The 230686-nt window shown below is 37.9% G+C and carries 190 protein-coding genes, 1 rRNA gene, 2 pseudogenes, 3 riboswitches and 1 other annotated feature (1 of these 197 cut by a window edge); of the genes and pseudogenes, 148 read left to right on the forward strand and 45 right to left on the reverse strand.

Features of this window, described 5'->3' with window-relative positions:
• Nucleotides 1-251 precede the first annotated feature (251 nt).
• From rrf to ybaK, 17 genes are all read left to right on the forward strand, one after another.
• Nucleotides 252-367, forward strand: a 5S ribosomal RNA gene (gene rrf, locus B1B04_RS00005).
• An 829-nt stretch (nucleotides 368-1196) separates the two neighbouring features.
• Nucleotides 1197-2063 (forward strand): MurR/RpiR family transcriptional regulator, encoded by an 867-nt coding sequence (locus tag B1B04_RS00015; protein WP_079559292.1) that lies wholly within the window; start codon nucleotides 1197-1199, stop codon nucleotides 2061-2063.
• Between the two features lie 5 nt (nucleotides 2064-2068).
• Entirely contained in the window at nucleotides 2069-3184 is a 1116-nt protein-coding gene (locus B1B04_RS00020; protein WP_079559293.1) for a M20 peptidase aminoacylase family protein, read from the forward strand.
• Between the two features lie 45 nt (nucleotides 3185-3229).
• A complete protein-coding gene (locus tag B1B04_RS00025; protein ID WP_079559294.1) occupies nucleotides 3230-4069 on the forward strand; it encodes a GNAT family N-acetyltransferase in 840 nt (279 codons plus the stop codon).
• Complete coding sequence (menC, locus tag B1B04_RS00030; RefSeq protein ID WP_079559295.1) at nucleotides 4044-5150, forward strand: o-succinylbenzoate synthase; 1107 nt, start codon at nucleotides 4044-4046, stop codon at nucleotides 5148-5150. The genes B1B04_RS00025 and menC overlap by 26 nt, the downstream gene beginning before the upstream one ends.
• A gap of 185 nt (nucleotides 5151-5335) precedes the next feature.
• Nucleotides 5336-6388, forward strand: a complete 1053-nt coding sequence (locus B1B04_RS00035; protein ID WP_079559296.1) for a YkvI family membrane protein — start codon at nucleotides 5336-5338, stop codon at nucleotides 6386-6388.
• 434 nt (nucleotides 6389-6822) lie between these two features.
• On the forward strand, nucleotides 6823-7473 hold the full coding sequence (locus B1B04_RS00040; protein WP_079559798.1) for a TetR/AcrR family transcriptional regulator: 651 nt from the start codon (nucleotides 6823-6825) through the stop codon (nucleotides 7471-7473).
• Between the two features lie 87 nt (nucleotides 7474-7560).
• Entirely contained in the window at nucleotides 7561-8703 is a 1143-nt protein-coding gene (locus B1B04_RS00045) for an acyl-CoA dehydrogenase (protein WP_079559297.1), read from the forward strand.
• A gap of 23 nt (nucleotides 8704-8726) precedes the next feature.
• Entirely contained in the window at nucleotides 8727-10361 is a 1635-nt protein-coding gene (locus B1B04_RS00050) for an AMP-binding protein (protein ID WP_079559298.1), read from the forward strand.
• A 15-nt stretch (nucleotides 10362-10376) separates the two neighbouring features.
• Nucleotides 10377-11735, forward strand: coding sequence for an acetyl-CoA carboxylase biotin carboxylase subunit (locus tag B1B04_RS00055; RefSeq protein ID WP_079559299.1), 1359 nt, complete (start codon nucleotides 10377-10379; stop codon nucleotides 11733-11735).
• A gap of 318 nt (nucleotides 11736-12053) precedes the next feature.
• A complete protein-coding gene (locus B1B04_RS00060; protein WP_079559300.1) occupies nucleotides 12054-12266 on the forward strand; it encodes an acetyl-CoA carboxylase biotin carboxyl carrier protein subunit in 213 nt (70 codons plus the stop codon).
• Between the two features lie 12 nt (nucleotides 12267-12278).
• Nucleotides 12279-13196, forward strand: coding sequence for a hydroxymethylglutaryl-CoA lyase (locus B1B04_RS00065; protein ID WP_079559301.1), 918 nt, complete (start codon nucleotides 12279-12281; stop codon nucleotides 13194-13196).
• A complete protein-coding gene (locus B1B04_RS00070) occupies nucleotides 13193-13975 on the forward strand; it encodes an enoyl-CoA hydratase (protein WP_079559302.1) in 783 nt (260 codons plus the stop codon). The genes B1B04_RS00065 and B1B04_RS00070 overlap by 4 nt, the downstream gene beginning before the upstream one ends.
• A 264-nt stretch (nucleotides 13976-14239) precedes the next feature.
• A complete protein-coding gene (locus tag B1B04_RS00075; RefSeq protein ID WP_079559303.1) occupies nucleotides 14240-15778 on the forward strand; it encodes an acyl-CoA carboxylase subunit beta in 1539 nt (512 codons plus the stop codon).
• A gap of 224 nt (nucleotides 15779-16002) precedes the next feature.
• The gene (locus B1B04_RS00080; protein WP_094075055.1) at nucleotides 16003-16563 is read left to right on the forward strand and encodes a VanZ family protein; all 561 of its coding nucleotides are present in this window, start codon (nucleotides 16003-16005) and stop codon (nucleotides 16561-16563) included.
• Nucleotides 16564-17135: 572 nt separating this feature from the next.
• Nucleotides 17136-17861: a hypothetical protein gene (locus B1B04_RS00085; RefSeq protein WP_079559304.1), complete on the forward strand. Its 726-nt coding sequence runs from the start codon at nucleotides 17136-17138 to the stop codon at nucleotides 17859-17861.
• Between the two features lie 24 nt (nucleotides 17862-17885).
• Nucleotides 17886-18380, forward strand: a complete 495-nt coding sequence (gene ybaK / locus B1B04_RS00090) for a Cys-tRNA(Pro) deacylase (protein WP_079559305.1) — start codon at nucleotides 17886-17888, stop codon at nucleotides 18378-18380.
• A 98-nt stretch (nucleotides 18381-18478) separates the two neighbouring features.
• On the opposite strand, the gene B1B04_RS00095 is transcribed toward ybaK, so the two are convergent.
• A complete protein-coding gene (locus B1B04_RS00095) occupies nucleotides 18479-18661 on the reverse strand; it encodes a hypothetical protein (protein WP_079559306.1) in 183 nt (60 codons plus the stop codon).
• A gap of 116 nt (nucleotides 18662-18777) precedes the next feature.
• Between B1B04_RS00095 and B1B04_RS00100 the strand changes: the two genes are divergently transcribed.
• Nucleotides 18778-19854 carry a nucleotide kinase gene (locus B1B04_RS00100; protein ID WP_079559307.1) on the forward strand — a complete coding sequence of 359 codons (1077 nt, stop codon included), beginning with the start codon at nucleotides 18778-18780 and terminating at the stop codon, nucleotides 19852-19854.
• A gap of 58 nt (nucleotides 19855-19912) precedes the next feature.
• Nucleotides 19913-21112 (forward strand): glycine C-acetyltransferase, encoded by a 1200-nt coding sequence (locus B1B04_RS00105; RefSeq protein WP_170938865.1) that lies wholly within the window; start codon nucleotides 19913-19915, stop codon nucleotides 21110-21112.
• Nucleotides 21113-21266: 154 nt separating this feature from the next.
• Here B1B04_RS00105 and B1B04_RS00110 read toward each other — a convergent pair whose 3' ends face one another.
• From B1B04_RS00110 to B1B04_RS00130, 5 genes are all read right to left on the reverse strand, one after another.
• Nucleotides 21267-22418, reverse strand: a complete 1152-nt coding sequence (locus tag B1B04_RS00110) for an alpha-hydroxy acid oxidase (protein WP_079559309.1) — start codon at nucleotides 22416-22418, stop codon at nucleotides 21267-21269.
• Between the two features lie 13 nt (nucleotides 22419-22431).
• A complete protein-coding gene (locus B1B04_RS00115; protein WP_079559310.1) occupies nucleotides 22432-23103 on the reverse strand; it encodes a methionine ABC transporter permease in 672 nt (223 codons plus the stop codon).
• Entirely contained in the window at nucleotides 23096-24121 is a 1026-nt protein-coding gene (locus B1B04_RS00120; RefSeq protein ID WP_079559311.1) for a methionine ABC transporter ATP-binding protein, read from the reverse strand. Before B1B04_RS00120 ends, B1B04_RS00115 begins: the two co-directional genes overlap by 8 nt.
• A 104-nt stretch (nucleotides 24122-24225) precedes the next feature.
• A complete protein-coding gene (locus B1B04_RS00125) occupies nucleotides 24226-25056 on the reverse strand; it encodes a MetQ/NlpA family ABC transporter substrate-binding protein (protein WP_079559312.1) in 831 nt (276 codons plus the stop codon).
• Nucleotides 25057-25146: 90 nt separating this feature from the next.
• Nucleotides 25147-25251: riboswitch (SAM riboswitch) on the reverse strand.
• Nucleotides 25252-25564: 313 nt separating this feature from the next.
• Nucleotides 25565-26734, reverse strand: a complete 1170-nt coding sequence (locus tag B1B04_RS00130; protein ID WP_079559313.1) for a pyridoxal phosphate-dependent aminotransferase — start codon at nucleotides 26732-26734, stop codon at nucleotides 25565-25567.
• Between the two features lie 501 nt (nucleotides 26735-27235).
• Here B1B04_RS00130 and B1B04_RS00135 point away from each other — a divergent pair.
• Nucleotides 27236-28030 carry a carbon-nitrogen family hydrolase gene (locus B1B04_RS00135; protein WP_079559314.1) on the forward strand — a complete coding sequence of 265 codons (795 nt, stop codon included), beginning with the start codon at nucleotides 27236-27238 and terminating at the stop codon, nucleotides 28028-28030.
• 74 nt (nucleotides 28031-28104) lie between these two features.
• Here the strand turns inward: B1B04_RS00135 and B1B04_RS00140 are convergent, their stop codons facing one another.
• A complete protein-coding gene (locus B1B04_RS00140) occupies nucleotides 28105-29673 on the reverse strand; it encodes a PucR family transcriptional regulator (protein WP_079559315.1) in 1569 nt (522 codons plus the stop codon).
• A gap of 226 nt (nucleotides 29674-29899) precedes the next feature.
• Here B1B04_RS00140 and B1B04_RS00145 point away from each other — a divergent pair, with 226 nt between their 5' ends.
• The 3 genes from B1B04_RS00145 to B1B04_RS00155 are packed head-to-tail and all read left to right on the forward strand — an operon-like array spanning nucleotide 29900 to nucleotide 34247.
• Nucleotides 29900-31309 carry an amino acid permease gene (locus B1B04_RS00145; RefSeq protein ID WP_079559316.1) on the forward strand — a complete coding sequence of 470 codons (1410 nt, stop codon included), beginning with the start codon at nucleotides 29900-29902 and terminating at the stop codon, nucleotides 31307-31309.
• A gap of 24 nt (nucleotides 31310-31333) precedes the next feature.
• Nucleotides 31334-32863 (forward strand): CoA-acylating methylmalonate-semialdehyde dehydrogenase, encoded by a 1530-nt coding sequence (locus B1B04_RS00150; protein WP_079559317.1) that lies wholly within the window; start codon nucleotides 31334-31336, stop codon nucleotides 32861-32863.
• Nucleotides 32864-32888: 25 nt separating this feature from the next.
• Nucleotides 32889-34247, forward strand: a complete 1359-nt coding sequence (locus tag B1B04_RS00155; protein ID WP_079559318.1) for an aspartate aminotransferase family protein — start codon at nucleotides 32889-32891, stop codon at nucleotides 34245-34247.
• A 176-nt stretch (nucleotides 34248-34423) separates the two neighbouring features.
• Here the strand turns inward: B1B04_RS00155 and B1B04_RS00160 are convergent, their stop codons facing one another.
• Entirely contained in the window at nucleotides 34424-35593 is a 1170-nt protein-coding gene (locus B1B04_RS00160) for an FtsW/RodA/SpoVE family cell cycle protein (protein WP_079559319.1), read from the reverse strand.
• 483 nt (nucleotides 35594-36076) lie between these two features.
• Here B1B04_RS00160 and B1B04_RS00165 point away from each other — a divergent pair, with 483 nt between their 5' ends.
• The 3 genes from B1B04_RS00165 (at nucleotide 36077) to B1B04_RS00175 (ending at nucleotide 41036) form a co-directional block, all read left to right on the forward strand.
• Entirely contained in the window at nucleotides 36077-37750 is a 1674-nt protein-coding gene (locus tag B1B04_RS00165) for a methyl-accepting chemotaxis protein (protein WP_240518151.1), read from the forward strand.
• A gap of 346 nt (nucleotides 37751-38096) precedes the next feature.
• Nucleotides 38097-39050: an L-threonine 3-dehydrogenase gene (locus B1B04_RS00170; protein ID WP_079559321.1), complete on the forward strand. Its 954-nt coding sequence runs from the start codon at nucleotides 38097-38099 to the stop codon at nucleotides 39048-39050.
• Between the two features lie 360 nt (nucleotides 39051-39410).
• Nucleotides 39411-41036 carry a long-chain fatty acid--CoA ligase gene (locus B1B04_RS00175; RefSeq protein WP_079559322.1) on the forward strand — a complete coding sequence of 542 codons (1626 nt, stop codon included), beginning with the start codon at nucleotides 39411-39413 and terminating at the stop codon, nucleotides 41034-41036.
• Between the two features lie 47 nt (nucleotides 41037-41083).
• Here B1B04_RS00175 and trpB read toward each other — a convergent pair whose 3' ends face one another.
• From trpB to B1B04_RS00195, 3 genes are all read right to left on the reverse strand, one after another.
• Nucleotides 41084-42247, reverse strand: coding sequence for a tryptophan synthase subunit beta (gene trpB / locus B1B04_RS00180; RefSeq protein WP_079559323.1), 1164 nt, complete (start codon nucleotides 42245-42247; stop codon nucleotides 41084-41086).
• A 58-nt stretch (nucleotides 42248-42305) separates the two neighbouring features.
• Nucleotides 42306-42506, reverse strand: a binding site (T-box leader).
• 94 nt (nucleotides 42507-42600) lie between these two features.
• Nucleotides 42601-43083: a QueT transporter family protein gene (locus B1B04_RS00190; RefSeq protein ID WP_079559325.1), complete on the reverse strand. Its 483-nt coding sequence runs from the start codon at nucleotides 43081-43083 to the stop codon at nucleotides 42601-42603.
• 6 nt (nucleotides 43084-43089) lie between these two features.
• A riboswitch (PreQ1 riboswitch) is annotated at nucleotides 43090-43134 on the reverse strand.
• Between the two features lie 354 nt (nucleotides 43135-43488).
• Nucleotides 43489-43743, reverse strand: coding sequence for a hypothetical protein (locus B1B04_RS00195; protein ID WP_079559326.1), 255 nt, complete (start codon nucleotides 43741-43743; stop codon nucleotides 43489-43491).
• A gap of 601 nt (nucleotides 43744-44344) precedes the next feature.
• Between B1B04_RS00195 and B1B04_RS00200 the strand changes: the two genes are divergently transcribed.
• The 4 genes from B1B04_RS00200 (at nucleotide 44345) to B1B04_RS00215 (ending at nucleotide 48956) form a co-directional block, all read left to right on the forward strand.
• Nucleotides 44345-45367 (forward strand): ABC transporter substrate-binding protein, encoded by a 1023-nt coding sequence (locus B1B04_RS00200; protein ID WP_079559327.1) that lies wholly within the window; start codon nucleotides 44345-44347, stop codon nucleotides 45365-45367.
• Nucleotides 45368-46033: 666 nt separating this feature from the next.
• Nucleotides 46034-47062, forward strand: coding sequence for an ABC transporter permease (locus B1B04_RS00205; protein WP_079559328.1), 1029 nt, complete (start codon nucleotides 46034-46036; stop codon nucleotides 47060-47062).
• A complete protein-coding gene (locus B1B04_RS00210) occupies nucleotides 47055-47849 on the forward strand; it encodes an ABC transporter ATP-binding protein (RefSeq protein ID WP_079559329.1) in 795 nt (264 codons plus the stop codon). The genes B1B04_RS00205 and B1B04_RS00210 overlap by 8 nt, the downstream gene beginning before the upstream one ends.
• Before the next feature lie 141 nt (nucleotides 47850-47990).
• Nucleotides 47991-48956, forward strand: a complete 966-nt coding sequence (locus tag B1B04_RS00215; protein ID WP_170938866.1) for a nuclease-related domain-containing protein — start codon at nucleotides 47991-47993, stop codon at nucleotides 48954-48956.
• 180 nt (nucleotides 48957-49136) lie between these two features.
• Here B1B04_RS00215 and ilvA read toward each other — a convergent pair whose 3' ends face one another.
• Entirely contained in the window at nucleotides 49137-50399 is a 1263-nt protein-coding gene (ilvA, locus tag B1B04_RS00220; RefSeq protein ID WP_079559331.1) for a threonine ammonia-lyase IlvA, read from the reverse strand.
• 224 nt (nucleotides 50400-50623) lie between these two features.
• On the opposite strand from ilvA, the gene B1B04_RS00225 reads away from it, so the two are divergent.
• Complete coding sequence (locus B1B04_RS00225; protein WP_079559332.1) at nucleotides 50624-51367, forward strand: TerC family protein; 744 nt, start codon at nucleotides 50624-50626, stop codon at nucleotides 51365-51367.
• Between the two features lie 65 nt (nucleotides 51368-51432).
• On the opposite strand, the gene bshB2 is transcribed toward B1B04_RS00225, so the two are convergent.
• The 3 genes from bshB2 to B1B04_RS00240 form a co-directional block, all read right to left on the reverse strand.
• On the reverse strand, nucleotides 51433-52122 hold the full coding sequence (gene bshB2, locus B1B04_RS00230; RefSeq protein ID WP_079559333.1) for a bacillithiol biosynthesis deacetylase BshB2: 690 nt from the start codon (nucleotides 52120-52122) through the stop codon (nucleotides 51433-51435).
• 13 nt (nucleotides 52123-52135) lie between these two features.
• Nucleotides 52136-52486 carry a YojF family protein gene (locus B1B04_RS00235; RefSeq protein ID WP_079559334.1) on the reverse strand — a complete coding sequence of 117 codons (351 nt, stop codon included), beginning with the start codon at nucleotides 52484-52486 and terminating at the stop codon, nucleotides 52136-52138.
• 610 nt (nucleotides 52487-53096) lie between these two features.
• Nucleotides 53097-53423, reverse strand: a complete 327-nt coding sequence (locus B1B04_RS00240) for a hypothetical protein (RefSeq protein WP_240518152.1) — start codon at nucleotides 53421-53423, stop codon at nucleotides 53097-53099.
• 235 nt (nucleotides 53424-53658) lie between these two features.
• Between B1B04_RS00240 and B1B04_RS00245 the strand changes: the two genes are divergently transcribed.
• On the forward strand, nucleotides 53659-54138 hold the full coding sequence (locus B1B04_RS00245) for an acyl-CoA thioesterase (protein ID WP_240518172.1): 480 nt from the start codon (nucleotides 53659-53661) through the stop codon (nucleotides 54136-54138).
• A 68-nt stretch (nucleotides 54139-54206) separates the two neighbouring features.
• Here B1B04_RS00245 and thiD read toward each other — a convergent pair whose 3' ends face one another.
• The gene (gene thiD, locus B1B04_RS00250) at nucleotides 54207-55037 is read right to left on the reverse strand and encodes a bifunctional hydroxymethylpyrimidine kinase/phosphomethylpyrimidine kinase (protein ID WP_079559336.1); all 831 of its coding nucleotides are present in this window, start codon (nucleotides 55035-55037) and stop codon (nucleotides 54207-54209) included.
• A gap of 344 nt (nucleotides 55038-55381) precedes the next feature.
• On the opposite strand from thiD, the gene B1B04_RS00255 reads away from it, so the two are divergent.
• From B1B04_RS00255 to B1B04_RS00275, 5 genes are all read left to right on the forward strand, one after another.
• On the forward strand, nucleotides 55382-56059 hold the full coding sequence (locus tag B1B04_RS00255) for a uracil-DNA glycosylase (RefSeq protein ID WP_079559337.1): 678 nt from the start codon (nucleotides 55382-55384) through the stop codon (nucleotides 56057-56059).
• A 127-nt stretch (nucleotides 56060-56186) separates the two neighbouring features.
• On the forward strand, nucleotides 56187-56366 hold the full coding sequence (locus B1B04_RS25980; RefSeq protein WP_079559338.1) for a uracil-DNA glycosylase: 180 nt from the start codon (nucleotides 56187-56189) through the stop codon (nucleotides 56364-56366).
• Nucleotides 56363-56629 (forward strand): YwdI family protein, encoded by a 267-nt coding sequence (locus tag B1B04_RS00265; protein WP_079559339.1) that lies wholly within the window; start codon nucleotides 56363-56365, stop codon nucleotides 56627-56629. Before B1B04_RS25980 ends, B1B04_RS00265 begins: the two co-directional genes overlap by 4 nt.
• A 147-nt stretch (nucleotides 56630-56776) precedes the next feature.
• The gene (locus B1B04_RS00270) at nucleotides 56777-57157 is read left to right on the forward strand and encodes a DUF423 domain-containing protein (RefSeq protein WP_079559340.1); all 381 of its coding nucleotides are present in this window, start codon (nucleotides 56777-56779) and stop codon (nucleotides 57155-57157) included.
• Nucleotides 57158-57361: 204 nt separating this feature from the next.
• Complete coding sequence (locus tag B1B04_RS00275; protein WP_079559341.1) at nucleotides 57362-58540, forward strand: M20 family metallopeptidase; 1179 nt, start codon at nucleotides 57362-57364, stop codon at nucleotides 58538-58540.
• A gap of 277 nt (nucleotides 58541-58817) precedes the next feature.
• On the opposite strand, the gene gerQ is transcribed toward B1B04_RS00275, so the two are convergent.
• Nucleotides 58818-59159 (reverse strand): spore coat protein GerQ, encoded by a 342-nt coding sequence (gene gerQ / locus B1B04_RS00280; RefSeq protein ID WP_079559342.1) that lies wholly within the window; start codon nucleotides 59157-59159, stop codon nucleotides 58818-58820.
• A gap of 21 nt (nucleotides 59160-59180) precedes the next feature.
• Nucleotides 59181-59564: a cell wall hydrolase gene (locus B1B04_RS00285; protein ID WP_427482129.1), complete on the reverse strand. Its 384-nt coding sequence runs from the start codon at nucleotides 59562-59564 to the stop codon at nucleotides 59181-59183.
• Nucleotides 59565-60328: 764 nt separating this feature from the next.
• Here B1B04_RS00285 and B1B04_RS00290 point away from each other — a divergent pair.
• Nucleotides 60329-60511 (forward strand): hypothetical protein, encoded by a 183-nt coding sequence (locus B1B04_RS00290; RefSeq protein WP_079559343.1) that lies wholly within the window; start codon nucleotides 60329-60331, stop codon nucleotides 60509-60511.
• A gap of 42 nt (nucleotides 60512-60553) precedes the next feature.
• On the opposite strand, the gene hemQ is transcribed toward B1B04_RS00290, so the two are convergent.
• Nucleotides 60554-61303, reverse strand: coding sequence for a hydrogen peroxide-dependent heme synthase (gene hemQ / locus B1B04_RS00295; RefSeq protein WP_079559344.1), 750 nt, complete (start codon nucleotides 61301-61303; stop codon nucleotides 60554-60556).
• A gap of 157 nt (nucleotides 61304-61460) precedes the next feature.
• On the opposite strand from hemQ, the gene lipL reads away from it, so the two are divergent.
• Nucleotides 61461-62294: an octanoyl-[GcvH]:protein N-octanoyltransferase gene (lipL, locus tag B1B04_RS00300; protein ID WP_079559345.1), complete on the forward strand. Its 834-nt coding sequence runs from the start codon at nucleotides 61461-61463 to the stop codon at nucleotides 62292-62294.
• Between the two features lie 60 nt (nucleotides 62295-62354).
• Here lipL and B1B04_RS00305 read toward each other — a convergent pair whose 3' ends face one another.
• Nucleotides 62355-63002 carry an RsfA family transcriptional regulator gene (locus B1B04_RS00305; protein ID WP_079559346.1) on the reverse strand — a complete coding sequence of 216 codons (648 nt, stop codon included), beginning with the start codon at nucleotides 63000-63002 and terminating at the stop codon, nucleotides 62355-62357.
• A 435-nt stretch (nucleotides 63003-63437) separates the two neighbouring features.
• Here B1B04_RS00305 and B1B04_RS00310 point away from each other — a divergent pair, with 435 nt between their 5' ends.
• The 4 genes from B1B04_RS00310 (at nucleotide 63438) to B1B04_RS00325 (ending at nucleotide 71012) form a co-directional block, all read left to right on the forward strand.
• Entirely contained in the window at nucleotides 63438-63662 is a 225-nt protein-coding gene (locus B1B04_RS00310) for a YuzB family protein (protein WP_049667962.1), read from the forward strand.
• 44 nt (nucleotides 63663-63706) lie between these two features.
• Nucleotides 63707-63913, forward strand: a complete 207-nt coding sequence (locus B1B04_RS00315) for a hypothetical protein (protein ID WP_079559347.1) — start codon at nucleotides 63707-63709, stop codon at nucleotides 63911-63913.
• A gap of 59 nt (nucleotides 63914-63972) precedes the next feature.
• Nucleotides 63973-65346 carry an HD domain-containing protein gene (locus B1B04_RS00320; protein ID WP_427481615.1) on the forward strand — a complete coding sequence of 458 codons (1374 nt, stop codon included), beginning with the start codon at nucleotides 63973-63975 and terminating at the stop codon, nucleotides 65344-65346.
• 497 nt (nucleotides 65347-65843) lie between these two features.
• The gene (locus B1B04_RS00325; RefSeq protein ID WP_170938867.1) at nucleotides 65844-71012 is read left to right on the forward strand and encodes a collagen binding domain-containing protein; all 5169 of its coding nucleotides are present in this window, start codon (nucleotides 65844-65846) and stop codon (nucleotides 71010-71012) included.
• Nucleotides 71013-71063: 51 nt separating this feature from the next.
• Here B1B04_RS00325 and B1B04_RS00330 read toward each other — a convergent pair whose 3' ends face one another.
• Together B1B04_RS00330 and B1B04_RS00335 are read right to left on the reverse strand one after the other, a co-directional pair.
• Nucleotides 71064-71732 (reverse strand): class A sortase, encoded by a 669-nt coding sequence (locus tag B1B04_RS00330; RefSeq protein ID WP_079559349.1) that lies wholly within the window; start codon nucleotides 71730-71732, stop codon nucleotides 71064-71066.
• A 154-nt stretch (nucleotides 71733-71886) separates the two neighbouring features.
• Nucleotides 71887-72072 carry a 2-hydroxymuconate tautomerase gene (locus B1B04_RS00335; RefSeq protein ID WP_053484500.1) on the reverse strand — a complete coding sequence of 62 codons (186 nt, stop codon included), beginning with the start codon at nucleotides 72070-72072 and terminating at the stop codon, nucleotides 71887-71889.
• A gap of 170 nt (nucleotides 72073-72242) precedes the next feature.
• On the opposite strand from B1B04_RS00335, the gene B1B04_RS00340 reads away from it, so the two are divergent.
• Nucleotides 72243-72758: a YwhD family protein gene (locus B1B04_RS00340; RefSeq protein WP_079559350.1), complete on the forward strand. Its 516-nt coding sequence runs from the start codon at nucleotides 72243-72245 to the stop codon at nucleotides 72756-72758.
• 348 nt (nucleotides 72759-73106) lie between these two features.
• Here the strand turns inward: B1B04_RS00340 and B1B04_RS00345 are convergent, their stop codons facing one another.
• Nucleotides 73107-75164, reverse strand: coding sequence for a transglycosylase domain-containing protein (locus B1B04_RS00345; RefSeq protein WP_079559351.1), 2058 nt, complete (start codon nucleotides 75162-75164; stop codon nucleotides 73107-73109).
• Nucleotides 75165-75567: 403 nt separating this feature from the next.
• Between B1B04_RS00345 and speB the strand changes: the two genes are divergently transcribed.
• A complete protein-coding gene (gene speB / locus B1B04_RS00350) occupies nucleotides 75568-76440 on the forward strand; it encodes an agmatinase (RefSeq protein ID WP_079559352.1) in 873 nt (290 codons plus the stop codon).
• Nucleotides 76441-76877: 437 nt separating this feature from the next.
• Here the strand turns inward: speB and B1B04_RS00355 are convergent, their stop codons facing one another.
• Together B1B04_RS00355 and B1B04_RS00360 are read right to left on the reverse strand one after the other, a co-directional pair.
• A complete protein-coding gene (locus B1B04_RS00355) occupies nucleotides 76878-77996 on the reverse strand; it encodes a hypothetical protein (RefSeq protein ID WP_079559353.1) in 1119 nt (372 codons plus the stop codon).
• Between the two features lie 423 nt (nucleotides 77997-78419).
• Nucleotides 78420-79136, reverse strand: coding sequence for a 3-ketoacyl-ACP reductase (locus B1B04_RS00360; protein ID WP_079559354.1), 717 nt, complete (start codon nucleotides 79134-79136; stop codon nucleotides 78420-78422).
• A 165-nt stretch (nucleotides 79137-79301) separates the two neighbouring features.
• Here B1B04_RS00360 and B1B04_RS00365 point away from each other — a divergent pair, with 165 nt between their 5' ends.
• The 5 genes from B1B04_RS00365 to B1B04_RS00385 all read left to right on the forward strand — a co-directional run bounded on the left by B1B04_RS00365 (nucleotide 79302) and on the right by B1B04_RS00385 (nucleotide 82982).
• Complete coding sequence (locus B1B04_RS00365; RefSeq protein WP_079559355.1) at nucleotides 79302-79673, forward strand: winged helix-turn-helix transcriptional regulator; 372 nt, start codon at nucleotides 79302-79304, stop codon at nucleotides 79671-79673.
• A 353-nt stretch (nucleotides 79674-80026) separates the two neighbouring features.
• Nucleotides 80027-80185, forward strand: a complete 159-nt coding sequence (locus B1B04_RS00370; protein ID WP_079559356.1) for a TetR family transcriptional regulator — start codon at nucleotides 80027-80029, stop codon at nucleotides 80183-80185.
• Nucleotides 80186-80466: 281 nt separating this feature from the next.
• Nucleotides 80467-81234: a CPBP family intramembrane glutamic endopeptidase gene (locus B1B04_RS00375; RefSeq protein ID WP_079559357.1), complete on the forward strand. Its 768-nt coding sequence runs from the start codon at nucleotides 80467-80469 to the stop codon at nucleotides 81232-81234.
• 420 nt (nucleotides 81235-81654) lie between these two features.
• On the forward strand, nucleotides 81655-82224 hold the full coding sequence (locus tag B1B04_RS00380; protein WP_079559358.1) for a TetR/AcrR family transcriptional regulator: 570 nt from the start codon (nucleotides 81655-81657) through the stop codon (nucleotides 82222-82224).
• On the forward strand, nucleotides 82221-82982 hold the full coding sequence (locus B1B04_RS00385; RefSeq protein ID WP_079559359.1) for a CPBP family intramembrane glutamic endopeptidase: 762 nt from the start codon (nucleotides 82221-82223) through the stop codon (nucleotides 82980-82982). The genes B1B04_RS00380 and B1B04_RS00385 overlap by 4 nt, the downstream gene beginning before the upstream one ends.
• Before the next feature lie 62 nt (nucleotides 82983-83044).
• Here B1B04_RS00385 and B1B04_RS00390 read toward each other — a convergent pair whose 3' ends face one another.
• Nucleotides 83045-83980, reverse strand: a complete 936-nt coding sequence (locus B1B04_RS00390) for a threonine ammonia-lyase (RefSeq protein ID WP_079559360.1) — start codon at nucleotides 83978-83980, stop codon at nucleotides 83045-83047.
• Between the two features lie 206 nt (nucleotides 83981-84186).
• Between B1B04_RS00390 and B1B04_RS00395 the strand changes: the two genes are divergently transcribed.
• The 20 genes from B1B04_RS00395 to B1B04_RS00490 all read left to right on the forward strand — a co-directional run bounded on the left by B1B04_RS00395 (nucleotide 84187) and on the right by B1B04_RS00490 (nucleotide 109916).
• Nucleotides 84187-84618, forward strand: coding sequence for a YwiB family protein (locus B1B04_RS00395; protein WP_079559361.1), 432 nt, complete (start codon nucleotides 84187-84189; stop codon nucleotides 84616-84618).
• Nucleotides 84618-86285 carry an arginine--tRNA ligase gene (gene argS / locus B1B04_RS00400; protein ID WP_079559362.1) on the forward strand — a complete coding sequence of 556 codons (1668 nt, stop codon included), beginning with the start codon at nucleotides 84618-84620 and terminating at the stop codon, nucleotides 86283-86285. Before B1B04_RS00395 ends, argS begins: the two co-directional genes overlap by 1 nt.
• A gap of 75 nt (nucleotides 86286-86360) precedes the next feature.
• Nucleotides 86361-86900, forward strand: coding sequence for a hypothetical protein (locus tag B1B04_RS00405; RefSeq protein ID WP_139376930.1), 540 nt, complete (start codon nucleotides 86361-86363; stop codon nucleotides 86898-86900).
• A gap of 92 nt (nucleotides 86901-86992) precedes the next feature.
• Nucleotides 86993-87382 carry a MerR family transcriptional regulator gene (locus B1B04_RS00410; RefSeq protein ID WP_079559364.1) on the forward strand — a complete coding sequence of 130 codons (390 nt, stop codon included), beginning with the start codon at nucleotides 86993-86995 and terminating at the stop codon, nucleotides 87380-87382.
• The gene (locus tag B1B04_RS00415) at nucleotides 87375-88877 is read left to right on the forward strand and encodes a class I adenylate-forming enzyme family protein (RefSeq protein WP_079559365.1); all 1503 of its coding nucleotides are present in this window, start codon (nucleotides 87375-87377) and stop codon (nucleotides 88875-88877) included. Before B1B04_RS00410 ends, B1B04_RS00415 begins: the two co-directional genes overlap by 8 nt.
• Nucleotide 88878: 1 nt before the next feature.
• On the forward strand, nucleotides 88879-90546 hold the full coding sequence (locus tag B1B04_RS00420) for an acyl-CoA dehydrogenase family protein (RefSeq protein ID WP_079559366.1): 1668 nt from the start codon (nucleotides 88879-88881) through the stop codon (nucleotides 90544-90546).
• Nucleotides 90547-90689: 143 nt separating this feature from the next.
• Nucleotides 90690-90871, forward strand: a riboswitch (cobalamin riboswitch).
• A 393-nt stretch (nucleotides 90872-91264) separates the two neighbouring features.
• Nucleotides 91265-92233, forward strand: a complete 969-nt coding sequence (locus tag B1B04_RS00430; RefSeq protein WP_079559368.1) for an ABC transporter substrate-binding protein — start codon at nucleotides 91265-91267, stop codon at nucleotides 92231-92233.
• Nucleotides 92230-93231 carry a FecCD family ABC transporter permease gene (locus B1B04_RS00435; RefSeq protein WP_079559369.1) on the forward strand — a complete coding sequence of 334 codons (1002 nt, stop codon included), beginning with the start codon at nucleotides 92230-92232 and terminating at the stop codon, nucleotides 93229-93231. Before B1B04_RS00430 ends, B1B04_RS00435 begins: the two co-directional genes overlap by 4 nt.
• Nucleotides 93228-94703 (forward strand): adenosylcobinamide amidohydrolase, encoded by a 1476-nt coding sequence (locus B1B04_RS00440; protein WP_079559370.1) that lies wholly within the window; start codon nucleotides 93228-93230, stop codon nucleotides 94701-94703. The genes B1B04_RS00435 and B1B04_RS00440 overlap by 4 nt, the downstream gene beginning before the upstream one ends.
• A 130-nt stretch (nucleotides 94704-94833) precedes the next feature.
• Nucleotides 94834-95397, forward strand: coding sequence for a cob(I)yrinic acid a,c-diamide adenosyltransferase (locus tag B1B04_RS00445; protein ID WP_079559371.1), 564 nt, complete (start codon nucleotides 94834-94836; stop codon nucleotides 95395-95397).
• Nucleotides 95398-95878: 481 nt separating this feature from the next.
• On the forward strand, nucleotides 95879-98101 hold the full coding sequence (locus B1B04_RS00450) for a heterodisulfide reductase-related iron-sulfur binding cluster (protein WP_079559372.1): 2223 nt from the start codon (nucleotides 95879-95881) through the stop codon (nucleotides 98099-98101).
• Nucleotides 98102-98299: 198 nt separating this feature from the next.
• Nucleotides 98300-99505, forward strand: a complete 1206-nt coding sequence (locus tag B1B04_RS00455; protein WP_079559373.1) for an acetyl-CoA C-acetyltransferase — start codon at nucleotides 98300-98302, stop codon at nucleotides 99503-99505.
• The gene (locus B1B04_RS00460; RefSeq protein ID WP_079559374.1) at nucleotides 99505-100356 is read left to right on the forward strand and encodes a 3-hydroxybutyryl-CoA dehydrogenase; all 852 of its coding nucleotides are present in this window, start codon (nucleotides 99505-99507) and stop codon (nucleotides 100354-100356) included. Before B1B04_RS00455 ends, B1B04_RS00460 begins: the two co-directional genes overlap by 1 nt.
• A 69-nt stretch (nucleotides 100357-100425) precedes the next feature.
• Nucleotides 100426-101562 carry an acyl-CoA dehydrogenase gene (locus B1B04_RS00465; protein WP_079559375.1) on the forward strand — a complete coding sequence of 379 codons (1137 nt, stop codon included), beginning with the start codon at nucleotides 100426-100428 and terminating at the stop codon, nucleotides 101560-101562.
• 133 nt (nucleotides 101563-101695) lie between these two features.
• The gene (locus B1B04_RS00470; RefSeq protein WP_079559376.1) at nucleotides 101696-102832 is read left to right on the forward strand and encodes an acyl-CoA dehydrogenase; all 1137 of its coding nucleotides are present in this window, start codon (nucleotides 101696-101698) and stop codon (nucleotides 102830-102832) included.
• Between the two features lie 3 nt (nucleotides 102833-102835).
• Nucleotides 102836-103468: a TetR/AcrR family transcriptional regulator gene (locus B1B04_RS00475; RefSeq protein ID WP_079559377.1), complete on the forward strand. Its 633-nt coding sequence runs from the start codon at nucleotides 102836-102838 to the stop codon at nucleotides 103466-103468.
• Between the two features lie 129 nt (nucleotides 103469-103597).
• Nucleotides 103598-106846, forward strand: coding sequence for a fused isobutyryl-CoA mutase/GTPase IcmF (gene icmF, locus B1B04_RS00480; RefSeq protein WP_079559378.1), 3249 nt, complete (start codon nucleotides 103598-103600; stop codon nucleotides 106844-106846).
• A 127-nt stretch (nucleotides 106847-106973) separates the two neighbouring features.
• Nucleotides 106974-107135: a hypothetical protein gene (locus B1B04_RS25490; RefSeq protein WP_170938864.1), complete on the forward strand. Its 162-nt coding sequence runs from the start codon at nucleotides 106974-106976 to the stop codon at nucleotides 107133-107135.
• Nucleotides 107136-107285: 150 nt separating this feature from the next.
• Complete coding sequence (gene rpoE, locus B1B04_RS00485; protein WP_079559379.1) at nucleotides 107286-107831, forward strand: DNA-directed RNA polymerase subunit delta; 546 nt, start codon at nucleotides 107286-107288, stop codon at nucleotides 107829-107831.
• A 492-nt stretch (nucleotides 107832-108323) separates the two neighbouring features.
• Nucleotides 108324-109916: a CTP synthase gene (locus tag B1B04_RS00490; protein WP_079559380.1), complete on the forward strand. Its 1593-nt coding sequence runs from the start codon at nucleotides 108324-108326 to the stop codon at nucleotides 109914-109916.
• A gap of 561 nt (nucleotides 109917-110477) precedes the next feature.
• Here the strand turns inward: B1B04_RS00490 and B1B04_RS00495 are convergent.
• On the reverse strand, nucleotides 110478-111008 hold the full coding sequence (locus tag B1B04_RS00495) for a DUF2529 family protein (protein ID WP_079559381.1): 531 nt from the start codon (nucleotides 111006-111008) through the stop codon (nucleotides 110478-110480).
• A 156-nt stretch (nucleotides 111009-111164) separates the two neighbouring features.
• Between B1B04_RS00495 and B1B04_RS00500 the strand changes: the two genes are divergently transcribed.
• The 52 genes from B1B04_RS00500 (at nucleotide 111165) to B1B04_RS00750 (ending at nucleotide 161430) form a co-directional block, all read left to right on the forward strand.
• Nucleotides 111165-111524, forward strand: a complete 360-nt coding sequence (locus tag B1B04_RS00500) for a response regulator (RefSeq protein WP_079559382.1) — start codon at nucleotides 111165-111167, stop codon at nucleotides 111522-111524.
• Nucleotides 111525-112451: 927 nt separating this feature from the next.
• Nucleotides 112452-113306 carry a class II fructose-bisphosphate aldolase gene (locus B1B04_RS00505; RefSeq protein ID WP_079559383.1) on the forward strand — a complete coding sequence of 285 codons (855 nt, stop codon included), beginning with the start codon at nucleotides 112452-112454 and terminating at the stop codon, nucleotides 113304-113306.
• Between the two features lie 255 nt (nucleotides 113307-113561).
• Complete coding sequence (gene fsa / locus B1B04_RS00510; protein ID WP_079559384.1) at nucleotides 113562-114212, forward strand: fructose-6-phosphate aldolase; 651 nt, start codon at nucleotides 113562-113564, stop codon at nucleotides 114210-114212.
• Nucleotides 114213-114274: 62 nt separating this feature from the next.
• Nucleotides 114275-115561, forward strand: a complete 1287-nt coding sequence (locus B1B04_RS00515) for a UDP-N-acetylglucosamine 1-carboxyvinyltransferase (RefSeq protein ID WP_079559385.1) — start codon at nucleotides 114275-114277, stop codon at nucleotides 115559-115561.
• Nucleotides 115562-115656: 95 nt separating this feature from the next.
• The gene (gene glpX, locus B1B04_RS00520; RefSeq protein ID WP_079559386.1) at nucleotides 115657-116616 is read left to right on the forward strand and encodes a class II fructose-bisphosphatase; all 960 of its coding nucleotides are present in this window, start codon (nucleotides 115657-115659) and stop codon (nucleotides 116614-116616) included.
• Between the two features lie 332 nt (nucleotides 116617-116948).
• On the forward strand, nucleotides 116949-118232 hold the full coding sequence (rho, locus tag B1B04_RS00525; RefSeq protein ID WP_049668004.1) for a transcription termination factor Rho: 1284 nt from the start codon (nucleotides 116949-116951) through the stop codon (nucleotides 118230-118232).
• 125 nt (nucleotides 118233-118357) lie between these two features.
• Entirely contained in the window at nucleotides 118358-120265 is a 1908-nt protein-coding gene (locus B1B04_RS00530) for an AraC family transcriptional regulator (protein WP_079559387.1), read from the forward strand.
• 95 nt (nucleotides 120266-120360) lie between these two features.
• Complete coding sequence (locus B1B04_RS00535; RefSeq protein WP_079559388.1) at nucleotides 120361-122085, forward strand: ABC transporter ATP-binding protein; 1725 nt, start codon at nucleotides 120361-120363, stop codon at nucleotides 122083-122085.
• Nucleotides 122086-122161: 76 nt separating this feature from the next.
• Nucleotides 122162-122956: an ABC transporter ATP-binding protein gene (locus B1B04_RS00540; RefSeq protein ID WP_079559389.1), complete on the forward strand. Its 795-nt coding sequence runs from the start codon at nucleotides 122162-122164 to the stop codon at nucleotides 122954-122956.
• Nucleotides 122957-123000: 44 nt separating this feature from the next.
• Nucleotides 123001-124053, forward strand: coding sequence for a FecCD family ABC transporter permease (locus B1B04_RS00545; RefSeq protein WP_079559390.1), 1053 nt, complete (start codon nucleotides 123001-123003; stop codon nucleotides 124051-124053).
• Nucleotides 124050-125084 carry a FecCD family ABC transporter permease gene (locus tag B1B04_RS00550; RefSeq protein WP_079559391.1) on the forward strand — a complete coding sequence of 345 codons (1035 nt, stop codon included), beginning with the start codon at nucleotides 124050-124052 and terminating at the stop codon, nucleotides 125082-125084. Before B1B04_RS00545 ends, B1B04_RS00550 begins: the two co-directional genes overlap by 4 nt.
• 33 nt (nucleotides 125085-125117) lie before the next feature.
• Nucleotides 125118-126059 (forward strand): ABC transporter substrate-binding protein, encoded by a 942-nt coding sequence (locus B1B04_RS00555; protein ID WP_240518153.1) that lies wholly within the window; start codon nucleotides 125118-125120, stop codon nucleotides 126057-126059.
• Between the two features lie 24 nt (nucleotides 126060-126083).
• Nucleotides 126084-127133 carry an NAD(P)/FAD-dependent oxidoreductase gene (locus B1B04_RS00560; RefSeq protein WP_079559802.1) on the forward strand — a complete coding sequence of 350 codons (1050 nt, stop codon included), beginning with the start codon at nucleotides 126084-126086 and terminating at the stop codon, nucleotides 127131-127133.
• 421 nt (nucleotides 127134-127554) lie between these two features.
• On the forward strand, nucleotides 127555-128361 hold the full coding sequence (locus B1B04_RS00565) for an NfeD family protein (RefSeq protein WP_079559393.1): 807 nt from the start codon (nucleotides 127555-127557) through the stop codon (nucleotides 128359-128361).
• A gap of 157 nt (nucleotides 128362-128518) precedes the next feature.
• Nucleotides 128519-128722, forward strand: a complete 204-nt coding sequence (gene rpmE / locus B1B04_RS00570) for a 50S ribosomal protein L31 (protein ID WP_010857976.1) — start codon at nucleotides 128519-128521, stop codon at nucleotides 128720-128722.
• Between the two features lie 237 nt (nucleotides 128723-128959).
• Nucleotides 128960-129532, forward strand: coding sequence for a thymidine kinase (locus B1B04_RS00575; RefSeq protein ID WP_079559394.1), 573 nt, complete (start codon nucleotides 128960-128962; stop codon nucleotides 129530-129532).
• A gap of 192 nt (nucleotides 129533-129724) precedes the next feature.
• The gene (prfA, locus tag B1B04_RS00580; RefSeq protein ID WP_079559395.1) at nucleotides 129725-130801 is read left to right on the forward strand and encodes a peptide chain release factor 1; all 1077 of its coding nucleotides are present in this window, start codon (nucleotides 129725-129727) and stop codon (nucleotides 130799-130801) included.
• Entirely contained in the window at nucleotides 130788-131648 is an 861-nt protein-coding gene (prmC, locus tag B1B04_RS00585) for a peptide chain release factor N(5)-glutamine methyltransferase (RefSeq protein ID WP_079559396.1), read from the forward strand. Before prfA ends, prmC begins: the two co-directional genes overlap by 14 nt.
• A 44-nt stretch (nucleotides 131649-131692) precedes the next feature.
• On the forward strand, nucleotides 131693-132292 hold the full coding sequence (locus B1B04_RS00590) for a stage II sporulation protein R (RefSeq protein WP_079559397.1): 600 nt from the start codon (nucleotides 131693-131695) through the stop codon (nucleotides 132290-132292).
• 101 nt (nucleotides 132293-132393) lie between these two features.
• Complete coding sequence (locus tag B1B04_RS00595) at nucleotides 132394-133428, forward strand: L-threonylcarbamoyladenylate synthase (protein WP_079559398.1); 1035 nt, start codon at nucleotides 132394-132396, stop codon at nucleotides 133426-133428.
• Between the two features lie 260 nt (nucleotides 133429-133688).
• The gene (locus tag B1B04_RS00600; RefSeq protein WP_079559399.1) at nucleotides 133689-134186 is read left to right on the forward strand and encodes a manganese efflux pump MntP; all 498 of its coding nucleotides are present in this window, start codon (nucleotides 133689-133691) and stop codon (nucleotides 134184-134186) included.
• 24 nt (nucleotides 134187-134210) lie between these two features.
• Nucleotides 134211-134651 carry a low molecular weight protein arginine phosphatase gene (locus B1B04_RS00605; RefSeq protein ID WP_079559400.1) on the forward strand — a complete coding sequence of 147 codons (441 nt, stop codon included), beginning with the start codon at nucleotides 134211-134213 and terminating at the stop codon, nucleotides 134649-134651.
• Between the two features lie 8 nt (nucleotides 134652-134659).
• Entirely contained in the window at nucleotides 134660-135943 is a 1284-nt protein-coding gene (locus B1B04_RS00610; protein WP_079559401.1) for a methyl-accepting chemotaxis protein, read from the forward strand.
• Nucleotides 135944-136247: 304 nt separating this feature from the next.
• The gene (locus B1B04_RS26325; protein ID WP_276207733.1) at nucleotides 136248-136373 is read left to right on the forward strand and encodes a hypothetical protein; all 126 of its coding nucleotides are present in this window, start codon (nucleotides 136248-136250) and stop codon (nucleotides 136371-136373) included.
• A gap of 11 nt (nucleotides 136374-136384) precedes the next feature.
• Nucleotides 136385-136573 carry a hypothetical protein gene (locus B1B04_RS00615; RefSeq protein WP_079559402.1) on the forward strand — a complete coding sequence of 63 codons (189 nt, stop codon included), beginning with the start codon at nucleotides 136385-136387 and terminating at the stop codon, nucleotides 136571-136573.
• 375 nt (nucleotides 136574-136948) lie between these two features.
• On the forward strand, nucleotides 136949-137386 hold the full coding sequence (rpiB, locus tag B1B04_RS00620; protein ID WP_079559803.1) for a ribose 5-phosphate isomerase B: 438 nt from the start codon (nucleotides 136949-136951) through the stop codon (nucleotides 137384-137386).
• A gap of 102 nt (nucleotides 137387-137488) precedes the next feature.
• Nucleotides 137489-138031, forward strand: a complete 543-nt coding sequence (locus B1B04_RS00625) for a TIGR01440 family protein (protein ID WP_079559403.1) — start codon at nucleotides 137489-137491, stop codon at nucleotides 138029-138031.
• A gap of 60 nt (nucleotides 138032-138091) precedes the next feature.
• A complete protein-coding gene (gene glyA / locus B1B04_RS00630) occupies nucleotides 138092-139333 on the forward strand; it encodes a serine hydroxymethyltransferase (protein WP_079559404.1) in 1242 nt (413 codons plus the stop codon).
• A gap of 309 nt (nucleotides 139334-139642) precedes the next feature.
• Nucleotides 139643-141793, forward strand: a complete 2151-nt coding sequence (locus B1B04_RS00635) for an EAL domain-containing protein (protein ID WP_079559405.1) — start codon at nucleotides 139643-139645, stop codon at nucleotides 141791-141793.
• Nucleotides 141794-141918: 125 nt separating this feature from the next.
• Entirely contained in the window at nucleotides 141919-142548 is a 630-nt protein-coding gene (upp, locus tag B1B04_RS00640) for a uracil phosphoribosyltransferase (protein ID WP_079559406.1), read from the forward strand.
• 420 nt (nucleotides 142549-142968) lie between these two features.
• Nucleotides 142969-144090: a non-hydrolyzing UDP-N-acetylglucosamine 2-epimerase gene (wecB, locus tag B1B04_RS00645; RefSeq protein ID WP_079559407.1), complete on the forward strand. Its 1122-nt coding sequence runs from the start codon at nucleotides 142969-142971 to the stop codon at nucleotides 144088-144090.
• A 516-nt stretch (nucleotides 144091-144606) separates the two neighbouring features.
• Nucleotides 144607-144978 carry an ATP synthase subunit I gene (locus B1B04_RS00650; protein WP_079559408.1) on the forward strand — a complete coding sequence of 124 codons (372 nt, stop codon included), beginning with the start codon at nucleotides 144607-144609 and terminating at the stop codon, nucleotides 144976-144978.
• Between the two features lie 36 nt (nucleotides 144979-145014).
• On the forward strand, nucleotides 145015-145737 hold the full coding sequence (atpB, locus tag B1B04_RS00655) for a F0F1 ATP synthase subunit A (protein WP_079559409.1): 723 nt from the start codon (nucleotides 145015-145017) through the stop codon (nucleotides 145735-145737).
• A gap of 65 nt (nucleotides 145738-145802) precedes the next feature.
• Nucleotides 145803-146015: a F0F1 ATP synthase subunit C gene (gene atpE / locus B1B04_RS00660; protein ID WP_049668022.1), complete on the forward strand. Its 213-nt coding sequence runs from the start codon at nucleotides 145803-145805 to the stop codon at nucleotides 146013-146015.
• Between the two features lie 177 nt (nucleotides 146016-146192).
• On the forward strand, nucleotides 146193-146714 hold the full coding sequence (atpF, locus tag B1B04_RS00665; RefSeq protein ID WP_079559410.1) for a F0F1 ATP synthase subunit B: 522 nt from the start codon (nucleotides 146193-146195) through the stop codon (nucleotides 146712-146714).
• On the forward strand, nucleotides 146711-147247 hold the full coding sequence (locus B1B04_RS00670; RefSeq protein ID WP_079559411.1) for a F0F1 ATP synthase subunit delta: 537 nt from the start codon (nucleotides 146711-146713) through the stop codon (nucleotides 147245-147247). Before atpF ends, B1B04_RS00670 begins: the two co-directional genes overlap by 4 nt.
• Before the next feature lie 28 nt (nucleotides 147248-147275).
• Nucleotides 147276-148784 (forward strand): F0F1 ATP synthase subunit alpha, encoded by a 1509-nt coding sequence (gene atpA, locus B1B04_RS00675; RefSeq protein ID WP_079559412.1) that lies wholly within the window; start codon nucleotides 147276-147278, stop codon nucleotides 148782-148784.
• Nucleotides 148785-148831: 47 nt separating this feature from the next.
• Nucleotides 148832-149689 (forward strand): ATP synthase F1 subunit gamma, encoded by an 858-nt coding sequence (atpG, locus tag B1B04_RS00680; RefSeq protein WP_079559413.1) that lies wholly within the window; start codon nucleotides 148832-148834, stop codon nucleotides 149687-149689.
• Between the two features lie 49 nt (nucleotides 149690-149738).
• Nucleotides 149739-151154, forward strand: coding sequence for a F0F1 ATP synthase subunit beta (atpD, locus tag B1B04_RS00685; protein WP_079559414.1), 1416 nt, complete (start codon nucleotides 149739-149741; stop codon nucleotides 151152-151154).
• Between the two features lie 24 nt (nucleotides 151155-151178).
• Nucleotides 151179-151586, forward strand: a complete 408-nt coding sequence (locus B1B04_RS00690; RefSeq protein ID WP_079559415.1) for a F0F1 ATP synthase subunit epsilon — start codon at nucleotides 151179-151181, stop codon at nucleotides 151584-151586.
• Nucleotides 151587-151672: 86 nt separating this feature from the next.
• The gene (locus B1B04_RS00695; RefSeq protein ID WP_079559416.1) at nucleotides 151673-151912 is read left to right on the forward strand and encodes a DUF1146 family protein; all 240 of its coding nucleotides are present in this window, start codon (nucleotides 151673-151675) and stop codon (nucleotides 151910-151912) included.
• A gap of 378 nt (nucleotides 151913-152290) precedes the next feature.
• Nucleotides 152291-153604, forward strand: coding sequence for a UDP-N-acetylglucosamine 1-carboxyvinyltransferase (gene murA, locus B1B04_RS00700; RefSeq protein ID WP_079559417.1), 1314 nt, complete (start codon nucleotides 152291-152293; stop codon nucleotides 153602-153604).
• A 410-nt stretch (nucleotides 153605-154014) separates the two neighbouring features.
• A complete protein-coding gene (spoIID, locus tag B1B04_RS00705; protein WP_079559418.1) occupies nucleotides 154015-154950 on the forward strand; it encodes a stage II sporulation protein D in 936 nt (311 codons plus the stop codon).
• 37 nt (nucleotides 154951-154987) lie between these two features.
• The gene (locus tag B1B04_RS00710; RefSeq protein WP_079559419.1) at nucleotides 154988-155653 is read left to right on the forward strand and encodes a M23 family metallopeptidase; all 666 of its coding nucleotides are present in this window, start codon (nucleotides 154988-154990) and stop codon (nucleotides 155651-155653) included.
• A 290-nt stretch (nucleotides 155654-155943) separates the two neighbouring features.
• Nucleotides 155944-156204 carry a sporulation transcriptional regulator SpoIIID gene (locus B1B04_RS00715; protein WP_079559420.1) on the forward strand — a complete coding sequence of 87 codons (261 nt, stop codon included), beginning with the start codon at nucleotides 155944-155946 and terminating at the stop codon, nucleotides 156202-156204.
• Nucleotides 156205-156711: 507 nt separating this feature from the next.
• On the forward strand, nucleotides 156712-157707 hold the full coding sequence (mreB, locus tag B1B04_RS00720; RefSeq protein WP_079559421.1) for a rod shape-determining protein: 996 nt from the start codon (nucleotides 156712-156714) through the stop codon (nucleotides 157705-157707).
• Between the two features lie 21 nt (nucleotides 157708-157728).
• Nucleotides 157729-158562 carry a flagellar hook-basal body protein gene (locus B1B04_RS00725; protein WP_079559422.1) on the forward strand — a complete coding sequence of 278 codons (834 nt, stop codon included), beginning with the start codon at nucleotides 157729-157731 and terminating at the stop codon, nucleotides 158560-158562.
• A 24-nt stretch (nucleotides 158563-158586) separates the two neighbouring features.
• The gene (locus tag B1B04_RS00730) at nucleotides 158587-159426 is read left to right on the forward strand and encodes a flagellar hook-basal body protein (RefSeq protein ID WP_079559423.1); all 840 of its coding nucleotides are present in this window, start codon (nucleotides 158587-158589) and stop codon (nucleotides 159424-159426) included.
• Nucleotides 159427-159473: 47 nt separating this feature from the next.
• Nucleotides 159474-159758 carry a DNA-directed RNA polymerase subunit beta gene (locus B1B04_RS00735; RefSeq protein WP_079559424.1) on the forward strand — a complete coding sequence of 95 codons (285 nt, stop codon included), beginning with the start codon at nucleotides 159474-159476 and terminating at the stop codon, nucleotides 159756-159758.
• A 197-nt stretch (nucleotides 159759-159955) separates the two neighbouring features.
• Entirely contained in the window at nucleotides 159956-160399 is a 444-nt protein-coding gene (gene fabZ / locus B1B04_RS00740) for a 3-hydroxyacyl-ACP dehydratase FabZ (protein WP_079559425.1), read from the forward strand.
• A gap of 187 nt (nucleotides 160400-160586) precedes the next feature.
• Entirely contained in the window at nucleotides 160587-160970 is a 384-nt protein-coding gene (locus B1B04_RS00745; RefSeq protein ID WP_079559426.1) for a hypothetical protein, read from the forward strand.
• Between the two features lie 109 nt (nucleotides 160971-161079).
• Nucleotides 161080-161430 (forward strand): hypothetical protein, encoded by a 351-nt coding sequence (locus B1B04_RS00750; protein ID WP_240518155.1) that lies wholly within the window; start codon nucleotides 161080-161082, stop codon nucleotides 161428-161430.
• 590 nt (nucleotides 161431-162020) lie between these two features.
• Here B1B04_RS00750 and B1B04_RS00755 read toward each other — a convergent pair.
• Together B1B04_RS00755 and B1B04_RS00760 are read right to left on the reverse strand one after the other, a co-directional pair.
• Nucleotides 162021-163001 carry a nuclease-related domain-containing protein gene (locus B1B04_RS00755; RefSeq protein ID WP_079559427.1) on the reverse strand — a complete coding sequence of 327 codons (981 nt, stop codon included), beginning with the start codon at nucleotides 162999-163001 and terminating at the stop codon, nucleotides 162021-162023.
• A 101-nt stretch (nucleotides 163002-163102) separates the two neighbouring features.
• Nucleotides 163103-163528 (reverse strand): YwpF family protein, encoded by a 426-nt coding sequence (locus B1B04_RS00760; RefSeq protein WP_079559428.1) that lies wholly within the window; start codon nucleotides 163526-163528, stop codon nucleotides 163103-163105.
• A 309-nt stretch (nucleotides 163529-163837) separates the two neighbouring features.
• On the opposite strand from B1B04_RS00760, the gene B1B04_RS00765 reads away from it, so the two are divergent.
• Nucleotides 163838-164269 (forward strand): single-stranded DNA-binding protein, encoded by a 432-nt coding sequence (locus tag B1B04_RS00765; protein WP_079559429.1) that lies wholly within the window; start codon nucleotides 163838-163840, stop codon nucleotides 164267-164269.
• A 255-nt stretch (nucleotides 164270-164524) separates the two neighbouring features.
• Here the strand turns inward: B1B04_RS00765 and B1B04_RS00770 are convergent, their stop codons facing one another.
• Both B1B04_RS00770 and B1B04_RS00775 read right to left on the reverse strand, forming a co-directional pair.
• A complete protein-coding gene (locus B1B04_RS00770) occupies nucleotides 164525-167287 on the reverse strand; it encodes a DEAD/DEAH box helicase (RefSeq protein WP_079559430.1) in 2763 nt (920 codons plus the stop codon).
• Nucleotides 167284-168858: a hypothetical protein gene (locus B1B04_RS00775; RefSeq protein ID WP_079559431.1), complete on the reverse strand. Its 1575-nt coding sequence runs from the start codon at nucleotides 168856-168858 to the stop codon at nucleotides 167284-167286. Before B1B04_RS00775 ends, B1B04_RS00770 begins: the two co-directional genes overlap by 4 nt.
• Before the next feature lie 198 nt (nucleotides 168859-169056).
• Between B1B04_RS00775 and B1B04_RS00780 the strand changes: the two genes are divergently transcribed.
• Together B1B04_RS00780 and B1B04_RS00790 are read left to right on the forward strand one after the other, a co-directional pair.
• Entirely contained in the window at nucleotides 169057-169530 is a 474-nt protein-coding gene (locus B1B04_RS00780) for a transcriptional regulator (protein ID WP_079559432.1), read from the forward strand.
• A 352-nt stretch (nucleotides 169531-169882) separates the two neighbouring features.
• Nucleotides 169883-170716, forward strand: a complete 834-nt coding sequence (locus tag B1B04_RS00790) for a flagellin N-terminal helical domain-containing protein (protein ID WP_079559804.1) — start codon at nucleotides 169883-169885, stop codon at nucleotides 170714-170716.
• 43 nt (nucleotides 170717-170759) lie between these two features.
• Here B1B04_RS00790 and csaB read toward each other — a convergent pair whose 3' ends face one another.
• From csaB to B1B04_RS00815, 5 genes and pseudogenes are all read right to left on the reverse strand, one after another.
• Complete coding sequence (gene csaB / locus B1B04_RS00795; RefSeq protein WP_079559434.1) at nucleotides 170760-171839, reverse strand: polysaccharide pyruvyl transferase CsaB; 1080 nt, start codon at nucleotides 171837-171839, stop codon at nucleotides 170760-170762.
• Nucleotides 171839-173752, reverse strand: a complete 1914-nt coding sequence (locus B1B04_RS00800) for a DUF5693 family protein (RefSeq protein WP_079559805.1) — start codon at nucleotides 173750-173752, stop codon at nucleotides 171839-171841. Before B1B04_RS00800 ends, csaB begins: the two co-directional genes overlap by 1 nt.
• Nucleotides 173753-173782: 30 nt before the next feature.
• Nucleotides 173783-175330 (reverse strand): annotated as a pseudogene (locus B1B04_RS00805) (putative polysaccharide biosynthesis protein); the annotation flags it as partial.
• On the reverse strand, nucleotides 175327-176067 hold the full coding sequence (locus B1B04_RS00810; protein WP_240518156.1) for a WecB/TagA/CpsF family glycosyltransferase: 741 nt from the start codon (nucleotides 176065-176067) through the stop codon (nucleotides 175327-175329). The gene B1B04_RS00810 and the pseudogene B1B04_RS00805, both read right to left, overlap by 4 nt.
• Nucleotides 176068-176693: 626 nt before the next feature.
• Entirely contained in the window at nucleotides 176694-178565 is a 1872-nt protein-coding gene (locus B1B04_RS00815; protein ID WP_079559435.1) for an S-layer homology domain-containing protein, read from the reverse strand.
• A gap of 603 nt (nucleotides 178566-179168) precedes the next feature.
• Between B1B04_RS00815 and B1B04_RS00820 the strand changes: the two genes are divergently transcribed.
• The 6 genes from B1B04_RS00820 (at nucleotide 179169) to B1B04_RS00845 (ending at nucleotide 189134) form a co-directional block, all read left to right on the forward strand.
• Nucleotides 179169-182888, forward strand: a complete 3720-nt coding sequence (locus B1B04_RS00820) for an S-layer homology domain-containing protein (protein WP_079559436.1) — start codon at nucleotides 179169-179171, stop codon at nucleotides 182886-182888.
• 1392 nt (nucleotides 182889-184280) lie between these two features.
• On the forward strand, nucleotides 184281-185168 hold the full coding sequence (locus B1B04_RS00825; RefSeq protein WP_240518157.1) for a tyrosine-type recombinase/integrase: 888 nt from the start codon (nucleotides 184281-184283) through the stop codon (nucleotides 185166-185168).
• 5 nt (nucleotides 185169-185173) lie between these two features.
• A complete protein-coding gene (gene xerA, locus B1B04_RS00830) occupies nucleotides 185174-186007 on the forward strand; it encodes a site-specific tyrosine recombinase/integron integrase (protein WP_079559438.1) in 834 nt (277 codons plus the stop codon).
• Nucleotides 186008-186017: 10 nt separating this feature from the next.
• Nucleotides 186018-186905, forward strand: a complete 888-nt coding sequence (locus B1B04_RS00835) for a tyrosine-type recombinase/integrase (protein WP_079559439.1) — start codon at nucleotides 186018-186020, stop codon at nucleotides 186903-186905.
• A gap of 13 nt (nucleotides 186906-186918) precedes the next feature.
• A complete protein-coding gene (locus B1B04_RS00840; RefSeq protein ID WP_079559440.1) occupies nucleotides 186919-187764 on the forward strand; it encodes a tyrosine-type recombinase/integrase in 846 nt (281 codons plus the stop codon).
• A gap of 524 nt (nucleotides 187765-188288) precedes the next feature.
• Nucleotides 188289-189134, forward strand: a complete 846-nt coding sequence (locus B1B04_RS00845; protein ID WP_079559441.1) for a DNA-binding protein — start codon at nucleotides 188289-188291, stop codon at nucleotides 189132-189134.
• Nucleotides 189135-189381: 247 nt separating this feature from the next.
• Here the strand turns inward: B1B04_RS00845 and B1B04_RS00850 are convergent, their stop codons facing one another.
• A complete protein-coding gene (locus B1B04_RS00850) occupies nucleotides 189382-189762 on the reverse strand; it encodes a DUF3888 domain-containing protein (RefSeq protein ID WP_079559442.1) in 381 nt (126 codons plus the stop codon).
• Nucleotides 189763-190177: 415 nt separating this feature from the next.
• Between B1B04_RS00850 and B1B04_RS00855 the strand changes: the two genes are divergently transcribed.
• Both B1B04_RS00855 and B1B04_RS00860 read left to right on the forward strand, forming a co-directional pair.
• Nucleotides 190178-192844: an Ig-like domain-containing protein gene (locus B1B04_RS00855; RefSeq protein WP_240518158.1), complete on the forward strand. Its 2667-nt coding sequence runs from the start codon at nucleotides 190178-190180 to the stop codon at nucleotides 192842-192844.
• Nucleotides 192845-193901: 1057 nt separating this feature from the next.
• Entirely contained in the window at nucleotides 193902-194477 is a 576-nt protein-coding gene (locus B1B04_RS00860) for a site-specific integrase (RefSeq protein WP_240518159.1), read from the forward strand.
• Nucleotides 194478-194905: 428 nt separating this feature from the next.
• On the opposite strand, the gene B1B04_RS00870 is transcribed toward B1B04_RS00860, so the two are convergent.
• The gene (locus tag B1B04_RS00870) at nucleotides 194906-195742 is read right to left on the reverse strand and encodes a copper amine oxidase N-terminal domain-containing protein (protein WP_079559445.1); all 837 of its coding nucleotides are present in this window, start codon (nucleotides 195740-195742) and stop codon (nucleotides 194906-194908) included.
• A 554-nt stretch (nucleotides 195743-196296) separates the two neighbouring features.
• Between B1B04_RS00870 and B1B04_RS26615 the strand changes: the two are divergent.
• The 8 genes and pseudogenes from B1B04_RS26615 to B1B04_RS00905 form a co-directional block, all read left to right on the forward strand.
• Nucleotides 196297-196383, forward strand: a pseudogene (locus B1B04_RS26615) (colicin E5-related ribonuclease); the annotation flags it as partial.
• A gap of 44 nt (nucleotides 196384-196427) precedes the next feature.
• Nucleotides 196428-196934 (forward strand): hypothetical protein, encoded by a 507-nt coding sequence (locus B1B04_RS00875; RefSeq protein ID WP_079559446.1) that lies wholly within the window; start codon nucleotides 196428-196430, stop codon nucleotides 196932-196934.
• A gap of 325 nt (nucleotides 196935-197259) precedes the next feature.
• Nucleotides 197260-197442, forward strand: coding sequence for a hypothetical protein (locus tag B1B04_RS00880; protein ID WP_079559447.1), 183 nt, complete (start codon nucleotides 197260-197262; stop codon nucleotides 197440-197442).
• Between the two features lie 481 nt (nucleotides 197443-197923).
• Nucleotides 197924-198244 carry a hypothetical protein gene (locus B1B04_RS00885; RefSeq protein ID WP_079559448.1) on the forward strand — a complete coding sequence of 107 codons (321 nt, stop codon included), beginning with the start codon at nucleotides 197924-197926 and terminating at the stop codon, nucleotides 198242-198244.
• A 155-nt stretch (nucleotides 198245-198399) separates the two neighbouring features.
• Nucleotides 198400-198780: an Imm8 family immunity protein gene (locus B1B04_RS00890; protein ID WP_079559449.1), complete on the forward strand. Its 381-nt coding sequence runs from the start codon at nucleotides 198400-198402 to the stop codon at nucleotides 198778-198780.
• A gap of 625 nt (nucleotides 198781-199405) precedes the next feature.
• A complete protein-coding gene (locus B1B04_RS00895; protein ID WP_079559450.1) occupies nucleotides 199406-201292 on the forward strand; it encodes a stalk domain-containing protein in 1887 nt (628 codons plus the stop codon).
• Between the two features lie 609 nt (nucleotides 201293-201901).
• The gene (locus B1B04_RS00900) at nucleotides 201902-203779 is read left to right on the forward strand and encodes a copper amine oxidase N-terminal domain-containing protein (RefSeq protein ID WP_079559452.1); all 1878 of its coding nucleotides are present in this window, start codon (nucleotides 201902-201904) and stop codon (nucleotides 203777-203779) included.
• A gap of 72 nt (nucleotides 203780-203851) precedes the next feature.
• Nucleotides 203852-206347, forward strand: a complete 2496-nt coding sequence (locus tag B1B04_RS00905; RefSeq protein WP_079559453.1) for an S-layer homology domain-containing protein — start codon at nucleotides 203852-203854, stop codon at nucleotides 206345-206347.
• 616 nt (nucleotides 206348-206963) lie between these two features.
• Here B1B04_RS00905 and B1B04_RS00910 read toward each other — a convergent pair.
• Together B1B04_RS00910 and B1B04_RS00915 are read right to left on the reverse strand one after the other, a co-directional pair.
• Nucleotides 206964-208217 carry an HlyD family secretion protein gene (locus tag B1B04_RS00910; RefSeq protein ID WP_079559454.1) on the reverse strand — a complete coding sequence of 418 codons (1254 nt, stop codon included), beginning with the start codon at nucleotides 208215-208217 and terminating at the stop codon, nucleotides 206964-206966.
• Nucleotides 208217-208894 (reverse strand): hypothetical protein, encoded by a 678-nt coding sequence (locus tag B1B04_RS00915; RefSeq protein WP_079559455.1) that lies wholly within the window; start codon nucleotides 208892-208894, stop codon nucleotides 208217-208219. The genes B1B04_RS00910 and B1B04_RS00915 overlap by 1 nt, the downstream gene beginning before the upstream one ends.
• Before the next feature lie 316 nt (nucleotides 208895-209210).
• On the opposite strand from B1B04_RS00915, the gene B1B04_RS00920 reads away from it, so the two are divergent.
• The 5 genes from B1B04_RS00920 to B1B04_RS00940 all read left to right on the forward strand — a co-directional run bounded on the left by B1B04_RS00920 (nucleotide 209211) and on the right by B1B04_RS00940 (nucleotide 218896).
• Nucleotides 209211-212678 carry a hypothetical protein gene (locus tag B1B04_RS00920; RefSeq protein WP_079559456.1) on the forward strand — a complete coding sequence of 1156 codons (3468 nt, stop codon included), beginning with the start codon at nucleotides 209211-209213 and terminating at the stop codon, nucleotides 212676-212678.
• A 192-nt stretch (nucleotides 212679-212870) separates the two neighbouring features.
• On the forward strand, nucleotides 212871-213950 hold the full coding sequence (locus B1B04_RS00925; RefSeq protein ID WP_079559457.1) for a CAP and S-layer homology domain-containing protein: 1080 nt from the start codon (nucleotides 212871-212873) through the stop codon (nucleotides 213948-213950).
• Nucleotides 213951-214172: 222 nt separating this feature from the next.
• The gene (locus B1B04_RS00930) at nucleotides 214173-215087 is read left to right on the forward strand and encodes a C40 family peptidase (protein ID WP_079559458.1); all 915 of its coding nucleotides are present in this window, start codon (nucleotides 214173-214175) and stop codon (nucleotides 215085-215087) included.
• Nucleotides 215088-215306: 219 nt separating this feature from the next.
• Nucleotides 215307-217229 carry an N-acetylmuramoyl-L-alanine amidase gene (locus B1B04_RS00935; RefSeq protein ID WP_079559459.1) on the forward strand — a complete coding sequence of 641 codons (1923 nt, stop codon included), beginning with the start codon at nucleotides 215307-215309 and terminating at the stop codon, nucleotides 217227-217229.
• Nucleotides 217230-218005: 776 nt separating this feature from the next.
• Nucleotides 218006-218896: an alpha/beta fold hydrolase gene (locus tag B1B04_RS00940; protein ID WP_170938868.1), complete on the forward strand. Its 891-nt coding sequence runs from the start codon at nucleotides 218006-218008 to the stop codon at nucleotides 218894-218896.
• Between the two features lie 1055 nt (nucleotides 218897-219951).
• On the opposite strand, the gene B1B04_RS00945 is transcribed toward B1B04_RS00940, so the two are convergent.
• From B1B04_RS00945 to brnQ, 3 genes are all read right to left on the reverse strand, one after another.
• Complete coding sequence (locus B1B04_RS00945; RefSeq protein ID WP_079559461.1) at nucleotides 219952-221913, reverse strand: S-layer homology domain-containing protein; 1962 nt, start codon at nucleotides 221911-221913, stop codon at nucleotides 219952-219954.
• Nucleotides 221914-222407: 494 nt separating this feature from the next.
• Entirely contained in the window at nucleotides 222408-223787 is a 1380-nt protein-coding gene (locus B1B04_RS00950) for a S41 family peptidase (protein WP_079559462.1), read from the reverse strand.
• A gap of 243 nt (nucleotides 223788-224030) precedes the next feature.
• Entirely contained in the window at nucleotides 224031-225350 is a 1320-nt protein-coding gene (gene brnQ / locus B1B04_RS00955; RefSeq protein ID WP_079559463.1) for a branched-chain amino acid transport system II carrier protein, read from the reverse strand.
• A gap of 249 nt (nucleotides 225351-225599) precedes the next feature.
• On the opposite strand from brnQ, the gene B1B04_RS00960 reads away from it, so the two are divergent.
• Nucleotides 225600-226481: a C40 family peptidase gene (locus tag B1B04_RS00960; protein ID WP_079559464.1), complete on the forward strand. Its 882-nt coding sequence runs from the start codon at nucleotides 225600-225602 to the stop codon at nucleotides 226479-226481.
• 372 nt (nucleotides 226482-226853) lie between these two features.
• Here the strand turns inward: B1B04_RS00960 and B1B04_RS00965 are convergent, their stop codons facing one another.
• Nucleotides 226854-227747 carry an accessory Sec system S-layer assembly protein gene (locus B1B04_RS00965; protein ID WP_079559465.1) on the reverse strand — a complete coding sequence of 298 codons (894 nt, stop codon included), beginning with the start codon at nucleotides 227745-227747 and terminating at the stop codon, nucleotides 226854-226856.
• The gene (gene secA2 / locus B1B04_RS00970; RefSeq protein WP_079559466.1) at nucleotides 227747-230110 is read right to left on the reverse strand and encodes an accessory Sec system translocase SecA2; all 2364 of its coding nucleotides are present in this window, start codon (nucleotides 230108-230110) and stop codon (nucleotides 227747-227749) included. The genes B1B04_RS00965 and secA2 overlap by 1 nt, the downstream gene beginning before the upstream one ends.
• Nucleotides 230111-230333: 223 nt before the next feature.
• On the opposite strand from secA2, the gene B1B04_RS00975 reads away from it, so the two are divergent.
• On the forward strand, nucleotides 230334-230686 hold the 5' end (the start) of the coding sequence (locus tag B1B04_RS00975; protein ID WP_079559467.1) for a glycosyltransferase family 4 protein. 712 nt of this gene lie beyond the right edge of the window; only the first 353 of its 1065 coding nucleotides appear in the window; its start codon is at nucleotides 230334-230336; the stop codon falls past the right edge of the window.

Below are 230686 nucleotides of genomic sequence, written 5' to 3' on the forward strand. Positions count from 1 at the left end.
TCAAGGGTTTCAAGATACGAGTAGTTCGAGGAAGCGATGGAGAGAGGGAAGGAGCGTACTCAAGTACGTGACTGACTGAACGACTGAAGCTGACGAAGAAATGCGATGTATATTGAAAGCCGAAGAGAGCTTCAAGACACAAGTAGTACAAGGAAGCAAACGAGTGAATGAGGGAGCGTACCTCTGTACGTGACCGATTGAACGAGAGAAGCTGACGCAGTAATACGCCGTGTATTGGAGGTCGACAATAGTCTAGTGATGATGGCAAAGAGGTCACACCCGTTCCCATACCGAACACGGAAGTTAAGCTCTTTAGCGCCGATGGTAGTTGGGGGCTTCCCCCTGTGAGAGTAGGACATCGCTAGGCACCTGAAAAAAGTCGTGGATTTATTCCTCGGCTTTTTTGTTTGCAGTTTTATAGAACGAGAGAACTTTCCTTCCTCAAGGTGTATAGGACGATAACCTAAGTGGGAGAATTTCTTTTTGCAAGACTAGAATGCTACACAAAATCTTGAATTCAGCAAAACAGAGTTAATTTCTTAAGATTAACTCTGCTTTTTTATTCTCCGCAAACCGAATCTTTAACGAAAGCCACCTCTAACTACGCTCACCCTTTTTTCCGAAAACAACTGATAATCCAAGAAAAATATACGGATATGATAGAAGTGTCAATTCAAGAAAGCCTAACCCGAATAATGAAGAGTATTCATCTGCATCAAACATATATTTATCAATTAACAAATAACTAGATATAGACAGAATAACCAGTAATAGTCCGATCATATTAAATTTACAGATTGTATAAATAGTTACTAGAATATAAATCAAACTAAGCAAAATTAAAAAGAAGAAAATATACAACGGTTCATAAACACTTACTACATCCCTCCTAATATTAAGTAATAACTTTCCTGCCCCTGTACTTTATAATGTTCGAAACGAACAAGGGTTACCAATTATAAACAAATCCACCGTTAAAGATTAACGAAAATTCATTCCTGCTTATTGAACAAGCCCACTCGATTGGTTGAAAAGCAGCAATCTTTTAAAAAACAGCCATTTTCATTGATTTCAGAAGATATAAACAGAACTTTCAGAAAATATATTGAATTGTGAAAAAAACTATGCTAGGCTATGTATCATGCAGAATGAAGTTAAAACTTCAAAAATAAAATAAAAAAGGATGTACTTCTTTGATGGGTAATCAAACAATTCACCAAGTCATTCAACATAAATACCAGGAGCTTTCGAAGAGTCAGCAGAAGGTAGCTGTCTTTATTCTCAAAAATATGCAGACTGCAGGTATTCATTCAGCTGCTTATGTGGGGGAGAGAGCAGGGGTAAGTGAAACGACAGTTATCCGCTTTTGCTACGCTATAGGATTATCGGGTTATGCTGAGTTGCAACGTGAGATTACGATGCATTTATTCAATGAAGGGAATACTAGTAGTTTGCAAAATTATTTGCAATCAAAGCAGGCGCTTTTTGAAACGCCGCGGTTTTATGAAAAAACGATGGAAAAGGATGCATCTAGCATTTTAAACGTTGCAAAGAACATTAACGAAGAAGATTTTAATCGTGCTTCCATCCTGCTGCATACGAAGAAAAAAATCTATATTGTTGGGAATGGCTCGTCCCATTTAGCGGCACAATGGTTGTATTTTACGTTAAATATGCTGCGTCCTAACGTCGTGATTTTAGATTTTGATACTAGTGAAATCATTAGAGCTTTACAAGAAATTGATGAGGATAGTGTGGTCATTATTTTATCGTTCCATCGCTATTTTAAAGAGCCGATTCAATTTGCAGCTGAAATTCAAGAGAAACATTGTGAAATCATTGGCATTACAGATTCTAAAATTGCACCTATTACACAATATGCGACGATTACTTTTATAAATGAACAACAAGAAATGTCTACGATTGATGCAATGCCAGCACTTATTTCATTTTTAAATACTTTAATTGCAGGTATGACTGCACAGGATCACGACTATTATGAAAATCAACGCGTAAAATATGATGATTTCCAAAATAGCTTTTTAGCAAATCGATGGAGTTGAATGATATGAATCAAGTATTACAAAACTTACAGCCGAGATTGACGGAGATTTTTACACATTTACATGAGCATCCGGAAATAAGCTGGCAGGAAAAGCAGACAACGAAGTACATCGCCAATTTATTGAAGGAGGCACAGATGGAGCCTCAGTTATTCGAAGACATGACCGGACTGTATGTAGATATTGGGAAAGGAACACCGAGAGTCGGATTTCGTACGGATATCGATGCACTATGGCAGGAAGTAGATGATGTATTTAAGGCGAATCATTCTTGTGGTCATGATGGTCATATGACGATGGCTATTGGGACAGCACTAGCGTTGAAGGATATGGAGCACTTGCTTCCCGGTGCAGTACGTATTCTTTTTCAGCCTGCTGAAGAAAAAGCACAGGGTGCCCGAGCATTCGTTGAAAAGGGGCTTATTGATCCTCTAGAATACTTATTTGGTGTCCATGTTCGTCCGGTGAAAGAATTACGGGACGGAACGTACGCCCCGGCCTTGTATCACGGTGCGGCAAAGCTTTTTACGGGGACTATTATTGGAGAAGAGGCTCATGGCGCACGACCTGAACTTGGCATTAATGCCATTGAGGTAGGGTCCGCAATTATTGAAGGTTTACAAAAAATCTGGACAGACCCTAATGTCTCTTCGTCAGTCAAAATGACGCAATTTAATGCAGGAGGAACCTCTACAAATATTATTCCTGGGAAAGCAACATTTAGCATTGATGCACGGGCACAAACAAATGAAGTAATGGAGGCTCTCACGGATGGTGTTGAACGTGTAAAAGCATCGGTTGAAGCGATGTATGGAGCCGAAATTTCTTTAACTGTAGATGCACATATCGTTGCAGCATTAGTGAATGATGAGGCCTTACAGCATATGAATTCCGCTATTATTGATGTGGTTGGGGAAAGCGCATGTGCTCCACCAGTCGTTACCCCTGGAGGAGAGGATTTTCATTTTTATACGTATGAGCGTCCGAACCTTAAAGCAACAATGCTTGGCTTAGGTTGTGGTGTAACACCAGGCTTACATCATCCGAAAATGACCTTTAATCGAGAGCGGCTTATTACAGGAGTGAGCATTATTACGAGAGCAATTTTACGAGCTTTATAGAACGAGCCGTTCATTTAGGATAAAGATATAGAAAGAAGTGATAGGATGATTGATATACGAGAAATAAAGACAATCGAGCAGCTGGAACAAGTTCAGCAATTGGAATATAACATTTGGGGGATGCCTTCTATTCCCATTCATCAAACGTTAACCGCTGTGAAAAATGGTGGGATCGTTGTGGGTGCCTATGATGGTGACCAATTAGTTGGCTTTAGCTATGGCTTTTCGGGGTTTCGAGAGGGCAAAAGCTATTTGTGTTCCCATATGTTGGGGATAGAAGAAAACTACCGTTCTCAAGGAATAGGTGAAAAATTAAAATATGCCCAGCAAGCCATTGCTATAGAACGGGGCTATGATTTAATGGTATGGACCTTTGATCCGCTGGAGACACGAAATGGTTATCTTAATCTCTCCAAATTAAATGGTATTTGTTATACGTATATAGAAAATTGCTATGGAGAAATGCAGGATGGTTTAAATAAGGGGTTACCTTCTGATCGTTTTGAGGTGAGCTGGTATATAACCTCTGATTACGTCAATAAAAGCGTTTCAATAGACGCAAAGAATGCCATACCAGTAGCTAGTTGTGTACAAAATGAACAAGGATTCCTATGTTTAGAAGTAACTGAAAATTTGAAATATAACAACGATTTATATACGCTGCCTGTACCAAAGGATTTTCAAGCATTGAAGTTGCAAGATCCGGCATTAGCATTGGACTGGCGCTTCAAAACGAGACGCTTAGTACAACAATTATTTGCACAAGGTTATGCAGCTGTTCAATTGCAACAGCAAGAAAATTACAATGAGTATGTTCTCGTTAAATTAGAAACTTTAGGACTGGAAGGGGCAAAGCAATATGAAAATAACGGAATTTACCATTAGACATTTAAAGATGAAATTAAAAGAACCATTTACAACAAGCTTTGGCACATTTGATGATAAGGATTTTTTAGTTTTAGAGGTTAAAGATGAATCAGGAACAATCGGTTGGGGAGAATCTGTCGCCTTCCACTCTCCTTGGTACAACGAGGAAACATTACAAACGAACTGGCACATGCTAGAAGATTTCTTAATTCCTCTTATTTTAAATAAAGAGCTTCAGCATCCGGATGAGGTCAATGAGCTATTTAAACCGATTCGTAAAAATAATATGGCAAAATCAACGATAGAAGGTGCTATTTGGGATATTTATGCCCAACAGACGAATCAATCTCTCGCGGCTGCACTTGGTGGCAAAAAGGACAATATTGAAGTTGGAATCAGTATCGGTATTCAAAAATCAATCGAGGACTTAGTAGCGTTAGTAGATGGTTTTGTGAATGAAGGCTATAAACGAATGAAAATTAAAATCAAACCAGGTTGGGATGTAGAAGTAATGCGTATATTACGTGAGACGTTCCCAGATGTGGCGTTTATGGCGGATGCGAACTCAGCTTATCGTCTCACAGATGCTGAAACGCTTAAACAGCTAGATGCTTTTAATTTAACAATGATTGAGCAGCCATTGGCGTCAGATGACATTATCGATCACGCAGCTTTACAAAAATTAATCGATACGCCTATCTGCTTGGATGAAAGTATCCATTCATTAGAGGATGCACGTAAAGCTGTTGAATTGGGCAGTACTAAAATTATTAACATTAAAATTGGACGTGTCGGTGGCTTAACTGAAGCTAAGAAAATACATGATTATTGTGAGGCAAATGACATTCCTGTTTGGTGTGGCGGCATGCTTGAGTCGGGTATTGGTCGTGCACATAATGTGGCGTTAACTACATTATCGAATTTTATTTTACCTGGCGATACAGCAGGTTCCAGTCGATATTGGGAAAAAGACATTATCGACCCAGAAGTTGTGGTGAAGGACGGCTTTATTGAAGTTCCTCAAAAAGCGGGTATCGGTTATGAAGTAAATAGAGAGACGATCGACTTGTTTACAGTAGCACAGAAAACTTATAAATAATGTGACTAAATAGAGGAGCTCAGGCTAAGAACTTCACATCCTGTGAAAACGCCTGAATGATCAACATCGTGCTGTTGCTGGCGCTACGCTTTCACGCATAAGACATTTGTTGGCCTATAGCCTCCAGTGGATGTCACGGAATTATGCCGAGGCATAATTGATTTAAATAGAAAAGCAGGTGTTCTATGAAAAAAAGTTGGCAGATAGGTGGCGCGTTTGTAGGATTAATCGTTGGTGCTGGCTTCGCATCAGGACAAGAAATTATGCAATACTTTACGAGTTTTGGTCTTTACGGTATAGCAGGAGGAATTGTCGCAACAATTGCTTTTGCGTTTTTAGGGATGAGTCTAGCGCAATTAGGGGCAGATTCACAAACGACATCTCATAAAGAGGTAATCTATCAAATCGGTGGGCGCTATGTTGGCGTACTATTAGATATAGTCATAACGTTCTTCTTATTTGGTGTGGCAGTTGTTATGTTTGCGGGATCAGGGTCAACGTTTGAGCAAATGTTTGGTATGAACCCGATGATCGGCAGCATTTTCATGGTAATCATTACGATTTTAACGCTGCTATTAAATGTGAAAAATATTATTAATATAATAGCTTTAGTGACGCCATATTTGATGGGGATCGTTTTTATCATATTAATTTACTCTATTTTCACAATGGATTTAACAATTGCAGAACAGAATGTACTAGCGAAAGAGCAATCATCTGCGGCTTCCAATTGGCTAGTAGGGGCACTCCTCTATGTATCTTATAACATAGCTGCTGGTACAGCGATGCTAATTGTTATGGGGGGAACGGTTAAAGAGCGCAAGATTGCTGGTTTAGGCGGTTTTCTTGGTGGTATTATGCTCGGTGTTTTAATCATACTTATTAATATTGCTTTATTCGTTAAAATGGACGTAGTTGGTGGGACAGCAATGCCAACATTAGAGTTAGCCAAACAAATTCATCCTGTAGTGGGGATTTTAATGTCTATTGCTTTATTAGGCATGATGTACAATACGGCTGTAGGAATGCTTTACGCATTTACAGTACGTTTTATAGCGCCTGACCATAAATATTTTAAAATAGGAATTGTGGTAATTGGTTTAATAGGCTTTGTTGCGAGTTTAGTTGGGTTCACGACATTAGTTGGAAAGGTTTATTCAACAATGGGCTATTTAGGTTTTGCGTTAATTATTGCAATCATTATCTCGTGGTTACGAAAAATACCAAAAGCTTCATAACTATGTTTTGTAGATTCTCTAGTGTGATTGTACAGCACTAGGGAATTTTTTTGAGATTTTAGTAATAAAAATAAGATGGGAAGCATACAGTAATTGTAGGTTTTTTATTTGTGGTGGTTTTTAAAATTCTACTTTATGTAAAATAAATTCTCGAAAAATTAATTAAAATCTATATAGATGCTAGACACTGAATTTTCAGAATGCTATATTAATGGTGTCATAGTTTTTTAATAATTAGGGAAAATAAGGGGTTGTCACCAGAATTATAGGGTGGCATTGCATATTGTTAAAACGTATGTCATAGAGACTGGACGCCCTTAGGAAAGCGCTCAGTTGGAACGGAAATCAAGCACACATTATGGCAATGACCAGAAACCTTTTCTAATTATAAAGAGTGATTAAGTAAAGAGTTATAAGAAGGATGATAGATGCCTATGGTAAAGAAAACATTAAAACAACGCATTGTTGACGCTTCTGTAGTGCTATTTCAGCAAGATGGCTATCACAATGTAACTGTTGATCGCATTGTTGAATACATTGGTGCTTCAAAGGGTGGATTTTATCATAATTTTAAATCGAAAGATGAACTGTTGTATGAAATTCATGATGTATTTATTTCGTATGTGATTAAACAGTCACAGGAGGCATATGACAAATACGAGACACCGATTACACGTTTATGTGCAATGCTGCAAACACTGACACAAGTATTTGATATGTATCAAGCACATATTACTGTTTTTTATGAAGAAAGCCGTTCATTGCCGGAGGAATATAGTGAAATTATTCATAATAAACGAGATCAATATCGGGATATTTTACAAAAAGTCATAGCGGAAGGCCAGCAAACAAAGGATTTTCGTACAGAACTACCTTGTACTATTGTAACGATGGCTATTGTCGGGATGATTAACTGGACATATAAATGGTTTAAGCAATCAGGTCCATTAACAATGGAGGAAATTACAGAAGTATTTACGGATATGGTATTGCGTGCGATTGTCACTGAGCAAGCAAAGGACGAAGCGGTTCAATTTATGGTCAAGGAGAAGCCAGCAGAAAAGACTGGTTTTATTAATATTTAATACAAACCGACTGGTCGGTATTCATTTATTACAGCTGTCATCTGAACGAAATCTGCTATGGCAAATTAAACATTAGGGGGACTGGGGATGAACTTTGAACTAACGAAAGAGCAAGAGATGATTCGAGATATGGTACGTGACTTTGCTGAAAAAGAAATTAAACCGTATGCTCGTGAGGTTGACGAGACATCGACGATGAGAATAGAGAGCTTTAAAAAGATGGCAGAGCTAGGCTTATTAGGGATCCCGTTTCCTGAAGAGTACGGCGGTTCAGGCGGAGATACTGTTTCCTATGCACTTGCTGTTGAAGAAATCGGCCGTGCGTGTGGCGGTACAGGATTAAGCTATGCAGCAGCAGTTAGCTTAGGTGCTTCGCCTATTTACAATTTCGGCACAGAGGAGCAAAAGCAAGAATGGCTTGTTCCGTTAGCGAAGGGGGAAACATTAGGTTCGTTTGGTCTAACAGAGCCAAATGCAGGTTCAGATGCTGGTGGAACACTTACAACAGCTGTAATTGATGGTGATGATTACATCATTAATGGTGAAAAATGCTGGATCACAAACGCGGGCTTTGCACGCCAAATTATTGTGACAGCAGTGACAGGTAAACGTGAAGATGGTAAAAAAATTATCTCATCTATCATTGTACCAACTAACACTCCTGGCGTAACGATCAACTGCAATTACGACAAAATGGGTGTACGTGGCTCCAATACATGTGAGATTATTTTGCAAAATGTTCGTGTACCAAGGGCTAATCTTTTAGGGGATGAAAAACGTGGATTTAGCCAATTTTTAAATACGTTAGACGGTGGGCGTATTTCCATTGCTGCATTATCAGTAGGAATTGCACAGGCAGCTTATGAGAAAGCATTAAAATACGCTAAAGAACGTGAACAATTTGGTGCACCTATATCAAAACTTCAGGCAATACAATTTAAATTAGCCGATATGGCAATGGAGATAGAGCTTGCACGTACGTTAGTACATAAGGCGGCATGGCTTAAAGATCAAAAGAAACCATTCGGGAAGGAAGCGGCAATGGCAAAATTATTCGCCTCTGAAATGGGCTTCCGCACTTGTAATCAAGCAATTCAAATTCACGGTGGTTCAGGGTATATGAAAGAATACGATGTAGAGCGTCATCTACGTGACATTAAGTTAATGGAAATCGGTGAGGGTACCTCTGAAATTCAACGTCTCGTTATTTCTCGTCTAATTGGTTGCTAATCATCTTAACTAGGGGGATTTTCATGGCAGAACTTGTGTATCAAACTATTGGTCAATTGCTAGATGAACAATCTGAAAAATATCCACAACGCGAAGCATTAGTATATGCAGATAGGGATTTACGTATGACTTATGAGGAGCTCAATCGGCAAAGCCGTTTAGTCGCTAGAGGGTTGATGGCTCTTGGAATAGAGAAGGGTGAGCATATTGCAGTTTGGACGACTAATGTTCCAGAATGGGTGCAGCTGCAATTTGGTACAGGTAAAATGGGAGCCCCAATCGTCACTGTAAACACTAATTATCGTTCAAGCGAGTTGGAATATTTATTGAAGCAATCCGATGCAAAAACGATTATTTTAATTGAAAATTATCGAGACCATTCTTTTATAAATACACTGCAAGAGTTATGTCCAGAGCTTGAACATTGTGAACCAGGTAATTTGCAATCAGAGCGACTACCTTTATTAAAAAATGTTATTTTAATTGGCGAGACAAAATATCCCGGAGTGCTAAACTGGTCGGATGTGTTATCTGCTGCAGAGCAAATAACGGAGGAGCAATTAGATCAAAGACAGCAAGCACTTCATTATGATGATGTTATTAATATTCAATATACCTCAGGAACAACAGGTTTTCCGAAAGGTGTTATGTTAACGCATTATAACTTAGTCAATAATGCGATTAATATTGCAGAATGTATGCGTTTAACTTACGAAGATCGCTTGTGCATCCCTGTCCCATTCTTCCATTGCTTTGGCTGTGTAATTGGAACATTAGCGATTACTACTAGTGGTGGGACGATGGTACCAGTACAAGAGTTTTCACCTACTGAGGTGTTACAAACGGTTGAAAAAGAAAAGTGTACCGCGTTACATGGCGTGCCAACGATGTTCATTAGTGAGCTTAATTTACCGGATTTTGCGTCTTTTGATCTATCAACGTTGCGTACTGGAGTAATGGCTGGCTCTAACTGTCCAATCGAGGTTATGAAGGCCGTTATCGACAAAATGGGCATGAAGGATATTACGATTTGTTACGGGCAAACAGAAGCCTCACCTGTTATTACACAAACGAGGGCTAATGACCCGCTACTGTTAAAGGTTGAAACAGTTGGCCGTGCATTGCCAAATCTAGAAGTTAAAATTGTCATTCCTGGTACAAACGAAGAAGCTGCGCCGAATGAGCAAGGGGAGCTATGTACGAGAGGCTACCAAGTCATGAAAGGTTACTATAATAACCCGGAAGAAACGCTTCTTGCAATAGATGAGGATAACTGGCTGCATACCGGGGATTTGGCAACGATGGATGAGGCGGGCTATGTACGTGTAACAGGGCGTTTAAAAGATATGATTATTCGTGGCGGTGAAAATATATCTCCTCGAGAAATTGAAGAATTCCTTTACACACACTCCAAAATTGCAGATGTACAGGTTGCAGGTGTTCCTGATCCTGTTTATGGAGAGGAAGCGGCAGCTTGGATTATATTGCGAGAAGGAGAGCAGGCAACAGAGGAAGAGATTCGAGATTATTGTCGGGATAAAATCTCTAGACATAAAATACCACGACATATTTTCTTTATCGAGGATTATCCGATGACTGCATCTGGAAAAGTGCAAAAGTTTAAATTACGAGAAAATTTCGTTCCAACAGTGAAGTAAGAAGGGGGTCAGTGAATGTTCAAGAAGGTGTTAATTGCCAATCGCGGAGAAATAGCTAGACGTGTTATAAGAACATGCAAACGACTAAATGTTCAAACAGTTGCGGTGTATTCTGAGGCAGACGTTGAAAGCTTACATGTGAAGGATGCTGATGAGGCATTTTGCCTTGGAAAGCCACCTGTTGCCCAAAGCTATTTAAATATTGATCGTATTCTTGAAGTAGCGAAGGAAAGCGGCGCTGACGCAATTCATCCGGGCTATGGTTTATTATCAGAAAACGCTGAGTTTGCTAAACGTTGTACAGAAGCGGGCCTCGTATTTATTGGACCAAGCGCGGACGTAATTGCTTCGATGGGCAGTAAATTAGAAGCTCGAAAAACAATGAAAGCTGCAGGTGTACCAATTGTTGAAGGTGTAGAGACACCGGTGAAAGATGTCGCGGAAGCTATTGAAATTGCTTCCCGTCTAGGCTATCCGATTATGTTAAAAGCCTCTGCTGGTGGTGGGGGGATCGGTATGCAGCTCGTTGAAAATGCCGAGGAGTTGGCAAAAGCCTTTGAGGGGAATCAAAAGCGTGCACAGTCATTCTTTGGTGATGGCACGATGTATATGGAACGATTTATTGCGAATCCTCATCACGTCGAGGTACAAATTATTGCAGACCTTGATGGCAATGTCGTACCACTATTTGAACGTGAGTGTTCGATTCAACGTAGAAATCAAAAAGTAGTGGAAGAAGCACCATCTCCATTCATTTCTGAAGAAACAAGAAAAAGAATGCTAGATGCGTCAGTTAAGGCAGTTCAGCATATTGGCTATGTAAATGCTGGTACGATTGAGTATTTAGTAGATGCGGAGCAAAACTTTTATTTCTTAGAGATGAATACGCGCCTACAAGTGGAACATCCAGTGACGGAGGAAATTACAAAACTAGATCTTGTGGAGGAGCAATTAAAAATTGCGGCAAAACAACCACTAGCATTTACTCGCGAGAGCATACAAAGAGAAGGGCATGCAATTGAAGTACGTATTTACGCCGAAAATCCATCGACCTTTTTCCCTTCTCCAGGCACCATTACGGCATTTGAATTGCCTACAGGTGAAGGTATTCGCCATGAATGTGGCGTAGAGGCTGGCACTGCGGTAACACCTTTTTACGACCCAATGATTAGCAAATTAGTCGTGTGGGGAGAAACACGAGCAATTGCGTGTGAAAGACTGATTGAGGCACTTAAAGTGTATAAAGTAGAAGGTATTCAAACAAATATTCCGATGTTGTTGAAAACAGTGACACATGAACAATTTTTAAAGGGCTTTACAACGACTAAATTTGTGGATGAGTATTATTTACCTCAATTAGCAGAGACAAAGTAAGAACATTTATCCTCATTCAGCAGATTCCTGCTGAATGAAGATAATGGCCTCCGGCGGATGTCACGGATTTTAAAAGGAATGAATAAAGGATGTTAGTCTAACACCTTCGCATCCTGCGAAAACGGCTAACTGACCTGCATCGGTAAAGACGCCACGTCCTGTGGCATTACCGAAATGACCGACATCGTGTCGGCCCTCGTGCAGGTCTGTGCACAATTCAAAATCCGGACGCAATTACGCCAAGGCGAAATTGATAAAAGCATTCGCACTTAAACAATGAGTGCGGTTGCGTTATTCATACATTTGGAGGGATTTACAATGGCAACAGTTAAAGCGAGCATGGCAGGAACAGTATGGAAAATCGTTGTAACAGAGGGCGAGAAAGTGACTGCAGGACAAGATGTGGCAATTTTAGAGTCGATGAAAATGGAGATTCCTATTGCAGCAGAAGAAGATGGCGTAGTTATAAAAATCATTGCGAATGAAGGAGATTTCATTAACGTAGATGACGATATTTTAGAAATCGAATAAGGAGGCTTCTTTATGCAGCTACCAAAGCATGTAACGTTAAAGGAAGTTGGTCCTCGTGACGGTTTGCAAAATGAGAAAACGCATATTGCAACTGCCGATAAAATACAGCTAGTAAATTTACTTAGTCAAACTGGATTGAATTATATCGAGGTAACGTCTTTTGTGCATCCGAAGTGGATTCCACAGCTGGCTGATGCAGTGGAGGTTCTTCAAGCCATTAAACGCCAAAAAGATATCACGTATGCGGCACTAGTACCGAACATGCGTGGCTTAGAACGTGCATTGCAGGCTGAAGTAGACGAAGTGAGTGTTTTTATGTCGGCAAGTGAAAGCCATAACCAAAGTAATATTAATAAATCAATCGATGAAACATTTCCGATATTACAGGAAGTTGTGGACGGGGCAAAGGCAGCGCATAAAAACGTACGGGGCTATATCTCAACGGTGATTGGGTGCCCGTATGAAGGTTACATACAACCAGAAAAAGTTTTGCGAGTAACAGAAAAATTACTGGAAATGGGCGTCGATGAAATTTCTCTAGGTGACACGATTGGTGTTGGTGTACCGACACAGGTGGAAAGTCTTTTAGAAGAATTATTAAAAAGATACCCTGTAGAAAATTTTGCGATGCATTTTCATGATACACGTGGTACAGCGCTAGCAAATATCGTTAAATCTTTAGAAATGGGCATTACGAAGTTTGATAGCGCGCTTGGTGGACTTGGGGGCTGTCCATATGCCAAAGGAGCATCAGGTAATGTGGCTACGGAAGATTTATTGTATTTATTAGATGGAATGGGTATTAAAACGGGTGTAGAACTGAATAAAGTGCTAGAGGCTGCACTGTTTATTGAACAGAAACTAGGGAAGGCAGTCGCCTCTAAACAAATGGCGATTGCCCGTAATGAAAGGAGTGCGAGTCAAATATGACGCAACTCGTTCGTTTTGAATTATTAGATGGTTGCATTGGGCTTATTACCCTTTCAAGACCGGAAGCGGCAAATGCGATGTCTGTACAATTGCTCCAAGAACTTAGCGCGACACTCGACAACATAAATGGTGATCCTTCAGTACGAGTCGTCTTACTAACAGGGGCGGGGGAAAAAGCCTTTTGCGCAGGAGCAGATTTAAAAGAGCGTAAAGGGATGCCAGACCGACAAGTAAAGCAGATTGTGCAATTAATCGGAGCAACAGTGGCAAAAGTAGAAGCACTCGCTCAACCAGTTATCGCCGTATTAAATGGCGTTGCTTTTGGTGGCGGACTCGAGCTAGCGTTAGCCTGTGACTTACGCCTGGCAGCTGCCCATGCCAAGATAGGCCTTACGGAAACATCTCTCGGCATCATCCCAGGGGCTGGAGGTACACAACGACTTCCACGACTAATTGGCATTGGAAAAGCGAAGGAATTAATTTATACAGCACGTCGATTAAATGCAGAGGAAGCAAGAAGTTACGGCATTGTAGAGTATGTTCATGAAGGACATGAAGTACTTGAAAAGGCACAGCAGCTTGCGCTTGAAATGGCAAAAAATGCTCCGCTTTCTTTAGTACAGGCGAAAATCGCCATGAATCAAGGTGTTGAAGTCGACTTAGCTACTGGTTTAAAAATCGAATCACTTGCATATAATGCTCTGATTCCTACAGAAGATCGATTAGAGGGCTTACTTGCTTTCCAGGAAAAGCGAACACCGCAATACCTAGGGAAATAAAGACCTGATAATAGATTTTGAAAAGTTATAAAGTAGGATTTTAAAATATTGGCATATCATCAAAAGTGGGGCTAGGTGACTTCTTGGGGCTCATCGAACGCCCCCAGGAAGCTTTGCTCTGTGCGAAAGCGTAGCGACAGCAACAACAAAGCGCCCAGCCGGAACGGAAATCAACCCCACGCTATGATGATGAACTGAAATCTAGGTATATGATTAATTATTTATGCTGAGGCGTAACCGTTTGGGCAAAAGGAGGAATTAACTATGAGCAATGTACCGACAGAAAATACGACGAAAACAATGAAGGAACAAATTTTAGCAGGTGGCCTGCCAAAATATCACGATAAAAATGCACAACAAGGAAAGCTATTTGTACGTGAACGACTCGAATTATTATTAGATGATGGGCTTCAATCAGAAGATGGCTTGTACGCGAACTGCTTAGCAGGGGACCTACCAGCAGATGGCGTAATCACAGGAATCGGTAAAATCCATGGTCGTACTGTTTGTGTTTTAGCAAACGATTCGACGATTAAAGCTGGCTCTTGGGGGAAACGTACAGTAGAAAAAATGATTCGGATTCAAGAAACAGCTGAAAAGCTAAATTGCCCATTACTGTATCTAGTCGATTCAGCAGGTGCACGTATTACTGACCAATTAGAAATGTTTCCTGGTCGCAGAGGAGCAGGACGCATTTTCTATAATCAGGTAAAGCTTTCAGGTAAAATTCCTCAAATATGCTTACTGTTTGGCCCTTCTGCGGCAGGTGGTGCCTATATCCCTGCATTCTGCGATATTGTTGTCATGGTAGAAGGTAATGCATCGATGTATTTAGGATCTCCTCGTATGGCAGAAATGGTTATAGGCGAGAAGGTAGACTTGGAAACAATGGGTGGAGCGAAAATGCACTGTTCTGTTTCCGGTTGTGGAGATGTGCTTGCTAAATCAGAACAGGAAGCTATTTCCTATGCTCGTAAATACTTGAGCTATTTCCCGAATAACTTTGCAGAGCGTAGTAAGGTAGAGGCTCCAAAACCACCAGCTTCATTTGAAAAATCGATTGATGAGCTAATACCGAAAAATCAAAACGTTCCTTTTGATATGTATAAGTTAATTGAACGTATTATTGATGAAGATTCGTTCTGTGAAGTGAAAAAATTATTCGCTCCAGAATTAATTACCGGGCTAGGGCGCATTAATGGGCAACCCGTTGGAATTATCGCCAACCAACCGCGCGTAAAGGGGGGCGTTTTGTTCCACGATTCAGCTGATAAAGCTGCAAAGTTCATTTCACTTTGTGATGCGTTTAATATTCCGCTTCTTTTCCTTGCCGATGTACCAGGGTTTATGATTGGTACGCAGGTTGAAAAAGCAGGGATAATACGCCATGGTGCCAAAATGATTTTTGCAATGAGCGAGGCAACCGTTCCTAAATTAACGGTCATTGTTCGGAAGGCATACGGTGCAGGGCTGTATGCAATGGCAGGTCCTGCTTTTGAGCCAGATTGCTGTATTGCATTATCCAATGCACAAATTGCTGTAATGGGCCCTGAAGCCGCAGTTAACGCAGTATACGCCAATAAAATTGCTGAACTCCCAAAAGAGGAGCAAGCAAGCTTTATCGCAGAGAAACGCAAGGAATACCAAGAGGAAATCGATGTCTATCGTCTAGCTTCAGAGCTGATTATTGATGACGTTATAGAGCCAAATGATTTAAGAAAAGCACTTGAATCACGCTTAGAGCTTTATATGTCAAAGTACTTATTATTCTCAGAACGTAAACATGGAGTAAATCCAGTATAAGGCCTTGAAATAACGCTGTCTCAGCTCATTGAGGCAGCTTTTTTATTTTGTGTTTAACATGATGTTCAGTCATCTCTTTTCTAATCGAACCCAGACAGATGTGAAGGTTACATAATTTGCGATAGTATGCTACAAGGCTTTATCCACCTTATTATTACCACTTGCTTAGGGAAGCGGTGAATATTAAAATTATGTGAGGATATAGGGAAGTAGGTGGTATAGGCATGACAAAAAATAGTATACATAGTGGAGCCAAGCTACCGTTACCTTATCGTTCTTTAATAGATACATATTATTTACCGATAAAGATAGCAGGGTGGATCTTTTTTTGTATCTATTCTGTAATAGCTTTTTATAAACTAGTCATTGATCGTCTTGTGAATGTAGTTGTTATGTTGTTCAATGGCGAGTATTCTCTTGGTGAATTAGGGCTGTTTGATTATAGTAACTGGCGATTAACAACAAATTTTATTCCCTTTGATACAATTCTGCGCTATATAAATTACGCTCAGTATTTTAATGTTGATATCATTATTATTAATTTACTCGGCAATTTATTAATATTTACCCCAATGGGCTTTTTACTACCACTATTATCAAAAAAGTGCCGCAAAGCTTGGATCGTTATTTGTATAGGTTTTATCTCTAGCCTAGCGGTAGAAACTATCCAGTTTATTTTTACGGTTGGATCAGCAGATATTGATGATTTAATTTTAAATACACTAGGAGCATGGCTTGGCTACCTAGCCTATAAAAGTATACTTATTAAACCTAAAGATAGATAGAAACAGTCCTTGCAAAAGGGCTGTTTTTTAGTGGTAACAAATTTAGGATTCATCACGAAAAGTTTTTATTAAAAGTCTACTATGTAAATAAGCTGATTGGAGTGGAGGCTGGGCGACTCCTTGGGGAACAGCAATAGAGGAACGAAGGCTAAAAGCATCACATCCTGTGCTAACGCCTTCGTGTCCAACATCGTGTTGGCCCGAGACCCTGCAGCGAAGCGAAGCGACTCATCGGACGCCCCTAGGAAGCTCTGCTCTGTGCGAAAGCGTAGCAACAGCAACAACAAAGCGCCCAGTCGGAACGGAAATCAACCGCATGTTTTGGTGATGATACAAATATAGAAATACTAAATGAGCATAATACCGGGGGCTCATAGAGGTCTTTGTGCCTGTTTTGTCGAAAGTGAATTATTTCTTTAGGAGCTTAGTATTAATTAACTCTTGAAATTAATAAAGAAAATTCCGATAATTAATGTAAGAAACTGTTTAGAGTGTAAGAGTATAGAAAATAAAAGATAGAATCATATTTTTTATTGAATTTGCATATTAAATAGAAAGCCGAGGTGAATTATATGAAACTATCAAGTTTAATAGAACAAGAAAGACTGTCATCACACGATAATCGTAAAAAGATTTTACAACGAAAACAAGCAGGGGATGCCTATCGAAAAAACGCACTGTATTTTCCGCCAAAGAAAAATCCATTATTGCTTGAGCTAGAAAATTTACTTTTAGGGCATACAGATCAAGAACTCTATGAGCAACAAAAAGAGGAAGCGAAAGAGATCACACCTCAACAGCAAGCAATCATTCAAGATTTGCAACAAACGAAAAATGTGTTCGCACATGAGCAAACGCAAATGCATTATTCTCAGTTAGAGCGTATAGATGAGGAAGCGTCTGTAGTAGAGGATGGGAATGCCGAGGACACGTTACAAATTTTAGAGCAAGTGAGGAATTCAGCATTAGCACCCCCGCAGCCATCACCACAGGATTTACGTGTAGCAGCAAGTGCAAATGCTCAAATACAGCACATGCAAGCGCAATTAAATGGTCAAGAGGTAGATGACAGTGAGCCTGCCTTTGTACGTGAAGGTATTGACGTCAAAGTACCAGAACGGTTTACTAAGGAATTGAAATTGGATCCATTTGTAGATACAATTTTCGGTAAGAGTTATGAGGAGGCATACAGAGCGCGAACATTTAAAAACGCTTCTGAAAAATATGCCACTCATATTCAAATGGCAAAAGAAGGCTATCGACCGGGAAATGACTCCATGATCTCCTTGATAGCCTAATGCTGCAGATAGGAGATTTTTAATATGGCGAAGGCAAAGCATGCGAAAACAAATGCGATAAGATTATTGGAGCAACAAAAAATACAATTCGACGTAATTGAATATGAGACTGGTGACGGCCAAGTTGACGGAATATCAGTTGCTGAAAAAATTGGTCACCCAGTTTCTCATGTTTTCAAAACATTAGTAGCAAAGGCAAGTGCACAAAAGCTTTTTGTATTTGTTATACCTGTAGCAGATGAGCTTGATTTAAAAGCTGCTGCAAAGGTTATCGGAGAGAAAAAAATCGACATGCTCCCAGTCAAGGAGTTACTTGGCTATACAGGCTATGTGCGAGGCGGATGCTCTCCAGTCGGTATGAAGAAGCTTTATCCGACTGTTATTGATGCGTCAGCTCAAGAGCAAGGAAGTATTATTGTGAGTGCCGGAAAAATCGGCATGCAAATCCACGTTCAGCTAGATGATTTAGTCGCTGTGACAAAAGCAAAGCTTGCATCAATCACCACTACCCAAAAATGATATGCTGGGTAGTTTTTTTATTGTCAATTTGCGGAAGTGTCACTTAGATGAGCGATAAACTGCTCGGATAGTCGGGCACTGTCTTTAATTCGAAAACATTACTTTTTATTTTGTTTTTTTATTGTACGTGCAGGGGTAAATATAATCGTTACTAACATTCCTAAATATAAAGCGTACTTTAAAAATTCATTTTTTGAATAACCCAATAAATAAGGCATACCTATTAACGTCATTGCTATACCAATTACAAACAAAACAGTCCCAATTTTTTTATCATACATCGCCCTCCAAACTTAAAAACTCGACTTTTATCCTATTCGTAAAAATTTAAACGTAGCTTTTCATTTTTTAAAAGGTTCCTTCATATAATGCAAGGCATAAGAAAGGGGGATCGAAATTGAACGGAAATGTGACCTATTACTATGGACACGCACTGACTGGGCAAGGAGTTAAACATTTATATAAAGAAATGATGGATGAGGCAGAATTAGTTTATATTTTGCAGGGTGCACCGACGTTTAAAGGATCTGAGCTTCTGAAAGAGCTTGGGTATTTTTATGTAAAGCAGGGCTTTTCGGTGGAGTGGTTTAAGCATGCTTTGCTGGAGGATGTTGTAGAGGCAGTATACGTTCAAGGCTGTAATCGATTATTTGTATGGTCATCGGAGTGGGGGATTGAACCGACTTTTCTTGGCACAAAGCATCGGGTGATGTCATTTTATGATTGCTTAGAAGAAATCCAGCTTGAAAAGGTTGGCGAACAGCTTGCTAATACGATGGCGGAACGAGAGTCATGGCGTGAGAAGTGTATTTCGTCGCTTACTAAAGCTATAAAGATTCATGATGATTGGGAAGTAGTGACACAGAGCTGTATGAACTGGGGGGCATTAAATGACCAGGTTGAACATTTAAAGGCAGAGGTTTTCCAATCGATGGTCTTAAACAAAACAGGTATGCGCACGCATCGCTTACTCGGAACGTTAACTCCGAGGGGGGCCGAAAATACAGTAGATAGTATAACGAAAAATGTATCTCGGAGATTGATGATCAAAGGGAAGCCAGGTACAGGTAAATCTTCGTTAATGAAAGGTTTGGCAGACGAAGCGAATGCGAGAGGGCTCGATGCGCAAATTATTTGGTGTGGCTTGGATGCAAACTCTGTTGATATGGTTCTTATCCCGGAATTAAATTTCTGCATCTTTGATAGTACGGATCCTCATATCTTTGATCCAGAGGACGGCAGATTAGGGGATGAAATTTTCGATATAGGGAAACATTGCGCAATTTCACAAGAAGCTGAAGTTCAAATTGAAGATATTCGAGCAAAGTATAAAGAAGCAATGCAGGATGCAATGGGTTATTCGAAGCGTTATGCGGAAGCGGAGTATACAGTCCGTCGCTTAATAGATAATTGTCTATCGTCATCTCTTTGGCGAGAAAAAACTGCCCCATTATTCGAAAGATTAACAAAGTAATTTTTCTTATAACATGCTTGTGCTACACTAGGAGCTAGAACAGTTTTCCTAGGAAAGGATGATACGCTTGTCAAAAGTATTGAATGCATTTTTAGATGAAAACCTACAAGACTTACATGAACAAGGCTTATACAATGAAATTGATCCAGTAGAGGGAGCAAACGGACCCATTATTCAGGTACGTGGCAAAAATCTAATTAATCTATCCTCAAACAACTATCTTGGCTTAGCAACGAATGAAGAATTAAAGCGTATTGCCAAAGAAACAATAGAGACATATGGTGTGGGGGCTGGAGCAGTCCGTACGATTAACGGTACACTTGATTTACACGTAAAATTAGAGGAAAAGCTTGCTGAATTTAAAGGAACAGAGGCAGCGATTTCTTATCAATCCGGTTTTAACTGTAATATGGCAGCAATTTCAGCTGTTATGGATAAAAATGATGCGATTCTTTCAGACCAATTAAACCATGCATCGATTATCGATGGCTGTCGTTTATCACGTGCCAAAATTATTGCCTATAATCACTCCGATATGGATGATTTACGTGCAAAGGCAAAGGCAGCAACAGAATCAGGCTTATACAATAAAGTCATGGTTATTACGGATGGCGTATTCTCAATGGACGGTGATATTGCAAAATTACCAGAAATCGTTGAGATTGCGAAAGAGTTTGATTTAATAACATATGTAGATGATGCGCACGGATCAGGGGTAACAGGTAAAGGAAAGGGTACTGTGAAGCATTTCGGTTTAGAAAAAGAAATCGACTTCCAAATTGGTACACTTTCTAAAGCAATTGGTGTTGTTGGTGGATATGTAGCTGGTAAGCAAAATTTAATTGACTGGCTAAAAGTGCGTTCTCGTCCATTTTTATTCTCAACAGCATTACCACCAGGTGATGTTGCTGCGATTACAGCAGCAGTGCAAATGCTGATTGACTCAACAGAGCTGCACGATAAGCTTTGGGAAAATGGCGATTATTTAAAGGCGGGTCTTGCTAAATTAGGCTTTAATATTGGCGAATCTGAAACGCCGATTACACCATGTATTATTGGTGATGAAAAGCTTACACAGGAATTTTCACGTCGCCTATTTGAAGAAGGCGTCTACGCTAAATCAATCGTTTTCCCAACAGTTCCAAAAGGTACAGGACGTGTTCGAAACATGCCTACAGCGGCACATACAAAAGAAATGTTGGACGGCGCTCTAGCAATCTATGAAAAAGTCGGCCGTGAACTAGGCGTTATTCAATAAAAAATTGGGCTGCCTCAATAGGAGGTAGCCCTTTTTATATTAACGTTCCGATAAATCGGTGAAACGTTCCGATAAATCTCAAAATTGTTCCGATAAAACACAAATTTATTCCGATAAGTCTCTTATCTCCACCTCAAACTGCCGGACGATTTATTCACTTTCCATCTTTTTTCACTAATGTAATATCACGTAGTCCCTTTATAGATATTGCCCCCGCTAAAGCGATGGAAACTTTTAATTCATCATATAAATTCGTCATTACTTTTTCGACTCCTTGCTGCCCATCTAATGCAAGTCCGTAGACGAAGGGACGACCAATGGCAACAGCATCAGCTCCTAAAGCGAGTACTTTAAGAGCATCCATGCCACGATACACACCGCTATCTAAAATGACAGGAACTCGTCCTTTTACAGCTTTCACAATATCAGGAAGGGCATCGAGTGAACCAATTACGCCATCCAATTGGCGACCACCGTGGTTTGATACGATAATACCGTCAATGCCGTTTTCAATAGCTAGTTTTGCGTCTTCAGGATGTAAGATTCCCTTCAGTAAAATAGGGAGATTAGAACGGCGCTTTAATTCACGTACATTCTCCCAATTTAATGTAGGATGGAACACATTTTGCAAAACGCCCTGTACATATGACTCGAATGAATCATCTGGTAAGGAAGCAGTAAAAACAGGATCATTCATATAGTTTCCTCGAGCATACCCAAGTTTTAAAGGTGAAAATTGATTGCGAACATCTTCTTCACGCCAGCCAAGCATGACGGTATCTACAGTTAAAACAATAGCCTCAAAACCAGCAGCCTCGGCTCGGGCGGCCATGCTATATGCAATTTCCTCATTTGTTGACCAATATAATTGAAACCATTTAGTAGCAGTGGGGGCTGTTTGTGCCACATCCTCAAGTGCATAGCTTGAAACTGTACTTTGAATATAAGGAATTTTTAACTGATCAGCCGCACGTGCCACGGCAAGCTCTCCCTCGTCATGTGCCATTTTGTTCATGCCAACAGGAGCAAATAAGAGCGGGGTTGGATGTACTTTTCCGAACAGCTCAATCGATGTATCAATACTTGAAACATCATGTAAAAAGCGTGGAATAATAGAGTATTTTTCAAAGGCTCCACGGTTATTCCGTAATGTTTGCTCACCACCAGCACCTGAACGAATGTAGCCAAACGGACCAGCTTCCATTTTTTCTGCAACAGCCTTTTCTAAATCTGCAAAGCAAATAGGGAAGGGGGCTTGTGCATTAATATTTTTTAACAGTAGATCACCATGTGTTGTTTTAGTCATCGTCATCCTCCTATTAATCTTTCTTAAGTTTCGCAGCAAAGCGGTTACCCATTGATTGAATAATCTGAACAAGGATGATTAAGATAAACACTGTCGCATACATCACATCGACCTCATAGCGTAAATGACCGTAACGATATGCGAGATCACCTAAACCACCAGCGCCAACCATTCCAGCCATTGCTGTTGCTCCTATCAGACCGATTGTGGCAATTGTTAAGCCTAAAATAATGGATGGACGAGCCTCACGTAGTAAGACATTCCAAATGATGTGACGACGTTTAATACCCATTGCTGTATAAGCTTCCACAACACCTGGATCAACTTCCAAAAGTGCCGTTTCCATAAGTCGTGCAATATAAGGTGCTGTATAAACAACAAGCGGCACAATAACACCTTTTACACCAATAGTTGTGCCAACGATCAGCTTCGTGAACGGTAAAATGAAGAATAGTAAAATAATGAACGGTACAGAGCGAATAATATTAATAAATAAATTGAAAAATTGATAGAGAAATTTATTTTCAAATGATTGCCCCGGACGAGTTAAAACGATTAAAAGCCCTAAAGGGATCCCAATTAAAATAGAAAACAATAATGAAATCCCGACCATTTGAAAGGTTTCGAAAATGGATTGCCCAATAACATCTGACCAGTCTGCAAAGAAACTTTGAATGCTATTCATTTAATTCGCCTCCTAATTCCTCAACGCATACCCCGTTTTCTATAAAATACGTAAGTGCCTTTTCAACGATATGTGCCTTACCGTGTAGATGCACGACAATATTACCGACGATGCCGTTTTTTAATTCAATGATATTGGCTGTTAAAATATTTGGTTGTACATCATAAACTTTGCTCACTTCTGCAAGTAATGGCTTCCCGGTACTTTCACCAAGGAATGTTAAGCGAATCACACTTCCGGAAAGATTTAATTGTTCGATTAGGGAAGAAGATAAATTACGTTGAGAAATAGTGTTTAAAAACTTTCGTGTCGTTGGGTGCTGAGGCTTCGAAAATAGTTCTATAGCAGAGCCATATTCCACAACCGTCCCTGATTCAAGAACGGATACATCATCGCAAATTTTTTGAATAACATTCATTTCATGTGTAATGAGTAAAATAGTGATGCCCAACTCACGGTTAATTTTCAAGAGAAGCTCGAGAATAGCTTCAGTTGTTTCAGGATCGAGAGCACTTGTCGCTTCATCACTGAGTAAAATCTCAGGCTCTTGGGCGAGGGCACGTGCAATAGCGACACGTTGCTTTTGACCACCCGAAAGTTGGCTAGGATAACTATCTAATTTCTCTGTTAGGCCAACAATTTCTGCATATTTTGCGACGCGTTTTTTCACTTCAGAGTCGTTATAGCCTAGAAGCTTTAATGGTACCGAGATATTGTTGTAAACGGTCGCTGTTTTTAAGAGATTAAAATGCTGGAAAATCATGCCGATTTTTTGACGTGTTTTGCGGAGGTCGTTTAAAGAAAGGGAAGTAATATCTACATTGTCGATCAATACTTTTCCTGTTGTTGGACGCTCTAATAAATTAACACAGCGAATAAGGGTACTTTTTCCTGCGCCACTGTAGCCAATAACCCCATGAATTTCACCTTTTTTGACATGCAGGTTAATGCCATCTACTGCCTTAACGATACCTTTTTTAGTTTTAAATTCTTTTGTTATATTTTCTAGTTGAATCATACTGTGAACTCTCCTTTCTAAGTCCTTCTATTAAGCAAGAATCTGCTAGCATTCCTATAGGAGTCTCGCAGATTCTCAATTTATGAAAGGCCCTTCATCGTTACTTACCAGCTTGGAATGATAGAACCTTTGAATTCCTCTTCAATAAATTTGCGTACTTCATCAGATTGATAGGCTTCAACAAATTTTTTAATCGCTGGGTCATCCTCGTTTTCAGCACGTACCGCAATGTAGTTTACATATGGAGAGTTAGTAGATTCTAAAAGAATGGAGTCTTTTTTAGGATCAATACCAGCATCAAGAGCGAAGTTCGTATTAATAGCTGCCACATCTACTTCACTAAGCTGCTTCGGAATTTGTGCAGCCTCTAATTCAATGAATTTAAAATTCTTTTTGTTTTCTTCCACATCGCGAATAGATGCTGTTAAGTCTGCACCTTCTTTTAATTTAATGATGCCTGCCTCTTGAAGAACAAATAGAGCACGAGCCCCGTTCGTTGGATCATTTGGTAATCCGAATGTAGCACCATCAGGAACTTCATCCAATGATTTATATTTATCAGAGTATATGCCCATAGGAGTTAAAATTGTTTTTCCTACTGGTACTAAATCTGTTTTGTGATCTTTGTTAAATGCATCGAGGAAAGGCTTGTGTTGATAACTGTTTACATCAAGATCACCCTCGGCTAACGATGTATTTGGTAAAACATAATCAGAGAACGTTTTTAGTTCTACCTCTAAGCCACTTTCTTTGGCAACTTTTGCTGCAACCTCTGCAATTTGTTCGTGTGGACCAGAAGTTACACCTACTACAATTTTATTTTCATTAATAGCCTTACCTTGACTACCTTTATCTTCATTAGTACCGCAGCCTACTAATGCTGCTACTAATGTGAGACTCGCTAAACCTAGTAAAATTTTGTTTTTCTTTTTCATGAGACATACCTCCAAAGTTGTTTTATCGGCTGGTAAAAATAAAAAAAACTCTCTTAAAAAAATTAAGAGAGGCTCATGAAAAAACGTCCTCTCTTATCTTTCAAACGATGATCGTTTGCTGGATTTGGCACCTTCCTTAAAAAAGGAGGTTGCCGAGCTTCATAGGGCCAGTCCCTCAGCTACTCTTGATAAGAGATTTATAATATTTTTTTGTAAATCCGATATATCTAATATAGATTATAGGATATAGTAAGTCAATCGAATTTTTGAAATATTTTATTTTGTTATACTATTTGATCGCGAAAGAGGCATGGGAATTCTTGCTAGGGTAGGGTGGAAATATTGTTATCAGGACAGTGTATTAGATAGTTTGATGAATCAAAGGTCATGTTCAATTTATCCGTTAGAAGAAGGGTTGAGGCAACCAAGAAAGATCATGAAATGAAAACTGCCCCTATAGCGAGTGTGAACTAATAGGACAGTTTTTGAATGGAAGGAAATCCAATGCTTATAAATTAAAGAAGTTTAATTTTTCAATTCGGCTGATTGCTTCACGTAAGCGATCTTCACTTACAAGTAAACCTACACGAACATAGCCTTCACCGTATTGACCGAAGCCATTGCCTGCAGCTACTGCGATATCAGCTTTATCGAGCAATACATCAGCAAACTGCTCACTTGTATAACCTAATGGAACAGGGAGCCATGCAAAGAAAGAGCCCTTTGGTGCGGTTACTTGCCAACCAATTCGCTGTGCTTCTTCGATAAGAACATTTCGTCGACGCTCATAAGTCGCTCTTAGCTTATTCGCGCAATCCTGAGATGCTGTAAGGGCAACCGCTGCTGCTTGTTGTACGGCAGGGAATTGACTACAAAATAGATGATCTTGAATAAGATTAATAGCCGCAACAATATCAGCGTTACCAACTGCAAATCCAATACGCCAGCCTGCCATATTATATGTTTTAGATAATGTATACATCTCGATGCCGACCTCTTTGGCACCTTCCGCTTGCAGGAAACTAATAGGTTTCTTGCCGTCAAATCCAATTGCACCGTAAGCGAAATCATGTGAGACAATCATGTTGTGCTCTTTAGCAAAGCGCGCCGTTTCCTCGAAAAATTCAAGTGTTGCAGTACCACCAGTTGGATTGTTCGGGTAATTTAAGTAAAGAAGCTTTGCCTTTTCTTTTACTTCATTGGATAAAGCATTATAATCGGGCAGGAAATTATTCTCTGCGAAAAGTGGCATGACTTCAAAATTAACATCACCTAATACGACACCAGATAAGTAATCTGGATATCCAGGATCGGGTAATAACATTGTATCACCGGGGTTTAAAACCGCTAACGGCAGCTCAACAAGACCGATTTTTGTACCACCAAGAATAGCTACCTCAGTTTCAGGATCAATATCAACATTGTATTCACGTTTGTAGAAGTCTGCGGCTGCTTGACGTAATTCTACGATGCCACGGAATGGAGAATATTTATGATGTTGAGGGTTTTCAGCTGCTTCCTGTAACGCTTTTATAATGTGTTGGGGAGTGGGCTGATCTGGATTGCCTTGACCGAGATTGATAACATCGCGCCCTTCTGCTAAAGCAGAATTCACTTTTTGCACCAATGCTGCAAAAAATTGAGTCGGGAGTTGCTGTAGTTTTTTTGAGAATTCCATGCATGTTCTCCTTTTTAGAAAATAATAATTGATGCAAATAATATTACTTTTTTTACTAATTGTCTAGAGTCTCTATTTACAAAGATGGACGCACAAAATACAAGCAAAGAGCATGCGAGCCTAAGTACAAAGCCGATTCTTGACGTAATTATGCCAACATCTGAGGCATCTTAACAATGCCCGTAAAACATAGGTTTTGGCTTTACTTTTAAACCCTTTAAAATAATATTTAATTTTTTTTTTAATTACTGTAACTTTTATTAAACTTAATCGTACTAATTAATAGAATCTAAAACTAAGAGCAAAATTGATTAGTAAGATTCACTTTCGCGAAAAGGCCAGGGCTCACTTTATTGCTGAGATCCTGGTCTTTTTGTTTTTGTTCCAAAGCTGCTCTTAGCTCAGACAACAGCGATATCATTTTTACTTGTAGTATAATGAAAAATAGAAAAACACAAATGCAGAAAAAGAAATATTTTTGGGACTAGGGGAGGAATTAAGATGAAAATTGGGTGTATCCAACTAAATGTTGGTTTTGGCAAAGTAGAAGAAAATTTTGCTCGTGCGGAGGACAAGATTCGTGAAGCGGCAAAACAAGGTGCAGAAATCATTGTACTACCGGAAATGTGGAATACAGGCTATGCACTTGAAAAATTATCAGAGATTGCAGATGTGGATGGAGAACGTTCGAAAGCATTTTTATCAAACTTAGCGAAAGAGCTTGGCGTACATATTGTTGGGGGCTCTGTTTCGACGAAGAAGGGCGATAAATTTTACAACACGATGTATACGTTTGATAGCAACGGTGAGTTAGTTGGTGAATATAACAAGGCACATCTTTTCCGTTTGATGGACGAGCATTTATATTTAGAAGCAGGGGATGAAATGAATCGCTTTGCCCTTGGTGATATCGAGGCTGCAGGCGTGATTTGCTATGATATTCGCTTCCCAGAATGGCTACGTGCTCACGCTTTAGAGGGCGCAAAAGTATTGTTCGTACCGGCACAATGGCCAACGCCGCGTATCGATCATTGGAACACATTGCTGCAAGCACGTGCCATCGAAAATCAATGCTTCGTGATTGCTGTTAATCGTATATCGAGAAAAGTAGAAAACTTCAATGGTCAATCAATGATTATTCAACCGTGGGGCGAAGTGCTTTGGGTTGGTGCAGAGGATGAGGAAGTAGCTGTCATTGACGTGGACTTCTCGATTGTCGATGAAGTACGGGGCAGAATTCCAGTGTATGACGACCGCAGACCAACGTTATATAGTGGAGTAGTTACCGAAAAATAAAATCTGATAGCACGCTCATAGCGACTTTGAGCGTGCTATTCTTGCAACATCGCTGATCAATCATAAATCAGCAGTTAGTTTTTATCCTCAATTAAAGAATTGGCGAGCAACATAAATTCAAGCGTAATTCGATTATGCCCCTTCATGAAATTTTTCCCTAAAAGACTTTCAAGCTTTTTTAAACGATGGTAGAGCGTTTGGCGTACGATGAACAGTTGATTTGCGGTTTGTTGTTTAGAGCCGTTCGTTTGCAAATATACTTGCAGCGTTTCTAATAGCTTACTATTATATTTTTTGTCGTATTCAATAACTGGCTGTAAATAATCTTGAATCACTTCCTGTAAATTTACTTGCATCTGTAATTTATAGATGAGGTGATACAAATGTAAATCATCATAAAAATAAGATGTAGTTTGTACTTTACTGCAAATATACAATGTTTCGAGTGCAGTTTGATAACTCTTCGGTATTTCCTCTACGTCTGCAACGACTTTGCCAATGGCAACTTGATACCCTTGAACTAGTTGTTTTTTATAAAAATCGGTTTTCTGCAGGGAAGAAACTAACGTATTTAATAATTCGCGACTAGATTTACTATCTTTCTTATGGAGTAAAATAAAAATGACATAGCTTTTTCTTTCATAGAGAAATGGTATAAATCCATTTTGCTCAAAAAGGTTTCGATAGTAGAGCTTGCTGTAGACAATATCCTCTTGTACTTTAGAGACTACATTAGGCGTTGCTAACATAAAAACAGCCCCGCTAGAAAGCTTATAGTTAGAATGATAGGTAACGATAAATTTATAAATTTCCTCTTTCGATAGTTTTTGATCAATCCAATCTCCTAAAATAGAGGCATCCTCAATGTCCCTTTTCTCTTCAATATAAAATTCTCTCATTAAAAGTTGTGCTAAGGCAGTAGCTGTACGATCTAAAATAAGTAATTCAAACTCTGAGAATAGACCATCCTCTCTATAGAGCGTTAAATCTGCATAATGCTGGTCAAAAATAAAGATGGGCTCATTTTTAAATACGGGTGCTGATGTTTTCAGCGTAACTAGTTGCTGGCGCTTAGTATGCGGCATATTTGGAAAAAAGATAGGCTCTCGACCTTTAATAGAAAAGACAATTTGTGTCTTCAATTCATGATACATATTTTGTAAAACATCTTCTGCGTTTTGTCCTAATAAAGCATTTTTATTTAATGCTTGGGAGTAGGATTCTAAAGTAGAGATCATTAAATATTGCTGATTCATAATTTGACTATGTAAATCTTGTGTAATACGGACGAAAGGAACCGTGTCATGAAAAACGATAATAGGGAAGCTGTGCCGGTTAGCAAGAGCTACAATCACTTCTGGGATGGTCTGTATGGAAGTCCCGTATTCAATGCACAATGCCGCGCAATTTTTTTCGATTAAGGATTCCACGAAAAAGATAAAGTTCTCGATGCTGTGCTGAAGGCTAATTCCTGTTGTTAAAACTAATTCATCACCAGCTAGAAAATTATCTACTTGTATAATTTCAATGACATGAGCCCACTTTACAATTCGTAATAAACCATCCTCACCAGCTACGACCTCCGCACTTTGGAAGTATGTGTTTTCTAATACATCCTTCACTTGAAGCTTAAATTGACTCATGTTAACTTCCCTCCTTTTAACATAGATATTTTTCTAGTTTTCTCATTGAGGTATTATTTTTGCTGAAATTAACTTAAATATTATATTTTTAGAATGTTTAGTCTATTTTACATTATGTTTAAAACAAATGTATAGAATTTTACAGTTTGTCTATACCTTCGTTTCTATGTAACATGTAAAATTTTTGTAAGCGGTAATCCAATCTAATAAAAGAGGTGAGCTGAATATGGAGCAACAAACGCATTTACAGAGAGGGTTAAAGAAAAGGCATATGACGATGATCGCGATTGCGGGGGTTATCGGAGCGGGTCTATTTATGGGAAGTGGCTCAGTAATAAACCTTGCTGGCCCTGGCGCAATTTTATCTTATATATTTGCGGGCATTATCGTTATTCTCGTCATGCGAATGCTTGGAGAAATGGCAGCTGTCAATCCAACAAGTGGGTCTTTTGCGCATTATGCACATGAAGCCATTGGTCCGTGGGCTGGTTTTATGATTGGCTGGTTATATTGGTTTTTCTGGGTTGTTGCCATTGCTTTAGAGGCAACTGCAGCAGCTGCAATCATTCAATATTGGTATGATGGGATTCCTTTATGGTTACTAAGTCTTTTATTAACTGTCGCACTTACTTTAACAAATGTTCTTTCCGTAAAAGCTTTTGGTGAATTTGAATATTGGTTCTCTCTTATTAAGGTTGCGAGTATTATAGCTTTTCTTGGACTTGGTGCATTTATTATCTTTGGTATCGCACCTAATTTTAATGCAGTAGGTACTGCTAATTTAATCGGTGAGGGTGGCTTTTTACCGAATGGTTTTGGAGCTGTCCTGATGGGGGTAGTCATTGTTATTTTCTCCTTTATGGGCACAGAAATTGTGGCCATTGCGGCAGGGGAATCTGACGAACCGTTAGCAGCAGTGACAAAAGCTACGAATTCAATTACTTGGCGTATTTTGATTTTCTACGTGGGATCGATAACGGTAGTTGTCACATTATTACCTTGGCATTCCTCGGATATTTTAACTAGTCCCTATGTCGCAGTGTTGGATTACATCGGAATACCCGCAGCTGCACAAATCATGAATTTTGTTGTTTTAACAGCGGTTTTATCGTGCTTAAACTCTGCGCTTTACGCTACATCTCGAATGGTATTTTCTTTAGCGGAAAAGGGGGAGGCCCCAAAGGCATTTTTGAAATTAAATAAAAAGGGTTCACCTGTTAATGCTATTTTAACAGCGACATTCTTCTCTTATATTGCCGTTATTATGAACTATGTTTCACCAGATAAAGTGTTTATGTTTTTACTTAGTTCATGTAGTGCAATTACATTGATTCTTTACTTAATCATTGCATTTTCACAATTAAAAATGCGCCGGAAAATAGAGAAAGAGAACCCCGAGCTATTAAAAGTGAAAATGTGGTTATTCCCATATTTAACGTATTTCACAATCTTGGTTATAACAGCATTACTGATCTCCATGTTCTTTATTGAATCGATGCGTTCACAAATCTTATTTACATGCATCGTAGTGGCAGTAGTGATGATTTTCTATTTAGTTACACAAAAGAAAAAGTCGCTTAACCCGGTAGATGAAGCTAGCTCTATTTTCCAAAAGGAAGAGTTGGATTTTGAATAACTATAAACGAGGAGTGGGGAAATTATGACAGTTCAGCAAAAAATGAAAACATTATCACATTTTATTAATGGTGTTGAAACAGCTGGTACTAGTGGTCGTTACGCAGACGTGTATAATCCAACAACAGGAGAGATCATTGCGCAAGTTCCGTTAGCAACTAAAGATGAAGTGAAGCAGGCTATCCAGCTAGCAAAGGCAGCGTTTTCTGCATGGAAAAAGACATCGATTGGCAAACGGGTTGAGGTTTTACATCGTTTCCGTCAGTTATTAGTAGAAAGACAGAATGAGCTCATCGAAGTCATTTGTGAGGAAAGTGGGAAAACAAAAGAAGATGCAAAGGGCGAAATTGTTCGTGGCATTGAATCCATAGATATGGCAATCAGTGCCCCGCAAATGCTGAAGGGAGAATACTCGGTGAATGTAGGCGGCAATATTAATGCCTTCTCTGCAAAAGCCCCACTTGGAGTTGTTGCTACAATTGCTCCATTTAATTTCCCTGTTATGGTGCCGCTAGCGATTACGAGTATGGCAGTTGCAGTAGGAAATGCAGTGATTTTAAAGCCATCTGAGCGTGTGCCAATCTCGGCATTATATTTAAGTAAGTTATGGAAAGAGGCAGGACTGCCAGATGGCATTTGGACAGTTGTTAATGGTGATAAAGAAGCGGTTAATGAACTGCTTGAAAATAAAGAGATACAAGCAATTTCATTTGTTGGATCTACACCTGTTGCGGAATATATTTATCAAACAGGGACGAAGCACAATAAACGTGTCGCTGCATTTGGTGGCGGAAAGAACTTTATGATTGTCATGCCTGATGCAAACCTAGAGCAAACAGCTAATGCCTTTCTAGGTGCAGCATTTGGAGCGGCGTCTCAGCGTTGTATGGCTATTTCTGGAGCAATCGTCGTTGGGAAAGATACGGAGCAACGCTTTACAGAAATATTAAAGGATAAAATCTTGAAATTAAAGGTTGGTCCATATACAGATGGCGATGTAGATTTTGGCCCAGTTATTACGCAACAATCAAAAGATACGATTCTTCGATATATCGATGGTGCTGTTGAAGAAGGGGCTAATCTTGTAACGGATGGCCGAAATCCGAAAATATGCGAAACGTCTAAAGGCTTTTACCTTGGACCGACATTGTTAAATAACGTAACTCCACAAATGACTGTTTTTAAAGAGGAAGTTTTTGGTCCTGCGCGTATTGTTGTAGGTGTCGAATCCTTACAAGAAGCTATTGATTTAATTAATGACCACGAACTCGGGAATGGTGTCACGATGTTTACGAGCAGCGGTTCGGCGGCGCGTAAATTCCAGGAAGAAATTGAAGTAGGAATGGTAGGCGTTAATGTTCCGATTCCGATTCCAGTTGGCTATCACAATTTTGGCGGATGGAAGCGCTCTAAGTTTGGTGAAGGGCATATGTTTGGGCCGGACCAAGCACGATTCTTTACGAAAGCGAAAACAATTTCTGAACGCTGGCCGGATGAAACAGAGGATACGACAAGTTCATTTGCGTTTCCAAGCAATAACGATGTGACTAAGTGAAAATAACATAAAGGGGTGTATAGATATGGTTCAAGTAAATCTTAAAAGTGATATTTTAAAGAAAGATGAACAATATGTATGGCATTCAATGAAACCTTACAATCCACAAGCAACATATGTAGTTGAAAAATCAAATGGTGCGAGGATCGTTGATACAGATGGCGTTGAATACATCGATGCAATGGCAGGATTATGGTGTGTAAATGTAGGCTATGGACGCAAGGAATTAGCAGATGTTGCCCATGAGCAAATGATGAAAAACGCCTATGCTCCTTTATCGCAGGGACATTTACCAGCAGTTGAACTGGCTGAAAAAATCAATGAAATGCTTGGTGGAGATTATGTTATTTTCTTCTCCAATAGTGGGTCAGAGGCTAATGAAACTGCGTTTAAAATTGCACGTCAGTATCATCAACAAAAAGGAGAAAGCTCTCGCTATAAAATCGTTTCTCGCTACCGTGCCTATCACGGGAATTCTTTCGGAGCTTTGGCTGCGACAGGGCAAGCGGAACGCAAATATAAATATGAACCATTATCTCCTGGCTTTATTCATGTAGCGCCACCTGATCAATATCGAGAACATGAAAGTGATACACTTGCTCCAACAGATTTAGCAAGCGTAAAGGCTGTCGATAAAACGATGACGTGGGAGCTAAGTGAAACAGTAGCCGCGATGATTTTAGAGCCAATTATTACAGGTGGGGGCGTCATTATGCCTCCGGAGAACTACTTAAAGGGCATTGAGGAAGTATGTAAAAAACATGGAGCATTAATGATTGTAGACGAAGTAATTTGTGGCTTCGGTCGAACAGGTAAGCCATTTGGATTCATGAACTACGGCGTAAAACCAGATATTATTACGATGGCCAAAGGGATTACAAGTGCCTATTTACCATTATCAGCTACAGCGGTAAAACGAGAAATTTATGAGGCATTCACTGGCTCTGATGCATACGGCTATTTCCGCCATGTTAATACATTTGGTGGATCACCAGTCGCATGTGCGGTTGCATTAAAAAATATTGAGATTCTTGAGCAAGAAGCATTATTTGAAAGATCTACTGAAGTTGGAGCTACTACCCTCCAAACACTTCAGCAAGCATTAGGTAATCACCCGAAAGTTGGGGATGTTCGAGGCAAAGGCTTATTAATGGGCATCGAGTTAGTGTCAGATAAAACGTCGAAGGAGCCTTTACCAGTAGATAAAGTAAATGCTGTTATTGCCGCATGTAAGGCGCAGGGGGTTATTATAGGTAAAAATGGCGCAACTGTTGCAGGCTTTAATAACGTATTAACATTATCTCCACCACTTAATATTGTACAAGAGGATCTTGATACAATCATAAAAGTTGTGATTGATAGTATTCATAAAGTGCAGGCATAATATAAAATCTAAAAGTAAAGCTGTCTCTAAAGTCGTAAAATACTTTTGAGACAGCTTTTTGATTGTCTTATAGCATAAGAAAGGCAAGGCGCAGTAGGAGTATGAACAAAGCTCCCCCTGTTAGGAAAAGCAATAATAAGATTCTCCTTTTTATAGTGTTGTTCATACCCGTCACCTTACTCTTTTGTAGTTTTAAACATGTAGCCACTATAAGAATTGTAGATAATCAACACAATGCCCATTAACATGAAATTGGAGATGAGTGAACTTCCGCCGTAGCTTAAAAATGGTAATGTCATCCCTGTTACAGGTAAAAGTCCAATGGTCATACCGATATTTTGTGTAATTTGGAAGGCTAATAAACTAGAAATACCAGCTCCCATCAACGTCATAAATGGGTCCTTTGCTTGTACTGTAATAAGAACAATGCGGTAAATAACGAAGAATAAAAGAGCAATGACAAATGCCCCGCCGATGAACCCGAGCTCTTCAGCAATGTTTGCGAAAATGAAATCTGTATGCTTTTCCACGACATAGACATTATTGTTCATGTAACCTTTTCCGGTAAACTGCCCTGTACCAATTGCTGAAAATCCCTGCCTCGTTTGAAAAGATGAGTCCGGATATTCATTTGGCTGCAACCATCCATTAATTCGAGAAACCTGATGCCCTGACATTTTATTTAAAATTTTGTCTGTAAAAAATTCATTAAATTTTACATATAGAATAGCCACAACGCTGAGAATTGATACTGGAATGACTGTAAAGATTATTAGCAATTTTTTTTGTATACCTGAAAAGAAAATCATCGGTACAATCATCGACATATAAAGCATGACCATGCCCGTATCAGGTTGCTTGTAAACAGCAAGCATAGGGGGAAGAGTGATAATAGCAATGATGAAGAGTAGTCGCATATCCGTTAAAAAAGTAGGGCGCACAAATTTTTCTCGATGTGCCACAATAACCTTACTAACAACGATTAAAAGCGCGAACTTTAAAAACTCTGACGGCTGAAATGATCCTAACATTGGAATTTGGTACCAACGCTTCGCCTCATTGACAGTCCGGGCTATACTTTCGGGTGCAATGAATAAAGCAAATGTTAATAAGACCATCGCCCAATAAAATGGCCATCCTATTTTTTTAAGCTGCTCAATATCAAGTGTTGCTACTCTATACATAACTAAAAATCCGATTAGGTAATAAAAAAGCTGCTTTGTAATAAACGAGCTTGTATACTGCTCAAACACTGTGCTACTGGAATGAACGAAGAGACAACTAATGATACCGAGCAATGACAAGCTAATGACTAAAGTTTTATCTAATTTATTAAACTGTAACATTCAAACACCTCCTTTGATCAATGGTGTAATAGTTGCTGTGCTACTAAAAACACTTAGCAAAATGAAGATAAACTTAAACCATACTATTAATAGACAACGATAGGAAATGAAGAAGGTTGCGAAATAAATGATTATTATGATTATTGGAAATTATAAATCGTTTTTACTATTTTGTTAATTTTACATTTGATGCTATATGAGTGAATTCGTAGGATTACCAAGATGACGTTTGGTTGATTTATGTACGGAAGCAAAGCTCTGGGAGGTTGCGAGGGAAGTAAAGCTCTTCAACATAATGTGGAGGCAATTTCTTAATCGTATCGGCATGTTCTTGCAGGTATTTGATGAGGACTAATATCATGACACCCTGAGGTGGATATGGGATAAATTTCACAACTCTTCGCGAAATCTTTACAAAAACAAAACACTAGCTTTATATCTTCATACTATTATTATTGGTAAGAGTTGGAGAAGGAGCCGAAGATGATGCGTTTTTTTCGATACATAATGGTGAAGGACAAGCTACTTGTACTGATGATTGTTTGTGTACTATCGAATGTATTGCTAGGTATTTTTAGTGTTGATTATTTACGGAAAATGTCATGGCATGCAAGTGAAAGCTATACAGAGGGACTTGTGCCGATCGGATGGTTAAATGAACTAGAGGAGTCACAACGACAATTAGATTATTTAGTGAGTTCAGCTGGGGTTTATCGAGAAATGTCTGGCATTTTAAAAAATGCTGAGCAGCCTTTAAATCATTTAGAAAGTCTAGAAATCGATAAAAAGATGAACCATCAGATGAAGAAATTGAAGACCTTGCTAGCACAGCAAGTGGACTTGATTGATCGCTATAAGCAATTGGGTCGTAATGAACAACAATCATTTTATGCGCAATCGTATTTGCCTGTAAGCCAGCAAAGTCATTCATTATTAGAAGAAATACAAAGCTATTTGGTTCAGAGGGCTACGGAACAGCAACAGACATATCTGAAAGATGTACAATTTGGTTATTGGCTATTAGGTGGAGTATGTTTATTTGTTGTTTTGCTAGTCATCTGTATAGGGTTTATAGCAACAAAAGCTGTGAATATACCAACGCGTCAATTGAAGTCATTATTAAAGCGTGCAGAGCAGGGTGACTTCACCGCGAATGCCAGTTATGTGGCACAGGATGAGCTTGGCGAAGTCGTATTGTCTTACAATCAAATGGTCACAGAGGTGAAAAGACTACTTCACACAGTATCAAATAGTGCACATGAGGTTGAAGAAATGACTGGGAAACTGCAGGAATCATCCGAGCAATCGTCTAACACGACACGTAAAATTGCAAAGGATGTGCAGTCCATTTCAAATTCAACTGCTGCTTCTACTGAGAAATTAGCTTCCAATACAGCATCGCTAGAGGAAGTGCTAAATGGTGTGCAAGTGATTTTAGAAAAGGTACAGGTTGTTGAAAACTTTGCTCATAAAACTGCACGGGATGCAGAAAGCGGTACGGAAATTGTACAGGCAAATTTAACACAAATACAGGCTATTAAACGGGCAGTTGAAAAATCGAATACTGCCATTTTTAATCTTGTAGAAAGAGCAGCTACAATCGATCAAATGGTTGAGGTAATTGAAAAAATTACAGCGCAAACAAACCTCCTAGCCTTAAATGCATCTATTGAGGCTGCTAGAGCAGGGGAGCACGGTAAAGGATTTGCTGTTGTGGCCAATGAAGTACGAAAGCTTGCAGAGCAGACAGTCCACTCGACAAAAACGATTACGTCCATCGTGCAAAACATTCATTTAGATTCTAGCTATGCTGTGCAAATGATGGATGGGGTGTTAGTCGCAACTGAAAAGGGCGTACAGGTTACCGGGGATACAGCGACAAGCTTTGATCAAATTTTAGAAAAAGTACATACAATGAAGCCGTATATAGTGGAAGTATCTGCAACCGTTCAAGAAATTGCTAACCATACGAAAAAAGTTAGTGATGATGCGGCGATGTTAACATCATTTTCGGATACAAATGCAGCATCAACTAAACATGTAGCTACTTTAACTGCTGATCAGTTAACCGCGCAGCAGCAATTCCATGATTATATTAAAGAGCTACATAAGGTATCGAAAGTTTTACAAATAGCCGTAAAGCGTTTCTCAATTTAATAAGAACAAAGGACCTTTCTTTGAATACAAGGTAGGTTCTTTTTTTTTGGCAAGTAAGGGCAAGATCATTTCAATGTACAATGCTATTATGAAAAATGAACAAATGTACTTTCTGGGTGTACATATTTATTTTGTATGTTTGTCTTGTACAATATTTTTTAGGGCTCATATACTGATAGTAAAGGGTTTTTACTGTCTATCTTTCAAAATTCTAAATATTATGGTTGTATTTTTAATATGAACAAATTATAATGATAATCATCAGAAGTGTTGTTAAATCAATGTTTGTTTATATATTAGTGTACTCTGTAGGAGTACGATTGTTCACAGGTGGAGGTTTGGAGAAATGAAAAAGATAATGGTTACAGGTGCACTAGGTCAAATAGGTTCTGAGCTTGTAGAAAAACTTCGTGGTATTTATGGAGAGGACAATATATTAGCGACAGATATTCGGAAGCTTGAGCATTCTAAAGGTCCGTTTGAAGTATTGGACGTTACGGATGGACAAAGAATGCATGATTTAGCGAAGGATTTTGGTGCAGATACAATGATGCATTTAGCGGCGTTATTATCAGCAACAGCGGAAAAAAATCCGTTGCTTGCGTGGAATTTAAATATGGGTGGTTTAATGAATGCGTTAGAAGTTTCGCGTGAGTTAAACTTGCAATTTTTCACGCCGAGCTCAATAGGCGCGTTCGGTCCGTCGACACCGAAGGATAATACACCACAGGATACATTACAGCGTCCAACAACTATGTATGGGGTAAATAAAGTTGCTGGTGAGCTATTATGTGATTATTATTTCGATCGTTTTGGTGTAGATACTCGTGGTGTCCGCTTCCCAGGATTAATTTCATACGTAACTCCTCCAGGAGGTGGAACGACAGACTATGCAGTAGAAATCTTCTATGAGGCGATCAAGCAAGGGAAGTACACGTCTTATATTCAAGAAGGTACGTACATGGACATGATGTACATGCCAGATGCATTGCAAGCTATTGTAGATTTGATGGAAGCTGATAGTAGCAAACTAATCCATCGTAATGCCTTTAATATCACTGCAATGAGCTTTGAACCATCTGAAATTGCGGCAGAAATTAAAAAACATTTGCCACATTTCCGTATGGATTATCATGTAGATCCAGTACGTCAGGCGATAGCAGATAGCTGGCCAAATTCTATAAATGTAGAAGCGGCACAAAAAGAATGGGGCTTTAAAGCGCAGTATGACTTAGCTAAAATGACAGTTGATATGCTAGAAAAATTAAAAATTAAGCTACAAACAAAAGCTTGTTCATAGATGAAATTAAAACGGATGAAGAAAACAATTGAGTTTTCTTCGTCTTTTTTATTTTGATGGGCGATTATTAAAGTTTGGGATGACATTTGGTAAACGTATCTATATAAAAGTTGATGGAGTGGAGGCTGGACACCCCCAGGAAAGCGCCCAGCCGGAACGGAAATCAACCCACGTTATGCCGATGAAACTATTTTAGGGAAACTTAACAATAAAAAGAAAATTATTGGAATATATAGCGTAATTTATAATTTTCCAATATAATCATATTCAGAATATTAATAGTATTCAATTAAATTGATTGTTGATATTTCACAAAGGTAAAAAAAGGGAGTTCGCAAGAAGAGGGGATGGATAGTTTTTATGATGCAGACGCCGTTAGTATTAACAAACTTTATTAAACGAGCAGAAAGCTATTTTGCTAGAAAGACTATTGTTTCACGTACGAGTCCACAGAAGATTCACCGTTTAACATATGGAGAATGGGCAAAAAGAACGCGTCGCTTGGCGGATGCGCTCACAAAGCTGGGGATGACAAGAGGAATGAAGGTTGGCTCCTTTGCTTGGAATCAGCACCGCCACTTAGAGGCTTATTTTGCGGTACCGTGTTCCGGTGCCATTTTGCACATGGTGAATATTCGTTTATCAGAAGAGCATTTAATTTATATTATTAATCATGCAGAAGATGAAATTTTAATGATTGATGTGGACTTGCTACCAATCATCGAAAACATTGCGCCTGAGCTTAAGACAGTGAAACATTATATTATTATGACGGACGAGAATACTTTGCCAAAAACGACATTACCGAATGTGTTATCCTATGAGGATTTATTAGCAGCGGCGGATGAAAACTATCAGTTCCCAGAAGATATAGGGGAAGAGGAGCCTGCTGGAATGTGCTATACAAGTGCTACAACAGGAAATCCAAAAGGGGTTGTATATTCACATCGAGGTCTAGTACTACATAGTATGATGCTGAGTATGTCTGATTCAATGGGCATTTCGGAGCGTGATGTCGTGATGCCAATTGTACCGATGTTTCATGCAAATGCATGGGGCTTACCATTTGCTAGTGTCAATGTAGGTGCTACACAAGTATTGCCTGGTCCACAATTCACATCAGCAATCATATTGGATTTAGTAGAGCAGGAGAAGGTTACATTAACAGCTGGGGTACCGACAATTTGGATTGGTGCGTTGCAGGAACAGGAGAAGCATGCGCGAGATATTAGTTCGTTACGTGCTATTTGTTGTGGCGGCTCTGCTTCACCTACTCGACTTATTCGTACATTTGAAGAGCAGTATGGCATTCCGTATATTGTCGTGTATGGAATGACTGAAACTACTCCAATTGTAGCGTTATCAAATTATATGTCTTGGATGGATGAATGGCCTATTGAAAAGCGTATTGAATCGCGAGCAATGCAAGGTATGACGATGGCTGGTATTGAATCGAGTATTACCAATGACAATGGGGAAGTACCATGGGATGGAGAGACGATGGGTGAGTTACGCTTGCGAGGTCCATGGATTTCACACGAGTATTATCGGGATGAGCGTACCAATGATGCCTATCGAGACGGCTGGTTATATACAGGGGACATTGCGGTACGAACAGAGGATGGCTTTATCAAAATAACAGATCGTACGAAGGATTTAATTAAGTCGGGTGGGGAGTGGATATCCTCAGTGGATTTAGAAAATGCATTAATGACTCATGACGCTGTGTTGGAAGCGGCAGTTATCGCAATTCCACATGTCAAATGGCAAGAACGCCCGTTAGCTTGTGTAGTATTGAAGGAAGGAATGTCAGCAAGTGAAAAGGAGCTTCTTACATTTTTAGAAAGCCAGTTTGCAAAATGGTGGGTACCAGACGATGTGGTATTTTTAGACGAAATTCCAAAAACATCAGTTGGAAAATTCCTAAAAGCTAAGCTTCGTGATAATGTAGCAGAAATTTATCCGAAATTGGGTTCACTCGTATAGATAAAAGAGCGATTTCCACAAAGGGAAGTCGCTCTTTATCTTTACCTTTATCTATTTAGCATTTGAAATACTTGCTCAACGTCTTTGTCTCCACGACCAGAGATATTGATAATAATGCTCTCTTCCGGAGATAATGTGGGCACAAGCTTAAGTGCATGAGCCACGGCGTGGGAACTTTCAAGTGCTGGAATAATGCCTTCAACCTTTGATAGCACTTGGAATGCTTCGAGCACCTCTTCATTCGTCACCGTTACATATTCTCCGCGACCAATTGTTTTTAAATAGCTATGCTCTGGACCAGCTCCAGGATAATCTAGTCCAGCGGCAATCGAATAGGTTGGTAATGGATTACCTTCTGCATCTTGCAGCACTAAACATTTGAAGCCGTGTAATTCACCCGGTGTTCCTTCATTTAATGTGGCGGCCTTATCTGGCTCAATACCGATGAGGCGAACGTTTTCATCTGCAATATATTCTGCAAACGCACCAATCGCATTACTACCGCCGCCGACACAAGCAAGTACTGCTGCTGGTAGCTTACCTTCTTTTTCTAAAATTTGTTCGCGACTTTCACGGCTAATGACGGATTGGAAATGCTTCACCATTGTAGGGAACGGGTGAGGCCCAACCGCAGACCCTAGTAAATAGAAAGTCGTCTCATAGTTTTCTACTAAATCAGCAAATGCTTCATCCACTGCATCCTTTAGTCGCCCTTGACCTTTATCAACAGCTACTACCTTTGCACCAAGAAGCTCCATTCGGAAGACGTTTAATACTTGGCGCTTAGTATCTTCTAAACCCATATAAATTGTGCAATCCATCCCGAACATTGCGCAAGCAGTTGCTGTTGCTACACCATGCTGACCTGCACCTGTTTCGGCGATAACACGATTTGCACCCATGCGCTTGGCCAATAAAATCTGTCCAAGAACGTTATTAATTTTATGTGAACCAGTATGGTTAAGATCTTCACGTTTTAAGTAAATTTTTGCGCCACCTAATTGTTTTGTTAAATTTTCAGCAAAATAAAGTGGAGATTTGCGCCCAACATATTCACGGAAATAATAATCTAGCTCTTTATTAAAGTCTTCATCGTCTTTATATTTTTGAAAGTTTTCATCTAAAATACTTAAAACATTTTGAAGCTCATCGGGAACAAAGCTACCGCCAAATTCACCAAAATATCCTTTTTTCTCTGCTACTATACTCATCTTCTCTCGACTCCTCTATCTAATTTTTCCATAAAAAAAGCCACTACAATCCTTCTGTAAAAAGGACGAGTAACCGTGGTGCCACCTTCATTCGCAAAAACTGCGCGCTTTCGTACTCCGATAACGGGGAGTAACTTCGTCCTCACATTTGATGAGGCTGCTCCAAAGTCCATTCACAAGTACGTACTACTGATTTGCACCAACCATCAGCTCTCTTTAAGTACTAGCGCTTGCTACTAATCTTTTTCCTAGCATTTATTGAAATGAATTTTAGAATATTTTCAGAATATTGTCAAGGTGTCTTCCGAAAAATAAAAAAAGACGAATCTAAAAGATCCGTCAATTAAATCAAATTAAATTAAATTTTTGAAGTTTAAGCGTTTGTTCAATACATACATAATCGGTGCACCAACCGCTAAGACAACAAATTCACCAGCAGCAACAGTTAACCATGTCCAGAAGAATGGTAATTCTAATGCTAAATTCAATTCAAATGCAATGATGAACATTGTACAAGTAAATAAAAATGTATTGATGATTAAACGTGCCCAAATATTTTTGACAAATTTACAAATAAGAATGAGCAACCCAAGAGTAATCATCGAATGGCCTACACCGAAAACTAAATCGTAGATACCGAGTGGTGAAAAGAGGTTAGAGATGAACACACCAATAATGATACCAACGGCAAAGCGTGGATTAAATGCAACTAAATGGTTAAACATTTCCGATATTCGGAACTGCACCTCTGTAAAGCCAAATGGCGCGACTAATAATGTAATAGCAATGTAGAGTGCTGCAATAATGCCACTCGTTGCTAAAAATTTTATTTTCATATTTATTTCTCCTTAGTTTTTTTACGTGGGATGGTTACGAACCACGTGAAGCAAATGCAATCATATCAATGTTCATGCTTATTTGTAAATAGCTACGTGTAAAAAATTATAGTGCTAACGATAATAATTTGATCTTGTTCAAAGTTTTTTAATGACAATGCCTATGAAAAGGGGCTTGTACACTTACTAGAAAATTATGCAGAAATAGCAGATGAGAAGTAACCTTGAAAGGTTTGAAGTCGTGGATATGTCTGGTCACTTGTTAAAACAGTACTTTTAACAAGTGACCATTTCAGTAGTTTAAAACGCTAAATAATTAAGCGGATTTTGGGGCAGGGTGAATGGAGGCTCTATTGATAGTGGGGGATGGATATATCCAATGATTATGAACAGCACTTTTAGAAATTACTCCTCTAAAGTATTTTTAATTTCTTCTATTTCAAAAATTAAATCGTTAACTTGTTTCTTGAATTCATCTGTATATTCTAATTCCTCTTCCATTTCTTTCGTATACTCTAAGGCATTTAGAGTGAAATCCAAAGCAAAAACAAATAGACTGTCACATAGATTAGAAATGATTGTATCAACATTTCCTATAGTTGCATTTTGATGTTCTTGTGAATAAGAAGATTGGTTTAAATCGATTTTATCATTATTCATGGTATTCCTCCTTTTTGGGAACGGCACTAATCTCATATGCATCATATGCATTAAATGTAAAAAGGGGGACTAAAATGAACATTTTCTGTAGATTTTTATTAGCAAGAAATAAATGAGTATTGCACGTCTAACCATAAAGGGAGTAATACTTCTAAAGCACTCGCGGGTTGTTTTTATTCAGCAATTCAAGACGTTACTCAAACTTCCAAAATATCCTGTTACTCAAAGTAGTGGGCTAGTAGAAAATTTAAAAAAGTAAGAGCGAATTAAACCTGTTATGAGGTACTGACATTTTCACTGTCAGGTTTTTTAGTTTTTACATATATTACTTAAAATTAGATGTCAGAAAAATAACTTCGCTAAATTGTAAAAAAAATTTTTGTTATGTTAGAAAAAGAAATCAAATTGTAAAAACAGCGTAGTTTAGCGGTTTAAAGCGACAAATTGATTGAAAGGAAAAAATATTTTGCTGGAATTAATAGTCAGAAGATTCATAATGTTGTTGACGAACCTTGCTAATAGCGATAATATAGCGATACGTTCACACTTCGCTTGGATAAAGTGTGATAAATATCAGAGATCAAAATCGGGGGGATTATTTGTGAAAAGCAATTTAAAAAAGCTTTCGTTCCTGTTATTTGGATTAGTTTTAATGCTTGCTGCTTGTGGTAGCAGTGGTTCTAGTTCGTCGGATTCGAAAGGGAACGAAACGAATAATGCAAGTGAGGGCGGCACGACAGATGATAAAACATATAAGATCGGGATTACTCAAATTGTGGAGCATCCATCTTTAAATGCTGCAACTGAAGGTTTCAAAAAAGCGATTGAAGAATCTGGCTTAAAAGTAGATTACGATCAACAAATAGCGCAAGGTGATAACAGTCTTAACACGACGATTGCAAACAATCTAGTAAGTGCCAACGTAGATTTAATCTTTGCGAACTCTACGCCGTCTGCACAAGCGGCAGCAACAGCAACTAGTGATATTCCAATTATCTTTACTTCTGTAACAGATGCTGTTGGCGCACAGCTCATCGATTCTATAGAGAAGCCAGGGAAAAATGTAACAGGAACAATCGATTTACATCCTGATACTATTTCGAAAACAGTGGCGTTCTTAAAGGATTTGGGTGCGAAAAAAGTAGGTATGGTTTACAACGCTGGTGAGCAAAACTCAGTAGCACAAGTAAAAGAAGTGAAAAAAGTGATGGATGAGCAAGGCTTAACAGTAGTTGAGGCATCTGCGGCAACGTCTGCAGAAGTAAAACAAGCTGCTGAATCGTTAATCGGTAAAGCTGATGCATTCTATATTATTACTGATAATACAGTAGTTTCGGCACTTGAGTCTGTCATTGATGTAGCAAATGCTAATAAATTACCATTAGTTGTTGGAGAGCTTGACTCTGTGGCACGTGGTGGCTTAGGTGCATATGGTTTTGAATATTTTGACATCGGTTATGAAGCAGGACAAATGGCTGTGAAGATTCTAAAAGGTGAAGCAACTCCTGCTGATATTCCAGCTCAATATCCACAAAAGCTAAAACTATTAATCAATAAAAAAGTAGCAGATGATTTAGGAATCGACATTAAAGATTCTTGGGGTGCGGAGCTTTTAGAAAAGTAATGACCTGACATGATCATCTTATGGAGCGAAGCGGGGGAGAACTAAAACTGCCCCCGCTTTATCTTCTTTTAGAATAAAAAAATTTAAAGGGCTTTTATGTAAGAAAGAGTCCTATAGTAAATCGTATTAGATCAGGAAATGCCCATTAAATTAGTACATCATCATAGCGTAGGGTTGATTTCCGTTCCGACTGGGCGCTTTGTTGTTGCTGTCGCTACGCTTTCGCACAGATAAAACATTTGCTGCCGCTACGTTAACACTACGCTTTCGCACAGAGCAAAGCTTCCTGGGGGCGTCCGATGAGCCGCTTCACTCGCTCCAGGGTCTCATCTGTGACGCTGATCCCCAAGGAGTCGTCCAGTCTCCACTCCAATCAACTTATATACATTGAAAGTATTAATAAATATCATCTCCAACTTTTGGTGATGAGCCATTATTGAACAAATGGATTTAGTAAAGCTTTCTACAAGTGAGCACGGAACATACTTCTAGCAATATGAACGTTGGAAGAAGATTTTATCACAGACGTCGCGCTAAATCCTTAGATTATATTATGTATGGCTTTCAATTATCTTAATTTTGAGCTCCATCGTTTTAGAGAATGGATCTCAGATAAGAATTTTTAATAAAAATTTGTTTAAGAAATTATTAGGAGATGATTCAACTATGTTTATAGCAATATTTGGCGCAACGGAGCAAGGAATCATCTATGCGATTATGGCACTTGGTGTGTATTTAACATTCCGCGTGTTAGATTTTCCGGATTTAACGGTTGATGGAAGCTTTGTAACAGGGGCGGCTACAGCGGCGACGATGATTCTGCTTGGCTACCACCCGATCTTAGCGACTTTAGTGGCAATTGTTGCTGGATTTATTGCTGGATGTATGACAGGAATTCTTCACACGAAGGGGAAAATTAATCCTCTATTATCGGGGATTTTAATGATGATTGCTTTGTATTCTATTAACCTACGTATTATGGGATCCACTGCAGAGAATACGATAGGTCGTCCGAATATTCCATTATTAAATTCAGAAACTTTATTTTCAAAGTTTCAAGCATTTTGGAGTAATTTGGGAATCGATACGGCATTAAATAACTTACTAAAAGGCTTCGGCGTTCAGCAACTACCTTCAACATGGAGTACGATAATCGTAGTATTAATTATCACGATTTTAATTAAGTTCATTGCAGACTGGTTCTTGAAAACAGAAATCGGCCTGGCTATTCGAGCAACTGGTGATAATAAGCGTATGATTCGTAGCTTCTCGGCAAACACAGATACTCTTATTATTCTTGGGCTAGGACTTTCTAATGCACTTGTCGCATTTTCGGGAGCTTTAATCGCGCAATATTCGAAGTTCTCAGATGTAAGTATGGGGATCGGGATGATTGTTATCGGTCTGGCATCTGTTATTATCGGCGAAGCAATCTTCGGTACAAAAACAATTATGCGTACAACTTTCGCCGTCATTGCCGGAGCTATCATTTACCGCATTATTTTAGCGTTGGCATTACGAGTAGATTTCCTTGATTCAGGAGATATGAAATTAATAACAGCTATCATTGTTATTATTGCGTTGATTTTACCTCAATTTATTAATAAGAGTAAGGAGCGCAAACGTAGGGTGAAGCGCGCAGCAGAGAAAACACGAGTAAAGACGGTTGAGCAGGGAGGGAAGGGCCTTGCTTAAATTACACGGTATTAATAAGGTTTTCAATGAAGGTACGCCTGATGAAAAAATTGCACTTGCAGAAATTAATTTGCACTTAAAGCCAGGGGATTTCGTCACAATTATCGGCAGTAATGGTGCTGGTAAATCGACTATGATGAATATGATTTCTGGCGCACTAACACCAGACTTCGGCACGGTTTCAATTGATGGAAATGAGGTTACGTCTTTACCAGAATATAAGCGCTCCCATTACATCGGTCGCGTATTCCAGGATCCGATGGCTGGTACAGCCCCAACAATGACGATTGAGGAAAATTTAGCATTAGCTTTCTCACGTAATAAGACTAGAGGTATGCGCTTCGGCGTTGATAAAAAGCGTCGAGAATTTTTCAAGGAATCGTTGGAGATGTTGGGCTTAAATTTAGAAAATCGTCTGTCTGCAAAAGTTGGCTTACTGTCGGGAGGGGAGCGTCAGGCGCTGTCTCTTTTAATGGCGACCTTCACGAAGCCTTCGATTTTATTGTTAGATGAGCATACGGCGGCACTTGACCCATCTCGTGCCGAGTTAATCACACGTATTACGAAATATTTAGTTGAAAAAGATAACTTAACGACATTAATGGTCACGCACAATATGCAACAAGCTTTAGACTTAGGAAATCGACTGATTATGATGGATAAAGGTCAAATCATTTTAGAGGTTGGCGAGGATCGCAAGCATGAATTAACCATCCCAGATTTAATGGCAGAGTTCGAACGTATCCGCGGTGAGAAGATGAACTCAGACCGTGCGTTACTAGGATAATAAATGATAAAACGCTCATACATTTAGTGTGGGCGTTTTTTGATGGATGTCGATATTTTTGGGAAGTTGGGTCAATTAAAAACTGAAAATTTAGTTAAGTCCAGGGAAGTGCATTATAATCTAGCTAAAGGAGGTGAAAATATGTTACTTAAAAAGCGCGAAGTTTCATCAAAGCAACGCGTGTTAGAAATGATCGAGAGACGTTTACCGAAATCTCACGCTAAGTATTATTATTTTCAAGAAATGCTAGGAAGAACAAGGGCTGGCATTGTTGGCGAGCAAAGAGTAGATCGAGAATGGCGGGAAATCTATTTGGAACATACGTATTATTTATTGCATGATGTAGAGCTTAAGGCTGAGAGTGCTGCTGGATCGACACATCAAATGGACACATTATTTATGTCCCAACATTTTGTGCTAATCGTTGAAATCAAAAATATCGTTGGGCGTGTAGAATATATGGAAGATAAGCATCAATTTATTCGAATTACGTCTGATGACAAAGTAGATGGTTTTCGCAATCCTTTTGATCAAGTGAAGCGACACGCCAGAATGTTGCGTAGATTATTTCAAATGAGTGGGCATCATATACCGATTGAATATATAGTCGTTTCTTCAAATCCGAATATGATTATGACGTCCAGTTTGTCCGCGCAACCGATTATTCATGTGAGTGGCTTGGCTGAAAGGATAGATCAACTGTTCAAGCAGCATCAACAAGTCTGTCTAAGTGAAAAAAATTTGAGAGAAATATCTGAGCATATTTTAAAGATGCATACACCAACTCAATGGACCCTAGATATTATGGTTGATGAATTGAAGACGGGGGCACTATGCTCGCAGTGTCATTTTGACCATATCCTACGTTACACCCATGGGAAATGGTTTTGTAGCAATTGCCAATCGATTGATAATCAATCCATGCTAATCGCATTACATGATTTTCGATTAATGCTGAGCAACAATATTACAAATGCTCAGTTTCGTAAGTTTTTTGATATTGACTCAGAGAAGGCGGTTTATTATTTATTAAAAAAGTTAAAATTTGAAGAGATAGGTGAAAATAAAAATAGGAAATATGTAATTCCTGCCAATTTATTAGAGTAATTGTAAGCGGCGCAAACTATCGGTGCGGTCAGATAGTGTCGCTTGTAAGGTAAATGTCGATATTTTCTTAAAGTTAGTCGATAAAACTATGAAAAGTCTCGATAAACAAGAGAAAAGTTTCGATAAACCTCTCATCCACACAAAAAAGCCACACTCACATAGCAAGTGTGACTTTTTATTTTAGACTAGTAAGCCGAATAATTGAATATCGTTGTTTACTTCTTTGTATTTGAAGCCGAATTCATTCATGCGTACTAGTAATCCTTCGTAATCTTTGCGATTGCCGAGTTCGATACCAACTAAGGCAGGACCACTTTCTTTGTTGTTTTTCTTTGTATATTCGAAAGTTGTAATGTCGTCATTTGGTCCTACAACGCTTGTTAAGAACTGGCGAAGGGCGCCGGCACGTTGTGGGAAGCTTACGATGAAATAGTATAGTAAGCCTTCGTGAATTAAAGACTTTTCTTTAATCTCCTGCATACGACCGATATCATTATTACCACCACTAATGATGATAACGACTGATTTGCCTTTAATTTCCTCTTTGTAAGAATCGAGGGCTGCTACTGATAAAGCTCCAGCAGGCTCTGCGATAATGGCGTGTTTATTGTAAAGATCTAAGATTGTTGTACATACTTTTCCTTCTGGTACTAGTACGATGTCGTCTAAGTAGCGACGACAAACATCATATGTGTGATTGCCGACGCATTTTACCGCGGCCCCATCTACGAATTTGTCAATCCAATCAAGTGCCACCGTACCGCCTTCTGCAAATGCAGCTTTCATACTGCCTGCTCCAGCAGGTTCTACACCGATAATTTTGCTATGAGGAGAAAGATTTTTCACATAGGCAGAAACACCGGACATTAAGCCACCACCACCAATACTACCAAATACGTAGTCAATTGGCTCCTCCATGTCATTCATAATTTCAACAGCGACCGTACCTTGACCAGCAATGACATCAAAATCATCAAATGGGTGGATAAAGATTTTATCGTGCTCTTCACAGTAAGCTAATGCACCTTCTGCAGAATCATCAAAAGTATCACCTGCTAAAATAATTTCTACAAAATCACGACCAAACATACGAACTTGGTCGATTTTTTGTTTAGGTGTTGTTTGAGGCATAAAAATACTTGCTTGAATTTTCAATTGTGCACAGGCGTAGGCAACACCTTGAGCATGATTGCCCGCACTTGCGCAAACAACGCCAGTTTTACGAGCTTCTTCTTCAATTTTTTTAATCTTATAATAGGCACCACGAAGTTTAAATGAGCGTACATGCTGTAAATCTTCGCGTTTAAAATAAATATTAGCTCCGTATTTCTCGGATAAATAGTCATTTTTTTGTAGCGGCGTGTGCACCACTACGTCTTTTAAGAAATGATGTGCAATCAAGATATTTTCTACTTGCACGGTTCTAGTGTCAGCAACTTCCATAATATTCATCCTCCGTATACGTATAAAACATTTATCTATGATAGCACACTTTATAAGCTTTTTGTCATTAATTTTTAGTAAATTCTAAATTTTCGGTGTCTATTTAATGCAAAATAGATTTATTCGAGAATTTTTTGGAGAAATAAAGGATGCACACATTTCCTCATAACGGGAATGGTCCAGCATATACTAGAATACCTTAGGACAAGTAGGAGGGTATGTAATTGGAAATCATTCAAGGAATTCTATCTACATACATTCAATTTTTCGATTGGGAAATGTGGAAAGAAATTTTGACTGACCCTGTATCGTGGGGGTTAATATCAACACTTATTATAATAGAAGGTTTGCTTTCGGCTGATAACGCACTTGTATTAGCAGTGCTAGTGAAGCATTTGCCAACCAAGCAACGTAAACGAGCATTAATGTACGGAATGTTTGGGGCCTATTTTTTCCGATTTTTATTTATTGGGATAGGCGTTTACTTGGTAGAATTCTGGTATATTAAATTGCTAGGAGCTCTGTATTTAGGTTGGCTATGTGTCGCTCATTTCTTACAGATTGGTGAAGCTGATAGTGCTAAGGAAATGAAAAAAACAGGGTTGATGGTTCGCATTTTTGGAACGTTTTGGGCAACCGTTATTTCTGTAGAACTGATGGATATTGCCTTTTCAATTGATGCGATTTTTGCGGCCTTTGCGATATCCAATCAAATTTGGATATTACTGATCGGGGGAATGTTAGGTATTTTAATGATGCGAACGATTGCAGGCTTATTTTTAATCATTATTGAAAAAATACCAGAATTAGAGGCAACGGCATTTATTATAATTGGCATTATTGCACTGAAAATGCTAGCTAGCGTCATCGGTATTCACGTTCCACATTATATGTTTTTCGTTGTGCTAATTATTATATTTGCTATAACCTTCATGATTCATTTCTTAAAGAAAATGAGGACCGCTTAACATAAAAGCGGATCTGTTCTCCATTTAGAAAGAGGACAGATCCGCTTTATTGTCAATTAAAGCTTTTATTTTACATAATGATCAGGATTCACAATATAGAACTTTTCAATATTAAGCCAGCTTTCGCTCATTGGTTCACCGTCATCGACGCGTTTTTCTGTTTCTTGCATCATCCAAGCAGTTTGGGATGCATGTGCTTGCAAGGCATTAATTTTATCTGCCTTCATTTCACTTATATTGACAACAACATGTGGCTCCCCATTTTTTTCAATCGTATCATTTGCAAAGGCACAGCCCAATACTTGTGGACGGGCGGCTTTTGGCATACGACGAACAGCTTCTACTACGGCACGTGCTGTTGCCTCATGGTCAGGATGCACTGCAAAACCAGGTAAGAATGTAAAGATAAGAGAAGGCATTAACTCTTCTATTAAACCTTCAACAAGCTTCACCATTTTTTCATCGTCTTCAAATTCAATTGTTTTATCACGGAAACCAAGCATACGTAAATCTTGTATGCCCATAGCATCTGCCGCTGCAATAAGCTCCTTACGTCGAATTTCTGGTAAGGATTCACGTGTTGCAAAAGGTGGATTTCCTAAATTACGACCCATCTCGCCTAGAGTTAAACAGGCATATGTAACAGGTGTATTCATTTTCTTCGTATAGTAGGCAATTGTTCCAGCAATTGAAAAAGCCTCATCATCTGGGTGAGGGTAAACAATTAAAATATGACGTTGTGGTTGTAAATTCAAAAAGTCGTCCCCCTTAATAAGCAAATGGCGTTTCGCTAATTTCAAGTGCAATCGCCAATTTACCTGAGTAATCTAGTCCAGCCATTAATAAACGGCCTAAATCATCTAATTCAAAATGTGTGATGCCCTGTGCATAAACCCAGCCATGCGCCATTTTCAAGCCAACACGATGGGGTGAATCATCTACCACTTTAGCAAGTTCATAGTTGATTTTAGCATTACGAATAAAAGCACCTGCATTAAAAAATTTTTCATCAAAGTGTGCTGCATAAGAACCGTTCGTCGTCTCAAGATGGATATAAACGTCTTTGTTGGCGAAAGAATTCAATAATTCCTGTAACGTCTTTACTTGTACCTCTTGCATCTTAACACTCCTCTCGATTATTTCTCCTTTAAGTATAGTAAAAATAATTCACAAAGGGAAATTGAATGCCTCTAGAAGGCTTGGTCATTTTCAGAGGATATTCAAAAATCTCCTGAATTAGAGGCTCAGTCTAAGACGCCATGTCCTATGTAACGACTGAGCGACAAACATCATGCCGCTACGCTTTCGCGCAAAAGATATTATGCTGATGTATAATTGATGGCATCCTTTATTCTATGAAGATTTATCAAGCAATATTCTTGAAAAAATTATTGAAATATATCAATATAATAAAGGTGAACGCAATTTTGTACAAAATGTGTCGTTTTGTATTGTATGCGGTTTCACAAACGAAAAGATACTGCGACCACGATTTCTTCCTTAATTGACGGATAAGCAGCCCATAATTGTTGAAGGGAATTTTAAACTAGGTAATAACGAATTCTATCTTGGTACAATAGATGACGTTCCTTTAACATTTTATGCATGGCCATGCCAAGGGAAGAAGACGTAAAGCTCATTATCATAATATAGTAAAAAGCCGCGATTCTCTTTTATGACGGAGAATCGCGGCTTTTTATAATGTTTGGTTTTTGGGAGTATGTATTTGTTAATATCGGTTGAGTTTTCGTTCAATGGAATCTAGACGATTGTTGAGATTTTGTAGATGCTTATGCATGTGTCTAAACTGTAAATTTTGATTTTGTGCGTTTGAGGTTCTTGCTTGTTCCTGTTGCTCTTCCTCTTGCAATGCTAAAATGGTGGAGAGGGTTGCTAATGAATATCCTATTGTTAAAATCATTGAAGATATTACTTCTACTTTGGTAGAGGTTATATCCCCAGCTAGAATACCTGTACCTTCACCTAGGAGACCTGCTTCTTGACCACCCAGATTAGTTGGATCAACATTTATGTTTTGTTGTTTACGTCTTTTCATTTTTCTCCCTCCCATATACAGTTAATATATGGCATAAGAAGAAGTAGCGTATCTTGTCCTGAGCTTTTTACATTTGAGTAATAATCCCCTAGGTTCTAAGTGTAAATTTCTTAATCTTCCGTCAATTTATTTGATTTTTATGAAAAAGTAGAGGAATATAGTAAAAATAAACAATCGTTTTTAGGGGAGGATAGATGTGAATAAAGACTTTAAATATTGTAAAGAATCAAGGGTCATGCGTACAAGTCGTGTTTTTCCGAATGATATTAACAATCATAATACACTGTTTGGTGGTCGATTAATGAGTGATATCGATCAAGTAGCTTCAATTTCTGCTGCGAAGCATAGTCGTAGAGATTGTGTAACAGCCTCAACGGATTCAGTAGATTTCTTGCACCCAATACGCCAAACTGATTCTGTATATTTCGAATCGTATGTATCGTGGACAGGAACATCTTCAATGGAGGTTTTCGTAAAGATTATTTCTGAGAATTTGAAAACGGGTGAACGAAAGGTAGCGGCTACAGCATTATTAACCTTTGTTGCTTTAGATGAAAATAATAAACCAACTCCTGTTCCATCTGTCATTCCGGAAACAGTAGAGGAGACAAAGCTACATGAAACCGCGGCTTTACGAGCAAAAGCGCGTGCAGAACGTAAAAAGGAAAGTAAGGCTTTGGCCAAATTCATTTCGATGAACAATCCATGGGATTAACGGATCGAAATGATGGAGAACCACTATATGTAAAAGAGGCATCTGATATTCAGATGCCTCTTTCGTCTTTAAATTTCAGTCACGGTTACTTGTGGTGCGCCAAAACGAGATTTAGCACCGTGCATAACAGGTCCTACATAGTCATTTAATGCCCAACCGTGAGCGATTGCAGCTGAAACAAATTCTTTTGCTTCAATTACAGCCTCTTTTACTGAAAGACCGTTTGCTAAGTTAGCTGTTACTGAAGCGGCAAATGTACAGCCAGCCCCATGGTTATAAGTAGAAGCAACTTTTCCAGATTCTAATAAGTAGAATTTTTCACCGTCGAAAAATAAGTCAGTCGCTTTTTCAGTAGCTAGCGCTTTTCCACCTTTAATCACAACAGCTTTAGCACCAAGTTCATGGATTTTACGAGCTGTTGTCTTCATTTCCTCGATTGTTTTTGGTGTTCCAGTCCCGGCTAATTGTCCAGCCTCAAACAGGTTAGGTGTAGTAACTGCAGCTAATGGTAAAAGATGTTGAATCATTGCATCTGTATTACCAGGGTTCAATACTTCATCTTCTCCCTTACATACCATTACAGGGTCAATAACAACATTTGTCGTACCAGATTTCGCTATAGCATCACCTGCAATACGAATAATCTCTTCCGTTGACAGCATACCAGTTTTTATTGCGTCAATGCCTGTTGACAGAGCCGTATCGATTTGTTTTTGCAAAAGCTCTGTCGGTAATGGCGTTACGTTATGAGTCCAACCGTTTGGATCCATTGTTACGACAACCGTTAATGCCACCATGCCATATGTGCCGTGCTCTTGAAATGTTTTAAGGTCGGCTTGCATACCTGCGCCACCTGATGTATCTGAACCAGCAATCGTTAAAGTTTTTTTAAGAACCATGTGGAAGATCTCCTTTATAGATGGAATTTTTAAAATTATCATCTAGTATAGTCTTATTCTGGGTGCATAAAAATAGTCAGAAATATATATTTTTACAAGGTCAGTTTAACTTTTATCAGTAAAAGTCCCCCACCTTTATATAGGAAGGGAGTTCACAAAGGGTGTTAGCGTAGCATCATCGCATCCATCTATAACTGACCTGCATGAAGCAATACGGTCCTAATGATGGCCTAAACTAAAAGCTGATTTTGGACTTAATGATGCCAAGGCATAATTGAATTGAAGCTTGAATTCGACATTGTTTTTTTGTACCGTTGTAAGAAGAGAAAGGGGCTTATATTAAGATGAAACAAGCATTCCCGAATGATTGGCAATCAATATTTACAGAAGAAATAGAAAAAACATACTATACAAAGCTATGTCAATTTGTAGAACATGAATATTCAACACAAGTAATTTATCCGCCGGTGAATGATATAATGAATGCATTTTATACAACAGCTTATCAAGATGTGAAGGTCGTAATTTTAGGTCAGGATCCTTATCATGGACCAAACCAAGCACATGGCTTAAGCTTTTCGGTCATGCCAGGAATCCCACATCCACCAAGCTTACGAAATATGCTAAAAGAGTTACAGGATGATCTTGGCTGTCCAATCCCTGCAGACGGAACATTAACAAAATGGGCACAGCAAGGTGTAATGTTATTAAATACTGTATTAACTGTTCGAGCAGGCCAGGCAAATTCCCATAAAGAACAAGGCTGGGAGCAATTCACGGATGCGGTCATCGATAAATTAGCATCTAGAGATAAACCCGTTATTTTTGTACTTTGGGGTAGACCAGCACAACGAAAAAAACAATTAATTCGTCAATACTCAACGCAACATATTATTTTAGAAGCGCCTCATCCTAGTCCACTAAGTGCTTATCGAGGCTTTTTTGGCAGTAAACCATACTCGAAAATCAATGCACAGTTAGAGGAATGGGGAGAGCAACCGATTGATTGGTGCCTAGCTTAGTAATCTTTATCTTCATTCAGTAAATACTTTTGTAGCGATAGCTATAATTGTTTTCTGTGCCAAAGCGAAATTGAAGCGCTTATCGTTTCGTGTTACATTTAATAATAGAAGAAAGTGGGGGACAACGATGAAGGTGAATTGTTTCAAATGTCAATATTTTAAAGTAACATGGGACCCACAAACTCCACGGGCTTGTGTAGCGTATGGCTTTAAAACAAAGCAAATACCATCCGTTGTCGTTAAACAATCCTCTGGCACGGACTGTCTGAAATTTGTGCCAAAAGCAGAAAGTAGGAGAATGCAATGATTCCTTATCAAGCCGTTATTCAACAACTTGAAAAACAATTATCCGGTGTCAAAAATACTAGAGATGAACAGCAAATTCGTGAAGCCTTAACAGCAATCCGAGCATTATGCGATGTGGTATTAGACGCATCTGACGGCATTGCTAAAGCGCAGTCAAAACATTTGCCACAAATGCTAGTGTCAGAGCCGAAGCAACCAAGTTTATATACAGCAAAAATTGAAGAAGAAGACGGAGCGAATGGCGATTCAATTTTTGATTTTTAATTATCTTCATTTAGCGAATGCTCCCACCGCTGAAGGTGGCTAGATGAAAAGGAACTCAGTCTAAGAACGCCACGTCCTGTGGCAATTTATCTGTAGCGACAGCTACAATTACGCCAAGGCGAAATTGATAAAAGGTAGGGAAATGATATGAAAAAATTTATCGTGACAGGTGCACTTCATGGCTTTTTAGCAGTGGCACTAGGTGCATTCGGTGCACATGCTTTAAAAGAAGTTCTAGACGATTATAGTCGTGGGATTTGGGAAACAGCTGTGCAGTACCAGATGTTTCAAGCTACGGCTATCCTTATCATTGGACTATTGATGAGCTCTAAAATACTAGGTGAGGTGAAGCAGTTAAATTTAGCGGGAACCTTTTTCAACCTAGGGATTGTCTTCTTTTCAGGAAGCTTATATGTACTGGCAATTAGCGGCGTTAAAGTTCTAGGCGCCATCACACCAATTGGTGGTGTTCTATTTTTAACTGGCTGGGTTCTAATTATAGTAGCTGCGCTAAAACATGTTCGATAATATTACAAAAATACTCCTTTACACTATGTGTGAGGGGGTTTTTTTACGGATAAATACTAGTAAACAATCAAGAGAATTTTTCTTCCGGATCAACAATATAATTACTATAGAATGGTAGTTTTAATCCCTATTGTTTTTGTAAGGATTTATAGTACACTATAATTATCAAATAAGTTCGACAAATAAGAAGTGAGGTTTTGTGATATGGAGAAGCTTTTTACTTTACTAGATAATAATTATGATGAAATGGTAGAGATTCGTCGTCATCTACATGAATATCCGGAATTATCCTTTGAGGAAGTGGAAACACCAGCGTATGTAGCAGCTTTTCATCGCGCGTTAGGACATGAGGTTCGTGAGCATGTAGGTGGACGGGGTGTTGTTGCAACTTTACATGGAGGAAAACCAGGTAAAACAGTAGCATTACGCGCTGATTTTGATGCATTAGCCATTCAGGAGGAAAATGACGTTCCTTATAAGTCAAAAGTAGATGGTAAAATGCATGCATGTGGACATGATGGTCATACTGCGACGTTACTAGTGCTTGCTAAAGTGCTTCACGCAATGAAAGATGACATTGCGGGCAATGTAATTTTCATTCATCAGCATGCAGAAGAAATGGCGCCAGGTGGAGCAAAACCTATGATTGAAGATGGCTGCCTAGAAGGAGTAGACGTTATTTTCGGTACACATTTATGGGCACCAACGCCATTGGGCGATATATTGGTGAGAGATGGGGCAATTATGGCTGCCGCGGATAAAGTGGAAATTACGATTCAAGGTAAAGGTGGTCACGGTGCGGAGCCTCATCATTCTATTGATGCAGTTACTCTTGCGTCACAGTTTGTAGTAAATGCACAGCAGATTATATCTCGACGTATCGATCCATTAAAATCAGCCGTCTTAACAATTGGTCATTTTGAGGCCATTAATCCTTTTAATGTGATTGCAGAGCGAGTAGTATTAGCTGGAACAGTCCGAACTTTTGAGGAATCGGTACGCAAACAAATGGAGCAAGAGCTTGAGGCCGTTTTAAATGCCACTTGTTTAGCCTTTGGTGCAAGCTATAAGTATCGTTATACGAGGGGCTATCCACCAGTTTACAACCATGTGAAAGAAACAGAGTTTGTTGCACAACTTGCGGTAGATATACCAGGAGTAGAAAATATTATAACGTGCCCACCATTTATGATTGGTGAGGATTTTGGATATTATTTAGAGAATGTACCAGGTACATTTTTCTTCACAGGTGCTAAAAAGCCAGAATGGGAAGTGGCATATCCTCATCATCATGCACGCTTTGATTTTGATGAGCGTGCAATGTTGATTGCTGCCAAGACTTTAGGAAAAGCAACATTGCAATTTTTACATGAAAATCAATAGTTAGCTCTCTTAGGGCTTTCAATAAAAATCGGCATGCTAGGATATCCTACCATGCCGATTTTTTTATTTAATGGTAAATGCCCACGTAGATTCCTCATTTCATACGAAAAACATTTGCGGGCAATCAAAGCATGAGACCTAATTGGGAGTCACAACGAAACTGCATTGCAACGAAGTATGAGCAAGAAGTAGCGAAGGAGCACCCCTTTGCTCGGTCCTCCTTGCTATTGAGGAGTGGAAATTTAGAAAATACGAACTTATGAATAGCTCATTTCAATTATGGATTTTGGTTAAAGTATGCCATTTCCTCATCATATTCAGCAAAATCAAAGTAAATCATTGGGAATAGGAAACGATGGTTCGATTTGAGTTCACGTAAAATAACATGATCTCGACCAGCAGCTTCTACAACGCCTCGTACTACTTTCGTGTTTTTCCCTGGCTCAATCGCATGCTCGAAGGAAAAATGGAAAGTACCAGGTTTTCCACGATTCAAACGGAAAATATTTTCAATATACGATTGCTCCCGTCCAGGTTGGCGTGCTCCAGGAAGTACCTGTGGAGGCACTTGAGGCATTTGTTGTTGTTGCGTTGTCGGTGTCCAATAATAAGGCATCATAAGTTATCAACCTTCTTTCTTTTAGATTTGAGGACAATCTTCTTCGGTTGGCGAGAAGAAGCAATGAGCTTTGAATCTTCCCGTGTTCCACTGACCATACCATTGTGCTGGACAATCTCCCTCAGGTCTGAAAAACCATAGTAAACGAGTTGCTGGATGGAATCTTTCGCCTTGAATAACTCTCCTTGCTAATCGAAGGTCTTGATCACGTGCTCGCTGATAAAAGTAGCCTTTTAGTGTCGCTTCAAAGCCCCCAGGACGCTGATATACCATTTGTTCAATTGTACGAACATCCGTAAAATCTAAACAATCTGCTCGTACACGATTGACGCCCACATTGCCGACCATTAGCATACCTAAGTTCCCTTCACCCTCTGCCTCGGCACGCATAAGCCTTGCTAGCATGGCTGTTTGTGCATCATTCGTTTTGATAACAGCGATTTTCACTCCTCCTCGCAGACAGTATATGCATGATGGTATCGTAGACATGTTCAATTTCGATGAAAGAAATTCACAATTAAAAATGGCTTAGCATATATTAATAATGACGAGTCGTATGTAAAAGAAGCGAAAAAATTTTTTTGATTCATGACTATAACGTGGAGTTGAATCGCACAGGCCGTGTATGTTTATCCTTCATTTCTTTACTACGTTATTTCCAAAAATCTGTGAAGCTAATTCCCAAGGAATCTCCCGGCTATTAAATGGCATGCTTTTCAACTTTGGCGTGGCGTTACGCTTATAAAAATGGGTAAATAGAGAATAGAAAATATAGCGGGAAACGTGAGATGGACATTGCATGTGTATTGAATACATGTGAGGTGATAGGGTATGGAGATTGGTGTGTGGGTAGGCATTTTGTTGAGTGCTGTGCTGGCATTTTTAGTGGGGAGTTTTTACGGACAGCCACTCCATTGGTATCTTTTTATACTAATAATCATAGTCGGATTTTTCATCAATACGATTATATTAATTTTGAAGGTTAAAGATGAAAGGTCTTGAAGCGCAGCACAGGCATACGAAAATAAGAAAGTGTCATCCATTACGATGACACTTTCTTATTTTTTTGATTGAGTAGATGGAATCTGATGTTTTGCAAGTATATTAAAAATAAACGGTGACATACTAAAGTTGGAAATATTTTTTTGCTTTCATAAAGGAGTGTTATAATGCATACTTTTGGTACGTTTGTAGCAATAATCATAAGTGCATTCATCGCCGTTGGGATAGCAGAATACTATCAGCAACCGTATAATTGGTATTTAGTTTTCCTAATGATTCTAGCTGGTTTTTTTATTCATACAATTATTTTAATATTGGAATCAGAGAACAGCGAAGAAAGCGAATATTAAAAAATGCGAGTCCGATTGGTGGACTCGCATTTTTATATTTAATTAAACAGTTAAGAATTTCACAAGTTTTTCTTGATCAAGAAGGTTACCAACGAAGAATGCACCAAACTCACCGTAGCGAGCTGAAACTTCATCAAAACGCATTTCATATACTAATTTTTTAAACTGTAGTACGTCATCTGCGAATAGTGTAACGCCCCATTCATGATCGTCGAAGCCAACAGAACCAGTAATGATTTGTTTAACTTTACCAGCATAGCCACGACCAATCATACCGTGAGAACGCATTAGCGATTTGCGGTCATCCATTGAAAGCATATACCAGTTGTCATCGCCTTGACGACGTTTATCCATTGGATAGAAACATACATGCTTAGCGCGTGGAAGTTCAGGATATAGACGAGCACGCACATGTGGATTTTGGTAAGGATCTTCGTCTGAATCACCTGCTAAATAGTTAGAAAGCTCTACAACAGATACATATGAATATGTAGGAATTGTAAAATCAGCAATCGCTAATTTATTGAATTCAGCTTCAAGCTCTTGTAGTTCTTCCATTGTTTCACGTAAAGTCATAATCATAAAGTCAGCTTTTTGACCAACGATTGCGTAAAATGCATGGGCACCTGTTTTAGCGATATCAGCTTCGTTTAATTTTTCTAAATAGGCAATGAATTCTTCTACTGCTGCTTGGCGTTCTTCAGCAGAAACTAGTTTCCATGAAGCCCAATCGATTGAGCGGAAATCATGTAAAGCGTACCAACCATCTAAAGTAATAGCTGCTTCATTCATTATTAAAAACACTCCTTTATAAGTGAATATCATTCGAAATTTAGTTTATCATAGTTTGTACAAAATCCCTAAGTTCATGATTGCATTTCACGAATTTGACACCTTCCATAGATAATGTATTCTAAAGAGAAGAGATGTAAATAGAGGAGCTCCAATCATGAAAAGTATTTTACAACAGCCGATTTGGCGTTTTTACGATCAATCTATTAGCGCGAAGCAAAGATCGCCACTTGAATCCTTTGCAACAGACGATACTTTATGTCAGCTAGTAGGGCAATTGGCCTCTCCGCCAACTATTCGTACATGGGTACATGATGCATCTGTTGTGCTTGGTATTCAGGATCACCGTCTACCATATGTGCAGCAGGGCATGGACTTGCTTAAAGCACAAGGCTATCAACCTATTGTACGCAATTCAGGCGGATTAGCAGTTGTGCTGGATGAAGGTGTACTGAATATTTCTATTGTATTATCTGAACAAACGGAAGCGCTAAGTATTGATGATGGCTATGATGTAATGGTAGCTTTAGTAAAAAGCTTGTTCCCAGAAGTAGCAGATCAAATTGAAGCCTATGAAATTGTAGGCTCTTATTGTCCAGGTTCCTATGATTTAAGTATTAAAGGAAAGAAATTTGCTGGTATTTCTCAGAGACGTTTACGTCAAGGTGTAGCTGTGCAAATTTATTTATGTGTTGAAGGAAGCGGTTCAGATCGAGCTGCACTCATTCGTGACTTTTATGAGGAAAGTCTAAAAGGAGAGGAAACGAAATTTACGTATCCTAATATTGTCCCTGATGTGATGGCGTCATTATCTGAACTAATGGATGTATCATTAACGGTGGAAGCTGTTGTTATTCGTTTACAGCAACTTCTTAACAATATGGCAGAAGAAATTCGAGTTGAATCTTTTCATGATGAAGAAATAACGCTATATGCGTTTTATTTACAACGTATTTTTGAACGAAATACGAAAATGCTTAAACCGAATTGATGAAGTGAAAAACTCCAGAAGATGTCAGTGAGATATTATGCAAAGAAAAAAGCGATGCTGCTAATTAAGCGCATCGCCATTTTCTTGAGGATAAGGGCTACTTACAACAAGGTTTCCGTTTTTCTCCATCTTGAAGACAGGTGCAATTCGTTCATCCTCTTCATCTAGTGTAACTAGTCGTCTAGCACGGTTCATAATTTGAACAAATTGCTCATAATCTTTTCGAATAGCTCTATTTTCTTCTTCTAGCTGTGTAATGGTTTTCTCTAGTTTTTTATTTTTCTCAGATGTTACGTGTACTAGTTGTCTCCATTTTGTAGACTCATTACCTATTTCACCAGAGTGCTGTAAACGTAATAAATAGGCTATGACAATATCAAGATTTAATGCAGATAGAGGAATTGATTTACCTTCTGCAGCACTACTATTAACTGTAAACATACTAGAAGCACGGCGTCTTGCCGGAGCTCCCAACACTCGCATTCTTTCTTTTCTTTCTTTTTTTGCTTCTGATAATTGTTCCTCGTATTCTTTACGAACAACAGCATTCCAACGAAAACCACATGCAGCAGCAGTACGGTTCAAAGCATCTCCAGCTTCTTCAAAGGCATTTAACTGTGTACTACCTTCCGTCACATGGCGAATGACCGCCTCTGCTAACAATTCATCGTTTTCTTCTAACCAAGCATCTTGTCTAACTTTACTCATATTAAAATCCTCCCACCTTTATTTGGAACTTTTTATTTACAACTAGCATGACCAATCTTTTAACCTTTTATTCATCCATGTGGAAGGAATTATGCTTGAATACAAGGGGAATAATGCGATACAATACCCGATGTAGGTTTGTACGTATGCTACATACTTAAATATGTGAAAGTCATACATTCAATAGAAACAGATTTTTGATTTGAATCAATTATGCCTCGGCATAATTGCGTCCGGAATCAGCTTTGTGCTAGCACAAAGAACTCCATTTTGATTCCGTGACATCCGCCGGAGGCTTTAACTTCTTTCAGCGGGATGTTTGGACACCCGTTGAAAAGTGATTTAAAACCGCATTCATCTCGCCACCTGTAGAGGTGGGAGACTTTCTGCTGAAAGAAGTTAAAAAAATAATATATAGAAAGGGTTGTTGACAAAATGGCAAACGAATTTAAAGTTTGCGATGAATGTCAGGCCGTTAACTTAAAAACGTTAATTCCAAAATTAAAGGAAATCGATCCTGATGCAACCATCGAAATTGGCTGTCATTCTTACTGTGGCCCAGGACGTAAAAAAACATTTACCTTTGTAAATAGCCGTCCTGTTGCTGCATTAACGGAAGAAGAACTAATGGAAAAGGTTTTAGCAAAGTTAAAAAAATAGGTAAAACAAAAAGCTATCTTCGCTAGTCTAGTTGGAGATAGTTTTTGTTTGGATTTTTATTGTTGATGGATAGAATCGATGAAGTGACGGAAGGAAGAGTTAGAGCGACGGAAAGAATCGCCGAAGTGACGGAAAGAAGAGTCAGAGAGACGGAAAGAACCGGCAAAGCGACGGAAAACCTTGATGAAACGACGGAAGGTTCACGTTCACCGTCGCCTCATCACGTGGAAATTAGGTCAATAGAAACCTAAAATAAGACGAGAATACAGTGAGTTAGGTTGATAGTCTCTATAATTAAAAGGCAATATGTATGCTAGTCCTGTATTTATCGCATATAATAGAACAAATAGGAAACGGGGGTGCTGTACAATTGACACATTATGCAAAAGCTAAATTACAAGAGGAAAAAGTATTCAAGGATCCAGTGCATCGTTATGTGCATGTACGGGATCAAGTGATTTGGGATCTAGTTGGTACGAAAGAGTTTCAGCGACTACGTCGAATTCGCCAGCTCGGTACAACATTTTTAGTATTCCACGGAGCAGAGCATAGTCGCTTTAGTCACTCACTTGGCGTTTACGAAATTGTACGCCGCATAGTAGATGATATATTTGCAGGTCGTCCGGAATGGGATGAGGATGAACGCCTGCTTGTGCTTTGTGCAGCCCTTTTACACGATTTAGGGCATGGGCCATTTTCACATGCCTTTGAAAATGTTTTTGAGCTTGATCATGAATTTTATACAAGACAAATTTTGCTCGGTGATACAGAAGTGAATGCCGTATTAAAAAAAGTATCGGCTGACTTCCCGGAGAAAGTATCTCAGGTCATTGAAAAAACATATCCGAATAAGCAGGTCGTCAGTTTAATATCGAGTCAAATCGACGCTGATCGTATGGATTACCTACAGCGTGACGCTTATTTCACAGGCGTAAGCTACGGTCATTTTGATATGGAGCGTATATTAAGAGTAATGCGTCCAAGGAAAAATCAGGTCGTTATCAAGGCAACGGGTATGCATGCGGTAGAGGATTATATAATGAGCCGCTATCAAATGTACTTGCAAATTTATTTCCACCCAGTATCTCGCAGTGCGGAGGTTGTATTAAATAATATTTTAAAACGAGCTAAGCAACTAAGCTTAGCTGGCTATAAATTTAAGCACGAACCTACACACTTTTTAGCATTTTTCCGCAACTCCATTACGCTAGATGACTATCTTGCATTAGATGAGAGTATTCTTTTTACATATTTTCAACTTTGGATGCAAGAAGATGATGTTATATTAAGTGACTTAAGTCGCCGCTTTGTTAACCGAAAGCTATTTCAGTACATCGATTTAGATCCAGGTGTAGAGCTAGATAAATATCAAAAACTACAAGAACTCTTCAAGCAAGCTGATTTAAATCCAGAATATTATCTTGTCCACGATACGACAGCAGATTTACCGTATGACTTTTATCGACCAGGAGAAGAGGAAGTCCGTGTTCCTATTTTCTTAGAAATGAAAAATGGAGAGCTACGAGAGCTATCACGTGAATCTATTATTGTTGATTCTATTTCTGGTCGCATGAAACGAGATCATAAAGTATATTTCCCACTAGATTTTCTAGAGGACAATAGTACCCATCCTGCTGTGAAGAAACAAATATTAGCCTTGCTGCAAGGTGAGGGGAAAAATTAATAAAAAATTTTTATGTATAAAAATATGTATAAAAAAATAAATGGAATTAATAGTATTCCAACGTGTCTATAGTGAAAAACAGTGAAAGTACTCTAATTGAGTTATTTTCACTGTTTTTTTGTCGTTGTATAAAGATGAAAAAAGTGGAAACTATATAGAAATTTTTAGAATTTTATAAATAAAAAGTCCAGGATTGTTTAGAATTTGTTTAGTATAATCGTTTATAATGAGTCGAAAACCCTAAAATCGGTTGTGCCTATTATTAAGGGTATCACAAAAGTACTATGGATATATTCTAATTGTACATCGCACATACATAAGTCATCGTAAGTGCCTATTCGTGAGTACTTATTCGAGTGTATTCATATAAACGACCATTGAATAGAAGGAAAGAGGGACCAACCTATTGTTTGCGGCATGCTTTTCGAGACGAAAGGATGCAACGTCGTCAGCAAACACCAATAGGTAACTCTCTGAACTTAGAAAAGGAGAGAAACATGCGAAAATTTAAAAAACTAAACATAGCAATAATCTTAATGCTACTCGTATTCCAAACAGTCCTTTCACCGATTTCAGTGTTTGCGATTGACGGAGCACAAACTTTAGCACATTCAGCTGAATCTGGAGATGTGGGTAGTAGTGATAACACGAGAGTAGGTGAATCGCCTGAAACCTCAACTGAACCTGAAAAAGGTGATGGTTCTATTACTGGTACCACGGGAGTAATTGAACTACCTGAAACCTCAACTGGATCTGAAAAAGGTGATGGTCCTATTACTGGTTCCGAGGGCGTAGTTGAACTACCTGAAACCTCAACTGGATCTGAAAAAGGTGATGATCCTGTTACTGGTTCTACGGGTGTAGGTAAACTCCCTGAAACACAAACTGAACCTGAAAAAGGCGATGTTAGTGGTGAAGGAGAAAATCCAAAAGAAGATAAGGATGATGAAACTACACCCCCATCATATGATCAAATTATGTCTGTTGATGTAATTAAAAATGTTGAGTTTACTGTGGATGGAAAAAAGGTAAGTCCAAATGAAAGTATTAATGTTTCTAACGGACAATCTGCAGAGTTTAAATTTCATTTAGAACTAGAAGCGGGACATAACTATGGTCCGGGTACAACATTAACGTACACTTTACCGGATATTTTTGAAAATATCACTTTCCCGAAAGGAACAGCTTACGGTGAGGTAGGTACAATTTCAAAAAGTGGAAATGACATTGTAATTACATTCAACGAAGCTTTACGAGATGATGTAGGAACGGGTGTAGCCCTTGAGCCAGGTGCGTACTTTAGCGTACAAGCAAACTTTGCAAGCGGTAATACGGAATGGGAAGAAACAATTAGTTTACCCGGCACTGAAAACATTAAGTTGAATTTCCAACCTAAAACGAGCGGTAAACCGGTGTCCAAATCAGGTGTAGCAGATAATGGTGGGAAAAATAGTAAGTTTATTGACTGGACAGTAGATGTTAATACAGATTTACGAGTTAATGAAGCATCAGGCACTTCAGATTTTGTTGATACACTAGAAGGGGCGCATACATTTAAGCAAGATTCTGTAAAAATTACAAAGTTAAATGTATCACCAAATGGCGCGATAACAGTCTCTAATGACCCTGTCATTGTGACTCCAATCTTCGATAACAATAAAATGACAATTGCATTGCCGAATGAAAAGCATACTGCTTACCGCATTACGTATCAAACAGAAGTTGGTGACGCAGGTAACGTTAATAATGCTATCTTTGAAAATGAGGCAACTTATAATGGGAAATCTACTACTGTATCAGTAAACGTGAGCTTTGGTGATCCATTAGCAAAAACGCATACAGGTCCTACTGCTAGTGATTTAAGAACATATTGGACAATTAAGTATAACTTCAATAACCGCAATATTTCACAGGAAAACGCAGTACTAACGGACATCTGGACTGATACTCAAGAATTAGTAGGAGAGGTACAAGTGTTTGAGGCAGATGGTAATACTCCTGCCGCTATTTCTTATAAAGTGGATAAAGATGGAAATAGTTTTAAATTAAAATTTAATGCTCCTGTAACAAAACCGTATGTTATCAAATATGTAACAAAGCCAAAAGATGGTGTGTATCCAACTGAGAGTTTTACGGTAAAAAATGAAGTATCACGCCCAGATATGTCAAAACCGGTAGAAGATTATTCTAATTATAATAAAATAAATCTATTACTAAATAAATCTGCAAATGGTATTGACTATCAAAATAAAACAATGTCATGGAAGATTGTGGCGAACCAAGCTGGTTATAATTTAGCTGCTGGAACTGTGTTTACTGATGATTTTACAGATCGAAACCTTACTTTAAAAGTTGATACTTTGGAAGTGAAAATAGGTAATAAGCCTTTAGTTAGTGGTAAAGATTATACGCTAACAAATAAAGATAAAGCTGGTTTTGAAATTACTTTAAACGATGAAATAAAAGAGCCTATCGTAATTACGTATGATACTGAATACGATATTCGACATGCTGGATCAAATACAATTGAATATCATAATAAAGTAACAATGACAAATGATAATTTGCCGAAATCTCCTTCTGCTTCAGCAGAACAAGAGATTCGGACTGAACAAAAAACAAATGGTAAAAAAGAAGGTCATTATAATTACGAAACAAAAACCTTCTACTGGGATGTTGAATTTAACTTTAACTACAATTCTTTAAAAAATGCTGTATTTGAGGATAAATTACCAGATACACAAAAAGTTCAAAATATTGTAGTGCAAAAAGGTGAACTAAATGCAAGTGGTGTTTTCACAGGAACAGAAACAATAGAGATTCCAAACACTTCAGGTAAACCGAACGAAATTAAGCTTGAACTAGGGGATATTAATAGTCCTTATAAAGTGACATATGAATCAGTAGATGAAGATGGCATATTCCCACATGGGAACCCAGTACGTATTACGAATACAGCTACATTAACAAGCGATGAAGGTGAGAATGCTTCGTGGTCAAAAACAGTTGATGTAAATCATACAGATAAAATTTTAAACAAAATGGGTCATCAAGCTGATCGTGGTTCTGCAGTAGCTAAGTGGAATTTTGAGTTTAACTACGCACAATCAAAATTAGACAATGTAGTCATTACCGACACAGTGGGTAAAGATGAAGATGGTAACCCAGAACAAATGATTTTAGAAGATACATTTAGAATTTATAAAGTTGCATTGTCTGGAACAACTCCAAGTAATCCAGCTGAAAAAAAGACACTTTTAGATCCAAGTGAGTATACATTAAATGTAGATATGAAAAACGGTACGTTCACTCTTAATTTAGGTGATGTAACTGCAGCATACTATATAGAATACGAAACAGTATTTACAGGAGAATCAGGCTCTGATGCTGAAAATGAAGTAGAAGTAAGCTATCAAGGTGGCAGTCAAACAAGTGGAAAAGATAGCTGGTCAATTGCTGATTTTAATTACGGTAACCAAGCATCAACAGTTAAAGTACCATTTGTCATTTTAAAAACGAATGCTGCAACAGGCGAAGTAATGCAAGATGTTGAGTTTACTTTATACAGCCAATACACAGGAAATAAACCATTAGTTAGCGCAAAAACAGATGAAAACGGTGTATTAGACTTCGGATTAAAATTAGCTGAGGGTAAATATACATTAAAAGAAACAAAAGTTGATGGTTTTGAAAATCCGGATGTAATCTTTACATTAAATCGAGATGAAAAAGCAACATCAGGTCCTTTTGAGGGTAAACAAATTGTTGAAATCGCCAACATACCAGAAAGTCCATTGAAATGTTCACTGTTTGAATTAACAGTATACGATATTGACGGTAAATTAGTGGATGGAACAGTAACATTAGTAAGTAAAGCGACGGGATTATCAGAAAATCATACTGTTAAAAACGGTAAAGTTACTTTTACTCCAGACCAAGTTAAAGCAGGTCAGTACGATGTTATTTATAATGGTGAGACGTTAAAAACGATTACTGTAGAGTACAGTGAAAACTGTAACGCGAGTATTCAACCAGCACCTAAGTGCGAAAACTTCACAATCGTAGTTAAAGATACAGACGGCAACATCCGTACAAATATTAAAGAGTTAACATTAAAATCAGGTACTACAGAAGTAAAGGCATCAACTGATGCATCAGGTAAGTTTATTTTTGAATCAAACAAAACTAATGCTGATAATGGCGTGAAGCCAGGTGAATATACCGTATACGAAGGTAACCAATTCTTGGGGACAGTAACTTTAACGTATACAAAAGACTGTGGGCATGAATTTATTGTTGAACAGGCACCAAAATGCGAAGAGTTTAAATTAACTGTAAAAGATGTTGATGGTAATAATATTACTGACGGTACTTCAACAATCGTTGTTAAAGATGCTGACGGTAACGAAATTATTAGCACAAAAACTACGACAGGTGTTATTGAATTAACTGATTTAGAACCAGGTATTTATACAGTTGAAGTAAATGGTGAAAAAATTGGTACTTTCGAAACGAATATCGAATGTGAAAAAACAGTTCAACCAGCACCAAAATGTGAGCTATTCACATTAACAGTGAAGGATGAAAATGGCAATCCGCGTCCTAATGTTAGCAATATCACAATCAAAGATAAAGCAACAGGAGCAATTATTGCTACTAATCAAACGACAAATGAATTAGGTCAAATTACGATTCAATCTAAAGACATTCCTTCAGGTGAATATAGTGTATATCAAGGCGATCTATTCATTGGTCAAATAACAGTTAAATATTCAGTTAAATGTGAAGCAGAAGTATCAGCAGCACCTGCTTGTCCTTCATTTACATTAACAGTACTAACTGAACTTGGAACGCCTAATGTGAATGCAAAGATAACAATAAAAGATGCTAAAGGTAATATCGTTAAAGATGCAGACGGTAATGAAGTTCTCACAACTAGTATTGCAGGAACGGTTCTATTGCCAAATGAAGCTATTAAACAAGGTACGTACAATGTATATGATGGTACTAGTTTAATTGGCTCATTTACTGTAAAAGATACATGCGCTGCAACAGTAAAACCTAAATCAACAAGTGGCGGAGGCGGTGGTGGCTGGACGCCTAACCCAGATCCAGGGAAACCAGTTGATCCAGATCCAGAAAAACCAGTTGACCCAAAACCGGATCCGGAAAAACCAGTTGATCCAGAGAAACCGACTCCAGAACCAGAAAAGCCGGTTGATCCAGAAAAACCAACAAAACCAAAACCAGATCCAGAGAAGCCAGTTAATCCAACAAATCCAGGTGGTTCAGGTAACGAAACAGATCCAAAAGATCCAACAAACCCAACAAAACCTGAAAAACCAACTGTAGAAGAAGTTATTGATCAAGGAAAAGAATTAAAGCCATACAATCCTTCTACAGCGGATAAAGATACATTAGATGAATATAATGGTTTCCTCGATAAATACAACAAGTTATCTAAAGAGGAACAGGCAGAAGTAGATAAATATCTGGATATTGATAAAATCAAAGCAGATGCAAAAGAAATGGAAGCGCAGTTAAACGCGCAAGGCAAGCTGCCACAAACAAATGGAGCAAACCAAACAGCTCTTACACTAATTGGTGTAGCGCTTGTTCTAGGTGCATTATTCTTATTGCGCCGTCGCAATACAGAAGTGAAATAATTTTCAATAAGAAAACCCCAGGATCGTAAAAATCTTGGGGTTTTTCTTATGCTAGAAGGTTTCTGATAGTTTTGCAGGTGCTTTGTCGAATGGATATTGCTCGACAAATTCTGCTTGTACGGCAAGTCGTTTCGTACCCTCATCAGCACATGTAACGAGGGTTAGAAGCGTTTTATCAGGGATATCATCAATAACATAAACATCTGTTGCAGCGATGATTTCCTTAGTTGTGATCTTGTACTCATAAATATTCGTTAAATCCGTTAAATATATCGTATCTCCTATGCTAGCTTTATATAAGGGGCCAAATAAAATATCTTTTTCTTCAAAATAATGACCTGCTAATGCGTAGTTTCCTTGTCCAAGTTTTTGAGTAGGCTTCATCGTGCCTGCTCCAACGGCAAGAGCGGCGTTACCAACTCCTTTGACGATAGGTAGTTTCATATCCACACTAGGGACTGCGATACTACCGATGACAGGCATTTTGCTGGCGGTTGTCTGCGCTTTTAAAACTTCCGCTATGGAAAGGGATTGCACGGCTTCAAATTCAAAATCGGCATCTGCATTTTTGTTTTTGGCCATCTCCTCAGCGCTGTAATCAGTTGTATTTAATTGTTTACTCAAATGGGCAATAATTGCATGTTGAATGGGGTTAATAAAAATAAGTAAGAGGCCAACGATAAGCATACAAATGAGTAGTGGCAGTTTAAATTTATTCATGTCATAAAACACATCCTAGTATTGAAATTACGAGTTGCCGGTAGTGGTCCTATTCCGTATATAGAACCGAAAAACGCCTGTAACAAGCTTCTAAACGAAGGCTACCATACGTTAAAAATGGGTAGAGCTTTATATGCTCTACCCGTTCTAATCTTTATTTATCGCTGAAGCGTACGCCTGCAACACCGTAATGGTTTTTAGACATTTCTTCGATGAAGACTGTTACATTTTCTGGTGGCGCATTCACTGTACGAGAAACGGCTTCTGTTACTTCCTTTACGAGTGCACGTTTTTGTTCTTCAGTACGACCTTCAAGCATTTTCACTGTTACGTATGGCATAATATTGCCTCCTTTATTGAATAATGTTGTATAGTTAGTTTATAAGAAAGTATTATATAAACTTCTTACTTATATGTAGGCATTTGCGCTATGCTAGTAGCGTTCATTACGACGCTAATACGCATAACAATGCTTTAATTTTATAATAGCAGAATGGAGGTAGTTAAAGTATGGCAAATGAAGAAAAACCAAAACAAAAAATGGGCTTTACTATTATTAAAAATGATCCAACAGACGGACATAAGGGATTTGGTATCGGTTCGCTTTCGCTTGAAAACGTATCGCCAGTCATTATCGATATAGAAGAGGGGACGGCATCAGTTGAAATCGGTGCTATGCATGCTCGCAGTGATGTGGAACGAGGTATTAAATTTACGACAGATCGCGCTGATTCAGAAGGTGGAAAAGCGTATTGGCTAGTATGGGTGACAATCGATCATAAAGCGGATGGACCTTACTATGCGGGTGTAACTGCGTGTGAAATGGTAGTTAATCGTGAAAAACGTCGTGGCTACAAAATTTTAGCTGATCATGTGAATAGAATGGATAAATCTATGAAGCGTCACATTATGGTAGAGCATATGGATGCGCCGTCTAAAAAGGTGTTAGCTTCTTTCTTAGCCGAGCTCAACCCTGACTTATGGGCACGCAGTGAGGAGCAATTGCGTCAAGGTTTATTTGTTTAATAGACCTACAATGATTGAACAATCTGTGACATTTCATAATCGCTTTCATATAAGGTTGAAAGTGAGTTTGAAACCAAGTAAACTTGATAAAGAACTTACATTTTAGTAAGCTAGGACACTTGGTTCTGCGAATGTGATGAGCGCTATGCGGCATTTGAACAACCCAAACCCAAGCCAAATGCCCCATGATTCTCATCTACTTCGCGAACCATAAAAAGAAAAGCTTTCTGTTCCCACGGACACAGCTCCGGGGAAGAGAAAGCTTTTCTTTTTAGTTTATGTCTGTTACTTTGTCGAGAGCCTTCGCTAATAAAACGCTTATTGCAGATAAAGGTTCCGCATGATTCGTTAATTTTTAAAAATGTTGAATGGGAGCATATTCCAGAACTCTCCCCACGTATCGGTATCGAGAATATCAAAGTTTGAAGAACATTTTTCGGTTGGTACATCTTTAGCATCCATATAGATCAGACGTTGTTGAGGGCAGGCATTTGTCGCTAGTTTACCTGATTCAATATCGATGACCGCACCTTTAACGCCTTTCGGTTTTTTGAAATCCTCGTTCTTTGTTCCTTTATTGACAGTCTCCATAAAGTCGATCCAAATTTGCTTAGTAGCAGCGGTATCTTCTCTTTCTGTTAGATTTTTCCCTTGATCATAGCCGTTCCATACGCCGGCAGTTAAGCTAGGTGTAAATCCAATCAGCCACTGATCGCTATTAGTAGAGCCAGATTTTGCTGCATACGTATGCGTCATACGAGAGCGAATGCTAATCCCTGTAGCGGGAGAATAATCACTAAAGACTGGATCGAAAATACCTGTCATCATCTCTGTTAAGATATACGTATTTTCTTTTGAGAGAACTGTTTCAGCTTCTTTACTAACTTCTTTATTTTCGTAGATAGTATCGCCGTTAGCATTTTTAATAGAAACAATAGTAGTAGGCGTAGTTTTTTTCCCTTGCGATGCTAAAATATTATAAGCATTCGTCATTTCATATAATGTTGTTTCGGTCGTTCCAAGTGCCATGGATAAATTGTCCTTCTTACCAATAGTCACGTCGAAGCGATCAGCCATTTCGTGAAATGGTTTAAAGCCAATCTCCTCTAAAGTTTTAACAGCGTAAATATTATCAGAAATAGCGATAGCTTGTGCCATTGACATATCATGGTTTGCAAATTGACCGTTAACATTTTTAGGTGAATATGTGGCCCGTCCATGATCATAAGTGAAAGTTGTCTCACCTACATCTAAAAGTGTTAATGGTGTATAACCATTCTCTAAAGCTGCCGCATATAAAATAGGTTTAATGGTCGAGCCTGGCTGACGTTTTGCCTGTGTAACCCTGTTAAATGAACTTGCAGCATAGTCACGACCTCCAACTAATGCTGTAACGGAGCCTGTATTGGATTTCATACTAACAAAAGCAGTTTGAAGATCATCAGCAGGCATATGTTTAGCTACAGCTTCTTCAGCTGCCTTTTGATGTTCTAGATTAATCGTTGTTTGGATAGTCCAGCCACCCTCACTAATGTCGAGATTTTTTGATTTCAAAATTTCACTAGCCTCTTGCCATGCTACGTCAAGGAAAAATGGTGCTACAGATTTTGTGGCTACCCAGCTATCATTCTTTAAGACAAGCTTTTCACTTTCTGCACGTGTTTTTTCATCTTGCGTAATAGCACCCTGATCAGTCATCAATTTTAAAATAACGTGTTGGCGATTAGTTGCCTTCTCTAAATTGACAATAGGGGAGTAAATACTTGGCCCTTTTGGAACACCGGTTAACATTGCTGCTTCCGCAAGTGTTAAATCTTTTGCAGACTTTCCATAATAAAATCGGCTTGCAGCTTCTACGCCGTACATACCGTGGCCGTAGTAAACAGTATTTAAGTAACCTTCTAGTATTTCATCTTTATCATAAAAAACTTCTAATCTATAAGCATACAGTGCTTCATTTAATTTTCGTGTCCACGATTTCTCATGTGAAAGATATAGATTCCGAGCATATTGTTGTGTAATTGTACTTGCTCCTTGAACTTTACTTCCAGCCTTAATATCAACTAATATTGCACCAGCGATACGAGAAAAATCCAAACCGCCATGCTTATAAAAATCTTTATCCTCAACAGCTACTACTGCTTGCTTTAAATAGGGAGACATCTCATCAAGACTAACCCAGTAACGTCGTTCATTCGCAAAGTGATCCCCAATTTGGTTCTCATTTTCATCTAAGAAAATAGAGGCTTTAGGTACGGTTAAAGGCGGGGCACCGGCCACTTGAACATAGACGCGTAAAGCTATAAATGCTACTACAATTGCGGATGTAAAGGCAACAAAATAGGTAAGTGCTTTACGTGTACGCTTTGAACGTTTTTGCTTACGTTGATAGCTTTTTCTCTTCATCCGACTTCACCTCGTTTTCTCACACTTGCGTATAGTATGTGTTTGAACATTCATATTTAATCGAAATTATTGGTAAAAACTATTGCACTTTATTCAAAAACATCTATACTTTTTTTGTACTGTTTGAAATGCTAGCATTCGACAAAAGAATAGCACGTTGTAGATTTTAATCGAATTCTGCTAGACGTTCCAATAATGTATACGAGGATACAGGGATAGAGGTTTCATTACATTCCTGTAAGCCCTTAATAGAGGTTCATTATCACAAGTTATAAAATAGATTTCATGTGGAAAAATGATTGGAGGGGGATTGGACACCCTCAATTGGAGCGGAAATCAATTTAGTAATGAACTGATGAAAATGAATGTAATAGGATTAATTTCTAAAAGTGGAGGTCTATTAATGAGATTTGATGAAGCTTATTCAGGAAATGTTTTTATAAAAAGTCATCCTACGTATGAGGATGCTCAGGCGGTCATTTATGGTATGCCAATGGACTGGACAGTTAGTTACCGTCCGGGCTCACGTTTTGGCCCTCAGCGTATTCGTGAAGTATCCATTGGTCTAGAAGAATACAGCCCATACTTAGACCGTGAGTTAGAAGAAGTGAAATATTTTGATGCGGGTGATATTCCGTTACCATTCGGCAACGCACAACGCTCGTTAGATGAAATTGAAAAGTATATCGAGACGCTTTTAGCGGATGGTAAAATCCCTGTAGGTATGGGTGGCGAACATTTAGTATCTTGGCCTGTTATGAAAGCTGTATCAGCAAAATATGATGACTTAGCAATTATTCACTTCGATGCACATACAGACTTACGTGTAGAATATGAAGGAGAGCCCCTTTCACACTCAACACCTATTCGCAAAATTGCTGAACATATCGGACCGAAAAATGTATATTCATTTGGTATTCGTTCAGGTATGAAAGAAGAATTCGAATGGGCGAAGGAAAATGGCATGCACATTTCAAAATTCGAAGTGCTAGAGCCATTAAAAGAGGTATTACCGTCTTTAGCGGGTCGCAACGTTTACGTAACGATTGATATAGATGTACTTGACCCAGCACATGCGCCAGGTACAGGAACAGTAGATTGCGGAGGCATTACATCAAAAGAATTACTAGCGTCTATCCATGCAATTGCAGCGAGTAACGTCAATGTAGTGGGCTTTGACCTAGTTGAAGTTGCACCAATCTACGACACATCGGAAATGACAGTAAATACAGCTTCGAAGTTATTGAGAGAAATGATTTTAGGCTGGGTAAAATAAATAAGGTTTTCTAGTGTTTATATAAACTGGTTGGAGTGGGGTTAGCAATAAGCTAGCCCCATTTTTCTTTAAACTTTGACTAAATACAGATACTGTTTGCACCATCATCTCCTAGAGAATGTGTCCATAAACTGTATGGATCATTTCAGCAGTATTTCCTAATCGTTCGGCAATGGCTTTTACTTGGATATCATTATTCATAAGAATTTTTGCATGTGTATGCGGAAATCCTTTTTTGCTTAGAGCAAAGTTGTCACCGACTCTGAAATTTAAGGTTAGTGGATAAGTGGGGAAATTTCGGACTGCAGACTGTTAATAACTAAAAAAATTATGGCGAGAAAAATACTCACAATAAGCGTATAGGGCTATAAGGAGATAAGAAAGGGGTTAATCCCTAAATCATTGTTTAATGACTTTTAGGATAACCCCGAAATATATTAATGTTTTGAAGTATAAACTTTACCGTTTATCGTTACTTTAGAAGCTGAGATTAGTATTTCTTTATTTGCTTCATAATATGGATTTAAAATTTTATCGAAAGCATCCCATTTTGCATTTGATTTTTCATAGTCACCTTTTTTAGCAAGAGCTGTTGCTTCTTCATATAGCTTTTTTAATTCTTTTTGATCATTTGACTTGATTTCGAAATCAAAGTTAGAAAAGAAATCTTCAAAGCTGATTGGCTTAAAATAAGGATCAAGCAATTCATTGAATTCACCCCATAGCTTGTCAGATAATTGTTCGTTTTTATCTGTATCAGCTTTTTTAGCATCATTGTATAAAGTTTTTAGTTTTGGCATAGCTTCAACCGGGATATCTAATTCCAAATCTGAGATGTATTCTTCAAATGTTATCGGTGGATTTAGAGCATCTAAGTAAGGCTGAAGAACCTTCTGGAATTCATCGAATTTTTCTTGTGCGTCCTCTTCTTTATTAGATTTTTCTAGTTTTATCCACTGTTTATAAATATCTTTCAGTTGTTTTTTATCTTTTTCTTTAATAACTATATTTTTTTCACTAAATCCATACTCTTCAATGAACTCTTCAAAAGATATAGGTACCCAGCTAGTTAAAATATACGGCTTTGTGATTTTATCCATTTCAAGATTAACTTTTTCTACTTCATCATATTTCTCTTCTTTTTCTAACTTCTTCATTTGATTAAATAACTTTTCTAATTTTGCTAGGTCTTCTTTTGTTATTTCTTTAGGTAAGCTTTTTTTATATGTGTCAAACGTATAGAAGTCTGAATAATCTTGTACTAAGCTACCTTCTACAGAGATTTCCTGACCTTCTACTAAGTTCATTTTTTCTAATTGCTTATCTGAAAATTTCTGAAGGTCGATATAATAGTTTTTGCCGTCTTTCCCTTTAATTGAGATGCTATCTCCGTAAACACTTTTAATAGTGCCTTTAATTTGTTGTTCAGCTTTAACAGTTATTTCGTTTGTTGTTTTCGTTGTTGTAGTTGCCTCAGCTTGATATGGCGTGAAGACAGCCATCCCTATTGTTAGTGCTGATACAATCATCCATGATTTTTTAGTTGTTTTTTTCATAATTATTTCTCCTCTTGTTTAAATGGTTTAATTACTAATTATTGGACGTCTTTCCAACTATAAAAAGTTAGTTAAAGTTAAAAAATTTTTAAAATAGTTGGAAGTTATAGATTGATAATTAAATCGAAGGCGGAAAAAGAGGCTATACATTTAATGAATGATGAGTTAGAACTAAGGAAATAATTCTCTTTAATTGTGGTGCTGGAAGAAGGTGCTAGTAAAGTACTTCGATAGAACCTTTATTTCGAAAAGAAGCGGGTGAGTAGGGGTAACTTTAAGCTCTAACTACAGAAACTATTTGTTCATCCAATTCCTAGAGAAAGTAGCCGTAAACTGTATGGATCTCATAGGAGCATATTGTTAAAAAAGAAAGGCGCCATTCCAAATACATCGGATAGCGCCTTGATATTTCATAGAGTTCTATTAAGGATTCGTTGACCAAAGTCCAGCATGTTTTAAGACAACACGTGGGTGAAGTTTTAGTTGTGCAACCATTAAATCTGCTAAATCTTCTGCTTGCATCACTTTTTCTGGATTGCCGTCTGTTAAGTTTAGTTCAACAGCCATATCTGTAGCAACTGTACTTGGCGTTAATGTTGTAACGCGAATATTTTTCTTACGCACTTCAAGCATTAATGACTCACTTAGTCCGATAACTGCAGCTTTTGAAGCCGAGTATGCGCTTGTAATTGGTGCACCTTTTTGACCAGCAGTTGAGGAAATATTAATGATATCGCCTGTGTTGCGCTCGATCATCTCCGGTAATACAGCACGTGTTGTGTAATACACACCTTTTACGTTGACATCGATAATATTTGTCCATTCTTCAGGCGTTAAGTCCATGAAGCCACCGAATTTAGAAATACCTGCATTGTTTACTAAAATATCAATCGCGCCAAGCTCACCGCGAATAGATTCAACGGCTGTAGTAATAGAGTCTAAATCCGCTACGTTTGCCGCAGCGATGGCTACCTTCACATCATATTGTTTTAGTTCCTCTGCTACTTGTTGTAAATTTTCAAGCGTACGTCCAACAAGACCTACGTGAATACCTTCTTGCGCAAATGCTACTGCTGTTGCGCGTCCAATTCCACGTCCAGCTCCTGTAATTAACGCCACTTTACCTGCGATTGCTTGCATGTTTTTCTCTCCTTTAGATAAGATCGTTTTATTTAGACGAAAAAATAGATTAAGATTTGTCTTTAAGACTAACCTCATTTTACTACGGTTTTCTACATTGTGAAGAGTGCACTTTTTTGTGCGGAGGTTACTAAAAGTTACTTATATGAAAAGGGAGTTAGCTTTATGTCAGATAAATTAAGAGAAGAGATAAAAGAGAGAATAATAAATAACGATTACCATTGTGAAAAAGAACTTACCTTATCGATCATAAGCGGTAAATGGAAAGTTGTTATTCTGTGGCATTTAGGCGTCGAAGGACCGCATCGCTTCAGTGAGCTTCAAAGACTTTTTCCGAAAATATCTCATAAGATATTATCAAACCAATTACGTGAACTGATGGAAGATAGGATTGTTCACCGAGAAGTGTTTCCAGAAGTTCCTCCGAAAGTCGAGTATTCAATGACTGAACTAGGGATGACGTTATTACCAATCGTTGAAATGATGTATGAATGGGGAAAACAGAGAATTAATCAAATTAAACAAGAAAGTGAATAAGGAAAATAAAGGTGATTTCGATTTGATTTGCCGTGCTGTTAGCGAAAGTGAAACGTCATCGCAAATACAGCTTGATATGAGGCTAAAGGTGGGGCGTAATGAGACCATTTTTAGCCCCAATTGCTTTTGTAATTTGGTTAACATGATCCGATAGATAATGGGAGTTTACGGACTTTCTTGGTGAAAAAAAGCTCATTTACAAAGTGAGTTTTTTTCATTTCTTTGGAAACTTTTTGATTAGTATTACATATCTTATTGCATAGCCAGGAAAATATTGTTACATCATAGGTAACTGATGTTACCTATCGAGGGAGGGGAATTTTTTTGGCACCTAAAGTACAGAAGAAATTTTAATGGATTGTGCTTTTGAAATGGCTAGAAAAAATGGGTTTGATAGTGTTAATGCAAGAGATTTAGCAAAAGAATTAGGGGTTGTTCGACAAAGCCTATATTTTATAGCGAAAGAATGTTTCGAGGCATACAAGAAAGTTCTTTTTGGGGAATGGGGTTAGCTTATATAAAGTTTGCGCGAGAGGAAAAAAAGTTATTTGAGCTGTTATTCCTATCCAATAAATATAAGATCACTAGCTTTTCAGAATTAGTAAATGAGGTAGAAAACCAAGGAATTATAGCGCTAATTTCAAACCTCTGCTAAGTCTCTATTTATAGATATATGGTTAACTACGCATGGTATTGCGATAAATACTTGCGATTTAGACAGCTCGGAAATTGAGGGTATTTTAAAAGACGTTTTTGAAGGTGTAAAACAAAAATTATTGAATGGAGAGAATAAATGAAAATGAAAAATTCACCTATTCTTTTATCGATACTATTCACTTTGCTTGCACTTGTTTTTCCTGCCATAGCTGGTGTAATTGTAACTGCCAAAAATATAAGTAGCTTAAGCTCTATATTTTTGATTCAATTTATTGCCACTGCAGGTGGTGTTCTAGTTACTCTTTGGATCATGAAAAAAAGTAAATTCTCTTTCCGGGATTTCGGATTTAGAAAATTTAAAGCAGAGGCATGGATAGCTGTTATCATTGTTTCTGAACTGGTTGCATTCATTAATGGTATTACAGATCAAGATGGTTTTTCTGCGCAATATTTATTTATTTTGCTTCTACTTGTTATTGCCGTTGGTTTTTGTGAAGAGCTTATTTTCCGAGGTCTAATTTTTAACTATTTATCAGCTAAAGGGCTTAAAGTAGCTATTTTAGGTTCCTCTATTTTGTTTGGTATTGGACATCTTGCAAATTTAGCTTCCGGTGCAGATTTTTTAATGACATTATTACAAATTACTTATGCATTCCTCTTTGGGCTAGTTTGTGCAGAAATTGTTGCAAAGACAAAAAGTATTATTTTTCCAATTATCTGGCACGCTATGCACGATTTTATTGCATTCATGACTGATAAAAGTGAGCCGGATGTTCTTGCTGTTTCTATTTATGTCTTTCAATGTCTAGTGCTAATTGGTCTCGCAATTTATTTCTGGAGAGTTTTATTCTCTAAGAAAGATGGAGAGAGAAATAAAAAAGGGAAGCCTGAAAGCTACGTTTAAACAAGATAAAAAGGCATTTACTCATTCATTTGAGTGGATGCTTTTTTGATGAGCTAATGTTGAAGCGTCTTCTTTGTTTATCCGAATAGGTAAAGCTCCTTACAGGGCAGCGTCGATACTAATGGTGGAGGGAGGTTCTGTGAACATTTTACCCTCGGAGAGTAAGGTTTTTATTCAGATTGAACATCGACAAGTTGTTATCTATAAAGTTAGTAGGGCATCAGTGAAAGATTTTGTTCTGCTAAAAGCAATCTTTGGGGAGTTCAAGGACTTTCTTTGGAAAAAAGCTCATTTACCAAGTTGAACTCTTTTTGCTTTTTCAAAACTTTCGATTAGTATCACATATCGTATTGACATAGACAGGAAAATATTGTTATTTTATAGGTAACAAGTGTTACCTATAAAGGGGGGCGAATTTTTTTGGCACCAAAAGAGAGATTTACAGAGGAAATTTTATTGGATTGTGCTTTTGAAATGACTAGGAAAAGTGGCATTGATAGTGTGAATGCAAGGGATTTGGGAAAAGAATTAGGTTGTTCGACAAAGCCTATTTTTCGATTATTCTCAAGTATGGACGATTTGAAGTATGCCATATATGAAAGAGCTAGCAATCTTTATAACGAAAGAATGTTTAAGGGCTTGCAAGAAAGTTCTTTTTTAGGAATGGGGTTAGCTTATATTAACTTTGCTCGCGAAGAAAATAAGTTATTTGAGCTATTATTCCTATCTAATAAATATAAGATCACGAGCTTTTCGGATTTAATAAATGACGTAGAAAATCAAGGAATTATAGCGCTAATTTCTAATTTAACGGGATTAACTCAAACCTCTGCTAAATCTCTATTTATTGATATATGGTTAACTACGCACGGTATAGCAACAATGTGTGCGACAAATACATGCGATTTAGATAGCTCGGAAATTGAGGGTATTTTAAAAGACGTTTTTGAAGGAGTAAAACTAAAATTATTGAATGGAGAAAATAAATGAAAATGAAAAATTCACCTATTCTTTTATCGATGCTATTTACTTTGCTAGCACTTATTTTTCCTTTCATAGCTGGTGTAATTATAGCTGTCAAAAATATAAGTAGCTTAAGCTCTATAACTTTGATTCAATTTATTGCCTTTGCAGTTGGTGTACTAGTTACTCTTTGGATCATGAAAAAAAGTAAATTCTCTTTCCAAGATTTCGGATTTAGAAAGTTTAAAGTAGAGGCGTGGATGGCTGTTATCGTTATTTCTGAGTTGACTGCATTCTTTAGTGGTATTACAGATCGAGATGGTTTTTCTGCGCAATATGTATTTATTTTGTTTCTATTTGTTATTGCCGTTGGTCTTTTTGAAGAGTTTATTTTCCGTGGCCTAATTCTCAAATATTTATCAGCGAAAGGGCTTAAAACGGCTATTATAGGCTCCTCTATTTTGTTTGGAATTGGACATTTTGTAAATGTACTTTCCGGTCAGGATTTTTTATTGACATTAATGCAAGTAGCATTTGCATGCCTCTTTGGGTTAGTTTGTGCAGAAATTGTTGCAAAGACAAAAAGTATTATGTTCCCGATTATCTGGCACGCTTCGCATGATTTTATTGCTATTCTGACCGATAAAAGTGAGCCGAATGTTCTTGCTGTTTCTATTTATATCTTTCATTGTCTAGTGTTAATTGGTCTCGCTATTTATTTCTGGAAAGCTTTATTTCCTAAAAAGGCGGTTATGAATTTAAAAAATCCAGAGAGTTACGTTTAAACTCGACAGTCAAAAAGGCATCTACTCATTCATTTGAGTAGATGCCTTTTTGGCTAGTATCTTTAAGTCCAAGCCTCTAATCCAACATTGCCTCCTGTAATGAGGAAACATACTTTTTCGTTTTTATGAATAGGTAAAGCTCCTTGCAGGGCAGCGCCAATTCCAATAGAAGAGGAGGGTTCTGCGATAATTTTACCCTCGGAGAGTAAGGTTTTCATCCCACGTTGGATCAAAGACTCATCTACACTTACAACCTCATCGACAAGCTGTTGGACAATTGGAAAATTTCGTTCCCCTGGCTGTAAAGTTAGTAGGGCATCTGCCAAAGATTTGTGTTCGGCTAAAAGCAATCTTTCACCAGCTTCTAAGCTTTTTGTGTAACGCGAAACAACAGCGGGCTCCACACCAATTATTTTGATATGAGGGGCTATGGATTTGACAGCAGTTGCAATGCCACTTAATAATCCACCACCACCAATAGGAACAACTATAGTATCGACAACTGGAAGCTGTGCTACTATTTCCAAGCCTACTGTTCCTTGTCCTGCCATAATATCGTAATCATCATAAGGATGTATGTTGTAATAGCCATAATCACGACTAAGCTTTTCAGTTAGGGTATGTCTTTCTGTTAGCTTACACTGTACAACTTCTGCACCTAAGGCACGTATTCCATCAACCTTAACGGTAGGAGCTGAATCAGGTAGAACAATTGTTGCCTTACTATTTAACAGTTTGGCAGCAAAGGCAACACCTTTACCATGATTACCTGAGGATGCAGCAACTACGCCTTTTTGTAATTGTTCTAATGGTGTGGAAAGCATTTTATTGAGAGCCCCTCGAAGCTTAAAGGAGTTTGTTTTTTGCATATTCTCGGCTTTTATGTAGACGTGACATCCTAAAAGATGATCGAGACCGTTTAATTGAATAATAGGCGTTTCAAAAATATAAGGAGAAATTCTTCGTTTAGCAGCATGAATTTGTTCAAGTGTTAACATATAGCAACCCTCATTTCAACAAAGTGATGAAAAATTCAGACTTTATAACATAACTGTAGATTTACTGGGGATTTGTGTCAATACTTAAATGGTAAGTAATTCTGAACAAACATCGGATAGAATACTTACTTCTATCTTGAAAAAATATGAGTATTCATCCTATAATAAAAAGGTTATAGTAAAAACATTAAAAGGGAGCGTCCATAATGGCGAACGAAGCAAGATCGCAGGTGAACATTAAGCTCATTTCTACGATTCGACCGATTGACGGGGAATCTGAAGGTTATGAAATGTTGCTAACAGGGCAGCTACTTGAAAAAGCAGGAAGCATATATTTGAAATATGAAGAGGTGCAGGAGGATAAAACCATCCGCACAACTATGAAGCTAGGCAATGAACAGGCATTAATTATGCGTAATGGAGCAATAAAAATGCGACTACCACTTAACATAATTGAACAACAAATGGGTCATTATGAAAGTGAATTAGGTTCAATGCCACTCGTCATAGACACGAAAGAAATGACGTTTACAAAGCAGGCAGTAAGCGGAGATTTCCATGTACAGTACGATTTACTAATGGGTGGGCAATCCGTTGGCAATTATACATTAGACATTACATTTACGGAGGTACAATGATGAACGCAGTAGAACAAGTACAACAAGCCATTAAAGTAGCAATTGCGCAGGCTGTTGAAAAAGCTGGTTTAGTCGAAGCTGGCACAGAGTTAAATATTCACCTAGAAACACCTAAGGATAAGGCGAATGGGGACTATGCAACAAACATTGCAATGCAATTAACGAAGTTAGCAAAAAAACCACCTCGTGCAATTGCAGAAGCAATATTAGAAAACCTAGACACAGCAGGTACAGATATTGAAAAAATCGATATTGCTGGCCCTGGATTCATGAATATTACTGTGCGTAAAGATTTCCTAACAGGTGTAGTAAAAGCAGTGCTTGAGCAAGGTGTAGATTATGGCCGTTCAAATGCTGGCGCAGGAGAAAAAATTCAAGTTGAATTTGTATCTGCAAATCCAACAGGAGATCTTCATTTAGGTCATGCACGTGGAGCTTCTGTAGGGGATTCATTATGCAATGTGTTAGATATGGCAGGTTACGCAGTATCTCGTGAATACTACATTAACGATGCAGGTAACCAAATTAATAACTTAGCGTATTCACTTGAAGCGCGTTATAAGCAAGCTTTAGGATTGGATGCTGAGATGCCAGAGGATGGCTACCACGGTCAAGATATTATTGAAATCGCTGGTAAACTAGTAGGAGAGCATGGCGATGCAATTTTATCAAAATCTGAAGAAGAACGTTTTGCATTCTTCCGTCAACATGGTTTAGCGTTAGAATTAGCCAAGTTAAAAACAGACCTTGCAAACTTCCGTGTAAACTTTGATGAGTGGTATTCAGAAACATCACTATACGAAAACGGCAAAATCGAAGTAGCGTTAGATAAACTGAAAGCGAATGGCCATGTATTTGAAGAAGACGGTGCAACTTGGTTCCGTTCGACAACTTTTGGTGACGATAAAGACCGCGTATTAATTAAAAATGATGGCTCTTTCACATATCTGACTCCAGATATCGCATACCATGAAGATAAAATTGTACGTGGCTTCGATAAATTAATTAATATTTGGGGCGCTGATCACCACGGCTATATCCCACGTATGAAAGCTGCTATTCAGGCGCTTGGTTACGACCGTGATACACTTGAAGTAGAAATCATCCAAATGGTTCAACTTTATAAAAACGGTGAGAAATTCAAAATGTCTAAACGTACAGGGAACGCTGTTACAATGCGTGAGCTTGTAGAAGAAGTTGGCTTAGACGCAGTTCGTTACTTCTTCGTGAAAACTGCAGGCGATTCTCACATGGACTTTGACCTTGACCTTGCCGTATCTCAATCAAACGAAAACCCAGTGTATTACGCACAATATGCGCATGCACGTATTTCTTCAATTTTACGCTCAGCAAATGAGCAAGGCTTTGCTGCAACAACAGATCATTTAAGCCTTTTAACTGCTGAAAAAGAAATCGATTTACTGAAAAAAGTGGGCGACTTCCCGAAAATGGTAGCAGATGCTGCGAAGCACCGTACACCACACCGTATCGCCAACTACATTCAAGAAACAGCAGCTGCATTCCACAGCTTCTATAACGCTGAAAAAGTGTTAGATGCTTCAAATAAAGAGCTAACAGAAGCTCGTTTAGCTCTTATCACTGCTGTGCGTACAACAATTGCCAACGCACTACGCTTAATCGGCGTATCAGCACCAGAAAAAATGTAATAATCGTCTTTCCAGCCCCCGGCACGATCATGTGCCGGGGGTTTTTTTCTGTTTTAGGAAGCAAGAGCGGTTGAGGTGACGGAAAGAGTGGCCGGGGTGACGGAAAGAACGGTTGAGGTGACGGAAAGAGCGGTTGAGGTGACGGAAAGAGCGGTTGAGGTGACGGAAAGAGTGGTTGAGGTGACGGAAAGAGCGGTTGAGGTGACGGAAAGAGCGGTTGAGGTGACGGAAAGAGCGGTTGAGGTGACGGAAAGAGCGGTTGAGGTGACGGAAAGAGCGGTTGAGGTGACGGAAAGAGCGGTTGAGGTGACGGAAAGAGCGGTTGAGGTGACGGAAAGAGCGGTTGAGGTGACGGAAAGAGTGGTTGAGGTGACGGAAAGAGTGGCCGGGGTGACGGAAGGAGTGGCTGGGGTGACGGAAGGAGTGGCCGAGGTGACGGAAAGAACAGTCGAAGTGACAGAAAGAACCGCTGAAGCGACGGAAATTGAAGTCATGGATAGAATCCCCAAAATCGTGGATAGAACCATCAAAATCGTGGATAGAACCCCAAAGTCATGGGTTGAACCATCAAAGTGCCGCGTAAAATCCCTGAAACAAACAGATTTATCTCTCTAAAACTATAATTTTCTGTAAAATTCAGATATTTTGTTGAAGTTTACGTTAGCGTCAATGATATACTGATGAAAAATGGGAAAGGGGAGATGGTGTTGAAGACGATTCAAGAAGTGGCTAAGCAGTTTAAGGTTTCAACACGGACAATTCGCTATTATGAGGAGCTGGGGCTGCTTCATCCCAATCGATCATCTACTAATCAACGAACCTTTTCAAAAAAAGAATTAGCGAAGCTTAAGCTTATTTTCCGAGGAAAGCGGTACGGTTTTTCACTTGAGGAAATTAAGGAGATGGTATTGCTGTTTGATTATGATCGCACGGGCATTCAGCAGTTGGAGCGTACGGTCGAATATGGGGAACAAAAAATTGAAGAGATTGATGGCAAAATCGCAGAGCTTGTACAGATGAAAAAAGAGATACAGCAATTACAAGGCATATTTACAGAAAAATTAGCGACTTTAAAGGGAGAGATGCTTGATGAATAGTTCTAATTTGTTAGCACGTAATGCGCGAAAGTACCCTATGAGTGAAGCGGTTGTTTGTCAGGGAAGACGAGTAACTTATCGTGATTTAGATGAGCAAGTGACACGTTTTAGTCATGCTTTAGTAGAGCAGGGTGTTCGACAAGGCGATAATGTAATCATTTTTATGCCAAATGTTGTAGAGTTTGTTGTTAGCTATTTTGCTATTCAGCGCATCGGGGCTATTGTCGTTCCAGTAAATGCGAAATTTACGTTGCAGGAGGTCGAGTATGTAGCTCGGCATGCTGATGCTAAAGCTATTTTAGTGCATGAGGCAATTTTTGCAGCAATTGAAAACATCACAGTAGTTCCTTTAAAAATCAAAACGGGTCAAGAGCACGTAGGCTGGCTAAACTATGAAACACTTATTGAACATGCGAGCACTCAAACAATTGATTGCCAGTTAAATGAAGAGGATGTCTCAACGATTTTATATACATCGGGTACAACGGGAAAACCAAAGGGTGTGTTGTTTAGTTATCGTAATATTTTATCTGTAGCGCAAATGATTGCAGTGGAAATGGAAGTAAAACCAGAAAGCCGGTTCCTTCTAATGATGCCGTTAACGCATTCAGCTCCATTACATTTATTTTTAATGGCTGGGGTATTTGTAGGATCAACAAACGTGTTAACACCAACGTTTACACCTGATTTATTTATTGATTCAATGGAGCAGGAGCGGACAACGCATTTCTTTGGAGCACCTGTTGCATATTTGTTAACTGCCCAACTGCCAAGATTGCAAACAGCTGATTTATCATCGATGAAATGGTGGGCATATGGTGGCGCACCGTTATCACAAAACGAAGTCCGTCATTTACAAAAATCTTTTAGAACAGAAAATTTAACTTGTGTCTATGGCTTAACAGAGGCTGGTCCAAACGGTTCAATATTGCTTGGTGAAGAGCATGCAACGAAGGCGGGGAGCGTTGGACGACGTGCACCACTTGGAGCGGAGCTTCGTATTATCAACGACAATGGAGAAGATGTCAGTGTTGGTGAAGTAGGAGAAATTGTGTTATTCGGTGAGAGCAATATGGTGGGTTATTACAAGGATGATATCGCAACAAAGGCTGCATTTATAGATGGTTGGCTGAAAACAGGTGACTTAGCTCGCTTAGATGAGGACGGCTATATTTGGATTGTCGATCGTAAAAAGGATGTCATTTTTTCAGGCGGTGTAAATATTTATCCGAAAGAAATTGAAGATCGTATGTTGAGCTATGAGGGAATATTTGAAGTTGCTGTAATAGGTGTACCACATCCGGAGTGGGGAGAAACGGTGAAGGCTGTTTATGCTGCTAAAACAGAAATTGACGAGAACGAACTTAAAGCTTATTTGGAGGAGCATCTTGCTAAATATAAAATTCCACGTATCTTTGAAGTTGTGGAAGCGCTACCACGAAATGCATCAGGCAAAATACTAAAACAAACGTTGAAAGGACAAGAGGTGAGATAGCATGAAGGTTTTACAGCAGGAAGAACTGAAAACAACAAACTTTTTTAAAGAGAATGATACACTTCAAAACGTTTTAGAAATGATGCTAGATAAAGAGTTTGCGGAATATGCAACACGTGAGCTAACGGATTTCGGTGAGCTTTGTGCCGGAGATATTGATGTGAGAGCTAAACATACGGATAGGGAGGGTGAACCTCGATTACAAAGGTATAATGCTTATGGTGAAGAAGTGTCGGAGATTTGGGTCAATGACGGCTATAAAAAAACAATTGAAGAGACGTACAATACTGGCATTGTTGGCTATGTGCATAAAGATATTCCGCAATTAGGTAGAAAGGGCAACTATGTGTATAGCTTTGCTCAAGGCTATATACTATCACATGCTGAACCAGGCTTTTACTGTCCTGTTACGTTAACGATGGCAACTGCTTATTTACTTGATCATTATGCGAGTGATGAGGTGAAGGAGCGCTTTTTACCACATGTTTGTGCAACTGGAGAGACAGAGCTCTATGAGGGGGCTACATTTTTAACGGAGCGCCAAGGTGGCTCTGATGTCGGAGCGAATGTTGTAGAGGCAAGGCAGGACGGCAAGCAGTATCGTTTATATGGTGAGAAATATTTTGCATCTAACGCTGGAATGTGTGGAGTGACCATGGTATTGGCACGCATAGAAGGGGCTCAGGCAGGTTCAAAGGGTTTAACATTGTTTGCAGTTCCATGGAGAAAGGATGATGGCACAGTTAATAACCTGCGTGTTCGGCGTTTAAAGGATAAACTTGGTGTTAGAGCAGTACCTTCTGGTGAGGTGGAATTTGATGGGGCGCTAGCATATGTTGTCGGTGACCTAAATAAAGGGATTTACTATATGTTGGAGGCGCTTAATTTATCAAGAATTTGCAATGCAGTTGCCTCTATCGGCATCATGCGCCGCGGTTATTTAGAGGCGAAGCACTATGTGACAAATCGCCATGCATTTGGTAAACCTTTAACGCAATATCCTATGATTCAGGATACACTAGGGAAATTAGCTGCCAAGCTTCATGTAGAAGTTGCCACAGTTTTTGACCTTATTCAGCTGTACGATAAAGTAACTAGTGGGCAGGGGAATAAAGAGGACATCATTTTGAACCGCTTGTATATTGCAATCATGAAAAAAGAAACGGCAGAGCAAGCTGTGCATTATGCGAGTGAAGCCATTGAATTACATGGCGGAAACGGCTATATTGAAGATTTTGTTACACCACGGTTATTAAGAGATGCTCAGGTCCTTACCGTGTGGGAGGGGACTGCGAATATTTTAGCATTAGAGCTCATTCGCTTAGTTGATAAGTTTCATGTGCATGAAATGTTTGTTCGTGTCATGGAGGAACGTCTAGAAAAACTAGCTGACAATTCATTAGTTGAAATTGTAGTAGGGCAATTAGCAAAACTAGATTCAACTTTGCAAACATTTAGCCGTTTAGATGATGCAACAAAAACGTTTGAGGCAAAAAAGGTCGCAGAGCAAATGGCACATGTATATGAAAGTGTTGTAGCAGTTGAATGGGCACAAAGATTCGGCGGCAAATATGAGAAGCTAGCAGATATTTATTTAGAGAACACATGGGCATTACGAGAAATGGGTGCACCAATGAAAACGGTACAGTATTTTACAGACATCGTTTAACTTTTTGCAGCGGGTGTCCAAACAAAATAGAGGAACCCAGTCAAAGAATGCCACGTCCTGTGGCGATTATACTGAGCATAATTGATTTGATGAAGAGTCGTCTCGAATGGAGGCGACTTCTTTGATTTTCATGTATAATACAATCAACTGAATATTATAAAGGTTCTTTACTTAAGTAAAGTGAAAAGGGAAATCGGTGTAATTCCGATGCGGTCCCGCCACTGTAAGTGTGAGTTTTTTCAATCTGCGCCACTGAAAATTTCGGGAAGGCTTGAAAAAGCGTAGAAGCACGAGCCAGGAGACCTGCCTTTATAGAAAACACGTTGTAGCCTACGAGGATAGGATGGTGGATTTTGTATATGTATATTGTGCAAATTTGACCCCCTCATTTTTTTATGATGAGGGGTATTTGTTTTGTAAGCTGAATATCGATAAATTTGACAAAGAGGGCGATAACCCTACAATGTTAGGTGATAAACCTAAAAAGTTGGGTAATAACCCCCACAATGTTGTGCGGAAACTCACGGTGTAGGCGATAAATCCACAATGTTGGGTGATAAACTCAAAAAGTTGGGCGATAACCCGCAGCGTTAAGAGATAAACCCAATGTTGCGCGACAACTCCACAACCTTAAACGATAAAAACCCAAAATGTGTCGATCAATCAGAAAAACAAGTCGTTAAATACTTTATGCACAGATAGACTAAGGGGGATTCACATGAAGAAATTTTGGAAAATAGGATTATCAGCATTTTTAGCTGTTAGCTTGCTTGCAGCATGCAACACAAAAGAGGCGACAAATGACAAGCCGTCATCTGCTGAGCAGCAAGAGACATCAAAAGTAGATCAAGCAACATTCCCAATAAAGATAACGGATGCTACTGGCAAAGACATTACGCTAGAAGCACCCCCTGAGAAAATAGTCTCTCTTATTCCGAGTAACACTGAAATTTTATTTGGTCTTGGCTTAAATGATGAAATAGTGGGTGTATCAGATAATGACGATTATCCAGCAGAGGCTACTAAAAAAGATAAGGTTGGCGGTACAGATTATAATATTGAACAAATTATTGCTTTATCGCCAGATATCGTTTTTGCACATGCATCGGGTATGAGTTATTCAAAAGGAGCCATTGAACAGCTTGAGGCTGCAGGTGTGAAAGTATTTGTTGTAGCGGATGCTAAAAGCTTTAATGAGACTTACAAGACGATTGAACAGCTTGGTCGTGCAACAGGAAAACTAGAAGAAGCTAAGAAAATTGTCACAAATATGAAGGCAAAAGTTAAAGAAGTTGAAACAAAACTTGAGGGTGTTGAGCCAAAGAAAGTCTTTGTAGAATCGTCGGATGAGCCACAGATTTATACAGCTGGTAAAGGTACATTTATGAATGAAATGCTAGAAATGATTCATGCTGAAAATGTGGCAGCAGATGTAAATGATGACTGGTATCCAATTGATGCTGAACAAATTATCGCGAAAAATCCAGATGTCATTGTTGTGGCATATAATTATGTACCGAATATTTTAACGAAAATACCGAAACGTCCAGGCTTTGACACAATCTCTGCTGTAAAAAATAAAGCTATTGTACAAGTGGATGAAAGTACGACAAGTCGTCAAGGTCCACGATTAGCAGATGGTCTTGAGGAAATAGCAAAGGCCGTTTACCCAGAGGCGTTTAAATGAGTAAAACAATTGTAGCCTATGTAACAGCAATTACGCTTTTAATCATTAGCATCTGGTGTGGTGTAGCGATAGGCTCAGTTCATATTCCATTAGAAGTATTGTGGAATAAGGCGGCAGATGAAACAGCCGCCAATATTTTATGGAAGATTCGTTTACCTCGAGTGATGCTAGCGGGGCTTGTAGGGGCATCACTTGCTATTGCAGGGGCAGCTTTTCAAGGCCTATTAAAAAATCCTTTGGCTGATCCTTATACGTTAGGTGTTTCCTCTGGTGCATCAGTGGGCGCAGTGATGACGATTTTCTTTAGTGTCTCAATACCTGTCATCGGTCATTTTACATTGCCAACCTTTAGTATGATAGGTGCCATATTAACGATGGTAGCTGTTATGGGCTTTGCTAGAATAGTAGACCGTTCACTAAAAATGGAAACTCTTATTTTAACAGGGGTAATATTTAGTTCATTTTTAGGTTCCTTGATTTCATTAATGATTGCATTATCTGGTGAGGAGCTACGCCAAGTAATCGGATGGTTGCTCGGTTCAGTATCGATGCGTGGTTGGCCTTACGTTCAGATGATCATTCCGTTTGTCATTATTGGCTCCATTATGCTTTGGACACAAAGACGTGAGTTAAATGTTCTGTTATACGGTGAAGAACGTGCGAAGCATTTAGGTGTCAATGTTAAGCGTAGTAAATATATTATTTTAGTAGGTGGATCCATGCTGACAGGAGCAGCGGTAGCTGTTTCCGGAACAATTGGCTTTGTTGGTTTAGTTGTTCCTCATATGACGAGAATGGTTTGGGGTTCAGATCATCGTCATTTATTGCCATTATCATTTTTAAATGGGGCAACTTTGCTAATTATTTGTGATCTAATAGCAAGAACAATTATTATGCCAAGAGAATTGCCGATAGGTGTCATTACTGCATTTATTGGGGCGCCCGTTTTTTCCTATATTTTTTATAAACAACGTAGAGGCAAGGGGGTACGGGCATGATTGTTGTTGAACATCTTTCCGGTGGTTATGAAGACGTACCGATCGTCCACGATATAAGTTTTTCCGTTGAAAAAGGTAAAATACTAGGGATTTTAGGGCCAAATGGTAGCGGGAAATCCACACTGTTAAAAGTAATAAGTGGCATACTGCCAGCAACTGCAGGCACTGTATTAGTAGATGGTAAAAACAGTAGCTCTTACACTGCTCGTGCATTAGCAAAGAAGATGGCAGTGCTGCCACAATTACATGCTAATGCCTTTTCAAACAGTGTAAGGGAGGCTGTATCGCTTGGACGTTATCCACATCAAACTGGCTTCTTTTCAAGCTGGTCTGATCGTGATGAACAAGCAGTGCAACATGCAATGCTGCAAACAGGTGTGAAACGCTATGAACAGACATCGATGGAATTTTTGTCGGGCGGTGAACAGCAAAGGGTTTTTGTCGCCCAGGCTCTTGCACAAACAGCGGAAATATTGCTGCTAGATGAGCCGACCAACCATCTAGATATTGCGCATCAACGTCAAATTTTAGATATGGTACGAAAGGAAGCAATAGAATGTGGTTTGACCGTTATTATGGTACTGCATGATATGAATTTAGCTTCTCTTTACTGTGATGAATTATTACTAATGGAGGAAGGGCGGATGCGGGCATTTGGGGCGCCACATGAAGTATTAATCGCTTCGCAAATCGAGGACGTTTATCATGCACGAGTGGCAACTTATGCACATCCAGAAATGCCAAAGCCTCAAATTACAATGATGCCAGCCTCCGTTGAACATCAGCAACGTGCTGTCATTAAAAAAGAAAATTTCACTGTTACAGATCATTTCATTCAGCTTCAATCAGAGTTTCCTTTAAAAACGGTGTCCTCAGCTGTCCATAATCCAGGTATCGGTTGGTATGATTGTCTGTTAAATCGCTCTGTACCAATAGATTATGTGATTAATGATGTAAAGAGAGAGGTCGCAGAATTTTTACAAAAGGAGCACTTTTCATCTACAAGTACAGTCGTCATGCTAACAGCTGTGCCAACAAATCTTGTCGCTATTAATGAATTTCCAGCTTCCTTTGGTAGCGTTCTTGTAGTTGTTACGGCTGGGGTTGGTAATGCTGTTGATGTATCTCGTGCACATGAAAGACAAGATGAACCATATATTGGTACTATAAATACGTGGGTCATCGTGAATGGCTGTTTATCAGAAGAAGCGTTTTTCCAAGCAATGATGACGGCTAATGAGGCGAAAACAAAGGCATTGCAATCAGAGAATATTCGTGATGAGCTTAGTGGTACGATTGCAACAGGTACTGCTACAGATAGTTTATTGATTGCAGCGACACAAAAAGGGGAAGAAATGCTGTACGGCGGTCCCATTACTGATGTAGGTAAGATCATCGGTAAAGGCGTTTTTGAAACGACTGTACAGGCAATAAGAAATTATCTTCATTCAGTAAATGACTCTCACCGTTGAAGGTGGTGAGATGATTGCTAATGTGGTTCCTTATAATGGGTGTCCAAACACCTACTGAATGAAGATAAGCCTCCGGACGCAATTACGCCAAGGCGAAATTGATAAAAAACAATTCTAGGAGATGAGAGAAATGAAGCTGTACACGAAAACAGGCGATACAGGGAAAACAAGTCTTATCGGTGGACGCGTTGACAAAGATAGCTTACGCGTAGAGACATATGGGGCCATCGATGAATTAAATTCTTTTATTGGCAAGGCTATTAGTGAATTAGATCGTGAGCTATTCAAAGATATTCTAATTGATTTAGAAACGATTCAGCATGAGCTTTTTGATGCAGGTGGTGACCTTGCTAATGTTATGAAGGAGCGTCATTATAAGCTTACAGAGCAACCGATTGAAGTGTTGGAATCGCGTATTGATGCATTGTCAGATGAAGCACCACCGTTACAACGCTTTATTCTACCAGGCGGTGCACCAGCAGCTGCAACTTTACACATTGCTCGCACAGTAGCACGTCGAGCAGAGCGTCAAATGGTAACGCTTATGAAGGAAATCGAAGATGTACCGACAATTGTACAAAAATATTTAAACCGTCTATCTGACTATTTATTTGCGGTTGCACGTGTTGTGAATTTCCGATTGAATGTTGCGGATATTGAATATATTCGAAGCGGCAATGTCTTTAAAAAATAACTACCTAAAGTTGTGGTTATTGTGATGAATTCATTTTTCAATGAGTACTTAGAAGATTTATCGGAACAATTTTAGCTTTTATCAGAATAATTTCAGTTTTTATCAACTAAGGGCGACCTCTCGGGGATTAGTCACAGATGAGACCGCGATTAGGGGAACGAAAGGCTATAGGCATCACGCGCACTTGAAAAGTCGATTTGTCATCAAAAACATGATGCAAATCGACTTTTTTAATATCTAAATACAATCAAAAGACGGATTTATAATATAAGTGAATAAATCTCTTTAGTGGTTAATAGCCCGCTTTGAAAATAGGGTGGCTTTTCTTCTTGTAAAATGTAAGAATATTAAATTATCAGAAATATTTCCGTTTTATGTTGACTGAATGCTCACTCATTTATTAGAATAGGAATATAATGATTGAACTAGCAAATTTAATACAAAGAGAGAAACTTACGACAAACTAAAGGGGGGACCAACCATGAGTCCATTAGTAATTGCAAACATTGTTCTAACAGTCGTGGTTGTGCTTTATGCAGTAGGGTTATTTTTCTATCTGTTAAAAACACGCTATAAGTTTGTGCAATTGGGGAAAAAGGTTGAGTTTGATGAAAGTGTTCAAGAACGAATTCGTTATCTTATGGTCAATGTACTTGGCCAAAATAAGCTATTAAAAGATCCGAAGAGTGGTTTAATTCACGTTATGTTCTTCTATGGATTTTTGATGGTGCAGCTAGGCGCCATTGATTTAATTTGGAAGGGGTTAGCACCTGGATCACATTTGCCGCTTGGCATTTTCTATAGTGTGTTTACATTTTTCCAAGAGCTTGTAGTATTAATGATTTTAGTGGCGGTCGTGTGGGCATTCTACCGTCGTTATGTAGAAAAGCTAGTACGTCTAAAACGAGGCTGGAAAAATGGGCTTGTGTTAATATTCATTGGCGGGTTAATGGTATCCACATTGCTTGCAAATGGTATGGGACTAATTTGGCATGGTGAAGAACTAACATATACAGAGCCAGTTGCTTCTGGCATTGCTGCTATTTTTAGCTTCTTACCAGCATCAGCAGCGGCAGTTGTTTTCTATGTAATGTGGTGGGCGCACTTATTAATTCTATTAACATTCTTAGTGTATGTACCACAATCGAAGCACTTCCACTTAATTGTGAGTCCAATCAATGTGTACATGAATCGTTTAGATCGTACAGGTACTTTAACACCAATCGATTTCGAAGCATTAGAAAATGCTGAAGATGAAGAGGATATTCCAGCAATTGGTGTTGGACGTATTCAAGACTTCACACAAAAACAAATGCTAGATTTATATTCTTGTGTAGAGTGCGGACGCTGTACAAATATGTGCCCAGCGTCAGGGACAGGGAAAATGCTATCACCGATGGATTTAATCGTGAAGCTACGTGATCATTTAACATTTACTGGTGCTGTTGAGATTAAGCAAAAGCCTTGGGTACCTTATCAATTCTTTGCTAAAACAAAGGGGAATCAGTTAGCGATGGCAGCTGGTGCTGAGGGGGCAGTTATTGAAGATATTTACAGCCCTTCTTTAATCGGCGAAGTCATTACAGAAGAAGAGATTTGGGCATGTACAACTTGCCGTAACTGTGAAGATCAATGTCCTGTTATGAATGAGCACGTCGATAAAATTATTGATTTACGTCGTTACTTAACAATGACTGAAGGAAAAGTAAACCCTGATGCACAACGCGCGATGACAAATATCGAACGTCAAGGCAATCCTTGGGGCTTAAACCGTAAAGAAAAAGAAAATTGGCGTGACCTAGATCCAACAATTCATATTCCAACAGTGAAAGAGCTGAAAAAATCAGGCGAAGAAATGGAATATTTATTCTGGGTAGGTTCAATGGGGGCGTTTGATAACCGCTCACAAAAAATTGCCTTAGCATTCTGTCGTCTATTAAACGAGGCGGGCGTGAAGTTTGCGATTTTAGGAAATAAAGAGAAAAACTCTGGGGACACTCCTCGTCGTTTAGGAAATGAGTTTTTATTCCAAGAGCTGGCGACAGCGAATATTGATGAATTTGAGAAAAACGACGTGAAGAAAATCGTTACAATTGACCCTCATGCTTACAATATCTTTAAAAATGAATACCAAGACTTTGGCTGGAAGGGTGAGGTCTACCACCATACAGAACTATTGAATCGATTGATTGATGAAAATCGTCTAGCGTTAAATTACGAAGTTCATGAAACGATTGTGTTTCACGATTCTTGTTATTTAGGTCGTTATAACGATGTTTATGATGCACCACGTGAGATTTTACGAGGTATTCCAGGTATTAAGCTTGTGGAAATGGAGCGTAATCGTGAAGAAGCAATGTGCTGTGGCGCAGGTGGCGGCTTAATGTGGATGGAAGAGCATGTCGGCAACCGAATTAACGTAGCAAGAACAGAGCAAGCTTTAGCAACGAATGCTTCAGTTATTTCTTCTGGATGTCCTTATTGCTTAACGATGCTTGAGGATGGTACGAAGGCAAAAGAGGTTGAGGATACAATCGGTACATTCGATGTTGCAGAACTATTGGAGCGTTCAGTATTTGGTGAAAAAGTGAAAGCTGTCGAAGAGTCTGTTGAAGAAGCAGCGGATGTAATGGTTGAAGAAGTAGTAGCTTCTGTGGATAGTGTCGAACAAAACGAGAAAGCAGAGACTAGCGCAGAAAAATGATGGTTATTGCAGAGATATTTTAGTTATCTGAAAAATATAAATTGCACAATAAATAATTGTTTTGTAGAATAAGATTAAATGGAAATGGGAGTTGTACTTAAAACTCCCATTTTTCATCGATAGAGGTCGAGCGAGCGTTCAGTCAACGTTGATGCTCTTATACTTCTTCTAGAACGTAAAACAAAAGGGGTGTTTTACTTGAATAGAGCAGTAATTTTAGCAGGAGCAAGAACTGCATTTGGTAAGTTTGGAGGTTCACTATCAGCATTAAGCGCCAGTGATTTAGGCGCGATCGCCATAAAAGGGGCATTTGAGAAAGCGAATATTTCGCCTGATGAAGTGGATGAAGTAATTTTAGGCTCCGTTTTACAAGGGGGACAGGGCCAAATTCCTTCAAGGCAGGCTGCGATCAAAGCAAGCTTACCAATAGCAGTGAAAACAGAAACGATTAACAAGGTTTGTGCGTCAGGGATGCGTGCTGTAACACTAGCGGATCAGCTAATTCGATTAGGGGACGAAGAAGTAATAATCGCTGGTGGTATGGAATCTATGTCCAATGCACCGTATTATCTACAAAATGGTCGAACAGGCTTACGCATGGGCGATTCAACAATGGTAGATGGCATGCTATATGATGGCTTAACATGTGCTTTCGATAAGACAAGGCCGCATATTGGAAGCTACGGTAATGTAACGGCCAAAGAATATTCGTTAAGCCGTGAGGAGCAGGATGCTTGGTCTGTTCGCAGTCATGAACGTGCACTTGCAGCAATTGAAAAAGGTTACTTTGCTGAAGAAATCGTACCTGTGGAAATTCCACAACGTAGGGGAGAGCCGCTTCATGTCGATACGGACGAGGCACCAAGAGCTGGTACGTCAATAGAAGTACTTGCAAAACTCAAGCCAGCCTTTGATAAGGATGGAACGATTACAGCAGGTAATGCACCTGGCGTTAACGATGGTGCATGTGCCTTAGTAGTAATGAGTGAGGAACGTGCAGCGCGTGAAGGAAGAGAGCCGCTGGCGGTGATTATCGGCCATGAAGAGCTTGCGATTGAACCAGAGAACTTCCCGCAAACACCAGGGCTTGTCATTAACCAATTACTTAAAAAGACGGGGAAATCATTAGCTGACATTGATTTGATTGAAATCAATGAAGCATTTGCAGCAGTAGCTCTTGTCAGCAAGCAGCTGGCGGATTTAGATGCTGAAAAGGTCAATGTTAACGGTGGTGCAGTTGCGTTAGGTCATCCAATCGGAGCATCTGGAGCACGCATTATTTTAACACTTGCTCATGAACTAAAACGTCGTGGCGGTGGTATCGGAATTGCTGCTATCTGCTCAGGTGGAGGGCAAGGCGATGCGATTATGATTGAAGTACCGAAAACAGGGGGACACGAATGATGGGAATTCAAAAAGTAATGGTTATTGGTGCAGGGCAAATGGGCTCTGGCATTGCACAAGTTTGTGCACAAGCTGGCTATGATGTAAAACTGAACGACATGAAACAAGAATTTTTCGAACGCGGTTTAGGAGTCATTACGAAAAACCTAACACGTGATGTCGAAAAGGGGCGTAAAACTGAGGATGAGAAGGCAGCCATTTTAGGTCGTATTAATATGTCACTAGATTTACAGGATGCTAGTGATGTAGATATTATCATCGAGGCTGCTGTGGAGAATATGGAAGTGAAGCAATCCATCTTTAAGCAAATTGATCAGATTGCACCGGCACACGCCATTTTAGCTACGAATACATCATCTTTACCAATTACGGAAATTGCAGCTGTTACGAATCGTCCAGAGCAAGTGATTGGTATGCACTTTATGAATCCTGTACCTGTTATGAAGCTTGTAGAAATTATTCGAGGGTTAGCTACTAGTGATGAAGTCTACAAAGCAGTTGAAGACATGACAGTAAAACTATCGAAAACGCCAGTGGAAGTAAATGACTTCCCAGGTTTTATTTCGAATCGTATTTTATTACCAATGATTAATGAAGCGATTTACGCATTGTATGAAGGTGTAGCGTCGAAAGAAGCCATTGACGATGTAATGAAGCTCGGCATGAATCATCCGATGGGACCGTTAACATTGGCAGATTTTATTGGCCTTGATACATGTCTATCCATTATGGAGATTTTACATGAGGGCTTAGGTGATAGTAAATATAGACCTTGTCCATTGCTTCGTAAGTATGTGGCAGCAGGATGGCTAGGTAAAAAATCTGGAAGAGGCTTTTACGTTTATGAATAATCCTATGGGGATGGGACGATTCAAATGAAATGAAATGCAACGGGACAACGTACAGGGGTGACATTATAGATGCATTTACAATTTACAGATGAACAAATAATGATGCGTGATATGGTTCGTGATTTTGCTCAGGATAAAATTGAACCGTGGGTAGAACGTATGGAAGCAGGAGAGTTTCCACGTGAACTCCTTGCGCAAATGGGAGAATTAGGTTTAATGGGGATTACAACGCCTGAGGAATTAGGCGGCTCAGCGATGGATTTCACATCGTACATAATTGCAATCAATGAACTATCAAAGGTTAGCGCAGTAATGGGTGTTATTTTATCCGTGCATACTTCGGTTGGAACAAACCCTATCATTTATTTCGGCAATGATGAACAGAAGAAACGCTATGTTCCAAAGCTTGCCGCGGGTGAATATTTAGGGGCATTTTGTTTAACAGAGTCTAGCGCTGGTTCTGACGCTGGCTCTTTACAATCCAAAGCGGTGCGAGATGGTGATGAATATGTCATCAACGGCTCCAAGGTGTTTATTACAAACGGTGGAGAAGCAGATGTTTATATTGTCTTTGCTTCAACGAACCCTGCTGAAAAAACACGTGGTATTTCAGCATTTATTGTTGAAAAAGGAACACCAGGCTTAATCATAGGTAAAGATGAACATAAAATGGGCTTACACGGCTCACGTACAGTTCAACTAACATTCGACAACTGTCGCATTCCAGCCGCAAACCTTCTTGGGGAGGAAGGGGAAGGCTTTAAAATTGCAATGGCTAACTTAGACGTTGGACGTATTGGAATCGCAGCTCAATCTCTAGGCATTGCCGAAGCGGCGCTAGAGGCAGCTACTGCGTATGCAAAAGAACGTGTCCAATTTGGAAAGCCTATTGCAGCGCAACAAGGGGTTGGCTTCAAGCTTGCTGATATGGCAACTGCCGTAGAGTCAGCAAAGTTACTAGTTTTTCGAGCAGCAGATTTACGCACAAAAGGGTTGCCATGCGGAGCCGAGGCCTCGATGGCGAAACTTTTTGCCTCTCGTACAGCCGTGCAAACAGCGATAGACGCTATACAAATTTTTGGTGGCTATGGCTATACAAAAGACTATCCTGTAGAACGATATTTCCGAGATGCAAAGGTGACAGAAATATACGAAGGTACAAGCGAAATTCAAAAGCTAGTCATTAGTAAACATTTACTTAAATAAAGTCTGATGTTATTGCGAAGTTGATTTTTCAAGGATGGTTGGCGATTGCACAGGGAAGACCGTTAATCCCGAGAAATATCATCACATATAGAAATCAACAAAACTGAGTCTAACGAAAAAGGGGAAATGGACAATGAACTTTCAATTAACAGAAGAGCATGAGCAATTACGTGAAATGATTCGTGATTTTGCTATCAATGAAGTAGCACCAACAGCAGCTGAACGTGACGAGAACGAAGAGTTTGACCGTGCAATTTTCGATAAAATGGCAGAGCTAGGCTTAACGGGTATTCCATGGCCAGAAGAATACGGCGGTGCAGGCTTTGATTATCTTGCATATGTCATTGCAGTAGAAGAATTATCACGTGTATGTGCTTCAACAGGGGTAACTTTATCAGCACATACTTCACTTGCGGGTTGGCCGATCTTTAAATTCGGTAATGAAGAACAAAAACAAAAATACCTTCGTCCAATGGCAGAAGGTAAACATATCGGTGCATACGGCTTAACGGAGCCAGGATCAGGTTCGGATGCTGGTGGCATGAAAACATATGCAAAACGTGATGGCGATGATTATATTATAAACGGCTCGAAAATCTTCATTACGAACGGTGGAGTAGCAGATACATATGTTGTATTTGCAGTAACAGATCCAGAAGCTAAACATGGCACATCTGCTTTTATCGTTGAAGCAGGCTTTGAAGGCTTCTCGGTAGGAAAGAAGGAGAAAAAGCTAGGTATTCGTTCATCTCCTACAACTGAAATTATTTTTGATAACTGTCGCGTTCCGAAAGAAAACCTGCTTGGAGCTGAGGGAGAAGGCTTCAAAATTGCGATGACAACACTAGATGGAGGACGTAATGGTATTGCCGCACAAGCTCTAGGTATTGCCCAAGGCGCATTGGATGCAGCGGTTGAATACGGTAAAGAGCGTGTGCAATTTGGTAAGCCGATTACTGCCAACCAAGGTGTATCCTTTAAGCTTGCAGATATGGCAACTCAAATTGAAGCATCTCGACTGCTTACATACCAAGCGGCTTGGTTAGAATCAAATGGTCTACCTTATGGTAAGGCGTCAGCAATGGCAAAATTAATGGCTGGGGATACGGCGATGAGTGTAACGACTGAGGCGGTTCAAGTCTTTGGTGGATATGGTTATACGAAGGATTATCCAGTTGAACGCTTCATGCGTGATGCAAAAATTACACAAATTTACGAAGGTACACAAGAGATTCAACGACTTGTTATCTCTCGTATGTTGACAAAGTAACGTATGACAGAAAAAGATAAAAGACCCCAAGTACAGTCAACAGTAAAAGATGAAAATCTCATCGCCATTCGTCGAGAACAGATGATAGAGGGAGCCATTAGATTATTTAAAGAAAAAGGGTTTCACCGTGCCACAACGAGAGAAATTGCAAAAGCTGCAGGCTTTAGTATCGGAACATTATATGAATATATTCGGACGAAGGAAGACGTCCTTTACCTTGTATGTGATAGTATTTATCACCATGCGATGGGGCGACTTTCAAGTTTTGAGATTAAGGCAGGAACGATTGAAGAGCTAAAGGAAATGATTCGAGAGTATTTCTTGCAAATTGATAGTTTGGTTGATGAGCTGACAATCATGTACCAGGAAACTAAATCGCTGTCGAAAGAAGCACAACGCTATGTATTTAGTAAAGAGTTTGAAATGGTTGCTACTTTTGAGCGATTACTAAAACGCTGTGTGCAGTCAGGTGAAATAACGATGACAGATAAACAAATTCACTTAGCAGCAAATAATTTAGTCGTTTCTGGACAAAGTTGGGCATTCCGTAAATGGGCGCTCCATCGTCAGCACTCGATTGACGAATTTATTGAAATGCAAATAACACTGTTCATTTCAGGCATAAAGGGGTTCTAATAAGTTCTGTAAAGGGGTTGTCGGTAATTGCATAGAGCGACATTGCAATTACCGATTTTTTTTATGATTAGAAAGCTGTTTCATTACACAAAGGGTTAATTGATTAAGGGGAGAAAGTGGGGATTTCATATGACAAAGGTAGAAGTATATCGTCCAAAAAATCACGTACGTTTTGTTACAGCATCAAGTCTATTTGATGGACATGATGCTTCGGTTAACATTATACGACGTATTTTACAATCGAGCGGTGTAGAGGTAATCCATTTAGGACATAACCGCTCCGTGGAAGAAGTCGTAAATGCTGCGATCCAAGAGGATGCGCAAGGTATTGCGGTATCATCTTATCAAGGCGGACATATGGAATACTTTAAATATATGTATGATTTGCTGCGTGAAAAAGGGGCGCCACATATTAAAATTTATGGTGGTGGCGGTGGTGTTATTTTACCGCGTGAAATTAAAGAGCTACATGCTTACGGGATTGCTGGGATTTTCTCACCAGAGGATGGGCGTGTTTTAGGATTACAAGGGATGATTAATGAGAAAATTAAAGGAACTGATTTCCCGACTGCTATAGGTAGCTATCAAGAAAAGCTGGATGCTCTATCGACAGAAACACCTGAAATTTTAGCAAACTTATTAACTGCGGCTGAGTCGAATGATGATGAAGAAACGAAAAAGATGCTAGCGGAAGCTCGCAAACGCTCAAAAGGAACGCCTGTAATAGGTATTACTGGAACAGGTGGTGCAGGTAAATCTTCCTTAACAGATGAATTAATTCGTCGTTTCTTGAAAGAGTTTCCGGATAAGCGCGTAGCTATTCTGTCTGTCGATCCGACAAAGCAAAAGACAGGCGGCGCTTTACTTGGTGACCGAATTCGTATGAATGCGATTTTCAATAATCGCGTATATATGCGTAGTTTAGCAACTCGTGGATCTCGTACAGAGCTTACTGCTTCCATTGGGGACGTGCTAGATGTAACGCGTGTAGCGGGCTATGATTTAATCATCGTTGAAACAAGTGGTATTGGTCAGGGTGACGCGGAAATTACAAAATACACTGATCTATCTATGTATGTAATGACAAGTGAATTTGGTGCGCCTACACAGCTTGAGAAAATTGACATGATTGATTTTGCGGATGTGATTGCCATCAATAAATTTGAACGCAAAGGCTCTGAGGATGCACTACGTCAAGTGCAGAAGCAATATCAACGTTCACGAGAGCTTTGGGATGAATCACTGGATAATATGCCTGTGTACGGTACGATTGCTAGTCAATTTAATGACAAAGGAACGAATGCTTTATTTGCTGCATTAGTAAATATCATTAATACGAAGACAGGTAGTCATTGGGAGACGGGCTATGAGCAATTTGCGAAAACGCAAAAGCAAGATGTGATTATTCCAAACGACCGTCGTTATTATTTACGAGAACTCACGGACACTGTGCGTGGCTATCATAAAAAATCAGAGCAACAGGTGGAATTTGCTCGCCGTCTATTCCAATTAGAGGGATCTATTGAAACGATTAAGGAAAAGGCGCCAAATGATGCATTAATCGCATCTCTTACTTCTTTAGCGGAAGGTGTTAGAGATGAATTAACGGCTGAATCTAAACGTATTTTAGATAATTGGCATGCTTTAAAAGAAGCGTATGCTGGAGATGAATTAGTAACGAAAGTTCGAGATAAGGAAATTCGAACAATTTTAAAGACAATGAGTTTATCTGGTACGAAAATTCCTAAAGTTGCCTTGCCAAAATTCGTAGATTATGGTGAAATTTTACGCTGGGTTTATAAAGAAAATGTACCTGGTGAATTCCCATATACAGCTGGGGTATTCCAATTTAAACGTGAAGGGGAAGATCCGAAGCGACAATTTGCTGGCGAAGGAACGCCTGAGCGTACGAATAAACGATTCCATTATTTATCGAAGGATGATGATGCGAAACGTTTATCAACAGCATTTGATTCGGTAACGCTATATGGTGAAGATCCAGATTACCGACCTGATATTTATGGGAAGGTTGGAGAGTCGGGTGTTTCTATTTGTACGTTAGAGGATATGAAAAAGCTATATGCAGGCTTTGATTTATGTGCACCATCAACTTCTGTATCGATGACAATTAACGGTCCAGCACCGGTTATTTTGGCAATGTTCATGAATACGGCTATTGATCAGCAAGTGAAACTACGTGAGAAAGAACTGGGTCGACCTTTAACAGTTGAAGAATTTACGGAGACGCGCGAGAAAACATTACAGGTTGTACGCGGAACCGTGCAAGCAGATATTTTAAAGGAAGATCAAGGGCAAAATACATGTATATTCTCAACAGAGTTTGCGTTACGTATGATGGGAGATATTCAGCAATACTTTATCGATCATAAAGTTCGTAATTATTATTCTGTATCTATTTCTGGTTACCATATTGCTGAAGCTGGTGCGAACCCAATTTCACAGTTGGCCTTTACATTAGCAAATGGCTTTACGTATGTAGAATATTATTTAAGTCGAGGAATGAATATTGACGACTTTGCGCCAAATCTATCATTCTTCTTCTCTAATGGACTTGATCCAGAGTACACAGTTATTGGACGCGTAGCTCGCCGTATTTGGGCAATTGTTATGCGTGATAAGTACGGCGCCAATGAACGAGCGCAAAAATTAAAATATCATATTCAAACATCTGGACGTAGTTTGCATGCGCAGGAGATTGACTTTAATGATATCCGCACAACGTTACAAGCGTTAATGGCATTACAGGATAACTGTAATTCATTGCATACGAATGCATATGATGAGGCTATTACAACGCCTACAGAAGAATCTGTACGTCGTGCGATGGCTATTCAAATGATTATTACGAAGGAACATGGCTTAGCAAAAAACGAAAACCCATTACAAGGAGCGTTTATCGTAGAAGAGTTAACAGATCTTGTAGAAGAAGCGGTACTAGAAGAGTTTGATCGTATCAATGATCGTGGTGGCGTACTAGGTGCAATGGAAACACAATATCAACGTGGTAAGATTCAAGAGGAATCTATGCACTACGAGATGCTAAAGCATTCAGGTGAGTTACCAATCATTGGTGTAAACACATACTTAAATCCGAATCCGCCTTCTGAAGATGAAATTAACAATATGGAAATTGCGCGTGCATCGACGGAAGAAAAAGAGACGCAAATTCGTAATTTACAAGCCTTCTGGAAGCAACATGAAGGCGAGAACGCAGCGGCACTTGCCCGATTACAACAAGTAGCTGTAAACAACGGTAATATTTTCGCGGAGCTTATGGAAACCGTAAAAGTCGCTAGCTTAGGGCAAATCACGAATGCTTTATACGAGGTAGGCGGACAATATCGTCGTAATATGTAATGATCGTTAACGTTTATTCTATTTTGTACAAAATGTTTGTATAGTTTTAAGTGCCTAGTCTTAGGATTAGGCACTTCTTTTTATTTCCGTTATAATAGAAATGTAAAAAAAAGGGGAGACGCAATAGATGATGAAATCGGCTATTAACTACATCATTATTTTAGCTTTGGTGGTAGGAGTTATTTTCCTGTATGATAAGCAAATTGGCGCTGTTCCTTTACTATTATTATCTGTCTATTTGTTTTACTTGGGGATAAAAAAGATGCGTGATATAAAAAACAGTAATTGAAGCTAGCAATGAGGATAATACTTTGTATATAATGGGTATTATGCTTATGATGGGAAGTTACTTTTGTGCGGCCTTTTTTTGCTGCGCTCCGAAAATAAAGCTATATAAATTTTAAAACGTCCAATGTGATGAGAGAAAGGAAGTGCACGAATGAATTTTCGTGAAATGACAAAAGAACAATTAGCGGAAGAATCGTTAATTAACTTAGCTTATGCAATTTTAAATGAAAAACGTGCCTCAGTGTCTTATAACGACTTATTAACAATAATGCAAGAGCTTGTGGGCTATAGTGATGAAGAAATAAAAGCTCGCCTACTACAATTTTACACTGATTTAAATGTAGATGGCCGCTTCTTATTTAATCAAGAAACAGGCTGGGGCTTACGTGAATGGTATAAAGTTGAACAGATTGAAGAAGAAACAGCTCCATCTGTTAAAACGCATAAGAAAAAATCTAAAGCAGCCCTTGAGGATGAAGAAGATTTAGAAGAAGATTTAGAAGAAGAAGATATTGACTTTGATGAAGATTATGAAGAATTCGTTGAAGAAGATCTAGACGAAGATGAAGAAGACGAAGCAGATGATAAAGAAGATATCGACTTTGATGAAGATGATTTAGAGGACATTGATGAAGAAATCGATGAGGACTTTGTCGATGAAGATGAAGATGAATTTGAAGAAGAGGAAGAAGCCTAAGATAATTACTCTTTGAAATTTTCTTTCTTTTATCCTTGTAGTAAAAAATCTTGACTTCTATCACGGTTACGTTTAATCTTTTACTTGGGCTCCTTATTAAAGGAGAAAGACCGTGTATGTAATACGCTCCCCCTGCAAACCTATGCAGGAGGAGCGTTTTTTTTATTTTTTAACTTTATTCAATCAAGTTCTCCCATGTTTATAATGACGGAATGAATAGTAAGGCGCTAAATTATTCATGATGTATAGTAAGCGGTGATTGAATATATGTTAAAACTTTTTAAAAGGAAAGTAGAAAAGAGATAGAAACGATTACAGCTTCGAATCGACTACATATTTGTAGGCATTCTCGGCTTTTCTTATTTTAGGGATGAGAAATATTTATTTTCTTAGCCTGTCAAAACATTGGCATCAATGCTTAGAATCAGCATGTGGCGTGAATGTACTTTTCTTACTAGCAATTTCTAGTACAACATAAGGAGGAATTTTTTCATGACAAAGTATATTTTTGTAACAGGTGGGGTTGTGTCTTCACTTGGAAAAGGGATTGTAGCAGCATCTCTAGGTCGTTTATTAAAAAATCGCGGATTAGAAGTGACGATTCAAAAATTTGACCCATATATCAATATTGACCCAGGTACAATGAGTCCTTATCAACATGGTGAGGTATTCGTAACAGATGATGGCGCAGAAGCTGACTTAGACTTAGGTCACTACGAACGTTTCATTGATATTAACCTAGGAAAACATTCTACAGTGACATCAGGTCGTGTTTATCAGTCTGTATTACAAAAAGAACGCCGTGGCGATTACAACGGTGGAACAGTACAAGTAATTCCTCACATTACAAATGAAATCAAAGATCGTATTCAACGCGCTGGTCGCGAAACTAACGCAGACGTAGTTATTACAGAAGTAGGCGGAACAGTTGGGGATATTGAATCATTACCATTCCTTGAAGCAATTCGCCAAATGAAAACGAACTTAGGCCATAACAACGTAATGTACGTTCATTGTACGCTTATCCCTTACATTAAAGCTGCAGGTGAGCTTAAAACAAAACCAACTCAGCATTCTGTAAAAGAATTACGTTCTTTAGGTATTCAACCAAATATTATCGTTGTACGCACAGAGCAAGAAGTGCCACAAGATATGAAAGAAAAACTAGCTTTATTCTGTGATGTACAGCCACACGAAATTATTGAATCTCGTGATGCAGAGCATTTATATGAAGTACCTTTAAACCTTCATGCACAAGATATTGATGATATCGTACTTGACCATTTTGGCATTGAAGCACCAGAAGCGGATATGGAAGAATGGCGCGAACTTGTAGCAAAAGTGAAGAGCTTACCAAATAAACGAAAAGTAGCATTAGTAGGTAAATATGTAGAACTACAAGATGCTTACATTTCTGTTGTAGAGGCATTAAAACATGCAGGCTATGCATTTAATTCTGATATTGAGATTGACTGGATTAATGCGGAGCATGTAGAGGCTGACAATGTTGCTACGCTTTTAAAAGGTGCTGACGCTATTTTAGTTCCAGGTGGTTTCGGCGATCGTGGAGTTGAAGGTAAAATTTTAGCGACACAATATGCTCGCGAAAATAATGTACCATTCTTAGGTATTTGCTTAGGTATGCAACTAGCAACAGTAGAATTTGCTCGTAACGTACTTGGTTTACAAGGAGCGCATTCTACAGAGCTAGATTCACAAACACAATACCCAATTATTGACTTCTTACCAGATCAAAACGACAGTGTAGACATCGGTGGTACATTACGTTTAGGTTTATACCCATGTAAGTTAAAAGAAGGCTCAAAGGCAAGCCAAGCGTATGGTCAAGAGCTTGTTTATGAGCGTCACCGTCATCGTTATGAATTTAACAATGAATATCGTGAAGCGATGGAAGCAGAAGGTCTTGTCTTCTCAGGTACAAGCCCTGACGGTAAATTAGTGGAAATTATCGAGTTACCAGAAAATAATTTCTTCGTAGCATGCCAATTCCACCCAGAATTAGTATCACGTCCAAACCGTCCACAGCCATTGTTCCGTGATTTTATCGGAGCAACATTTAAATAATACAAAAAAGAGTTGTCTCACTTGCTGAGACAACTCTTTTTTTAGCTCTTCGGCAAAACGAGGAGTTGATTTCCGTTCCGGCTGGGTGCTTTCCTGGGTGCGTCCGATGAGCCGCTTCACTCGCGTCGCTCGCTCCAGGGTCTCATCTGTGACGCTAATCCCCAAGGAGTCGCCCAGCCTCCACTCCAATCAACACTTCACATTGTATGTCTCTTCTGCTGGCAAGGCACTTTAATATATTAAATTAAACTTCAGCAATAATGTTTATTCTGTGCGACAGCAACAGCAGTTTTAAATCGAATCACTGTTATAAGTCTTTTCCGTTTGATTATAGTTAGTAGCATTAGAGTTCACTTTTGAAATGCGAAAATTTTAACGCTTTTGTTGATTTGTGTTAAAGGCTACTTGATACTTGCCGACAGGAAAGCTAATAGCATAGAACGGAAATCATCCTTATTTAAAACGCCACAATATTTAAAAGAATTCCTTGACCATTTTGTTTTTCAACACTAATAAAAAGAGTTGTCTCTAACACTGAGACAACTCTTTTTATAGATTCCTTTATAGCTCTTCGTCATCAAGACTAAGCATTTCATCATACGCAATTTTTACGGCTTCATAAACAAAAAGGGCAGCAATAGCGTGTGGCACAACTATGCGATTTCCTAAATCGTTTGGTAATAAACCACCTCGCATGCGTGTCGAAATATACGTATACGCTAAATCTGCTAGTGGATTTTCGGCATTAGCTACTTCGCTAGCAACGGCTGCAAATGGAATAAACTGATTATTTAATTGCTGTGCTAATGCTAATGCATCCTCATCGTGTGCGTTACGTGTAAAAATGCATACACGATCCGCTTCTGTGATCATTGTATCTTTTGTCCAAGGGACTAACTTCGTAAAACGTTCCACAGCTTGAAATGCATTTAATTCGACAACTTGCATTTCGCCAAAGCATGCGAAATAGACATTACCTTCACTAATACCCGCCTGTGCAAGTAATCGCGCTGTTTCTTCAATTGCTTCCTCTTCATTTTGTGTTATTCTTTGTAATAATCCACTTAGTTGTGTTGTTAATATTTTTGACATGGTCCCACCTCAATCAATATTATAGGTTTGAAAAGAGCATAAAGCAAAAGTAGATAATTTATAATAATAGAAGGTATTAATAGGTTAAAGGAGAATATTACATAATAGAGAGAATTTTACGTAAAAATAATAACTAAAAAAAGGGCGGAATGAAATGTGAAACGAGTACTAATTGTCGATGATCAACCAGGAATTCGTTTACTTTTAAATGAAGTATTGAAAAAAGAAGGTTACGGTACATATTTAGCTGCAAATGGTATGGAAGCACTGAAGTATGCTGAGGAAGAGGAAATAGATTGTGTCCTGCTAGACATGAAAATCCCGGGAATGGATGGCATAGAAATTTTAAAGCACTTAAAAGAGCGATGGCCACAACTTCCGGTTTTCATGATGACAGCATATGGTGAATTGGACGTTGTACAGGAGGCATTAGATTTAGGAGCCATTCGATATTTTACTAAGCCTTTTGATATTTTTGAAGTGCGTGATGAGGTTAATAAAATAGTAAACGTTTAGATGAACAGGCAGTGGTCAACACCGCCTGTTTTTCTTGGTTATTATAGAGGTTTTCTACCATTTTACTATTATTTTGCTTCCACAATAAATGACTCATCACCATAACGAGGGGTTGATTTCCGTCCGACTGGGCGCTTTGTTGCTGTCGCTTCGCTTTCGCACAGTTAAAACAGTTGTTGCTGTCGCTTCGCTTTCGCACAGAGCAAAGCTTCCAAAGAGCGTCCGATGAGCTTCTTTTATTTTTCTGCAGTGCAGCGTAATGATAGCAACAAAAATCTTTAATGAGCTGCAGTTTTAAGGTTTATCGAGAAATTTTGATTGTTTATCGACCAACTTTATCGATTTATCGACCAAATTTTTTATTTATCACCCAAATTTTTTATTTTATCGACCAACTTTCGAAAAATATCGACATCTACCTTCTTGGAACACAATCTGACCTTACTAGGGCTTTGAACCTTCGTTTCGTTGCACTGCACGCTGCCGCTTCGCTTTCGCGTAACCTTCGTTCCGTTAACACTGCACTACGGTTGGACGCTGCCGCTCCGTTGCGCTTCGCTTTCGCGTAGAAAATAACAGCCCCCGCTTTTCAGGGGCTAACCTTCGTTTCGTTCCACTGCACTACGGTTGGACGCTGCCGCTTCGCTTTCGCGTAGAAAATAACAGCCCCTGCTTTTCAGGGGCTAACCTTCGTTTCGTTCCACTGCACTACGGTTGGACGCTGCCGCTTCGCTTTCGCGTAGAAAATAACAGCCCCTGCTTTTCAGGGGCTAACCTTCGTTTCGTTCCACTGCACTACGGTTGGACGCTGCCGCTTCGCTTTCGCGTAGAAAATAACAGCCCCTGCTTTTCAGGGGCTGTTATTTTTGCTATGATTAAATAGCATATTTATGTAGAAAGAATAGTCCTAAGAGGAGGATTTTTAGTATGGCATTAGTATCTATGAAAGAGATGTTAATTAAAGCAAAAGCAGAAGGTTATGCGGTTGGTCAGTTCAACATCAACAACCTTGAGTGGACTCAAGCAATTTTACAAGCAGCTGAAGAGGAAAAATCTCCAGTTATTCTAGGCGTTTCTGAAGGTGCAGGAAAATATATGGGCGGATTTATTTCCGTTGTACACATGGTAAAAGGTTTAATGGAATCTTATGGCACTACGGTACCTGTAGCTATTCACCTTGACCATGGTTCAAGCTTTGAAAAATGTAAAGAAGCTATTGATGCAGGCTTTACTTCTGTAATGATCGATGCTTCTCATCATCCATTTGAGGAAAATGTTGCGACTACTTCAAAAGTAGTTGAGTACGCTCATTCGAAAGGTGTTTCTGTTGAAGCTGAGCTTGGCACAGTAGGTGGTGACGAGGATGGCGTAATCGGTGGTATTATGTACGCTGATCCAGAAGAATGCCGTAAAATGGTTGAAATGACTGATATCGACTGTTTAGCACCAGCACTTGGCTCTGTACATGGTCCTTATAAAGGAGAACCAAACTTAGGCTTTAAAGAAATGGAAGAAATCTCAAACTTAGCAGACCTTCCATTAGTATTACATGGTGGTACAGGTATCCCAACAAAAGATATTCAACGCTCAATTTCATTAGGTACAGCAAAAATTAACGTCAATACTGAAAATCAAATTGCTGCTACAAAAGTAATTCGTGAAGTTCTTGATAACGATAAAGTTGTTTATGATCCTCGTAAATTCCTTGCACCAGCACGTGAAGCGATTAAAGCGACAGTTATTGGGAAAATCCGTGAATTTGGTAGTGCACAAAAAGCATAATTTTAGTATCTAATACGCAAAAAAAACAGAGATGAATACACATAATAAGAGAAGTGTTGATGTTGTTATCGACCTTCTCTTGTTTTTGAAATAAAAAATTTTTGGCAAAAATTTAAATAATAGGCTTATCACCAAAAGTGGTATAGTAAATTGATTGCCGTTCCAACTGATGGGTCCTAAGAAAGCGCCCAGTCAGAACGGAAATCAACTTCAAGTAGGATGATGAGTCAAAATAGTGATTAGGAGGAAAAAATAATGAAATTTTTTATAGATACAGCAAACTTTGAAGAGATTAAAGAAGCACACGCATGGGGTATTTTATCAGGTGTTACAACAAACCCATCATTAGTTGCAAAAGAAGAGAATGTTTCTTTCCATGATCGACTTCGTGAAATCTCAGAGCTTGTAGATGGCTCAGTGAGTGGGGAAGTAATCTCTCTAGATGCAGCAGGTATGATTAAAGAAGGCTTAGAATTGGCTGAAATTGCTCCGAATATTACAGTTAAACTGCCAATGACTCCAGCTGGTTTAGAGGCATGTCGCTTCTTTGCAGACAAAGGTATTAAAACGAACGTAACATTAATTTTTAGTGCCAACCAAGCATTAATGGCTGCTCGTGCAGGTGCTACATATGTATCACCATTTATCGGTCGTTTAGATGATATGGGTCAAAACGGTGTAGAACTAATTGAAACGATTGCAGATATTTTTACAATCCATAATATCGATACGCAAATTATTGCTGCATCAATTCGTCATCCGCAACACGTAACAGCTGCAGCACTTGCAGGTGCACATATTTCGACTACTCCATTTAAAGTATTAAAGCAACTTTTCAATCATCCACTAACGGAAAAAGGAATTGAAGGATTTTTAGCGGATTGGAATAAGAGAAAAGGCGAATAATAAGATTATATAGTGAGCCAATTGCAGAAAAATTACTTTCCAATCATGAGGGAGAACGCGAAATGGATGTTTATAAAATTACAGGCGAAAATCGCCTACAGGGTACAATAAAAGTTAGTGGTGCAAAAAATAGTGCAGTCGCCTTAATTCCAGCATCAATTTTGGCGAACTCTCCAGTGACAATTGGAGGGTTACCAGAAATTTCTGATGCGTGGACGTTAAAGGCATTATTAGAGGAAATCGGTGGAGAAGTGTCATTTGAGGATGGCATAATGACAATTGATCCAACGGAAATGATTGCTTTACCATTACCGAACGGCAACGTGAAAAAACTTCGTGCTTCCTATTACTTAATGGGAGCCATGCTTGGTCGCTTTAAAAAAGCTGTGATTGGTTTACCGGGAGGCTGCTTCTTAGGGCCGCGTCCTATTGACCAACATATTAAAGGCTTTGAGGCATTGGGTGCGAAAGTTACGAATGAGCATGGAGCGATTTATTTACGTGCTGATGAATTAATTGGTGCCAAAATATTTTTAGACGTTGCCAGTGTGGGAGCAACCATTAATATTATGTTAGCTGCTGTTCTTGCAAAAGGACGTACGGTTATTGAAAATGCAGCAAAAGAACCAGAGATTATTGATGTAGCAACTCTTCTCACTAACATGGGAGCTAATATTAAAGGTGCGGGTACTAGTGTTATCCGTATTGAAGGCGTAGAGGAGCTTCATGGTACGGAGCATACGATTATTCCAGATCGTATTGAAGCTGCTACGTTTATGATAATGGCTGCCGCTTTAGGTGAAGGCATTACCATCGATAATGTTATTCCATTGCATTTAGAGGCGATTATTGCAAAGCTTCGTGAAATGGGTGTAAAAATCGAAATTGATGAAGAAAGTATTTTTGTACCCAAAACAGACCTATCCACATTGCAGGCCGTTGATGTGAAAACATTAGTGTATCCAGGGTTCCCGACTGATATTCAGCAACCACTTTCTGTATTAATGTCTCAAGCATTTGGTTCCTCAAAGATAACAGATACGATTTATTCAGCTCGATTTAAGCATATTGATGAACTTCGTCGTATGAATGCCATTGCACGCGTTGAAGGAAATACAGCTATTATTACAGGCCCAAATAAACTACAAGGTTCAACTGTAACAGCTACAGACCTTCGTGCTGGTGCTGCATTAGTATTAGCAGGGCTTTTAGCTGAAGGTGAAACAGAAATTCACGATATCTATCATATTGAGCGTGGGTATAGCTCACTTATTGAGAAATTACGTGATTTAGGCGCTGATATTCGACGTGAAACAATAATGGCACGCGTAGCAGAGACAAAGGAATAATGAGAGCTAAAAGTTTTGAACTAACTATGTTACAATAGAGGTAATTTGAATGTTTCGGCGAAGAAACATGCCGATAACGGGAGGCAAATAAGACAATGGAACGTAGTTTATCGATGGAAGTAGTACGAGTAACAGAGGCAGCAGCAATCGCATCCGGGAAATGGATGGGCCGCGGTTTAAAAATTGAGGCAGATGATGCAGCAACGACAGCGATGCGCGTAATGTTCGATACAATTCCAATGCATGCTACAGTAGTGATTGGTGAAGGCGAAATGGATGAAGCACCAATGCTTTATATTGGTGAAGAGCTTGGCTTACGCAATGGTGGTCCTAAAGTAGATATTGCAGTTGACCCATTAGAAGGTACAAATATTGTAGCGAAGGGTACAAATGGTGCAATGACAGTTCTTGCTATTGCAGATAAAGGGAATCTGTTAAACGCGCCTGATATGTACATGGAGAAAATTGCAGTAGGACCAGAAGCGGCTGGTAAAGTAGATATTAACGCTTCTGTTACGTATAATTTATTACAAGTAGCGAAAGCTAAAAATAAAGATATTTCGGACGTAGTAGCTACACTTTTAGATCGACCACGTCACCAAGCAATTGTTGATGAAATCCGAGAAGCTGGAGCACGTATTAAATTTATTCAAGACGGTGACGTTGGAGCAGCTATCAATACTGCTTTTGATGAAACTGGCATTGATATTATGTTTGGTACAGGTGGTGCACCAGAGGGTGTTATTTCAGCTGTTGCTTTAAAATGTCTAGGTGGAGACTTCCAAGCGAAGCTAGTGCCAGAAGATGCTGAACAGTTAGAACGCTGCGAAAAAATGGGTGTAGACGTAGAAAAAGTTCTTTATTTAGATGACCTAGTTAAAGGTGACGATGCTATTTTTGCAGCGACTGCTGTAACAGATTGTGAGCTATTAAAAGGTGTTCAGTATAAAGGAGCCTACGCATTAACACATTCAGTAGTTATGCGAGCTAAATCTGGAACTGTACGATTTGTAGAAGGTCGTCACGCTCTTGATAAAAAACCTAGCTATAAATAAAATTTTCTTCTAAAATATACCTAGTGCATCTTTTTTTGCACTAGGTACCTTCTTCTAAATTTTCAACCATCCCATAGTTTTATAAGGCTATGTTATGCTTCAATGTTTTGCCTAGTAAATTGAAGTATCTATCGCCCTGCTTAATTTCTAACGAAGAACTGAAAATGCTGACAGGTACGAAAAGATTAACTTTATCTTCATGTAGCAAAATGCTATTGTATTGAAAGTAAAGTGTAACAATTATGCCAAGGTGATATAGGCCTATCACAAAAAACTTCTATGATAACCCCAAAAATGAAAATTATATTTTGAAAAAGACTGGAGTTGTGCACATGTCTGCATTGACAATCGCTCAATTAGAAAACATGACGTTAAAGGAGCTTTATGCCCTAGCACGCCAATATAAAATTTCATATTATAGCAAGCTAACGAAAAAAGAATTAATATTTGCTATTTTGAAAACTCGTTCGGAGCAAGAAGGCTATTTCTTTATGGAAGGCGTACTAGAAATTGTTTCGCAAGAAGGCTTTGGCTTCCTTCGACCAATTAACTACTCTCCAAGTAAAGAGGATATCTATATTTCTGCTTCTCAGATTCGTCGTTTTGACCTACGAAATGGGGACAAGGTATCTGGTAAAGTACGTCCACCTAAAGAAAATGAACGCTATTATGGACTACTACAAGTAGACGCTGTTAACGGTGAAGACCCAGAAGTAGCTAAAGAACGTGTGCATTTCCCTGCATTAACGCCTTTATATCCTGATCGACAAATTAAGCTTGAAACTACACAACGCAATTTATCGACACGTATTATGGATTTAGTGGCACCTGTAGGCTTTGGGCAGCGTGGATTGATCGTTGCACCACCAAAAGCAGGGAAAACGTCATTATTAAAAGAAATCGCGAATTCGATTACAACAAATTATCCAGATGCAGAGTTAATTGTATTACTAATTGACGAACGCCCTGAGGAAGTAACTGATATTGAACGTTCAGTAAATGCTGATGTAGTGAGCTCGACTTTCGATGAGGTTCCAGAAAATCATGTGAAAGTTGCAGAAATTGTATTAGAACGTGCACGCCGCTTAGTTGAGCATAAGCGTGATGTTATTATTTTAATGGATTCTATTACACGTTTAGCACGAGCGTATAACTTAGTTATTCCTCCGAGCGGTCGTACGCTTTCAGGTGGTATTGACCCTGCTGCGTTCCATCGACCAAAACGATTCTTTGGTTCGGCACGTAATATTGAAGAAGGCGGTAGTTTAACAATTTTAGCAACTGCATTAGTGGATACAGGATCTCGTATGGATGAGGTCATTTATGAAGAATTTAAAGGAACAGGTAACCTAGAGCTTCATCTTGATCGCCAATTAGCAGAGCGTCGTATTTTCCCTGCGCTTGATATCCGCCGTTCAGGTACACGTAAGGAAGAGCTTCTACTTGAGCCTGAGCAACTTGAAAAGCTATGGGCAATTCGTAAAACATTCTCGGACGCACCTGATTTCGCGGAGCGCTTCATGAAAAAATTACGTACAACAAAATCAAATGAAGAATTCTTTGAAAAGCTAAATGAAGATATGAAAAAAGCTACTAAAGGCAAAGGCCTACTATAATTATGAATCACCATTGACTAGCAATAGTCGATGGTGATTTTTTTATTTAATCAAAAATAATTGAAATTGAGAATCATTATCAATATAATAGTTCCATATAATTCTATTTTTAAAAGGAGACGGAAATGAATTATGATGCTTATATGCTTCTATGGCAAAATGCAAATATCCAGTTAAAGCAAATTGACTATGTTAGTAATACCGATGTTCGAATGACAAAGGTTTTAAAAAATAGCGCATTCCTTGTCATGACAGCAGGAGATGCAGAAATTGTCATTGATGACCAACCTTATCATGTACAGCGCTTTAGTATTTTCCATATTGGAAAGTCCAAATCCCTTCATATTACGGCACCAAATAGCATTAGCTACTTCCTTATCTCTTATAAAGGGGATGTCATTTACAAAGATGCTTTTATGCAACATTTACAGATACAATATCAGCCATTCCAAACGACTTTCTCTTGTATACCTGCAAATCCAGTAGCCTTACATACAATTTTGCAAGATATGTACAGCAAATGGCAGTCGGGCTCTATTCAAGAGCATTTATCAGTGAAAGCATCCTTTTATGAGTTCGTCTATCGTGTTTTTCGAGAACTGGCTGAGGGGCAGGGGGAATCGCACGACATTGATAGGGCAGAAGCAGCACGTCTGTATATAGAGCAAAACATACATGAATCTTTATCCATACAGGCACTTGCTGATTTACTTAACATAAGTGCACGTCATTTATTACGTATTTTTAAGGCTCGTTATGAAGTAGGTCCACAAATTTATTTACAGCAGCTAAGAATAGAAAAGGCTAAGCATTACTTGGTAGAAAATCAATATGGCATAAAAGAAATAGCTATTTCGCTTGGATTTGAAGATGAATATTATTTTAGTCGGGTTTTTAAAAAGGCAACAAATATGGCACCAAGTAATTTTAGGCTGAAATATACATCAAACTTGTCCGAAATCGCCATTACAAATGAGAATCATTTTCAATACAATAAGAAACAGCTCGCGCAAGCAAAACAATTTGAAAATGAGGAAAATAACATAATGATGAAAAAAATAAGTAGGCATGTAAAAATACCATTTTTGCTAAGTTTGTTCGTTTTACTTGCAGCATGTGGAGAAGATACAAAGCAATCTGTTGAACATAAAGAGAATGAACCTAAGTCAGAAGAAGTAAAGACTAGAACTGTGACAGATGATAGTGGACGACAAGTAGAGATTCCAGTAAAAGCAGAACGGGTAGTGACAGACTGGTATCTTGGACAAATTCTAGCGTTGGATGTTATCCCAGTAGGAGCAGTGACAGCTAATTTAGACTTTGCAGCATTTTTAAAATCGTATTACAAGGAAGGTGATATTTCCAATATTGGTACAGATGGGAGTGCATCATTAGAAAAGATCTTAGAATTAAAGCCAGATTTAATCATTACATGGAATAAAGAAGATGTAGAAAAATATGAAAAGATTGCACCAACTATTGTATTTTCGGAAACAGCACATAAATCGGCTACCGATGAAGTTAAAGCGATGGGAGAATATTTAGGTCGTCAGGACGAAGCTAACGCATTTGTTCAAGATTTTGAGAAACGTATAGCGCAAGCACAGGAAAAAATAAATAATGTTATCCCAGAAGGAGCTACTTTTACTATTTATGATGTATTCGAAAAAAATGCAACAGTTGTAGGGAATTCAAGTGTGTCAGGTGGTAGAGCACTTTATCAAATACTTAATATGAAGCCTCAGGAAAAGGTACAGGAGCTTTTCGATACGAAAGAATCTACAGGTGGGCGTTATGAAATTTCCTATGAAGTGGTAGGAGACTATGTTGGGGATTATGTTTTTGTTATTAATTTCTTTAATAAAGAAGAGAAATTCCCTTCCACTTGGAAAAATCTCGATGTTGTTAAAAATAATAAAACAATAGAATTAGAACCAGAATATTATTTTGCTTCTGATCCACTCTCAGGATTACATCAAGCCGAAGACCTTGCTGAAAAAATAGTAGAGTTTACAAAGGTTCAACAAAAGTAATAAATAGTACAAAGTAATGTGAGCTACCTGTGTATGATTGGGTAGCTTATTTACTAGAATACTATGAATGATATTGATAATAGGAGGCTTCCTCAATGTTATTACAGCGTTTTTTTTCATATTACAAGCCCTATAAAGGATTATTTATTTTAGATTTTTCCTGTGCCATACTAGTAGCCCTTATCGAATTAGCATTTCCAATCGTATTAAATAAGGTGATTGATGATATTCTACCAGACGGTGAACTGAAGTGGATTATTATGGCTAGTTTATTATTATTCGTTTTATATATTTTTAATTCTATTTTACATTTTATCGTTTCGTATTGGGGACATATGTTAGGTATCAATATTGAGACGAATATGAGAAGGGAAGCATTTAGTCACGTTCAAAAGCTTTCGTTTCGTTATTTCGATAACAATAAAACAGGACATCTAGTTTCAAGATTGACGAATGATTTAATGGACATTGGTGAACTTGCGCATCATGGACCAGAGGATATGTTTATTGCTGCAATGACGATTGTAGGTACATTCGGAGTTATGTTTTACATTGATCCAACCTTTACAATACTAATTTTCCTACTAGTTCCAATCATCTTAATTTTAACGATTATTTTTGGGAAGTTAATGTCCAAAGCATTCCGTCAAATGTTTGGGGATATTGCAGATTTTAATGCACGTGTTGAAAACAATGTAAGTGGTATTCGTGTTGTACAAGCCTTTACGAATGAAGAGCATGAGATTAAGCGCTTTAAAGTAAACAATGAAAGATTTCGAATGACAAAACTTTTTTCCTATAAAGTAATGGCTTGGAATGAAGCGATTTCAGGCATTCTCACAAAAATTTTGTCATTATTCACGCTATTTGTAGGTGCATATTTCGTTTTAAAAGGCCATTTAACAAATGGTGAATTCATTGCATTTATTTTATTATCAGGTATTCTCTTAAACCCAATCAATAAAATTAATATGTTTATTGAAAGTTATCCGAAAGGAATGGCAGGGTTTAGAAGATACATTGAATTTCTAGAAACAGCACCTGAAATTGCAGATCGTTCAGAGGCAAAAGCTATCGATGAAATTGAAGGTGAAATTACATTTACTAATGTATCGTTTGGTTACTCTGAAAATAATCATGCCTTACATCATATTAATTTACAGGTACATCCTGGTGAAACGGTTGCGTTAGTAGGTCCATCTGGTGCAGGGAAGTCTACCATCTGCAGTTTATTACCACGTTTTTATGAAGTAAATGAAGGTTCAATAAAAGTCGATGGCATTGATATACGAGATTTTAAGCTGCAATCATTACGTTCACATATAGGAATTGTTCAACAGGATGTCTTTTTGTTTGATGGCACAATTCGAGAAAACATTGCTTATGGTGATTTAAACGCGAGTGAGGAAGATATTTGGTTTGCTGCACAGCGAGCGCAGCTTACAGATGTCATTAAAGCGCTACCTGATGGTATGGATACATTAGTTGGTGAACGTGGCGTGAAATTATCAGGCGGACAGAAGCAAAGATTATCGATTGCACGTATATTCTTGAAAAATCCTAAAGTATTGATTTTGGATGAAGCAACGTCTGCTTTGGATACAGAAACCGAGCAGGCAATTCAACAAGCCTTAAACGAGCTCGCAATAGGCCGTACAACATTAGTGATTGCACACCGTTTAGCAACGATAAAAGATGCTGATCGAATTGTCGTTGTATCGAAAAAAGGAATTATAGAAGAAGGTACTCATGAGCAATTAATGGATAGACAAAATGCTTATTATGGTTTGTATACAGCGCAATTTGGCTTACAAATCTAAGCTAGTAATTTGTCATTTTATCATCACTCAGCGCAATGACGCCAAGGCGAAATTAATAAAAGGAGGGAAGGGTTATATGTCAGTTCTTGAAATAGATCGTGTGGCTATTGGTTACTCCTCGACGCTCATTGTACATGATTTAAGTGTAGAAATTCCAAAAGGGCAAATCTCAACGATTATTGGTCCAAACGGCTGTGGCAAATCTACCTTATTAAAGGCAGTTGCGCGTGTACTACGGACCCAAGATGGAGCAGTTTACTTAGATGGAAAAGCGATTCATCAATTAAAGACAAAAGAAGTGGCGAAAAGAATGGCGATATTGCCTCAAACAGCAACAGCTCCAGGAGGATTAACAGTTTTTGAACTAGTATCCTATGGCCGTTTTCCACATCAAGCAGGGTTTGGTACATTGCACAAGGAAGATTATGAATATATTCATTGGGCTATAGATGTTACAGGCCTTAGAGAGTTTAGTGACCGTCCGATAGAGGCACTATCCGGTGGGCAACGTCAACGAGTATGGATTGCCATGGCATTAGCTCAAGGAACAGATATTTTAGTACTTGATGAACCTACTACTTATTTAGATTTAGCACATCAGCTCGATATTTTATTACTGTTACAAAAGCTAAATAAAGAGGAAAAACGAACGATTGTGATGGTATTACACGATTTGAACCATGCTTCTCGTTTTTCACACTTTATGATTGCAATGAGAGACGGACAATTAATTGTGAATGGTCAGCCAAATGAAGTGATGACAAAGCAAAATTTACAAAAGGTGTTCAATATTGATGCAGAAATGGCTGTCTGCCCATATAGTAAAAATCCTATCTGCTTATCTTACCAACTGCACGACATGAAAGAATAGCGTTAAGTAGGGAATTGAAATCGTAAGGATTAAGGAGGAAGTGTATGACTACGTCGACAGGAGTAGGAGGGCTCAGAGATTTAGATGAACTACAACAGCGATCTCATCCAGTCCGTGGTGTAGTAGCTTTAATTGTTGGGGTGATAGGGTTAATATTTGCAATCGGTTTGTCAATTTCATTTGGTGCCGCAGATATATCATTGAGTACTGTATGGACAGCTATTACTCATTTTTCACCGGATGTAACAACACATCAAATTATACATGATATTCGATTACCACGAGTGTTAGGCGCAGGATTAGTAGGTGGATGCTTTGCGGTCGCAGGTGCGATTATGCAAGGCATGACACGCAATCCATTGGCGGATTCTGGATTATTAGGGTTAAATTCTGGGGCCGCGTTTATGCTAGCAATCTGCTTTGCTTTTTTCCCTAATTTATCGTACATGTATATAGTTTTATGGTCATTTGTTGGAGCGGGCTTAGGTGTTGCGATTGTTTATGGCGTAGGTTCACTGTCAAAAGGTGGTCTAACGCCAATGCGATTAGTGTTGGCAGGTGCTGCTGTAAGCGCTCTACTAGGTGCGCTAGGGGAAGGCGTTGCCCTTTATTATCGTATTGGACAAGACTTAGCCTTCTGGTATGCAGGAGGTGTTTCAGGTACAAAGTGGTATCATCTTCAAATATTATCGCCATGGATACTGGCGGCAATGATTGGAGCTCTAATTTTATCACGTTCCATTACATTACTCAGTTTAGGTGAAGAAATTGCCGTAGGACTTGGGCAACGTACTAACGTAGTAAAAATATGGGGAATGGTGATTGTTTTAGTGTTGGCAGGAGCGGCAGTATCAGTCGTAGGAGCAGTCGGGTTTGTTGGCTTAATCGTTCCGCATTTTATGAGATACATAGTTGGACACGATTATCGGTGGATTATTTCGTGTTCATTAATTTATGGAGCATTACTTGTTGTGTTGGCTGACCTTGTTGCAAGGATGATCAATCCACCTTACGAAACACCAATTGGAGCGCTAATTGCCTTTATTGGAGTTCCATTCTTCCTCTATATAGCCCGTAAAGGAGGAAAAGAACTATGAGTAATAGTTTTTTAACAGTAACTCAACAAAAAGCTAAAAAGAAAAACTTCTTAATTCTAAGTGCGCTAGCTTTATTAATAGTCATCACATTCGTCATTAGTATGAATACAGGGGTTATAAAGCTAACACCAATGGAGGTTATTCGAACACTTTTTGGTCAGGGCGATGCCCAACAGCAACTTATTTTATTTGAATTTAGGCTACCTCGTATTGTTATTGCAGTTTTGGTGGGGATGGGCTTAGCAGTTTCAGGGGCTATTTTACAAGGCATTTCTAAAAATGCTCTAGCTGACCCAGGCATTTTGGGTATAAATGCAGGAGCTGGACTTGCAGTTATGCTTTATATTTCATTTTTTCCATCTACTAAAGCAGCACCTGTATTTTTACTGCCAGTGTTAGCATTTGTAGGATCAGGGATGACAGCTGTTTTAATTTATATACTCTCTTATCGACGTCATGAAGGAATTACCCCAATGCGCTTACTATTAACAGGGATTGCAGTAGCAGCGGGGATTAGCTCAGCGATGATTGTGCTGACGCTGCGTTTAACACCTGAAAATTATCAATTCGTTGCAACGTGGCTAGCAGGTAGTATTTGGGGATCAAATTGGAGATTCGTAGTATCTTTATTGCCATGGTTACTAATTTTACTACCATTTGTGTATTCAAAATCCCGCGTATTGAACGTTATAAATCTAGGAGAAATAACAGCAGTCGGTTTGGGAGCTTCTATTGAAAGGGAGCGTCGCTGGCTTCTTGCGGCTTCTGTAGGATTAGCTGGGGCAAGTGTGTCAGTAAGTGGGGGGATTGGATTTGTTGGATTAATTGCTCCACATTTGGCACGTCAGCTCGTTGGGGCTAAACATCAGTTTTTACTGCCAGCCGCCGCACTCTTAGGAGGATTATTAGTTTTAATGGCCGATACAATCGGCCGCTTAATATTAGAGCCATCAGAAATTCCAGCTGGGATTGTTGTAGCAGTTTTAGGAGCACCATATTTCTTATATTTATTGGCACGTTTAAAGGAATAAAAGGGAGTGTTTCAATTTCTGAGGAGTGAAATGATGAAAAAAAGAACTATATTTTTAATTATAGTAGCATTTATGCTTGTGGGATGTAGTAGCAATGACGAGACATCAGTGAATGGTGAGCCTAAAGCAGAGACAGAAGCAACGACAAAAAAGATATCAACTATTAATGGAGAAATTGAAATTCCTACAAAAGTTGAGCGACTTGTAGTGGATGCATATTTGCCAACTTCATTACTATTAGGGGTAAAGCCAGTAGGTGCGACACAACGAGATTTAGATAATGTCCACATTCAAGATCAAATTGATGCTATAGAAAATACAGGGGAAAGTGCAGTTGAATCTATTTTAGCATTGAAGCCAGATTTAATTATTACAGCTGAAGCGGATGCAGAATCGTATGAAAAGTTATCCAAAATAGCACCGACTGTTGTTTTGCCCTATGAAACCTACCGTAGTGTGGAAGAAGAAGTAAAAGGGCTCGCTGAAATTTTAGGAAAACAAGCTGAAGGAGAAGCTTGGCTGAAAATGTTTGCAGAGAAAGTATCAGAAAATCGTGAAAAGTTAGCAGAAGTTTTAGATCCAAATGAAACGTATTCTATTTTTGGAGCATACAGCAAAGATTTTTATTTATACGGTGATGGTATTTATCGTGGTGGGCAAGCAATATATAAGCAATTGCAACTAAAAGCACCCCAAAGTACTCAAAAGGAGTTAATTGACACTGGGGAAACGTACAAGCAAGTCTCTTATGAAGTATTACCTGAATATGCGGGAGATTATATTTTCTTAGATGAATCGAATGGTGCGGAGCTAAACAGAGAAGATTCTTTGTGGAAGTCAATGGATGCAGTGAAAAATAACAATGTATTTTATTTAGATGCAGAAAGATTTTGGGCGTTTGACCCGATTGCTGTACTTGCCCAAGTAGAAGAAGTGACAAATATGCTGTTAGAAAAGAAAAAGAGTGAAAAATAAAAGGTGAAATGAGGAATGCCGAATATGACGATAGAAATGTATGATGTAACGATTGTTGGTGGGGGACCCGCAGGTCTTTATACATCTTTTTATAGTGGGATGCGCGATTTAAAGACAAAAATTATAGAATATAGCTCTCAACTTGGTGGTCGAATGTTAATTTATCCTGAAAAGATGATTTGGGATGTTGGTGCTGTGACACCAATATTAGGTGGACAGCTAATTGAACAACTAGTTGAACAGGCAAAAACATTTGATCCAACGATAGTATTAAATCAAAAAGTTGAAAAATTAGAAAAGCAGAGTGATGGTACATTTATATTAACGTCCTCAACAGGCGAGAAACACTATTCGAAAACGGTCATTTTAGCAGTTGGATACGGTGTACTTTCTATGCAAAAGCTCGAGATAGCTGGAGTAGATCGCTATGAGGTGACAAATTTATATTACACAGTACAGGAATTAGAAATTTTCCGTAATAAGCATGTTTTAATTTCTGGTGGTGGTAATTCTGCTGTAGATTGGGCAAATGAGCTAGAGCCAATTGCGGCTAGTGTAACAATTGTTCATCGACGTGATGAATTTGGTGGTCATGAAAAAAATGTTATAAAAATGCGCGAATCCTCTGTATCTATAAAAACACCTTACGAAGTGGTGCAATTGCATGGTGATGGTGATTTAATACAGTCCGTGTCAATCGCCAATAAAGAAACAGACGAAGCCGAACAATTAGAAGTGGATGCAGTCATCGTTAATCATGGCTTAAAATGTGATTATGGCGCACTTGAAAAGTGGGGCCTAGATATTCAAGACGGAGTAGCTATTGTCAATGAAAAGCGCGAAACAAATATAGAAGGTGTTTATGGTGCAGGAGATTTCGTAGATCATCCTTCTAAGGTGAGATTAATAGCAGGTGCATTTACGGATGGTATTTTAGCATTGAATAGTGCAAAGCTTTATTTAGAGCCGGACGCACCAAAAGTGGCGTACGTGTCTTCCCATAATATTCGATTCAAAGAACGAAATAAAAAAATAGGATTAGTGGATAATGACTATCGTGAAGTACGCGGTTAACTCAATAAATCACCATCGACTAGCAATAGTTGATGGTGATTTTTTTTACCATAATGTGAATTAAACTGAAGTTATTCCGATAAAAGCTAAGATTGATCCGATAAAACGAGAAAATATTCCTATAAAAGTTAAAATTGTTCCGATAAAATGAGATTTTGTTCCGATAAATCTGCAAAGTATTCATCTAAGGTTGAATAAATATAGTAACCAAATCTGTTATTTTACAATTTTTTGTTGTATAATTTTGTTATAATATATAGGTAATGGGTATTATTAGTGGGATTTTGCACAAATTACGGGGAGCAAAATAGTGAGGAAGTATTGTTTTGTACATACTGTAGTAAAGTTGCAATCGAGCTAAAAAGAAATATGTCTTTTCGTCTTACAAACGAAAAAGACAAAATTTTAATGAGGTGTACATATGAAAAACTGTTTAGAATGTGGCCATGCGCAGGATGACGGAAGATTTTGTGGGAAATGTGGAGCTCCGATTGAAAATGCTGCACAAGAACGAGCGGCAACAACGCATAGCATGAGTGATGAACAACCAAACTCACAATATACGCAGACTGCTCAGAGAACTACGCAAAGTAATGAGCAAATTGAATTAATTAAAAAGCAATCTAAATTATACGTTAATTATTTTGTAGAACAATTAAAAATGCCATCCGCAAATTTTAATGTAGAAGCTACTTGGAAAAATAGTATTATTAGTATGATTATCTATGTTGTATTAACTGCATTATCAGTATTCACATTAATAAAACAAATCTTTTCCGGAGGATTTGGTTTCTTTGAAAGCATTGGTCCATCCTTCTTTCAAGTATTTTTTTACATGTCGTTATTCATTTCTTTACTAATAGCAATAAGTATCTTTGCTATATTTTTAACGGCAAAACTATTTTCGGAAAGTCTAAGTTTTACAAATGTTATTAGTAAAATAGGAAACTATTATACACTACCTATAGCTATTATGGTTTTAAGTATTTTATTAGGATTGTTGAAATCATTCTCGTATTCAACAACGATGATATACATTGGATTTGCGTTAGCTATTGGTATTATCCCTATATTTGTCATGATTAAGTTGTTAAGTAATAAATCTAAAAACATTGATAGTTTTTACGGTTTCGTTTTCTATTTAGTAGTAACATGTATTTTATCTTCGATTGTTTTCTCATTTATGATAGACTCTGCAATCGGAGAAGTGTTTAAATTTTTTAAATAACTGAATACATTCAAAACTATTGTCAAATGTATATTTCATATGGTAATATTGCAAAGTATGCAACGTGTACATATGTAGCCGACATATTCGGGCTATGTAAGGTACAGTTCGATAATACTCTGTTCCAGATGGTTCAGGGCGAGAGGAGAAAACGAATATGAAACAAGGAATTCATCCAGATTACAAAGAAGCAACAGTAACTTGCTCTTGTGGTAATACTTTCAAAACTGGTTCAGTAAAAGAAAACATCGTTGTCGAGTTCTGCAACGACTGTCACCCATTCTATACTGGCCGTCAAAAATTCGCGTCTGCTGATGGTCGCGTGGATCGTTTCAACAAAAAATACGGTCTTAAAAACTAATGTTAGTTTAATACCTGCCAAGCATGTGCTTGGCAGGTATTTTTTTCAGTATAATCACATATGCCTCGGCATAATTGCGTCTGCAAGCGGCTTTTGTGCTTGCACAAAGAACGCCTTTAATCCGCATTCATCTCGCCCCGACAGAGGTGGGAAACAACTACTGAAAGAAGTTAAAGAAATACGTTGATGCGAGTCTTTTCAGTATCCAGCTCGACATGAAGAAAGGGAGAAGACAAAATGGCACAGCTATATTTTAAACACGGTGCAATGAACAGTGGTAAATCCATAGAAATTTTAAAAGTTGCGCATAACTATGAAGAACAACAAAAACCTGTAATGATGTTTACACCAGGCATAGATACGCGAGATGAAGTAGGCTTTATCTCAAGTCGAGTAGGCTTGCGTCAACAAGCCATTCCTGTTAATGATGATACAAATATTTTTGAGCTAGTAAAAAACAATGCTGTAAAACCATACTGTGTACTTGTTGATGAAGTACAATTTCTAAAAAAAGAACATGTTTTGCAGTTAGCATATATCGTAGATGAGTTAGATATTCCAGTTATGGGCTTCGGTCTAAAAAACGATTTCCAAAATGAGCTCTTTGAAGGCAGTCAGTACATGCTTACATATGCAGATAAAATTGAGGAAATGAAAACGATTTGCTGGTTCTGTCATAAAAAAGCGACAATGAATTTACGTGTTAATGAAAGTCGAAAGCCTGTTTATACAGGTGATCAAATTCAAATTGGTGGGAATGATTCCTACTATCCAGTGTGTCGTAAATGTCACGCGCATCCGCCGCTATAAGGCAAATTGCTCCAGTTGCTGGAACGAGGAAAAAGTAGCATACATGCGAAGAATTCCTTATACTAAGTAGTGGAAATAATAAATGTTTATAAAAAATCTTTACGCACTTAGCGTAATGCTAATGTAGAGTTTCTCTTTTTTGCGACAGTTAACAGAGCAAACTTTATAAAAAACTAAATAGAGGTGAAATCCATGTTCGATCGATTACAAGCAGTAGAGGATCGTTACGAAAGGTTAACAGAGCTTTTAAGTGATCCTGATATTGTAAATGATAATAAAAAATTACGTGAATATTCTAAAGAACAATCAGATATCCAGGAAACTGTAGATGCATATCGTGAATATAAAAGTGTAAAAGAGCAATTAGCTGATACACGTGAGATGCTAGATAATGAAAAAGATCCTGATATGCATGAAATGGTGAAAGAAGAATTCAATCTTCTAAAAGAACAGCAAGAAGAGTTAGAAGAACGTTTACGTATTCTATTAATTCCAAAAGATCCTAATGATAATAAAAACGTTATTATGGAGATTCGCGGGGCAGCTGGTGGAGACGAAGCGAATATTTTCGCAGGTGATTTATTCCGTATGTACTCTCGTTATGCAGAGACACAAGGCTGGAAAATTGACATAATGGAAGCGACGCCAAACCCAATGGGCGGCTATAAAGAAGTTATTTTTATGATTAACGGTCAAGGCGCATATTCAAAATTCAAATTTGAAAATGGCGCACACCGTGTACAACGTGTACCTGCAACAGAATCTCAAGGGCGTATTCATACATCGACAGCGACAGTAGCTTGTTTACCTGAAGTTGAAGAAGTAGATGTGGATATTCATGAGAAAGATATCCGAGTGGATACATTTGCATCTTCTGGTGCTGGTGGTCAATCGGTAAATACAACGATGTCAGCTGTGCGTATGACCCACTTACCGACAGGTGTTGTTGTATCGATGCAGGACGAACGATCACAAATTAAAAACCGTGAAAAGGCAATGAAAATTCTACGTGCTCGTGTTGCTGATATGTATTTGCAAGAAGCACAAAAGGAAATTGATGCTACACGTAAATCAGCTGTAGGTTCAGGCGATCGCTCTGAGCGTATTCGCACATACAATTATCCACAAAACCGAGTGACAGACCACCGTATTGGTTTAACGATTCAAAAGCTAGATCAAATCGTCGAAGGTAGACTAGACGAAATCATTGATACGCTCATTTTAGAAGAGCAAGCATCGAAGTTAGAGCGATTAAATGATGACCTATAATAATGTGATGGAGGCCCTTCAATGGGCTTCTTCTTTTTTAGTGGATAATGGTCGTGAGGAAACAGCGGCACGTATTGTCATGCAGCATATACTTGGCACTAGCTATTCAGAAGTAATGTTACACCTTCAAGATGCATTAACAGCTGAGCAACAAGAGAAATTTAAAGAACTCATCGAAGAGCATGCGAGTGGACGACCTGTACAGTATTGCATCGGTAGTGAAGAATTTTACGGCCGTTCATTTATTGTCGATGAATCAGTACTTATTCCTAGACCGGAAACCGAAGAATTAGTGCTTGGAACGATCAATCGTATGAACAAAATATTTAAAAATCAAAACTTGAAGCTTGCAGATATCGGTACAGGTAGTGGTGCAATTGCCCTTTCTATGAAACTAGAATGTCCAGAGCTAACAGTCGTAGCCACTGATTTATCTGAGGCTGCTTTATCTACAGCACAAAAAAATGCACAAAGATTAGCGGCGGATATTGATTTTCGACTAGGAGATTTAACGAAACCTCTGTCAGGTGAGAAATTTGATATCGTTTTATCGAATCCACCGTATATTGCTTTTGATGAAGCAAAAGAGATGTCAAATACTGTGCTAGAGCATGAACCACATAGTGCTCTTTTTGCAGAAGAAGACGGACTCATTTTATATAGAAAATTGGCTGAACAGCTTCCACCCCTTATGAAAAAACCAGCTCTCATTGGTCTTGAAATCGGATATACACAAGGAGAGCAGGTCGCTCAATTCTTTAAAAATAGTTTTCCGCAGGCTACAGTTTCGATAGAAAAAGATATAAACGGTAAGCCCCGAATGATTTTTTGTGAAATTCATGTATAAAGCATCTACTTCTTGCCCACAATGTGGAGCAAGGAGGGATTTTTATGTTAAACGAATACAAGATTATTAGATTACCAAAACAAAATATCTTTTTAGCTTTTGCAAGATTAGTAGTAATTGCGATTTCTTTGCAATTATGTATTTTATATATTCCATCATTAGTAGGTTTTGCGAAAGAAGCTAGCAATCAAGAGCAAGAAAATGATTTTCGTATACGCGTGATTGCTAATAGTAATACGACACAGGATCAGCTTGAAAAGGAACAGCTTGTCCAAAATTTAAAGCCGTATTTTAAGCAAGTAGTTGCTAGTGCTGGAGCTAAAACTGAGGATAACGAGCAAATAATTTCATTAAAACAAGAAATTGAAGCAGAAATTAAAAAGAATTATCCACAGCTTCATACACAAGTTGTAATTGGGGATAACTTATTTCCACCAAAGAGACATAACGCAGTACTTTATCCACAAAATTTGTATCAATCGATTGTCGTGAAAATCGGTGATGCACGTGGTGATAACTGGTGGTGTAGCATATTTCCATCGATTTGTGAGCCCGATAAAGATGAACAAAAAGAAGAAATAAAAGAAGAAAAGGAACCAGTTACATTTTTTATATGGGAATGGATTAAAGGTTTTTTTGAATGAATTGTTCACAAATTCAGATAACTTATGCACAATTTTTAATAAGTTATAAACATTATGTGGATAATTCAGTAAAAACGAATAATTGAAGGAAGGTTTTAATTATGGAAACCGTTTGCAAAAGTGTGGATAGAAATGTGAATAGTCAGACAAATTATGCACAGGCTGTGGATATCTTAAATGCAGGTGAGGTCGTGGCATTTCCAACAGAAACGGTTTATGGGCTTGGAGCTGTTGCAACAAATGATACAGCGGTCAAAAAGATATTTGAAGCAAAAGGTCGTCCTTCAGACAATCCGCTAATTGTCCATATTGGCACGAAAGAGGAAGTTGAACTCTATATCGAGCATATTTCAGAAGTAGCAAAAAAATGCATGGATTTATTTTGGCCAGGTCCACTGACACTTGTCATGCCTGTAAAGCCAAATGTGTTGGCAAACAGTGTGACAGCTGGTCTTACGACTGTCGGCATTCGAATGCCAGATCATCCAGTTGCACTCGACTTACTGCAACAATTAAAAAAGCCACTTGCTGCGCCGAGTGCTAATCGTAGTGGGAAGCCGAGTCCTACAGAAGCTATACATGTTCAGGATGATTTGGAAGGGTACATACCTTATATTTTAGATGGAGGTACTACTGGGATCGGGCTCGAATCCACAGTGTTAGACGTTACACACGAACCTCCAGTAATTTTGCGTCCAGGTGGAATTACAAAAGAAATGTTAGAGGCTAAAATCGGTCCAGTACTGCAACCTTCAAAAACAGAGCAGAAATTAGAGACTACTCCGAAAGCCCCTGGGATGAAATATACACACTATGCACCTAATGCTCCTGTGCTATTAATCGATTGTGATTTAAAAAAAGTTCATGAGGCTGTACATCAATTACAAAAACAAGGACATAAAGTAGCGTTACTTGCACCAGCTAGTTTTGTTGACAGCAAGGCTGATTATTATTTCTCAGTAGGAGAAGCTGGTAGTAAAGAAGAGATGGGTGCGGCATTGTATCATGCCCTAAGAGCTTGCGATAAAACAGCGGCTACAATAATCTTAGCGACTACTACATCGACTGAAGGAGTAGGAGCTGCAATTATGAATCGACTTGAGAAAGCGGCTGGCGGAAAATGGTATACTCCGTAAATAAACTACCTAGAAAATAGTATGTTAGAGGTAACTCTGGCATACTATTTTTTTTGTATTAATCAGTGGGGGTATCTACTTAGACTTTTGTACTTGAGCTATGTTTGTAGAAAGTATAGCGAGTTTTTACTATAGTGGTAGCCGATTGTTTTTTTTGTTAGAGTGACTTTTAGCACCATATTGTAAGGAAATTGTATTATGATAATACTGTATTTTCGAGCATAAAATGATAAAATATTAGAGAGCGAAGGAGTGCTTTCTTGCAGGGAATTCTTGCGGGTATAATAACGTCTGTAGATGTGATTGGCTTATATGTATTACTGCCAAATGTTAAGTATCGATTTTTTTTATCAGTATGGACAGCTGCTTTGCATATGCTTTTCCCGCTATTAGGCTTCGAATTAGGAAGCTATTTAATGCGTTTCCTCTTAGAGTGGGGACAATGGATATCAAGTATTCTATTATTTTGTATGGGCTTACATTTGCTATTATTTTCGCGGAAAGATGAAAAAGTTACAATTTCACCAATACTTTTAGCCGTGACCGCAAGCCTAGATACCTTTTCAGTAAGTGTTTCATTTGGTATGCTAAACTTAGAGAAAATGGTATTTATTATAAGTGCGGGTGTCAGTGCACTTATTTGCTCTTATGGGTCATTAGTCATTGCCCGTAAAAGTCAGACGTTATTTGGAAATAAATTACAAATAATAACAGGAATATTTTTCATTATTATGGGCTTCCTTGCTATCCGGCAATAGAAAAATCAATGGAGGGTGATAAGTATGAAAATACTATTTGTTTGCACCGGGAATACTTGTCGCAGTCCTATGGCAGAGGTTATTTTAAAACATAAACAATTGGACAATGTAGAAGTTCGTTCGGCGGGCATTTATGCGATGCCAAATGCAGAAATGTCTGCACATGCACAACAAGTATTATATGAAGCAAATATGACGCATCAGCATTTAGCAACACAATTATCAATAACTGAAATGGAGTGGGCCGATCTAATTTTAACAATGACAACAGCTCATAAAGATACAATTATTGCTAATTTCCCAAATGCTGAACAAAAAGTTTTTACTTTAAAAGAATATACAAGCGAAGTTAGTGGTGGAAATGTTGTAGATCCTTACGGTGGTAGTATAGGAATTTATAAAGAAACATTTGCAGAATTAACAACATTAGTAGAACGATTAGTAAAAAAAATTGAAGAGAATTGAGGGTCGCTATGAAAAAGCAGTTTGGTTTACGATTTAAACTAGTATTATTTGTTAGTTTTCTTGCACTAATCACTTACAGTATTAGTTTTATATTTATCGAATATTTACAACCTACCTTTTTCCCAGAAATCAATCGTAAACTGTTTGAAATTTTTACTTATGTGTCAGGGATAGTATGGTCAGGCATATTGGCCGCAGTTTTCAGTGTAATCTTAATTAAGCCTTTACAGCAACTCGAAAATTCAGCTTCCCGAGTAGCAGAAGGAAAAATTGGACAGGATGTAGAAATGCCGAAAACAAGTGATGAAATTCGTTCTGTCGCAGAGGCATTCCAACAAATGGTGTTAAACTTAAGAGGAATGGTGGAAAGTATAGATAGTAACTTCCAGCAAACTAATCAAACAATTATCCAACTATCTGATGAAGCTGCTATTGCAACAAAAAAAGCAGAGAATATCGCTTCTACAGTAAAGCATATTTCTTCTGGTGCAGAGACATCTGCAACGGCAGTCCAAGATACAGCCGAAGCAATTGAAGATGTACGAGCCCTCGCTACAGAAGTCAATAGTAGAGCAGAAGCATCAGCAACGCAATCCAAAGAGATTCTACATAATTTAACGACAACAACAAATGCGATCGAAACGTTAGTAAATAGCATTCAACAAATTGCAGCTGGCAATAATGAGGCATTAGAAAGCATTCATCTTCTAGAGGAAAACGCTGGACAGGTAGAACGCATCATTAGCTTAGTTGGCGATATAGCTGCACAAACAAATTTACTAGCGTTAAATGCTTCCATTGAGGCAGCGCGTGCTGGAGAACATGGAAAAGGTTTTGCGGTTGTAGCAGAAGAAGTTCGTAGCTTAGCGGATGAAAGTGCGAAAGCAGTACAAGGCATTACAACCCTTATCCAGTCAATGCAACAAAACGTTGAGGTTGTAGTCAAACAAATGAATCAGCAAGTGACATTCGCGACAAAAGAAGCTGCCCGTGTATCAGAAACGACAACAGCCGTAGAAGGCATGTCTTCAAGCGTACACGAAATGGCAACAGCAATTGTAGAAATTTCTTCATTAATCGAACAACAAATGCACAACATCGAAACAACTGCCCGTCAATCCCAAGAAGTGGCAGCCATCGCAGAAGAAACGTCAGCCGGCGCACAAGAAGTACGCAGCGCAGCAGAAGAACAAGCATACGCCATTGAGCAAGTAGAAAAACTAGCAGAAGGCCTAAAGAAACAATCAGAAGAACTCCACAAAATGATTCAACAATTCGATAGACAAGCCTAAATGCGAAGATAATAGACTGTAGATAAACTCAGATGAGATTTGAGTTTGCTACAGTTTTTTTGTTGGTTTGTGTGTGGTGGCTTTGGAGAGGAGAGTGAAGGAATGAAGAGCGGTGCCGACGGGCGGGAGCGCAGGATAGAGAGGGAAAAGCGGCGGAAAGCAAAGCGTGAGCGAAGGATAGTCGGCCAAGCGACGGAAGGAATGGCAGTACCGACGGATAGAACAGCGGAAGTGACGGATAAAGAGAGCAGAGCGACGGAAAGCAAAGCGTGAGCGAAGGAAAGTCGGCCAAGCGACGGAAGGAGTGGCAGTACCGACGGATAAAACAGCGGAAACGACGGATAAAGAGAGGAGAGCGACGGAAAGAAAAGCTGAAGCGAAGGAAAGTCGGCCAAGTGATGATGGAAAGAAGGGCAGTACCGACGGATAAACCGCAAAATCGTGGATAGAATCGTCAAAATCGTGGATAGAATCGTCAAAATCGTGGATAGAATCGTCAAAATCGTGGATAGAATCGTCAAAATCGTGGATAGAAAGCCGAAATTCGTGGATAGAACCGTCAAAATGATGGATAGAAAGCCGAAAGTGACGGAGAAAACCGTCAAAACGCCAGATAGAGCTTCAACCTAAAAAGAATTCACGCCCCGCCACGCTCCGCCGCCCCCACCGCCCCACACCCACATCTACTCACAGAACCGTTCTACATCATCAAATACTGGTAATACATAGAAATAATACTGATATAGTATGTCCATTGTAATTGAAAATGGAAACAAACTTTAGAACATAGAATATTACAACAAAATGCCGTTATCCGAATTTATCAACATGATATACACAATATCCACAGGAAAACAGTCTTGAAAGTGAATGATTTTATGTAGATTTACAAGAAATGTTCGTCTTTTAGGAGAAATCAGCATAAAAATGCAAGAAAAATCATGTTATTCTTGGGAGAGAAGTGGTACACTAGTGTTGACTATAATTTCGAAAAGAGGGAACCCAGTGAGAATAGCAATTTCTTCTGATCACGGAGGCAATAACTTACGTCGTGAGATTATGCAGCTGTTAGATGAGCTAAATATCAGCTACGAAGATTTTGGTCCACAATCTGCGGATTCAGTAGACTATCCTGATTATGCAAAACCAGTTACTGAAGGTGTTGCTAGCGGGGAATTTGATAAAGGTATTTTAATTTGTGGTACAGGCATTGGTATGTCTATAGCTGCGAATAAAATTAAGGGGATTCGTTGTGCTTTAGTACATGATTTATTTAGTGCAAAAGCAACGCGTTGCCACAACGATTCAAATGTTTTAGCAATGGGTGAGCGTGTTATTGGGCCAGGCCTTGCACGTGAAATAGCTAAAGTATGGCTTGAGACAGATTTTGAAGGTGGTCGTCATACGCGACGCGTTGAAAAGATCGCTGAACTTGAGCAATAAAACGCAATTAAGTTTGTTAACATTTGTCCTACGCTAGAAAGTTCTTCAAAGAGCTTTTTAGCTGTGGGACATAAATAATTTAGAATTAAGGGGCTGAGCATAGTGGTTGTACAACAAATACGAACACATTTGACTCAGTTACTCAGTGAATTTGAAGAGCAAGTAACCCTACGACCGAATACTATTTTTGTTGTAGGTTGCTCGACATCTGAAGTGATTGGTCAGAAAATTGGCACAGCAGGCGCGCTTGAAATTGGAGAGGCGATTTATGAGCCGTTGCAGGCATTTGCAAAGAAACATCAACTACATTTAGCGTTCCAAGGGTGTGAGCATATTAATCGTGCTATTACTATGGAAGCAACAACGGCAGAACGTTTTGGTTATGAACCGGTAACAGTTGTACCAGTTCGTACTGCGGGTGGCTCGATGTCCGCTTATGCGTTTACGCAATTTGCAAATCCAATTGTAGTGGAAGCTGTGCAAGCAAATGCAGGTATTGATATTGGTCAAACTCTTATTGGTATGCATTTAAAGGCAGTAGCTGTTCCGGTTCGTACTTCTGTGCGAATGGTAGGAGAAGCGGTTGTGACAGTTGCAACAACACGTCCAAAGCTGATTGGCGGAGAGCGTGCAGTGTATAAATAAAATTACCTTTGAAAACAGTGGTATACAAATAACGATTATACTTAGGAGGCTTTTTCAAACATGGCATACGAAAAATTAGCAGTACAAGACAAAGCAGTATTAGACGGAATTCTTGCGGAAAAAAAACGTCAACAAGCAAATATTGAGTTAATCGCATCAGAAAACTTTGTATCAGAAGCAGTAATGGAAGCACAAGGTTCTGTTCTAACAAATAAATATGCTGAAGGTTATCCAGGTAAACGCTACTATGGCGGTTGTGAACACGTAGATGTTGTGGAAGATATCGCACGTGATCGTGTGAAAGAAATTTTTGGTGCTGAATATGCAAACGTACAACCACACTCTGGTGCACAAGCAAACATGGCTGTATACCACACAATTTTAGAACCAGGAGATACAGTACTTGGGATGAACCTATCTCATGGCGGCCACTTAACACACGGATCTCCTGTAAACTTCTCGGGTATTCTGTATAATTTCGTTGAATATGGCGTAACAAAAGATACTCAAGTAATCGATTATGAAGATGTACGCCAAAAAGCGTTAGAGCATAAACCAAAACTAATTGTGGCGGGTGCATCTGCATACCCACGTGAAATTGATTTCGCTAAATTCCGTGAAATTGCTGATGAAGTAGGAGCATATTTCATGGTGGATATGGCACATATCGCTGGTCTTGTAGCTACTGGTGAGCACCAATCACCAGTGCCATACGCTGATTTTGTGACATCTACAACACATAAAACATTACGTGGCCCACGTGGTGGTTTAATCCTTGCTTCGAAAGAATGGGAGCAAAAGCTTAACAAATCTGTATTCCCAGGTATCCAAGGTGGACCATTAATGCACGTAATCGCTGCAAAAGCTGTTGCATTCGGTGAAGCATTACAACCAGAATTCAAAGAGTATGCAAAACAACTTAAAGCGAATGCTAAAGCTTTAGCAGAAGCATTAATGGCAGAAGGCGTTGAAATTGTATCTGGCGGTACGGACAACCACTTATTACTTCTTAATGTGAAATCACTTGGCTTAACAGGTAAAGTAGCAGAGCACGCACTTGATGAAGTAGGGATTACAACAAATAAAAATACAATTCCTTACGATACAGAATCTCCATTCGTAACTTCTGGTATCCGTATTGGTACACCAGCAGTAACATCTCGTGGCTTCAATGAGGAAGACATGAAAGAAGTTGGGGCAATTATTGCTACAGTTCTTAAAAATCCAGAGGATGAAGCAGTTAAAACTGAAGCGAAAGCTCGCGTAAAAGCGTTAACGGACAAACATCCATTATACGTATAATTTAATAGAAGATAAGGCTGTGGTTAAAGTGGTACTTTGCACTTTAATCACAGCTTTTTTTTATTGGCTTGCTGCCAGCCGCTCGCACTGATGCCCGCGGAATGGAACTCAACCACATGTTTCGATGATAAGTTTTTTTGCAAATGGAAATAAAATACTTTTATTTTTGAATTTATTTACATAAACTTAGTATAAAAGGATATAGTATAGAAGAGTGAGACAGATGATGTCCTTGTGAAAAAAGGATTTTTTATAAAAGTGACAATTTATTGAATCTTTATGTACAATGTAAGAGGGAGGAGGGGCTGTATGGTTACTAAAACGATGTCCATAGAAAATGAAATACTATTAAATACAATTCGTAGGTTAGGAGATCATTCTAAAGAAAGCTACGTTATTTTTGATGCGACAAATAATCATTGCGTATTGGAATGTAATGATTCTTTTTGTACGCTGACAAATACTACACGTTCGGAAATAATAAATAGCGATTATTTTGCATGGTTGTCAAACGAAGAACAGACAACTGTTGAAAAGATTAAACAAAAAATACATAGTGGAGTTTTGGTACAAGCGAAATTGCACCATAGTTGCTTCGATAAACCTCTTTTTTGGGCAGAGGTACAAGCACTCCCATTTCAAAATAATAAAGATGAAACATTATTTGTTTTAGTACTAGTGAAGGATGTTACGTACTTTCACAATGTGGAGTTTTTAATGCGCCTTGAGAATGCTATGTACGAAGCGATTGAAAAGGACAATTCCTTTGCTAAAAAGATGAGCATTGTTTGCAGTGGTTTAGATGAATTTTTTATGCCGAATATATCAAGTATGGTACTTGTCAAAACGGAGGCAAATCAATTACAGATTTTTAGAGGGAACGATAAAACAAAAAGTTTACCCGATTGTTGTGAAAACAATGATTTTTTTAAGAGTGTTATGCAAGGGGAGACGTCCATTCTAGTGAAAAATTTGGATGATATTGATATTCCAATAGAATATAAAAGGTTTGCCAATTCATCTAAAAAGTCATTTGGGTGGTTTATGCCAATATACAATCAACAACAGCAAGCAATTGGATTGTTTGCCATCTTGTTAGAGCAACATGGTAGTGATCGTAAGTTCCTTGAATATATGTTTCGGAAAATCGGTGCTCTTGTTGCGTTGGCATATTCGTATGCAAAAACACAAAAAAAGATATGGGATTTAGCCTATGTCGATATCACAACGGGGCTACCAAATCGACACGGTTTTTTAAATAAGGTAGAAAAAGAGTGCAGTCAAAATGGGAACATCAAAATCTTAAAGCCAAGCGAATTCCATCATATTGTCGAGTTATATGGACGTGAAGCGGGCGATGAGCTGTTAAGACAAATTGCCAAACGTTTAAATGAAGAGAAGTATGAGCGTAACGAATATATTGCTAGATTTACAAGCTCTAGTTTAATCATGTCAAATGCAACAGTTGATGAAGATTTCTTCTATTATGAAAGGCGCATTAAAGAGATTATTCGTCAGCCTTTTATTATAGGTGGTAAGAGCATTTATATTACGCTAAAAACGGGTATTGCTTTATATAACGATGAGATCAAAATGGCTGATGCGATTCGCTTTGCAGATAATGCTGTGTCCTTTGCTGCCAATAAACCGGGTACTCATACGGAAATATTTACACAAGAAAGAAACGATGTACTTGAGCAGCAAATGACCGTGTTAAACCATTTGGCACAGGCATTAAAAAATAAAGAAATCTCGGTGAATTTGCAGCCAAAGGTTGATTTACGGACAGGAGAAATTCATAGTATTGAAGCGCTTGCTCGCTGGATTTCTCCAAAACTAGGTTTCGTGTCACCGGCAATCTTTATTCCAGTGGCAGAAAGTGCAGGGAAGGTACGCGAAATCGATGTTCAAATATTAGAGTTGGTTCTTTCGTGGTTAGCAGAGCGTGAGAAAATAGGGAAAAAATTAGTGAAGGTGGCAGTCAATATTTCGCCTGATCATTTTTACTATGCTAATTTTGTACAGGATACATTGGGGCTCGTTCGGAAATATGATATTGATCCGAAATATATCATTTTAGAGGTGACAGAAAATATTGGCCTAGTTGATTTTCAGACTGCTTTTTCAATTATCCAGGAATTAAAGGGCTACGGCTTTAAAACTTCGGTGGACGACTTTGGTACAGGCTTTTCATCTTTAAGTTATTTACAAAGACTGCCTTTTACTGAATTAAAAATAGATCGTAGCTTTATTAATGCTATTGATGATGGTGCGACCCTCGCTATTGTCCGATCCATTATTCAATTAGCATTAAACCTAGGAATGACTTCGGTCGCAGAAGGTATTGAAAATAAAGAGCAGGTTGAGATTTTACGCGCATTAGGCTGTACAGTAGGACAAGGATATTACTATTACAAACCAATGACAATAGAACAAGTAGATACAATACTTGATAAATAATCGCTAGCATATGTAGGAAACATTCTTGAAAAGGAGTTGTCCCAAATTTATTTTTGAGACGACTCCTTTTTTCTGTTATACTAGTTGAGATAAAAATGAATCCGAACGGTTAGGAGAGAATCCCTTTGAGCAAAGTATACGTATTTGATCATCCACTAATCCAACACAAGTTAACTTATATTCGTGATAAGAATACAGGAACTAAAGAATTTCGTGAGCTAGTAGACGAAGTGGCAACATTAATGGCATTCGAAATTACACGTGAGATGCCAGTAGAAGAAATTGAAATTGAGACACCGGTTACTGTTGCTAAGACAAAAGTACTTTCTGGTAAGAAACTTGCGATTGTCCCAATTTTACGTGCAGGTATTGGCATGGTAGATGGCGTATTAAATCTAATTCCAGCTGCTAAAGTTGGTCATATCGGTCTTTATCGTGATCCAGAAACGTTAAAACCTGTAGAATACTATGCAAAACTTCCAGCAGATGTAGAAGAACGTGATTTCATCATTGTAGATCCAATGCTTGCAACTGGTGGATCAGCAGTGGAAGCGATCAACTCACTGAAAAAACGTGGTGCGAAAAGCATTAAATTTATGTGCTTAATCGCTGCGCCAGAGGGTGTTAAAGAAATTCAAAAACATCATCCAGATGTAGATATTTATATTGCTGCACTTGATGAAAAATTAAATGACCATGGCTACATTGTCCCTGGTCTAGGTGATGCAGGCGACCGCCTATTTGGTACAAAATAATACTGAACACTATTCAATGGTATTAACAAGATTCAACAACGGAAAATAGGGATGACATTTTGTTAAAACGTATATCATGATGATAAGTTGATTGGAGTGGAGACTGGGCGACTCCTCGGGGATCAGCGTCACAGATGAGACCCTGGAGCGAAGCGAAGCGGCTCATCGGACGCCCCCAGGAAAGCGCCCAGTCGTAACGGAAATCAACCTACGTTATGATGATAAGCCGTAAAAATAGGGTCAGTATGTAATTTTTAGGAAACTTATAACTATAGAGAGCGTCCTTCATTATTGAAGGACGTTTCATAGTATGTTAGGCGAATTACTTCTATTAAAGTTCGACACTTGCCTCATATGACGCAGATCAATGGAAGTAAAGCACTTTTCATACAAATATAACAAAGGACGGTGCGAATCGTTTTGATGAAAAAATGGAAAGTAATGACGATTTTCGGTACGAGACCAGAGGCTATTAAAATGGCCCCACTAGTATTGGAATTACAAAAGCATCCTGAGCAAATAGAATCGATTGTGACGGTAACAGCCCAACATCGCCAAATGCTCGATCAAGTTTTAGAAACATTTAAAATTGCACCTGATTACGATTTGAATATTATGAAGGATCGTCAAACATTAATTGACGTGACGACAAATGCTTTACAGGGCTTAGACAAAGTTATGAAAGAAGCAAAACCGGATATTGTTTTAGTACATGGTGATACAGCAACGACTTTCATTGCAAGTCTAGCTGCATTTTATAACCAAATTGCTATCGGACATGTGGAAGCAGGTCTTCGAACTTGGAATAAGTATTCACCATACCCAGAGGAAATGAATCGCCAGTTAACAGGTGTTATGGCTGACCTTCATTTCGCACCGACAGAAGTATCAAAGAAAAACCTTTTAGATGAAAATAAAAACCCTGATACTATCTTTGTCACTGGTAACACAGCGATCGACGCATTAGCTACAACAGTAAGTGAACATTACACACATCCTGTCTTAGACAAAATAGGCACAGACCGTATGATTTTATTAACAGCACATCGTCGTGAAAATCTAGGTGAACCTATGCGTCATATGTTCAGAGCGATTACTAGAATTTTAGAAGAGCATGAGGATGTACAAGTTGTTTACCCAGTTCATATGAATCCAGCTGTACGAGAAATAGCGAATGAAATTTTAGGAGATCATAAGCGTGTTCATTTAATTGAACCTCTTGAAGTCTTTGATTTCCATAACTTTGCGGCTAATTCTTATATGATATTAACGGATTCTGGTGGTGTCCAAGAGGAAGCACCTTCATTAGGTAAACCAGTTCTAGTACTAAGAGATACAACAGAGCGCCCAGAAGGTATTGCAGCAGGGACTCTAAAGCTAGCAGGAACGGAAGAAGAAACTATCTATTCTCTAGCTAAACAATTAATAGAAGATACAAATGCTTATGAAGCAATGTCAAAAGCGTCAAATCCTTATGGTGATGGACATGCTTCTGAGTATATTGTGAAGGCTCTTTTAGGATTTTTACAAAAAAGCAAGTAATATCCCTTTTCAGAAATGAAAAATGAGTCTAATGTACTAATCATGGTAGGCGGGCTAATTTGCGAGCATATATGTGTCGCAAATTAGCTTTTTTTTGCATAAACGTTAACTGTGATTTTGAAACTATGAATTTTCATACACAAATTTGTCAACAATTTGACAAGAGTATAGTGGCTGTGAAGTTTTTCTACTTTACTAATTGACTTCAAATATCTCCTATTGTATGCTTACAAAGGGTAAGAATGATAAGGGTTTCTATTCGTAAATAGAGGTTGAAACACTTGTTACATCAAGTTTCTACTAAATTGACAGTTCAAACTAAAAGCTGTCGATTTGCAACGTTTTGTGCGTTTCGGGGTGTAAGATTTTTTGGGATTTACACCTGTGATTTCAAAATGACGCTCTCCCGTTACTATTCCGCTGTGAGTAGTGTTTTTCACTGCTCTTTTCTGATTTCACATAGTGGTCAGCAAATGTTTCTTTACTCGAAAAAATGATTCAGGAGATTATAAACCAATGCTAGATTTGCATCACATTTTTGCTATGCAGAAGAGAGCGTTATTTTTTTTGCTCGCACTCTGTGCATTAGGCTGGGGATTTACGCCCTATCAGACGTTTTTTGCGGGCATCGCAATCGGTGCATTCTTTGGTACGTATAATTTTTGGATTTTAGTTCGCCGTATGGAGAAGTTTGATCGATCCATTAGTGAAGGGAAGAAAATAGGCTCACTTGGTACAATGCTCCGCTTTGGATCAGGTGTAGCGGCAGTCGCTCTAGCCATTTCGTTGCCAAACTATTTTCACTTAATTAGCACGGTCATAGGGCTAATGATTCCGTACGTTTTTCTCTTTGTCGAGAGAATTGTGTCCCATGTAAAGAACCGCTAATGTGCTTTAAATTAGAAAGAGAGGTGAAAAATAACAATGAATCATGAAGCTCCATTGAAAGTAGTTGACTTTGGTCTTTTTACACTAACATTCAACCTTTCAACTGTAATGATGTTACTAGTTGCAGCTGTAGTCGTTTTCTTAATCGCATTCATCTCAACTAGAAGCTTAAAGTTAAAACCTACAGGTATGCAAAACTTTATGGAATGGATTATGGATTTCGTAAAGAACATCATCAAAAGCAACATGGACTGGAAAACTGGTGGGCGATTCCATATTTTAGGTATCACGTTAATTATGTTTATCGCTGTATCTAACTTATTAGGTCTTCCATTCTCTATCGTCTATGATCACCAACTTTGGTGGAAATCACCTACAGCTGACCCAACCGTTACAATGACTCTTGCAGCAATGATTTTAGCCTTAACACATTTCTATGGTATTAAAATGAAGGGGACAGGCCATTATGTTGGTACATTCTTCAAACCAATGTCATTCATGTTCCCGCTAAAAATCGTTGAAGAGTTTGCGAACACTTTAACATTAGGTCTTCGTCTTTACGGTAACATCTATGCAGGTGAGATTTTACTTGGCTTAATCGCAAGTTTAGCTGTTACGGGTCCAATGGGATTCGTCGGAGCAATTGTTCCAATGATGGCATGGCAAGGTTTCTCTATTTTCATCGGCTTTATCCAAGCCTTTATCTTCACAATGTTAACAATGGTTTACATGGCTCATAAAGTGAGCGATGACCATTAATATAAAGCATAAATCTTATGCTTAAACCAAAAAAAAACAAACAATTCCAAGGAGGAAATTTTCAAATGGGTTTATTAGCAGCAGCAATCGCAATCGGTCTAGGTGCACTTGGTGCAGGTATCGGTAACGGTCTTATCGTTTCAAAAACAGTAGAAGGTATCGCTCGTCAACCAGAAGCACGTGGCGTTCTTCAAACTACAATGTTCATCGGGGTAGCATTAGTTGAAGCCCTACCAATCATCGCAGTAGTAATCGCATTCATCGTAATGAACAAATAATTCAGTTGTACACTGAATTCTAGTGGCGAAGCAGAAATCTCTAGATGAAACTTCGCCCTTCATTTTGGAACTGATAAAAGCTATGTGTAAATATAGCTTTTTAAAATAGGTAGTTTTTCAAGTAATTAATTAATTTATTATGTTGAAGTCAAAGCTCTTGAAGGGAGTGAAACAATCGTGTTTTTAGATAATCTTGTACTAGGCAGCGCTAGTGCCGGTTTCAACGGTGGTGACATCGCAGCAACATTAATCATTTTCTTAGTGTTAATGTTTTTACTTAAAAAGTTCGCTTGGGGTCCACTTATGGGCATCATGCAACAACGTGAAGAATTAGTAGCTAGTGAAATCGAAGCAGCTGAAAAAGCTCGCAAAGATTCGCACCAATTTTTAGAAGAACAAAAGAGCCTTCTTAAAGAAGCTCGTACGGAAGCACAATCGATTGTTGAAGGCGCTAAGAAGCAAGGCGAAGTGCAAAAAGAAGAAATTCTTACTGCAGCTCGCAATGAAGCAAACCGCTTAAAAGAATCGGCTTTACGTGAAATTGAGTCTGAAAAAGAAAAAGCTATTGCAGCTGTACGTGATGAAGTCGTTTCATTATCTGTACTTGCAGCATCTAAAGTCCTTAGCAAAGAAATTTCTGAGGCTGACAACCGTGCTCTAATTGAAGAGACGATTGCGAAGGCAGGGGAAGCTCGATGAGTAATTCAACTGTAGCAAAACGTTACGCACAAGCGCTATTTGAATTAGCGCAACAAAAAAACATTCTTGCTGAAGTTGGAGCAGACTTAAACGAGCTAACAAAAGTAGTCAAAGAATCTCCTGATTTTTTAACACTTTTAAATGCTCCTAAGTTCTCTATCGAACGTAAGAAACAAATGGTAGCTGAAATCTTTGCAAGTGCAACTCCAGAAGTTTTACACACAGTTCAACTACTTGTTGAGAAAAAACGTGTAAACGAAGTGAAGCTGATTGCGAACGCATATGCTGAGCTTGCTGCACAGGCACAAGGTTCTGCAGATGCAACAGTATTCTCTACTCGTGCACTTTCTGCTGAAGAAAGCACTAATATTTCTACAACATTTGCGAAACTTGTAGGGAAGCAAACATTAAACATTACAAACGAAATTGATCCATCACTTCTTGGTGGTATTCGTGTTCAAATCGGTAATCATATTTATGATAGCTCAGTTGCGAACAAGCTTGAGCGCCTAAAACGTGAATTAATCGGTTAATAATTTAGAAATGTGAGAGGTGACATACATGGGCATCAAGGCTGAAGAAATCAGCAGTCTGATTAAACAACAGATTGAGAATTATGAATCTGAACTTAAAGTAAGCGAAGTTGGTACAGTTATCCGTATTGGTGACGGTATCGCACTTGCTCATGGCCTCGACAACGCCATGGCTGGAGAGCTTTTAGAGTTCTCTAACGGTGTTATGGGTATGGCTCAAAACCTAGAAGAAGGTAACGTTGGTATCGTAATCTTAGGTCCATACGCAGACATCAAAGAAGGCGATGAAGTTCGTCGTACAGGTCGTATCATGGAAGTACCAGTTGGTGAAGAACTAATTGGCCGTGTTGTAAACCCACTTGGTCAACCAGTGGATGGACAAGGTCCAATCAACACAACAAAATCTCGTCCAATCGAAAGTCCAGCTTTCGGTGTAATGGCTCGTAAATCAGTACACGAACCACTACAAACTGGTATCAAAGCGATTGACGCTTTAGTACCAATCGGTCGTGGTCAACGTGAGTTAATCATCGGTGACCGTCAAGTAGGTAAAACATCTGTAGCAATCGATACAATCTTAAACCAAGATGGTGAAAATATGATTTGTATCTACGTTGCTATCGGTCAAAAAGAATCAACTGTACGTGGTGTAGTTGAAACGTTACGTAAGCACGGTGCGTTAGATTATACAATCGTTGTAACTGCTGCTGCGTCTCAACCAGCTCCATTACTATACTTAGCACCATTTGCTGGTGTTTCTATGGCAGAAGAATTCATGTTACAAGGTAAGCACGTATTAATCGTGTATGATGATCTTTCTAAACAAGCATCAGCTTACCGTGAACTTTCACTTCTTCTACGCCGTCCTCCAGGTCGTGAAGCATACCCTGGTGATGTTTTCTACTTACACAGCCGCTTACTTGAACGTGCTGCGAAGTTAAATGAAACATATCAAAATGGTTCTATTACAGCTCTTCCATTCGTTGAGACACAAGCTGGGGATATCTCTGCATACATCCCAACTAACGTAATCTCAATTACTGATGGACAAATTTTCTTACAATCTGACTTATTCAACTCAGGTGTACGTCCAGCGATTAACGCCGGTCTTTCTGTATCACGTGTAGGTGGATCTGCTCAAATTAAAGCGATGAAAAAAGTTGCGGGTACACTACGTCTTGACTTAGCTGCATTCCGTGAACTTGAATCATTTGCTCAATTCGGTTCTGATTTAGATAAAATCACACTTGCTAAACTTGAGCGTGGTAAACGTACGGTTGAAGTTCTTAAACAAGACCTAAACAAACCACTTAAAGTTGAAAAACAAGTTGCTATCCTTTATGCATTAACTAAAGGTCACTTAGATGATATTCCAGTACAAGATATCGTTCGCTTTGAAGGTGAATTCTTAAGCTGGTTAGATACAAACCACACAAACGTTTTAGATCACGTTCGTACTACAAAAGAACTTGCTCCTGATGCGGATTACGTAGCAGCTTTAACTGAGTTCAAAAAAACTTTCGCTAAATCAGAATAAGTTCGAGCTAGTCACTTGATTAAAAAACAAAAGGTGGTGAAATACCAGTGGTAAACTTACGCGAAATAAAAGGTCGTATTAATTCTACAAAGAGTACGAAACAAATTACGAAAGCGATGCAGATGGTTTCTTCTTCAAAGTTACGTCGTGCAGAGCAAAACGCTAAAGCGTACGTTCCTTACATGGAAAAAATCCAGGACGTAGTAGGCGCGATCGCTTCAGGGACAAAAGACAGTGGACATCCAATGTTAACTGCTCGTCCGGTTAAGAAAACAGCTTACTTAGTCATTGGTTCTGACCGTGGTCTTGCAGGTGCTTACAACTCAAGTATCCTACGTCAAGTACAACGTACAATTGACGAGCGTCATAAATCAAAAGACGAATACGTTATTTTAGCGGTAGGTCGTGTTGTTCGTGATTACTTTGTGAAACGTGATCATAATGTCATCAGCGATGTTGTCGGTCTTCCGGACCAACCAACATTTGCTGATATTAAAGAAATCGCTCGTAAAGCTGTTGGTATGTTCACTGATGGTACGTATGATGAACTTTATATGTACTACAATCACTTTGTCAGCGCAATTGCTAACGAAGTGACAGAGAAAAAACTTCTTCCATTAACGGATCTTGCACCTGCTAGCAGTAATGCTTCTTACGAATTTGAACCATCTGGTGAAGCAATTCTAGAAGTATTACTTCCACAATACGCGGAAAGCTTAGTTTATGGCGCATTATTAGATGGGAAAGCAAGTGAACATGCTTCTCGTATGACTGCTATGAAAAATGCAACTGATAATGCATCTGATCTTATTTCAGACCTTTCATTGCAATATAACCGTGCACGTCAAGCAGCAATTACACAAGAAATTACAGAAATCGTTGGTGGAGCTGCAGCCTTAGAATAGGCCCAGCTTCCCAATGTCGTATAAGAATACGATAGGAGGGTACACAGTAATGAATAAAGGACATGTTATTCAAGTAATGGGTCCAGTTGTTGACGTAAAATTTAACAACGGCCAATTACCAGCAATCTATAACTCATTAACAGTTAAGATTGAACGTCCTAATGAAGAACCAACAATTCTTGCATTAGAAGTTGCTCTTCATTTAGGTGATGATTCTGTTCGTACAATTGCAATGTCATCTACTGATGGCTTACAACGTGGAGCAGAAGTAACAGACTCAGGAAAAGCTATCTCAGTACCAGTTGGTGAAGTTACTTTAGGACGTGTATTCAACGTTCTAGGAGAAGTAATCGACTTAGGTGAAGAGATTCCAGCTGACGTTCGTCGTGATTCAATTCACCGCGAAGCACCATCTTTCGATGAACTTTCAACTACAGTTGAAATTCTTGAAACAGGTATCAAAGTAGTAGACTTATTAGCACCATACATCAAAGGTGGTAAAATCGGTCTATTCGGTGGTGCCGGTGTAGGTAAAACAGTATTAATCCAAGAATTAATCAACAACATCGCACAAGAGCACTCAGGTATCTCTGTATTCGCTGGTGTAGGTGAGCGTACTCGTGAAGGGAACGACTTATTCTTCGAGATGAGCGATTCAGGCGTTATCAAGCAAACAGCGATGGTATTCGGTCAAATGAACGAGCCACCAGGCGCACGTATGCGTGTAGCTTTAACTGGTCTTACAATGGCAGAATACTTCCGTGATGAGCAAGGTGCTGACGTACTTTTATTCATCGACAATATCTTCCGTTTCACACAAGCAGGTTCTGAGGTTTCTGCCCTATTAGGTCGTATGCCTTCTGCGGTAGGTTACCAACCAACACTTGCAACTGAAATGGGTAAATTACAAGAGCGTATCACATCTACTAACAAAGGTTCTGTAACTTCTATCCAAGCGATTTATGTACCAGCCGATGACTATACTGACCCGGCTCCAGCTACAACTTTCGCCCATTTAGATGCAACTACTAACCTTGAGCGTAAATTATCAGAAATGGGTATCTACCCTGCGGTTGACCCATTAGCTTCGACTTCTCGTGCTTTATCACCTGAAATCGTGGGCGCTGAGCACTACGCTATCGCTACTGGTGTACAACGTACAATCCAACGTTACCGTGAATTACAAGATATCATTGCTATCTTAGGTATGGATGAATTATCTGATGAAGATAAACAAACAGTAGAACGTGCTCGTCGTATTCAATTCTTCTTATCTCAAAACTTCCACGTTGCGGAACAATTTACTGGTCAAAAAGGTTCTTATGTACCTGTTAAAGAAACTGTTCGCTCATTCAAGGAAATCCTTGATGGCAAATGGGATCACCTACCAGAAGATGCTTTCCGTCTAGTTGGTTCTATTGATGAAGTAGTTGAAAAAGCGAAAAGCATGGGCGTAGAGGTTTAATACTAGGGACGAGGAGGAAAAAATATGAAGACAGTTCAAGTCAATATTGTCACTCCCGACGGCCCAGTATACGATTCTGAAGTATCAATGGTAATCGCAAAGACAACTTCAGGAGAAATCGGTGTTCTTGCAGGCCATATTCCTATGGTCGCTCCACTTGCAATTGGTGCAGTGAAGCTTAAAAAAGAAGACGGTTCAACTGAACTTGTAGCTTTAAGCGGTGGTTTCATTGAAGTTCGCCCTGAAAAAATCTCAATTTTAGCGCCATCTGCTGAAATTGCTGAAAGCATTGATGTTAAACGTGCTAAAGAAGCCGTTAAACGTGCTGAAGGACGTCTTCAAGATAAACAAGATAACATTGATTTCAAACGTGCTGACCTAGCATTAAAACGTGCGTTGAATCGTATCAACGTTCATGAGGGTAATATCTAATTCAAATTTTAACGGGCAGATTCAACATCTGTCCGTTTTTTAACATTATTCCACAGTGGCTAGAGGAAGGAATATGGAGGAACAACATGGAATTATATAGGGCAGTAGGGCAGGAAGCTTTAATAGGTATTCTATCGCACATATTTTTTATCGGTATTACCTTTTATGCGCTACAAGCGTTTATGTTAGAAAAGCTTTTTAAGAAGAATAAAGTATTTCAAGTCCAATTAATTTATATTTTATTAAGCGTTGCAATAGGATCAGTCGTTTCAAATTTCTTTCTCCAATTTTCAAATTGGTCTGGGAAGCTTCCGTATTTATTTTAAGAGACCGTTATTACTTTCTATATGTTAGATGTTGAATCTACATATTTCACAGGGCTTTATAACATAATTTATGTGGTCCTTTGAAATATGTAAAAAAAGAAATTTGTGAGATTTCGGTTTTTGTTCACAAATCTTTGGGTATATATTAAAAATTTACGCTTATCTTCCATGTTATTGGTCATTCACAAAAAAAAAAATCATGCGTACAATAAATAAATAGCAAAATATTAAAAAATGACGTAAAATAGTGATTTGGACGCTTGAACGAGCGTAAGAAAAGTTGTACTATAGAGTTGTTTGTTTACTGATTATGACATTATACTTCTTTTTAAAATAAAATTTTGATAGGTTAATAGATTGAATTCGGAGGGACATAGGGTGGAAAAAATAATAGTGACTGGCGGCCAACAGCTACAGGGGAAAGTACGCGTAGAGGGCGCAAAAAATGCGGTGTTACCAATCCTAGCAGCAGCTTTACTTGCTTCTAAAGGAGAAAATGTAATTAAGGAAGTCCCTAACTTAGCAGACGTCTTTACTATAAATGAAGTACTAAAAAGTCTAAATGCGGCTGTTACATATATACCTGAGGACAATACAGTATATATCGACACAACAAAAGAACTTTCTAGTGAAGCTCAATTTGAATATGTAAGTAAAATGCGTGCATCGATTTTAGTGATGGGTTCTTTACTTGCTCGAAATGGCTATGCTCGTGTTGCTTTACCTGGGGGCTGTGCAATCGGTTCCCGTCCAATTGAGTTACATTTAAAGGGCTTTGAGGCTATGGGGGCAAAAATCTCGTTTGGCCATGGTTTTGTAGAGGCAAAGGCAGATGGACGTTTAAAAGGCGCAAATGTGTATTTGGACTTCCCTAGCGTTGGGGCAACAGAAAATATCATGACAGCTGCAGCGTTAGCGCAAGGAACGACTGTAATTGAAAATGCAGCGAAAGAGCCTGAAATTGTGGATCTTGCAAACTTTATTAATAATATGGGTGGTCGTGTTATCGGAGCAGGTACGAATACAATTCGTATCGAAGGAGTCGATACATTATATGGAACAGAGCATCATATTATTCCTGATCGTATTGAAGCTGGCACATTTATGGTTGCAGCAGCAATTACAAAAGGTGATGTAACGATTGAAAATGCAGTTCCTGAGCATATGACAGCATTAATTGCAAAGATGCGTGAAATGGGTGTAGAAATCACTGAGCTAGAAGAAGGAATCCGCGTACGCGCTCCTAAACCATTAAAAGCTGTTGATATTAAAACTATGCCACATCCAGGCTTCCCAACAGATATGCAATCTCAAATGATGGCTTTAATGCTAACTGCTGAAGGTACTAGTATTATTACGGAAACGGTTTTTGAAAATCGTTTTATGCATGTTGAGGAGTTCCGTCGCATGAATGCCAGTGCTAAAATAGAAGGACGTTCTGTGTTTATCGAAGGGCCAATAGATCTTCAGGGTGCTGAAGTTATGGCGACTGATTTACGAGCTGCGGCTGCACTAATTTTAGCAGGTCTTGTATCTGAAGGTGTGACTAGAGTTACAAAACTTCATCACTTAGATCGTGGTTATGTTGATTTCCACGGCAAATTGGCTTTACTTGGCGCACAGATTGAACGTGTACCAGTAGAGGATGTTATCGTTGAAGAAAAAACAACTGTAGAATTACCAACAAACTAAATAGATTCTAAAACCCTTTGCTTAAGAGCAAAGGGTTTTTTCTTTATAGTTTAATCCACGCTGGCGATAGTCTAATAATTGCTTATCATCATAACGTGAAGTTGAGTTCCGTTCCGGCTGGGCGCGATGTTGGTCACGAAGGCGTTATCACAGGATGTGATGCTTTTTGCCTCCGTTCCTCTATTGCTAATCCCCAAGGAGTCGCCGGGCCGGAACGAAGATCACTTTATAGCAGGGCATACGTTTTTAAAACGCTAATATATAGGAACTAACATCCTTTTTATATGACGGAAATACGCTTCTTTTATGCATGCTTTACATATGTAGCCCTCAATTTATTTACCATGCTAGATTGAAGTTGCCTTCACCAACGGTCACATATTTTGAAAAGTTTTAGCATATTATTCCTTATGAAAAAATGGATAATGAGTATAGGCATAATTTGTTTGACTGGAGCATTATATATGCTTCCTGTGGCATTTGGTGAGAGACGTACGGTTGAGGATGCGCCTGCAACAACAGAACAAGCTTGTGAAATCTTCATAGAAGTGGAGGGACAACCGGAGAAAATCCCTTTAGAAACGTATGTGACTGGTGTGGTAGCTGCAGAAATGCCTGTTTCATTTAAAAAAGAAGCTTTAAAGGCACAGGCTATTGCTGCAAGAACTTACGCGTTGAAATCGACAAATTACGGTAAAATAGCTATCGCTCCTACTGTTGCTAGACAAGTTTTTTACAATAAGGAACAAAGAAAAGAGAATTGGACTAGCAATTTCCCGGGGAATGAAAAGAAAATTGTCGAGGCTATTAACGAAACGAAAGGACAAGTTCTTCTATATAATAATGAATTAATTACGGCAATGTTTCACTCTACTAGTAATGGGAAAACAGAAAGTGCCTACGGTTTTAGTGGCAATGATGTACCATATTTACAAAGCGTCGCGAGTAATACGGATCAATCATCACCAAAGTTTGCAGCGATAAAAGAATGGACATTGGCTGAGTGGAATGCATTGTGGCCTGTTAAATGGCAGGCAAATGATTTCAACCGTGTACAGTTCTTTTTAAATGATTCCGGACGTGTTGAGCGCATGCAGTTAGGGAAGAATATATGGTCAGGGCGAGAGGTTCGAACACTTTTGGGAATAGCATCAACAGACTTTAAAATCTCTTATAATTCCACTGCTGGAAAAGTGCTGGTGAGCACGAAAGGATACGGGCATGGGGTAGGGATGAGTCAATATGGAGCAGATGCTATGGCAAGTGATGGGAAAACTGCTGCCGAAATTTTACACTACTATTATCAAGATACTGAGATAAAAAAGATAGATGCATGTTTAAAATAACTTCTAGTTGTTCACACTGCAACTAGAGGTGATGAAAATGAGAGAGGATAAAAATAGTAAAACTTCTCAAAATCAAGATGAAAAAGTTCAATTACAGAAGAAGCCATGGTTTTGGCCAGCTGTTTACGCTGGTGGAGCTCTAATGCTAGCAGGTTTACTACTTGGTTACAATAGTCTTGTATCAAAAGTAGAAGAGGCTCCATTACCAGAAGTAGCAGAAGTAGATTCAGGTCCTGTAGTTGAAACCAATGCACGAACAGAAAATATGAAGTACCCGTTCAAGGAAGCAAATCTTAATAAAATTCAAGTTTCACAAGAGTTTTATGATGTAGAGGCAAATGCTGAGTCACGTGAAAAAGCACTAATGGTATTTAATCAAACATTTACGACATCTTCTGGTATTTCTCTTTCTATGAATGGTGAAGAATTCGAAGTACTTGCTGCTTTAAGCGGAAAAGTAAAACAAGTAAAGCTTGACGCATTTACAGGCAATAAAATTGTGATCGAGCATGCAAATGGTAAGGAAACACATTATAGCTCTGTAAAAGACATTGCTGTCAAAGAAGGCGATGAGGTAACACAAGGTCAAGCACTAGGAAAAGCGACTGACAACGAGTGGAACCAAGCAGCTGGCATTCACTTGCATTTTGAAGTACTTGAAAACGGAAAATATATTAATCCGAAAAAATTACTAGGCTTTTAACCTATTTCAGCGGCTGCTGAAATAGAGGAACTCATGCCCAACAACGTGCCTATTATCAATTATGCCGAGGTATAATTGATAATAGGCCATTTTGTTTTCTCCTAAACAATGAAAATGATCTTTTTCTATGTAAGAAACGAATACTAAAAAATGCATAAAAAATCAGTATTTTATCGTGAAAATGTAAAATGTGTTCTGAACAGCTTTGTCCTCACATAATGTGAAGAAATGCGCAGACGTGCATCTGATGCCAACGCCATTTGTGAATTTGTGTGGAAAGGACGAAGAACGTGCACGAGCACATTCGGAAGCGCTGTATACGCCTCGGTGAATTATTGATTGAGACGCGTGAGACTGTGCGTGTCCTCGCGAAAATGACAGGTTATTCAAAAAGTACGGTGCATAAAGATTTAACAGAGCGACTGCCAACAATTCATGAAGGATTAGCTGAGCAAGTAAAGGAAATACTCGCCTACCATAAGGCCGTACGTCATATTCGCGGAGGAGAGGCAACGAAAAACAAGTGGAAAGAAAGAGCGAGTCATGAATGATTCGTTCTTTTTTAAAATGCAAAGGACAAGCTAGATACATATTTCCTCATAAAAGACTACTCACAATAACGTGGGGTTGATTTCCGTTCCGGATGGGCGCTTTGTAGCTGCCGCTTTGCTTTCGCACAGATAAAACATTCGCTGACGCTTCGCTTTCACGCAGAGCAGAGCTTCCTGGGGAGTCCGATGAGCCGCTTCGTTGTTGCTGTCACTACGCTGCAGGGTCTCATCTTTGACGCTAATCCCCAAGAAGTCGCCCAGTCTCCACTTCAATCAACCTATAATAGTGTTAAAAAATGCCATTTAAAACTATTCGATGATGGATCATGAAAAAATTGTTTAAGTAATTTCTTCTTTTCATGAAGTGTTCATATAATTGAAAGGAATGGAGTTCTATTCACTAAAATTAGGTGAAATTACCAATAGGTTGTGATAGAATATTCTAGATAAACAGATAAAAATGAACGTTTTTTGTAGTTGGAAATGGTGGGAAGGAGAAATTATATAATGTTTTCGAAAGATATTGGCATTGACTTAGGAACTGCGAACGTATTAATACACGTTAAAGGTAAGGGAATCGTCTTAAATGAACCATCTGTTGTGGCGATTGATAAAAAAACAAATAAAGTATTAGCTGTGGGGGAAGAGGCTCGCCAAATGGTAGGGCGTACGCCTGGTAACATTACTGCAATTCGCCCACTACGAGATGGGGTCATTGCGGATTTTGACGTTACAGAAGCCATGCTAAGACATTTCATCAATAAGTTAAATGTAAAAGGATTTTTAGCTAAGCCACGTATTTTAATTTGCTGTCCAACGAACATTACTAGTGTTGAGCAAAAAGCTATCCGTGAAGCCGCAGAAAAATCAGGTGGAAAAAAAGTATACTTAGAAGAAGAACCAAAAGTGGCTGCAATTGGTGCAGGCATGGATATATTCCAACCTAGCGGTAATATGGTAGTCGATATTGGCGGCGGAACAACAGATGTTGCAGTCTTATCAATGGGTGATATTGTAACGAGTGAGTCCATTAAGGTAGCCGGAGACATTTTTGATAATGATATTTTGCAATATATTAAAAAAGAATACAAATTACTAATTGGTGAACGTACTGCAGAAGCCATTAAAATTACAATCGGTACAGTCTTTAAAGGTAGCCGAAACGATTCAATGGATATTCGTGGTCGAGACATGGTGACAGGTTTACCACGTACAATAACAATTCATTCTGAAGAGATTGAACGTGCCCTACATGAATCGGTTGCTATGATTGTTCAATCTGCAAAAAATGTTTTAGAAAAAACGCCACCAGAGCTATCAGCTGATATTATTGATCGTGGGGTCATTATTACTGGCGGTGGTGCTTTACTACACGGTATGGACCAACTATTAATCGAAGAATTAAAGGTACCTGTGTTCATTGCTGAACAACCTATGGATTGTGTAGCAATTGGTACAGGAATTATGCTTGAAAATATTGATCGAGTTCCCGCATCCTTATAAAAAGATAATGAGGTGAGTCCTTTGTTTAAAGGGTTTTATACAGTTGCAACTGGTATGATTGCACAACAAAGACGAACAGAATTACTAACTAATAATTTATCAAATGCGAATACACCAGGATTTAAAGCAGACCAATCAACAATTCGGTCATTTCCTGACATGCTCATGTCAAGTGTAGGAAAAACGAATGCACCTGCTAATCAGCAAGCAGGTTCTCAATATATGAGCCAAGTTGGTGCATTAAATACAGGGATTTATATGCAAGAAACATTGCCAAATTACATACAAGGCCAAATCTATAGCACTGATTTCACGACAGATATGGCTTTGATTGATGGAAACTTACCGCAAAATGAAGATGGTACTACCGGATCTATTTTCTTCCGTTTAGCACATCCAGAAGGCGGAGAAGCATATACACGCAACGGGAATTTCACATTAGATGGTCAAGGCTATTTAGTAAATCCACAAGGACTGTATGTGTTATCAGACAGAGGCCAACGCATTCAGCTACAGAATGATGATTTCCGCTTAGATGAGAACGGTGCAATTTACGTTAATGATCAGCAAGTAGCTCGTGTTGGCGTATCATATGCAACGAATCCGAACATGCTACGTAAACAGGATAATGGTTTAATTCGAACAGAAAACGGTGAGAACTTACCAACAGCCTACGGTGCCAATGGCGTATCCTTTACACTGCGTCAAAATTATCTAGAGGGCTCAAACGTTGATTCTAGTCGCACAATGACCGATTTAATGACAGCATATCGCGCTTTCGAGGCTAACCAAAAAGTGTTACAAGCTTATGATCGCAGTATGGAAAAAGCTGCTAATGAAATCGGGAAAGTTTAATAGGCGAACAGGAGGCGTTTGATCATGCTACGTACAATGATGACTGCAACAAACACAATGGGGCAATTACAAAATAGACTAGATACAATTAGTAATAACATTGCCAATAGTAATACACAGGGCTATAAATCAAAAGAAGCTACATTTAATGAATTGCTTTATCAGCAGTTTAACAATGACAAGCTAGATCGTGCTGATCGACAATCACCTGTTGGTATCCGTTACGGTTCAGGTGCAATGCTTGGGCAAATCCAATCTAATCAAAAACAAGGTTCTCTACAAACAACAAGTCGAGATCTTGATTTAGCTTTTACAAAACCAAAACAATATTTCAATATTTTAATGCCAGATGGTGAAAATGGCACAAAAACAGTGTATACTCGTCAAGGTGACTTTTATTTATCACCATTAAATAATGGAACAGTAATGGTTGTAACTGCAGATGGATATCCATTAGCAAACGAAAACGGGCAAGCTATTACATTACCGGATAATGTAAAAAGTTTCGCAATTCGTGATGGGGGCGTATTAGAGGCATCATATCCAAATGGAGATTTTATTCGTACTAATGTAGGGGTGACAGAGTTCCAAAAGCCTCAGCTTATGGAGGACATTTCTGGATCCTATGTTGGATTGCCGAATAACCTAGCTCAGTTAGGATATACGCAAGCTGAAGTTGTCACTAATTTACAAGGTGCAAATCGTCAGCAAATTGGTATGCAGAACGGTGTGCTAGAAATGTCGAATGTAAATCTTTCAAAGGAAATGACGGATTTAATTCAAACACAGCGTTCTTATCAATTCAATGCAAGAGCTGTCACTTTAGCAGATCAAATGCTTGGGCTCATTAATGGTATTCGATAGTAAATCCATAATTACTGTTTAGTAAGGAATGAAGAGGAGTACAATTTATGACAAACGATTCAAGTCGAGGTTCTATGCAATCAAAAGAAACCGATACGCCACCAGAAGAGAAGGAACACGGCTCAAATGGAGAGCAACGAGAGGTTCGATGGGTGCAAATACGGCTGATTCCGATTTGGCTACGCGTTGTACTTATTATCATCTTAGTTGTTGTTGCCGCAATTTTAGGTACAATAATTGGCTATAGTGTAATTGGACAAGGTAAAGCCATGGACGTTTTCAAACCAGAAACATGGCAGCATATATTTGATATTATGAATGGTAAAGAATAATAATATTCTTTACCATACTTTGTTTTACATAATTATTTATGTAATGGTTTATAACATTTACTTAATGAAGATTATAGTCTCTGGCGGATGTCACAGATTTTTTTGTAGGTACCATTCTGGACACATTGTTTATCTGTAGCGACAGCTACATTTATGCCAAGACGAAATTGATATTAAGCATTCGAGGGGGAAAAGAAATGTTAACAGCAGAACAAATTCAAGCAATTTTACCACATCGTTATCCTTTTCTATTCGTTGATCGTATCGTTGAATTAGAAGAAGGCAAGCGTGCAGTCGGTTTGAAAAATGTCTCTATGAACGAGGACTTTTTTAATGGACATTTCCCTGGCTATCCAGTAATGCCTGGGGTTTTAATTGTAGAGGCATTAGCACAAGTAGGTGGCGTAGCATTATTAAATGCAGAGGAATTCAAAGGTCGTCTAGCTTTCTTAACGGGTATTGATAACTGTCGTTTTAAGCGACAAGTAGTACCGGGAGATCAACTTCGATTAGAAGTTGAGTTCGTGAAACTACGTGGAGTTATGGGCAAAGGTCACGGTGTGGCAACAGTTGATGGGGAACTAGTATGTGAAGCGGATATTTTATTCGCTATTGGACCTGCACAACCAAAACAGGTGTAATTTGCAATTATAGCCTAAAAGATTTAAAATAATTATATCGAAAATTGTCTTAACTGTTAATCTTCTAATAGTTTACTAGGGAGTGCAGTTAAAGAAATAACGGTATTTTATAAAAATGCAATGGCGCTATATGTGATTGTGAATAATACATGTAGTTTTGTTTTTAAAACGTAGGAGGATTATATAGATGTATAAGGAATTGTCTTCAGGTGTTAAAATTAGCATTACGCGTTCGATTTCAACATCTTTTGAATCATACTTAGCAAGTATTGATTGGAAAGAGGAGCGTTTTTCTATGGAAGACTTCATTGCTAGCTGGCAAACTTATTTTCAAGAAAATGCCGCATGGATCGAAAAAATCCCAGCAGATGTTTTGATGAATACTGAATTCCATGAAGAGATGGCGCAGAAAATCGACGAAGTAATAGCAAAAATTTTAAATGAAGAACCAACAGCTAAACAAATTGAAACAATTGAGGCCTTGCAAAAAGAGCTAGGTACAAATTATAGCTACAACTGTAAAGCAGAAGCAGCATACATTGAACAATTGTTAAAAGAAAAACAAAAATAGTTTGTAAAAAAATCGGATAGTTCCCTCCTTTCCCGGGCAATCTATGTAGGATCACAAATACACACATTGTATTTGATGACATAGCACCGGAGGAAGGAGGTTTTTTCATATGTGGAGAATGTCATTTTTGGCAATTATTCTTGCTGCATTATTCCTTGGAGGTTGTAACTGGGGAAATAGAGCTGTAGAAACAAGACCAGTGGAGAACGTTAAAGAAGACGTTCGCCGTGGTGTTGACCGAGTAGAAGACGTAGTAGAGCCGAACAGACGAAATGACGTTTACGACCGTAACGTTAATAACCGTAACACTGTTCTTCCAGAAGCTACAACACCAGGTACAACGACAGTACCAGGAACTACAACACCAGGAACTGTAACACCGGGAACAACAACTACACCAGGAACACATACTACTGGTGAAGTTAAAGAAAAGATCGTCGAAGAGAAAGTTACTCGATAATTTGAAAAAGAGTGTTTCCAATCAATGGAACACTCTTTTTTATATTTTCGAGGAGGGAGTGATATACGCTGAGGGGGAGTGATATACGCTGAGGGGTGAGTGAATACCCGCGGAAGAGGAGTGAATACCCGCGGAAGAGGAGTGAATACCCGCGGAAGAGGAGTAAATACCCGCGGAAGGGAAGTGAATATCCGCGGAAGGGGTGAATACCCGCGGAAGAGAAGCAAATACCCGCGGAAGAGGAGTGAATACCCGCGGAAGGGAAGCGAATACCCGCGGAAGAGAAGCGAATACCCGCGTAAGGAGCGAATACCCGCGGAAGAGGAGTGAATACCCGCGGAAGGGAAGCGAATACCCGCGGAAGGAAAGCGAATACCCGCGGAAGAGAAGCGAATACCCGCGGAAGAGAAGCGAATACCTGCGGAAGGGGTGAATATCCGCGGAAGAGGAGTAAATACCCGCGGAAGAGGAGCGAATACCCGCGGAAGGGGTGAATACCCGCGGAAGGGAAGCGAATACCCGCGGAAGGAAAGCAAATACCCGCGAACCCTCACAAAGCGGAAGCAAAACCATCTCCCACACGCACCCCCTCAAGAAGAACGGAAAAACGGCTTCATATAGTCCACTAAATTCTCAGGTAATTGGTAAATGCGATTTTTATAAGAACCTGTATAGGGAAAATGAAATTTTTTAAGTAAACGATTGGCAGCATCACTGGATTGAATATTGAAAAATTCACGTAACTGTTTGTTGGTAATGGTCGGTCTAACTAAGTATCGATAATCTTGTAAGGCTTCAGCGAAAATTTCTTCGCTTGCATAGTAACAGTATGAACATTTCCAAATCCCACGAGCATAATGCATTTGGGATTTGTATTGGCATTTCGGGCAAAGCACGCCTTGGCGGAATCGTGAAGAATCAATAGAAGCTGGAATCTTCGATGGCTGATGTCGACTGAGAAGTTGTTGAGCAATTTGTGTTAGCTGTTCTTCGCTTAAAATAGTTTGTGTATATTTTTGAAACAAGGAATGAAGATGTTTTTGAAGTCCTGAAACATGGAAAATAGGGATTGTGTTTGGATGACTTGCAATGATAGCGGAGGGGTTAGAAATAACAACTGCGCCCTCAATGGGGAGAGAATAGTTTTGACAAATAACTTTAAGAAATTGCATATGTCGTTGGGTCTGAGTAAGGGCATTTGGAAATCCTTCAACAGTACCATCTGACTTTGTACGAATACATTGATGAGTAGTTTCGTCAAAATCAAGGCGTCCGTTAATATTTTTAATTTCAACCACTAGCATAAAATGCCCGCAAATGAAGAGTGTATCGAGTTGATACGAATGCTGTGCAGAATTAATTAAAATTAAATTATGTAATACTAAAAATGTATAGGGACATATTAATTCAAGCCATTCACGGTCAACTCTCCTTTCACCAGCAAAACCGGCATCGAATCGGCGAAATTGCTCATTATAATAGTCAAAATCAGGGTCCTCATCGAACAACCGCCGCTTTAAAGCCTCAAGCCATAGTAATTTTACGGGCTTTTTCCTAATAGCAATAGTCAAGTATAGTTACCCCCTCTAATTTTTACATCGTATTGTACCTTAAAATCTATACTTGTCCAATAAAAAATAACGATGCAAATGTTTGCATCGTTAAATGAAGTTCAATCATTTTTTAGTTTTGGTCGTTCTTTCATATCGTGCGAGAAGCGGTCCAATAACTTATCTAAAGTGACACCCTCAGCTAGCAACTCGGCAAGCAATTGCTCGGCATATTTCGAGCGTTTTATCTTGAGCTTCCCTTTTAGCAGGACAGAGATGTGCTCGCCAATTTCTTGAACTGTATGTACGGCAACCTGGAAAGGAGCAGGCTCATTATCTGGAAATGAAATAACTGCACGTACATTAAAGACAGTAGCATTCGCTAAAAGTTCATCAAAAGTTGAACGATATTGTCGGTCCATAAACAGTTCAAGAATCCAAGATTGATGGCTATTTTCCTGGTTAATAATAATACCATCGACTAAAGGGAAAGGTTGCTTGCCCTCTTTTGTGACAAGGTCAAAGGAAAGCATTTTAAACGTTTTCATTATGTAATATCCTCCTAAGTCGGTCATCATTTTTAGTATAACATATTCAATTAGCCCTGTTTATGGGAGGGTCCATACAGCTTTTTGCGCAATCAATAAAAACTGCGAAATTGTACATTTCAACAATTAGCATTTGCAACTACAGGGAAAAGCATTCAGCTAGAAAAATCATTCAATACTTGAAAAGTAAAAGCCTCAATTTACCCAATTTATGATTAAAAACTGAAGGAAATGATAAAAATCGACTTTTGCCAATGCGGAATTAATTTTTGTATGATGAGAGCAATCAACAGCAAAGGAGGTGAATCAATGAACCAAGTCGGACTGGTCGGAAGGTTAACTAAGGATCCAGTGTTACGACACTTATCTGAAAATCGCGTGCAAACACATTTTTCACTAGCCATTAATCGCAATTACAAAAACAGTCGTGGGGAAGTGGATGCTGACTTTATTCTTTGTTCAGTTTGGGGAAGGCTGGCAGAGAATATCGTTAAATATTGCGGAAAAGGCTCATTAATTGGGGCAAATGGTCGTATTCAATCGAGATCGTTTTTAAATGAAAACAGCACAAAGGTTTATATAACAGAAGTAGTCGTAGAAGATGTCCGATTTTATCAGCTTAAGCCAAGGGACCGTGATGGGGCTATTGTGTTGCCAAAGCCACCTGATGAGCAGGATGGCTTAACCGATTTTGTACTACCTGATGTTGAAGTACAATTACCAGTAGTATCGCAGTCCTGAATGGTACATACGGGGCAAGTACAAGCTGTCTGATCCGCCATTTTCCTTCTATACTTGCACCGTAATCAATCAATTTAGAGAGGAATGATGTATACCTTTCATAACGTGTTCATTGCTGAAGACCGCTCAGCAATGAGCCTTAAACACACACAACTAAATATTAATATGAAGTAAGTAGGGAAGAAGTAACAAGCAATGTCCGCTGAAAAAAAGAGCGCCAAGAACGTTTTGCTCTTGGCGCACATATATAAATCTTTAGAAATCGAGTGTCATTAAATCACGAAGTTCATCATCTTCTAACTCAGTTAACCACTTGCTTGATTGAATTAGTTCTTCTGATAATGCAGATTTCTGAGCTAGCATTTTATCGATTTTCTCTTCGATCGTACCAATAGTCACAAACTTATGCACTTGCACGAATTGTGTTTGACCAATTCGATATGCACGGTCTGTTGCTTGATTTTCAACGGCTGGATTCCACCATCGATCTGCGTGTAAAACATGATTTGCAGCTGTTAAATTTAGGCCTGTACCCCCTGCTTTTAAGGAAAGGATAAATATTGGGAAATCTCCTGCCTGAAAAGCCTCTACTAAGCGGTCGCGCTGCTGCTTAGGCATGGCACCTGTTAAGAACGGTGCATCAATATTATATAGTTCGCTAAAACAATGCTGTAGTAATTGTCCCATTCCAATATATTGAGTAAAAATGAGGCATTGCTCGCGGTTGTCCACAATTTCTGTAGCCATTTGCACGATACGTTCTAATTTCGTAGAACGAGTCAGCATTGATTCTGCATCCTCGAAAGGTTCTTTTAAATACAAGGCAGGATGATTACATAATTGCTTTAGCTTACTGAGCATCTTTAAGACGCGTCCCTTTTTTTGAAAGCCTGTTAATTGCTCGAGCTGATCGAGTGTCTCTAATATATATCCTTCATATAGAGAGGCTTGCTCAGTCGTTAATGGGCAATAATCATGAGACTCTTGTTTATCTGGTAAGTTAAGCTGTAAGTGTGGGTCACGTTTAGTACGACGAAGTAAAAACGGTTGAATTTTTGTACGTAACTTCTGTTTATGTGACTCAGACTCATCTCGTTCTACCGGTAAAATAAATTCTTCGTTAAAGCGACCGAAGCTACCTAAATAGCCTTTATGAATAAAGTCAAAAATTGCCCATAGCTCAGATAAACGGTTTTCCACCGGTGTCCCTGTTAAAGCAATATGATGCTTCCCATTTAATTTACGAATAGCTCTTGATTGGAGCGTTTGCATATTTTTAATATTTTGAGCTTCATCCAGTACAACCGTTACCCATTCTACTTCCTGTAAAAACTCAGCATCTTGAGATACGGTGCCGTAAGTAGATAAAATTACATGTGGTTTTTCTCTTTCTACAAGCTGTTTAAAAGCATCCTCCTTTGCTCTATTCGCCTGATAATGCGTATGCACAATCAACGATGGAGCAAAACGGGCAAGTTCCTTTTGCCAGTTGCCTAACACTGAAGTAGGACAAATAATGATGGCTGGCTTTGTATCCTCAGTTGATTCATAAAGATACAGCAAATATGAAATAAGCTGAACCGTTTTACCAAGACCCATATCATCCGCTAGACACGCACCAAAGCCTTGTTCGCGCATGAAGACAAGCCATTCGAAGCCTTCATGTTGATAAGGGCGCAATTCAGCCTGTAAAGGTGTAGGAACGGGTACTGTAGGAAGTCCTTTTTTCTCTTGAAGCTGCTCCATATAAGATTTAAGTGATTGTTGCAATTCAAATGCAAAAATCGGGTCATCCCGCATTTCATCATCGGCATCCTCTTCTTCAAGAGGTAAGGATAAATCCTCTGGTAGCTCACGAAATAGTAATTCGCGAACAGTCCAGCTTTCATCTTCTGCTTGCTGCATCAATGTACGCATCTCTTGCATCCAGTTTGCATCGACTCTAAACCATTCAGTACCTATGCGAATGAATTCGCGTTTCTCTTCCACAAGCTTTTTAAATTGTTCAGGTGAAATGGACTGTCCGTTCATAGAAAACTGCCATTTAAATGTTAAGATATCATCTAGTCCAGCAACCTTCTTTGTCGATACATTGCCAGTACTTACACGAACACGCATTTTTGACTGTTTTAAATCTTTAAGCCAAGCCGGTAATACAACGTCAAAGCCGAGTGCCTGTAACCTTGCTAAATCTTCACGTAAAAATGTTCGAACTTGTAAATCCTCAAGCATAATACGGATGAAAATATCGTTACTTACATCTTCAATAGAAAGAAGATCTACAATTTGACCTTGTTGTTGTTCAATAGCTTCAGCATACATTTCCCATTTTGCTGGTAGAGCATCAGCGATTGGTAGTGACTGCTTTCGCATAGCAGGCGTCCAGTAGTTCTTAGCTGTAGCCGTGCTCAGTACTGTTTCTAAAAGCCACACATCTGAATCTTCCTCAGGCTCACTTAAGCGTAGGGAGACTTTAACTGCACCTGCTTGTCGTTCCTGGTCTAATGGCCAGCCACCACGTAAGAAAAATGGCACTAACTTTGGTAAATCAGACAGTATAAGACCTGCTTGTGCCAGTTTTTGCTGCACAGCTGTTTCTAATAAAGATGTTTCAACACCGTCCAGAGGAAATGTTAGCGATGAAAAATCATCTGCAATAACTGCATGTGACCAGAGCGATGGCTCTTGCCAATACGTTTGTAAAGCAGATGCTTTTTCTAGCAACATCTGACTTTCAGTGTTTACACCTTGCCATTCAATAAAAGGATGTAGATAACGCTGTGAAAAAATATCAAGGAGCTCAGAAGTTGAAACCTCAATAGTGAGCTCTGAACGATTGGTTAATATCCCATAGACATTCGCTTCATAGTTAAAAAATAATGAAGAAATGAGGGAGTCTGCGTCCATTGCTGCACCATCAGCAGTAAATCCCTGTAACGTAAAATATCCTTCCTGTGCAGCATGAATACGAAGCTGTAATTTTTTTGAAAACGGGGAAGGAGCATTTATAGTCATCATACTAAGTTTCCTTTCTCAATTTCTTCTTGTAATGCACGGAGTCGTTTATACTCCGCACGAATGGTTTGCATATATGTTTCGAAATAAGCATTTTTACCAGCACGCTTTGCTGCACTGCGCATACTTTTCCAAATTCGTACAGCCTGCTTATAGTTCATACGTGATTTTTGTGTAATTTCAGCCATGGCATATAGATGATATAAGGGCAATACTGTTGCAGGAGCAACTTGAAGCACATCCTTTAATCCACACATTTCTAAATAAGAAAGGGAGGAGAGGTTTAGCTGATGAAGGGCTGCCCAATCACGATAGCGTCCTTTTTTTATAAGAAAGAACGAAAATGGTTGAAGCCCGTAAACACCAAATGCACTATATAATGTAGCTTCCTCTTCTTCTGTAAGCTGTATGTCTGCGTATAAAAGCTGGAATTGACGTACGTATTGAGCTCGCTTTACAACTGGCACAGTTTGCTGTAAAAAGACTTCGGTAAATGGTAGCATCGCACGTAAAATAATAGTTTGTGCAAGTGATTCACCAGCGCGTTTTGCAAAGGTAGCTAGTTCAAAAAGGTCCTGCATTTGTTGTACATCAATATGAGCAATTCTTTCTTGTAATAAACTTTCTTTTTGTAGCAGTACATAAAATAGCAGTTGTAAGGACTGCAAGGAAATCTCAGATGAAGGATTCTCAAGGTTATTTATAAGTGCTAATTCCTGTTCGCGTCGTGGCTTTTCATAAAAAAGCACTGCCCAAAGTAGCATATAAATTTGTAGTCGATCCGCAAACAATCCTTGTCGTTCCAATAAAAACTTCCTAACTAATTCCTGAATCGCATCATAGAATGGGTCAGTGGCAAAAAGTCGTGATCGACCCGTTAGCTCGGTTAAAATACTTTCGAATGATTGGACACTTTGATCAATAAAATATTTCATATAAGGAGAATCCAACGAATGTCCTTTTGTCTCATTTAAATGACGCCATATTGTATTAAAGATCGATAACTCCATAAAAAGCTTATAAAGTGGCTGCCACTCGCGCTCAAATGGCATATGTCGTTGAAGTCGCTCTAGTGCATCCGTCCGTATAGCAGAAAGGCCATACCCTTCTAAAATACGCCCAGGTGGTAATAAACGTTTCATGACTTCATCAACCATCAATTTCCAGCTTTCTGGACTTCGTTCATCTGCTAATGATTTTAATTGCACTGATTTTTGCGCACGCCAAGTGCTTGACCAATTTTGTACAGAATCAAAATACTGATAGAGGGCAAGCAATGCGCCAACTTGATGTCTGCACCATTTTAGCTGAGGACAGTTACAGCTCAACTCCTCTTTGGCAAAATCAATTTCTACAGAAGCAGGTCTGACATCCTGTACGCTTGCATATAATATAGAACTCGCTCCATTAAAACGTTCAAAGACAACTGATTTGTTCCGCACTGAAAAAACAGCACGACGCACTAGCTCTTCGTCTTCAGTAGAGGAAGGATGTAACGCCTGTTCAGCTTCCTGTAATTTGGCAAGGATAAATTCTTGGTGTTCCTTAGCTAATTGGGCAATAGACAATGCCATAACCTCACTCCTTTCAAAATGTATAGCTAGTGGGCATGTAAGTATAAAGAAAAAAAGACTGTCCTTCCATTATACGATTAAAATGCGTCCATGATAAGCCGAATGATTTGAAAGAAAAAAATCAAGGAGAAGATAGTTAACAAGATAATTTATTTGTGTTAAAATCTGAATAATCAGATAAATAGGGAGGGATGAAGGATGATGCAAGTTCAATATATGAAGCCATTTTACACGAAGATTACTGGAGATAAACTGCGTCTAGTATTTGCTTATCAATATTTCTCTATATTAAAAGAGAATGAGATTTTCCATTTCATTCCCATTGAAGGTAAAGAGATGATTATCAACTTGAATACACAGCAAATTGAAAATATATCTGAGGTGTTTGTTTTCCAGAAAGGGAATCGTTTTATCCGACTGCCATTATATCAATTATTATTAATTACAAATGTTCATGATCATCTAGCACCGATTCTTGAAAGCGCTACGCCGAAGCCTCAGTTACCGCTTGTATCTTCAGTGACTGTTGGCGAAGTAGATCAGCTCATTACAGAATTGGAGCAGAAAAACATTGATTATTTAATCGACCAGGCATTACTAGATCATAATAAAGAGCTCTTTTTTGAACTACTACAACAAAAGAACCATCAACTCGGAGGTTTCGAAAATTGAATACACGGTATTTTATGTAAGCACCCTTTCTATATAAGAGAAGTGGGTGCTTTTATCTTCAAAAAGTCGTCCGCCTCTGAAGGTGTTGAGGATGTGGTTCCTACGGATGCTGTCGCTACGCTTTCGCACAAAAACCACTGTTTCCCTTAAGCCCACACGGATGTTAAATGGCATGAATGGTGCGGACACAATTACGCCAAGGCAAAAACAATATGGGTATAAAGTCGAAATCATAAAAGTGGATGAGAAGCTATTACTATATAGGGCTTAGTAAATTAGAAACGATTACCAAAATGAGTTAAAGAGAATGTCACAAAGACCGATATACTTAACAATAGGGGGTGGTGAAATGATGATTGGGAAGTGGTCAGCAACGGGGATGTCCATTTTAAATAATATGAATAGACATTACGGGGCAATGAGTAAGGCAATGCTTCGGATTTCTTCTGGGTACCGTATTAATAGTGCTGCTGATGATCCAGCGGGGCTTGCGATTTCTGAAAAAATGCGTGCGCAAATTCGTGGTTTGAACATGGGCGCGAAGAATATCCAGGATGGTATTTCACTTGTTCAAACAGCAGAGGGAGCATTGAATGAAACACATGATATGATTCAGCGCATGCGGGAGCTTGCAGTCGAGGCAGCCAATGATACATTAACGGATAGTGATCGGGAGAAACTCGATTTGGAATATCAGGAATTAAAAAAAGAAATTCAGCGCATTTCGAAGGATACGGAGTTTAATACTAAGACATTGCTAAATGGAGATTATGCTACGAACGGTATTAAAATTCAGGCAGGTGCCAATTCAGGTCAAAGCATCGAGCTGTATATTAACGACATGGGTGCTGGAGCACTAGGCTTGGACGATACGTCATCTATTGCAACTCGTGAGGATGCTGATAAAGCTATTTCCTCAATGGACGAGGCTTTAAAGCGTGTATCAAGCGAGCGCTCAAGACTAGGTGCCTATCAAAATCGTCTAGAGCATGCTTATAATGCGAACGTAAACACGGCAGAAAACTTACAAGATGCGGAGTCTCGCATTCGTGATGCAGATATCGCCAAAGAAATGATGAATATGGTGAAGGCACAAATTCTAATGCAGGCAAGTCAATATGTACTATCAATGCATATGCAGCAGGCTCAATCCATTTTAAAATTGTTAGAGTTCCAAAAAAAATGATGAATTTCAATTTCTATTGAAATTCATCATTTTTATTTAACTTCTATGCTTTTGTGAAAGCCTCTAATGCTAATTTTGCTGTCGTCTCTGCGGCAGCTTGGAACGCTTGGACTTTTTGATGCATGTTTTCTTGGATGGTCGGTAATTGTTCAATTACTTTTACAGTTTGTTCGAACAATAATGTTCCGTCCCAATTATCTACTTCAACATGTCCAATAATGGGTTGATCCATGATCTCAGCAAATGCATCGATTTTCGGATCGTAAGAAATCGCAATAAATGGGGTAGCGTAGATGGATGAGAAAATTAGTGAATGCAATCTCATCCCGATTAACAATTTAGATTGACCAATGACTGCAATTTTTTCTTCGATCGATAAATCAGCAGGGGCAACGATGCTCTTTTCTTGCATAAGTGCTGCTACTTCTTGTGAAGACTTTGCATCGTGCTCACCGTGCATTGGCAAGAAGACAATCTGTTCACCATGACGTACTAATTGATCAAGGCTGTTTGCTATTTTTTGTTTGTAATCTACTGTTGATGGCCAGTCCCGAACACTTATAGCAATATAAGTGTTCGCTGAAAGTGACGCATCTGCTAACCAATCAGTATGGAAGGTGCTGCCGTTAAGTCCAATTACAGGATCGGGCACTATGAAAGACTCGTTTTTGACACCAATCTCTGTTAAAAGAGATTGTGAGGCTTTATCTCGTACTGTTATTTTTACCTTATTAAAGGCTTTGCGGACAATAAATTTACTTAAGGGATGATTGATTGGACCCATACCTTGAGCGTAAACAAATACAGGTTTTTTTAACCATTTTGCTATTTGAATAACGCCCGCATAGTAAGGGATCGTCTTCATTCCTGTTTGATCTTGCATGAGGCTACCGCCACCACTGATGAGTCCATCTGCTGTTTTTAGCACTTGTTTGATTTCGTTCATTTTCCAACGATTCACGGCCTTCACACCATATGTTTTTTCAGTGGCCGCTGGATTATTCGATAATACTGTAATGTCTATATCAGGTTGACATTTTCTTAGAGCTTGGATAATGGAAAGTAAGATCGCATCATCGCCAACATTATCAAATCCGTAGTAGCCAGATAATACAACATGCATTATGACCACCTCGCGACTGCTTTAGAAATAAAACGGTAACCGATCTTGAAGATAAAGATAAATACTAGTCCTACGACAAAACCAAGTATAACGCTATAAAGTGTACGTAATGCCGACACTTCAACAGGAATGTGTAAATGTGTAAAAGTATTAACGATAGACAAGAATCCGATAACGCCTGGTACTAGAAGGATACTGCCCCATTTTCGATTAATGCCCATCACATAAAGTGATAAAACAAAGAATGGGAAACCAATTAAAAATTCCTTCGTTCTTGGTCGAACATATAGGATGTTCTCAAGCCATTGTCTAAATGCCAATTCAGCATTACTAACGGAACCAGAGTTACCAGTTCGACTAATATAGAATAAACCAATAACTGCAACGACAATTACCAGTAAAACATGCCAATACTTTAAATCTTTATTTAATAAAGTAACTGTATTCGAAAGTGTTTTCTTTAGATCTTGATCAACTAGACGGTTAAGTTCTAGTAGCACAAATACTAATATACCTGCGATTGGAACAACATAAACAAGCTTAACGCCTTTAAATGCTTCGAAGCCTGTCATAAATGCATTGCCATTTAATAATCCAATGACAATAACGATACCGATGATGCTAATACCTACTGCTTTTAAATATTGTAGTAAGATCGAAGCAATATTTTTAGAGCCCTTAGCTGCTTTAATGACAGCATACGTTGGGGCCATAACTGCAATAATTAATGCGAATGCTTGTAAGAAAAGTGTACTTTTCAGAAGGAAGTACGCGATGGCTAAAGCACTCATAAATAAAACTGCTGCTATACGAAGTGGCATCCATTTCACTAGTTCTGAAATAAGGAAAGTAAATACGATACCTGCTAATAAGACAAGTGCTGTTACCCATGCTGGGACTGCAACAACATCAAATAGTTTTGGTGTGCCAGACTTGAAATGATTTGGCATTTGTTCTTGAACACCTGTTAAATATTTAATTGTTTCCTCTAAATTTTTCTCAGCATTACCTTTTGTTTTAATATGATAGAAAATAGATCGAATATTTCGCTCTTTCACTGCGCGTGTTGTACGATCAATGCTTGCATTAAGCCTTAACTTTGTCTCTCTGTTTACATTGATGCTGTGCAAGCGGATCATATTATAATCAGTCATTTTGGCAATTTTGTCTTCACCCTTAAGGGGATTGCTTTCAATTGTGTAGAAATAATAGCCTGCATTACTTAGCTGTTCAATGTAAGCATCACCTGATTTTTGACCAAATCCGATTGCCTCATCTCCTGAACCAAGTAAACGGCCTGCTGATGAATCTTTTAATTCAAGTAATTGCTTAACGGTCTTATCGTTGGCTGTTTTATTGTCTGCATTTTCTACTTTAAAAATGAGTGACAGATCATGCTTGTTGATCATCTCAACGGCAAGCTTATCGTAACCAATTGGTGTTTTTAACCCATAACGATGGTTTGAGCTCGGAAGATAATAGAAAGACTCATCTCCAATTTGTACTTCTTCTGGCTTAATGCTGTCTTTAATAAGCTGTTGATAGCTTGCGTTTTCAGGAACGCTAATATAGTATCCACTCTTATTGACATCTATAGCATCTTTGTAAGGTGTGAAACGTAGTTGTGAAGCTAAATCATTTTCATCGTAAATGGAAATCAAGCCTTGATGTTCCATTTCCTTTAATGTTAAAGGCTCAAGGCTAACTGTTGTAAGCCCTGCATCTTTTAAAGAGGAAAGGATTTTATCCATTGTTAAATCGCTTTCCTTGTTTACTACTTGAATTTCATCATAAGGAATCACTATTTCATAGGCATCATTCGCTTGCTCAGCATTCCACCTCATCATGATTCCAGGTGAAGATACGACGAGCAATAGGATGACAATTCCCCAAAGCCATTTCTGTTTCGACATAGATTTTTTACCTCTCTTATTTATGACAACCTTTTTCCCGATAATCGGGATTTTCTTTAAATCTTCTTCATGAATGGCATTCATTAGCCATAATAATAGGAAATAAATAACACATCCAATTGCAATTGCAACAGCTAGGTAGCCCATCGCCCACGTTCTTGACCAGTTTTCAATGTCCAACCAAAGTGTAGGTAAACCGACTGCAGCTCCCATTAGAATAGAAGATAGGATGATTTTGACCGTATCTTTCCCCAATACAGTGAAGCGAATTGCACGATAAATAAAAATAGAATTTACAATAAATAAAACAAAGTAAACAAATAATGTTGCATAGGCAGCCCCATCTAATCCAAACGCTTGGATAAAGAAGATATTTGAAAATATCTTTAGTACAACGCCACCAAGAATGATGATAGCTCCAGCTTTGGCAGCATTCATCCCCTGTAAAATACCTGTACCAAGTAGTGTCAGAGATGTAAATACAGAGCTAAGGTTAATAACCGCTAACATTAAGCTTCCCTTTAAGTCTGTGAAAAGAGCGAGGTTTAAAGGTAAGGTTAATGCTAGTAACCCTAAAGCGGCTGGCCAGGAAATAAGATGTGTAATACGGTGTGTTCGCTCAATAATCCCACGTGTTTCATCTAATTTACGTTCGGCTAGTTTTGTTGTAATTAGTGGAACAAGCGGTAATATGATAGAGGACGCAAAAACAGTTGTAATTTGAACAAGCGTTAAGCCTCGACCATAAATACCGTAAAGAAAACTAATTTCACTTGAGTCAGCACCAGCACTTCTTAAGCCGTACGTTACTGTAAAGGAGTCAACAAAGTTAAAGAGTGCCATTGTGACAGAACCGATGGCAATCGGAATCGATATTTTTAAAATTGTCTTACCCCAGAGTGAGAAATCGTTAAATTTATATTTCTCCTTGCTCGTTACTTTTACAGATGAACGGAAATATTTAAAGCGTAAATAGAAGAGTGATGCAGCAGCCCCAATGACAGAGCCTGCCATAATCCCCCCAGCGACAATGTCATTTGAATAATCCATTGCAACTAGGAAATAGGCAACAATTAAAATTAGAGCAACACGCACTAACTGTTCAATTACCTGAGAAATCGCAGTCGGACGCATATCCCCATAGCCTTGGAAAAATCCGCGATAGACAGCCATATAAGGAGCAACGAGTAACGTAAGAGCAACAACAATTAACGCAATTTCTGTTGATGGGCCCCCTAAAGCATTTGCGATTTCAGTTGAAAAGCCATAAATGATAGCAAAACTTATGACGCCAAAGCATAGTGCTAGGATGCTTGCTGTAACATAAATTTTCTTCACATTATCTGTATCTTTTTTTGCATTGGCCTCCGCAATAAGCTTCGAAATAGCAATAGGGATTCCAGCAACCGATAAATAGAGTGCTACCATATAAACGGGATACACTAAACTGAATATACCAAGTACCTCATCGCCCGCTATATTTTGTAGCGGAATTCTGAAAATACTACCGATGACTTTAGAAAGTAGCATAGCAACTGTTAGGACAAGAGTACTTTTAACAAATGTAGACTGACTCATTTTGGTGCTCCCTGACCTTTAAATTTCATTGCGAAAACCTTTAAAGCAAATCGAGGAAGGACAAGCATTCTTCCAAAACGACTTGGCTGACGAAGCAGTCGGTAGAGCCATTCGAGATTTAATTTTTGCCAGATCATAGGAGCCCGTTTTACTGTTCCTGCGATAACATCGAAGGAACCACCAACACCCATAAATACACCTTTGCTAAATTGACCTAAATTTTCGGTAATCCATTTTTCTTGTCTTGGCACACCTAATGCAACAAATACAAGATCAGGCTGTAATTCAGCAATTTTATTTGCAATATCATTTTTGTTCCAATCAAAAAATCCATCATGATAGCCTACTACGTCAACATTTGGATACGTTTGATTGATATTTTTCACAGTCTTTTCGAGCGTTTCATTTTGCGCGCCTAACAAATAAATCTTAAAGCGCTTTGTATTGCCGACTTCTAAAAGTCGTACCATCGTGTCGTAACCAGTAACACGCTCCGGAAGCGGATCACCAAGTATTTGCGCAGCTTTCACAACGCCAATACCATCTGCACAAATGTAAGTTGCTTGCTTCAGATAATTCATGACAGTAGGATTTTCATTTGCCTGCATCACGACTTCGGGATTTGCTGTAATAACGAATGTCTTTTCTTCATGTTCAATACGATTAACGAGTAAATCAACAAACTCTTGCTGTTTACTATGTAAAAAGGGTACGCCCATAATCGTTACATGCTTCATATAGTGTTCAAACCTTTCTTTAATTCCTTTTTAACTGCAATCTATCATACCACAAAAGCAATATTGACAGGAAATTTTCGGTGGAATGATATGGGGCGAATTGTGAAAGAGAAGGGGAAGGGAAACGGACTTATAGTAGGTTCACCACTATAAATGAGGGTTGATTTCCGTTCCGACTGGTCGCTTTCCTGGGGGCGTCCGATGAGCCGCTTCCTTCACTTCGTTCAGTCCAGGGTCTCGGGCCAATACGATGTTGGTCACGAAGGCGTTATCACAGGATGTGATGGTTTTAGCCTTCGTTCCTCTATTGCTGATCCCCGAGGAGTCGACCAGTCTCCACTCCAATCAACTTTTTGCACAATCTTATAAATTACCAATATGTAGTTTCAATTTTACAGTGATTAATCTAATAAAGTACCTTTCAAAAGGCGGTAAAAACAATAATAAAAAATGGTAAAAAAATCCTCTAAATTTGAGTTTCTTCTATTATATATAGCATATAAATATTATAGAGAAATAAGCGTATCTTCATGGGGGAATTTAAATTCATCCTGGATGTAAAAAATTAGGTGTACATAAAGAGAGAGTGCGAATCGTTTTGATTCGCACTCTCTTGTTTTATAAACCTATTTTGAATCAAGTGACTTATTATTCACAATATAATCACCAAAAACCCACCCAGTTTTGCCATTATAAATTACCTTATACCAGTTACCGTTTTTTACAAAATTACCATTGGCATCTACAACACCGATGATAAAGCTCTTTGGTTTTACAGTACCTAAAATGGATGATTCAGTAGATGGCTCGCTTCTTACATTTAGCGTGATGTTCATATCGACAATCTGTAGTCCATTTTTCAGACTTACATAATCTTTAAATAGCCACCCTTCTTGTCCATTCACCTTGACTTTGTACCAACCGCCATTTTCACCGAGTACAGTGAACGAAGTATTCTTTGGTAGTTTCGTGATGATCGAGGAAGCATCCGTTGTATTCGGATAAGTTCTCATATTTAAGTCGTCAACCGTAGCCTGTCCAGTAGCCCCAGCTAAAGCCGTATCTACCGCATATTGCTTGGCAGGAGTAGGTAACGAAGTAGGGGAAGCCTGGTTTTGATAGACAGGAACGTCAAATACTAAAGTAGTCGTAGTATTAGCACCTGTTAATTCATACATGTCATAAATCTTTTGTGCTTGGAGCACTGCCCACATGACATGTGTTGCATATTGATGGACCGTTGGGTTTTCAGGATTCCAGCGCATTTTATACAATGTGTCCTGCCCTTTACTAATATATTGATCTTTCACAAATTGTGCCCCACCAATAATTGCATCCTTGATCGTGAACCATCCATTTGTATAAGCACGTTCAGCCCCATATTTATTGGCGTTTGCATCAATAGCGCCAATGCCATATACATTGTATGTTTTCTTAATAGCAGTCAGGCTATTCCGATTTTCAGTCGTGACCATTACTGCTTTACCGTCTTTATCAAGACCAACTTCAATACCGTTTGCTAATGCTGAAGATCCATTGCCTGTTTCATGCAATGCATGTGATAACAAATAGATGGCATTGACATTATGATCAACACCTGCCTGAATAAAGGCGTCTGCTGAATCGACTAAGTTTCCTTTATTATAAAGAACTTTTTCGTTGATTGTTTTTGCATTTAGATTCGTAACAGTCGTCGATAATTTTAAAAATTGGTAAAAGGACGGACTATCTTGAATAAAACTTTTAGGGTGTACATAGTATGACACTAGTGCCTCGCTAGCTGTGAAAACGCCAGCGCCATCTACTTTTGGATTATTTTTCGCCTGTTTATCCACCACAGCCTTATAGTCTTGTGAGTAGTTGGTAGTAGTATATTGCTTGCCACCAACTTCAGGTGCCTTTAAATGTATCAATCGGTAGAGTACAGTAGCCGACTCAGCACGTGTTGCTTGGGCAAGTGGCGCAAATGCATTGTTCGGCTTACCGACAATCAGCCCTAATGACACGACTTCTTGTACATCGGCATAGGCCCATTTAGCGATACTAGCATTGTCAGTAAACTTAAGAGGGGAGGCAGTCGTCTTGATGTTTTTGTAATCGAGAGCTCTTTTTAGCATGGCAGCCATTTGCTGACGATCAATTTTGTCGTTTGGATAAAACGTTCCATTTGCATTACCTTTGACTAATTGATAGTGACTCGCTTGCTTTATGACACCATAATACCAATCTCCTTCACGTACGTCCGAGAAGTTTGGTTTCGTAGATACTTCTGGTAAGTCAAGTGCTCTTACGAGAAATGCGGTGAATTCAGCACGAGTGACAGAATCATTCGGGCGGTAATTGCCTGAATCATCCCCTTTCATTAAATCGTGTGTAATAAGATAGTTCATTTCATAGTAGGCCCAGTGCTTAGAAATATCTTCTGCTGCTACATTTGTAGGCGCGAAGTAGAACATCGCAATAAGCATGGCCCCGAAAATCGAGAGTTTACCTTTCATTCTTTAAGCCCCTTTCAATAGTTGATAAGATCCTATCAAACTATTAAAAGTGTAGCATAAAAATAGGTAATCTATTGTTACAACATGGGAACAGGTCCATTTTTGCAGTAATAAAATCGAAAGAAAAGACATTCCTCATTTGGAAACCACGTTATATATTACTGTTTCTTTACAATTATGACTAATTATTTACGGAAGTCTTTAATATTTGACAATTTCGTATCTATTCCAGAAAATGCTTGGATAATGTTGAGAGTCAGGTATAATAGGAAATGGTTCTATATGTTACCAACCTGAATAAGGTAAAAATATTGGGTTATAGTGGTTACCATAATATAACCGGTAAAAAAAACTTATATATCTAAATTTATGTCGTAATGCTTGAATTTAGAGAAAGATAGTGTTATATTATTGTGGAAAGTGAATAAATTTACTAGAATGGTATTCTAATACTGTTTTTCTGGTGGATTTTACTAAAAAAATTTGCTTGTAGGTTTTTTTATTATTCAAGGAAGCTATAATACATACATTTAAGCAAAGCAGTACTATAGTTTTCGTTAGGATAATACCAATTTAAAGGAAATGTTAGGGAGGAATACAATAATGGCAAAGCAAAACAAAGGCCGTAAGTTTTTCGCGGCATCAGCAACAGCAGCACTAGTTGCAGCAGCAATCGTTCCTGCAGCATCAGCAGCAGAATCAACTACAACAATCAAGGACTTCGATAAAGTTTCAGATTGGGCAAAGGAAGATGTTAAAGCTTTAGTTGAAGCAGGAATTATCTCAGGAGATGAAAAAGGAAACTTCAACCCAACTAAATCAATTACTCGTGCTGAAGCAGCTCAAATCTTCACAGGCGCTTTTGAATTAGAAGCTGAAGGTACTGTAGATTTCAAAGACGTTAAAAAAGACGCTTGGTACTATGATGCAATCGCAGCTACTGTAGAAAACGGAATTTTTGAAGGTGTAAGTGCAACTGAATTCGCACCAGCTAAAAACTTAACTCGTTCAGAAGCAGCTAAAATTCTTGTAGAAGCTTTCGAATTAGAAGGTGAAGCAGATCTTAAAGATTTCGCTGACGCTTCAACTGTTAAACCATGGGCTAAATCTTACCTAGAAGTTGCTGTTGCAAACGGCATTATCAAAGGTGTTGAAGTTAATGGTAAAACAAACCTAAACCCAAATGCTTCAATCACTCGTCAAGAATTTGCGGCAGTATTCAATCGTGCTCTTGAAAATGAAGTAGATAACGCTGTAAAAGTTGATAAAGTTGAAGTAGTTGACGCTAAAACTTTAAACGTAACTTTAACTGATGGTACTAAAGAAACTATCACTTTAGAAAAAGCTCTAGAGCCTAACAAAGAAACTGAAGTTACTTTCAAAATCAAAGATGTAGAATACAAAGCAAAAGTTACTTACGTTGTAACTACAGCTACAGCTGTTAAATCTGTATCTGCAACTAACCTTAAAGAAGTAGTAGTTGAATTCGACGGTACTGTTGATAAAGAAACAGCTGAAGAAGCTTCAAACTACACTTTAAAATCAGGTAAAGCAGTTAAATCTGTTAAGTTATCTGATGACAAGAAAACAGCAACTGTTACAGTTGTAGGAACTCTTGCAAATAACAAAGCTGATGCAATTAGCATTTCAAATGTAAAAGCTGGCGATAAAGTAATCAATGTGAAAAACGTTGAATTTACAGCAGTTGATAACAAATTACCAGAAGTTACAGCAGTTAAATCTTTAGGAACAAAATCAGTGAAGCTTGAATTCAGTGAGCCAGTTAAAGGTTTACAACAATCTAACTTTACTTTAGATGGTAAAGCTTACTTCGGTAAAATTACTATGGGCGCTAACGATCGTTCTGTTATCTTAACTCCATTCAGTTCAACTGCTCTTTCAGTTGGTGATCATAAACTAACTACTACTGGTGTTAAAGATTATGCTGATTTCGTTTCATTATCTTCAACTCACGACTTCAAAGTTGTAGAAGATAAAGAAGCTCCAACAGTAACTGAAGCAACTGCAACTTTAGAATCTGTTACTTTAACATTCTCTGAAGATGTTGATGTTGAAACAATCAAAGCTTCTAACGTTTATTGGAAGTCTGGAGATTCTAAGAAAGAAGCTCATGAATTTGAAGCAATTGCTGATAACAAATACAAATTCTTCTTTAAAGAAGAAAAAACTCTTCCAACAGGTAAAGTAGATATTCATGTAGAAGGCGTTAAAGACTTCTCTGATAACCAAATTGCAAAAGATACAAAAGTTACTGTAACTCCTGAGATTGATCAAACTCGCCCAGAAGTGAAAAAAGTAACTGTAACAGATGCACGCGTTATTAAAGTAACATTCTCTAAAGCACTTAACTCAACAAGTGTAGAAGATGTGAAAAACTATACTGTATTAAATAAAGACGGTAAAGTTGTTTCAGTTCAAAATGCAAAATTAGACCCGAATGATTCTAAAACTGTAATCATCAACTTATATTCAGATCTTTCTACAGGTGAAAACAAACTTACAATCAAAAATCTTAAAGATGCTACTAAGCTTCAAAACACAATGCTTGATTACAGTGATAAAATTGTAAGAGGCGACAAAGACGCTCCTGAATTTGATTCAAAAGTTGTTAATACAAAAGAACGCCGTGTAGTTCTTACATTCAACAAGAAAATGAATGTTGATACTTTAGTTGATTATTCAAATTATCTTGTGAAAGTTGACGGTAAATTACAAACTTTATCATCAGATTTAGCTGATATTTCAGTAATGCAAGATGGTACTACTGTAGTTATTACATTCGCAGAAACACGTGATGGAAAAACTATTGATTTTGTAAATGCTGGTTCAGGTAAAGCTAATGTATCAGAATTACAAGTACTTGGAGTAAAAGATGTTGCAGGTAACTTATTAAAAGAATTTGCAGATACTACAACAGGTACTGGGAAAAATATCATTAAATTAGAAAAATCAACTGATTTAGCTTTAGCTGATATCGACCAAGATTATAAAGGTATGAAAGCAGAGTTAGTTGATAAAAATACAATTAAAGTTAAATTAAACGCTGGTGTTAAATCTGCTTCTACAGGAGCATTCTCTTACGAAATTGCTGGTGTTGAACAAGTTAAGGATGTAGAAATCGACGGTACTTCAACTGTAAAAGTTAAGTTCAAAGATGGTGTTCTTGGAACTTCTGCTGCTGATTTAAATTTAAAAGTTGATTTTGCTAAACTTGTAACACTTGCTGGAAACACTCCAGAAGGTTTTGATTTCATTAAAGTAACTTCTACATCTACTAACTTATTAGATTCTGTAAAACCAGAAATTACTGATAAAGGTGTTTACGAGGTAGATGGTAACAAAATTACAATCAATTATTCAGAAGCATTAAAAATTGATGAAATTGCTGCTGGCAACCAAGATTTAATCGATGCTGATTTCCTTATTACTCGTGTATCTGACAATAAGGAATTAAACGTTGGTCAATACGATGTTGCTGTAAACGGTAAAAAACTTGTAATTACACTTTCAGATGCTCGTACAGTAGACACATCTTATAAAGTATCTGTAAAAGAATCAGCTAAATATGTAATTGATCACTCAGTTGCTAAAAATACACTTACAAAATCAACTGGTGAATCTGCATTAGTAAAAGCTACTGCTAATGCTAATGTTACTGGTACACTTACACATACAACTCCAGGTGCTGCTCTAACTGCTGGAACAGCTCAAGTTAACAAGCTAACTGTTACTACTCCTGCTAATGCTGATGGTAACATTACGGTTACGTTTAATGATGGTACACCTGTTGTTAAAACAGTAGCGGTTCTTAATGGTGATACTGCAGCTCAAGTTGCAGCTAAAATCAACACTGCATTCGCTGGTTTAACAGGTTGGACTGCTTCTAACCCTACAGGAACAGCTGATGTTGTATTTACAGCTACTGCAGCTGCTGCTGATAAAGCAGTAACAATTACAACTGTTGATACTGGTACAACTGGTGTTGGTACTCCAGCAGGTACTCAAGTAACTGCTGGTGTTGCACCAACTACTGGAACAAAGCAAGTTGAAACATTAACTGTTAATGGACCTGCAATTTATGCTGGAGATATTAAAGTATCATTTACTGATGGTGGTACACCTGTTGTTAAAACAGTAACGGTTGCTGCTAGTGAAACTGCAGCTCAAGTTGCTACTAAAATCCAAGCTGCATTCGGAACTGATTTAACTGATTGGACTGTAACTAGTTCAGGTGCTGATGTTGTATTTACAGCTAAAGCAGAATTAGCTAATAAAACTGTTACTGTAACAGTTGCTAACTAATTTATAGTTACTCGATTTCGATTCTATTAAATAGAATATGAATGTGAAAGAGTCCTGTAGAGAGTAATCTTTACAGGACTTTTTCCTTTTACTAGAATAATTCTGGTACGTGGAATTCTAACTTCTATTATAAAATTTCTAACTGTTACTTTCTAAAGACAGGTGAAAATCCTGTTCTTGTAAAACAGTCAAACTATAAGTACCTAATCCTCCTGCATTCAATGCTATAAATGAAATACTCAAAAGGGATGAAGTTTCATATGAAATTGTACTCGGTGATACCGGGCGGAATTCTAAATAAGATTTCTATGGTTAGGCATACGAATCTATTAATAAAGGTAAGATAGTATATGGTGTTAGATTAAGTTAGGAGCTCACTGTACATCCTTGTAGACACAATGCTATAGTGTTGATTGAAGAATTGACAGTTAAACTTGCCGTTCTTATACCTGGAAAGTAAACCAAAGGTAATTAAAAAGAGAGATGGTAGTGATATTGAAGTAGTGCAAATGACTTCTTTAATTTCTAGCTATTTCATCTGATAAAATGAGTGATTCATGCTGTTATTTGGTTTGAATGACAAACCCAGATGTTGAGAGAGGTGGGTTTAATGCTAGTAACCTATAGAAAAATTTGATTGGCTAAATACCTTTCAAGGTTTTTCTTTTTTGAGGAGTAATCTAGTACCGGTTAAATACTTTCTATAAAGAAAATAAGAATAACATCATATAAAATAACCTGATAGCAACATTAAAGGGGAAGGATCTCGAAAAATTTTACCTGATATAAGTTTAAAATAACGCAAGTAGAATGCTTCCAGATGATTTCTTGTTAGCACTTTTTATTTACAAATCTTATTTTCGAGACAGTGCAATGAGGATACCAATTCCTTATTACTCCAAAACCAATTTGTTCAATTACACAACAAAGGTAAAGGAAGGAAATCTTTAGCGATTTACTAAATCTCTTAAAGTTTTATCGTATAAACGATAAATAACAGACATAATCTCCTCTTCTATTTCATCAACAAATTCAAATACTTGTTCGTCTTCAACGTTTTCAACATTCTTATCTGCTACTATCGCAGAGCACCTCACCTTATAAAGATTAGACCTATTTATATTTTCACATGTGAATACTTTTATAATTGTTACATCAGCTCAGTTTTGTAATGTTAAAAAATCTTAAGTTGTCTTTTCTAAAAGAAGCTTTTTAAATTTTATTTTGTATTTTTAAGCATAAATATAGATATGCATATAGATTATATTTTGAGTGAACATTTACACTTTTCCTTTTATATAACTATTCCATTTTTATTTATAGGTTTAAAAAATATAAATTTGGTAATAACTATACTAATTTATTAACCTGAAAGGAGTTAAAAGAATAAAAGTGACACAGAAATACTGGGAAAGCACTCGAGAAGATATCCCGATATTAACAAGAAAAGTTATAAATGAATATTTATTGAGTTTAAAGTTGACTAATAAAGCAGAAGCCACTATTACAAAATATCGATGGATACTAGAGAGATTCTTTTCGGAGTGTTTAGTTTCTTTGGGAGAATTAACATCGGGGGATGTACTTACATGGTTGAATAAGTTTTCAACTGGCAAAAATACGAAAACATTAAATCTCTTTTTATCAACTCTTTCTTCATTCTTTCGATTTTGTCTAGAGGAAGAGTATTTAGAAAACATGGTAATTAAAACAAGATGGAGACTTAAAATACCTCAAGGATTACCAAACTATTTAAATGAGCAAGAATATGCTCAGGTGAAATTGGCCGCAGAAAAATTGCCTCTTCGTGACCGAGCGTTAGTTCTTTTTCTATTTTCTTCAGGATGTAGGAGGGCAGAAGTCGCGAAACTATGTATTGAGAATGTTAATTTGGATCGCAGAACAGCTGAAATACTAGGAAAAGGGAATAAATATAGACAAATACATTTTTCAGTGGAATGTGCCATTGTTTTAAAAGAGTATTTATTAACTAGAACATATGAAAAAAAAGATCCTTTATTTATGAATAAATTTGGTAATAAGCTTCAATCGAATGGGATCTATAATGTTGTCAGGAAGCTAGGGAAAATGGCCGGACTTTCAAAACCTTTATTTCCTCATTGTTGTCGGCATACATTTGCGACAAATTTGCTGGCAAGAGGAGCCGATCTTCAATTTATTGCCGATGAATTGGGGCATGCAGATTTAAATACGACTCGAGTTTATGCACGGATTCCAACAGAAGATTTAATGTTAGCTTATCACAATATTATGGGGTGAAAGTAATGAATAGTGAAATTCAACAATCTTTTTTCAATGATTACCAATCTCGATTTAGCTCAGAAACAATACGGAGTTACAAAATATCCATTAAACAATTTTTTTTACATTGTGAAAAAAATTATGATGAAGTAAAAGCAATGGATATACGAGCTTGGCTTGCTTCTATGGAAGAAAAAGGTCTTAAGGCGAAATCTATTAATTTGAAATTAACAGCATTAAAAACTTTTTACCGATACTGCATGGAAGAGAATCTATTAAAAAAGAATCCGACTTCAACTGTACATTCACCAAAAATTAACGACTCACTTCCATATTATTTAAGCAAGAAAGAACTAGCACTTCTTCAGGAACTAGCTCAGGAGGATCTCCGAAATAGAGCTATTGTTGAAGCGTTATATGCAACAGGAGTTCGAATCAGCGAGTTATTAAATATAAAGTTAGAAGATATAAAGTGGGATAATCGGCAAATTTGGATACGGAAAGGAAAGGGGAATAAAGAGCGATTTGTATTATTCAGTTACGATTGTGCAGAACGGTTAAAAAGTTATCTGAATCAACGTGAAATCAACAGCAAATATCTCTTTTCAAATTCAAAAGGAGAACCTATAAGTCGTGATTTAGTAGAATGGCTTTTTAGGAAATATACAAGTTCGTTAGGTTTTAAAGTAACACCACATACTTTGCGCCATACATTTGCTGCTCATTTAGCTGAAAAGGGGATGGATTTTTACTATATCCAGGAACTATTAGGTCATGTGAATGTTAATAGCACACGTATATACACTCGTCTTACAAATCATGCACGTAAGAAACTGTATGACCAATTTCAAATTTAGGGGGATGTTTATGGAAAAATATTGGGAAGTGAAAACGGATTTTTTTAACAAGGAGAATCAGAAAATAGTTAATGAATTTCTATTGAACATGAAAGTGGCAAATAAAAGTTTCAATACAATTAATAACATAAGATATTTTATGCAAGCCTTTTTTAAAGAGCTGGAAGTATCCTATTCATCTCTTGTGTCAAATGATATTCAGGAGTGGTTACTCAAACATGATAAGTGTTTAAAAGAAAATACGATTAGGTATCGTGTAAGTGCTCTCACTCAATTTTATACTTTTTGCGTGGAAGAAGGATATATGGATAAGTCACCAATTAAATCAAGATGGATGCCTCGTAGTCCGAAGCCTGTACCAAGATATTTGAACAGACAGGAGATTGCAAAAGTTCGCCAACAAGCTGAGCACTCCTTTCTTCGGGATCGTGTGATCTTAGAATTTCTAGTAACTTCAGGTTGTCGTGTAGGGGAGGTATATCAACTTGACAAAAAAGATGTCGATTTAGAAAATCGGACTGCACAGGTGGTTGGCAAAGGGTCAAAGATTCGCCAAGTTCATTTTTCCGAAAAATGTAACCTTCTATTAGATCGTTATCTTCAATCTCGAAAAGATGATCATCCAGCCCTCTTCATATCAAGTAAGAAAGATCCTACTCGACTTTCAATTAGACGGATTGCAAGGATATTAGAGCGAATGGGTAAAAGAGCTAAATTATCAGGATCACTTCACCCACATCGACTTCGTCATACGTTTGCAACAGAATTATTGGCCAAAGGTGCAGACCTTTTATTTATTGCAGATGAATTAGGGCATTCAGATATTACGACAACCAGAATATATGCAAGACTCCCAAAGCAAGAACTTATCTCAATGTACAGAAAGTATATGGGATAAGGAGGATGGGGAAATGGATGTAGAAGTTTGTATAAAACATTTTGTATTAGATTATAAATTTCGTATGAGCCCTGGTACATTGAAGGCATATCAAATTGCCATAAAACAACTTATTAACCACTCCGAAAAAACAGTGGAGGAAATTACAGCGAGTGATATTCGGAAATGGTTTGAGTATCTACTGACTCAAAAAGGATACCAACAAAGTACCATTAATCGTAAGATATCTGCATTGAAACTTTTTTTTAATTATTGTTTAGAGGAGGGACTTGTCTCACAGGACCCAACAAAGAATATAAAGTATGTGTATGTAAAGGAAAAACCTCCTCGCTATTTATTAAAGGAACAGCTCACTCAACTTCGAGTGTTTTTAGAAGGACGAACTCAAGAAAGAGCAATTATGGAAGTCTTATATTCGACGGGTGCAAGAATTAGTGAATTGTTTGATATGGAGAAAAAGGATGTTAACTGGACAGAAAGGTCTATCATTATTCCAGAAGGAAAAGGGGAAATAGGGAGAATAGTTTTATTTACATTAGAGTGTGCAGAACACTTGAAAGCATACTTAGATAGCCGGACAGATAATTCCCCTGCGTTATTTGTAGTATTAAACTCTGATGGTACATCTACAAACGATGTCAATATTTTGGAAGAATGGTTTCGTTATTACTCGAAAAGATTAGGTTTTAAGGTAACACCGCACATTTTACGACACACTTTAGCTGCACATCTAGCACAAAAGGGAATGCCAATTGAGGGTATTCAGACCTTGTTGGGACATGAAAGGTATCAAACTACCCGAGTATATACCAAGTTGTTCGATCATGCTCGTAAGGAAATGTATGATGATTTGATGTAAAATAACCTCTTTTTATATGAAGAGAGAGAATTGCTTAAAGAATCCTGTTTTCTCAAAGATTGTTGCTGTTAAAACTAAAAAACAGATTTAATCTACAAAACGTGTAGAATAAATCTGGCTTTTTGGTTTGATTTTTCGTGAATCGAAAATTAAAGCACCCAGTTAGTTTAAGTACATTTATTCACAATCAATGTGTGTGAAAAACTGATTTTCTAGATTAGTATACATTATTATTGTAACAATTTGTGTATTGTTGGACTGATAATGCGGGTTTGAATGCCTGATAGTATACGTTATTATTATTTGATAATGTTTGTACTGCGTGTACTAAAACGATTAATAGTGGTAAATATTGCTCGTTTGTATTTTGATCCGTAGTTATGTAGAAAAGATTGATAATTTTAATTTTGTTGGATTTTTATGTTAATATAATTAATGTCGATGCTTACTCATTTATTAGTATCTATTCCCAAGTGAAACAAACCAATAAAGGGAGATTATGTAATTGAAGAATGGTGGTATTTATGAAATTTAAATCTGGAATTATTGTAATAGCAATTGGATTAATATTTGTTATAGCAGCAATCTGTAGACTCTTTGGGTATTCAGTTCCAAGTTCGGTAGTAGCTCTAATATCAGTTATCGCAGCACTCATTAGCCTGTCAGATGTACTAGATATAACAAAATCTAAAAAATATACTGTCTATGTACAAGGAATGGCTCTTATTTTATTTGTTATAGCAATGATTATGTGGCTATTTCCTAATCTAGCAAACTCTTTATCATTACCTAGTATTGGTGATGTTTTTACGATCCTAGGATTAGGTTTTGTTATTAGTCTTTATGGATGGAAGGAAATCTTAGAAAGTAAAAAAGTAAATGAAATAAAAGTAAATAATGAGTACAAATTTAAACTAACCGAGTTTGAGTATAATGAAATGATGCAACTTAATGACATTATTGAGAGGTTAAAAAACTTAGATCGAGAATTCTTTCCTTATAATAAGGTACATGATGGTTGGGCCCAATTTTCTGATAGTTTAGCTGAACATTGGAATAGATGGAAAGGTCCATTCTATGATGGAATGAATCGAAAAAACTATTTTGAATTTCTTCGTGTTTTAGATCAAACAGCCGAAAAAATAGGAGATGTAGCAGATCCAGACTACAGAAAATTTAACACTAGAATAGTTAAGATGTGGGAAGATTCAATTGAGGTTACATGCCAGCCAAGAATGAACAATATTCATATAGCAAGTATGGACGATGTTTCTAAAGAGATTCAAAAAGTACTAATATTGTGGGACGAAGTTAAGAATCCAATAACCAAACGTTATGAAAAAGAAAGAGCAGAGCTGAAGAAAAAGTAAGAAAGTAGCTGAGTGGTAATCGTATTTATTTTCTAACTTGAAAACAAAAAAATAACTTCGAAGTTGTTTTTTTGCTGTGAAGTAAAGATACTGGACAATAATAAGGTATACTAAATATAAAAATGTATTTAAACGTATTTAAGGGGATAACACTTAAATACGTTTTTTTGTTGTTTAATAATGTTTGTACTGTGTTATTGAACTAATGCCCCGATTAGATGAATAATGTAGAAACCTTTATAAGGAATTACTTTTGAATTTTATTTACTGAAACCCCTTCTGTTGTTACATGATAGTTTAATGTAATAGGACCTTCAGGTGGATTAAAAGGACCTGTATAAGTATCATATTTTACTTTCACGGAAAAATCATACTGAGAATATCCACCAGTTAATCGTTTGATTTCTAATATTTCTGCATCCCAAAATGCATAACTACGACTTGGATATTCCTTATTAATCACTTTCCTTGCATAGGGGTCTAATAACACCAATAATACATCATAAAAATCAGAATGTATTTCTTTGGCACTGACATTCTCTGCTATCTGTGGTCTTTTCCAAGTTACATATAAAACAGTTGTTAAACTAATTAATAACAATAAAAATATTACTGATATCTTTTTCATCTAATCACCTACCTTTTTAAAAGGTAGTATTTGCTTTAGACAAAACAATATTCTTGTATTAAATTGCGCCGTGTTAGTTGAATAATAAAGAGCATCTGATGAAAAGTTGACTCTTTCAAACCTCTAAATGCATCTTCTGGAAGATAATCTTGGGAACGCATAAAGAATTATAATAACCGTCGTATTAAATATGTATAATATCTATTTCTTAGGTAATCGTAAAAAGAAAAGAAAAATAAAAAAAGTAGCCAATTTATCTTTGAATAGATTAGCTACTTTTATATTTAACCTACATTTACCGTGGGTTGTTCTTCTTGGATAGCCTTAATATGCTCTGTCCTCATAAACATACTTAACCTGAATATCAAAAATTTTTAGATACCCCATTGAACCTTTGATACGACAAGGTTTGGGATTGTTTTTTTGCTTTTTCAATAACATGGAAACTGCAACTAACCTTAAACAAGTAGTAGTAGAATTTGACGGTAAAGTTGATCCAGCTACTGCTTCTGAAGAAGGCAACTATGCAATTACTGGTACTAACGATCCAGAAGTTGATACTGCAGTAGTTTCTGAAGATGGTCGCTCTGTAACGTTAACTCTTAAACAACAATTTGAGAATCAATCTGAATATAAATTAACTCTTAACAACATTAAAGCTGGCGATAAAGTTTTAAATGAAAAAGATTTAAAATTCAAGCCTCTTGACAATACAGTACCAACTGTAGCTAAAGTTGAAGCTTTAGGTAATAAAACTATTCGCGTTCAATTCAGCGAGCCAGTTAAAAATGCTACAACATCACAATTCCAAATTGATGGTAAAGTAGTTGTTGGTTCAATCCAACCTAACTTAAACACAGTAATCCTTAAATTATCTAATACTTTAACAGATGGAGAACACACTCTAACTGCTGAAGGTACTGAAGATTACAACAACTTCAAAACAGTGAAAGCTGACACTAAATTCAATGTTGTTGAAGATAAAACTGCTCCAACTGTATCAGTTGTAAGTGCTTCATTTGAGAAAGTAGTTCTTAAATTCTCTGAGCCAGTTGAACAAGTATTTGCTTCAAACATCTACTGGATGCAAGGTGGAACTAAAAAGCAAGCTTCTTCTTTAAAACAACTTGCTGATGATAAATATGAATTAACATTTGCTGGTGACAATAAACTTGTTTACACAACAGACTTATATGTTACTAACGTAAAAGACTACTCTGGTAACGCTATTGATAAAGATACAAAAGTTCAAGTAACACCTGTAATCGATCAAACTCGTCCAGAAGTAATTAGTTCTACATTTGTTAAAGATTCTAACAACAAACAAATCACTATCAAATTTACAAAATCATTAGATAAAGATACAGCTAAAAAAGCTGCAAACTATGTGATTAAAGATAAAGATGGTAAAGTTCAACCAATCTCTACTACTGTTAATGTAGATAAAGATAAAGAAGTAACAATTACTTTACTTGGTAATTTAAAAGATACTACTGATTACACATTAAGTGTAAATGGTGTAGCTGATAACACTACATTGAAAAATGTAATGCTTCCATACACTACAACTTTATCAGTTAAAGATGTTACTGCACCAACATTTGACAAAGTAACACGCTTAAGCGAAAAACAACTTTATGTTGCATTTAGTGAAGCAATGGCTACAAGTGGAGACGGTAACATCGTTGATGTAGATAAATATACTGTAACTGACACAGAAGGTAAAAAATTAACAATTTCAGGATTTACTGTAACTCAAGATGCAAAAGGAGTTATTCTTAACTTCAGTAAAGCTCTTCCAGAAGTAGAGAAAAAAGATGACTCTAAATTCAAAGTAAAAGTATCACTTGTAAAAGACTTAGCTGGCAATCATTTAGACGGATATACTAAAGAGCGAGTTGTTGAGTCACATACAGCAACTGCTATTAAATCAGTTGAAGCTACTGCAAAAAATAAAGTTGAAGTAGAATTCGCTAACCCAATTCAATCACTAGTTCAAGGTGACTTCAAATTTACTGATTCTGAAATTGCTCATTATGAACTTTCTAGTAATGGTAAAACAGCAACTTTCACATTAAAATCAGATTTAAATGAAGATGCTACAGTTACAAAAAGTAATACTAAAGTATTCTTAACTGTTGCAAATCCATCAACTATTGATGTATTAGGTAACAAAATTGATAAAACTGTAACACCAGTTGCAGTTGCTGACAAAATTGCAGCTACTGTTGATGCTGAAAATATAACTTCTGTTGAAAATAGCCAAAATGAAATTAAAATTACTTTCAACGAAGCTGTTAAACTTACAGGTGACGCAAAAACAGATTTCGAAGTATTAAATGGTCTAAATACAGATAAAAAAGATAAAATTGAAATTACTGGTGTGAGATTAGATAAACCAACTCAGGTAGATGGTGTGGATACTAGTAAAACTGTTATCTTAACTCTTAAGAACGATCCAAATTTAGTTGCTGCAACAGTTGAAGTTGCAAACCCACGTTTTGTGGCTGATGTAGCTGGTAATACTATTGCTAAAATCGAAAAAGCTTCTGTAGAGTTGGATAAAAAAGGTGCAGAATCAGCACTTGATACTGCCAAAAAAGATTTAAACACTGCAATCGCTAATGCAGTAGCAGCAAAAGCTACTGGTACTGAAGGTGTAGAAGCTGGTAACCAAGTTGTAGGAACTAAAGCAGCTTTACAAAAAGCTATTGATGCAGCAACATTAGTTAAAAACAATACAGCTGCTACAGCAAAAGACTTAAATGATGCAAAAGCAGATTTAAATACTGCTATTGAAGCTTACAATGCTGCTGCTACAGTTGCAAAAATCGATTTAAAAGATGTAACTTTAGCTGAAGCTGCTAATGACACTGCTAATGATACTGTTGCAGTTTCAGGCACTGAAGTTCTTGTTTTAACTTCTTCTGCTACTGGTACTGCTACAGTAATTGAAGATGCTGGAAAAATTAAAGTAACTGGTGTTAAAGAAGGTAACGCAACTATCACTGTTCAAGTGAAAGACAAAGCTGACGGTAAAGTTATCAAAGCTGGTACTTTTAACGTAACTGTTACTAAGTAAGCTTAACTTGCAGCAAAGATTTAAATAACAAGAAAAAAAAAGCTCTGTTGAGACATCTCTTCAGAGCTTTTTTCCTTTTGCAAAAAATATTTTATAGGCCCTAGTTTATCGAAAAATACTAATTTTAAACTAAATAAAACTTATGTACAAAGGTTATCTAACTTTGGTGACTTCTGTATGTAAGTTTTAATATTTATCTCCCGATTGATTTAATACTAAAATATAACTCTCGAGTGTATTCGGATCGTATTGGGACATGAAAAGTAACAAACTATCCGTATATATACCAAATTGTTCAATCATGTTCGTAAGGAAATGTATAATGAATGGATGTAAAAAAACTTATTCTATATGAAGAGGGAAAGTGTTTAAAATAGCAAAAGCTAGCTATTTCCTTTTTATACTCCATTGAAATACCAATACGATGTTAATCAAATTATATAGTATGTACAACAACTTTGTATGGGCTTAGCCCTGTTACAGCCTAGTTAGTCAATTTCCTTTACCTTTGTTGAAGAACAAAATGATTTTGGTTTGGAGTAATAGAAAAATCTTTAGCGATTTACTAAATCCCTTAAAGTCTTATCGTATAAACGATAAATAACAGACATAATCTCCTCGTTATTTCATCAACAAATTCAACTACTTGTTCATCTTCAAGGTTTTCCACAATCTTATCTTCCACTATCGAAGAACACCCATCTTATAAAGATTAGACCTATTTTTATTTTATCTCATGAGAATGCTTTTATAATTGTTCCATTAATAGCTCAGTTTTGTAATGTTAAAAAGTCTTAATTTATCTTATCTAAAAGAAGCTTTTTCGTTTTGTATTTTTAAGCATAAATATAGATATGCCTATAGATTATATTTCGAGTGAACATTTAAACTTTTCCTTTTATATAACTATCCCATTTAAATTTATAGGTTTAAAAAATATAAATTTGGTAAATAACTATACTAATTTATTAACCTGAAAGGAGTTAGAAGACTAAAAGTGACACAGAAATACTGGGAAAGCACTCGAGAAGATATCCCGATATTAACAAGAAAAGTTATGAATGAATATTTATTGAGTTTAAAGTTGACTAATAAAGCAGAGGCCACTATTACAAAATATCGATGGATACTAGAGAGATTCTTTTCGGAGTGTTTAGTTTCTTTGGACGAGTTAACATCGGAGGATGTACTTACATGGTTGAATAAGTTTTCAGCTGGCAAAAATACGAAAACATTAAATCTCTTTTTATCTACTCTTTCTTCTTTTTTTCAATTTTGTCTAGAGGAAGAGTATTTAGAAAACATGGTAATGAAAACAAGGTGGAGACTTAAAATACCTCAAGGATTACCTAACTATTTAAATGAGCAAGAATATGCTCAGGTGAAATTGGCCGCAGAAAAATTACCTCTTCGTGATCGGGCGTTAATTCTTTTTCTATTTTCTTCAGGATGTAGGAGGGCAGAAGTCGCGAAACTTTGTATTGAAAATGTTAATTTGGATCGCAGAACAGCTGAAATACTAGGAAAAGGGAATAAATATAGACAAACACATTTTTCAGTGGAATGTGCCCTTGTTTTAAAAGAGTATTTACTAACTAGAACATATGAAAAAAGATTCTTTATTTATGAATAAATTTGGTGATCAGCTTCAATCGAACCGGCCGGACTTTAAAAATGCCTAAAAAAGAAAATAAAAAATAGCCCCTATCAGTCCATGTAAGAACTAATAGAGGCACTAACTAAGAAGTAAAGCCGATACTACAACTTGAATACCGATTAAGATAAATCATCATCGGTTTCTTGTAAATCCTGAAGTTCAAAAATAAAAAGTGCGTAAGGAACTGCCTCACCTTTAGCGAGGAACAATGCAAAGATTAACGATTTCATGGGTACAGTAGATTTTCTAAGAAACGATATCATAGCCCAAAAATATCGTGTTTTGCAACCAACGTTGTTAGAGTATTTTACTTGTATTATTGAAATTGAAACTCAGCAAAAATCAAATCATAAGCCATTTACATTCATTTTAAGAATTTACGATTTATGTTTATTTTCGTGGTATTATTTTGAATGATTTTTATTGATGATTTCTTGTACTGTAGTTTTAATATTGCGATCATATGTTATATCTTTAAAAGTACCCGTATATGTCTTTTTATGAGATTCTGTATTTACATCGAATAGTTCGATAGTGTATTCACCTGAAGCTTTACCATTAACAATAATTCCATCTAATTCCATATAGGCGTAATGCGGAGTAGCAAATCCTGTACCACCATTTGATACTCGAACTGTATGCTGAGAATAGAATTCTCGATTATTATCTAGGTATGAAGTAAAGATAAAATCACTTACAAGTTCACGTGAGGAATTAAATGGATCTTCCTGATCATAACGGTCTTCTGAAATAAGTTCTAAATTTTTAGTTTGTAGATTTACAAAATAGTATCTATCAGCACCTACATAAGTAGTAATAGAAACTGTTTTCGTTTGATTATTCCAATCAACCTTTGCACCAAGTGCTTCACTAATAAAACGAAGAGGTACTAGTGTTCTACCATTAATAATTTGTGGAGCAACGTCTAAAGCAATCTTTTGCCCGTTAATAGTGGCAATTTTGCTACCAATTACTAAACCAATTTTTTTTGTACCTCGGACAGCTGTAATAGATTTTGTTTTTGCATCCCATTGTACTGTTGATTCTAATTCTTCGAAAATCGTTCGCATTGGTACTAAAGTTCGGCCATTAATAGATATTGCACCTTGGTCAAATTGTATAATATCACCATCAATTTTTACCTTAATAGCAGGTGCTGCCTCTGCAGAAGGGGCAAATGAGAAGCTAATTAAACATAAAATAAGTGCTAGTGTAAGTCTAGATGTAATTTTTTTGATCACTATAAATCTCCTTTAGTCATAATTAAATTGGGTAAATAATAAATTGATTGTCAGCTAATAACGCTGATTTAAACCGACCGACCCTATCCCTTCTATCTGTGTAAGGTGTGAGCTTGTTTGAAAGGGGTGGTTTAATGAAGGACTTTTGATAGTCAGTTTTGAGGTGACTTGAAGCCTAATTCTACTGTTGGTTGTTGGTGCTTTTATTTGTCTTTGACAAGTGAGTGGGTTCTTTGCGGTTCCTTAACGCCTTGTAATTATTTCTTCTAAATCTTCGTTTATGTATCTAACCTTCCTCTAACGTTTATTGTATTTATTATATAAGTGTTCCTCAAGGATAAGTATTTTCCTGCGTTAGCATGATTTACCTATATAGTGCTGTAAGAAGCGCTTTTACCCTTAATCGTTTGTGCTTTGCGTATAATACTGGTATTAATATCGGATGGTCTATTTGTTTATTCGCTGAGTAGATAGTATTTATATTTATCGCTGATACGATAAATAAACCGTAAAAAACTGTTAAGGCAAAAAACAGATACACAGGTAATTCAGTAACTGTATACTATAAAAATAAAAATCATTATGTAGCAGTAGATAATGGTACTGGGGAAGTAATACAAGTTTCGAATTTAAATGATTAAAATTGGAAGTTTGTCCCTGATTTTTCAAAGTAAAAGGTGATGTTATGATAATAAAAAAAGAAGGTAAGATTAATGAAATAATCTATGAGAATACTACGTATCACAGTGGTAAATATAGTTTTTTTCCAATAATCACTAGCTTGAATAGAATTTTAGAAAAAATAATCGAATCAAAGTCTACGACGGAGTACATTAGAATAACTCCTTTTTACAGAAATGAAAGAGTGGACATGCAGATTGAATTTGAAGAGTATATGTTTTATATAGAATGTAGAGAAAATCTAAAGGAGAAAGAAGTGGAGAATCATCTACTTGATTGTTTAGATACGCATTATAAAACTATTACAATTAAGGAAATTGAAATGGGGAAAATACTCTATCCTTTATGTAAGTATGATGATGCAGAACAGTTTGGTTTTTCTTTAAAAAAATATCGTCAATATTTAGATGAACTTTTACCAGTGTTATTTGAAACTGCAAAAATAAAAATGCAACTAAAAGACGATGATTTAGCTTTTGGGTATTTTTGTTTTGAAGTTCATTCTGGATAGAGTTTGGTAAGTTATGAGTATTGAAGTTTTGATATATCATTTATTGACCTTGATTGCCTTAGTGCCTTTCAAGGTTTTTTCTTTAATCGAAGAAATAAAATATAATAGATCTTGGTAAAGATGCTGCTAAAAAGGTTTCAAATGCTATGAATAAAGGTTTTGTTAATAGTGGAAATGGCTTAAAAAAGGAAAAATGTTTTACCAGTATGAGATAAAAATTACGGTAAATATGATAACGCAAGAGTATATGGAAATATGGTTAAAAAGTCATGTCATATAGTCTTTACTTACTTTGAAAAAAACATTAATTAGGGAGGTTTCTATTATGCTAGACATAGATCAATTTAGAAATTTAATAGAACAATGGAAGATTGAGAAACAAACTATAGAACAATTTTTGATTCACTTTAATATTTATATGTATGAACAGGAAGAGGAATTCTATTCGTATTTTGAAGAATTTGTGCAAACAGACTTAAATTATTATATTAAAAAAATCTCACTCTAATTGAGAAACTTTCCTGAACTCGATTACAATCACTTGGTTTCATATTTATGTATTGAGTACAAGGGAGAGGTAGTAGGAGAATTTAAGTTATATTTTACTCTAAATGGAGAGGTTGATGATTTTGATTTAATTATGTATTAGTTTACTGATCTCCAGATGAGAAGTTAACATATTTTTGCCCTTGATAAGATATTTATCAAGGGCTTATTTTTAGTTTCGAATAACCCGGTGACCTAGTTGTGAAATAAATGGATACAAAATGGGAGTCATTGGTTTTTAAAAGCAGAAGACAAAATGATGCTAATTCGGGTTATTTTAATGCTCTTGATTAGCCTAGGAATTGTGGTATATGACGCCTATGCAATTAGAGTGAGTACAAGAATTAATGGACAATTTAGGGCTGATGGTATACTGAAAAACGGTGTTATCCCACGGACGAAAATTCAACCACATAAATACTAGAAAAGAGGAAGATGTTTATATGTCATGGACTCATATTGTATTAGAAGGCTATTGCTCTTTTGAGGAAAATGAAGGAGAAGAGATACCGAAATGTTGCAGTGAGAAACCGGGTATTTTAGGTTACCATTGTTTGCAGGATGCTGTTAGCAAAAATAACATTTGTCCTTATTTTAGTTTTAATTCAGCAAGATCTACATTAGTGTTAACAGATAAAAATGGAAAAGCAATTGAATTTGATAGTTTTTTTGGTGATTTAGATTTGTCAGAAAAAGATTGGTTAGTACAGGAGGAGCGCTGGATTAACAAATGGAGAAAAACAATAAAAAAAGAGAAGGAATAAAATATGATTTGTAGTATAAGGGGCGGTCATAAAGATTATTTTTGAATAGTGAAAGGCAAAAACGTAGATTTGAACTGCTCACTGTCAATAAGCAGCTATAAAAAAGACTAAGCAGAATGTCGAACTTGAATAATTTTTGATTTGGAGTGATTTTTTTGATAGTTCCTGTTTTGAAAAGAATTCTATTACGTGGTGAGCCTGAGATAGTAGATGATTTCGTACTCCCTGCAAGTGCAGATATAGGGACTGCTGATTCAGAGGGAGTTGAATATTTTTATTTTAGGATTATGACACCTAAAAGATTACTTTCAATTTTAGAAGAAGATAAGTTACTAGATGGCAGAGCAACTTTTTTGGTAAATGAACTTGATTTGACGTTGATAGAAAAAGAAATAAATTTAATTTTGGAAGATTGTATACGGCCAACTTGGGATGAGGTAGCTAAGGCTATTAATCGTCACCTGAATTGGGAATATGATAACATCCAATACGAAACGCTTGATGAGGCTATGGGAAAACTAAAAAAAGATACTTGATTTTAGAAGACCTTGGGGACGGCAATCCTCAAGGTCTTACTTTTACCCTCAAGTTGATTGTAGTGGAGACTGGGCGACTCCTTTGGAATCAGCAATAGGGGAACGAAGGCTAAAATCATCACATCCTGTGATAACGCCTTCGTGACCAACATCGTGCTGCTGCCGCTACGTTGCACTCACGCTTTCGCGCAAAAGACATCTGTTGGCCCGAGACCCTGCAGCGTAGCGGATGTTTTCTGTGCGAAAGCGTAGTGCTAACGTAGCGGTAGCACCAAAAGCGGCTCATCGGACGCCCCCAGGAAAGCGCCCAGTAGGAAAGAAAATCAACCACACGTTATGCTGAAGTGCTAAATTTCTTGAAAGCCAGTTTCTATGATTCCCCTTAATGATTCGTTCTTTTAGGTGAAAACTATAAGTAGAATGAACACACTTAAGAGATGAATAGAAGAAGTTCCTAGGGGCTTGGAAGACCCGTAAATCACCATGGAGCTTTTGCAGGAATGTTGCCTTAGGCTAACAGTACCTATTTCTACTTTTTTCAATAAGAATGCCACATTTTGGGCTTTTTTCGTGTTAATATGGTAAATAGTAGTTAGTAAATTTTTGTAGAAAAAAGGAGATAGGGATGTTAAACAAATTAAAGGCTTTATGTATGGTGGCAGCTCTTGTTTTTGCTTTCGTATTGTCTGGACAAACCTCTGCGTCAGCTGCTACTGACAAAGGAATTCAGATACGAAATAATGTTACGATTAATATCGATGGAGAAACGATTCAAATTAATGATCCCATTTTAGATAAAGCGGATCACCTTCTTTTACCTATGAGAGCCTTATATGAGGCGATTGGTGCAAGTGTTGACTGGAACAAAGAAACACTTACTGCATCAGCTAATCGAAATGGCAAAGTTATTAATTTAACAATTGATTCTATGACAGCCTTAGTAGATGGACAAGAGGTAGAGATGGATGTTGCGCCAATCATCTATAAAGATAGAATATATATGCCATTACGCTTTGTTACTGAAAACTTAGATGGAAATGTCAGCTGGGACCCTACTACGCAAACTGTTGATATTTTATTAGATGGTTCTTCAGAGAAACCTCAAGAAGATCCATATATCTTACATGTAAATAATAAGCGTATTGTAATGGATGATCCAATTATTACGAAAGAATCTAGAACCTATATTCCAGCGGATTATTTATCCGATTATTTAGATGATTCGGCAGGTAATTGGCTGCCAGATAAATCATTTGAATTACAAATTGCTGCGACAAGCTTTGTCTTCAAGGACGGTAGTAATAACATTTTGATCAACAATGAATCTGTAACAATAGAAGAAAAGCCATTTATTCAAAAAGGTAAAATGTACGTTCCTATTACTTTTGTTGTCAATACATTGGGAGGAAACCTACGTTATATTAGCGAAAAAAGAGAAATGTATATTTATGTTTATCGTTATATGTATACAAGTGAGTTCCTAGAAAAATCTTTTGGTACTACATCATATCCTCAACCTGTTCCTTCTGCTCGTTATGAAGGAGATCGTGATTTGATGGTCAGTGATAATCCAGAAAATTTAACACACAGTCTATTACCTAAATCAAATTCTACGCTTGCACAATATCAAGTTAAATCCACTTCAGCTACAAATAAGCATCGAGTATTTGGCTGGCATTTAAATAAGCTTGGAGCGGCAGTAAAGATTGGTATTACAATTGAAAATACTTCAAGCTCTGAAAGTATTAAGGTCAGCAGTTCTAAAGGGATTACGCAAATGACTGGGAATGACTGGTTTGGTCATGATATTGGTTTAACGCTTGCAGATGCAACGTTAAATGGAAAGCTTAAAAAATCTGATAGTACAGGTATTGTGATTGCACCAGGAGAAACAAAGCAGATTGAAACATACGAGTTGTTCGATAATTATGTCATTGGATTTTTACAGGACATCGATATTCAAGCTGTTAATGGTGGAAGTACGGACTATATGATTCGAACAGTATTAACGAAGAGTAATAGTGATTTAACAAAGATCAAAACAGACGCGGTGGCAATTGATGAATATGCGATGCATCCACGAGGTGCTTGGCCAAGTGCTACTATTCAAGCAGATCTTCCAGCATATACAGTAGATACACAAGAGGTAGGTTATAACGTTTCAAATGGACGAACAGATCATTTGCAAACGGCAGAAAATTCACTGTCACAAATCAATGGTGCAGTGGGGAATCCTGGTCACTTCGGTATGAACTATAAGGTAATGATTCCACTTATAAATGATTCAGGAAAAACAAAAACGATCAGGGTTAAGTTAACTGGTCGAGGTGGCTTATACAGTGGTGCAGTGAAGTTCAACGGCAAAGTTTACTTAGTGCCTTCGTTGCGAACAAGCTCAGAATATGTTGAGTTTGAATACAAGATGAAGCGTCCATCAGATAAGCTTGAATTAGAACTTATTCATGCAGGCGGAGCAAATCTTCCAGTAGCCATTTATGTAGAAACAAAATAATATAGTCCCTGGCACGAATGTTTTTCACAACATAACTTCGTGCCATACTTTTTAATTCGAAATGAAGAATATAAGAAAACTAGTACCAACTGCTGTAATATAAAAAGTCTATTCTAACATCTCCGAAACAAGCGAATATATTGGACGAGAACAATCGTGACGTAATGATTTCACCAATAAAGCATTTCCTCCAAATAATTTAAACTCCGTAATGTTCGTATTCCATTTTTCGTTTGGAGCATTTGCTTTAAATGGGCGATCTAAATGATTCGGTGCGATTTTACCAACTGTTCCTTTGCAAGATTTATATTTTTTCGAACAAGGCATTTTAAAGTAATAAGTGTCAGTTTCTAAGACGAGTGATTGTTAATTTTATGTTTCTTTCCCTATATATAGCTATACCTGTAAGGAAAGAATTAATGGACATTCAAGAGATTGAAAGAAGAAGTTCATAGGTGTTGGAAAAACCTAAGATTTCCATGCATCTTTTGCATGAATAGGGTTTAGGTTCCAGTACCCAATTCGACTTTTTTCGATTTAAGTACCACTTTTTGGACTTTTTTCATGTTAAGATACCCTATAGATTAATTATGGAAAAAGGAGTTTGAGATGTTTAATAAATTTAAGACAACATGTATGATTACCGCAGTTGCTTTGGCCACGATATTACCTGGACAAGCCTCTGCATCAGCAGCTAGTGACAAGATTCACATTAAGAATAATGTTTCTATTAATATCAATGGTGAGAAGCTCAAAGTGAATGATCCGGTTTTAAATAAATCTGATTATATCTTTTTACCTATGAGAGCTTTGTATGAGGCGGTTGGTGCTAGTGTGGACTGGAAGAAAGAAACACTTACTGCGTCAGCTATTCGAGATGGCAAGTCGGTTAATTTAACAGTAAATTCAAAGACTGCCTTAGTGGATGGACAAAAGGTGCCAATGGTTGTTGCACCATTTATGTATAAGGATCGCACTTACATGCCATTGCGTTTCGTTAGTGAAAATTTTGGTGGTAACGTGAACTGGAATCCTACTACACAAACTGTTGATATTTCCTTAACAGATGAGACTCAAGGAGACCCATATATTTTACATATTAATAACGAACGTATTGTAATGCAGGATCCAATTATCGTAAAGCAATCGAGAACCTATATTCCGGCTAATTATATATATGATAACTTAGAAGATTCTTCTGGCACATTGTTACCAGATAAATCGTTTGAATTGCAAATTGCGGGAACGAGCTTTCTTTTCAAGGAAAATAGTAACCAAGTTCTAGTAAATGATGAAGTTGTGACAATGGAAGAAAAACCATTTATGCAAAATGGAAAAATGTATGTTCCTGTTAGTTTTATTGTCAACACATTAGGCGGGAATTTACGTTATATCGAAAATAAAAGAGAATTGTACATTTATGTTTATCAATATATGTATACAAGCTCTTTCCTTGAAAAATCTTATGGTTCTACAGCAAGGCCTATAAATGTTCCTTCTGCTCGTTTAGAAGGAGATCGTGATTTATTGATAAGTGATAATCCAGAAACGTTAACGAGCAAGCTGATTCCTAACTCTAATGCTACACTTTCCCAATATCAAGTGAAAGCAACAGCAGCTACAAATAAACATCGAGTATTTGGCTGGCATTACAATACGTTAGGGACAGATGTACAAATCGGTATTACAGTTCAAAATACTTCTAGCACTGAAAGCATCCAAGTAATCGACTCTAAAGGGACTAGCCAACAAACGGGAAATAGCTGGGTTGGCCATGATATTGGGTTAACTATTGCTGATGCAACGTTTAATAATAAATTTAAAAAATCTAGCAGTAAAGGGATTGTCATCGCACCAGGAGAAACAAAGGTAATCGAATCATATGGTTTGCACCGTGATTATATCATTGGATTTTTACATGAGCTAGATATTCAAGCTGTCAATGGTGGGACTCCAGAGTATACGATTCGCACAGTATTAACAAAGAATAATAGTAATTTAACAAGCATTTTATCAGATCCTGTTCCGATTGATGTATCTGCGATGCACCCACGAGGTGCCTGGACGAACTCTACTATTCAAGCAGATCTTCCTGCTTATACAGTAGATTCACCAGAAGTAGGTTATAGCATTTCAAATGATCGAACAGACAATTTGCTAACAGCACAAAATTCACTGTCACAAATCAATGGTGCAATAGGGAATCCAGGTCATTTCGGAATGAACTATAAGGTGTCGATTCCACTTGTAAATCAAACAGGACAGACAAAAACGATCAAGCTTAAATTAGCTGGTCGAGGTGGCATCTATAGTGGTGCAGTAAAGGTCAATGGCAAAGTGTATCTAGTGCCTACATTGAGAGTAGGTACAGAATATGTTGAATTGCCAGATTACAAGATGAAGGGTTCATCTGAAACGATTGAGTTAGAATTCATGCATGCCGGCGGAGTAAATCTTCCCGTAGCTATTTATGTAGAAACAAAATAAATGAAGTCCCTGGCACGAATGAGTTTCACAACATGACTTCGTGCCATACTTTTTGATTCGGAGTTGAGAAAATTGGCAAAAAAACTAGTAACAATTGTTGTAGCATGTTTCGTTTTAATGCTAGCAGTAAATCCAAGCTATGCAAATGCAGCAGTTTTTGATAATAAAGTAAAAGAAGAGAAGAAAGAAATATCGCCGCAAGTAATGCACATACAGCAAACTTTTAATTCTAATTCTGTTCGTGAGTTTGTCAATGTTTTAGATGTTAATTTAAATAATACATATACAAAACTTGAAATCGGTGTTCCGAAACCGATTAACTCACTTTTAACAACGACGAATATGGCAAAGCAAAACACATATGATGGACATCGCGTTGTTGGTGCTGTCAATGCATCTTATTTTTTAGGAAATGGTATGCCTGCTAACTTGTTAGCTGAAAAGAATGAAATTATTAACTATGGTATTTTGGGAGATACATATGATAGTCCAACACAAAAGCCTGTTGCTTTTGGTCTATCAAAAACAGGGAAGGCAATCGCAGACTATTATTCTACGAATCTATCTTTTCAAGTAAATGGTAAAAGTTATCCGATTGATCTTATCAATACAGAAAGAAAGACAGATAAAATAGTATTATATACACCTGATAAACGTACAACAGGTACAAATAATTGGGGTATGGAAATTGTTGTCTCAAATGCTAGTCAAGATATGAAAGTATTACATTTCGGAGATCGCCTTTCTGGGACGGTTTCAAAGGTAACTGCGTACGGTGCAGAAGGGAATTCAACAGTTCCATCTGATGGCTTTGTTATTTCGGTGCAAAATAAAGAACTAGCAACTGAATTAAGCAGCCAAATAGCTGCGGGGACAAACATTGACGTAAATCTATCTATTGATGAAAAATGGATGGATGCTCAATTTATTTTAGCTGCAGGCCCTATGTTGGTTAAAAATGGCAAAGTGGAAATTTCTATGCCAACGAACTCTGGATTTGCTTCAACGCGCAGTCCTCGTACTGCGGTGGCAGTAGATGCAACTGGTACAAAAGTGTCTCTTGTAACAGTAGATGGTAGATTAAGTGATCATAGTAATGGTACTAATTTAACAGATTTAGCTTCTTATTTGATTTCACAGGGCGCTTCTTCAGCCATTAACCTTGATGGAGGCGGATCTACAGCGATGGTTGCTCGAAATCCGGGCGGCTATTATGCGAACCTTGTGAATAAACCTTCAGAAGGCAGCGAACGACGTGTGTCAGCCATTTTACAGGTTGTCAATACAGCGCCACCAGGGAAAGCAAAATCTATTACGTTAAACAATGTGAACCAAGTTATGAAAGGTTCATCCGTTGACATGAAAGTAGCTAGTGCTTACGATCAATACTTAAATCCTATGACAATCAACCCGTCTAAGATGAACTGGACGGTTGAGGGCAATATCGGTAAGATGGACGGTGCAACCTTCACAGCTACGCAAAAAGGGGAAGGCAAAATTATCGGTGAGTATGACGGTGTGCGAACATCGACAACTGTGAAAGTGGTTGATTTAGCAGAAAAACCTATTTTACTAGATAGCTTCGATAATGCTTCATCATGGACAGTGGAAGTTGCGAAAGCAAATGCATCAGTAACAAATTCTAAAGACTATGCTAGACAGGGAACGGCTAGCTTAAAGTTAAATTATGATTTTACAACAGCAGGATCTGATACGAAAGCAGCCTATATGGTAGCTAAATCACCGATTCCTCTTAATGGAAAGCCAAATAACATAGGCGTTTGGGTATTTGGCGATGGTGGAAAGCAATGGCTTCGTGGAGTACTTGTAGATGGTTCAGGAGCAAAACAGACAATTGATTTCACTAGCCAAGGCGGTATGGACTGGAATGGTTGGAAGTATGTCACTGCGAAAATCCCAAATGATGTGACACTACCATTGAAGTTCGAACGATTATACGTTGCACAGCCTACAGCCTCTCTTCAAAAGAAAGGTCAACTGTATTTCGATCAATTACAAGCTGTGTATCAAGACAATCATGAGGAATTAGTCTACACAGATGTAGCGAAAGGTTATTGGGCTTTCTCAGAAATCCAAAGCTTGTATAATAAATCTCTTATTAAAGGATACGAGAATGGAACATTTAAACCAGAAGCTTCCATTACACGTGCAGAGGCAGCTACTATTATTGCAAGGGCTCTTAATTTAACAACATCGAAAGAGTCGAACTTTAAAGATGTTAGCAAGGACCATTATGCATACAGCTCCATTGCTGCAGTAGAGCAAGCTGGGATTATTAAAGGGCAAGAAGTAGGGAAGTTCAACCCGAACGGAAAGCTTTCACGTGCTGAAATGTCGGCAATTTTAACAAGAGCTTTTAAATTAACAGGCTCAGGTAAAGTAAACTTTACAGATGTTAAATCGACGCATTGGGCGTATAGCGATATCCAAGCGCTTATAGCAAATAACTTAACAAGCGGCTTCCCAGATAATACATTCAGACCAAACTCACAAATTACGCGTGCAGAATTCTCAAGCTTCTTGAATAGATCCTTATCATTAAAATAATAAAAGCACAAATGACAAACCCCTGTAGGATTGAAAACTACAGGGGTTTGTGTTCTAGTATTTTGAGGGCTGACGTTTTGCTTCTGTACATATAACATTCATTGCAGAGCTACCAATTTATCACTATAAATTTACGCGGATGCAAGAAGATGAGCACTAAGTGAGGATTCACGCACAGTTTCGTGTGTGAATCTTTTTTTGCTCTTTGGCAGGTGGATGTCGATAAAAATTAAAAGTTGGGTGATAAAACGTGAAAGTTAGTCGATAAAATTCAAAAATTGGGCGATAAAACGTAAAAGTGTTTCGATAAAACTCAAAAGTTTGATGACATTTTGTTAAAACGTATGTCATGTGAAGTAGTTGATTGGAGTGGAGGCTGGGCGCCCCCAGGAAGCTTTGCTCTGTGCGAAAGCGAAGCGTCAGCAACAAAGCGCCCAGCCGGAACGGAAATCAACCCCTCGCTTTGGCGAAAAGTCATACTTTATTTAATAAGTCATTTAGTCTTTTTTATCATCACCAATGAAAAAATCCGCGTAGATTTCTGTGAGGAGAGCAAACCGTTGCTGCTCTTTTCATGCTCACAGAAATTGAAGCGGATTTTTTCATAGTATGTTATTTAGAAAACAATATATTTAACATAGTGTTTCCAATCTAATTTCTTGAAATGTTTCCATTGAATTTTCTCGACAGGCATTGTACGGAAAGCATAGGCTGTAAGATTACGTTGTTTATCGGATAGCATAGGTGTTCCTTCATCTAAACTGTCAGTAAAAATAGCTGACTGTGCAGTTTTAAAGTTAACATGAATATCCTTCATGTCGATTTTTCCATCCGGTCCAACAATGTATATTTTTTTACCTTTCTTTTTAGTAGCATGCACCCACGATTTATCTATTTTATAAGAATCAGATGCTTCGTTGACAATAATAGAGGCTTTGCCAGTAGTCGAAAATGGAATGTCCTCCATTGCTTCATCTTGTTGCAACACTACTTCATAATTCGTTGGTTGAGGTAAATCTGTTGTTTTTGCAAGTTCATTCCCCCAGATAGAAGAATCATCTGTTGCAATCGTTTGTTTTTCTAGTACAGTACCAGATAAGGAATCTTTCATATGTTTTACTTTAAAATCAACGGTTTGGCCTTCCGATACTTTTTGCCATTCATCTTCTGATAAATAGGCAAGCATCGTTTTTTCAGTAGAATAGATTTCAAATGTAACTGTCCCAGATTCTTCTTTAACGGCTGCAATAACACCGTCCACTGGGCTAACGACACCTTCGCGAGCCTGTATTTGTTCAATTTGTGCATCCATTAGCGCAATTTGACGATCTGTTTCGGCAATATGTCGATTCAAAAGGGCTATTGCTGTCGATGGTGAACTTTGCTGTCCTAGCTCCAATTGTAGTGTGACAGATAATGTGCCGTTTATTTGGTCCGTATTGACGGAGCTTTTCGGATCAGCATCATCATAATCATTCTCGATTTGAGAAAGCGAATCTTCTAAATCACTTCGTTCAGTTTCATAGGCTGCACGTTCTGCCTCAAGCTTTGTTAACTCATTATCAATTTCTTCTGTTTTAAAGGAAGCTAGTACATCATTAGGAGATACTTTTTGGCCACGCTTTACATTCACTGCGGATAAGCTTGTCGCATCGGCTGTAAGTGTGTATGTTTCAGCTGGTGCAACAATCGTTTCCTTTTTGACACGCTCTGTATTTGTACCTTTATAAGCTTTTTGAAATTCATCGATAAAGTAGGATCGTGTAATTTTGCTATCGTCTTTAAAGACAAAATAAGCATTTACGCCGACTAATAGCATTGTCAATACGATGGTCAAGCTTGTCCAAGGCTTTGATTTGATAAATGCCATTATCCTAACCCCCTAATAATCCATTCTTTAATTGGTAATACACTAATCAGACCAACAAATAAGGCCATGAATAATTGTATGCCGATAATTTTTACGACTAATATTTTTCTGCTCGCCTCTTCCTCCCATTTAGAAAGGAATGTGTACTGTACAACAATTGTTAGCATAGTCGCCACTGTCAATTGATTAAGTGAGAATAAGACATAATCCGTACTCATCATCTGCAATGCAAGAGGCGCTAATGAAAAGAATGAAAAGAGTGTTGTATAGCCGGTTAAGTAGAATACAACAAACAAGATAGTTTTTTCGATTAATAAAAATGTGACAACATATAATTGGACTTTTTTAATCCATGTATAGGGAATGTCCGTTAATAGATGTAAAAGGTAGGTAACACCGTAATAATGGAAGCAAAAATAGACAATAGCCCATAAAATGGCACCAAGCATCGAAAGGTAACGAGCCACGTAGTATTCATTATGTAAATCCATTGCGAACAATGTCGTTAAAGTTTCAGTACCCATCCCCCAATATTCACGAGCAGTAAATAACAGAATGAATAAGATGAAAACCGTTAACGAACGTCTTTTGTATCCAATAATCTCACCTTCTTCTACAATTTTAGTAAAGTAGGTTGGATTTTTTAAGCTATGCCAAAATTTATAACGGTAAAACATATACAGTTTCCTCTCTTCCAAAATAGTAAATATCAAAGTTGTAGTATACACCTTGTTAAACGATATTGACATATAAAAACAGCTGTTTTTTTTCAATAATTTCGACAAAAAAACACTATGAAAAACTACATGTCGAATGATGGGAAAACATCATATAAAACTATTGTATAGTATAATAGAAAAAACTTCCTGTATTTCTATCAAGTTATTATAAAAAATTACTTTTGATACGCTTAATAGTGTAAATAATGGCTTGAAATCACATGAATTTCACCGATACAAAAGTAATGAATCGAAAAATGAAAGGGTGGTTCGATTGAATCGAAAATTGACAGCGGGAGTTATAACGAGTCTATTACTGGCACCAACAGCTATAGCGAATGCGCAAGAAAATAATGATGCACAGTCTCGCGTATTAACGCAAACAGAGCAAGTTGCCAACGTTAACGGAGTAGCTGCCGCAACGACAAAAGAACAAATAATTGCACAATTTGCAAAGCTTTCCGAGAAATCGACAGCGGATGAAATGGTTATTGCGAAGGGTGATGTAGAAAATCTAAGTACGACAGATTTTAATAACGATGAGATTGCATTTATTCAAGCGAAGTATGAATATGTTGTCGGGCAACGCCAACAATTAGAGAAATTACAGGAAATAGGAAAGAACATTAATGCATTAACATATACAAGTAAGTCATTTATAAAGGATGTTGCAGCTGTTGAAGGTACCTATGAAACATTTTTAAGTTCCTATCTAAGTGTTCAAAGTAAATTCGAAACAGCTTTCAAATTAGCAAATTCAAATGGAGCTAGCAGTATTGCTTCGACTATTCGCGGCACATCCTTACAATATGGCTATACTGATGCAGAACGCGATACTTATTTTAAAACAAAGGGCGCAGATATTGCGAAGTTGACTAATTTAAAAGGAGATGCAACTGCTGTACTACCAGCCACTAAAGCACTAGAGGATTTAGTAGAGTTATTAAAGAACGACCCAAATAACTATACAGCCATTTCTGCAGAGCTAGAAAAAGTTACGACAGCTTATAATCCACTAACAGCGAATCAAAAGAAAGTGGTCGTAGCCCATAATCCAAACAACGATTCTGTAACACCTTATAAAAAGTATACGGATGCCTTATCAAATCTGTCTTCGGCTAATAAAGCAGTGCTAAGCGTGGAAAAATTAATCGACGGCTTAGACCCTAAATCTTCTACTTTCGAAAGCAAAACACTTGCTGCCCAAGCTGCCTATGACAAGCTTGGAGAGAGTGAAAAGGCATTAGTGAAAAATAGCGATAAATTAAAGTTGTTTTTCCAATATGCTGATTTATCGAAACAAGTAAATGCACTAAACTCATCTATGAAGGATTACAAAGCACAACTAGAGGCATTACGAACTAAAGTAACTGCGTTAGATGTTGGGAATAGTAGCGATGCAGCAGCGTTAAATGAAATTAAAAACAAGCTTGAGACTAAATTGTCGCAACTTGCAAATGAAGAACTAGCAGTAGCAGCTGTTATTAGTCAAATTGATAATTTAAGTAAGTCTAATAATTTAGTAGTTGATATGCTAAAAGCACGCTCCGACTATAATGCACTTCCATCAGCATCTAAAAAACTTGTGACAAACATTAAAATCCTAACAGATTTAGAGAAATCACATAAGGCAGTCGTCAATGTTATTGATCAATTTGAAAAGTTAGAAAAGTTAGATCCAACATCTAAAAGTTATATTTCAAAGGCGAAATCTGCTTATACAGCTTACGCAAAGTTGGACGAGACAAAACAAGGGTATGTAAGAAATCATAATAATTTAAGTGATAAGGTTGCTGTAATAGAAGTGATTGTGCAAATAAACGCCTTAAATCCATCTCAAAAGACATATAAAGACAATGTAGCGAAAGCAAATAGCGCGTTTAATAATTTGGCTGAAGCCCTTAAATCGCAGGTAGTCAATAGTGGTGAATTAACAAAAGCACAGGGCTATATCGATACAGCCAAGGCATTTGATGATCGTGTTTTAGCATTAGCGAATGAAAATCCTGATACTTTTGTCGCGAAGGTAGCTGCATTATCTGCAGAGTACAAAACAATGGATAAAAATGCGAAGAAACTAGTAGAGCAGGCAAAAGCTTTAACTACTTACGAAAAAAATAATAAGGCTGTTATTAAGGTTATTCAAATGATCGATGCCTTAAATCCAACAAGTAAGGATTACACGAAAAAAGTACTCGCTGCGCGTAAGGCTTATAATGCACTAGATACAGTATCACAAAAACGTGTGACGAACTATACGAATCTAACTGCAGTTGAAGATGTGGCTTCATTGATTGGCCTCATTGCAACATTAAAGCCATCAAGCAAGACATTTTACCAAGATATGAAAACAGCACGAGAGATGTACGATGCACTACCTAAAGAGAAGCAACAAGTAATCATTAATTATGATGCACTTGTAGCAGCAGAAAATGAGTATGGAGTAGCACAAAAAGTTGTCGAGCTTATTGATTTAACGAAACAACAAGATGGCGACTATTTAACGAAGCTCCTGGATGCACGTGTAGCGTATGATCAGCTAACTTCGAATCAAAAGAAATTAGTCACTAATATTAAAGAATTAACAGCACGTGAAAAAGAGGTAAAACCTATTTTAAATGTGATGCTGCAAATTAATAATTTGGATCCGGAATCCAATAATTTTGTCAGCAAGGTCAATTCTGCGCGTAAGGCGTATGATAATTTAAATAAAGATCAGAAAAAATATATTAATAATATCGATATTCTACAAAACTATGAGCCTGTATCTCAGGTGATTGAATTAATTAATAAACTGAAATCTTCAAGTAGTACATATCTTGAGGATACAGTTCGGGCACGTGCGCTTTATGACGCGCTAGCGGCAGATAAGAAGCAATATGTAACAAACTATTATTTATTACAAGCAGCAGAAACAAGTATTTTAGGTGCTGGTAATGTTATGCAGATGATTAATGATTTGCCGTCTGTAGATCCGAAGCAATATGTGAAACGTATTCAGGAAATTCGTGCAGCTTATAACGCTTTACCAAAGGATCAACAAAGAGCCGTACAAAATTACAAAGTGTTACAAGATCAAGAGAAGCTTTTAAAGCCTGTTATTAGTGTTGTCGAGGATATTGATCGACTACTTACGGCCAAAGACATGAATAGTCAATATCAAAAAATCTTAAAAGCCTATGATAAGCTAAATGCCGAGCAAAGACGTTACGTCTATAATGATGATCTATTATTATCATTAGATAACGTAATAAAAGTATATAAGAACATTGCTAATTTAAATCCAAAGGACAAGTTTTACTTTGGTATGGTGGAAGCAGTACGAAAAGAGTACGATAGCTTAAATACGACAGATAAGCAAAGGATTACGAATTATTCGATCTTGTTAGAAGCGGAGAAAAGTATGGCCGATGTAAAGAAAGTCGTTGAATTAATAGCTAGCCTTTCACCAACCTCTTCAACGTATTTAGAAGATGTAGCGAATGCAGTTGCAGCCTATAAAGCGTTAGACTCGAAATTAAGAGCGCAAGTCATCAATGAGGACGTATTAAAGAAAGCTGAAAAGGATGTAGAGGCTGTTCAAAAAGTAGTTCAAGCCATCTCTGTTATTGATCCAGACAACACGTCATTTGAGAAAAAGGTGTTAGCTGCTCAAAAACTATATAACTCACTTTCACTGGAGCAGCAGGATTTAGTATATAACTACCGCATTCTAGAAGAATATTTAAAAATGATCGAATAGAAATAACAAGAAGGAGTTTTCCCAATGCATATTTTGGGGAGACTCCTTCTATACTATAGAAAACAATTTAAAAAGCTATGAAATTTCCAAAAAAAGTGAAACCTTATCAATCAAGAAATCGTATGTAATAGGGAGTTTTATTTCCGTGTTTGAGGGGTATAATTTAAAATAATTTAAATATAGGAGGTAGCCATGTTTAAAAGGGTGATAAGTATATTGGTACTTTCAATTGTTTTACAAGCTACAACTATTGGAAATTTATCTGGGATTAGTAAGGCGGACGCAGCATCCAACATAGCTGTTGATGTGTCTAGTTCATACTGGGCAGGCTCGTCGATTCAACATATGCTGTCGAAGCAATATATGACTACATATACTGACAATACATTTAAGCCGGAGCAAGCTATTACGAGGGCAGAGGCTGCATCTGCAATTGCTCGGTCTATTCAAACAAACAAAGATACTTCGATTTCACTACACTTTAAAGATGTTCCTGCTACACATCCGTATTACAAGGAAATTCAAAAACTTGTAGGCTTAGGGGTTTTACAAAATAGTGATGCCTTTCATCCAAATGAGCCTTTAAAGCGTTCGGAAGTTGCAAAAATGCTAGCACTAGCCTATCAGTTTAAAGTGGATGGTAAAAATAAAAGCAAATTTGATGATGTTTCTCCAACACACTGGGCAAAAAACTATATTGAATCACTAACAGACATAGGAATTATTGGCGGAATAGATGCTAAGCATTTTGCACCCAACAAGTTAGTGACACGGGCTCAAACAGCAGTTTTTGTTGAACGTAGCATAAATTTTCAGCAAAAAGTAAAGAAGCTTGAAGTGGCTTATGATTATTTAGCAAAGGATTATATACCAACAATAAATCTTTCGACAGCTTGGTCAAAAGAGGTCATTCGGTTAATCAATGTGGAACGGGAAGAGAACCAACTAGCACCTGTTGTCTATGATTCGGAACTGACACAAATCGCAATTATAAAAGCCCAGGACATGGTTAAGCGCAATTATTTTGAACATATTTCTCCTTATTATGGTGCTCCTTGGGATTTAGCGACATTATTTGATTATTCTTACACGAGCTTTGGCGAGAATATTGCAAGGTATTTCATATCGCCCGAAACCGTTGTAAAAGGATGGATGACTTCTCCTGACCATCGAGATAATATTATGAAGGAGCATTATACAAATACAGGTGTTGCGGTTACACAGGACCGCCAAGGAAATTATTATTGGGTTCAACTATTTTCGAGTAAATAAATGGTTATGTAACAAAGAGTTGCTAATGTTACATTTATGTTACGAGTGTTATAAATAACCAATAAAATTTTTCCATTTTTAACGCTGATGATGCCAAAAAACGTTGGTATATCAGCGTTTTTGTTTATTCCGGAAATCGTTACACAATTGAAAAATTAAAATACCTCCTTTTATGATAGTCTATGTATAGGCAAAAAAGTTTAGAGGGGGTATAACAAAAGTATGAAGAAAAAATGGTTATTACCGATTTTTGCATCTTTCATGTTATTTACTACAACTCATATAGATTCAGCTGAAGCAGCGACTAAAACTGAAGTCACTGATACAGCTTCTAAATATTTAGGCATTCCATATAAATACGGTGGGACAACTACAAGCGGTTTTGATTGCTCTGGCTTTACTTCTCAAGTATTTGCAGATTTAGGCATCACATTAAACCGCACATCAGGCGCTCAATATCAACAAGGGACAGCAGTTGCTAAAAGTGATCTTCAAGTTGGAGATTTACTATTTTTCAATACAAGTGGCAAAGGTGTCTCACATGTATCTATATACATAGGTGACGGTAAAATGATCCACTCTCAAACTAACCAAGGTGTTAGTTATTCGAACGTAAATGATCCATATTATTGGGGTTCTCGCTACATTGGCGCTAAACGAGTTGCTACATTTGACGAAGAACAACAAGCTGAAGTAAAGAAAGTAGCAATTGATTTTACAGTATATGCTTCACGTGCGGAAGCTGCTTCACAAATTGCGAAAGCTTTAAACTTAGATACATCTGACAAAAATAGTGGTTTTGTCGATATAAAACCAACATATGAGCATGCAGGTGCTATTGCAGCTGTTGCAAAATTAGGTATTTTTGAAGGTGATGCAAGTGGTAAATTCAATCCATCTTCACCAATTACTCGCGCACAAATTGCGAAAGTATTAGTTATAGCGTTCGGACTTGAGAATGCTGGTCAAGAAGTAACATTTAGTGATGTACCACAAGATAGCTGGGCTAATCAATATGTTTCTATTCTTGCATCGAACGGTGTTACTAATGGAGATGGCAATGGCAGCTTTGGTATGGATGAATTACTAAAAATTAAAGAGCTAAAAATGTTTATTGAAAGATTACAATCTAGATAATATTTTCATTGATGCATTGATTGCAAGAAAAGATCTTTTAAATAGCTTATAATTAGAGGAGAGTTTGCAATTGCAGACTCTTCTATTTTTATGATAATTCCACTGAAAAGGAAGTGATTGGAAAAAATAAACATGAAAAGTGCTGTCGGATGATGATTTATTTAGTTAATTTTGTTAAAATGAATACGTTAAGAGAACAGGAAGGGAGGAAATAAGACATTGAATCTTAAAAAAAGTAGTCTTATTTTGTTGTGCGTCTTATTCATTTCAGCTTCTATGTTTACTATACATAGTGATAGTGTAATGGCAGATACAACTACAAATGTAACATTTGCAGATATCTCCAAAAATCACGAAGCTTATGAAGAAATCAATTATTTAGTGAGCTTGGGTGTTATCCAAGGATATTTTGTAAATGGGAAAAGAGTCTTTGGTCCAAATGATTCTGTAACACGTGAACAAGTGGCAAAAATGGTTGTCGTTGCCTCTGGTAATAAACCATTAGTCGTAAACAAATCAAGTTTTTCGGATGTAACAGTAGGTACTGAAATGTCAGGTTATATCGAAAGAGCTGTGCAATTAGGGTTCTTTTCAACGAATACACAAGGCAAGTTCTTACCAAAAAAGGCTATTACTCGTGATGAAATGAGCCATGTATTAACAAAGGCATTTAACTTAGACACAAGTGAATATGAAAACTTAGATTCACCATTTGCTGACGTAAGTATTACACACCCTTACGTTAAGTATGTAAATACAATTTACTATAATGGTATTACAAATGGTAGTGGTAAAAATTATTTACCGAATAATACCGTTACACGTGCACACTTTTCATTATTTGTAGCACGTGCAAAAAATGAGAAATTCCGTTTAGAGCTACCTGTAAAAGGATCATCTGTACCTGATACAAAAGAGGTTATTGGGCTAGTCAAAGTAACGACAGATGGTCTAAATATCCGCAAAACAGCGGATAGTTCATCAAATACTAACATTGTTGGTACAGTTAATAAAGGCGGCAAACTATCAGTTTATGAAGTTCAGGGCAAATGGCTAAAGGTATCATATAAAGGTGCATATGCTTATCTTTATAAAGATTATGCACAATTTTTAGATGCAGATGGCAATGAGTTAGGGGCTGTCCAAAAAGAAGTGACATCTAATGGGGCTATTAACTTATATGTCAAACCAACTTCTTCAGCAAAAATCATTCAACCTATTAAAGCGAATGTAAAATTACCAGTTTATAAGACTGCTGGCGGTTATCATTTAACGCAAGTGAATGGTTTACCAGGTTACATTGTAGCGAACAGCACAACAGAAACGGGTAAAGACGAACAACCTGATCCAACACCACCTACAACACCACCTACAGCTTCAGGTGATGTATTAGGACGAGCAACTGTTGGAAACCTAAATGTCCGTAGTGAAGCAAATGCAACTTCTACAGTGCTATTTAAGCTTAACAAGGGCGACTCTGTTAAAGTTAACGGAATTAATGGTTATTGGGCAAACATCGAATACAATGGTAAAGCTGGTTATGTCCATAAATCGTATATAAAATTATTAAATCAAAATGGCAAACCGTTGCAAAATCGTATTATTATCCTAGATCCAGGTCATGGTGGTAAGGATCCAGGGACAGTACTAGGTTCTTTCTCTGAAAAGAACATTACATTAAAAGTGAGCACACTAGTTAAGCAAAAGCTTGAGAATGCTGGTGCAAAAGTGTACATGACTCGTACTGCTGATACGTATCCAACTTTACAAGATCGAGTAAACTTTACAAGTGCAAACTTTGGTGAGATTTTCGTGAGTGTGCATGTAAACTCTGCTTCCAGTACATCAGCATCAGGTACTGAAACATATTATGCTGCTTCAGCTGGAGATATGTATCAGGAGGATATAGAGTTAGGCACTTTTGTAAATAATCAAATTGTCAACAATTTAAATATGAAGAATCGTGGCGTTAAGCAATATCCATACTATGTCATTAATAATATGAGTATCCCATCCATTTTAGTGGAACTTGGCTTCTTAACAAATGACGGGGATCGCCAAAAAATGACAACTGATGAATACGTAAATAAATTTGCAGATTCTATCTATAACGGAATTGAGCAATACTACAAAAAGCAATAATTGATCAACATAGAAACTGTCCCAAAGTGATTAACTCACTTTTGGGGCAGTTTTTTATTGTTAAGGAAAGGTAGGGCGTGATATGAAAGTAGTCTTTATCCCTGGCATAGTTGATATATGATAGATATATTTTATCCACTGATTATTTTTATGTTTGCATGTAGGTTTTTATGTATAGATAAATATATTTTGTTTGGGGCTAAGAAGGGGGCTGTTTTCAAAGGCTCAAGTAGGTTAGGGAAGTGTTCGGCTAGTGTCAGATAGGAGAAAGAAGTTATAGGCTCAGACAGCTTGTCATAGAATCGGAAAGGTGCTTGTTGGGACATGAGATGTATCAAACTACCCGAGCATATACCAAGTTGTTCGATCATGCTCGTAAGGAAAAGTATGATGATTGGATGGAAAATAACCTTTTATATGAAGAGGGAGACTTGTTTAAAGGAGGGTGTTTTCTCAAAGATTGTCGCTGTTAAAACTAAAAAGACAGAATTAATCTACGAAACGTGTAGAAAATCTGTCTTTTTAGTTTTCATGAATCGAAAATTTAACTAAACTTCCGTTAGTTGAATAGGAAAAGAATACTTATTCCATAATCGCGCCCTTTTGTTGAACAACGTTATTGAAGTAAAGCGCCGCTAGTTTAATCCTCGCTTTTTATTCTTTCCAAAGCTTGTTCAATGGTTTCATACTTAATGTTATCGTATTCCCATTTCAAAACAGGAAATGTATTTTTTCGAAGCCTGAGGAATAAGTTTGATTATATCGTCTCGGAGAGGATGTTGTACGTGTTTTCTTATCATTCGGGGGAAAATCAAATTCCAAATTCTTATTACCAGTTTGTGCCGCAGGGACAATATTATAATCCTTATTCCAAAGCAGGCTGGTTGTGGGAGCATTATCCCATAGAATTGGAAGGAAGTTTTAGGCATTCTCAACGGCTCACCTTTGTCCTCGTGCATGGTTCCTGGGCTGATGTTCACTTTTGGGATGGCGTAGCAACGGTACTGCGTAGTCAAGGGAACATAGTTTACACTCCAGAATACGCAGGCCATGGAACTGATCCAAATAAAAATGTCACTCATGCAATGATTACAAAATCAGTCGTTGATTATATTAGACACCTGAACTTGTACGATTTTATTCTCGTTGGACACAGCTTTGGTGGAACAGTCATCCAAAAAGTTGCTGAACAGATACCTGATCGTATTAAACGTTTGGTCTTCTGGGATGCGTTTGTATTAAAAGACGGAGAATCGCTTGTTGATGAGTTACCGCCTCAAACGAGAAAAGGTTTTGAACAGCTTAGAGCCATGTCCAATGACGACACAATCATGCTTCCGTTTGATTTGTTTCGAGCTTTGTTCGTAAATACTGCCACCACCGAGAATGCTAAACTTTTTTATAAAAGTGTAGCTCCGGAGCCGGCTAAACCGCTTTTCGAGAAACTGGATCTTAAAGCGTTCTATGCGCTACAAACCCCAAAAAGCTACGTATACTTCTACCAAGATAATATATTGCCTCAAGGGGAAGGCTTCGGTTGGAATCCCCATATGTCAATACGACTGGGTCTGTTCCGCCTGATCGTTGGCGATGGGGACCACTTTACAGATACACGCACAAGACCGACTTATTTGGCACAGAAGCTTTACGATGCAAGTCGGGATTGATTCACTCAAGCGTAAATATGCTTGAGTCTTTTTTTGCCAAGGAATATGCTATTCTGCCTCGTTAGCTCAATTAACTTAATGCAATAAAATGGCCCGATTGTTGAACACAAGTTAAACAACGCTATTCAACTAACCTGCTCAGTTTAGTTGAATAACAGTAAACCGCTAAATCTGTTTAAAAAGCATCTGATGAAAAGTTAACTCTTTCAAATCTCTAAATGCATCTTCTGGAAGATAATTTAAATATGTATAATATCTATTTCTTAAGCAATCGTAAAAAGAAAAAAAGCAGCTAGTTTATCTTTGAATAGATTAGCTACTTTTATATTTAGCCTACAAACTTTGAGGCAAGAAATTATAAAAAGGGTCACTGAGTTGGAAGTGACCCTAGGTGACAAATGAGGGAGGATGTGACGGTCAACCAACGCCACAGCCTAGTAAGTGCGTTTAATACACTCAACATTAATTTGTGCAAATAGATGTTACCTATACATTAAAAAAATAGCAGCACCGTCAAATGAATAAAATGTGTATGAAGGTTAAATTATGTATTAGCGGGATAGCGTAGTGCAATAGCAAATTGGGGCGATGCAATGCAACAGATTGCTATCCCAAAACTAATATATGTAATGGTATTTAAAATATTTATAACACTATAAAAATGTGAGAAAAGGATTAAAAAGAGAAAAAGAAATGGCTGAATAGTAATTAGGGTGTGATCGTAATAGAGAGACTGAAAAGCTTGTTTGCTAAACACGACTATAACTATGTTGAAATTATAGTTTTGTATAGTTGATGGACCCGGAAATTAAAATAAAAAAGCCGCATAAAATCGCCGTGTTCATACGGTAACGGCTAACTAACCAAAACGATGTCCTGTGGCATTACCGAAAGGAGAGACATCGTGACGGCCCTCATACAGGCCTATGCACAATGCCGATTCAGGATGAAATTATATCGAGACATAATTGATAGAATCATTCAATTTGCCATTGGTTTTGGTAAAGGTATCGAAAAAGGCTGTCCCGAAAATATTCGGAGACAGCCTCTAATTGCTACTTCACGGTATTAATGATTTTAACATACTCTTTATTGATGTAGGCTGGTTGTGGGTGGGGTTTATCAGAAAGTACCTCATACCAACCATTAACATTCGTATCGGTAACAATAACGGGCATACCGCTTTTATTAAATGTGAAAAGTGGACTTTGACTTGTTGATGCGTCTGGACGAACATTCAGACCTGCTGTTGTCGTACGGGCAATTTTGTATGGATTCTTTGCATCTTTAAAGCCTAAAGCTTTTTCAGTACGGTAGTAGTGTCCAGCAATTTTAGCACCCCAAAATGGATCAGATGCATACTTCACGTTAAAACCGACTTCCTTAGAGCCAACCACTGCACCATTCGTGTAAGGACCACCTGGTGTAATGTAATTCGGCTGCAAGAACTTTTCAACAAGCTCATTAATATTGTCAGCAACACTATCAAACTTTTTATTTAGTGGATTCGTGTCATATACATATAAACCAAATAAGTTGTTGAGATTTTGAGCATGGTCACTCATACCATATGCACTCTCATGCTGGGCAAGCGATAAAATAAGCATGGCATTAATGTTAGAATTTGCTTCTACCTCTTTTAATACTTTCCCTAAACCGATTAACTTACTTTTCTTTGTCGCATTTTTATAAAGACTAGCCCCTGAACTTTCAATCTCAGCTAACTTTTGCATAATGTAATTATCTAGTTCTGCTGCAGTATATTGAGTTTGGGCACGTGCAGGTAAAAATTGATAGTAATTATATGCTTCACCTTTTGAAGAGCCACTAGCATTTGTGAAATTAATGCCATTCCAGCTAAAGTACTTTTCGCCCTGCTTCATGAAGTCGGGAGCTTTTCCATACACATAGCTAGAAGAATATTTATTTGATTTATAATCATATAAAGTATGTTTAATTTCACCATTCTCGTTTGAATAGTAAGAACGACCCTTACTTAAAGCAGATGGGATTAATGTAACATCGGCATGTTTTAAATACCCAACCTGACCTGCTAAACTAACTTTTACTTGTGTCGCATCACTGCCTAAATACTGCATTTCTGTATTAGCAGCAACAGCGATTTGATCTTTAATTGTTTCAGATTTAAGGGCTACATAATTATTGGTTACAACATACCCAGATGACATTTTCATAATTTTATCATTTAGCGTAATGACAAGTGTATTTTTTGACAAAGCTTTTTCAGCAGCATCGAAACTAGAAAAGGCTTCATTTCCTACAAGATTGCCATTTGAAATTTCTTTTACGATGAACTTAGTAGAGTTACCATTACCAGTTTCACCATTGTTGTTACCGTTGTTGTTGTTATTGCCGTTATTATTAGTATTACCACCATTATTTTCAACATCGTCCGCTAGAAGTATCAAGCGAAGTACAAATGTTGAGGCCTCGCCAATTGTGGCATTATCTTTTGGTAAAAACATTCCATTGGAGCTACCTTTAATAAGTCCTAAATCTGCTCCGATAGCGATGTCTTGGCGGAAGTCTTTAAAAATAGCTGCATTATCCATAAAAGTAGTGGATGGCGTACCTTTTGGGATTTTTAAATAATCAACAGCTCTAATTAGCATGACTGCCATATGCTCTCTTGAAATACGGGCATTTGGTTTAAACGAACCATCTGTATAACCTGTGATAATCCCAGCAGTAGCAGCAAGCTTAATATCCGTTGCAAATAAATATGTATCTGGGACATCTGTGAAACTAATATTATCTTTTTTCTCAAGGTTTAAAGCCTTTGCTATGTAAGTAGCAAATTCACCGCGCGTGACAGTGTCGTTTGGACGATAGCTTCCATTTGCATCTTGCAGTAATGCATCTTTGGAAATTAAATAGCGTAAACCACTTTCATGCATATGTCCTGAGAGCTCATCAGCATATGCCATGTTTGGTTGCCAAATAAGCAAGCTAACAAGTGCCATTAACACCACCGTTAACATTGATAGTTTTTTCATATTTATAACCCTCCTAAGCTTCTATTATTTTACCAAAGTTGGAGAATTAAGATAAGGGTCAAATGTTAGAAATAACATAAAATATGCCAACCAAAATTTACCGACGTTATACTTTTGAGCTATGTTAACTTCCTTCAGCAATTGTTTTTCGTACCGTAGCGAAACTACAGGTACAGATTCTTAAGCTATTTCCAGCGGATGTCCAAATATCTGCTGAAAGGAGTTAAGCCTCCGGCGGATGTCACGGAATTAGAAAGGAGTTCTTTGTGCGGGCACAAAGCAGATTCCGGACGCAATTATGCCGAGGCATAATTGATTGAAATAGTTGGATAGACAGTAAGGTGAAGGACATTTGCGTATTGAGGATTGGTAAAGTATTTGATGAGTGAGACGTTAGTGTGTATATCTTCAGGCAGTAATTTTAATGCAAGAATAGAAAAAAACCTCCCACCGACATTAAATAATGAAACTACTTAAATGGTGAGAGGAATTTTTTATTTTTTCATTATTATACGCTGATAAAAACCTTGCTGCGTTTTGTTAGCATTTTGTGTTTTTGGATGTACAAGGATCATATATTCTCGCCCAGCAGATAAAGGTTTTGATGGGGTTACGATTAATGAACGACCCTCTACTTTTGCTGTCATAGGCACTTCATTACCACCTAAAGCAATTAGCTGAACCTTATCCTCAGCCATTTGTGAAGAAAGTGCAGAAGGAACTTTCACTGTTAAACTTTTAGGATCCGCAACATTTTTTAAGCTTGCCAGCTCTTTATATTTTGTATATTGAGCTTTTATAGCATCATAATGTGCCTGAAAAATAGGGGCAGTCTTTGTTTGAATGTCTGGTTTTATACCGACCTCATTAATTGTTTTCCCTAAAGGACCTGTAAAATTACCGATCGTAAGCTTTAAATAGCTACCATCCTGCAGTTCAAAAAAGCCCTGCATACAGCCTTTTCCGTACGTAGTTTCTCCATATAAAATAGCAGCTTGCTGATCTTGTAATGTTGCTGCTAACATTTCAGAGGCGCTAGCACTATAGCGGTTTACAAGAATACGTGTATCAGCAGGTAATTTTTCGTCTTGATAGACTGCACGCACTTTATAATTGGCATGCGCTTCTTCCAGTAAAAAGGCGATTTTTGCTTTTGGGAAAAACCCTGTAATCTCCTGAGCCGTTGTTACATAGCCTCCACCGTTGTTTTGCAAATCCAAAATAAAAGAAGTTGCACCACGCTGTTTTAACTGAATTAGTGCTTTCTTTACAAGCTCTGCACCGTCTTCAGAGAAGGATGACATAGAAATGTATCCAACATTCCCAAATAGTAGTGCAGATTCTACATTCGGTAATGTGAATTTTTTTCGTGTAATCGTTGTCGTAGTAGTTGTACCATTTGCATGTTGGAGTGTCACGCCTAATTTAGTATTTTCATCACCAGTTAATAGGGCAGAGACTTCTTGCGTGGAGCTTCCTACAACGGATTGTCCGTTAATGGCAGTAATAATGTCTCCAGCAACGACACCTGCATCTGATGCACCGCTACCCTCAAACACTTGTAAAATATGAATGCCATCTTCATGTTCTTCGAGAATCACACCAACCCCAATTGTTGATAGATCGATGCTATTGATAAATTCCTCGAATTCCTTTTTCGTAAAATATGTAGAATAAGGATCTAGCATTTCAATGATTTCAGGAATCGTTTTAGCCTTTTGCAAATTTCCGTGGATAGTTCCCACATAATTTTCCGTAATAATTTCCTTGATTTCCTTTACAAGCTGTTGTTCATTGCTTGCAGCAGAAGCATTTGTTAACGGAAAGATGAAAAAGCTTAAAACGAATACAAATGACCACAATATTCTTTTCATAGGACACCTCTTTTCTAATATATAGTATACATGATTTTCCATATAACTGTAATAGGGCTTATCACCAAAGTTGTAGGTGACATTTTTCCTTCTTCGCGCAATGGACGGGATTTCCTACAAAAAAAGAATCTGCTAGCTTTTTGCGAAAAAGTAAAGGATGCAAGATTCTTAGACAGTCGTTGTCTAAAGTCTTATTCGCAAAAAAAGCAAGCAGATTCTAGTTATCTTATAGATGAAGATATTTTATTTTTTTGTTAGCTTATGAATAATAAAGCCGAGAAGCGCACCGACTATTGCAGGTACAAGCCATGCCAGACTTTGTTCATATAATGGTAAAGTTTTCAAAATGTTCACATACGGTGTAATAGTAATCTCCATTTGCTTAAAACCATCATTCAGACTAACGAAGAATGTAGGAATTAATGCTAAAATGTAAACGATTTTTCCACCTTTAAAGAAGTTATCGAAAAGTGACAGAACCATTAACACCATCGCTAGCGGATAGATAATTAATAATACAGGTAGTGATGCACTAATAATTGTTTCAAGACCAACGTTTGTAATTGCTGCACTGAATATTGTGAAAATTACTAAAAACGTTTTATACGAAACACTAGGAAATAGTTTATTGAAAAATTGAGCATTGGCAGTCAATAAACCTACAGCAGTAGATATACACGCTAGTAAAATTGTGGCAGATAATATAATAGTCCCAAGTGTACCAAAAAGAGCTTCAGCTGACTTCGCTATAATAGTACCACCATTATCAAAAGCGCCTATTGCATTAATACTAGTGTTACCAATTTGTCCAAGTGCGATATAGACAAATGATAAGCCAATAGCGGCAACAATTCCAGCGAAAATTGTCGTTTTGACTTGCTTCTTAGTATCTGACATACCCATGTCGCGTAATGCTTGCAAAATAACGATTCCGAATACTAATGCACTAAGTACATCCATTGTTAAATAGCCTTGAACAAAGCCTTCAGTCAATGGTGACGAAGTGTATTTTCCTATAGCTGCCCCTGGTTCACCCATTGGGGAAATAAAGCTTTTAATAGCTAGTAATAGAATAACACCTAATAGAACAGGCGTTAAAATTTTCCCAACGCGATCAACAAGCTTTGAAGGGTTAATTGCTAAGACTAGTATTAAGGCGAAAAATATAACAGAAGTAATCAAAAGTGGTGCCCAATGATCTGCTGCTCCCTCTGGAAGAAATGGGACAATCCCGATTTCATAGGAAACAGAACCCGTACGCGGCACTGCAAAAAATGGACCAATTGCTAAATAAACAATTGATGTAAAAATAATACCAAAGGTAGCACCAACACGGTTTGCTAGTATTTGTAGATCGCCACCCGCCTTCGCAATCGCAACGATGGCTAATAGTGGTAACCCAACACCTGTTATTAAGAAACCAATCATTGCTGACGTTATATGCTCACCAGCTTGTTGACCTAATAATGGGGGGAAGATAATATTTCCGGCGCCTAAAAACAAGGCAAATAATAGTAAACCTACTGCTAAATTCTCTTTGATGAAAAGCAAAATGTTTTTCATAAAAATTAAAACTCCTTTAAATTTGAAAAGATTAAACTTTCTAAAAATTTTAAATACAGAAGTGTATGTTATCATACGAATACTATTCTTGCAATCAATAATCTCTTATTATTTGTCAGAATATGTCGGATTCATTAAGATTCATAAATTGTTTGAAAAATAGTCAGTTTTTCCGATTTCTGATTACTAAAATATCTAGTATGATAGACACACAAGGAAATATTTTAGCACGAATGGGGGCAAATTGGTATGAAAAAAACAAAAAAATTAAGAATCCTTGCTTTAACTACTATTGCTACTTCTTTTTTAGCATTACAGACCGCAGAAGCAGCTACTTATACCGTACAAAAAGGAGATACTTTATCTAAAATCGCTACAAACCATAAAGTTACAGTACAAGACATAAAAACATGGAACAATTTAAAGAATGATATGATTTATGTCGCACAAAAGCTTGAAGTTTCAAAACAAACGACTAACGAAACGGTAAAACCTTCAAATCCATCAACAACAACACCATCAAAACCTACAACTACTTCCCATACAGTAGTTAAAGGCGATTCCTTATCCAAAATCGCTAATCAATATAGTTTATCAGTAAAGGAAATCAAAGACTGGAATGGGCTTGCGACAGACACGATCTACATTGGACAAGTGTTAAAATTATCTGCGGGAGCTTCAGTACCTGGGAATGAAACAGTACATAATAACGGATCTTCAGGTGCGGGAACATCAAAAGATCCTACTGCAAATGGACAAGCTATCAATAAGAAAACAGTAGAAGTAGCGAATTCATTAGTAGGAACACCATATCTCTATGGTGGCAACACACCTGATGGTCTAGATTGCAGTGGCCTTATTTACTATGCCTTTAATCAAGGTGGATTAAAAATAGGCAGACACAGTAGCGAAGGCTATTTCGGTAATTCAACACAAGTTAATAATCCGGTATCAGGCGATTTAGTATTCTTCGAAAATACGTATAAACAGGGTATCTCTCACATGGGTATTTATATAGGCAACAATAAATTTATCCATGCAGGGGCAGACGGTGTTGAAGTCTCAGACGTTACATACTCTTACTGGTCTACAAGATTAGTAGCTTATAAACGTTTCGACGCTATAAAATAAAAATAAAGCGATTTTTTGCATATACAGCAGAAATCGCTTTTTTTTATGCGCGGAAGGAAGGGGGATACCCGTGGAAGGAAGGGGAATACCCGCGGAAGGAAGGAAGGGGAATACCCGCGGAAGGGAAGCGAATACCCGCGGAAGGGAGGCGAATACCCGCGGAAGAGAAGTGAATCCCGCGCAAAGAAGAGATACCCGGGAAGAGAAGTGAATCCCGCGCGAAGAAGAGATATCCGCGGAAGGAAGGCAAATACCCGCGGAATGAAGACGAAAACCCGCGAAACGAGCGAACACCCACACGAAGCAGAAACACCTGCACAAGGCAGATCAAAAAAATCCCTTCTTTTTTAAAAAAGAAGGGATTTCGATAGTTTATTGTGTTACGCGTGCTGTCCAACGAGATAGGTCGGCGTCTTTTGCATCAACAAGTTCTGCAGGGAAGACGAATGTCCAAGGTTTCGTTGAGTTTGGTTGTACAGTTAATACTGGATCCATGTTGAATGAACCGTTAGCAATTTGTTTACCTGTAGCATCTACAATTTCTAGTGGTAATTGTTCTAGATTAATAGCTTTATTGTGTCCGTTTCGGATGAAAATCGATACATTTAGGTTGCCGTTATCAGCTAGTTTTGCTTGTAAGCCGGTGAAGTTTACTTCAGTTTCACCTAGTTTTGGTAAAGTCTCGACGATTTTTGCTAGCTCTTCTTTTTGAGCTGCTGGTAGTTGTTTTTCCCATGATGGGTCAAGTTCTAATTGGTGGCCGCGAAGGGACACGAGGTTGAAGGCAATTTTCCAGCCATCTTCAGGGATTTCGTCTACTTTAATTGCAGATTTATCGAATTCAAATACCCATGGGCGAGCGCTTTCTGCTGGAATTGTGCCAAGTGCTTTGAAATCGAATTTTTTAGATGCTACTAGCTCGTCATTTTTATCCATGATGAAAAGCTCGATTTCTCCTAGCTCGATTGCTTGTGGTAAAGATGAGCGGAAAAATGCGCGAACATGCCATTTACGTTTGTTTTCTTCAATACTAATAGAAGAAAGAGATAATTGATTTGGTTTTAATGGTTCGAGTTCGTTTGCTAGGAAGTTGAAAATGTATTTTTGCTCCTGTGGTACATCCCAATCTGGATGGAATGAAAGCTTTGTTTCAACATCGCGATTATCGCCTGTATTTGTAGAAGCTTTTCCTAGTAAGTCTTTTGAGTCAATTGTGTTTTCTTGAACGATTTTGTCTGATTTTTTAAAGAATGAGAATAAGCCCATTATTGTACCTCCTGTTGTGCGTCAATTTTTTTCATGAAGCCGGTAATTTCTATAATAATCGAACGACGTAATTCTTGGAAATTTTTACCGAACAACTCAAGTCCCTCGCGTTGGTAAATTCGCATTGGATCTTCTTGCTGGTAATGACGTAAGCCAATACCTTCTTTTAAATGAGCCATTACTTCCAAGTGTTTCACCCAGCCACTATCGATGAAACTAAGCATGATTTGTGGCAGAACTTCTAGTACTTGTTCATTTTCAGCGAACTTCTCTATATGATTGAGCAGTTCTTGTTCAGAAGGTTTAATGTCTTCTAAAATTTGTTTTACTCTGCCCACTTCTCGGTTAATTGTGACAGGTGTAATGAATAGTGAGTTAAGAGAACTCTCCATTTGATCATAATTCCATTCAACAGAATTTACTTCTTCTGGTGCAGCGTCAAGAACAGCAAATTCAACCGTTTCACGAAGCATTTTTTTAAGCTCGCCCATCAAGTCATTTTCAGCTAAGATTTTGTTACGTAGACCATAAATAACTGTACGTTGGTCATTGATAACATCATCTAATTTTAGGTTGTATTCACGCATACCGTATTGGGAACCTTCAACAATTCGTTGTGTACGGTCAATGAGTTCTTGAGCATCTTTATTTTGAATAATGCCTTGATCGTTGACAACCATTTTTGCAGAGAATTTTTCAACTTCTTCTTTTGCGTAGCGACGGAACATATCATCTTCAATAGAGAGAATGAAGCGACTTTCACCTACGTCGCCTTGACGACCTGAACGACCACGAAGCTGATTGTCTACACGACGGCTTTCATGCTTTTCAGTACCGATAACATATAGACCTCCAAGTGCATGAACTTCTTCGCCTAACACAATATCTGTACCACGGCCAGCCATATTGGTAGCTACTGTAACACGCCCTTTTTGACCTGCTTGAGAAATCAGCTCAACTTCTTGCTCAACTGTTTTAGCGTTTAGCAATTGGAATTTTAAGCCTGCTTTTTTCAAGCTATCGGCAACTGTTTCAGATTGCAGTATGGACGTTGTTCCGATTAAGACGGGTTGTCCTTTTTCGTGACGACGTTTCGCTTCAGCGGCTACATACTTATATTTATCTTCTTGCTTGTTGAAAATAACATCAGGCTGATCGACACGTTGACGTGGACGATTGGTTGGAATTTGAATAACTTCCATGCCGTACACTTCTCGAATTTCTTTTTCCTGTGTTTTCGCAGTACCTGTCATCCCTGAAAGCTTCGGATACATACGGAAATAGTTCTGAATTGTAATTTGTGCCTGTGCTTTATTTTCATCGGTAATCGTTACATTTTCTTTTGCTTCAATCGCTTGATGTAAGCCATTAGATAGTGAACGACCTTCTAAAATACGACCTGTGAACATATCAACAAGCTCGATTTTGTCATCCTTTACGATGTAATCAACATCACGTTCAAACATGACATGAGCACGAACGGCTTGGATAACATAATGGAAAAGTGATTGGTGCTCTAAGTCATACAGATTATCTATATTGAATGCAGCCTCAACTTTTTCAATACCTTTATCTGTTAGGGAAGTAGCTTTTGTTTCATCATCAAAATCATAATCTTCATCTACTTTGAAACGTTTTGCTAACATAGATGAGATGCGATGTAATTCATCGTTAGATGGCATTTTACCAGCGATAATCAGTGGTGTTTTTGCCTCATCGATTAGTACACTATCTACTTCATCAATAATGGCGAAGTGATAAGGACGCTGTACTTTATCAGCTAAGCTGTATGCCATATTATCACGCAAGTAATCGAAACCGAATTCAGTTCCAACACCATATGTAATATCTGCATTATAGGCTTCCTTTTTCTCGTCTGCTTCCATCATTGGTAAATTCAAACCAACTGTTAAACCAAGGAAACGGTGAATCTGTCCAACTAGTTCAAAGTCACGTTTCGCTAAGTAATCATTGACGGTAATAACATGAACACCTTTGCCTTCTAATGCACGTACATAAGAGGGAAGGGAAGCAACTAGCGTTTTACCTTCACCTGTAGGCATTTCAGAGATATTGCCTTCAGTTAAAACAAGACCACCAATAAGCTGTACATCAAAATGACGCATTCCTAATACACGTTTTGAGGCTTCGCGTACAACCGCAAATGCATCTGGGATGATGGATACAATAGGCTCACCTTGTTGTAAGCGATCTTTGAAAATAAAAGTCATTTCTCTTAATTCTGCATCTGACTTATTAACATATTTTTCTTCGAGACTATTAATTTGTTCTACTATTTTATAGTAGCGTTTTAATTGACGAGCACTCGTTTGCTCTTTATTACTTTTGAAAATTGAGAACATGAAATATACGCTCCTTTAATGTTGTCTAACTGCTAGACACTACATTATTCTATCAAATTTTACGTATGGTGACTACATTTGGCATACAGCATTCTTCCAATCTGCAAAAGATGGAAAATATTTGTGAAATGGTGGAAAATAAATAGAAAAAGTATATTTCGGCGCCGGTTCGTGCTATAATCAATTTGGATTTAATGTAGATTATTTTTTGAGGAGGAGAGACATGCTCTACGTGTCTATAATAGCAGCATTTGTTGCTTCAATATTGTTAACTCCACTAGTTAAACGATTAGCGTTCAAAATAGGTGCTGTCGACGCACCAAACTACCGAAAAGTACATGCACGAATTATGCCAAGACTCGGGGGATTGGCGATCTTCCTTTCTTTTTTAATAGCTGTGGCTATATTTCAGCCGATTTTGATAATCAATGAAAATGGTAGTAACTTTTTACTGGCAATTATTATTGGTGCTTGCATTATCGTAGCAACAGGTGTCGTAGATGATATGCGTGAAATTTCCGCAAAGGCCAAATTAGTTGGCCAGCTTATTGCGGCACTTATCGTTATCTTTGTAGG

This window comes from Lysinibacillus sp. KCTC 33748, assembly GCF_002237755.1.
Classification (GTDB): Bacteria; Bacillota; Bacilli; order Bacillales_A; family Planococcaceae; genus Lysinibacillus.

Bases quoted from the DNA above. Each gene is read 5' to 3' on its own strand.
- B1B04_RS00015 (WP_079559292.1), top strand. From the start codon at position 1,197: ATGGGTAATCAAACAATTCACCAAGTCATTCAACATAAATACCAGGAG.
- B1B04_RS00020 (WP_079559293.1), top strand. From the start codon at position 2,069: ATGAATCAAGTATTACAAAACTTACAGCCGAGATTGACGGAGATTTTT.
- B1B04_RS00025 (WP_079559294.1), top strand. From the start codon at position 3,230: ATGATTGATATACGAGAAATAAAGACAATCGAGCAGCTGGAACAAGTT.
- menC (WP_079559295.1), top strand. From the start codon at position 4,044: ATGAAAATAACGGAATTTACCATTAGACATTTAAAGATGAAATTAAAA.
- B1B04_RS00035 (WP_079559296.1), top strand. From the start codon at position 5,336: ATGAAAAAAAGTTGGCAGATAGGTGGCGCGTTTGTAGGATTAATCGTT.
- B1B04_RS00040 (WP_079559798.1), top strand. From the start codon at position 6,823: ATGGTAAAGAAAACATTAAAACAACGCATTGTTGACGCTTCTGTAGTG.
- B1B04_RS00045 (WP_079559297.1), top strand. From the start codon at position 7,561: ATGAACTTTGAACTAACGAAAGAGCAAGAGATGATTCGAGATATGGTA.
- B1B04_RS00050 (WP_079559298.1), top strand. From the start codon at position 8,727: ATGGCAGAACTTGTGTATCAAACTATTGGTCAATTGCTAGATGAACAA.
- B1B04_RS00055 (WP_079559299.1), top strand. From the start codon at position 10,377: ATGTTCAAGAAGGTGTTAATTGCCAATCGCGGAGAAATAGCTAGACGT.
- B1B04_RS00060 (WP_079559300.1), top strand. From the start codon at position 12,054: ATGGCAACAGTTAAAGCGAGCATGGCAGGAACAGTATGGAAAATCGTT.
- B1B04_RS00065 (WP_079559301.1), top strand. From the start codon at position 12,279: ATGCAGCTACCAAAGCATGTAACGTTAAAGGAAGTTGGTCCTCGTGAC.
- B1B04_RS00070 (WP_079559302.1), top strand. From the start codon at position 13,193: ATGACGCAACTCGTTCGTTTTGAATTATTAGATGGTTGCATTGGGCTT.
- B1B04_RS00075 (WP_079559303.1), top strand. From the start codon at position 14,240: ATGAGCAATGTACCGACAGAAAATACGACGAAAACAATGAAGGAACAA.
- B1B04_RS00080 (WP_094075055.1), top strand. From the start codon at position 16,003: ATGACAAAAAATAGTATACATAGTGGAGCCAAGCTACCGTTACCTTAT.
- B1B04_RS00085 (WP_079559304.1), top strand. From the start codon at position 17,136: ATGAAACTATCAAGTTTAATAGAACAAGAAAGACTGTCATCACACGAT.
- ybaK (WP_079559305.1), top strand. From the start codon at position 17,886: ATGGCGAAGGCAAAGCATGCGAAAACAAATGCGATAAGATTATTGGAG.
- B1B04_RS00095 (WP_079559306.1), bottom strand. From the start codon at position 18,661: ATGTATGATAAAAAAATTGGGACTGTTTTGTTTGTAATTGGTATAGCA.
- B1B04_RS00105 (WP_170938865.1), top strand. From the start codon at position 19,913: ATGATACGCTTGTCAAAAGTATTGAATGCATTTTTAGATGAAAACCTA.
- B1B04_RS00110 (WP_079559309.1), bottom strand. From the start codon at position 22,418: ATGACTAAAACAACACATGGTGATCTACTGTTAAAAAATATTAATGCA.
- B1B04_RS00115 (WP_079559310.1), bottom strand. From the start codon at position 23,103: ATGAATAGCATTCAAAGTTTCTTTGCAGACTGGTCAGATGTTATTGGG.
- B1B04_RS00120 (WP_079559311.1), bottom strand. From the start codon at position 24,121: ATGATTCAACTAGAAAATATAACAAAAGAATTTAAAACTAAAAAAGGT.
- B1B04_RS00125 (WP_079559312.1), bottom strand. From the start codon at position 25,056: ATGAAAAAGAAAAACAAAATTTTACTAGGTTTAGCGAGTCTCACATTA.
- B1B04_RS00130 (WP_079559313.1), bottom strand. From the start codon at position 26,734: ATGGAATTCTCAAAAAAACTACAGCAACTCCCGACTCAATTTTTTGCA.
- B1B04_RS00135 (WP_079559314.1), top strand. From the start codon at position 27,236: ATGAAAATTGGGTGTATCCAACTAAATGTTGGTTTTGGCAAAGTAGAA.
- B1B04_RS00140 (WP_079559315.1), bottom strand. From the start codon at position 29,673: ATGAGTCAATTTAAGCTTCAAGTGAAGGATGTATTAGAAAACACATAC.
- B1B04_RS00145 (WP_079559316.1), top strand. From the start codon at position 29,900: ATGGAGCAACAAACGCATTTACAGAGAGGGTTAAAGAAAAGGCATATG.
- B1B04_RS00150 (WP_079559317.1), top strand. From the start codon at position 31,334: ATGACAGTTCAGCAAAAAATGAAAACATTATCACATTTTATTAATGGT.
- B1B04_RS00155 (WP_079559318.1), top strand. From the start codon at position 32,889: ATGGTTCAAGTAAATCTTAAAAGTGATATTTTAAAGAAAGATGAACAA.
- B1B04_RS00160 (WP_079559319.1), bottom strand. From the start codon at position 35,593: ATGTTACAGTTTAATAAATTAGATAAAACTTTAGTCATTAGCTTGTCA.
- B1B04_RS00165 (WP_240518151.1), top strand. From the start codon at position 36,077: ATGATGCGTTTTTTTCGATACATAATGGTGAAGGACAAGCTACTTGTA.
- B1B04_RS00170 (WP_079559321.1), top strand. From the start codon at position 38,097: ATGAAAAAGATAATGGTTACAGGTGCACTAGGTCAAATAGGTTCTGAG.
- B1B04_RS00175 (WP_079559322.1), top strand. From the start codon at position 39,411: ATGATGCAGACGCCGTTAGTATTAACAAACTTTATTAAACGAGCAGAA.
- trpB (WP_079559323.1), bottom strand. From the start codon at position 42,247: ATGAGTATAGTAGCAGAGAAAAAAGGATATTTTGGTGAATTTGGCGGT.
- B1B04_RS00190 (WP_079559325.1), bottom strand. From the start codon at position 43,083: ATGAAAATAAAATTTTTAGCAACGAGTGGCATTATTGCAGCACTCTAC.
- B1B04_RS00195 (WP_079559326.1), bottom strand. From the start codon at position 43,743: ATGAATAATGATAAAATCGATTTAAACCAATCTTCTTATTCACAAGAA.
- B1B04_RS00205 (WP_079559328.1), top strand. From the start codon at position 46,034: ATGTTTATAGCAATATTTGGCGCAACGGAGCAAGGAATCATCTATGCG.
- B1B04_RS00215 (WP_170938866.1), top strand. From the start codon at position 47,991: ATGTTACTTAAAAAGCGCGAAGTTTCATCAAAGCAACGCGTGTTAGAA.
- ilvA (WP_079559331.1), bottom strand. From the start codon at position 50,399: ATGGAAGTTGCTGACACTAGAACCGTGCAAGTAGAAAATATCTTGATT.
- B1B04_RS00235 (WP_079559334.1), bottom strand. From the start codon at position 52,486: ATGCAAGAGGTACAAGTAAAGACGTTACAGGAATTATTGAATTCTTTC.
- B1B04_RS00240 (WP_240518152.1), bottom strand. From the start codon at position 53,423: ATGAAAAGACGTAAACAACAAAACATAAATGTTGATCCAACTAATCTG.
- B1B04_RS00245 (WP_240518172.1), top strand. From the start codon at position 53,659: ATGCGTACAAGTCGTGTTTTTCCGAATGATATTAACAATCATAATACA.
- thiD (WP_079559336.1), bottom strand. From the start codon at position 55,037: ATGGTTCTTAAAAAAACTTTAACGATTGCTGGTTCAGATACATCAGGT.
- B1B04_RS00255 (WP_079559337.1), top strand. From the start codon at position 55,382: ATGAAACAAGCATTCCCGAATGATTGGCAATCAATATTTACAGAAGAA.
- B1B04_RS25980 (WP_079559338.1), top strand. From the start codon at position 56,187: ATGAAGGTGAATTGTTTCAAATGTCAATATTTTAAAGTAACATGGGAC.
- B1B04_RS00265 (WP_079559339.1), top strand. From the start codon at position 56,363: ATGATTCCTTATCAAGCCGTTATTCAACAACTTGAAAAACAATTATCC.
- B1B04_RS00270 (WP_079559340.1), top strand. From the start codon at position 56,777: ATGAAAAAATTTATCGTGACAGGTGCACTTCATGGCTTTTTAGCAGTG.
- B1B04_RS00275 (WP_079559341.1), top strand. From the start codon at position 57,362: ATGGAGAAGCTTTTTACTTTACTAGATAATAATTATGATGAAATGGTA.
- gerQ (WP_079559342.1), bottom strand. From the start codon at position 59,159: ATGATGCCTTATTATTGGACACCGACAACGCAACAACAACAAATGCCT.
- B1B04_RS00285 (WP_427482129.1), bottom strand. From the start codon at position 59,564: ATGCTAGCAAGGCTTATGCGTGCCGAGGCAGAGGGTGAAGGGAACTTA.
- B1B04_RS00290 (WP_079559343.1), top strand. From the start codon at position 60,329: ATGCATACTTTTGGTACGTTTGTAGCAATAATCATAAGTGCATTCATC.
- hemQ (WP_079559344.1), bottom strand. From the start codon at position 61,303: ATGAATGAAGCAGCTATTACTTTAGATGGTTGGTACGCTTTACATGAT.
- lipL (WP_079559345.1), top strand. From the start codon at position 61,461: ATGAAAAGTATTTTACAACAGCCGATTTGGCGTTTTTACGATCAATCT.
- B1B04_RS00305 (WP_079559346.1), bottom strand. From the start codon at position 63,002: ATGAGTAAAGTTAGACAAGATGCTTGGTTAGAAGAAAACGATGAATTG.
- B1B04_RS00310 (WP_049667962.1), top strand. From the start codon at position 63,438: ATGGCAAACGAATTTAAAGTTTGCGATGAATGTCAGGCCGTTAACTTA.
- B1B04_RS00320 (WP_427481615.1), top strand. From the start codon at position 63,973: ATGCTAGTCCTGTATTTATCGCATATAATAGAACAAATAGGAAACGGG.
- B1B04_RS00325 (WP_170938867.1), top strand. From the start codon at position 65,844: ATGCGAAAATTTAAAAAACTAAACATAGCAATAATCTTAATGCTACTC.
- B1B04_RS00330 (WP_079559349.1), bottom strand. From the start codon at position 71,732: ATGAATAAATTTAAACTGCCACTACTCATTTGTATGCTTATCGTTGGC.
- B1B04_RS00335 (WP_053484500.1), bottom strand. From the start codon at position 72,072: ATGCCATACGTAACAGTGAAAATGCTTGAAGGTCGTACTGAAGAACAA.
- B1B04_RS00340 (WP_079559350.1), top strand. From the start codon at position 72,243: ATGGCAAATGAAGAAAAACCAAAACAAAAAATGGGCTTTACTATTATT.
- B1B04_RS00345 (WP_079559351.1), bottom strand. From the start codon at position 75,164: ATGAAGAGAAAAAGCTATCAACGTAAGCAAAAACGTTCAAAGCGTACA.
- speB (WP_079559352.1), top strand. From the start codon at position 75,568: ATGAGATTTGATGAAGCTTATTCAGGAAATGTTTTTATAAAAAGTCAT.
- B1B04_RS00355 (WP_079559353.1), bottom strand. From the start codon at position 77,996: ATGAAAAAAACAACTAAAAAATCATGGATGATTGTATCAGCACTAACA.
- B1B04_RS00360 (WP_079559354.1), bottom strand. From the start codon at position 79,136: ATGCAAGCAATCGCAGGTAAAGTGGCGTTAATTACAGGAGCTGGACGT.
- B1B04_RS00365 (WP_079559355.1), top strand. From the start codon at position 79,302: ATGTCAGATAAATTAAGAGAAGAGATAAAAGAGAGAATAATAAATAAC.
- B1B04_RS00370 (WP_079559356.1), top strand. From the start codon at position 80,027: ATGGATTGTGCTTTTGAAATGGCTAGAAAAAATGGGTTTGATAGTGTT.
- B1B04_RS00375 (WP_079559357.1), top strand. From the start codon at position 80,467: ATGAAAATGAAAAATTCACCTATTCTTTTATCGATACTATTCACTTTG.
- B1B04_RS00385 (WP_079559359.1), top strand. From the start codon at position 82,221: ATGAAAATGAAAAATTCACCTATTCTTTTATCGATGCTATTTACTTTG.
- B1B04_RS00390 (WP_079559360.1), bottom strand. From the start codon at position 83,980: ATGTTAACACTTGAACAAATTCATGCTGCTAAACGAAGAATTTCTCCT.
- B1B04_RS00395 (WP_079559361.1), top strand. From the start codon at position 84,187: ATGGCGAACGAAGCAAGATCGCAGGTGAACATTAAGCTCATTTCTACG.
- argS (WP_079559362.1), top strand. From the start codon at position 84,618: ATGAACGCAGTAGAACAAGTACAACAAGCCATTAAAGTAGCAATTGCG.
- B1B04_RS00415 (WP_079559365.1), top strand. From the start codon at position 87,375: ATGAATAGTTCTAATTTGTTAGCACGTAATGCGCGAAAGTACCCTATG.
- B1B04_RS00420 (WP_079559366.1), top strand. From the start codon at position 88,879: ATGAAGGTTTTACAGCAGGAAGAACTGAAAACAACAAACTTTTTTAAA.
- B1B04_RS00430 (WP_079559368.1), top strand. From the start codon at position 91,265: ATGAAGAAATTTTGGAAAATAGGATTATCAGCATTTTTAGCTGTTAGC.
- B1B04_RS00435 (WP_079559369.1), top strand. From the start codon at position 92,230: ATGAGTAAAACAATTGTAGCCTATGTAACAGCAATTACGCTTTTAATC.
- B1B04_RS00440 (WP_079559370.1), top strand. From the start codon at position 93,228: ATGATTGTTGTTGAACATCTTTCCGGTGGTTATGAAGACGTACCGATC.
- B1B04_RS00445 (WP_079559371.1), top strand. From the start codon at position 94,834: ATGAAGCTGTACACGAAAACAGGCGATACAGGGAAAACAAGTCTTATC.
- B1B04_RS00450 (WP_079559372.1), top strand. From the start codon at position 95,879: ATGAGTCCATTAGTAATTGCAAACATTGTTCTAACAGTCGTGGTTGTG.
- B1B04_RS00460 (WP_079559374.1), top strand. From the start codon at position 99,505: ATGGGAATTCAAAAAGTAATGGTTATTGGTGCAGGGCAAATGGGCTCT.
- B1B04_RS00465 (WP_079559375.1), top strand. From the start codon at position 100,426: ATGCATTTACAATTTACAGATGAACAAATAATGATGCGTGATATGGTT.
- B1B04_RS00470 (WP_079559376.1), top strand. From the start codon at position 101,696: ATGAACTTTCAATTAACAGAAGAGCATGAGCAATTACGTGAAATGATT.
- B1B04_RS00475 (WP_079559377.1), top strand. From the start codon at position 102,836: ATGACAGAAAAAGATAAAAGACCCCAAGTACAGTCAACAGTAAAAGAT.
- icmF (WP_079559378.1), top strand. From the start codon at position 103,598: ATGACAAAGGTAGAAGTATATCGTCCAAAAAATCACGTACGTTTTGTT.
- B1B04_RS25490 (WP_170938864.1), top strand. From the start codon at position 106,974: ATGATGAAATCGGCTATTAACTACATCATTATTTTAGCTTTGGTGGTA.
- rpoE (WP_079559379.1), top strand. From the start codon at position 107,286: ATGAATTTTCGTGAAATGACAAAAGAACAATTAGCGGAAGAATCGTTA.
- B1B04_RS00490 (WP_079559380.1), top strand. From the start codon at position 108,324: ATGACAAAGTATATTTTTGTAACAGGTGGGGTTGTGTCTTCACTTGGA.
- B1B04_RS00495 (WP_079559381.1), bottom strand. From the start codon at position 111,008: ATGTCAAAAATATTAACAACACAACTAAGTGGATTATTACAAAGAATA.
- B1B04_RS00505 (WP_079559383.1), top strand. From the start codon at position 112,452: ATGGCATTAGTATCTATGAAAGAGATGTTAATTAAAGCAAAAGCAGAA.
- fsa (WP_079559384.1), top strand. From the start codon at position 113,562: ATGAAATTTTTTATAGATACAGCAAACTTTGAAGAGATTAAAGAAGCA.
- B1B04_RS00515 (WP_079559385.1), top strand. From the start codon at position 114,275: ATGGATGTTTATAAAATTACAGGCGAAAATCGCCTACAGGGTACAATA.
- glpX (WP_079559386.1), top strand. From the start codon at position 115,657: ATGGAACGTAGTTTATCGATGGAAGTAGTACGAGTAACAGAGGCAGCA.
- rho (WP_049668004.1), top strand. From the start codon at position 116,949: ATGTCTGCATTGACAATCGCTCAATTAGAAAACATGACGTTAAAGGAG.
- B1B04_RS00530 (WP_079559387.1), top strand. From the start codon at position 118,358: ATGAATTATGATGCTTATATGCTTCTATGGCAAAATGCAAATATCCAG.
- B1B04_RS00535 (WP_079559388.1), top strand. From the start codon at position 120,361: ATGTTATTACAGCGTTTTTTTTCATATTACAAGCCCTATAAAGGATTA.
- B1B04_RS00540 (WP_079559389.1), top strand. From the start codon at position 122,162: ATGTCAGTTCTTGAAATAGATCGTGTGGCTATTGGTTACTCCTCGACG.
- B1B04_RS00545 (WP_079559390.1), top strand. From the start codon at position 123,001: ATGACTACGTCGACAGGAGTAGGAGGGCTCAGAGATTTAGATGAACTA.
- B1B04_RS00550 (WP_079559391.1), top strand. From the start codon at position 124,050: ATGAGTAATAGTTTTTTAACAGTAACTCAACAAAAAGCTAAAAAGAAA.
- B1B04_RS00555 (WP_240518153.1), top strand. From the start codon at position 125,118: ATGAAAAAAAGAACTATATTTTTAATTATAGTAGCATTTATGCTTGTG.
- B1B04_RS00560 (WP_079559802.1), top strand. From the start codon at position 126,084: ATGACGATAGAAATGTATGATGTAACGATTGTTGGTGGGGGACCCGCA.
- B1B04_RS00565 (WP_079559393.1), top strand. From the start codon at position 127,555: ATGAAAAACTGTTTAGAATGTGGCCATGCGCAGGATGACGGAAGATTT.
- rpmE (WP_010857976.1), top strand. From the start codon at position 128,519: ATGAAACAAGGAATTCATCCAGATTACAAAGAAGCAACAGTAACTTGC.
- B1B04_RS00575 (WP_079559394.1), top strand. From the start codon at position 128,960: ATGGCACAGCTATATTTTAAACACGGTGCAATGAACAGTGGTAAATCC.
- prfA (WP_079559395.1), top strand. From the start codon at position 129,725: ATGTTCGATCGATTACAAGCAGTAGAGGATCGTTACGAAAGGTTAACA.
- prmC (WP_079559396.1), top strand. From the start codon at position 130,788: ATGATGACCTATAATAATGTGATGGAGGCCCTTCAATGGGCTTCTTCT.
- B1B04_RS00590 (WP_079559397.1), top strand. From the start codon at position 131,693: ATGTTAAACGAATACAAGATTATTAGATTACCAAAACAAAATATCTTT.
- B1B04_RS00595 (WP_079559398.1), top strand. From the start codon at position 132,394: ATGGAAACCGTTTGCAAAAGTGTGGATAGAAATGTGAATAGTCAGACA.
- B1B04_RS00605 (WP_079559400.1), top strand. From the start codon at position 134,211: ATGAAAATACTATTTGTTTGCACCGGGAATACTTGTCGCAGTCCTATG.
- B1B04_RS00610 (WP_079559401.1), top strand. From the start codon at position 134,660: ATGAAAAAGCAGTTTGGTTTACGATTTAAACTAGTATTATTTGTTAGT.
- glyA (WP_079559404.1), top strand. From the start codon at position 138,092: ATGGCATACGAAAAATTAGCAGTACAAGACAAAGCAGTATTAGACGGA.
- B1B04_RS00635 (WP_079559405.1), top strand. From the start codon at position 139,643: ATGGTTACTAAAACGATGTCCATAGAAAATGAAATACTATTAAATACA.
- B1B04_RS00650 (WP_079559408.1), top strand. From the start codon at position 144,607: ATGCTAGATTTGCATCACATTTTTGCTATGCAGAAGAGAGCGTTATTT.
- atpB (WP_079559409.1), top strand. From the start codon at position 145,015: ATGAATCATGAAGCTCCATTGAAAGTAGTTGACTTTGGTCTTTTTACA.
- atpE (WP_049668022.1), top strand. From the start codon at position 145,803: ATGGGTTTATTAGCAGCAGCAATCGCAATCGGTCTAGGTGCACTTGGT.
- B1B04_RS00670 (WP_079559411.1), top strand. From the start codon at position 146,711: ATGAGTAATTCAACTGTAGCAAAACGTTACGCACAAGCGCTATTTGAA.
- atpA (WP_079559412.1), top strand. From the start codon at position 147,276: ATGGGCATCAAGGCTGAAGAAATCAGCAGTCTGATTAAACAACAGATT.
- atpD (WP_079559414.1), top strand. From the start codon at position 149,739: ATGAATAAAGGACATGTTATTCAAGTAATGGGTCCAGTTGTTGACGTA.
- B1B04_RS00690 (WP_079559415.1), top strand. From the start codon at position 151,179: ATGAAGACAGTTCAAGTCAATATTGTCACTCCCGACGGCCCAGTATAC.
- B1B04_RS00695 (WP_079559416.1), top strand. From the start codon at position 151,673: ATGGAATTATATAGGGCAGTAGGGCAGGAAGCTTTAATAGGTATTCTA.
- spoIID (WP_079559418.1), top strand. From the start codon at position 154,015: ATGAAAAAATGGATAATGAGTATAGGCATAATTTGTTTGACTGGAGCA.
- B1B04_RS00710 (WP_079559419.1), top strand. From the start codon at position 154,988: ATGAGAGAGGATAAAAATAGTAAAACTTCTCAAAATCAAGATGAAAAA.
- mreB (WP_079559421.1), top strand. From the start codon at position 156,712: ATGTTTTCGAAAGATATTGGCATTGACTTAGGAACTGCGAACGTATTA.
- B1B04_RS00730 (WP_079559423.1), top strand. From the start codon at position 158,587: ATGCTACGTACAATGATGACTGCAACAAACACAATGGGGCAATTACAA.
- B1B04_RS00735 (WP_079559424.1), top strand. From the start codon at position 159,474: ATGACAAACGATTCAAGTCGAGGTTCTATGCAATCAAAAGAAACCGAT.
- fabZ (WP_079559425.1), top strand. From the start codon at position 159,956: ATGTTAACAGCAGAACAAATTCAAGCAATTTTACCACATCGTTATCCT.
- B1B04_RS00745 (WP_079559426.1), top strand. From the start codon at position 160,587: ATGTATAAGGAATTGTCTTCAGGTGTTAAAATTAGCATTACGCGTTCG.
- B1B04_RS00750 (WP_240518155.1), top strand. From the start codon at position 161,080: ATGTGGAGAATGTCATTTTTGGCAATTATTCTTGCTGCATTATTCCTT.
- B1B04_RS00760 (WP_079559428.1), bottom strand. From the start codon at position 163,528: ATGAAAACGTTTAAAATGCTTTCCTTTGACCTTGTCACAAAAGAGGGC.
- B1B04_RS00765 (WP_079559429.1), top strand. From the start codon at position 163,838: ATGAACCAAGTCGGACTGGTCGGAAGGTTAACTAAGGATCCAGTGTTA.
- B1B04_RS00770 (WP_079559430.1), bottom strand. From the start codon at position 167,287: ATGATGACTATAAATGCTCCTTCCCCGTTTTCAAAAAAATTACAGCTT.
- B1B04_RS00775 (WP_079559431.1), bottom strand. From the start codon at position 168,858: ATGGCATTGTCTATTGCCCAATTAGCTAAGGAACACCAAGAATTTATC.
- B1B04_RS00780 (WP_079559432.1), top strand. From the start codon at position 169,057: ATGATGCAAGTTCAATATATGAAGCCATTTTACACGAAGATTACTGGA.
- B1B04_RS00790 (WP_079559804.1), top strand. From the start codon at position 169,883: ATGATTGGGAAGTGGTCAGCAACGGGGATGTCCATTTTAAATAATATG.
- csaB (WP_079559434.1), bottom strand. From the start codon at position 171,839: ATGCATGTTGTATTATCTGGCTACTACGGATTTGATAATGTTGGCGAT.
- B1B04_RS00800 (WP_079559805.1), bottom strand. From the start codon at position 173,752: ATGTCGAAACAGAAATGGCTTTGGGGAATTGTCATCCTATTGCTCGTC.
- B1B04_RS00810 (WP_240518156.1), bottom strand. From the start codon at position 176,067: ATGAAGCATGTAACGATTATGGGCGTACCCTTTTTACATAGTAAACAG.
- B1B04_RS00815 (WP_079559435.1), bottom strand. From the start codon at position 178,565: ATGAAAGGTAAACTCTCGATTTTCGGGGCCATGCTTATTGCGATGTTC.
- B1B04_RS00820 (WP_079559436.1), top strand. From the start codon at position 179,169: ATGGCAAAGCAAAACAAAGGCCGTAAGTTTTTCGCGGCATCAGCAACA.
- xerA (WP_079559438.1), top strand. From the start codon at position 185,174: ATGAATAGTGAAATTCAACAATCTTTTTTCAATGATTACCAATCTCGA.
- B1B04_RS00835 (WP_079559439.1), top strand. From the start codon at position 186,018: ATGGAAAAATATTGGGAAGTGAAAACGGATTTTTTTAACAAGGAGAAT.
- B1B04_RS00840 (WP_079559440.1), top strand. From the start codon at position 186,919: ATGGATGTAGAAGTTTGTATAAAACATTTTGTATTAGATTATAAATTT.
- B1B04_RS00845 (WP_079559441.1), top strand. From the start codon at position 188,289: ATGAAATTTAAATCTGGAATTATTGTAATAGCAATTGGATTAATATTT.
- B1B04_RS00850 (WP_079559442.1), bottom strand. From the start codon at position 189,762: ATGAAAAAGATATCAGTAATATTTTTATTGTTATTAATTAGTTTAACA.
- B1B04_RS00860 (WP_240518159.1), top strand. From the start codon at position 193,902: ATGAATGAATATTTATTGAGTTTAAAGTTGACTAATAAAGCAGAGGCC.
- B1B04_RS00875 (WP_079559446.1), top strand. From the start codon at position 196,428: ATGATAATAAAAAAAGAAGGTAAGATTAATGAAATAATCTATGAGAAT.
- B1B04_RS00880 (WP_079559447.1), top strand. From the start codon at position 197,260: ATGCTAGACATAGATCAATTTAGAAATTTAATAGAACAATGGAAGATT.
- B1B04_RS00885 (WP_079559448.1), top strand. From the start codon at position 197,924: ATGTCATGGACTCATATTGTATTAGAAGGCTATTGCTCTTTTGAGGAA.
- B1B04_RS00895 (WP_079559450.1), top strand. From the start codon at position 199,406: ATGTTAAACAAATTAAAGGCTTTATGTATGGTGGCAGCTCTTGTTTTT.
- B1B04_RS00900 (WP_079559452.1), top strand. From the start codon at position 201,902: ATGTTTAATAAATTTAAGACAACATGTATGATTACCGCAGTTGCTTTG.
- B1B04_RS00910 (WP_079559454.1), bottom strand. From the start codon at position 208,217: ATGGCATTTATCAAATCAAAGCCTTGGACAAGCTTGACCATCGTATTG.
- B1B04_RS00915 (WP_079559455.1), bottom strand. From the start codon at position 208,894: ATGTTTTACCGTTATAAATTTTGGCATAGCTTAAAAAATCCAACCTAC.
- B1B04_RS00925 (WP_079559457.1), top strand. From the start codon at position 212,871: ATGTTTAAAAGGGTGATAAGTATATTGGTACTTTCAATTGTTTTACAA.
- B1B04_RS00930 (WP_079559458.1), top strand. From the start codon at position 214,173: ATGAAGAAAAAATGGTTATTACCGATTTTTGCATCTTTCATGTTATTT.
- B1B04_RS00940 (WP_170938868.1), top strand. From the start codon at position 218,006: ATGTTGTACGTGTTTTCTTATCATTCGGGGGAAAATCAAATTCCAAAT.
- B1B04_RS00945 (WP_079559461.1), bottom strand. From the start codon at position 221,913: ATGAAAAAACTATCAATGTTAACGGTGGTGTTAATGGCACTTGTTAGC.
- B1B04_RS00950 (WP_079559462.1), bottom strand. From the start codon at position 223,787: ATGAAAAGAATATTGTGGTCATTTGTATTCGTTTTAAGCTTTTTCATC.
- brnQ (WP_079559463.1), bottom strand. From the start codon at position 225,350: ATGAAAAACATTTTGCTTTTCATCAAAGAGAATTTAGCAGTAGGTTTA.
- B1B04_RS00960 (WP_079559464.1), top strand. From the start codon at position 225,600: ATGAAAAAAACAAAAAAATTAAGAATCCTTGCTTTAACTACTATTGCT.
- B1B04_RS00965 (WP_079559465.1), bottom strand. From the start codon at position 227,747: ATGGGCTTATTCTCATTCTTTAAAAAATCAGACAAAATCGTTCAAGAA.
- secA2 (WP_079559466.1), bottom strand. From the start codon at position 230,110: ATGTTCTCAATTTTCAAAAGTAATAAAGAGCAAACGAGTGCTCGTCAA.